Below are 230686 nucleotides of genomic sequence, written 5' to 3'. Positions count from 1 at the left end.
CCTGCCGCCCTACGCCCAGGCCGTCCTCGAGGGGCGGATCCACGCTGGCCAGCCGCTGTCGCAGCCGGCGCCGCCGATGCCGGCCGCCGCCGTGTCGCCGAGCGCGCGCCCGCAGCCCACGGTGACGGAGCCACCGCCGGCCGCGCTGGGCCGTCCGGAGCGCACGCTCCGCGATGAGAGCCTGACGGCGCTCCCGGGGGCCAGCGCGCCGCTCACGCAATGGTCGACGGGCAAGCTGGTGCTGCTCGTCGGGGGCGCGTCGCTCGCCACCGGCGTGATCGTGGCGGTCGTCGTGGTGCTGCTCCTCGTGAGCTGCTGACGGACCGCGCGGGCGCACGGCCGATGAGCCGGGTGGTGGCCGGATTTGAACATGAAGGCGGGAAGGCGGGAAGAAAAGATCAATGATCTTCCTGCCTTCCCGCCTTCATGTGAATCACTCCGGGGCAAATTGGGCCACCATCATGAGCCGCGGGCGGGGCCGCAGGGCCTCGTCGCGGTAGGGTCGCGCTCGCCGCGCGGCCTGGGCGCTCGCGCGCGGCCTGGGCGCTCGCGCGCGGCCTGGGTGGAGTTCGGGGGAGCTGCCGACGGGGCCGCGGGGGCCCCGTCGCGGTCAGGCGCGCTCGTCGAGCGGCGTGTAGTCGATCGCGTTCTCGCCGGTGTAGATCTGCCGCGGGCGGCCGATCTTGCCGCTCGGGTCGTCGTTCATCTCCTTCCAGTGGGCGATCCAGCCGGGGAGGCGCCCGAGCGCGAACATGACGGTGAACATGTTCGTGGGGAAGCCGAGCGCGCGGTAGATGATGCCGCTGTAGAAGTCGACGTTCGGGTAGAGCTTGCGCTCGACGAAGTACGGATCCTTGAGCGCCGCCTCCTCGAGCCGCTGCGCGATGTCGAGCAGCGGATCCTTGATGCCGAGCTTCGACAGGATCTTGTCGGCGGCCGCCTTGATGAGGACGGCGCGCGGGTCGTAGTTCTTGTAGACGCGGTGACCGAAGCCCATCAGGCGGAAGCCCGAGCTCTTGTCCTTCGCGAGCTTGATGAACTTCGAGACGTCGCCGCCGTCCGCGCGGATCGCCTCGAGCATCGTCACGACCTCCTGGTTCGCGCCGCCGTGCAGCGGGCCCCACAGCGCGCAGATGCCCGCGGCGACCGAGGCGAAGAGGTTCGCCTTCGAGCTGCCGACGAGGCGCACCGTCGAGGTCGAGCAGTTCTGCTCGTGATCGGCGTGCAGGATGAGGAGCAGGTTGAGGACCTTCACGATGTCCTCGTCGATCTCGTACGGCTCGGCCGGGACCGAGAACATCATGTTCAGGAAGTTCGCGCAGTACGAGAGCGAGTTGTGCGGGTAGACGAACGGCTGGCCGATCGACTTCTTGTACGAGAACGCGGCGATCGTGCGCACCTTCGAGAGCAGCCGCGCGATGGTGATGTCGAGGTGATCGGTGTTCTTCACGTCGATCGCCTCCGGGTAGTAGCTCGACAGCGAGAGCACCATCGCGGAGAGGATCGCCATCGGGTGCGCCGTCGACGGGTAGCCGTCGAAGAAGCGCTTCATGTCCTCGTGGATCAGCGAGTGCCGGGTGAGCAGCGTGGAGAACCGGGACAGCTCGCTCTTGCTCGGCAGCTTGCCGTAAATCAGGAGGTACGAGGTCTCCACGAAGGTCGACTTCTCGCCGAGCTGCTCGATCGGGATGCCGCGGTAGCGGAGGATGCCCTTCTCCCCATCGAGGAACGTGATGGAGCTCGTGGTCGAGGCCGTATTGACGAACGCCGGGTCGATACAGACGTACCCGGTCTTCGAGCGAAGCGATGCGACATCGATCGCCTTCTCACCCTCGGTGCCCGTGATCACGGGTAGCTCGATCGTCTGCTCCGCACCGTTCTTGTTCAGCGTTAACTTCGCGGTCTCCTGCACGCCTCCTCCTTCCGCCGCAGCGCGGCGTAAGCTATCACGAGCCGAGGGAAGAATGCTTCCCCAACACAATCGAGGTGATGCGTTTGAGCGAGCCGGTCGTGCAGGGGGAGCTGGCCCATCACCCGGAGGCGCCTCGGCTGGCTGCCGAGGTGCGTCGGGTCCATGGGCGTTACGCTGACGAGGTCGTCGCTCGATACCGGCTCTGCCCGTTCATGCGCGACGCTGCAACCGGTTTCGGACGCTTCTACGTCCTGCTCGACCGCGAGCCCGTCCTGGAGACGGCGCTCGCGGCCGTACGGCAGGCGGAGTCCGCCGTCGTGCACCTGGTTTTCCCGTGCATCCACGCTCCGTCGCCCCAGTTCGAGCGGTTCGCGTCCCGCCTGGGCGAGCAGCTGCGGCGGGTCTGCAGCCCCGCGCCGGTGCTGGCCGCGTTCCACCCCGAGATGGCGGGGGACGAGGCGAGCTCGCACCGGCTCGTCGGTCTCCTCCGACACGCGCCGGATCCGTTCGTGCAAACGATTCCAGAGGGGCTGAACCATTCGGGGACTGTCCTCGCCGGAGCGGGCGTCGAGCCCGTGGCCGACCCCGCCGAGGACAATTACCGGCGCCTTCAAGGGGCGGGGATCGCCGAGGTCAAGGCCAAGCTCGCCGAGATCATGGCGGATCGGGACGCGAGCTACGCGCCCTCGCTCGCCCGGCTCGGGCTGGCCCGCCCCGGCCCGCGCTTCTTCCCCCTCCCCGCGCGGTGAGCGCGAGCGACCGAGCTAGCGCGCGGGCGACCGGCGCGACGAAGGGCCCGAGCCGCCTGAATCCGCCCTGGCCTCTCGCTGCGCCATCAGCGGCATCAGGTACGGGAAGCCGACCGCCATGGTGTCGAGGTTCGGGTCGATCTGGGCGGCCAGCCAGAACAGGAGCACGCAGGCCCGCTCGACGTAGAACCAGTCCTCGGGGTACTCGAACGAGCGCATCAGCTCCTGGAGCTCGCCGCGCTCCAGCTCGGGGTCGGCCAGCTTCTCGAGCTGCTCGGGGCGAGCGCGCATCAGCGCGGCCGGCGTGCGATCCTGGATCTTGAGGAGCTTCGCGAAATAGCTCTTCACGGTGCGCTCGAGCAGCGCGTCGTTGCCCCCGGGCGCGACGAAGCCCATCCGGCGGAAGCCGCGCACGACCGCCGCGTCGTCCTGCGCGAAGATGCCCTTCAGGATGTCGAGCAGGCCGTCGATGAGCTCGTCCCGGGCCTCGCAGATCGCGCCGAAGTCGAGGACCACGAGGCGGAAGCCGCCGCCCTCCTCCGCGCTCCGCGGAGCGACGAGGAAGTTCCCCGGGTGCGGGTCGGCGTGGAAGAAGCGATCCGCGAAGAGCATCTTGTAGAAGACCTGCACGAGCCGGAGCGCGACGTCGGAGGGCTCGACGCCGGCGGTCCTCAGCGCGTCGAGGCGCGTGATCTTGATGCCTTCCATGAAGGTCATCGTGAGCACGTCGCGCGTCGTGAGCTCGTGGATGACGTCCGGGAACGCGACGCCCGCGTCGCCCTCGAAGTTCTGCGCCATCCGCTCCATGCACGCGGCCTCGTGCAGGTAGTCCGTCTCGCGGCGGAGCAGGTCGACCAGCGACTCGTGCACCCGCTCGATGTGCCCGACCGGGACGAAGCGCTTGTAGACGAGGATCGCGAGGCGCAGGACGCGCAGGTCGACGGCGATGATCCCGCGGATGCCCGGGTAGAGGAACTTCACCGCGACCTTGCGCCCGTCGCGGAGGCGCGCGACGTGGACCTGCCCCAGCGACGCGGCCGCGAGCGGCGCGCGCTCGATCGAGGCGAACAGCTCGCCCGCCGAGCGGCCGAAGCTCGCGCGAAGCGCGGCCTCGAGATCGCTGAAGGGGTGGGGCGGCACCTGGTCCTGGAGCTGCTCGAGCTCCTTGCCGTAGGCCCGCGGCAGGAAGCCGCCCATGATCGACAGCACCTGGCCGAGCTTGATGAAGACGCCCCGCAGCTTGAGCATGACGCGCAGCAGGCGGCGGGCGTTCTTCTGATCGACGCGGGCCCGGCGCTCGACGAGCCAGCCGGGCAGCTCACGCGCGGCGGCGCCGCGCCCGAGGCGCCTCGCGAACACCCGCGCGAGCCCCAGCTGGATGAGGTAGCTCGTCAGGATGACCGAGAACGCGAACAGCGCGCGGAGGAGTCGGACGGCGAGCGTCATGTGCGGCAAAGCAGCCGCACCATGCTACCGCAGGGGCCGCGCGGGGCCAGCCATGCTCGCTCCCCGGGGATGATTCCCTCCCGGAGAGGGGGCCGCCGCGGGCCTTCGCCGCGCCCAGGAGCCCTCCGGCGAGCCGGATGGGCTCAGGAGAGCGAGTCCTTGATCGCCTTGATGGGGCGAGCGCGGACCGACTTGCTGGCCGGCTTGGCCGCGAACGTCATCGGCTGCTTGGTGAAGGGGTTGATCCCCTCGCGCGCCTTGGTCGCCGGCTTCTTGATGACGCGGAACTTCGCGAAGCCGGGCATCGTGAAGATGCCGTTCTTCTTGAGCTCCTTGTACGCGATGTCCGTCAGCGCCTCGAGGATCGCCTTGACCTGCTTGCGCGAGACCTCGTTCTCGTTGGCCTCCACGACCGCGTTGATCAGCGCGCTCTTGCTGAGCGAGGAGCTCTTCTTCCCGTCCGTTTTCTTCGCCGCCATGTTCATTCCTCCTGAGGTTTGTGCCCTCTTGCGCGCCAAAGGAAACACAACGGCCGCCACAGATCCAGTGTCGAATCGTCGATCCGAGCGACAAAAGAAGGGGTTTCTCGCCCCGGGTGGCGCGTCGCTCCGCCGGTGGGGCGGCCCGGAGGCCCCTCCCCTGGTCGACAAAACCCCTGAAAAACGGCCGAGATCGGCCCTTTTCAGGCCGCGCGCGTCCGCCTCGAGGGCCGCCCCGACGCCGGGTGCTCGGGGTAGGAAATCACCCGATCCCCTTCCGTTGAAGGCGATCCAGGACGCGCGGGTGTCCCCTCCGGGCCGAGCCTCTCCGGCCGACACGCCCGCTCGCGGCCTACCCCTGCGCGCGGCCGCGCCGCGGAGCCCCGGCCGGTCGAGGCCCGCGGGCGCGCGGGGCTAGCGGCCGCGCCGCGGAGCCCCGGCCGGTCGAGGCCCGCGGGCGCGCGGGGCTAGCGGCCGCGCCGCGGAGCCCCGGCCGGTCGAGGCCCGCGGGCGCGCGGGGCTAGCGGCGGCTGACCGCCGAGCCCGCGCCCCACTTCCTCTTGGCGGAGAGGCCCAGGATCGTCAGCGACTGGGGCGCCTGCGTGAACTCCATCACGTCGCCGAAGCCGACGTTCACCGCGTGGATCGGCCCGTCGAAGAAGAGCTTCGCGTCGTGCGTCTTGCTCCGCACGACCAGCGAGGAGCCCGGCTGGATCAGCGCGTGGCGGAAGCGGTACTCCTCGCCGTGAGGCGTGTACGGCTCGCGGACGACGAGCTGGAGGCGCTTCGAGGTGAGGGGCAGGACGCGCCCGCCGGCCGAGCGCTGCGCGGCCGTCGAGCCGGCCGCGGGGCCGATCCAGAAGCCGCTCGACTTCTGCTCCTCCTCGACCCGGCCGAGGCGGATGACGTAGCGCGACGTGGCCGCGGGGGAGACGTGGCAGAAGAGCGCGTCGTTCAGGACGCGCGCCGTCGCCACCTTGTCGTTCACCGTGACCTGCATGCGGGTGAGCACGGTGCGGCGGAGCGAGCCGCGCAGCGCCTTCGCGATCGCGTCGGCCGCGTCGCCGCTGGTCGCGCCGCAGAAGAAGCCGACGGAGTGGCCCGGCGCGCTGTTGATGCCGAGGATGGGCACGTCGCCGACGTTGTGCGACGCGCTGAGGAGCGTCCCGTCGCCGCCGACCGTGATCACGAGGTCGAGCTCGCCGGCGTCGAAGGACTCCGACGTGCCGGCGATGACGTCGACCTGCACGCCGAGATCGTCGAGCGCCGCCGTGACCTCGCGCACGGTCTGCTCGTGCGCCTCGTGCGACGCCTTGAGGCGCGCGATGGCGGCGTCGCCGGCCTCGATGAGCCGCGTGATGCGCGGGTCCTTCCGCTCCTCGCGGTAGATCCTCCAGGCAGAGCGCTTGACGACGAGCGCGACGCGGGGCGGGCGGCGCTGCGCGGGGGGTTGCTCCGCCATCAGAGCTCCGCGAGGCGCCGGAGCGCCACCTCCGTCTTCGCGTCCTCGATCACGCCGCGCCGGGTGAGCTCGATCGCGTCGTCGAGCGGGACCGCCGCGATGACGGCGGACCGCTCGAGCGGAGACCCGTCCTCGGTCGGCGTCTCCTGGCGCGCGGGGTCGACCTCGACGTGGAAGAAGAAGTGCCGCTCGCCGACCATGCCCGGCGCCGGGAACGTCGACGGGCCGAGCGGCTGGAGCTCCGACGGATCCACGGCGAAGCCGGCCTCCTCGAGCAGCTCGCGCGCGGCCGAGCGCTTCAGGCCCTCGGGGCTGCGCTCGTCGAGCTCGACGAGCCCCGCGGGCAGCTCCCAGAGGGCGCCGAGCGTCGGCCCCTCCGGGAAGGGGCACACCTCGGGCGCGCGCGTCGCCGCCGGCGGCCGGAGCGCCGAGCGGAGGAAGACATGACGGCGGCCGTCCGCGCCGCGGTAGTGCGGCGCGATCACCACCGCGTCGAGGCGCTCGCGATCGACGCTGTCGTAGGTGAAAGGGTCGCTCAGCGAGCCGTCGGGGAACTCGACGCGGAACACCTGGCGCCGCACGTTGAGGAACCCAGGAGCGTCCAGCGACGGGACCGTCCGGACCAGCTTGAGCGCGAGCTTCGGGAAGGGAGGTAGCACCATGCGTCGAGGCGCGAAGCATAGCGCCAAACCGCCGCCGATCGCGATGCGCGAGGCCCCCGATCGCGACGCGCTCGCGGGACGCGCTCCGGGACACGCGGGACGCGCTCCGGGACACGCGGGACCCGCTCCGGGACACGCGGGACCCGCTCCGGGACACGCGGGACCCGCTCCGGGACACGCGGGACCCGCTCCGGGACACGCGGGACCCGCTCCGGGACACGCGGGACCCGCTCCGGGACACGCGGGACCCGCTCCGGGACGCGCCGCGCGCGCGCCGGCGCGCGCGCGGCGCCGCAGAGGTCGGGGGAGGTCCCCCGCGCGCCCGTGACACGGGCTCGTCACGAAGACGCCCGAAAGGCTTCAGCCGAGCATGCCGCGCGCCCGCGCGATCGCCTCGATCTCGGGGCGCCGCCGCTCGAGCTCCGGTACGTCCTTGACCGGGAGGAAGCGCGAGGCGACCCCCTCGCGCGGCACGCGCAGGAACCGGGGCTCGAGCGCCGCCGTGATCTCGCCGAGGAGCCGCTCGAACTGGATCGCCTTCCGGTCGCCGATCTTCTTCTCGACCTCGACGTAGGTCCACTCCATCGCGAGCGCGTCGAGCGCCGCGGCGTCGACGAGGAACGTGTTCGTGTTGAAGACCGGCACGGCGGCCGGATCGAAGCCGTGGGGGAGGCGGAACTCCTCGGTGATGATGCGCTTGCCGTTCCACCGGACGGGCCCGCCGCCCCGGTCCGCGCCGACCTTGTCGACGACCTCGACCGTGAGGGGGTCGCCGTGGGCGAGGTGCCAGCCGAGGATCGCCGGGTCGACGGTCGCGCCGAGGTTGTCGAGGTTGGCGATCCAGACCGTCTTGCCGCCGCGCTCGAGGAAGCGGGCGAGCAGGCCGCTCCGGCGGAGCGCGTCGGGCAGGTCGCCGTGACCGGTGGCGTAGACGCTCGGCTCGCCCTGCTCGTCGAGGAACAGCGCGCCCTCGGGCGTCAGGCGCAGCGAGACGTCCTGCTCGAAGGTGGCGCAGCGCGCGCCGTCGAGGCGCGGGCCGAGGGCGTCGCGGATGGGCCGCTCGGTGGCCTCGCTCGTCATGAGCCAGAGCGGCACGTGGACGCCGGCGCGGTTCGCCAGCCGCTCGAGGTGCGCGTTCTCGCCCAGCCGGAGGTCGAGGAAGGTCCGGCCCGGGAGCGCCTCCACCAGCGCCTTGACCACGCCGCCCATCCGGGTCGCCATGCCGCCGGCGAGGACGCAGAGGGCCACCTCGCCCCCCGCCAGCGCCGCGAGCCCGCGCTCGCGGTACCGACCGTGCTCGGCGGTGCCCTCGACCGGCGCCGCCGTGATGTCGTCCGGGGTGGGGGGCTCGACCCGGCCGGGCAGCCGGTTGCGCGCGTCCCGCTCCACGCCGATGGTCGCCGCCCAGCGCGAGAGGCGCGACCCGTCGAAGCCCCGGTCGTGCAGGCGCTTCAGGAGAGGGGCAGGGAGGGCGGAGATCTGCTGTGCGAGGGACACGAAACTCCCAAAGCATGGGCAGAAGGGCCCGGCAATACGGCAGGTGCCTTCCGGCGCGAGCGCGCCCCGCGGCTCAGCGGAGCACGAGGACCCAGACGTCGTAGAGCGCGTGCGTCCAGACGGCCGGCGCGAAGCCGCGGAAGACGTAGATCCCCGTGAGCACGAGCCCGCACACCATCCGGAACACGAAGGAGGGCAGGTTCCAGGGGTCGCCCATCGAGCCGACGTAGTGCCAGCCGGAGAAGATGGCGGCGGCGACGAACGCCCAGCCGACCAGCAGCACCACCCCCTGGACCCCCCGGCCGAAGAAGAGCTTGATCGCGAGCGCGCCCAGCCCGTAGAGGCCGGCGCGGAAGGCGATCTCCTCGTAGAAGCCGGCGCCGAGCGACATCACGACCCCGGTGAAGATGTCGTTGGTCGCCGCGGGCGGGCCGAGCCGGAGGGAGCCGACCACGTAAGCGCCGGCGAAGCGCATCAGGATGGCGTAGAGCGCGCCCTCGGTGGCGAGCAGCGCGAAGCGCCTCGTCTGGAGGGCGTGGCCCCGGCCGAGGACCGAGAGGACCAGGACGAACACGGCGCCGACGGCGAACGTGAGGCCCGCGTAGAGCGGGAGGCTGTGCTTGGCGAGGGCGCGGAGCTCGGCGGTGACCGGATCCGCGGCGTTGCGGATGGGGAGGAAGGCGACGCCGAGGTGGTAGAGGACGAAGATCGGCATCGTCAGCGCGAGGTCGGTCAGCGCGTCGCTCTTCGCGGTGGGCTTCTCGCCGGCCGGCGCTGCCCCCGGCCGGGCGAGCTCCGCGCCGGCGCCGGGCATCAGGAAGGCCTCAGGCGGTACACGATCACCAGCACCTCGGCGGACCACATGACGAGGTTCAGCACGAAGGGGGTGTCCCGGAGGATCTCCTGGGTGGGGCTCTCGGCCTTCGCGCTGCCGGCCACGAGCTGGAGGAACCGGATCACCCCGAAGAGCGGGTGGATCGTCGTCAGCCAGAGGTAGGGGTTCTGGAAGAAGCGCTGCGTGTCGTGGTCGAGCGTGTACGCCAGGTAGGTGGCGATGGTGGCGAAGCCCGTCACCGCGAGCGCCGCGGTCAGGGCGCCAGGCGTGTAGGCGTCCAGCGCCGCGCGCTGCTTCGAGGCGTTGACCGAGGCGAGCTCGTGGCGGCGCTTGCCGAAGCCGAGGAAGAGCGCGAGCAGGGCGGTGCAGGCGATCATGAAGCCGGAGAGCGGCGTCTTCGTCGCGAAGCCGCCGGCGAGCACGCGCAGCACGAAGAAGACCGCGATACAGCCGACGTCGAGGTACGCGAGCTTCTTGAGCCGGAAGGAGTAGGCGACGTTGAGGACGTAGTAGCTGGCGGCGACGGCGGCGAAGAGCGGCGGGCCGAGCAGGCTGGCGCCGAGCGCGATGACCGCGAGGCCGACCGCCATGGCCTTGGCGACCGGGATCGGCACCCGGCCCGAGGCGATCGGCCGGAAGCGCTTGACCGGGTGGACCCGGTCGGCCTCCACGTCGACGATGTCGTTCAGGATGTAAACGGCGCCGGCGAGCAGGCAGAAGATCGCGAAGGCCCCGATCGCGCTCGTGATGATCGAGGGGTGGGTCAGGTGCTTGGCGAACACCACCGGGGCGAGGACGAAGAGGTTCTTCACCCACTGGTGGGGGCGCATCGCGCGGATCATCCCGCGCAGGCGCCAGAGCAGCGTCCCCTTGGGGGAGTCGGGCAGGAGGGGGGGCTGTGCGATCAGCGCGCCCGAGGGGGGCCCGCTCTCCGGAGGACGGGAGCTCGGGACGCCAGCGCCACGCGGAGGTGACGATGGGGGACTGCCAGAGGGAGCGGCGCCCGACGAGGCGAGCGAGCCGCCCTGCTCAGCAGGCGCTGGCACCTCCGGCGCGGCTCCGTCCTGGCGAGCATCGGCGTCGGGCGCCTCCTTGGAAGGGAAGGCTGCGGCGCTGTGGCGAAATAGGGGACCCGAGGCGGTCACGGCGGGCGGAGCATACCCGGGAGCACCGCCCCCGGCCATTCCGCGGCAGGCAAAAGCGCCGGGGCGCGCAGCCCACGCGGGATCCGGACGTGGGGCAGCGGGAGGGGTCGGAGCAAGGGGCGGCAGGCCCGGAGCGCCCTGCCCGGCGGACCAGGGAACGAGGTGGCGCAGCGTACCCCGGCCGGCGGCCCCGCCACCGAGGTCGCGAATCCGCGTTCGCACTGGCCGGCCCGGCTTGTGGAACGCAAAATGCGCATCCCCGCAGGCTGGCCGTAACCTCGTGCTACCATCGCCCGTGATGACATCAGCGCTCTCGGTCGCGCGTGAAGCTTCGCCTCTGCTCTTGAAGCTTCGCTCTGCCGTGGAGCAGGCCCTCGAAGGCAAGCCAGAGGCGGTCGAGCTGGCGCTCATCGCGCTGCTCGCCCGGGGCCATGTCCTCATCGAGGACGTGCCAGGCGTCGGCAAGACGACGCTCGCCCGAGCGCTGGCGAAGGCCGTGGGGGGCGAGCTCCGTCGGGTTCAGTTCACCAGCGATCTCCTGCCGAGCGACGTCCTCGGGGTGAGCGTGTTCGACCAGCGCCTCGGTCAGTTCGTCTTCCGCCAGGGGCCGATCTTCGCGAACGTCCTGCTCGCCGACGAGATCAACCGGGCGAGCCCGCGGACGCAGTCGGCGCTGCTGGAGGCGATGAACGAGGGGCAGGTGTCCATCGAGGGGACGGCGACGCCGCTGCCGGAGCCGTTCTTCGTGCTCGCGACCCAGAACCCCCAGGACTTCGCCGGCACATTCCCGCTGCCGGAGTCGCAGCTCGACCGGTTCATGGTGCGGATCCGGATCGGGTACCCGCCGCCGCAGGTGGAAATGCGGCTGCTCCTCCAGGGGGGCGAGCCCGATCGCGCGCGGAACGTGCCGCAGATCATCGATCCCGCCCAGCTCGTCGCGCTGCAGCGCGAGGTCGACCGCGTCGAGCTCGACTCGTCGCTGGCGACCTACCTGCAGGCGGTGCTCGCCGCGACGCGCTCGAGCCCGACCCTCTCGCTGGGCGCGTCGCCGCGCGCCGGCATGAACCTGGCCCGCGCGGCCCGGGGGCGCGCCGTCCTCCATGGGCGCTCGTACTGTATCGCGGACGACATCCACGACCTCGCGGTCGCCGTGCTGGCGCACCGGGTCCGGCTCTCGGCCCACGCGGAGGGCTACATGCCGACCCGCGACGAGTGCGAGGCGGCCGTGCGCGACCTCGTGGCGCGGGTGCCGGTCCCGCTCTGAGGGGTGGGCGATGGGGACAGAGGACCGGGAGCGGGGATCTCTCAGCGGCAGCTCCCGCGGCGCCGAGCGCGCCGACGCCGCGACGCGCAGCGCCATCCGTCCGAGCAGGCCGAGGCGTGACAGGCCTCCGGTCGAGCAGCGCCCGCTGGTGCCCTCGCGCGGCGAGAAGGCGTCGCCGTGGACGAAGCTCCTCTTCGCCCTGAGGCCGCCCCGGAAGCTCAAGTTCACCCGGGAGGGGAAGTACTACCTCGGGATCACGCTGGGCGTCGGCTTCGCGGCGATCAACACGGGCAACAACCTGCTCTACCTGCTGCTCGGGATGCTGCTGTCGCTGATCGTCGTCTCCGGCGTGATGAGCGACCTGTCGCTCCGACACCTCACCGTGACCCGGCGGCTCCCGGCCCGCGCCCAGGTGGGCCGGGCGCACCTCGTCGAGATCGAGGTCTACAACCACAAGAAGCGCGTGCCGTCGTACGCGATCGAGGTCGAGGACCTGCGCGCGGGTCAGCCGGCCGACAAGCGCTGCTTCTTCCTGAAGATCAGCCCCTCCAGCGCGCAGGTGGCCGCCTACCGCCGGACGCCGGCGAAGCGCGGTCGCGACCGGCACACCGGCTTCCGCATCGCGACCCGCTTCCCCTTCGGGCTGTTCGAGAAGTCGCGCGAGGTCGAGGCCGAGGGTGATCTCATCATCTACCCCGCGGTCGACCCGGTCCGGCTCCCGGCCGAGGAAGCCGGGCGGCGCGAGGGCGGCGCGAGCCTGAGCGGGCGCGGGGGCGGCGACGAGACCTTCGGGCTCCGGCCGATGCGCGAGGGGGACGATCCGCGCGACATCTACTGGAGGAAGAGCACGATGCGCGACCAGATGGTGCTGCGCGAGCGGACCCGCGAGACGCGGCCCGACGTGCAGATCGTCGTCGACACGGTGCGCCCCCCCGGGGAAGGCGACGGGTTCGCGCAGCTGTTCGAGCGCCGGATCCGCGAGGCGGCCTCGCGCGCCGTCGCCCACATCAAGCGCGGCGACGCCGTGGTCGTGGCGACGACGCTGGGCGAGCGGGTGCGCGGCGATCGCAACATCGGCTCCGACGCGATCCTCAGGTTCCTCGCGCTGCTCGACGCGGTGGAGGAGAGCCGGATGTCGGAGCTCAAGGCCGAGCGCGCCGCCCGGGCGTCCCAGCGCCAGGGCTCCAGCCCGGGCCCCAGCAGCGGCGAGCGCCGCACGAGCACGCCGAGGACCGCGTCATGAGATTCGGGATGGTGCATCGGATCATGACCGACGCGCTCGCGGCGCTCGGCGTCATCGCCCTCGTCGCGAGCGGCCAGTTCAACCGCTATGTGAGCTGGGCCATCCTCATCGGCCTCGCGCTCGCGCTCGTCGTGCGCGAGTCCTGGCAGCGGCACCCGGCGCTCCGCCACCTCGACACGGGCGTCCTCCTGGTCGTCATCGCCGTCCAGGTGGTCCGCATCGTCTTCACCGACGCGAGCGTCCTCGACGTGCTCGTGGAGTTCGCCGCCGCGCTGCAGATCATCCGGCTCGCGACGCGCAAGGGGGCGGCGCACGACCAGCAGGTCATCGTGCTCGCGCTGCTGCACCTCATCGCCGGGACCGTCCTCGGCGGCGGCCTCGGCTACGGGCTGTGCTTCATCGGCGTGCTCGTGGTCGCGCCAGGCGCGCTCGTGCTCAGCCACCTGCGGCGCGAGGTCGAGGGCAACTACCGGCAGGGGGCGCGCGACCGGACGGGGCTGCCGGTCGACGTGCCGCGCATCCTGCGCTCGCGGCGGGTGGTCGGGCGCTCGTTCCTGGCCGTCACCTGCCTGCTGTCGATCCCGATCTTCGTCTTCACCGCGGCCCTCTTCGTCATCTTCCCGCGCGTCGGCCTCTCGCTGCTCCTGCTCAACCGCGGTCACACGGGGCGGATGATCGGCTTCTCGGGCAAGGTCGACCTGGGCGCGGTCGGCGTGCTGCGCAGCGATCCCAAGCTGGCGATGCGGGTCGAGATCCCCGACCTGCCGGAGCCGCCGCCCCCGCGCCTCACCATGCACCTGCGCGGCACCGCCCTCGACGCGTACGACGGCCGCACCTGGACCCAGAGCGAGAACTTCAAGCGCCCGGCCGAGAGCGACGCGGGGCTCGTGCCGATCGAGCGGTACCCGGACCCGTCGGTCGACCCGGTGATGCGGATCGATCTGGAGCCGATCGATCCGCCCGTGATCTTCCTCCCGCCGAACGCGACGGGGCTCCGGTTCAAGAACCGCGGGCAGCTCGGGGTCGAGGCGGGCACGATGGCCCACCGGGGGCCGGAGGGGGAGTTCAGGTACCAGCCCCTGGACGACCGCGGGCTGGTCTACGACGTCTTCCTGTCGCGGAAGCGGTCGCCGACGTTCCAGCGCCTCTCGGCGGCCGACCGGCGGCGCTACCTGGAGCTCCCGAGGGACCTGCCGACGCGCGTCGCCGAGCTCGCGCGGACGTGGACGCGCGGCGTGGATCGCCCGGCGGACCGGGCGCGGGCGATCCAGGAGCACCTGCGCACGGAGTACCGGTACGACCTCGCGTCTCCGTCAGGCGCGGATCCGCACCCGCTCGATCACTTCCTGTTCGAGTCGAAGCGCGGGCACTGCGAGTTCTACTCGACGGCGATGGCCATCCTGCTGCGCGCGGTCGACGTCCCGACGCGCAACGTGACCGGCTTCGTCGGCGGCACCTACAACCGCTTCGGCCGGTTCTATGCGGTGCGCCAGGGCGACGCCCACTCGTGGGTCGAGGTCTACCTCGACGGCGAGGGGTGGATGACGTTCGACCCGACGCCGCCGGCCGACGCGGCGCCGAAGAGCGAGCTGGTCGGGGTCTGGGCGTACCTCCGCGACTTCATCGAGGCGACGAGCCAGCGCTGGGACCGGCACATCGTCGGCTACGACCTGAACCAGCAGGTGAGCCTGCTCCAGACGCTCACGTCGCGCTACCGGCGGTCCGGATCGAGCGGCGACGTCGCGCTGTCGCGCCCGCGGCTCCTCGCGGTCGCCGCCGTCGCGCTCGCGCTCGGCGGCGGCCTGCTCTACTGGCGCTTCCGCCGCTCGCGCCGCGGGCGCGAGGAGAGCCGCGCCGGCGCCGGGCGCACCCCGAGCGCGATCCTGGCGACCGCGCTGTACGAGAGCCTGGAGTCCGCGATGCTCGCGCAGGGCGTGCCGCGCCCCCCGAGCATGCCGCCGCTGCGCCACGCCGAGGCGCTGGAGCTCGCGGCGCACCCGCTGGCGCGCGAGATCCTGACGCTCACGCAGGTCTACCTGCGCGCCCGCTTCGGCGGGGCGAAGCTCACCGAGGACGACAGCCGCGACTTCGAGCGGCGGGTCAAGGCGCTGCGCGCGGCCGACCTCCGGGCGCTCGCGGCGGGCGAGATCGAGCTCCACGCCTCGACGTGATCGACGTGATCGACGTGGTCGAGATCAGCGGCGGCGCACCGGCCGCCGCGCGATGAACGCCTGGCGAATGCCGGTGACGGCGCGGCGGCTCGGGCCGCCGGAGACGAACGGATCCTCGGCCGCGAGCTCGCCCAGGCGCTCCAGGAACGACTGCGCCACGACGCGCTCGCCGAGCAGGCTGACGACGTTCGACTGGCCCCGCATCGTGGACGCGAGGACCGCCGCGGTCGACGTGTCCGGCACCGCGGCGGCCGAGAGCGACTCCAGCACGCGCCGGATCGGCGCGATCGACTGCGCGGTCGCGAGCTTGCGGTCCGAGGCGCCGAGCGGCTGCGGGGCGTACTCGAGCCAGATCCCGGCGACGTTCAGGTGGCCGAGGAGCCGCTTGGACCAGCGCGGATCGAGCTCCACGTAGAGGGGCCGCACGTCGGCCAGCGTGGAGAGCGCGAACTCGCTGGGCTCACCCGCGAGCGCGAAGTCGCGCAAGAGCGGCATGAGCTTGCGCTCGTCGGCGAGCAGGCTCGCCGCGACCTGGCCGCGGTCGAGCAGCGGGATCGGTACCACGAGCACGTCCGGGCGCTCGCCCCGCGTGATCCGCGCCGCCCAGACCCGCCACGCGATCGCGGGAGACCGCACGAGGACCGCGGATCTCGGGTCGAGGCTCCCGTACGCCTCGTCCGTCCAGACCTCGGCGGCGGTCTGCTCGCTGCGGTCCGCGGCGAAGCCGGCCTCCTCGCTCGTCAGCGCGACGAGCGTCAGCTGGAAGACGACCAGCAGCGCGGCGCCGCTCCGCGAGAACGGGACGCGCGTCTCGAGCAGCGCCCGCACCGCGGCGTGCGCCCCGAGCGCCGAGCCGACGGCGATCGACGCCACCGCGAGCGAGCGCAGCGGGGTGAGCGGATCGGCGGAGAGGACGCCGGCGGCCCGCGCGGGCAGGAGCGTGTCCAGGGCGAGCAGCGCGAGGAAGGGCGCGGCGAGCCACCGCGCGCGCGGGCGCAGCAGCGCGAGCGCCATGCCGGCGGCGGCGATGAGCAGGGAGACGACGCCGATCTCGCGGCTCCACGCGGCGAGCGCCGTGGTGCGCGCGCTCGCGACGTCGACGGCGGCGAGGCTCCCGGCCGTGAGCGCGCGGCCGATGTCCGCCCACGCGCGCGGCGCGAGCGGCCGGAGCACGAGCGGCGCGAGCAGGAGCGCGGCCGTGAGCGCGCCGGCGCCGGCGGCCGCCCCCAGCATGCGCCGGGGCGGGCCGGCGGCGGCCGAGGCGTCCGCCGCGCGGTCGGCGAGGCCCCGGCGGGCGAGGAACATGGCGTACGCCGCCGCCAGCGCGGCGAGGCCGGCGGGGGGGCTCTCGGCGAACGTGGCCCCGAGGAGCGCGCCGAGCCCGATCCACGCGCGCCCCGCGTGCCGCGCCTGCTCGGCGCAGGCCGACGCGAGCGCGACCGTCACGAGCGCGCAGCAGGTGGCGAGCATGGCGCCGCCGCCGACGGTCGCCTCCCGCTGCCAGGTCGGCGACAGCGCCGCCGTGAGGACGGCGATCGCCGCGAGCACGGCGGCGAGGCGCGGGCTCACGGCGCCGGCCGGCGAGCCCGGCGCGAGGCTCGCCGCGGGGCGCGCCGGCTCCGCCGCGCCGCCGCGGAGCCGCCGGAAGAGCGAGAGCCCGGGCAGGGGCGCCGGCCGCGCGGCCTCCAGGAGGAGCCGGCGGACCATCTCGTAGAGCACGCGCGACGCGAGCGCGAGCGCGAGCGCCGACCCGAGGGCGGTGCGGAAGGTGCGGGGGCCGAGCGGGAGCAGGCTCAGCGCCTGCGAGAGCGCCGTCGAGAGGCCGCCGCCCACCCCGACCGCGACGAGGCCGAGGTCCCGGACGGCGGTGAGGTCCTCCCGCCACTGCCCGGAGGAGGCGGCGCGGGCCAGCGAGAGCCCGAACGGAAGCGCGGCCGAGAGGAAGGCGAGCGACCGATCGAGCCAGCAGCGTTTCTCTCCGGAGCTCACCGGGCGGCCATGCCAGATCGGCCACGGATGGGCCAAGTTCCGGCGCACGGGCCCGCGCTCGCCGATCGGCGCGCGCTCCGCGCTCGGCGACGGAGCGCGGCGCGAGCATCCGGAGAGGCGGTGAGCGGCGACCTGGGTTAGAGTCGCCCCTCCCACGGAAATTCGGAGGTCGGCTCGTGTCCCGTTTCATCGATGAGCTCAAGAGGACGCACCGCTGCGGCGATCTGCGCGAGGCGGACATCGGCAAGGAGGTCGTGCTGTTCGGCTGGGTCGCGCGGCGGCGCGATCACGGCGGCTGCATCTTCATCGACCTGCGCGACCGCACCGGAGTGACGCAGATCGTCTTCGATCGCAGCTACCTCGGCGCGATCACGAAGCTGGGCGTGAAGGCGGAGGAGAGCGGCCTCCTCGAGGCGCACGCCGCCGCCGAGAAGGCCCGGTCCGAGTGGGTCGTCGGCGTCCGGGGCGTCGTGGTGAGCCGCGAGGCCAACGTGAACGACAAGATCGACACGGGCGCCATCGAGGTCTGGGTCGCCGAGGCGACGATCTTCAACAGGGCGGAGACGCCCCCCTTCGAGATCGCGGACGACATCGAGACGCGGGAGGAGATCCGCCTCCAGAACCGGTACATCGACCTCCGCCGGGCCCCGCTCCAGCGGGCGCTGCGCATGCGCCACGAGATCAACCGGACGACCCGGAACTACCTCTCGGACCAGGGCTGCCTCGAGCTCGAGACGCCGTTCCTCGTGAAGTACACGCCGGGCGGCGCGCGCAACTTCCTCGTCCCGTCGCGCATCTCCTCCGGCAAGTTCTACGCGCTCGCCGAGAGCCCGCAGCTCTACAAGCAGCTCTTCATGGTCGCGGGCTTCGACCGCTACTTCCAGATCGTGAAGTGCTTCCGGGACGAGGACCTGCGCATCGATCGGCAGCCGGAGTTCACCCAGATCGACGTCGAGCTGTCGTTCGTGAACCAGGACGACGTGTTCGGGCTGATGGAGGGGCTCGTCTTCGCGGTGTTCAAGGCCGCCCTCGGCAAGGACCTCAAGGAGCTCTACCCGACGGGCCGCTTCCCGCGCATGCCGTACGCCGAGTCGATGGCCCGCTTCGGCAACGACAAGCCCGATCTCCGCTTCGGGATCGAGCACGCCGACCTCACGGACCTCATCATCGAGCACGGCGGCGGCGGGGTGCCGTTCTGGGTGGAGATCGCCGAGAAGTACCGATCGGGCAAGCTGCGGCGCGACGTGCCGGCCGAGATCGTGAAGGGGCTCGTGATCCCGGCGAGCGCCAACCTGTCCCGCCAGCAGACCGAGGAGCTCGAGCGCGGGCTCCGGGACGTGAAGGGCTTCCGCGGGCTCGCGCGCGCCAAGCTCGCGGAGGACGGCTCCTGGACGCAGTCGCCCCTGTCGAAGTCGATCACGCCGGAGCTCCGGCAGAAGCTGAACGAGGCGCTCGGCGCCAAGCCGGGCGACATCCTCTGCTTCCAGTTCGGCAAGGAAGCCGTGGTGCACACCGTGATGGCGAAGCTCCGCATCGACGTCGCGAAGAAGATGGGGCTGATCCCGGAGTACGGGCATGGGGACCAGTGGCGGTTCCTCTGGGTGACGAACCCACCTCTGTTCGAGTACGACGAGGACACGGGGCGCTGGGCCGCCGCGCACCACGCGTTCACGCGGCCGATCGACGAGCACGTGCCGCTCCTCGAGAGCGATCCGGCGCGCGTCGAGTGTTACCGTTACGACCTCGTGCTGAACGGGTTCGAGATCGGCGGCGGATCGATCCGGCTGCACGACCCTGACGTGCAGGCGCGCGTCTTCAAGACGCTGGGCATCGACGAGGGCGACGCGCGCGACAAGTTCGGGTTCCTCCTGGACGCGCTCCGGAGCGGCGCGCCGCCGCACGGCGGCATCGCGCTCGGCATGGACCGGCTCTCGATGCTGCTCACCGGCGCGCCGACGCTGAGGGACGTCATCCCGTTCCCGAAGACCAACCAGGGCACCGACCAGATGACCGGCGCGCCCGTCCCCGTCGACGCCGCGCAGCTCGCCGAGCTCCACGTGAAGACGGTCGCCGCAGACACCCGAGCGGGCACGACGGGCACCGGCGGCGCCGGCGCTTGATGCCGGACCGATGGGCGCGCGCGTGAGCGATCTCCGGCGGCGGCGCGGCGCACCGTCGCCGACGCGCGCGCGCGCCGTAGGCCAACAGGCGCGCCCGCGCGCCGTAGGCCAACAGGCGCGCCCGCGCGCCGTAGGCCAACAGGCGCGCCCGCGCGCCGTCTGCGCCACGATGCGCCGCCGTGGCCGCGCTCGCTGTGCTCTGCGTTGCCCTCGCCGCGCGCTGCCGTGCCCCCTGGCCTTTATGTTTGCAGGCCGCGCACTTCTGATAGGGTAGGGCCTGCAATCTTCGCCATGGCCTCCCCGGCGCGCGTCCTCGTTGTCGATGACAGCCCGACCATCCTGAAGGTCGTCAGCGCCATCCTGGCGCGCAACGGGTTCGAGCCGACCGTGGCGCGCGACGGGCTCGCGGGCATCGAGCTGATCAAGAAGGGCCCGAAGTACGACCTCGTCCTGCTCGATTTCGTGATGCCGAGGATGAACGGCTACGCGTTCTGCCGGGAGCTCCGGTCGAACCCGTCGCACCGCAACGTGCCCGTGGTCCTGATGAGCGCCAAGGGCGACAAGATCCGGGGCCAGTTCGTCCAGCAGACCGGCGCGGTCGACGCGATCACGAAGCCGTTCGACGCGCGCGCGCTGGTCGCCGTGATCGAGGGCGCGCTCTCGAAGGCGACGGAGGGGCGCGCGCGGCCCGTGCCCGAGGGCGCGAAGATGCCGGACGAGGACATGATCGCCGAGAGCGTGCGGCCGAGCCTCCTCTCCCGGAACATGCTCCAGCGCTCCAGGGTCGACTTCGCCCAGCAGCTGGCGACGGCGATGACGCCGGCGATCATGGGCCTCTCGCCCGAGGCCCGGACCAACGAGGCCGCCGTCATGCAGGCGGTCGCCCGCGCGATGACGAGCGACGTGGTCTCCAGGCTGAACCTGACGCTCCGCGACCTCGACACGCCCCCGGACGCGAAGGAGGTGATGAGCGGCGACGTCTCCGCGATCCCGCTCGCCGAGATCCTCCAGCTGCTCCAGATGCAGCGGCAGACGGGCGTGCTCCGGGTGACGACGAACCGCGCGTCGGTCACGATCTCGATCCGCCAGGGGCTCATCGATCTCGTGCAGGCGCGCAACTCGTCGGACGAGTTCAAGCTCGGCCGCTACTTCATCGAGCGCGGGGTGGTGACGCGCGAGCGGCTCGAGGCGCTGCTCCGCGAGAAGATGCCGAACACCCTGCTCGGCCAGGTGCTCGTGGAGGCGGACGTCGCGACGAACGACGACCTCATCGCCGTGCTGGAGCGCCAGTCGAGCGAGCTGATCTACGAGGTGCTGCGCTGGCCGTACGGGCGCTTCTCGTTCACGCGCGAGCCGTTCCGCCCCGAGGTCGAGCAGGCGCGCCTCGGGCTCGCCGTGTCGGCGCTGGTGCTCGAGGGGTTCCGGCGCGTCGACGAGTGGCGGCTCATGGAGGGGACGATCAACTTCGACCAGGTCGTGGTCGTCGATCAGGTCGCGCTCGACGGCGTGGGCTCGGGCAAGCTGACGCGCACCGAGGAGCTCGTGCTCGGCGCGGTCAACGGCTCGCGCACGGTGAACGAGGTGATCAAGGAGAGCGCTGTCGGCTCGTTCGACGCGATCAAGACGATCTACCAGTTCCTGCAGTCGCGCGTGCTGAGGACCAGGGCGGCCTGAGGCCGGCGCCCGGGAGCAGGACCCGGGCGGAGCGGCGTGCCCGCGCGGCGCACCGCGCGCGCGACGAGCCCGCGCTCGGGAACCAGCGGAGCGCGCGGCGGGCTGCGCGCTGCGATCACGCGCCGGCGACACGCGCAGCGCGCCTGTCGAGCTGCCGGCGACGCGCGCCGTCTGCGCTCGCAGGGCGCCTGCGACGGCCGCCCGTGGGCTGCTCACGGCAGCTCTCCAGGACGACGGCGCGTCGCCTGCCGGTTGGGTTGTGTGCGCGCGGCGCTCAGGCGGCCACGTGACGGGCACAGCGCTGGGCGGGATCGCGGCGGAGAGGGCGGGATTCGAACCCGCGGATCAGTTTCCCGATCGCACGCTTAGCAAGCGTGTGCCTTCAGCCACTCGGCCACCTCTCCTGGTTTTCAGGAAGATCCGCCCGACCATGCACCAGGCATGGCCGGCGCGGACCTCGAAGCTCGACGATACAAAGAGCGTTCGCTCGACAGACGCTCGCCGCGGCCGTCGAGGGAGCGGCAACATACCAAAGAGGCTGCGCTGTGCACAGAAGATCGTGCGGGGTACGCGACGGTGCCGACGGAAACCCGGGGGCAGGAGACGGCAGGCCGGGAGGGCAGGCCAGCGAGCTCTGCCACAGACGCCAGGGTCGGCCGGGCCGGCGGGTGGTGGCCCAATTTGCCCCGGAGTGATTCACATGAAGGCGGGAAGGCAGGAAGATCATTGATCTTTTCTTCCCGCCTTCCCGCCTTCATGTTCAAATCCGGCCACCACCGGGCGGCGCCCGGGCCGGCGGGGCGGAGCCGGCGGGGAGCCCGGGAGCTTCCGCGGCGGCGGCGCTTGTGAGGGAGGAGAGGCGGCCCTTCGGCGGCCGGAGCCGCGCGCCCGTCAGTGCGGCACCCCATAGGCCAGGGCGAACAGCACGGCGCTGAGCGCCGCGCACCCGCCCCACGCCCGGGCCCCGCTGCGGGCGAGGAACACGACGCACATCGCCGCGACCCAGAGCGGAACCGCGAGCGACCAGCCGAGGATGGACCGCGCCCCCTCCGCGAGCGGCGCGAACCGCGAGAGGCACACGCTCGCAAGAAAGGCGAGCGGGAGCGTGCCGAGCAGCGCCGCGAGCACGCGCAGCAGGGCGTCGAGCCGGGCGAGCCTGCCGCTAGCCATGACACGCCCCCGCGAACGACAGCGCCACGACAGCCGGAGGACACAGGGCCGCGAGGCCCCACACAGCGCGCGGCCAGAGCGGCGCGAGCAGGACGAAGAGGCTCGCGGCGCAGAGGAGCGCCGCGAAGGGGACCAGGAACGCCGCCGCGCCGGGCTCGGCGCGGCTCCACAGCCACACCGACAGCGAGAAGAGGGCGGCGGCCAGCACCCGGGCCGCGACGCGCCACGCGCGCCTCGCGCGCAGCCGCGACGCGACGCGGAACGGGATGCGCTCCGGCCGCGCCCCGTGGAGCAAGGCGAAGGCGAGGTACGCCGCGAGGACCGATGCCGTCTCAACCATGGGACGCCGTCTGCCCCCTCGCCATCAGCCCCGCCCCGCCGTGCGCCAACCGCGACGGCAGCTCGTCCTGCGTCGCCGGCGGCGGCGCATGCCGCAAGGCTGCCCGGCGAAGCGCCCAGGCCGAGGCGCACAGCGCCGCAGCCGTCAGCAGGAGCGCGATGTCGACGGCGACGACCGACCCGAGCTTCGGACCCGCGCCGAAGAGCCCCGCGCTCGACGATCGCGCCGCGAGCGCCGGGACAGGCAGCAAGAAGAGCCCCGCGAGCCCGGTCTGCTGCCACCAGAGGCGCCCGCCGTCACGCGCGGCGAGCGCCCACGCGACGCAGAGCCCGAGCGCCACGACGAACGTGAGCTCCTCCGCCGCCATGCGGCCGGTCCAGCCGAGCGGCAGCGCCCGGCTCGCGAGGAAGAGCGCCGCGATCGCGACGAGCGTCCCCGCGCCGAAGCCCACGGTGAGCCGCGCGAGGAGGCGGTTGCCGAGGCTCTCCCGCCGCGCCTCCCGCCGCGCGAGCCAGATCGAGTTGCCGGTGAGGATCGTCGCGCACGTCGCCACGGCGAGCACGAAGAACAGGAGGCGAAGCGTGATCCCGCCGAAATCGGCGAAGTGGAGGCCATAGATCCAGCGGAGCGCGCTGCTGCGAGCGCCCGCCGCGCCCGGCGCGTCGAGCGAGAGGACCGCGCCGTCGGTCGCCCGCAGGCGCACGGTGCCACGCCCGAACGGAACGCCCTCGATCGGTCCGCGGATATCGACGGTCCCGCTGTCGAGGCCGCGGTGCCGGATACGGACCACCTCGGGGACGAGCCGAGGCTCGGCCGCGCGCGCGCGCGCCGCGAGCTCGTCCAGCGTGAGGCCGCGCGCGGGCGCCCCGGGCGCCGGCTCTTGCGCGAACGACGCGCCCCAGGCCGCCCGATCCGCGCGCGCGGCGTCCCCCCCGAACACAGGGCCCGTGAACGCCGGCACCAGCACGCCGAGGAACACGATGAACGCGCCTGTGTAAGCGTACATGAGCTGAAACGGCAGGCCCATCACGCCGAGCACCTTGTGCATGTCCGACCAGACGACACGGCGCCTCTTGTCCGGCCGGAACTGATGAAACTGCCGGACGATGTCCTTCAGGTGGATGAGCACGCCTGTCGCCAGCGCGAGCAGGAGCGCGACGGACAGGAGACCGGCAACGTAGTAGAGCCACACGCCCGTCGCGTCGTGCCACAGGTAGTGAAGCTCGAAGAGAAAGCGGGAGAGCCCCTCGCGCTCGCGCACGCCCCCGTCATGGACCCACGACGAGACCTGCTCGCCTTGCGCGTAGTAGAGGACCCGCGCGGCGCCCTGCCCGCCCTCGGGCAGGTAGAACCAGAGCTCCTCGGGCGTCGCCGGAGCGGCGGCGAGCCCCTGCTCGAGCGTGGCCTCGAGCCCCACCTGCTCGACGGAGGAGCGCTGCTGGCGCAGGGGCTCCTCCCACACCGCGAGCTGCCCCCGGAACAGCGCGATGCCCCCCGTCAGGAACATCACGTAGACCAGGAGCCCCCCGATCACGCCGGTCCAGGCGTGCACGTCCCAGAAGGTCGTGAAGGCATGGCGGGAGAGCTTCAAGGCCATGTCGAGGTCTCCTGTCTCGCGTGGGCGCGCGCTTCCTTTACCGTACCTTCGAGATGCCGTGCAGGAACCCCGGCACCGTCAAGGCGCGCTTCGGGCCCCCCTCCGCCGTGAGCTCGATGAGCGTGCTCTCGGCGTAGTCATCCGTCGTCTCGGTCCCGAAGACCCGGCCGTCGACCTGGAACCAGAGGACGTCCGAGGTCATGGGGCTCAGCCCGTCGACCGGAGCCGCTTCGCCCGTGGCGGTGTCCCAGCGCCACCAGTGCCACACCTTCTGGCCCGTGAGATCCCAGGTGACGCTGTCGGCCTCGACCTTGGCGGCGCTCTCGTCGAACACCCGGAGGAAGATGCTGTCGCCGCCGCCCGGGATGGGCTCGCCCGCGATCGCGCCGTCGGTCAGCTCGGCCAGGGGCAGGAGGTAGTCCTCGTCGAAGGCGTTTGCGTCCTTCTGCACGCGCAGCGCGCACGGCGCGGTCGGCAGCCGCTCGAGCAGGTGAGCCGCCCCCGCGAGCGCCGAGCTCACGAAATAGGCGTCCCCAGAGGCCGTCTCGACGGGCTGCGTGATCCCGCCGCAGCGCTCGTCGACGTCGACCCGCACGAGGGTGTCCGTCGTCGTGTCGATCACGACGAGCCCCGTCTCCTCGAGGATCGTGTCGTTCTGCTCCCAGTCGAACCACCCGACCGAGAAGAGGAGGTTGTCCCCGCGCAGGATCGACCCGTAGCCGTAGAGCGCCAGGTAGCCTTCGCGTGCGGTCTCCGGCAGCTCGATGGTCCCCTCGACCTTCATCGTCGTGGGGTTCAAGACGATGAGCTGCTCGTTGTGGCGATCCGGATAGTACGCCTTCGTCGGAGAGACGAAGTACAGGGTGGGCCAGAGATCCTGCACGCCGAGGGGCTGCAGGGTGATGCTCGTCCCCTCCTCGAGCGCGCCCCGCGCGTCGAGCGTGTAGCGCGAGATCGTCGGCGCCTCGCCGCCGCCGATGGCGAGCCAGCCCTGGGCCTCGAACCCGTAGAGCTTGGCCGAGCCCGGGATCTCGAGCGCCTGGGAGACGTCGACCTCCGTGCCCTGGTCGAGCGACGGGAGCACGTGGAAATAAGCCGTCGTCGAGGTGTCGTCCCAGATCCGTGTCCCGACCACGAACGCTGGCCCGCTCACACCGTCTCCGCCGGCGCCGCCGCCGCTCGGATCCGGCGCTCCGCCACCGCTGCCGCTGCCGACGGGGCTCGTCTGATCGTCGCCGCAACCGACGTTGCCGAGCGCCACGGCGAGGAGCCCGAGCGCGCCGAGCGCGGCGCTCGCGCGCCTCGATGCCAGCGTGTTGTTCCGGATTGCTCTCATGGGTTCTCCCAACTCTCCATCACATCTCCAGCATGGCCTTGGAAAAGAAAGCCCGTCCAGGCCGCTGGACACCGTAGAAGTCGAAGGCGGGCTCGTCGGTGAGGTTGTGGGCCTCGACGGTGAAGCTGAGGGTGCGCGGCGCGAGGCGCGCGACGTAGGTGAGCGCGAGCGAGTGCAGGAGCTGCGCGGGCACGCGCGCCTTGTCCTCACGCCGCCCATTGAGCTCCCAGCCGAGGAAGTACCCGTGCACGTAACGCGTCTCCCAGGTGAGCGCGAGCTCGTCGCGCGGCGCGGCGAGCTCGCGGAGCTGCACGCGCGCCGACCCGTTGGCGAAGAGCCACGGCCGGTTCGGCATCCGCTGCCCCGCATAGTCGGCGAAGGTCCCTTCCTCGGACGTGTTGCGGAAGTCCTCGTACGTGACGTTGCCGTCGAGGACGAGGTGCTCGCCAGGCGACGTCCAGCGAGCGGAGGCTTCGACCCCGAGCGCCCGCGCCGAAAAGACGTTGTCGTACCGGGAGATCTTCCCGTCGCCGAGCAGCACGATGAGGTCCTCGGCCGCGCGGAGATAGCCGTTCGCCTCGAGCCGCCACGCGCCCGTCGCGGTGTCGCCAGCGTCGAGCGTGACGCCGAGGTTCCCGTTGTGGCTCGTCTCGGGCGAGAGCTCGAGGTTGTCGAGGATCAGCGCCCCGTCGCCGAACACCTCGTCGGGGCGCGGGAGCCGCCTCGCCCACTCATAAGATGCCTTGGCATAGAGCCACTCGCTGAAGCGGAAGCGCAGGCCGTCGCCGACGCCGAGGCGATGGGTGTCGCGATCCCGCCGGCGGAAGCGGTCGGCGAGCCCCTGGACGCTCTCCTCCGAGCGCAGGAGCTGCACGTACTGCTTCACGAAGAGGAGGTTCTCCAGGCGGTCGTCGAGCAGGTTGAGCTGGTGCTCGACGCCGTGAACCCAGGTGACGAGATCGCGCTCGGCCGTGAGCGGGTCGCGGCCCTCGGGGTTCGCCTGCCTGCGCTCGTCTCCCGTGCGCGTGACGAACATCGGAGAGACGGAGATCTGCAGCGCGTGCTCGGGGTGGGGCCGAAAGCGGAGGTTCAGCCGGCCATAGCCGCTGTGCTCCCAGAACACCTGGTCCCGCGCCTTGGTGCCAGCCTCGCCCGGCTTGCCGGGCGTGCAGTGACCATACCAGTCGTAGGTGCACTCGCTGACGTCGAGGAAGGTGGCGCGCCCGTGCGCGTAACCGGCGATCGCGTCGAGCGCGACGCCGCGGCCGAGCGGCTGATCATACCGGAGCGTCACGCCCGTCGTCGCCTCGCCGTTCGTTACCTCGCCATAAGGCACCTTCATGACGCCGAGCTTGTGCTGGATCTCCTTGCCGTACGCCGTGAGAAAGGCGCGCAGGAGCAGCCGCCGCGCCCAGGGCCGGTTCACGAAGCCGAGCTCGACGCCGCCGCCCGCCGCGCTGTAGGCGTCGTGGAACCTGTAGACGCGGGCGGGGTGCTCGACGAGATCGGCGTCCGGCACGTCGACCGTCACCCGATAGTCGTTGCGCGCGTAATCGAGGAAGCCATTGACGCGGGCGAGGAAGCCGCTCGGCTCGTGCAGGTGCCGCGCCGTGACGGCGAGCCGATGGGTGTCGAAGGACCCGATCTCGTAGGATGCGGCGCCGTGGGTGCCGCGCACGTCCTGGTCGGTGACCAGGTTGACGGCGCCGCCCAGCGCGTCGGCGCCGAGGCGCACCGGGACCACGCCGCGGTAGATCTCGACGCGCTCGATCAGGTTGACTGGCACGTTCGCGATGCCGAACGGGAACCCGGCGAGATCGAGCGGCACGCCGTCGAGGAAGAAGCGTATCTGGTCGTCCGAGAGGCCGTTCAGCGAGAAGCGCGTCGTGGACCCGAGCCCGCCGCGGCGCCGCACGCCGACGCCCTCGGTGCGGGCGAGCACCTCGCCCATGTCCGCGGTGCGCCGCTGCGCCGGCTCAATGTCGATCACCTTGATCGCCTGCGCGGACTGCTGGAGGCGCTCGGCCACCGTGGCGCCGCGGACCGTCACCTCGACGGGCGCCGCGCTGGCCGCCTGGCCAGGCCCCTGGACCGGCCGGGACGGGGGTTCCGAGCGCGCGGCGGCGACCGGGCGCTCGGCAAGAGCCCCGGTTCCGCCCGCCGCCGCCGCCGCGGCGGGAGGCGCGGCGGGAGGCGCGGCCGGGGGCTCCGCGGGGAACCGGAACTCGTAGGCGTAGAGGATCCGTGAAGCGACCGGCGTGCCGCCCCGGCGCGCCGGCGTGAAGCGGAACCGGAGCGCCGCCGTCCGGGCCGCCTCGTCCAGGCCATGACCGAGCGGGCTCACCACCTCGGCCTCGGTCACACGCCCTTCCGCGTCGATCAGGAGCTTCAGCACGACCTTGCCCTCCGGTCGTGCCGCCCGAGCCTCCGGGGGAACCTCGGCCTCGGCGCCCTCGACCAGCCGCGGCGGCTCGACCTGCGTGCCGCTGGTATCGGACCGCGTGGCGGAAGGCGCGCCCCCCGCGTCGGGCGGCGAGCGCTCCCCGTCCGTGGCGCTGGCAGCAGGCGCGCTCGCGTCGCGATCGCCGCCCGCGCGCTCGAGGCCGCCCGTCGCGCCGCCCTCCTGAGCGTGCGCCGGCGCGTGCGCGCCGGGATGCAGGAAGGTCAACACGCCTGCGAGCAGGCCTCGAACCGCGAAGGAGCGTTGCGTCACCGCATCAGCCTTCGGCCAGGAGCGCGCGCCCGGTGCAGGGAGGTCGGAACCGGACAGGCGTCCATGGCCGTGAAGACCTCGGTACCTGAATTGAAAACCGAAATCAATTTCATCTCTACGGCCCGGAACCAGCTCCAGGACGGCGCAGAGCCAGCTTCTGGTCGCCGCTTCTTTCCATTTTTTCCTTGACATGCACCCGATTCGTATTCCATACAACCGCCGTCTAGATATTGATCATCATTTTCATTTTCAAAAATGAAAATGACCCGGCGTGCGAAACGCAGCGGTCGCAGGGCGTGATCTCGCGCCCTCCGCTCATGACGCAAAGCGTTATCGGGTTCAGGGCCCGGGCCTGGCGAGCGAGCCGGACTCGTCGTCGGGCTTTCTTTTTCGAGCTGGAGCTGAGGTGGCGATGGAGTCGAACCGATCACAGGGGCGCGCGATCAGCGATCGCGACGCGGCCGAGCCCGCAACGCTCGTCGCGCTGCTCAGGCGGCGCGCGGAGCAACGCCCGTCCGCGCACGCCTATACCTTCCTGCTCGACGGGGAGACGGACGCTCGCTCGCTGACCTACGGCGAGCTGGATCGGTGGGCGCGAGCGCTCGCCGCGCAGCTCGACGCGCGCCCGGGCGAGCGCGCGCTCATCCTGGTGCCGCCAGGACTCGAGTTCATCGCCGCCTTCTTCGGCTGCCTTTATGCCGGGCTCGTCGCGGTGCCGGTCCCGATGCCGCAGCGAAAGCGGGGGCTGCTCCGCGTGCTCTCCATCGTGCGCGATTGCCGCCCGAGCGTCGTCCTGACGCTCGACGCGTTCGTGAGCAGCGTGGCCATGCTCGCCGAGGATCCGGCCCTCGCCGAGCTCCGCAGCCTGCGCTGCGTGGCCATCGACAAGGCCCCTCCCGGCGTCGAAGACGGCTTCCGGCCGCCGCGCGTGACGGCCGATTCCGTCGCTTTCCTCCAGTACACGTCGGGCTCGACCGGAGCGCCCAAGGGCGTGGTGCTCACGCACGGCAACCTGCTGAGCAACGAGCGCATGATCCAGCGCGCCTTCGGGCACACCGAGGAGAGCTTGATCGTCGGGTGGCTGCCCCCGCACCACGACATGGGGCTCATCGGGAACATCCTTCAGCCGCTCTACGTGGGCGTGCCCTGCGTCCAGCTGTCGCCCGAGCACTTCCTGATGCGGCCCTGGCGCTGGCTCGACGCGATCTCGCGCTACCGGGCCACGACGAGCGGCGGACCGAACTTCGCCTACGATCTCTGCGTCGCGAAGATCACCCCGGAGCAGCGGGAAGGGCTCGACCTCAGCTCCTGGAAGGTGGCGTTCAACGGGGCCGAGCCGATCCGCGCCGCGACGCTCGACCGCTTCGCGGACGCGTTCGCGCCGTCGGGGTTCCGGCGCGCCGCCCTCTATCCGTGCTTCGGTCTGGCCGAGGCGACGCTGCTCGTCAGCGGCGGCGCGCCGGAGGCGCCCCCGGTCACCCGCACGGTCGATCGCGCCGCGCTCGGGCAGGGGCTCGTCGTGTTCGATCCGCGCGATCCGCAGGCCGGGTCGACCCTGGTGGGCTGCGGGGGGCCGCCGGGCGGCGAACAGGTGCTGATCGTCGATCCAGAGAGCCGCCGGCCGTGCGACGAGGAGCGCGTCGGCGAGATCTGGGTCGCCGGAGCGAGCGTTGCCCAGGGCTACTGGGAACGGCCGGAGGACACGGCGCACACGTTCGGAGCGCGGCTGTCCACGGGAGAAGGGCCGTTCCTGCGGACTGGCGATCTCGGGTTCCTCTCGCGCGGCGAGCTCTATGTGACCGGGCGGCTCAAGGACCTGATCATCGTCCGCGGGCGCAACATCTATCCTCAAGATCTCGAGATCACCGCGGAGGAGAGCCACCCGAGCCTCCGCGCCGGCGGCGGCGCGGCGTTCTCCGTGGACGTCGACGGCGAGGAGCGCGTCGTCATCGTCCAGGAGCTCGGACGGCGCGCCTCCCCCTCGGCGGATCCGGCGGAGCTCGGCGCGGCGATCCAGAGCGCGGTGGCCGACCGGCACGAGGTCGCCGTCCACGCGGTCGTGCTCATCAAGCCGGGGAGCCTGCCGCGGACCACGAGCGGCAAGGTGCAACGGAGGGCGTGCCGCGCGCGGTTCCTGGACGGCTCGCTGGACGCCGTGTGGCGCTCGACGCTCGACGCGCGCGCACCGGCGGAGGCCGAGGTCGCGGAGCCGCCGCGCACGGCGCTGGAGTCGACGCTGGCAGGCATCTGGGCCGAGGTGCTGGGGCGCGCCCGGGTCGGCCGGGACGAGGAGTTCCTGAGCCTCGGCGGAGATTCGCTGCGCGCCATGCAGGTGAGCGGCCGGGTGAGCGAGGCCGTGGGCGCCGACGTGGGGCCAGCGCAGCTCTTCGAGTCGACGACGGTCGCGGCGCTCGCGGCCTGGATCGAGGCGAGGCAGGGCAGCGCGCCCGCGGGCGGCTCGACCGGCGGCCCCGCGGCGCTCGCGCAGGTTGCGCCGCTCACGCCGGGAGAACGGCCGGAGCGACTGCCGCTGTCCCTCGTGCAAGAGCGCCTGTGGTTCCTCGAGCACCTGGTCGCCGGGGCGCCCGTCTACCATATCGCGGTGGCCCTGCGGCTCTCCGGAGCCCTCGACCCGCGCGCCCTCGAGCAGGCGGTGACGGCGCTCGTGGCCCGCCACGAGGCCCTGCGCACCAGCTTTCCCTCGGTCGCGGGGCAGCCCGTCCAGAGGATCGCGCCGCCCGCCCCCGTCGCGCTGCCGCTCGAGGACCTGAGCGCGCTCGCCGAGGAGGAGCGGGAAGCGGCGCTGCAAGAGCGCCTCCGCAGCGGGGCGCGGCGCGCGTTCGACCTCGACGAGCCGCCGGTGCGCTGGGCGCTCCTCCGCGTGAGCGAGCGGGAGCACGCGCTGTCGCTCACCTGCCATCACCTCATCGCGGACGGCTGGTCGATGAACGTGCTCCTGCGGGAGCTCTCGCGGCTGTACGCCGCCCTCTCCGCGGGGCGCGCCCCGGAGCTCGCGAATCTCCCGCTCCAGCCGGCGGATCAGGCGCTGTGGCAGCGCCGGAGCGAGCCGGCGGCGGCACGCGAGCGGGAGCTGTCGTACTGGCGCGAACGGCTGAAGGGGCCTGTGCCGCCCCTCGAGCTCCCCACCGACAGGCCGCGTCCCTCGATCCAGACCTACGCGGGCGCGCGCGAGGAGCTCGCGCTGCCGCCGGAGCTCGTGGCGCGGCTGGCCACCCTCGGGCGCGGGGCGGGCGCCACCCTGTTCACGACCGTGGCAGCGGGGCTCTTCGCGCTCCTGCACCGGTACACGGGCCAGCGCGATGTCTGCATCGGCACGCCGGTCGCAGCGCGGCCGCGGGCAGCCCTCGAGGGCGTCGTCGGGTGCTTCCTCAACACGCTGGCGCTGCGCGTCGACCTCTCCGGGAACCCCCGCGTCACGGAGCTCCTCGCCCGCGTCCGCGCGGCGGTCACCGAGGGGCAAGCGCACCAGGAGGTGCCGTTCGAGCGGGTGCTGGAGGCGCTCTCCCTCGAGCGGAACCTCAGCCACACGCCCCTGTTCAACGTGATGCTCGCCATGGATCCGACGCCCGAGCCGGCGCCGGAGATCCCCGGCCTGTCGAGCAGCGCGCAGCGGATCGACACGGGTACGGCCCAGTTCGATCTGGCGCTCAACCTGGCCGCGGACGGCCAGGGAGCGCGCGGCGCGTGGGAGTACAACACCGACCTCTTCGATCGCGCCACCGTCGCGCGCCTGACACGGCACCTCCTGGCGATACTCGACGGCTTCGCCGCCAGTCCAGAGGCGCGGCTGGGCGATCTGCCGATGATGGATGCGGCCGAACGGGAGCAGCTCCTCACCGGCTGGAACACGACCGAGCGCGCCTATCCGGACGAGCGGCGCGTGCACGAGCTGTTCGAGGCGCAGGCCGAGCGGACGCCGGACGCCGTGGCCGTGATCTTCGACGAGAAGCGGCTGAGCTATCGAGAGCTCAACCAGCGCGCCAACCAGGTCGCCCACGCGCTCCGGCGCCGCGGCGTCGCGCCCGACGGGCTCGTCGCCATCGCCGCAGAGCGCTCCGTCGAGATGGTCGTCGGGCTGCTCGGCATCCTCAAGGCTGGCGGCGCCTACGTCCCCGTCGACCCGGAGTACCCCGCCGACCGCATCGCCTTCATGCTCGAGGACGCCGCCGCGCCCGTCTTGCTGAGCCAGTGGCCCGTCGCCTCGCGCCTGCCCACCCACCGCGCCGAGGTGCTCTGCCTCGACGCAGACCGCGCCCTGATCGACAGCGAGCCGACTGGCAACCTCGGCATCCCGGTCTCGCCGGACCACCTCGCTTACACCATCTACACCTCGGGCTCGACCGGACGGCCCAAGGGCGCCGGCAACAGCCACCGCGGCCTGCTCAACCGGCTGCGGTGGATGCAGGAGCGCTACGGGCTCACCGCCGAAGACAGGGTGCTGCAGAAGACCCCCTTCAGCTTCGATGTCTCGGTCTGGGAGTTCTTCTGGCCCCTGATCACCGGCGCTGGACTCGTCGTCGCACGCCCGGGCGACCACCGCGACGGCGAGCGGCTGGTGGAGCTCATCACGCGACACCGCGTCACCACCCTGCACTTCGTCCCGCCCATGCTCCAGGCCTTCCTGGAGACGCCCGGCGCCGATTCGTGCCGCTCACTGCGCCGGGTCATCTGCAGCGGCGAGGCCCTGCCCGCCGAGCTCGCGCGCCGCTGCTTCGAGCGCCTGCCCGACGCCGAGCTCCACAACCTCTACGGGCCCACCGAGGCGTCCATCGATGTCACCGCCTGGGCCTGCAGGCCAGAGGACGCCTCGACCTCGGTCCCCATCGGACACCCCATCGCCAACACGCAGATCTACCTGCTCGACCGACACGGACAGCCCGTGCCCGCCGGCGTACCCGGCGAGCTCCACATCGGCGGCGTCGGCCTCGCCCGCGGCTACCACCGCCGGCCCGCCCTCACCGCCGAGCGCTTCGTGCCCGATCCGTTCGGCGCCGCGCCCGGAGGGCGGCTGTATCGGACAGGGGATCTGGCACGACACAGGCCCGACGGTGCCATCGAGTTCCTCGGACGCCTCGACCACCAGGTCAAGATCCGCGGCCTGCGCGTCGAGCTCGGCGAGATCGAGGCACGCCTGCTCCAGCACCCGGACGTCCACGAGGCCGTCGTCGTCGCACGAGACGAGCCCCACGGCGGAAAGCGACTCGTCGCCTACGTCGCCGGCCGCGATGGATCCGCGCCGGAGCCAGCGGCGCTGCGGGCCTGGCTCGCCGAGACGCTCCCGGCCTACATGGTCCCGGCGCCGATCGTCGCCCTCGACCGACTCCCGCTCTCCCCCAACGGAAAGGTCGACCGCCGCGCCCTGCCCGCGCCCGAGCAGCTCGACGCGCCGGCCAGGGCCGTGACGCCGCCACGAACAGACCTCGAGCGCACCATCGCGGCGATCTGGCGAGACGTGCTCCCGGCCCCGCAGATCGGCGTCGACGACAACTTCTTCGATCTCGGCGGACACTCGCTCTTGCTGGCAAAGGTCCACAGCCGCCTGCGCGAGGAGGTCGACCGCGGGCTGCCGATGCTGGTGCTGTTTCAACACCCCACCATCGCCTCGCTCGCAGCGGCCTTGAGCCAGGAAGCCAGCGCCGAGCCGGCACCCCAGGCCAGAGAGAAGAACGACGAGCGGGCGAAGGCCGCGCAGCAGCGGCGCGGGGAGATCTTCGCGCGGCGGCGCGGCGAGCTGGAGACCAAGAAGTCATGACGACACCGAGCAGCGGCGAGCCGCGCCCGGGCCTGGAGATCGCGATCATCGGCATGGCCGGGCGCTTTCCAGGCGCGAGGGACGTGGCGACGTTCTGGCGAAACCTCTGCGCAGGCGTCGAGTCCGTCTCGATCCTCACCGACGAGGAGCTCGTCGCCGCAGGCGTGGACCCGGCGCTGATCGCGCGGCCCGACTACGTGCGAGCGCGGGCGGTGCTCGACGACATCGATCTCTTCGACGCCGAGCTCTTCGGCTTCACGCCGCGCGAGGCCGCCGCGCTGGACCCGCAGCACCGGCTGTTCCTGGAGTGCGCGTGGGAGGCGTTCGAGAACGCCGGGATCGATCCGGAACGCGCGGGCGGCCCGGTCGGCGTCTACGCCGGCTCGAGCCTGAGCGGGTACCTGGCCCACCACTTCCCCGGCGGGCCGCGCCTGCAATCAGCGGCCGACGTCGCGGCGCTCCTCGCGCTCGACAAGGACTTCCTGACGACCCGCGTGTCGTACAAGCTCAACCTGGAAGGCCCGAGCATCGCCGTGCAGACGGCCTGCTCGACGTCGCTCGTCGCCGTGCACCTGGCCTGCCAGGGGCTGCTCACCGGCGAGTGCGATCTCGCGCTGGCCGGCGGCGCGTCGGTCAGCGTCCCGCAACGGACCGGGTACCTCTACCAGCAAGGCGCGATCGCGTCGCCCGACGGCCACTGCCGCGCCTTCGACGCCGCAGCCCAGGGCACCGTCGGCGGCAGCGGCGTCGGCGTGGTCCTCCTGAAGCGGCTCGACGACGCCATCGCCGATCGGGACGCGATCGTCGCGGTCATCAAGGGATCCGCCGTCAACAACGACGGCCGGGCCAAGGTCGGCTACACAGCGCCGCGCGTCGAGGGCCAGGCGCGCGCGATCCGCGCCGCCCACGCGGCCGCGGGCGTCGAGGCGGACTCCATCACCTACGTGGAGGCGCACGGCACCGGCACGCCGCTCGGCGATCCGATCGAGATCGCGGCGCTCTCGCAGGCCTTCCGGGCGACGACCGACAGGGAGCGCTTCTGCGCGATCGGGTCGGTGAAGACCAACGTGGGGCACCTGGACGCGGCCGCGGGGGTCACCGGGCTGATCAAGGCGGCGCTCGCCGTCGCCCACGGGCGCATCCCGCCGAGCCTGCACTTCCGCGCGCCGAGCCCCGCGCTCGACCTCGAGAAGAGCCCCTTCTACGTGGCCGCCGAGCTCGCAGCGTGGTCGCCCACCGGCGCGCCGCGCCGCGCCGGCGTGAGCTCCTTCGGCCTCGGCGGCACCAACGCGCACGTCGTCCTCGAAGAAGCGCCGGCCCCGCGGGAGGCGGACCCGCCGCGGCCGTGCGAGCTGCTCGTGCTGTCGGCCCGGTCGAGCGCGTCGCTCGAGCGCCTGACCGACGCGCTCGCAGAGCACCTGGAGGACCACGCCGACCTCGAGCTCGGCGACGTCGCGCACACGCAGCAGCTCGGGCGCCGGGCGTTCGCTCACCGCCGCGCCGTGGTGTGCCGCTCGCGGGAGGAGGCAGCGCGGGCGCTGCGCGAGCGCGGGGACGCGCTGCGCTCCGGCGCGCCGGTGGCCGGGCCGCGGGCGGTCGCGTTCCTGTTCCCCGGACAGGGCGCCCACCGGACCGACATGGGCCGCGATCTGTACGAGACCGAGCCGGTGTTCAGGGACGAGGTCGACGCCTGCGCCTCGCGGCTCGAGCGCCACCTGGGCACGGACATCCGGAAGGCGCTGTTCCCCGCGCCAGCGGACCGCGAGGAAGCGGGGAGGCGGCTCGATCGCACGTCGATGACGCAGCCGGCCCTGTTCGTCGTGGAGTACGCGCTCGCGCGGCTGTGGATGGCGTGGGGGCTGACTCCGGACGCGATGCTCGGGCACAGCGTGGGCGAGTACGTGGCCGCCTGCCTGGCAGGGTGCCTGTCGCTCGACGACGCCCTGGCGCTCGTCGCGGCGCGGGGGCGGCTGATGGAGGCGACGCCGGACGGCGCGATGCTCGCGGTGTCGGCGCCGGAAGCCGAGGTCGGGGGCTGGCTCGGCGAGGGGGTCGCGCTCGCGGCCGTGAACGGGCCGCGGCAGTGCGTGCTGTCCGGGTCGGCGGCGGCGATCCAGCGGGTGGAGCGCGAGATCGCCGGCCGCGGGATCGAGGCCCGGCGCCTGCGCACGGGGCGCGCCTTCCACTCCCACCTGATGGACGGCGCGCTCGCCGCGTTCCGCGACGCGGTGGCGAGGACCACGCTGCGCGCGCCGCGCACGCCGTGGGTGTCGAACGTCACCGGGACCTGGATCACCGCGGCCGAGGCGCAGGACCCGGACTACTGGGTGCGGCACCTCCGGAGCACGGTCCGCTTCGCCGACGGCGTGAAGACCCTGCAGGAGCAGCCGGCGCGGATCCTCCTCGAGGTGGGGCCGGGGCAGACGCTCACCGCGCTGTGCCGGCAGGTGGCGGCGGGGTCGCTCGCGCTGGCGTCCATGCCCGCGGCCCGCGAGACAGCGGCGCCGGGGGCGGCGCTGCTCGACGCGGCCGGGCAGCTGTGGGTGGCCGGCGCGCCCCTGGACTGGGCAGGGCTGCAGGGGGGGCGGCACCGGCGGCGGGTCGCGCTGCCAGCGACGCCGTTCGAGCGAAAGCGGTACTGGCTGGAAAGACCGGAGACGACCCCAACCTCGGTCGGGTCCGCCTCAACCTCGGTCGGGTCCGCCTCAACCTCGGTCGGGCCGGCCTCAACCTCGGTCGGGTCCGCCTCAACCTCGGTCGGGTCCACCTCAACCTCGGTCGGGCCGGCCTCAACCTCGGTCGGGTCCGCCCCAACCTCGGTCGGGTCCGCCTCAACCTCGGTCGGGTCCGCCTCAACCTCGGTCGGGTCCGCCTCGGTTCACACATCTTTTAGGAACGGAATTTTCTACATTCCTTCCTGGAAGCGCTCCCCGCTGGAGCCGCTGCCGATCGCGCCCGAGACCGACGCGGCGCACTGGCTCGTCTTCGTGGATGAGGAGGCGCTCGGCCTCCGGATCGCAGAGCGGCTCGAGCGCGCCGGCCGGCGGGTCACCCGGATCAGGAGCGGCGAGCGCTTCGAGCGCCTCGCGGAGCGCTCCTTCACGCTCCGCCCGGACCAGCCCGAGGACTACGCCGCGCTGACCCGCGAGCTCGACCCAGGCGCGCTCCAGCCCGCACGCGTCGTGCACGCCTTCAGCCTCGGCGGCCCGCGCGACGGCCACGACGACACGCGCGAGGCGCAGCTCAGCCCGGGCGCGTTCCGGGAAGCGCAGCGCCGGGGCTCGATGAGCCTGCTCTGGCTGGCGCGGGCGCTGGGCAAGCAGCCGGGAAACGCCCACCTGATCACGCTCGCCGCCGGCCTGCACGACCTGACCGGCCGCGAAGCCCTGCGCCCCGAGCACGCCCCGCTGCTCGGCGTCTGCCGCAGCGTCCCGCTGGAGTTCCCGCACGTGCGCTGCCGCGTGGTCGACCTCGAGGCCCCCACCCCCGACGCCGCGGAGGCCGATCGGCTCGTCGAGCGGATCCTCGCGGAGGCGCACGCCGACGCCGGCGATCCCGTCGTCGTCTACCGCGGACACCACCGCTGGGTGCCCGCCGTCGAGCCGGTCCCGCTGGCGGCGGCGCCAGGAGCACCCCCCTCGCTGCGAGAGCGCGGCGTCTACCTCATCACCGGCGGGCTGGGAGGCGTCGGGCTGCTGCTCGCGGACTACCTCGCCCGCACGGCGCGCGCGCGGCTGATCCTCACGGGCCGCTCCTCTCCGACCGACGAGCAGCGCCTGCGCCTCCAGGCGCTCGAGCAGGCCGGCGCCGAGGTCGTGACGCTGCGCGCCGACGTCACCGACCCCGCGCAGATGCGCGCCGCCGCGCGCGAGGCGTTCGATCGCTTCGGCGCCCTGCACGGCGTGATCCACGCGGCCGGGATCGCAGCCGGCGGGCTCATCGAGCGGCTCACGGCGGACGCGCTCGAGGCGGAGCTCAACCCCAAGGCGCTCGGCGCGCTGTCGATCGAGGAGATCGCCCGCTCCTGCAAGCCCGACTTCGTCCTGCTCTGCTCCTCGGTCACCGCGCTGAGCGGCGGCCTCGCGCGCGCCGGGTACGCGGCCGCCAACGCGTTCCTCGACGCGTTCGCGCAGGCCTGCGCGCGCAGGGCAGGCCCGTACACGGTCTCCGTCAACCTCGACCGCCTCCGGAACGTCGGCATGGCCGCCCGCGCCGAGGCGCGCCTCCTGGCCCTGGGGATCGACGACGTGATCCTCGACGGGATGAGCCCGGAAGAAGGGCAGCAGGTCTTCCACCGCATCCTGAGCCAGGCCGCGCTGCCGCAGGTGATCGTCTCGATCCGCCCGCTCTCCGGCCTGCCCAGGGACGACGAGGGCGCCGCCCTGGCCCGGCGGCTCGGCGCCGGCGACACCGCCGCGGCCGCCGGCCCCGGAGCGCCGCGCCGGCACGCCGGGGAAGCAGCCGCCAGCCCAGGCGAGAGCCTGTCGCCCGAGGCGGTGAACGAGCAGGTGACGGCGATCTGGGCGCGCGCCTTCGGCGTCGATCCCGTCGACCCCAGGAAAGACTTCTTCGAGCTCGGCGGCGAGTCGCTCCTCGCCCTGCAGATCCTCAACCGCGTCCGGGAGACGTTCCAGGTGGAGCTGTCGCTCCGCGAGTTCTTCGAGCGGCCGACCGTGGCCGCGCTCGCGGAGCGCGTCCACGAGGCGCGAGGGCGACAAGCGCCCGCCGCGAGCCCCGAGCCGGCCCTCGTCGCGCTGCCCCGGACCGCGAGGCGGCTCCCCGGCGCCGGCAGCTCGCGCGCGCCGACAGGCCCGGACGGCGGCCCGGACGGCGGCGCGAGCGGCGAGCCGACAGCCACCAAGGGTCAGCCGCTCCCGCCGAAGGAGAAGGGCCGATGAGCGTGCTCGGCTTCCTCGTGCGCCGCGCGCGCCGGCCCCTGCTCCTCGCCATCGCCGCCGGCGTGATCAGCGGGCTCTCGAGCGCCGGCGTCATCGCGCTCGTCCAGGAGGCGCTCTCCGCGGACGGCCACCCCGCGGCGCAGCTCGCGTGGGCCTTCGCGGGGCTCGCCACCCTCGCGGTGCTGAGCAGGGCCGTCTCCCAGGTGCTCCTGACCCGGCTGGGACAGGCCATGATCGCGGAGCTGCGCATGCAGCTCAGCCAGCGCATCCTCGAGGCCCCGCTGCGCCACATCGAGCAGCTCGGCCCCCACCGGCTCCTGGCGGCGCTCAACGACGATCCGGCCGTCATCACGCAGGCATACGTCTACCTGCCCCTCCTCTGCGTCAACGTGGCCACCGTCCTCGGCTGCCTGGCCTATATCGGGCGGATCTCGTGGCTTGCCCTCGCGATCGTGCTGGGCGCGATGGCGGTCGGCGCCGCGCTCTTCCGCGCCCACGAGGGGCGCGCGATCCGCGCCTTCACCCGCGCCCGCGAGACGAGCGACGCCCTGTTCCAGCACTTCCGCGGGCTGACGAGCGGGATCAAGGAGCTCAAGATGCACGGCGGGCGCAGCCGGGCGTTCCTCTCCGACGTCCTCGGCGGCAGCGTGGCGACCTACGAGCGGGAGTTCGTGGCGGGCACCACCGAGTACGCCGTCGCGATGGGCTGGGGCACGCTGCTCTTCTACGCCGTCCTCGGGCTCACCCTGTTCGCACTCCCGGCCTGGGCAGGGCTGACGCCGCCGGCGGTGTCCGGCGTGGTGCTGGCGATGCTCTTCCTGATGACGCCTTTCGCGCAGACGGTCGAGTTCCTGCCGGCGGTCGGGCGAGCCAGCATCGCGCTCGCGAAGGTGAGCGAGCTCGGGCTCGCGCTGACGCCAGAGGCGAAGCGCGAAGCGAGAGAGACGCTGGCGCGCGGAGCCGCGGAGGCCCCGCGCGCGTGGGAGCGCATCGCGCTGTCCGGCGTCACGCACCGCTATTACCGGGAGAAGGAAGAAGGCAGCTTCCAGCTCGGGCCCATCGATCTGACCTTCAAGCCCGGCGAGCTCGTGTTCCTCGTGGGCGGCAACGGCAGCGGCAAGACGACGCTGTCCCTCCTGCTCCTCGGGCTCTACGCGCCGGAGTCCGGCGAGATACGGCTCGACGGCGCGCCCGTCGACGACGAGAGCCGCGACAGGTATCGACAGCTCTTCTCGGTCGTCTTCGGCGAATACCACCTCTTCGAGCACCTGCTCGGCCTGAACGGCCCCGACCTCGACGAGCGCGCCCGGCGCTATCTCGAGCGGCTGCAGCTCGATCACCGGGTGCGCGTCGAGGAGGGCGCCCTCCGCGTGAGCGGGCTGTCGCAGGGGCAGCGCAAGCGCCTCGCCCTGGTCACCGCCTACCTCGAAGACCGGCCCTTCTACGTCTTCGATGAGTGGGCCTCCGACCAGGACCCGCAGTTCCGGAAGATCTTCTACACGGAGCTCCTCCCGGAGCTCCGGGCGAGGGGCAAGACCGCCCTCGTGATCACGCACGACGACCAGTACTTCGCGCTCGCGGATCGCTGCTTGCGGCTCGACTTCGGCCGCCTGACCGAGCTGCCAGCGACCCCCGCGGCGGACGGCGCGGAGCGGCGATCGGCGCGGGAAGAGCGCGCCGCGAGCGCGCGCGTCGACGAGGTCGACGAGGGAGGTCGGGTGAGATCCGCGGAGGTCCACCCGCTCCACATCGAGCAGCAGGCCGCGCCGGAGACCGGTGTCCGCGGCCACGACAACCTCAAGGTAGCGGAGCAGGAGATATGAGCCGCAGCGTCCGATCACTCGTCCTCTCGGCGCTCGCCTCGCTGACGATCGCCGGCGCCGGCTGCGCCGACGGGACCCAGGGCGCCGCCCGCGCCCCGGCGCCGCGCGCCGGCGGCAGCACGCTCGCCGTGCCTGGCCTGGAGGGCGCCGTGACCGTCACGTCCGATCGCCTGGGGATCCCCACGATCCGCGCCGCCTCGCGGCTGGACGCGCTCCGGGCCCTCGGCGTCGTCACGGCGCGCGACCGGCTGTTCCAGCTCGACCTGCTCCGCCGGAGCAGCGGCGGGCGGCTCGCGGAGGTCCTCGGGCGCGATCTCTTGCCAGCCGATACCCGGCAGCGGCTCTACGGCGTCCCGCAGGCCGCGTCGGCGATCCTCGCGCGCCTCCCGGAGCGCCAGCGCGCCGCGCTCGACGCGTACGCCGAGGGCGTCAACGCCTATCTCCGGAGCGCGCAGACGCTCCCCGTCGAGTTCCGCCAGCTGGGCTATCGGCCCGAGCCGTGGCGCCCGGAGGACAGCGTCCTCGTGGTGCTGGGGATGTTCAACGCCCTCAGCGTCACCGAGGACCTGGAGCGGACACGCACGGTCCTGACACGCAGCCTCCCGAAGGGCGTGACGTCCTTCCTGCTCGAAGGCACCGACCCGTACACAAGAGCGCTGCTCGGCGCGCAGGCGCCCGCGGCTCCCCCGCTGCCGGCCGAGGAGCTGCGCGCGCTGGTGGCCCAGAGCCGAGGGGCGCAGGCGTGGCGCGGCGGGGTGCTCAGCCCGGCCTCCGGCGCGGCGCCGGTCGGCTCGAACGGCTGGGCGGTGGCCGGCCAGAGGACGAAGGACGGCCGCGCCCTCCTCGCGAACGACATGCACCTCGAGCTCGGTGTCCCCAACATCTGGTATCGCGCGGAGCTCCGCTACGGCGACAGCGAGGTGGCGGGCGTGGTGCTGCCCGGCGTGCCCATGCTCATCGTCGGGACGAACCGCCACGTCGCCTGGGGGATGACCAGCCTCGACGGCGACGTGATGGATCTCGTCCAGATCGAGGTCCACCCGGAGCGCCCCGACGAGTACCGGACGCCCTCCGGGTGGCGGCGGTTCGACGTGGCCGAGGAGACGATCGAGGTCCGCGGCGAGCCCGACGTCACCGTCACGGCCCAGCGGACGATCTGGGGACCCGTCGCGCCGCGGCCGCTCCTCGGAGCGAAGGTGGCGGTCCGCTGGACGGCGCTCGACCCCGAGGGGGTCGACCTCGGCCTCCTCGAGATGGATCGGGCCCGGAGCGTCGAGGAGGCGGCGTCCGTGATGAACGCCGCCGGCGGGCCGGGGTGCAACGTCCTGCTCGCCGACCGGCGCGGCCGCGTCGCGTGGACGGTGACCGGGCGCGTGCCCCGGCGCCGCGGGTTCGACGGGTCGGTGAGCGTCTCCTGGGCGGACGGGCGCGCGGGCTGGGACGGCTACCTGCCCCCCGCCGCGCTGCCGCGCATCGTGGATCCGCCGGCGGGGTTCGTCGTCAACGCCAACCACCGCATGCCGCTCGGCGAGGGCGCGCCGGCGCTCGGCCGCGACTACGCCAACGGCTACCGCGCCTACCGCATCACCGAGCGCCTGCGCGAGCCGCGAGAGGTCGCCGAGGCGGACCTCCTGGCGCTGCAGCTCGATACGCAGGCGGAGTTCTACGGCTTCTACCGCGACCTCGCGCTGCGCGCGCTCACCGACGAGGCCGTGTCGAGGCGGCCGGCGCTCGCCGAGGCGCGGCGCGCGGTGATGGCGTGGGACGGCCGGGCCGACGCGTCGAGCGTCGGGCTGCCGCTCCTCGATCGGCTCCGGCACGTCCTGGCCGACGAGGTGTTCGCCGCGTGGCTCGGCGCGAGCCGCGCCGCGGAGCCGACCCTGGAGCTCGAGCTGACCGACATCGACACGCCCCTGCAGCGCGCGCTCGAGGCGCGATCGGCCGAGCTCGTGCCGGCGCCGGAGGGCGGCTGGGACGCCTTCGTCCTCGCGGCGCTGGAGAAGGCCACGAAGGCGATCCAGCAGGAGCACGGCGGGCGGCCCGTCGACCAGATCGCGTGGGGCGCGGTGAGCCGGGTGCAGATCGCGCACCCGCTCGCCGTGACGCCGGAGCTCGCCGCGCGCCTCAACATGCCCGACGAGCCGCTCCCGGGGTGCGATGTCTGCGTGCGCCTGGCGAGCGACTCGCTCGCCGCCAGCGAGCGGCTCGTGGTCTCGCCGGGACACGAAGCGGAAGGGATCCTGCACATGCCGGCCGGGCAATCGGGAGACCCGCTGTCGCCCAACTACCGCGATCAGCAGCGCGCCTGGGTCGACGGCCGCCCGCTGCCGCTCCTGGCAGGCCCGGCCGCGCACACGCTCACGCTCGTCCCCGAGCGCCGATGACGTCGATCACCTCACCTCAAAAGACAACGCACCTCGAACGGAGGAGTCCCATGGCGAACGAAGAGCATGAAGACAACACCATTTACAAAGTCGTCGTGAACCACGAGGAGCAGTACTCGATCTGGCCCGAATACCGGGAGAACCCCGTCGGCTGGCGCGACGCGGGCAAGGCCGGCACCAAGGCGGAGTGCCTCGAGCACATCAAGGAGGTCTGGACCGACATGCGGCCGCTCAGCCTCCGCAAGCAGATGGAAGAGGGCCGGTCGTCGTGACCGACGCGAGCGCGTCGTCCACGTCGGAGGCGACGTCGGCGGCCACGTCAGAGGCCATGTCGGCGGCCACGCCAGAGGCCATGTCGGCGGCCACGCCAGAGGCCATGTCGGCGGCATCGCGGCAGGCGCCCGAGGACGCGGCGCGGCGCAAGGCGGCAGGCCTCTCGCGGTCCTGCTTCCCCGGCGGCGCGCTGCCGCTCGTCGCGAGCCCTGCCGGCCGCGGCGACGACGCCAGCGTCCACGCGCTCGCCGCGGAGATCCGGGCGTGCGCGGAAGAGGCGCTCCCCCGGCACGGAGCGGTGCTGTTCCGCGGCTTCCCGGTCCGGTCGACCGCCGACTTCCACGCCTTCGTCAGGCTCGTGACGCCGGAGCTGCTCGACTACACGTTCGGCTCGACGCCGCGCTCCCACGTGCAGGACCGCATCTACACGTCGACGGAGTACCCCGCTCACCAGCACATCCCGCTCCACAACGAGCAGTCGTACACGCTCGATTGGCCGCTCAAGATCTGGTTTCACTGCGCCGCGGCCGCGCCCGAGGGGGGCAGCACCCCGCTCGCCGACAGCCGCGAGGTCTTCCGGCGCATCCCCGCCCGGATCCGGGAGCGCTTCGCGGCAAAGCGGGTGATGTACGTGCGCAACTACGGAAACGGCCTGGACCTGCCGTGGCAGAAGGTCTTCGGCACGAACGACAAGGCCGAGGTCGAGCGCTTCTGCCGGGCGGCAGGCATCGCGTGCGAGTGGAAGGCCGACGGCGAGCTGCGCACTCGCCAGGTGTGCCAGGCCGTGGCCACCCACCCGCGCACCGGCGAGCACGTGTGGTTCAACCAGGCCCACCTGTTCCACGTCTCCAACCTGGACCCGGCCACACGAGAGGCGCTCCTCTCGATCTTCACCGAGCAGGACCTGCCCCGAAACGCCCTGTACGGCGACGGATCGCCCATCGAGGGCGCCGCGCTCGACGAGATCCGCGACGTGTACAGGCAGCTCGCCGTGGAGTTCGCCTGGCGAGAGGGCGACGTGCTCCTCGCGGACAACATGCTCGTCGCCCACGGGCGCGCGCCCTTCCGCGGGCCGCGCAAGGTCCTTGTAGCCATGGCCGAGCCGTACCGGGCCAAAGCCTCCTGAGGTTCTTTCATGCGTGAGGATGTCTTCGTTTTTCCGATGAGCTTCGCCCAGGAGCGGCTGTGGTTTCTCGCCCAGCTCGAGCCGGAGAGCGCTTCCTACAACCTGGCCACGGCCGTGCGGCTCACCGGGTCGCTCGACGTCGCCGTCGTGGAGCGGTGCCTCTCCGAGATCGTGCGCCGGCACGAGATCCTGCGCACGACGTTCGCCGTCGTCGACGGCCAGCCCTCCCAGGTCGTCCAGCCCGAAGGGGCGCTGCGCCTCGAGCGGCTCGACCTCGGCGCCCTGCCGCCGGCGCAGCGAGACGCCGAGGCCCGGCGCCTCATCGAGCGCGAGGCGCGGCGCCCGTTCGATCTGGTGAACGGCCCGCTCCTCCGGCTCACGCTCCTGCGGCTCGGCCCGGAAGAACACGTCCTCCTCTGGGTGGTCCACCACATCGTCTTCGACGGGTGGTCCACGAGCGTGGTCCTCGCGGAGTTCGCCGCGCTGTACACGGCGTTCGTCGCGGGCCAGCCCGCCCCCCTCGCCGACCCGACGCTCCAGTACGCGGACTTCGCGCACTGGCAGCGCCAGCGCGTCGAGGGCGGGCTGCTCGAGGCCCAGCTCGCCTTCTGGAAAGAGCAGCTCTCGGGGCAGCCGGGGGTGCTGGAGTTGCCCGCGGATCGCCCCCGGCCGGCGACCCAGCGGTACAGGGGAGCGCGGCGGTTCTTCCGCGTGCCCGGGCCGCTCGCCGAGGCGCTCGGCGCCCTCGCGCGCCGCGAGGAGACGACCCTCTTCGCGGTGCTGATGGCGGCGTTCCAGGCGCTCCTCGCCCGCCACGCGGGGACGTTCGATATCAGCGTGGGCACGCCGGTGACGAACCGGAGCCGGGCCGAGCTGGAAGGGCTCGTCGGCTGCTTCGCCAACACCGTCGTGCTCCGCACCGACCTCTCCGGGGATCCGCCGTTCGCGCGGCTGCTCGCCCGGGTCACCGAGACCGTGCGCGCGGCGCAGGCGCACCAAGAGGTGCCCTTCGATCAGGTCGTGGAAGCCGTGAGCCCGGTCCGGGACCTGAGCCACGCGCCGCTCTGCCAGGTGATGTTCGCGCTCCAGCCGGTGCTCGGGCGGCCGCTCCAGATCCCGGGCCTCGGGGTGCGCCTGCTCGATCTGGACGTGGGCGGCGCCCAGTTCGACCTCTCGCTCGACATGGCGCCCGACGCGGACGGGCTGGCAGGCGCCCTCGAGTACGACACCGACCTGTTCGACGAGGCCACGATCGCGCGGATGGCCGACCACCTCCTGCGCCTGCTCGCAGGCGCGGCGGCGAGCCCGGCGACGCGCCTGTCGGAGCTGCCGATGCTCGCGGCCGAGGAGCAGCGGCAGGTGCTCGGGTGGCGGACGACCGGGGCGCTCCGCCGCGCCCCGCGCGCCGTGCACCGCATGTTCGAGGAGCACGCCGCGCGCGCGCCCGAGGCGACGGCCGTCGTCCACGAGGAGCGGCGGATCTCGTACGGCGAGCTCGATCGCAGGGCCAACCAGCTGGCGCAGCTGCTCCGGCGGCGCGGGGTGGGGCCGGAGGTCCGCGTGGGCCTCTGCCTCCCGCGCTCGATCGAGATGATCGCCGCCGTGCTCGGCGTGCTGAAGGCGGGCGGCGCCTACGTCCCGCTCGATCCCAACCTCCCCCGGGACCGGATCGCCGCGCTGATCGGCGGCGCCGGGATCCGCGTGGTGATCGCCCAGGGCGACGCGGCGACAGGCCAGCTGCCCGGCGTGGAGGTGATCGACCTCGACGCCGGCTGGACGTGCGTGCGCCGCGAGCTCTCCTCCGCACCGCCCCCGCCGGCCGGCGAGCCGGCGCCCGAGCAGGCGGCCTACATCCTCTACACGTCCGGCTCGACGGGGACGCCGAAGGGCGTCGTGATCCCGCACCGGGCGATCGCGAGCTTCGTCGACGTGGCGGCGGGGGTCTACGAGATCTCGTCGAGGGACCGGGTGCTGCAGTTCGCGTCGCTGAGCTTCGACGCGAGCGCGGAGGAGATCTTCCCGTGCCTCGCGCGGGGCGCGACGCTCGTGCTGCGCACCGAGGCCATGCTCGAGTCGGTCGCCGGGTTCCTCTCGGCGTGCGGCGCGTGGGGCGTGACCGCGGCGGTGCTGCCGACCATGTACTGGCACCGCATCGTCGCGGGGCTCGCCGAGGGCGCGACCCTGCCGCCGTGCCTCCGGCAGGTGGTGATCACCGGCGAGGCGGCCCTGCCGGAGCGCGTGAGCGCCTGGCGGGCGGCGCCGGGAGCAGGGCGCGTCCGCCTGCTGAACGCCTACGGCCCGACCGAGACGACCGTGACCGCGACGGTCAGCAACCTGACCGCCGCGGACCCGCGCGACGCGTGGGCGGTCCCCATCGGCAGGCCGATCGCGAACACGCGGGCGTACGTGCTCGACCCGGCGGGCCAGCCGGTGCCGGCCGGCGTCGTCGGAGAGCTGTACCTCGGCGGCCAGGGGCTCGCGCGCGGGTACTGGGCGCGCCCGGACCTGACCGCGGAGCGCTTCGTCCCCGACCCCTTCGCGGAGCAGCCAGGAGGGCGGCTCTACCGGACGGGCGACAGGGCGCGGTGGCGGGCCGACGGGCAGCTCGAGTTCGCCGGCCGCGTCGATCACCAGGTGAAGCTGCGCGGTTTCCGGATCGAGCCCGGGGAGATCGAGGCGCGGCTCGGCGAGCAGCCCGGGGTGCGCGAGGCGGTCGTGATCGTGCGGCAGGACCGGGCGGAGGAGCGGCGGCTCGTGGCGTACGTCGCGGCCGGCGCGGGCGTCTCGCCGGAGCAGCTCCGGCGCGCGCTCAAGGAGCAGGTGCCGGACTACATGGTGCCGTCCGCGTTCGTCGTGCTCGAGGAGCTGCCGCACACGCCGTACGGCAAGATCGACCGGCGCGCGCTGCCGGCGCCCGTCGAGGCGGCCGGCGCGGCCCTCGGGCCGCGCACGCAGGCCGAGGCGGCGCTCGCGGGGATCTGGGCGGAGCTCCTGGGTCGGCCTGCGGTGGGGGTCCAGGAGAACTTCTTCGAGCTGGGCGGCGACTCGATCCTCGCGCTGCAGGTCGTCTCCCGCGCGCGCGCCGCGGGCCTCTCGCTCACGCCCCGGCAGATCTTCCAGCACCAGACGGTCGCGGACCTGGCCGCGGTGGCGGCGCCCGCGTCGGCGCCCGTCGCGGAGGCAGAGCTCACCGGCGACGCGCCGCTCACGCCGATCCAGCGCTGGTTCTTCGAGCTGGGCGGGCCCAATCCGCACCACTGGAACCAGACGGTGCTGCTCGAGCTGCGGCAGCGGGTCTCCTTCGAGGCGCTCACGGCCGCGGTCCAGGCGACGGCCGAGCACCACGGCGCGCTGCGGCTGCGGTTCACGCGGGAGGCGGACGGATGGCGCCAGCGCCACGGAGGCTCGGCCGCGGAGGCGGTCGCGCGGGTCGAGCTGGTCGACCTGGCGGACCTCCCCGCCGAGGCGCAACCCGCGGCGCTGGCGCGCGCCGCAGGCGAGCACCAGGCGCGGCTCGACCTGGCCGAGGGGCCACTCCTCCGCGCGGTCCTCTTCGAGCTGGGCCCGGACCGCCCCGGCCGCCTCCTGCTCATCGCCCACCACCTCGTCGTCGACGCGGTCTCCTGGCGGATCCTGATCGAGGATCTCCAGACCGCCTACCAGCAGCACCACGGCGGCGAGGCGATCCAGCTCCCGGACGAGACCCTCTCGTACGGCGCGTGGGCCCGGCGCCTCTGCGCGCACGCCCGGTCCGAGGAGGTCGCGCGCCAGGCGGAGGCGTGGCTCGCGGCGAGCCGCCCCACGGCGGCGCTGCCCGCGGACGATCCGGCCGGCGGGTCGCTCGAGGCGGAGACGGTCTACCTGACGCAGTTCCTCGGCGCCGACGACACGCGCGCGCTGCTGCAGGCGACGCCCGCGTACCGGATGCGCGTGGACGAGGTCCTGCTCGCGGCGTTCGCCGGGGCGCTCGCGCGGTGGACGGGCGATCCGGCCGTGCTCATCGACCTGGAGGGGCACGGGCGCGACGCGCTCGACGACCTGGATCTCTCCCGGACCGTCGGGTGGTTCACGAGCATCTACCCCGTCCGGCTGGAGGTCCCGGCCGGCGCGGCGCCCGACGGCGCGCTCAAGGCGACGAAGGAGCAGCTCCGCGCCGTCCCCCGGGGCGGCGCCTCGTACGGGGTGCTCCGGTACCTGGGCGAGGACGAGCGGGCGGCGCGGCTCCGGGAGCGCGCGGCGCCCCAGGTGAGCTTCAACTACCTCGGGCAGTGGGACGACCTCTTCGCGTCGAGCGCGCTGTTCGCGCACGCCGAGGGCGACGTCGGGCGCGACCACGACCCGCGCGCGCCGCGGGGCTACGAGCTGGAGGTCGACGCGGCCATCGTCGGCGGGCGGCTCCGGGTGATGTGGAACTACAGCGGAGCCCGGTACCGGCCCGAGACGATGGCGCGGCTCAGCGAGGACTTCGCGGCGCGCCTGCGCGCCCTCGTCGCGCACTGCCTCGCGCCGGACAGCGGCGGGTACACGCCCTCGGACTTCCCCCTCGCGCGGCTCGACCAGGCCAGGCTGGACCGCCTGCTCGGGGCCGGGCGCGGCGTCGAGGACGTCTATCCCTTGAGCCCGCTCCAGCAGGGGTTGCTCTTCCACAGCCTCTGGGAGCCCGGCTCTGGCGTCTACGTCGAGCAGGTGACGTGCAGGCTGGAGGGGGCGCTCGACCTCGACGCGTTCCGCCGGGCCTGGGAGGCCGTCGTCGAGCACCACGGCGTCCTGCGCACGACCTTCGCGTGGGAAGGCGCCGACGAGCCGCTCCAGATCGTGCGCCGCGGGGACGCTGCAGGGGCGGTGGAGATCGAGCTCGAGGACGTCCGCGGCGCCGGGGCCGAGGAGCAGCGGGCGCGGATGGCCGCGCGCATCGACGCCGATCGCGCGAGGGGCTTCGACCTGGCCCGGGGGCCGCTGACGCGCGTCTCGCTGCTGCGCCTCGGGGACGAGGCGTACCACGTGCTCTGGAGCCACCATCACCTCCTCCTCGACGGGTGGGCGGCGTCCCTCGTGCTGCAGGACGCCTTCGCCGCCTACGACGCCCTGCGCAGCGGCCGGCCTGTCGCGCTGTCGGCGCGCCGGCGCTACCGCGAGTACATCGGCTGGCTGCGCGCGCGGGACGCGGGCGCCGAGGAGCCGTTCTGGCGAGGCGCGCTCTCGGGCTTCAGCGCGGCGACGCCGTTGCCGCTCGACGGCGTGGGGCGCGCGACGCGCGAGGCGCGCGAGACGTGCGAGACGTTGACGGACGGGGCGAGCGGGTACGGGGCGAAGATCGTGGCGCTGTCGGAGGCGGCCACGGCGCGCCTGCAGCGCTTCGCGCAGCAGCACCGGGTGACGACGAGCACGCTCGTCCAGGCCGCGTGGGCGCTGCTGCTCAGCCGGGCCGCGCGGAACGACGACGTGCTGTTCGGGATCACGGTGGCCGGGCGGTCGGCGCCGCTGGCCGGGATCGAGGCCATGGTGGGGCTCTTCATCAACACGCTGCCCCTGCGCGTGGCCGTGCCCCAGGCCGCCACGGTCGCGGGCTGGCTGCGCGAGCTCCAGCAGACGACCACCGAGCTCGGCGCCCACGAGCACACGCCGCTCGCGCAGGCGCGCGCGTACAGCGCGATCCCGGCGGGACAGCCGCTGTTCGAGAGCCTGCTCGTCTTCGAGAACTACCCCACCGATCCTCGGACCCAGGAGGGGTTGCCCGGGCTCGGCGTCCGCGACGTCGCCTTCGCGGACCAGACCAACTACCCGCTCACCCTGGCCGTCCTGCCGGGAGGTCAGCTCCAGCTCCGCCTGTCCTACGACCGGCGGCGGTTCGACGAGGAGGCCGCTTCCCGCCTGCTCGGCCTCGTGGAGGAGGCGCTCCGGCAGCTCACCCGCCGGCCCGAGGCCAAGGTAGGCGAGCTGTCGCTCCCCGGCGAGCTGGAGTCCCGGCGCGTCGTGAAGGAGTGGAACGCGACCGAGCGCGCCTATCCGGACGAGCGGCGCGTCCACGAGCTGTTCGAGGCGCAGGTCGAGCGGACGCCGGACGCCGTGGCCGTGATCTTCGACGAGAAGCGGCTGAGCTATCGAGAGCTCAACCAGCGGGCCAATCAGGTCGCCCACGCGCTCAGGCGGCGCGGCGTCGCGCCCGACGGGCTCGTCGCCATCGCCGCAGAGCGCTCCGTCGAGATGGTCGTCGGGCTACTCGGCATCCTCAAGGCTGGCGGCGCCTACGTCCCCATCGACCCGGAGTACCCCGCCGACCGCATCGCCTTCATGCTCGAGGACGCCGCCGCGCCCGTCTTGCTCAGCCAGTGGCCCGTCGCCTCGCGCCTGCCCGCCCACCGCGCCAAGGTGCTCTGCCTCGACGTAGACCGCGCCCAGATTGACAGGGAACCGACTGGCAACCTCGGCATCCCGGTCTCGCCGGACCACCTCGCTTACACCATCTACACCTCGGGCTCGACCGGCCGGCCCAAGGGCGCCGGCAACAGCCACCGCGGCCTGCTCAACCGGCTGCAATGGATGCAGGAGCGCTACGGGCTCACCGCCGAAGACAGGGTGTTGCAGAAGACCCCCTTCAGCTTCGATGTCTCGGTCTGGGAGTTCTTCTGGCCCCTGATCACCGGCGCCGGCCTCGTCGTCGCGCGCCCCGGCGACCACCGCGACGGCGAGCGGCTGGTGGAGCTCATCACCCGCCACAGCGTCACCACCCTGCACTTCGTCCCGCCCATGCTCCAGGCCTTCCTGGAGACGCCCGGCGCCGACTCGTGCCGCTCGCTGCGCCGGGTCATCTGCAGCGGCGAGGCCCTGCCCGCCGAGCTCGCGCGCCGCTGCTTCGAGCGCCTGCCCGACGCCGAGCTCCACAACCTCTACGGGCCCACCGAGGCGTCCATCGATGTCACCGCCTGGGCCTGCAGGCCAGAGGACGCCGCGGTCCCCATCGGGCACCCCATCGCCAACACGCAGATCTACCTGCTCGACCGACACGGACAGCCCGTGCCCGCCGGCGTACCCGGCGAGCTCCACATCGGCGGTGTCGGCCTCGCCCGCGGCTACCACCGCCGGCCCGCCCTCACCGCCGAGCGCTTCGTGCCCGATCCGTTCGGCGCCGCGCCCGGAGGGCGGCTGTATCGGACAGGGGATCTGGCACGACACAGGCCCGACGGTGCCATCGAGTTCCTCGGACGCCTCGACCACCAGGTCAAGATCCGCGGCCTGCGCGTCGAGCTCGGCGAGATCGAGGCGCGCCTGCTCCAGCACCCGGACGTCCACGAGGCCGTCGTCGTCGCACGCGACGAGGCCCACGGCGGAAAGCGACTCGTCGCCTACGTCGCGGGCCGCGATGGATCCGCGCTCGAGCCCGAGGCGCTGCGCGCCTGGCTCGCCGAGACGCTCCCGGCCTACATGGTGCCGGCGCCGATCGTCGCCCTCGACCGACTCCCGCTCTCCCCCAACGGAAAGGTCGACCGCCGCGCCCTCCCCGCCCCCGAGGCGGCGGCGCTCGGCCATCGTCCCTATGTAGCGCCCCGGACCGAGGCGGAGCGGATCCTCGCGGAGGTCTGGGCGGAGGTGCTGCACCGCGCGCAGGTCGGCGTCGAGGACAACTTCTTCGAGCTGGGCGGCGACTCGATCGTCACCTTGCAGGTCATCGCGCGCGCCGCCCAGCGGGGGCTGCGCCTGACCCCCAAGCTGCTCTTCGAGCACCCGACCGTGGCCGAGGCCGCGGCGCAGCTGACCGTGGCGGACGCGCCAGAGGAGGCGCCGCCCGCGCCGCCGCCCGCCCCCGAGACCCCTGATGCCGGCCTCTCCGCGGAAGAGTGGAGCGCTCTCCTCGACGAGCTCCAAAGGTGAACCGTGTCTACCAAGCCTGATCCCTCTGCCAACATCGAAAGCGTCTATCCCCTCTCCCCCATGCAGGAGGGGATGCTCTTCCACACGCTGCTCCGCCCCTCCTCGGGCGTCTACCTCATGCAGAACCGCTATCGCATCGAGGGCGATCTGCAGATCGACGCGTTCGAGCGGGCCTGGCGAGAGGTGGTGGCGCGGCACGCGATCCTGCGCACCTCCTTCGTCTGGAAGAGCCAGAAACGCCCGCTCCAGGTCGTCCACAAGGCGGTGGAGCTGCCGTTCGAGGTGCTCGACCTCCGGGGCCTCACCGCAGAAGCCCAGGAAGCGCGCATCTCCAGGGAGCTCCGCGACGAGCTCGACCGAGGGCTCGACTTCGGCAAGCCGCCGGTGATGCGCCTGCGCCTCGTCCGGCTGGGCGACCGGACTCACGAGCTCGTCCACAGCTTCCATCACATCCTCCTCGACGAGTGGTGCACGTCGCTGCTGATGATGGACTTCCTCGCCCACTACGAGGCGCTGGTCCGGGGCGACGCGACGCGCCCCCCGCCCGCGCGCCCTTACCGCGATTACATCGACTGGCTCGGGCGGCGCGACGTGAAGGCGGCAGAGGCGTTCTGGCGGGGCGCCCTCGCGGGCTTCGGGGCCCCGACGCCGCTCGGGTTCGAGGAGCGCTCCACCGGCGCGGCGGCCGCGGACCACGGCGAGATCGACGACCTCACGGTCCGGCTCGGCGCGGAGCCCACGGCCGCGCTGCGCGCGCTCGCCCAGCGCCATCGCCTCACGCTCAACACGATCGTTCAGGGCGCCTGGGCCCTGCTCCTCAGCCATTACAGCGGCGAGCGAGAGGTGCTGTTCGGCGTCACCGTCGCCGGTCGCCCGCCGGAGCTGCCAGGCGTCGAGTCGATCCTCGGCCTCTTCATCAACACGCTGCCGCTGCGCGTCCCGGTCCCCGCGGACGCGCCGCTCCTGCCGTGGCTCGCCGCGCTGCTCCACAAGAACCTGGAGCTGCGGCAGCACGAGCACACGCCGCTCGTGGACATCCAGCGCTGGAGCGAGATCGAGCGCGGACAACCGATGTTCCAGAGCCTCCTCGTGTTCGAGAACGCGCCTGTCGACCCCGCCCTCCGCGAGGGGCGGATCGTCTTCCGGGTCGGGGACGTCCGCGACCGCGTCCACACGAACTACCCGCTCACGATCATGTCGTGGCCCGACACCGAGATGCCCCTCAAGCTGTCGTACGACAGGTCGCGCGTCCGGCCCGAGCTCGCCGCGCGGCTGCTCGGGCACCTCCGCGCCCTGCTCGAGGGCATGGCCGCGCGGCCCGACGCGCGCCTCGGCGACCTGCCGCTCCTCACGCCGGCCGAGCGGCAGCAGGCGCTCGTCGCGTGGAACACGACCCCGGCGGTCGAGGAGGACCTCTCGTCCTACGCCGCGCGCTTCCACGCCCAGGTCGCGCGGACGCCCGACGCCATCGCCGTGTCGTGCGCGGATCGGCGGCTGACGTACGCCGCGCTGAACCGCGACGCCAACCGCGCGGCGCACGCGCTCCGCGCGCGCGGGATCGGCCCCGAGCAGCGGGTGGCGCTGCTCGACGACCGGGGCATCCCGCTGCTCACCATGATCCTCGCCGTCTTCAAGGCCGGCGGGGCGTACGTGCCGATCGACCCCGCCTACCCGGCCGAGCGCGCGGCGCAGATCCTCGCCTCGAGCGAGCCCCGCGTGGTGCTGACGCGCGAGCGACACCGCGGCACTTTGGAAAGAGCATTTGCTTTGCTGCCCGAGGGGCGCCGGCCGGCGATCGCGACGCTCGAGGGCGCCCTCGACGAGGCCTCGTCCGACGAGAACCCGGAGGAGCGCGGCGGGCGCGGCGGGCGCGGCGGGCCGGAGAGCCTCGCCTACGTCATCTACACGAGCGGCTCCACCGGGGTGCCCAAGGGCGCGATGGTCGAGCGGCGCGGGATGCTCAACAACATGCTGAGCAAGATCCCGCGGCTCGGCCTCGCGGCGGGCGACGTCATCGCGCAGACGGCGTCGCCGTGCTTCGACATCTCGGTCTGGCAGTTCCTGACGGCCCTGCTCTTCGGCGGCGCGGTCGACATCGTGCCCGACGAGACAACGCGCGATCCGGGCCGCCTGCTCGAGCACGTCGAGCGCCGGGGGATCGCCGTCGTCGAGGTCGTCCCCGCCGTGCTCCAGGGCATGCTGGACGCGGCGCTCGCGCCCCACGGGGAGGAGATCGAGCGCCCCGCGCCGCCGGCGCTGGCGCGGCTGCGCTGGATCCTGCCGACAGGCGAGGCGCTCCCCGCCGCGCTCGCCAGGGCGTGGCTCGACCGCTTCCCGGCGGTGCCCCTCATGAACGCCTACGGGCCCGCGGAGTGCTCGGACGACGTGGCGCTGCACGCGATCGCCGCGCCGCCCGCCGCGCACGAGGCCCAGGTCCCGATCGGAAGGCCGGTGGACGGCCTGCGGCTCTACGTGCTGGATCACCTGCTCGCCCCGTCGCCCGTCGGCGTGACCGGCGAGCTGTACGTGGGCGGCATCGGCGTCGGGCGCGGCTACCTGGGCGAGCCGGGCCGCACCGCCGCCGCGTTCCTCCCCGACCCGTTCAGCCAGGCGCCGGGGCGCCGGCTCTACCGGACCGGGGATCTCGGTCGCTACCGCGAAGACGGCACGATCGAGTTCGCCGGCCGGAGGGATCACCAGGTCAAGCTGCGGGGCTTCCGCATCGAGCTCGGCGAGATCGAGGCGCGGCTCGCCGAGCACCCCGCCGTGCAGGAGGCCGCGGTGCTCGTCCGCGAGGACCGGCCTGGCGTGCGGAGGCTCGTCGCCTACGTGGCCGCGGGCGCTGACGTGGCCGCGGGCGCTGACCTGGCCGCGGGCGCTCCGGCGCCGGCCGCGGGCGCTCCGGCGCCGGCCGCGGAGGCGCTGCGCGCGTGGCTCGCGGAGCGCCTGCCCGAGTACATGGTGCCGCCGGTCTTCGTGCTCCTGCCGGCGCTCCCCCGCACGGCGAACGGCAAGGTGGACCGCCGCGCGCTGCCCGCCCCCGACGGCGGCGATGCGCGGAGCCACGTGGCGCCGCGCACCGCGACCGAGGAGCTGCTCGCCGGGATCTGGGCCGAGGTGCTGGGCGTGGAGCGGGTCTCCGTGGAGGACTCGTTCTTCGACCTCGGCGGCCACTCGCTGCTGCTGACGCAGGTCCTCTCGCGCGCGCGCCGCGTGCTCGACGTCGAGCTCCCGCTCCGCGCGCTCTTCGAGACGCCGACCGTGGCCGCCCAGGCGCGCGCCGTCGAGGCGGCCCGGCGCGGCCCCCTGGCCCCGCCGGCGCCGCCGCTGCTCCCGCAGTCGCAGAGCCCGCAGCCGCAGAGCGGCCCGCCGCCGCTCTCCTTCGCGCAGGAACGCCTGTGGTTCCTCGCGCAGCTCGAGGAGACCGCGGCGTCCTACAACGTCCCCGCGGCGGTGCGCCTGCTCGGGCCGCTCGACGTGGCCCGGCTCGAGCGCAGCTTCGCCGCGGTGGTCCGCCGCCACGAGTCGCTGCGCGCCACGTTCGAGGAGCGCGACGGCCGGGCGGTGGCGATCGTCCACGCCCAGCTGCCGGTGACGCTCTCCCTCGACGACCTCGGCGACGTGCCCGAGGCGGCGCGCGAGACGGCGGCGCTGCGGCGGCTCGAGGCCGAGGCCCGCCGGCCCTTCGACCTCCGCGGCGGGCCGCTGCTCCGGATCGCGCTGGCGCGCCTCGGCGAGCGCGAGCACCTCCTGCTCGTCGTCCTCCACCACATCGTGTCGGACGGCTGGTCCATGAACGTCCTCGTCCGCGAGGTGGCGGAGCTCTACGCCGCCGACGCGGAGGGGCGCGCCGCGGCGCTCCCGTCGCTCCCGATCCAGTACGCCGACTACGCCCGGTGGCAGCGCGCGTGGCTCACGGGGGCGGCGCTCGACCAGCAGCTCGCGTACTTCCGGCAGCGGCTCGGCGCGGAGCCGCCGGTGCTGCGGCTGCCCACCGACAAGCCGCGGCCCGCCGCGCGGTCCTACCGGGGCGCCCGCCTCAACTTCGCGCTCCCGCGCGAGCTCTCCGACGAGCTCGGCGCGCTCGCGCGCGGCCAGGGCGCCACCACGTTCATGCTGCTCCTGGCCGCGTTCCAGGCGCTCGTCGCGCGCCTCAGCGGCCAGACGGACCTGTGCATCGGGACGCCCGTCGCCGGCCGCACGCGCGTCGAGGTCGAGGGGCTCATCGGGCTCTTCGTCAACACGCTCGTGCTGCGGGCAGATCTCTCGGGGGACCCGCGCTTCACCGATGTCCTCGCGCGCGCACGAGAAGAGGTGCTCGCCGCGCAGGCGCACCAGGACCTGCCGTTCGAGCAGCTCGTGAAGGCGCTCCGGCCGGCGCGGGATCTCGGCAGCACCCCGCTCTTCCAGGTGATGTTCTCGCTCCAGGAGGCCTCGCGGCGCGCGCTCCCGCTCGCCGACCTCGAGCTCCGGCCCGTCGAGGTGGACCCGGGCAGCGCCCAGTTCGACCTCTCGCTCCACATGGCGACCGCGCCGGAGGGGCTGAGCGGCTCGTTCGAGTACAGCACCGAGCTCTTCGAGGAGCGCACGATCCGCCGCATCGCGGACGACCTCCGCGCCCTGCTGGAGGCGATCGCAGCGCGGCCGACGGCGCGGCTCGGCGAGCTCCCGCTGCCCATGGCGCCGGCGCCGCCCGAGCCCGCGCCGCCCGAGCCGCCCGCGCCGCCCGAGGCAGCGCCGGCGGCGGCGGCGATCGTCGAGGCAGCGCCGACCGCCGGCGCAGGAGGAGCGCCCCCGGCCGCGGCGCCGGACGCCGCGCCCGCCACGGACGTCGAGGCGGAGCTCGCGCAGATCTGGGCCGCGGTGCTGGGCCGCGAGCGCGTCGGCCGCCACGACAACTTCTTCGCGCTGGGCGGCGACTCGATCCTGAGCCTTCAGGTCGTGTCCCGCGCGAAGCAGGCGGGCCTCCGCCTGACGGCGCGGCAGATGTTCCAGCACCAGACCCTCGCGGAGCTCGCGGCCGCCGCGGGCGTCGCCTCGGCCGCAGACGCGGAGGCCGAGGAGGAGCCGGAGGCGGGCGACGTCCCCCTCACCCCGATCCAGCGGCGGTTCTTCGCGCGCGATCTGCCGAACCCCCACCACTGGAACCAGGCGCTCCTGCTCACGGTCGCCGAGCCGCTCGAGTGGCCGGCGCTGGAGGCCGCCGTGCAGGCGCTCCTGCGCCACCACGACGCGCTGCGGATGCGCTACGTGCCGCGCGACGTGCCGCGCGACGTGCCGCGCGACGTGCCGCGCGACGTGCCCGACGAGCGCGGCTTCCGCCAGACGCTCGCGCCAGCCAGCGAGCCCGCCCAGGTCGTGCACCGGGCGGACCTCGCCGCCGTGCCCGAGGCCGAGCAGCCGCGGGCGCTCGAGGCGCAGGCGACCCGGTGGCAGGCCAGCCTGGACCTGACGGCAGGGCCGCTCCTGCGCGTGGTCGCGTTCGATCTCGGCGCCGGCAGGCCGGGGCGGCTCTTGCTCGTCGCGCACCACCTCGTCGTCGACGGCGTGTCGTGGCGGGTCCTCCTCGAGGACCTCGAGGTCGCCTACGATCAGGCGCGCCGCGGCGCGCCGGCGCAGCTGCCCGACAGGACCACCTCGTTCGCGCGGTGGGCGGCGCGCCTCGAGGCCGCGGCGCAGGAAGCCGTCCTCCAGGAAGAGGCGACCTACTGGCTCGAGCTGCCCTGGGATCGCCTCGCGCCGCTGCCCGTCGACGCGCCGGCGGGGGATCGCGCGGAGACGGCCATGGCCACGCTCAAGGTGGGCCTGAGCGGGGCGGAGACGCGGTCGCTGCTGGAGGCGGTGTCGGAGGCGTACAGGACGCGCATCGACGAGTTCTTGCTGGCCGGGCTGGCCCTCGCCCTCGGGCGGTGGACCGGACAGCCGCTCTCGGCGATCGAGGTCGAAGGCCACGGGCGCGAGGCGCTCGACGGGGCCGACCTGGATCTATCGCGCACGGTCGGCTGGTTCACGAGCGCTTACCCGGTGCTGCTCGAGGTGGCGCCGGACGCGGCGCCGGGCGCCGTGCTCAGGACGGTGAAGGAGCAGCTCCGCCGCGTCCCGCGGCGCGGCCTCTCCTTCGGCGCGGTGCGGGAGCTCGGGACCGGGGCGATCGCGGAACGGCTGCGCCGCCTGCCGGCGCTCGGCGTCGGCTTCAACTACCTGGGGCAGTGGGACCAGGTGGTGGGCGCCGGCGCGCGGTTCTCCCTGGCCGAGGAGTCGCCCGGCGCCGAGCACGACCCGCGCAGCCCGCTCGCGTACGAGATCGAGATCGACGCGGCGGTGTACGACGGCCGGCTCGAGGCGACCTTCCGCTACAGCGCCGCGCGGTACCGGCAGGAGACGGTCGCGGCGGTCAGCGCGCTGTGGCGCGACGCGCTGAGAGAGCTGATCGCGCACTGCCTGTCACCCGACGCCGGCGGCTACACGCCGTCGGACTTCACCGACGTCGCGCTCGCGTCGGACGAGCTGGACTCCATCCTCGAAGCTTTGGACTGACGCCATGACGAACAAGAAGAAAGACGTTGAGTCGATTCACTACCTCTCCCCGCTCCAGCAGGGATTGCTCTTTCACGCGGTCTCGGACCGGTCCGCCGACCCGTACTTCGTCCAGACGGCGTTCCTCCTGGAGGGGCGGCTCGATCCGGACACCTTCGAGCGCGCCTGGCAGGCGCTCGCGGAGCGGCACCCGATCCTGCGCACCGGCTTCGTCTGGGAGGGCGTGACGAGGCCGGTGCAGGTCGTCCGGCCGCGGGCGGCGATCCCGGTGGCGCGCCACGACCTCCGCGGGGTCGCCGCGGGCGAGCGCGAGGAGGCCCTGGCCGCGCTCATGGCCGCGGACCGGCGCGCCGGCTTCGACCTGCTCAAGGCCCCCCTCATGCGGCTGACGCTGGTCCAGGTCGAGGAGGAGGCCTTTTATTTCATCAACAGCCATCATCACCTCTTGCTGGACGGGTGGAGCTTCGCCCTCCTGCTGCGCGAGGCGCTGACCGTCTATCAGGCGCTCGTGCGGGGCACGGTCCCCGAGCTGCCGCGGGCGCGCGCGTACAGGGAGTACCTGGCCTGGGTGCAGGCCCAGGACGAAGAGGCCGCCGAGCGGTTCTTCCGCGAGGCGCTGGCCGGGTTCCGGGCGCCGACGCCGCTGCCGCTGCCGCTACCGCTGGAGGCCGGGCCGGCGACGGCCGCGGCGGGCGAGGAAGCGTTCCCGTTCGCGGAGCAGGCGCTGCGCTTCTCGCGGGCGGAGACGGAGGCGCTCGCGGCCTGCGCGCGCCGCCTGCGCGTCACGCTGAACACGCTCGTGCAGGGCGCCTGGGCCCTGCTGCTCTCACGGCACAGCGGGGAGCCGGACGTGGTCTTCGGCGCCACGGTGTCGGGCCGCCCCCCGGAGCTCCCCGGCTCCGAGGCGATCGTCGGCGTGCTGATCAACACGCTGCCGGTGCGCGTCCGCGTCGACGAGCACGAGCCGCTCGCCGCCTGGCTCTCGCGGCTGCAGGACCGCAACAGCGAGCTGCGCCAGCACGAGTGGACCCCGCTGTCCCTCGTCCAGCGCTGGAGCGAGGTGCCGGGCGGGAGGTCGCTCTTCGACACGCTGGTGGTGTTCGACAGCTACCCCGAGGAGGAAGTGAGCGATGCGCAGTCCGACGTGCGCGACGTGCGGGTGCGCCCCTTGCCCCGGCCCGGCGGCGGGCACGTCGACGGCGCCCTGCTCACGGTGGGGCGCAACAACTACCCGCTGTCGCTCATCGTCGAGCCGTCGAGCGAGCTCGGGCTGATCCTTTGCTACGAGCGCCGCCGCCTCGCGCACGACGCCGCGGCCAGCCTGCTCGGCCAGTGCCGCGCGCTGCTCGAGGCGATGGCGGCGCGACCGCGCGCGCGCCTGGCCGAGCTGCCGCTCGTGAGCGGCGAGGAGCGCCGGCGCCTGCTCGTCGAGTGGAACGCGACGGCCGAGGCCTTCCCGCCCGCCTGCGTCCACGAGCTCTTCGAGGCGCAAGCCGCCGCGCGCCCCGGCGCGCTGGCCGTCGTCTGCGAGGGGACGGCCCTCACCTACGGGGAGCTCGGCCGGAGGACCAACCAGCTGGCGCGGAGGCTGCGGGCGCTCGGCGTGGGGCCCGACGACAGGGTCGCCCTGTGCATCGAGCGCTCGGCGGAGCTGATCGTCGCGCTGCTCGGCGTGCTCAAGGCCGGCGCCGCGTACGTGCCCGTCGACCCGAAGTTCCCGCGCGAGCGGCTCCGCGCCGTGGTGGAGGACAGCGGCGCGCGCGTCCTGATCACGGAGGAGCGATGGGCCGGCGCCTTCGACGAGCCGGGGCCGGCGCTGCTCTTCCTCGACCGCGACGCGGGCGCCCTCGCGACCGAGTCCGGCGCGCCGCTCGGCGCGCCGCTCGGGTCCGACGCGCCGCTCGACGCCAGAGCCGCCCGGCCCGGGAACCTCGCTTACCTCATCTACACCTCAGGCTCGACGGGGCGCCCGAAGGGCGTGGCCGTCGAGCACCGCCACCTCGCGAACTACGTGCGCGGCGTGCTCGCGCGGCTGCCCCTCGCCGAGGGCGGCGGCATGGCGCTCGTGTCGACCGTGGCCGCCGACCTCGGGCACACGTCGCTCTTCGGCGCGCTCTGCTCGGGCCGCACGCTGCACGTCCTCTCCGAGGCGCGGATCTTCGATCCCGACGCGACCGCCGAGTACATGAGCCGCCACGGGGTCGACGCGCTCAAGATCGTCCCGAGCCACCTCGCCGCGCTCCTCGAGGCAGCGCACCCCGAGCGCGTGCTGCCCGCGCGCTGCCTCGTGCTCGGCGGCGAGGCCTCGAGCTGGGAGCTCATCGAGCGGATCCGGACGCTCGCGCCCGGCTGCGCCGTCCTGAACCACTACGGCCCCACCGAGACGACCGTCGGCTCGCTCACGTGGACGATCGACCCCGCGCGCGGTCGCGCCGGCGCGACGGTGCCGATCGGCCGGCCGCTCCCCAACACCCAGGCTTACGTGCTGGGCTCGAACCTCGATCCGGTGCCCGTGGGCGTGCCCGGGGAGCTCTACCTGGGCGGGGCCGGCGTGACGCGCGGCTACCACGCGCGCCCCGAGCTGACGGCGGAGCGCTTCGTCCCCGATCCGTTCGGAGGCGCCCCGGGCGGTCGCCTCTACCGCACCGGGGATCGGGTGCGCCTCCTCGCGGACGGCGCGATCGAGTTCCTCGGGCGCACCGACCACCAGATCAAGCTGCGCGGCCACCGCGTCGAGCTGGGCGAGATCGAGGCGCGCCTGCGCGAGCAGCCCGAGGTGCGCGAGGCGGTCGTGGCGGCGCGGGACGGCGGCGGGGCCGTGCGCCTCGTGGCCTACGTGGTGGGCCGGGAGGCGGCGGCGCTCGACGCGGCGGCGCTCCGCGCGCGGCTCGCGCTGCAGCTGCCCGACTACATGGTGCCCGCCGCGATCGTGGCGCTGCCAGCGCTGCCGCTCACCGCGAACGGGAAGATCGACCGAGCGGCGCTGCCCGAGCCCGAGCGGGCCGGCGCGGGCGCGGCGGACCCCCGCGGCTTCGTCGCGCCGCGGAACGAGGTCGAGGCCACCCTCGCCCAGATCTGGGCCGACATCCTGCGCGTCGAGCGGGTCGGCATCCACGACAACTTCTTCGCCCTCGGCGGCGACTCCATCCGGAGCCTCCAGGTCATCGCGCGCGCCAACCAGCGCGGCGTCAAGCTGAGCCCGAAGGACCTGTTCGACCACCCCACCGTGGCCGCCGCCGCGGCGGTCGCGGTCTCGGGCTCCGCCGCCGCAGCAGGCCCGGACCAGGCCGCAGCGCCGCCGGGAGCGCCGCCCGGCGAGGCGCCGTCCCGGTTCCCGCTGAGCGGCCTCACGCAGGACGAGATCGCGCGCAGCCTGCCGGACGCGTCGGGGCTCGACGACGTCTACCCGCTCTCGCCGATGCAGGAGGGGATGCTCTTCCACACCCTGCTGAACCCGGGCTCGGGCATCTACCTGATGCAGCAGCACTACGTGTGGCACGGCGCGCTCGACGCCGACCTCGTCGTCGAGGCCTGGCGGCGGGTGGCGGCGCGGCACCCGATCCTGAGGACGTCCTTCGTCTGGAAGGACCTCGAGCGGCCGCTCCAGATCGTCCACCGAGAGGTCGACCTCTCCGAGGTGATCCAGTTCCTCGACTGGCGCGACCAGAGCGAGGCCGAGCAGGAGGAGCGCCTCGCCGAGACGCTCGAGGCCGAGCTCGCCGAGGGGCTCGACATGACCCGCGCGCCGCTGATGCGGATCCGGCTGATCCGCGTGCGGGAGGACGCCTACCGCATCGTGCGGAGCTTCCACCACATCCTCACGGACGACTGGTGCTTCTCGGTGCTGATGATGGAGTGCCTGTCGTACTACGCGGCGCTCCGCGAGGGCCGCTCGCTGGAGCTGCCCGAGCCGCGCCCTTACCGCGACTACATCGCCTGGCTCGCGCGGCAGGACCTCCCGGCGGCCGAGCGGTTCTGGCGCGAGGAGCTCCGCGGCTTCGCGGAGCCGACGCCCCTCGGCGTCGACCGCGTCCTCCCCGAGGGCGCGGCGCCGCCCGCGGGGGCCGGGGTGAGCGACGCGTTCGCCGAGCTGCCCGGCGACCTGACCGAGGCGCTCCTCGGCCTCGCGCACCAGCACGGGCTGACGCCCAACACCCTCGTGCAAGGGGCCTGGGCGCTACTCCTGAGCCGCTACAGCGGCCAGCGCGACGTCGTGTTCGGCGTGACCGTGGCGGGCCGCCCGACCGATCTGCCCGGCGTCGAGACGATCGTGGGCCTCTTCATCAACAGCCTGCCGCTGCGGGTGCGCGTGTCGCCCGAGCAGCCGCTCCTCGCGTGGCTCAAGGGCCTCCTGGCCCACAACTACCGCATCCGCGAGTTCGAGTACCCGCCGCTCGTGGAGATCCAGCGGTGGAGCGAGCTCCCGAAGGGGCAGTCGCTGTTCAACAGCCTCCTCGTCTTCGAGAACGCGCCGAAGGATCCCCGCCTCGGGGAGCAGGTGGGCGACGTCCGCCTCTCCTACGAGCAGGACCGGGTCCACACGAACTACCCGATGACGGTCGTGGCGTACCCGGGCGCGGGGCTCGGGATCCGGCTCTCGTACGACCGGCGCCTGTTCGATCACGAAGCCGTCGAGCGGATGCTGGGCCACCTGGTCCAGCTGCTCTCGGAGATGGCCCGCCGCCCGGAGGCCCTCCTCGGCGACCTCTCGCTCCTGAGCGAGCCCGAGCGCCGGCAGCTGCTGCTGGCGTGGAACGACACGAAGGGCGCGGAGCCCGCGGCGCCGGGCTACGTGGCGCTCTTCGAGGCCCAGGTGCGCCGGACGCCGGACGCGGAGGCCGTCACGTGCCGCGGGCGCCGGCTCACCTACGCGGCCCTGAACCGCGCCGCCAACCAGGTCGCCCACGCGCTGCGCGCCGAGGGCGTGGGTCCGGACACGATCGTCGCCGTGCTGGAGGCGCGCGACATCGAGCTGCTCGTCGCGCTACTCGGCGTGCTCAAGGCCGGCGGCGCGTACCTCCCGCTCGATCCCCACCAGCCGGAGCAGCGCCTCGCCGGCGTCGTCGCGTCGAGCCGCGCGCCGGTGGTCGTGACCTCGGAGGCGTGGGTCCCGCGGCTCGGCAAGGCGCTCGCGCACCTGCCGGAGCCGGCGCGGCCGCGGTTCGTGACGCGCGAGCGCCTCGCCGCGCAGCGCGGGCCCGCGACCGCGCCCATGCCTGTCGACAATCTCCCGCCGATCGCCGGCCCCGGGCACCTCGCGTACGTGATCACCACGAGCGGATCGACCGGCGTGCCCAAGGGGGCGATGGTCGAGCACGCGGGGATGCTCAACAACGTGTGGGGGAAGATCCCCGCGCTGGAGCTCGGCCCCTCGGACGTGATCGGCCAGACAGCGTCCCAGTGCTTCGACATCTCGGTGTGGCAGCTCCTGACGGCGCTGCTCTGCGGCGGCCGCGTGCACATCGTCCCCGAGGAGGTCGTGGGCGATCCGCGGCGCCTGCTGGAGGAGGTCGAGGCGCAGGGGATCACGGTGCTCGAGCTGGTCCCGTCGCTCCTGCGGGAGCTCGTCGCGGAGGGCGCGGAGGCGCGCGAGGCGCAGGCGTCCGCGCACTTCGCGCGCCTCCGGTGGATGCTGCCCACCGGCGAGGCCCTGACGCCCGAGCTCTGCCGCCGGTGGTTCGAGCGGTACCCCCGCGTCCCCCTCATGAACGCCTACGGGCCGGCCGAGTGCGCCGACGACGTGGCGCTTCACGCGATCACCGCGGCCCCCGCGCCCGAGCTCGCGCGCGTGCCCATCGGCCGGCCCGTGCCCAACGTGAGGCTCCACGTCGTGACCGGCGGCGACCTCGCGCCCGTCGGCGTGACCGGCGAGATCTGCGTCGCTGGCGTCGGCGTGGGGCGAGGCTACCTGAACGACCCCGCCCGCACCGCGGAGGCCTTCGTGCCCGACCCGTTCGGCGGCGCGCCCGGCGCGCGCATGTACCGGACCGGAGATCTCGGCCGGCGCCTCGCGGACGGCGCGATCGAGTTCGCGGGGCGGCGGGATCACCAGGTGAAGATCCGCGGCTTCCGCATCGAGCTCGGGGAGATCGAGGCGCGCCTCGCGCAGCACCCGGAGGTCGGCGAGGCCGTCGTCGCGGTCCGGGAGGAGGGCCCCGCCGGCAAGCGCCTCGTCGCCTACGTCGTCGGCGCCGCCGGCGAGCCCCCGCCGCCCGAGCGCCTGCGCGGCTTCCTGAAGGAGACGCTGCCCGACTACATGGTGCCGCCCGTCTTCGTCGCCCTGCCCGCGCTGCCGCTCACGCCGAACGGCAAGGTCGACCGGAAGGCGCTGCCGGCGCCGGAGGCGCCCGCGGCCGGGTCGAGCGACGCGGCCGGCGGCGCCCCGCGGACGGCCACGGAGCAAGCCCTCGCGAGCATCTGGGCCGAGGTGCTGGGGCTCGACAGGGTCCCCGTCCACGCGGGCTTCTTCGACCTGGGTGGGCACTCGCTCCTGGCCACGCAGGTGGTGTCGCGCGTGCGCAAGGCGCTCGGCGTCGAGCTGCCGCTGCGCAGCCTGTTCGACCACCCCACCGTGGCGGAGCTCGCGCGCGACGTCGATCAGCGTCTCGGCCACCCTGCCGGTGCCCTGGCGACCGGGGCGCCGCCGATCGTCCCCGCGCCGCGGCAGGGGCCGCTGCCGCTCTCGTTCGCGCAGCAGCGGCTGTGGTTCCTGTCCCAGCTCGAGCCCGACAGCGCCGGCTACAACATGACCGCGGCCGTGCGCGTCGAGGGGGAGCTCGACGTCGCGCTGCTGCGGGAGAGCCTCGCCGCGCTCGTCCGGCGCCACGAGTCGCTGCGGACCACGTTCGGCGTGGCCTCCGGCGAGCCGGTGCAGGTGATCGACCCCGAGGGCGCGCCGGCGTTCGAGGTGGTGGACCTGTCGGCGGCGCCCGCCGCGGAGCACGGCGCGGCGGTCCAGCGCCTCGCCGCCGAACGCGCGGAGCGGCCGTTCGACCTCGGCCGCGGGCCGCTCCTGCGGGTGACCGCGATCAAGCTCCGCGAGGACGAGCTCGTGCTGGTCGTCGTCGTGCACCACATCGTGGCGGACGGCTGGACCATGAACGTGCTCGTCGCGGAGCTGGCCGAGCTGTACGCCGCGGCGAGGGCCGCACGGCCGCCGGCGCTGCGGCCGCTGCCGGTCCAGTACGCGGACTTCGCCGTCTGGCAGCGGCGGTGGATGCAGGGACCGGTCCGCGAGGCGCTCCTCGGCGCCTGGCGCGAGCGGCTCTCCGGGCACCCGCCTGCGCTCGATCTGCGCCCGGATCACCCGCGGCCCGCCGCGGCGAGCCACCGCGGCGCGCGCCACACGATCGCGGTGGACCGCGCGCTCTCCGAGGCGCTGCGCGCGCTCGGCCGGCGCGAGGGCGCGACGCTCTTCATGACGCTGCTCGCCGCGTTCAAGGTCGTGCTCCTCGGGCGCACGGGCCAGAGCGACCTCCTCGTCGGCACCGACGTCGCCGGCCGCAACCGCGCCGAGATCGAGGGGCTGATCGGGTTCTTCGTGAACCTCCTCGTCCTGCGTACGGATCTCGGCGGCCTGCCGACGTTCCGGGAGCTCCTTCAGCGCGTCCGGGAGGTCACGCTCGACGCGTACGCGCACCAGGACCTGCCGTTCGAGCAGGTCGTCGACGCCCTGCGCCCGCCCCGCGAGCCCGGCCGCCACCCCCTCGTGCAGACGCTCTTCGTGCTGCAGAACGTCCCCGCCTCCGAGATCTCGCTGCCCGGGGTGCGCTTCAGCGCCGTGGAGCTCGACCGGGAGGTGTCGCGGTTCGACCTCGGCGTGTTCGTCGAGGAGACGGACGAGGGGCTCACGTGCGCGTGGAAGTACCGCGCCGATCTGTTCGAGCCGCCGACCATCGCGGGGATGGCGGCCCACTTCATGGCCGTGCTGCGGGCCATCGTGGACGACCCCGACCGCCGGGTGACGGCGCTCGCGGCGCTCGCGGCAGCCGAGAGGAAGGAACGCACCGTGGAAGGACGCGCGCGCGACGAGGGCCGGCTCCGGAGCCTCAAGCGCATCACCCCCCGCAAGGTGGACGTGGGCCCGAGCGCGCTGGTCGCGACCAGCACGCTCGGCGACGGGCCGCTGCCGCTGGTCGTGAAGCCGGCGGTGGACGACGTGGACCTCGCCGCGTGGGCCCGCGCGGAGCGGGCGTTCGTCGAGGCGCAGCTGCTCCGGCACGGGGCCGTCCTGTTCCGCGGCTTCCCGATCAGGTCGGCCCCGGAGTTCGAGCAGGTCGCGCAGGCCGTCTGCGGCGAGCTGTTCGGCGAGTACGGCGATCTCCCGCGGGAGAAGACCGGAAAGCACATCTACAGCTCGACGCCCTACCCGGCCGACAAGGCCATCCTGTTCCACAACGAGAGCTCGCACCTGCCGCGCTGGCCGCTCAAGCAGTGGTTCTTCTGCGTGCAGGCCGCGCCGGAGGGCGGCGCGACGCCGATCGTGGACTGCCGGCGGCTGTACGAAGCGCTCGCGCCCGACGTCCGCGAGCGCTTCCGGCGGTCGGGGCTGCTCTACGTGCGGAACTTCACGCCGGGCTTCGACGTCGGCTGGCAGGACTTCTTCCACACGACGGATCCCGCGGTCGTCGAGGAGCGCTGCCGCGCGGGCGGCATGCGGTGCGAGTGGCTCGCGGGCGGCCGGCTGCGGATCAGCCAGCGCGGCCCGGCCGTGCTCTCGCACCCGAAGACGGGAGAGCAGGTGTTCTTCAACCAGATCCAGCTGCACCACCCGGCGTACCTGGAGGCGCCGGTGCGCGAGTCGCTCCTGGCGATGGTCGGCGAGGCGTGGCTGCCTCGCAACGTCTGCTACGGCGACGGCGCGCCGATCGAGGCCGAGACGACGCGCGCGCTCGGCGAGGCGTACGAGCGCTGCGCCGTGCGGTTCCCGTGGCAGGAGGGCGACATCATCCTGCTCGACAACATGCTCGTGGCCCACGGCCGCGACCCGTTCTCGGGCCCGCGGAAGATCGTGGTGGCCATGGGCGAGATGATGACGGCCGAGCAGGCGTCGCAGGGCGCGGTGGCGTCATGACGACGCAGGTCACCGAGCTCGGGCCCAGCGTCCAGGGCGTGCGCCTGTCGCCGCAGCAGCGACGCCTGTGGGCGCTCCACCGGAGCGGCGCCACGGTGTTCGCGCGCGCGCTGATCCGCCTGGAGGGAGACCTCGACGCCGCGCGGCTGGCCGGCGCCCTCGGCGAGGTCGTCGCGCGCCACGAGATCCTGAGGACGACCTTCCGCCGGGATCCGCGCCTCAAGTTCCCGCTGCAGGCCGTCGGCGGTGCGGCGCCCGCGTGGCGCCGGGTGGACCTGAGCGGCCGCGCGGCCGGCGAGCAGGAAGCGCGCGTCGAGGCGCTCTGGCGCGAGGCGGCGCGGCTCGGGGTCGACCTCGAGCGCGGGCCGCTGCTCCACGTGTGGCTCGTGCGCCGCGCCGAGCGGCTGCACGACCTGCTCGTCGCCGCGCCCGCGCTCGCCGCCGACGCGTGGACGCTGGACCTCCTGTTCCGCGAGCTGGCCGACGCCTACGCCGGCGGTCGGCGCGAGGCCGGGGAGGAGCCCGTGCAGTACGCCCAGTTCGCCGAGTGGCAGAACGATCTCGTCGGCTCGGCGGAGAGCGCCCCGGCGCCCGCGGGGGTGCCCGCCGTCCTCCCGTTCGAGGGCGCCGCCGAGGAGGGCGGCGCTCCCGGCGAGGTCGTCGACGTCGTCGACATCGAGCTCGACGCGGCGCTGCTCGGCCGGCTGGAGTCGCTGGCCCGCGGCGAGGGCGCCTCGCTCGCGTCGGTCCTGCTCGCGGCCTTCCAGCTCCACCTCGCTCGCCTCACCGGGTCGCGGGAGCTCGTCGTCGCCGTGGCCTCGGCCGGGCGGAGGATCGAGGACGTCCAGGAGGTCATGGGCCCGGTGGCCAGGTGGCTCCCGGTGCCGTGCCGCGTGGACGACGCGCAGCGGTTCGCCGAGCTGGTGCTCCGGGCGCAGGCGGGCGTCGAGGCGGTGGCGGAGGACGAGGAGTGCTGGAACCCCGACCTGCCCGCGGACGGCGGGGCGGCCGGGAGCACCGTCGGCTTCGAGTTCTCGTCGCTCCCGGAGCCCAGGGTGGCGGGCGGCCTCGCGTGGCACGTCGAGCGCCAGTGCGCGGGCGCGGGCGGGCTCAAGCTCGCGCTCTCGGCCCAGCGCGGGCGGGGCCGCGTGCGCCTCTCGCTCTGGCACGACGCGCGCCGCTGCGGCGCGGAGGGCGTCCTGGCGATGGCCGAGCAGTACCGGGCGCTGCTCGGCAGCGCGGCCGAGGCCTGGTCGGCGCCTGTTGCGCGCCTCGGCCTGCTCGGCCCGGCGGAGCGGGCGCGGCGGCTCTCGGAGGGCCGGGGAGCGGCGCGCGACGCGGCGCCGCCGCGGTGCTTGCACGCGGCGTTCGAGGAGCACGCGGCGCGGCAGCCCGACGCGCTGGCCGTCGTCGCGGGCGATCGGCGGCTGACCTACGCGGAGCTGAACCGGCAAGCGAACCGGATCGCGCACCACCTCCGCCGGCGCGGCGTCGGCAGCGGCAGCCCGGTCGGCCTCTGCTGCGAGCGCTCGGTGGAGATGATCGCGGGCCTCCTGGGCATCCTCAAGGCCGGCGGGGCCTACGTGCCGCTCGACCCGCACGCCCCCGCGCACCGGCTCGCCCAGCAGATCCGCCGCGCCGGCTTCTCTGTCCTGCTCACGAACGCCCCTGCCCGCGACCGGCTGCCGGACGCCGGCTGCGCCATCCTCTCGCTCGACGACGCGGCGCCGCTCGACGCGGAGCCCGCCGAGGACCCGGCCGCGCCGGTGCTGCTCGACGATCTCGCGTCGGTCGTCTTCACGTCGGGCTCGACGGGCGAGCCCAAGGGCGTCGCCGTCACGCACCGCGGGGTCGCCAGCTACACGCGCTCGGTGTGCGAGGCGCTCGGGATCGAGGCCGGGCTGCACTTCGCGACCGTCTCGACGCTGAGCGCGGATCTCGGCAACACGAGCATCTTCGCCTCGCTCGCCACCGGCGGGTGCCTCCACGTGATCGGCTACGAGACGGCCACCGACGGCAGGCTCTTCTCGGAGTACTACCGGCGCTGGCCGATCGACGTGCTCAAGATCGTGCCGTCGCACCTGAGCGCGCTGCTCGACACGGGCGAGGGGTCGGCGGTGCTGCCGCGGCGGCTCCTGGTGCTGGGCGGCGAGGCGCTGCCGTTCGCGCTGGTCGAGCGGATCGCGGCGCTGTCGAGCGGCTGCGCGGTGGCCAACCACTACGGGCCGACCGAGACGACGGTGGGCGCGCTGGTGCAGCCGCTGCGCGCGCTGCGCGATCGGCGCGGGTGCGCCTCGGTGCCGATCGGCCGCCCCCTGGCCAACGCCGAGGCCTACGTCCTCGACGAGCGCCTCGAGCTGGCGCCGGCGGGCACGGTGGGCGAGCTGTACCTGGGCGGGGCCGGGCTGGCGCGCGGGTACCTCGATCAGCCGGATCTGACCGCGGAGCGGTTCGTGCCGCACCCCTTCGGCGCGGGCGCGCGGCTCTACAGGACGGGCGATCGGGCGCGGTACCGGCCCGACGGCGCGATCGAGTTCATGGGCCGGCGCGACCATCAGGTGAAGATCCGTGGCTATCGCGTGGAGCTCGGGGAGATCGAGGCGCGCGTCCGGGAGCACCCCGCGGTCGCGCAGGCGGTCGTCATCGCCGCGCGCGGGGACGGAGCCGGCGGGCGCGCGATCGTCGCCTACGTCGTCCCTCGCGACGGCTCGCTCGACGAGGCCGCGCTGCGCGGGTTCCTCCGGGAGCGGCTGCCCGAGTACATGCACCCGGGCGCCTTCGTGCTCCTGCACGCGCTGCCGCTCACCGCGAACGGCAAGGTGGATCGAAAGGCGCTGCCCGCCCCTGCCGCGCGCCGGCGGCGGGAGTACGTCGCGCCGCGCACGCAGGTCGAGGAGGCGCTCGCGGCGATCTGGGCCGACGTCTTGGGGCGCCCGCAGGTGGGCGTCGAGGACGACTTCTTCGACCTCGGCGGGCACTCGCTGCTGGCGATCCCGCTGATGCACCGGATCCAGCAGGCGCTCGGCGGCTCCCTGTCGCTGATGGCGATCTTCGAGGCGCCGACCGTGGCGGGGCTCGCCCGGCTCCTCGACGCGGGTCGCCCGGCGTCGAGCGTCGTGGCGCTCCGCGCGGCCGGGTCGCGCCCGCCGCTCTTCTGCGTGGACCCCACCGGCCGGCAGGTCACCGTCTACGAGGGCCTCGCCGGCGCTCTCGGCGAGGACCAGCCCGTGCTCGGGCTCGAGCTCGGCCCGGCGCTCGCGCGCGAGGCCGGGGCGCCGTCAATCCGGCGGATCGCCGAGCACCTGGCGCGCGAGATCCGCGAGCGGCAGCCCAGCGGGCCCTATCGCCTCCTCGGGTGGTCGCTCGGCGGCGTGCTGGCGCTCGTCGTCGCGCGGGTGCTGGAGGAGCAGGGCGAGCCGGTGGCCTTCCTCGGCATCCTGGACACGCAGCCGCGCACGCGCGTCTACGCCGCGGGCGAGCCCGACGTCGTGGAGGAGCTCGCGGAGTACGTCACGCCGGACCGCCGGGCGGCGCTGTTCGCGCTCTCGCCCGCGGAGCTGGACGCGCTGCGGGAGCGGCTGCGGGGGCTGGGCGAGGTCGACCGGGTGAGCGAGGCGGTGCGGTGGGCGCAGGCCCATGGCCTCGTGCCGGGCGACGTGCCGCCCGCGGCGTTCCACCACCGCTACGCGCTGCTGCGGGACGCGGCCCTGCTCCTGAACGGCCTGCCGCCGCGGTGCCTCGGCGCGCCGATCCACGTGTGGTGGAGCGCCGAGACGATCGAGCGCCACGGCGGGCCGCCCGTGGACTGGCAGCGCTACACGGCTGGAGCGGTCCAGACAGCAATGGTTTCCGGCGATCACCTCGCCGCGGTGCAAGGGGCTGACGTGCATGTGCGCGTCCGCGAGACCCTGGAGGTCCTGGCCCTCGCGGAGCGCGCCTCGGAGCGCGCGGAGTCAACCCATCCTTCTCGCTAGGGAGTACCCGATGAGCCTATCTGCAGCTTCGACGAATTACCCCGCACTGGACCAGCCTTCGACGTCCTCCAGGGCGCCCCATCACGCCGGCCTCGTCTCCGAGCTCGGCGAGAGGCACCGGCGGCGCGCGACGTACGATCTCGGCGACCACCCGTTGCTCGAGCGGCAGCGGCAGCGCGAGTCGAGCGCCCGCACGTATCCACGTCGTCTGCCGCTGGCGCTGGCGCGCGCGCAGGGCGTTTATGTGGAGGACGTCGAGGGTCGCGTCTTCATCGATTGCCTGGCCGGGGCTGGCACGCTGGCGCTGGGGCACAACCACCCGGCGGTGCTCGACGTCCTGGAGCGCACGTTGCGCTCTGGCCTGCCGCTGCACGCGCTCGATTTCACCACGCCGGTCAAGGACCGCTTCATGCAGGACGTGCTCGGCGCGCTGCCTGCGAGCGTCGCCCGCCACGCGCGGATCCAGTTCTGCGGGCCGACGGGGGCCGACGCGGTGGAAGCGGCGCTGAAGCTGGTCAGGACCGCCACCGGGCGCGGGACGGTGCTCGCCTTCCACGGCGCGTACCATGGCATGACGCAGGGGGCGCTCACCCTGATGGGCAATCTCGGGCCCAAGGTGGCGCTCGGCTCCAGCCTGCATGGAGTCCAGTTCATGCCGTATCCGTACGGGTATCGCTGCCCGTTCGGGCTCGGCGGCGACGCGGGTGTCGCGGCCTCGCTCGCGTACATCGACAACCTCCTGTCCGACCCGGAGAGCGGCGTGCCCAGGCCTGCTGCGATCATCCTGGAGGCGGTGCAGGGCGAGGGGGGCGTGATCCCGGCGCCCGCGGCCTGGCTGAAGGGGCTGCGGGGGCTGGCGACGCGCCATGACATCCCGCTGATCATCGACGAGGTGCAGACGGGCTTTGGCCGCACGGGGCGCATGTTCGCGTTCGAGCACGCGGGCATCGAGCCGGACGTGCTGGTCCTGTCGAAGGCGCTGGGCGGCGGGCTGCCGCTCTCGGTGGTCGTGTACCACGAGCGACTCGACACATGGCGTCCGGGCGCCCACGCGGGCACGTTCCGCGGCAACCAGCTCGCGATGGCGGCGGGCTCGGCCACGCTCGCGGTCCTGCGGGCCGAGCGCCTGGACGCGGCGGCCGCGGAGCTCGGCGCGCGGCTGGAGCTGCAGCTCGCCGCGCTCGGCAAGGACTTCGCGTGCGTCGGCGAGGTGCGCGGGCGGGGCCTGATGATCGGCGTGGAGCTCGTGGACGCGGCGGCGCTGCCCGACGCGCTCGGGTCGCGCCCTGCCCACCCGGAGCTCGCCGTGCGCGTGCAGCGCGAGTGCCTGCGGCGGGGGCTGATCGTGGAGCTCGGCGGGCGCCACGGGAGCGTGGTGCGGTTCCTGCCGCCGCTGATCATCACGGCGGCGCAGATCGACGAGGTGGCGAGGATCTTCGGGCAGGCGCTCGAGGCGGCCTGCGCGTAGGCGAGGGATATCGAGGAGCTCGGCGGAGCGGCGCGGGTGATGCGCGCGTGCGCCGTGCTTTCGTCCGATCTTCGTTCCCAGAAGCGGCCAGACAATCGGACGGCCTTCGAAGAACAACAACGACAAGCCGCGCTCCCTGAACGCCGAGCCGCGGACGTCGTCATCCTCATCCTCCCCGAGCTAGCCGCCGCTGCCGCAGCGTTGTGCCCCGCTGGCGCGGCATGCGCCGCCGACCTGCACGGACTCGCACACACAGGGTCGCTGCTTTCCGCCGTCGAGGCGGGAAAGCTGGAGGATAGACTCGCCCGCGCCATGCGCCGGCGTGCTCGCCGAAGCATACTCCGTTCGCCGCACGCCGCCGCTCTGGCTGGATTCGAAGGAGCGTGATGAAGACTGATTATGACTGCCTGAGGTGCCAGATACGCATGTCGATCGAGCTCACAGATGCCGAGCTGCAATCGAGCCTGGCCCCTGGTCGGGCGGATCTGTGCCCCCGGTGCGCTCAGCCCGTCGGCACCGGGCCGGTTCCCTGCAGGAGCTGCGGGAGAGCCTTTCCGCTCGCCTTTCCACACTGGCACGTGCGGTGCGATCTTGCCGTGGGCATCTGCCCCGCCTGCGGAGCTGCGTACATATCCCCGTGCATTTGCTGAGCTTCCGACGGTCCGAGCTCGCGCGCTCCCCGGCGGCGGGTGGAGAGGCAGCACCGGAGTTCCATCAGCATGACATCCGGTTTCAGCGGGCGGTTCTGGTCAGATGTGCTCGACCGAGCGGCGGCCTGATCATGATCGGACTCACGGAGGTGGAACGGCATGTGCCGCCGCTCGTCATCACGGCGGCGCAGATCGACGAGGTGGCGAGGATCTTCGGGCAGGCGCTGGAGGCGGCCACGGCGAACTGAGATCGCGGCGCACGCGCCCGCGCGGGCAGCCGATCACGGCCCGTTCGTCAGAAGTCGTCCCGAAGCGGACGCGACGCGGCGCTCGCCGCTGCCGGAGTGATCCCCGGCGTTCGTGCAGCACGAGCGGTGTGGGCCCCTCGAGCAGAGGCGATGGGAGGGCGCCCGCGCGGTCGAGACGGGACGCGGAATCCTTCACGCGCTGAAGCTTTCAGCTGTCCAACATCAACTTCCGCGAATGTCTCCGGCGCCGCACTCTCTGTGCATGAAAACAATCACCTACACGCGCTTCGGCGGCCCTGAGGTTCTCGCTCTCTCCGACACGGCGCCGCCGCCACCGCCCCGTCAGGGGCGCCTGCTCGTGCGCGTGCACGCCGTGTCGCTGAACCCGCTCGACGGCAAGATCCGGCGGGGCGAGGCCCGGCTGCTCAGCGGCGCGCGCTTCCCGAAGACCCCCGGCATCGATTTCGCCGGCGTCGTCGAGGGGGTCGGTCCTGGCGTCGTCGGTTTCTCGGTGGGCGACCGGGTGTTCGGGGGCCTCGGGTCGATGAAGGAGGGCTATCTCTCCGAGCTGATCTCGGTCCCGGCGCGCGTCGCCGCGAAGATGCCCGCGAACCTCGACTTCGTCGGCGCTGCATCCGTCGCCGTCGTCGGCCTCGCGGCGCTTCAGGCGCTCCGCGACGTCGGACGTGTGAAGGCGGGCGCCCGCGTCCTCGTCAACGGGTGCACCGGCGGCATCGGCTTCTACGCCCTGCAGCTGGCGAAGCGCATGGGCGCTCACGTCACCGGCGTGTGCGGGACCGAGGGGGTCGCCCTCGCGCGCGACTTTGGCGCAGACGCTGTCGTCGACTATCGCCGCGAGTCGATCACCTCCTCCGGCCAGCGGTTCGACGTCGTGCTCGACCTGAGCACCCGGCTCCCCTTCGAGGCAGCGCGCGTCCTCCTTGCCGAGCGGGGGACTTACGTCGGCTTCGAGCCTGCACCGGCGCAGATCATCGGCGCTGCGGTCCTCAATATCTTTCGTGCTCACAAGCACCGGTTCCTCTTCGCGAAGGCGACCACGAGCGACCTCGGTGAGCTCGGGAGGCTCATCGGCTCCGGCGAGCTGCGCCTCGCGCCGACGCAGGTGTTCGAGCTCTCCGACTTCCGCCGCGCCTTCGAGCTCGCCGAGAGGGGCGGCGTCGCCGGCAAGATCGTCATCCGCCTGCGCTGACGATCCCACCCTTCGAGGAGCAGGAGCATGACCACGGCCGCCGCGGCGCCGCTGGGCCGGCCTGGGACACCCGAGGAGGTCGCCAGAGCCGTGATCTTCCTGGCTTCGGACGACAGCAGCTATATCACCGGCGTCGAGCTCTTCGTCGCCGGCGGGTTAGCGCAGATCTGACGTCGGGTTACCCGCAGGTCCCGCTCGTCGCTGCGGGCCGGCGGTCTGCCCTCCACACCGTTCGTGGTCAGCCGGTCTCTGGCTCCTCGGCGACTCGCCACGCTTCCCTCAGCGCGTTCCTGGCGAGCAGATCACCGACGACGGCCTCGAGCAGCGCGCGATCCATCCTCTCGACGAGCAGGTCCGGCGGCTCCAGGTAGCGCCCGGACAGGTTCTCGCCGCCGAGGGCGGCGTCTTTGCGGGCGGCCTCGACCGCCTTGTAGGTCCATACATTGAGCGCGTAGCGCACGCCGCTCGGCAACGTGATCGCCATGTTGAAGAAGTCGTCCGTCGGATCATCGCCGGCGGGCGCAACCCAGTGCTCGAACTCGAGCCAGAGCTCGAAGGGACGTCCCGTGGCGGTCTCCGCCGTCAAGACCGTCGACGCGCCCGCGGGCTGACGCACATCGCCGTGCGCTCGCGTGATCTCGACCTGGTTCCGGTCGGGGTCTTCCAGGACAACCGCCCTCTCGGGCTGGTGACTCGCCTCCCCGGTCGCCTGCTGCAATGCGGAGTGAAGCGCCGCGGGGATGGTGACAGCAAGGCGAACTCTTCCCGGGCGTCGACCTGCCGGATAGAGCTCGAGCACGACGTCACCGAGCTGCGACGAGTAGTGAATGGGACCTGCCCCGTGCTGTTCCTTGACGAAGGACAGGCCGAGCCGCTCGTAGAAACGCAAGCTCACGTCGATGTCGGAGCAGTACAGGACGACGAGCGTGAGCGCTTCGGCCATGGGCTTCACCTGAGCCCATGGTACATGACCCCTCCGCTGGCGGGGGATCTGGCAGACCCTCAGGGCCTCCAAGCCGAGCAAACTGGCCGTCTTCGGGCAGCACCCAGGGGGCGGAAGGCGCGTACGTCTCGGTCCCGGCGATGGGCATGCTCGGGGCATCCGCGAGCTGATCGAAGCCGGTGTCTCGGAGCTGCATGCCACGTCCGGTGAGGCGGTAGACGCGCGACTTCATCGGGATTCAGGCCTCGGGCCCGGCGCGCGCTCCGCGAACGCGCTCGAAGCGACATGTGTCGCATTGAGAAGCATGGGCGATTCTGCACGTCGTCAGAACCCACACTGCAAACAGTCTTCATTGCGTGCCTGGCGCATAGCACGAGCGCGCTCGCCTTCAGCGTCAAGCCGGGCCGGCGGACTGGCAGAAGCCGCGCAGGCGGTGGTGCAACCCCGCGCCTCGCCGCCGGGACCCAGCGCTTCAGCTGGGGGCAGGGTAACGTTGCGTAGGCAATGGGAAAAATTGAAGCATCTTGACGCTCAGTTATCGGTGGTACAATTCGTACCGGAACAGATGCGGGACCATCAAGATGCAGGCTTGGGGGGCCTGACGACCATGGCAGGACGATCAATTTCTCTGTCACGGAGACGCTCGGCGCCGCGGATGGGGCGCTCGATCGTGATCGCGGGGCTCGGCCTCCTTCCAGGCCCGGCGTTACTTACCGCCTGTGGGGCTAGCTCACCCGAGCTTGCGATCCGCCCGCAAAATCAGCCAGTCGACGGCCGACCGTTCCTGGTACTGGCAGTCGGTGACACCGTAACAGTCGATATCGATGCAACGAATGGCTCCGATGGCAATATCCATCTCTACGGGGTGAGGAGCTCGGATAGCCCCCCCAAAAGCTCTATGGAGTGCGTTTACAGCAATGGCAAACGAGCTCCACCGCAAGTGACCACGAGCTCCTGGACATGTGCATCACAAAACGACGGCGCCGACCTGGAGCATGTTGATATCCACATCGCGCACGAGGAAGACGTCCGGGGCAATGCCATCCTGTGCACTGGCAAGTGCGATCAATATGCTGACGAAAAGAGATATCGACCGATCATCGTGGAGCGATCAACGCCCTCCGAAACGATCCCACCGACGCCCACGATGTACTGGATCGAGCCTGGTACCGGGAGTCGGAGCTTCACCAGGTTCGCTCGTGCCTGTGTCGGCCCCGGCGGAATGTACATCGCGTTCGAGGCGCCGCCCGAGAAGAAATTCGACATCTCTTGCGGGCCGCCGCTCATCTGCCGCCTGGCTCCGCCATATCCGAGCTCGGCCTCCGATGCAGGTGCGGAGGCGAGCCCCAAGGGAAGCTCCGGCGCTGGCTCCTCGCATCCATCCTGCTCCCAACCACCCCAGCCAGTCTCCAATGATGAGCGGGCAGTCTTCGTCGAGCTCAACGACGATTGCATTCGCGATCTCGGCACGAACGCCGCAAACTCCACCTGGATCTGCTTGGGGGGTCCGGCGGACTGCACCAAGGCCGGCCAGGGCATGATCGTCCACTGGCGGAAGGACGGCGCTTGCCCATGAGCCGCATCGGGCGCTACGCTTCCCGCGGCCTCACGGCGGCGGCAACCGGCCTGGTATTTGGCTGCGTCCCCGGTCTCGCCAGCTTGCACACCGACATTCGGGACGAGGTCGCGCGCGCGCGCCGCATGTTCGACCTCTGCCAGGATATCGGGCAGGTCGAGTCCGCTTCGTGGACACGCTCCCGCCCGTTCCTCGGCGCCGATCGCATGGCCGTCGAGCGCGTCATCACCACGTTGACCGGCAAGGCCGGACACTTCGATCCGCTCCAGGATGTCGAGCGCCAGCTGCGCGAGGTGCAGCACCTCGCGCGCGAACTCCCGTCGCGCGGCGTCGACCCAGTGGTGCTCAACAATACCACGCGCTCGCTCGAGGTCGTCGTGAGACTCAGGGAGCACTGGAGTGAAGCCGAGAGACAGTTTCACTCGCTGCGCGACCAGCTCTTCAGTAAATCGGCTCGTATCGATATCATCCGCGATCTCAACGCGTGCGCCGAGCGCGACCTTCGGCGCGCAAAGACCGGCACCCGCGAGAGCTGCGATGTGCGCGGCGTGGGCGATCTCGTGCGCTGGGCGGCGGCCCAGAGGACCGCGTTGGAGACCATCGCGGCATCTCTCCAGGCCGATCTCGACGCCCTGACCCGCGTGGCTCGTGCGCTGCTGCTCGATGTCAAACAACTCCGAGAGAGTGCCGATAGGGCCGACAGCTCCCCCATCCCGATCGGGGTGCAGGCGACCTCCGCGCTCCCCGGATCTCCGAGCGCCGTTGGGGCGCTCGTCGCCCCGGAGGTCGCGGACCTCCTCGAGCAAGCCAACTTCGCCGTCCGCGAGCTGACCGCGCTGGGCGGGCTCGTGCGCGACGGCCTCTCCGCGATCGCGCGAATCGGGACGATCACGGATGGCCAGAGCGTCATCGAAGCGATCGGCAGGACCCTCCTCGACACCGAGGCGGATCGGGTCGCCGACTGGCTGTTGCTGTCGCTCGAGCGCGCGGTGGCACGTGTCGACCGGGCCATAGAAAAGCTCGACGAGGAAACATACGGCGCCGCGTCGCAGCTGGTCTCGCTGGGGCTCACGTCGGGCGTCGTGGAAGAGGCGGTGTGCGCCGTCGGGAAGGAGGCCAAGCTGGGGCTCGCGCAGGCGGGTCTATCGCCGGGCTCGCTCGGCGCGCGGCTTTGCAAGGCCGCTGTCGGCAATGCGAAGGACTTCCCGCCCTCGCCCATCTTGGCCCGCGTCTACGAGGGGCTCATCGGCGCAGCGGCCGAGCTGCCCTGTGCCAAGGCTCTCGCGGTAGACGAACCGGCCAACGCGAGCGACGAGGGCTTTCGGCGAGAACCAGCCCCCCTCTTCTGGCCCGACGCAAAAGGGCCAGCCCACACGACCGAGAAGAACGCCAAGAACGGTGGGCCCAAGGATGCCGATCCGCGCGAGCCGGAGCGCCTCGCCCGAGCGATCGAGGGGCTCGCACGCGCGACGTGGAAGGCGCGTGTCCAGGTCGCCGAGAGCGCGCTCGCTCGCGTGATCCGGCCTTATCAATTCGGCGAGCACACCATGCCGCGGCTGCGCGACGTTCCTCCTCTGCTAGGCGCGACCCTGCTCCTCGTCGAGGAGCGAGAGCGTGATCTTCTGCGCCGGTATGAAGGGCAACCGTTTCAGCAGTTCTTCCTCGCCCAGGAGTTCGTCCTTGCGACGCGGTGGGCGAGCGAGCCGGGCATCTATGGTGTAGTCTGCCGCGACCAGATGGAAGCAGCGTCCGCAGCGGTCGGGCATCGGGTAACGCTTTTGCCGATGCCATGCGCCACTCTTGGAGAAGACTCTGGTCGGCCGGCCGCTGTCGGGACGAGCTCGGTCGAAGACGCCATCCGGCAGGTGGCGTGGGAGCTATGCGCGAGCAACGCGAAGATGGACCAGCGAGCAGAGGTGGAGGAGTTCTGCTCGGTCGTCTCTGATGCTCGTGACATGGATCAGGCTCGCGCCGCCGCACGCCAGCCCGTGTCGCCCGTCTATTGCCTCCCAGCGGGCTACGGCGCCACCGTCATCTCGCCGGCGTTCGACCTCTGCGCGCTCCAGTTCGTCGCGGGCGAGCCCGCGGTCTCTTCGGATCTCGTGAGCAACTGCAAAGACAAGAAAGCCAGCATGAACCGGGCACGGGCGGGGATCGCAACGGCGGCGCAGCGGTTGGGCCAGGTGCTGGCCAGCTCGTCGAAGGACACGTCTATACATTTCGTCGGGAGGGCATCGACCGAGACCGTGAAGAACGCTTCCGCTTTCATCAACTACACGCTCCAAGCGCAGTCCAAGGATGCGCGAAGCGTGTGCAAGGCCAAGACCAAGGCCAAGGGCACTGGCACCGGTACCGGCACTGGCACCGGTACCGGCACTGGCACTGGCACCGGCACGGGCACCGGCCCGCTTAGCCTTTCGAAGAAGCTTTATGAAACAAATAGCACGCTCATAAATGCACTCGTAAAAATCATAACGGAAAAGTCCATTGATACGCCCAGTTGCGGTCATGACGACATGGACGCGGTATTCGATAAGAGCAGTAACCCGGCGATAGCTAGCAAACTCAAAGTAAGATCGTATTCAACAGGGGATGCGACGCTCGGGCCCGAGGACTGGCTCATGGCTTTCCTGCTCCATCCCCGGACCGAGGGCCGTTATCTGACCCGCATCTTGACGCCCGATCAAAAAGAGCGGGAGAACGCGCTCTCGGAGCTCGCCAACGAGATCCTCTCGATCTTCCGTGCCGTGGGAGCAGCACAGGTGGCACTCGAGCAAGTCGAGACGCTTTGCGATCGCGCGACGTGCGTCGCCAGGGCGCTCGGCGAGCTCTCTTCGGTCTCGCTCGAGACCGGGAATGACCACTCGATCTGGCGGTCGACCAGCATCGTCGTCAACTGGAAGGAGGAGCCCCCCACCTGCGATCACCTTCGTCATCCGACAGGCATACGCGTGGGCGCGCCGCCCGAGGCGACCGCGCCATGACGCTCCGCCCAGTCGCCATCGCCGTGGCGATGGCCTTGGCCGCGCTCTCGGCCCCGTCCACGGCGCACGGCGAGTCGAGCCCCAGCATGTTTCGCTTCCTCGGGGAGCCATCGATCGGCTATGGCGCATGCCTCGACGAAGACTGTGGAAGTGGCTTGATTGCGGTTGGATTGACCCTTGTCAAATTCAGGCCTGAGCCCGCGTACATCCTGCCGCGCGCCGAAGCGTTCATGACCTACTTCCCAGGTCATGGTAGCTCGCGTTCCGTTGTGGGCGCCGGCGGACGGATCAGCGCCGAGCTACCCTGGCTTGAAACCCACCGTTGGTCCATGGGACTCCTCCTGAGCCTCTCCATGGAGAGCCGGGCGCTGCCATCCACGAGCACGCCTGGGCCGGACGAGCCGACTGCATACGAACCGGACGCGTACCTGAAGCTCGCGGCCGGGCCTCGCCTGGCATTCCCGCGAGGCGTCGTGTTCATCTTGCCTCAGGTCGGAATTGGGCGCAGCGTACGCCCGATCGACGACGTCCGCCAAATTGCCGCGATTGAGCTGACGATTGGCCTCGGGTTCGATCGGTTTCCCGTCGGGTTCAGTACGGGGCGTTGAGGAGCCACGGGCGACCCGGACACGTCTCGACGTCAGCCGCCGGGCCGGCGGGCATAGCGCCGGGCCGGCGGGCGGCGAGGAGCGGCCGGGCGCAGCGGGCGACCGCCGGCGAATCGCCGGCTCGACATTTCGCCCGTGCGCTCGCCCCGCCGGTCCTATCGGCCGCCCCTGCGCAGGAGCGCCCCCCGCGCGGCGCGCAGCCCCTCGGCCAGCGTCCCGAACCGCGGAATCGCGTACCGCTCGCACACGACGTCGACGTTGCCTTTGCGCCAGAACCCCTCCGGACAGACCACATGCATCTTCCCGGAGCGACCGAAGAGGCCGAGCTCCAGCAAGCTGATCGGCGACCGTGATCCCGCCGCGAAGTACATCAGGATGACGTCCGCTTCTTCGAGCCCGCGGAGCTCCCACTCCACCTGCTCCACGAAGCTCGGGTTGTCGAGGCTCTGCGCCCAGTCCGGCTCCCACCGCTCGCGACGCGGGTTCAGGATCAGCACGTCGAGGTCGGCGAGCTCCTGCACGACGCTCGCCTGCCACAGCTCGCCCTGGCCGTTGTCGATGGTGCCGGCCAGGAAGAGCTTCGGACTCGTCGAGCCCTCGAACGGCCGTGGCGCCAGCACCTCGATCATGGGGAACCCCTCGCTGTCGAGAACACGTACCCTCGCCCCGTCACCCGCCCGCGCCCGCCCCTCCGGCCACCCCGCCCGCCCCGCCGGTCACCCCGCCCGCCCCGCCGGTCACCCCGCCCGCCCCTCCGGTCACCCCGCCCGCTCCGCGGAGCCCCGCCTCGGTGACGGCCCGCTCCACCCGGTCGGGCGACCACGCGCCGGCGTGCCTCGTGAACAGCGTCCTCCCCTTGAATGCCCGCCCCGAGAGCTCCGCCGGCATGTCGGGCCAGCGCGCCACGAAGCTCCCCTTCGGCGCCCCCTTGCGCGCGGCGACCCACGACGGGGCCCCGCCCTCGTTCGTGAACCAGTCGATCACACGGTCGACGTCCTGGGCCGCCTCGAGCCGGCCGATGAGCTTCGTGCTCGTGTTGCCGAAGACGTTGTAGTCCACCGAGCGAGGGCTCTGGGTGCAGAGCAGGCAGCCCACGCCGTACTTCCTGCCCTGCGTGAAGAGCCGGATGAGCGGCTGCTTGGCGGGCGGCTTGCTGCCGCCGGCCGGGATCCAGTCGCGCGCCTCGTCGATGTAGAAGAGCAGGTTGACCCCGCCGCCGGTGCTCGCGTCGACCGTCGTGATCATCCAGCGGTAGAGCTCGGTCGCGAGCGCCGCGAGGAAGAAGTGCTTCTCGTCGTCGTTGCTGAGCGCGTTCAGGTAAACGATGTTGAGCGGGACGCGCCCGGGCTTCGAAGGCCGGAGCAGCTCGGTGAAGTCGAGGCGCGTCCCCCCCGTGAACAGCCGCGCGGAGGGGCCCTGCACGAACGTGTTGAGCCGGCGCGCGAGCCGCTCGCGCTCCGACTTGCGGATCAAGGTATCCGCCTCGTCGATGCCCAGGTCCTCCGGGGCGGTGACGGCGGCCACGATGTCTCTCAGCCGGACCGGCGCCGCGCGCGGCAGCTGCCGCAGCACCTGGTAGAGGAACGTCCGCTGCGACTCCTCCTCGCCGCCGCACGCGCACAGGCTGACGAGGTTGGCCGCCACGGCCACGAGCAGGCCCTCCTCCTCCTCGGCGCGGAGCGCGGGGTTCGCGATGTGCGAGAGCTCGCTCGCGCTCGGGAGCCGCAGCGGGTCCAGGCAGAGCCGGAGGCCGTGCGACGACCCCGGCGTGAGGATGCGCGGCTCCACCCGCTCCTTTAGCTCCTCCCACGCGCGGCGCAGCTCCGCCGGCATGTCCGCGCGCGGGCGCGCCTCCATCATCTGGACGAGATCGCCCTGCGGATCGATCGCCAGCACGGGGACGCCGGCGCGCAGCGCCTCCTCCGCGATGACCTTGGCCATCCAGGTCTTGCCGCTCCCCGCCGCGCCGACGACCGAGACGTGCGTCCGCAGCACCGCGGGATCCATGCAGACGGGCGCGCCTTCATCGTCGAACCCGAGCAGCATGCCGGTGACGTTCGCGGTCCGGCCCTCCGGCGGCCTTGCGCCCGCGTCGCCCGCCGTGGGCATCGAGCGCTCACCACCGGGCGGCGCCTCCTCCGCTGGCCTCGCGCGCGCAGCGCCCGGCGGCGCCTTCCGCCCACCGCTCGGCGACCCCTCCGCCGCTCTCGCGCGCGCACCGCTCGGCGCCGCCTCCGCCGGCTCCTTCTGCCCACCGCTCGGCGGCCCCTCCGCCGCCTTCGCGCGCTCACCGCCCGGCGGCCCCTTCTGTCCACGGCTCGACGGCCCCTCCGCCGCCTTCGCACGCCCGCCGCCCCGCGGCGCCTCCTGCCCCAGGCCCGCCCCCGCCGCCGGCCGCGGGCGCTCGGCGGGCGGCTTCACCACCGCCAGCGCCTCTTCGAGCTCGGGATCCTCATCCACCATCGGCTCGTCCGCCTCCGGCTCGCCACCCGCCGACTCCTCCGCCACCGGCGCGCCGGCCGCGGCCCGCTCGCGCCCCTCCGGCGCGCCGCCGCCGCCGCGGGGGGTCGCCTCGAGCGCCGTCCAGCGCCGGTCCCACGCGCCCCTGTCCTTGTGGCCGAGCTCCGCGACGCAGGCCCCGGAGCGCTCGTGCTTGCAGCCGTCGCAGTACGCGCGATCGCCCGGCGGCAGCAGCCCCCCGGCGCCCAGCGCGTGGTCGGACCAGGCCACCATGCTGGCGATGAGCTCGTGGACCTTGCCGCGCTTCGCCTCCACCTCCTCCCAGCGCGCCTCCCGGACGCTGCGCGTGGGGTGCAGGTAGAAGACCGCCACGTCCGGCCGGGTGCCGTGCTGGTGGTGGTGCATCAGCGCGTACGTGAAGACCTGGAACAGATCGCTGTTCGGGGAGGTCGCGGGCGTGAGCTTGTAGTCGACGATGCGGTGCTTCCCGAGCCGCGGATCGAAGTACACGTAATCGATCGCCCCGGTCACGTGGACGTGGACGTCCTCCCCCACGTGGAACGTCACGTCGACCCGCTTGCGCGAGTCCCCGAAGAGCTGACCCCGCAGCTCCGCCGCGGGCAGGCCGGCCGCCCTCGCGTGCACCGCGAGCCGCGCGAGCTCCTCCATGTACACCTGCACCGCGGAGATGAACCCGAGCCGCAGCGGCACCGGGCGCGCCGCGAGCGCGTCGAGGTCGAGGCAGGAGGCGTTGAACCAGCGCATCAGCGCCTGCTGGAGGCCGGCCACATCGCGGGCGGCCTCCAGCGCCGACAGCACCTCGTCCGAGCTCGCCGCGGCGGCGTTGAAGCGCTCCACCGCGGTGTGGAACAGCGCGCCGCAGCCGGGCGTCTCGCCGCCCTTGCGCCAGATGCGGCTCACGACCTTCCGCCCGTCGCGCCGCTCGGCCGTGGCGCGCGTGTCGAACCAGTGCAGCCTCGGGCACGTCGCCGCGACGCGGAGCTGGGTCACGTTGACGTGGACGAGCCTCACTTCTTGCCCCGCAGCTGCACGAAGAGGTCGTCGTCCGTCGCCGTCGCGTGGACGTGGCCCTCGTCATGGAGCGCCTGCGCCGTCTTCTTGATGTGCGCCCAGACCTCCGGGAAGCGCCTCTCCGAGAGCTTCTTCCTGCTCGCGAAGATCTGCGCGAGCTCCTTCGTCATCATGCCGAGGCGCCACGACAGCTCGGCCATGATGTGCTCCCGCGTCTGCTGCGGAGCCCACTCCGGGGGCGGCGCCGTGTCCGTGCCGCTCTTCACGATCTCCTCGGTGAGCAGCTCGCGCAGCAGCGGGTGCGCGAGCAGGAGGCTCTGGCGCTGGAAGGAAGCGATCACCTCGGTCTCCGTCACCTTGCGGTACTGCCCGCGCGGGTGCTCGATCTCGAGGTCCTGGCTCCTCGCGGCGCCGAGGAGCCCCACCAGCGAGTCGAGCTCCGCGTGCCCGGCGAAGTCGAGGTGCAGGTGGAGGAAGCGCTGGCGGCCGAGCTTGCAGAGCGCGTCGTACGCGGCCTTGCCGGCGCCCCCGAGGCGCAGCGGCCGGCGCTCCTCGTCGGTGACCAGGATGCGCTTGTCCGTGTGCTTCGTGTCGTCCGCCATGCGCTGGAGCGGCAGCCGCGCGCCGTGCCCGCTCGGCGCGCAGAGGAAGGTCACGCCCGTCGTCACGATCACGCCGTCCGCGCGCTTCTCCTTGGCGAGGAGGTGATACGCCGGGGTCTTGCCCCGCCTCCTGGCGGTGAGGTGCTCGACGCCGAGGAGCGTCGAGCCGCCCTGGCCGGCGCACCTGGAGAGCAGGTGGTGCGTCAGGCTCGCGAGGTTGTCCTCGTCGGGCGGCAGCGACGCCTGCTGCAGCCGGCGGCGGTTCTTGCCTTCCTCGAGCTTCTTTCGCACCTCGGCGTCGATGACGTCCTCGAGCTTCTCCACGTGCGGCTTCGGCTCGCTGCCGGGGCCGGGCCACTCCCGGAGCCAGCGCTTGCCGCCGACGGCCGCGAGCCGGTCCTGCTGCGCTTCCCAGCGGTCGCGCGCCCAGAGGATCGCGTCGCGCGGCCGGAGCTCCTGCACGTCCTGGAGGCGGTGCGCGAGCCACCCGCTGCCGAGCGGGAACAGCTTGTCGAGCTTGCGCGCGGCGATGACCTCCTCGATCTCCTTCTCCTCGAAGCCCGAGAGCGCGGCGTCGAGCCGCCCCTCGAGGATGGCGCGGGCTTCCTCGGGCGAGATCATGTGCAGCTCGAGGATGCGCTCCGCGATCCGGTCCCACGCGGCCGCCGGGATCACCTCGCCGGTGCGCAGGGAGAGCATGGACTGCTTCACGCCGGAGACGATCACGACGAGGTGCTTTGCCCGGTCGAGCAGCGCGTGCGCGTACGACATCAGGGCGCGCACGGCGTCCGGATCGAGGTTGTCGACCTGGTCGAGGCAGAGCACGAGCGGGAGCTCGGCGAGCGCGCACAGGTGCGCGAGGACGTGGAGGACGCGCTCCACGGCGGCGTCGTCCGCGAGGGCGAGGCCGTCGTCGCCGGCGGCCTGGTCGAGCAGGCGCGCCTCGTCGGGCCCGAGCGTCTCGCCGGAGAGCCAGAGCACCGCCGCGTCGGCGCGCTTCTCGGCGCTGGCGTCGCCGAGGCTCGCGTGCGACGTCCCGGTGAGGAACGCGTTGAGCACGGGGACGACGGCGTTCTGCGGGTCGATCTTGGCGCCGAGCCGGGTGAGGGCCTCCTTGCGCGCCTCGATCTCCTTGGGGCCGGTCATCATCTTGCGGCCCTTGAGCGAGCCCGTCTTGATGAGGGCGCGGTTGAGGATGGTGTAGAGGCGCGACTGCGTGTAGTCGCTCCCGCGGTGGCCTGCGAGGTCGCTGACGGTCGCGTTGAGCACGTACCGGAGCATCCGCTCGGGCGAGGCGAGGATGTTGTGCAGGTAGACGACCGTGGCCTTGTCCTCGCCGGCCCACTGGAACAGGCGCGCGAGCAGGTGGCTCTTGCCGACGCCGGGCGCGCCGATGAGCAGCGCGCCGATGCTGACTGGCTCCTTCGCGGCGTCCTGCACGACGCGCGTGAGCCTGTTGAAGGCGTTCTTGTGGATCGACTCGACCGTGGCCTCGCTGCTCCCGACGTCGGTGATGCGGTGGCTGCGGAACGGGTTGGTGCCCCGGACCGCCGCGAGGAAGCGCTCGAACGTCGGCTCCTCGCTGCTCATGCGTCGTGCCTCCGCGCCACGTAGACGAGCAGGTTGCCGGCCTCCATGATGCCGGCCTCGCGCTCGGCGTCGGCCATCTGGTGGTGGCGGCCGTCGGACGGATCGAGCGAGTAGCGCCGCTGGCGCCGGAGGGCGGCGAGCTCGGCGTCGAAGACGGCGCGCGGGACGTCGGGGAGCGCCGCGCGGAGGGCGCGGAGGGTGACGTAGTTGTGGCCGCCGGCGTCGCGGTCGAGGGCGGTGAAGGCGGCGTCGAAGCGATCGGCGAACGAGACGGCCGGGGCGGCAGCGGGGGCGGGAGGGGCGTCGCGGGAGGGGCCGGGGGGCGGCTGGGCGGCGCCATTCGAGGTGGAGGCGCGGGCGCCGTTCGAGCCAGAGGCGCGGGCGCCGTTGGACGCCACGTCCGGTGCGCCATGGGAGGCCGTGTCGCGGGCGCCGTTCGAGGCCGTGTCGCGGGCGCCACGGGAGGCCGTGTCGTGGGCACCGTTGGCGGCCGCGTCGCGGGCGCCGTTGGCGGTCGCGGCGGGGAGCGCCGTCGCGCCGGCGGCCGGGAGGACGGCGTCTGCGATGAAGAAGAACAGCGGTTTCTTGCCGATCAGGACGCCGACGGTCCGGGGGGCCCGGCGCTCGGCGATGCGCTGCTCGAGCGCCGCCCTGAAGGCGCGGCTCAGGGCAGGCAGGAGGCCCTTGGGGAGCTGCGCCAGCTCGACCGCGGGCGCGTCGGCCTTGCGCGCTGACTGGAGCTGCAGCTCCAGGAGCCGATCGGACCGCGCGACTGCCTCCAGGTCCTCCGCGAGCAGCACGAGCGTGGAGCCGGGCGCTGGCTTCTTCTTGCCACCCCCGACGGGGGAGAGCAGCACGCGCCCCTTGGCGTCCTTGTGACTCAGCGCCTTGCTCGTCTCCGCGGGCTTCTCACCGGTCAGCTCCGCGAGCCGCTCGAGCGTCGGCGGGTACGACGCGCCGCCGAGCTGCCGCTGCGACTCGAGGACCCCGATGAGCCTCGGCACCGGCGAGGGCGGCGGCTCCTTCTTGCGCGGCGCGGTCTTCGGCCTCGCGGTGGCCTTCGCCTTCGGCGCGGCGGCCTTCTTCGGCTCCTCGGCGCTGCTCTTGCTGGCCGCCGTGGACTTCGTTGTCGTCGCCCGCGCGCGCGGGCTCGATGCGCTCTTCTTGTTCGTGACCCACCTCCCGAGCGACCGAGATTACCCGGGCGTCCCGTCATGGGAAGGGGCTCCGCGGCGCCGCGCCGCCGCCGAGGGCGAGGGCGAGGGCGAGGGCGAGGGCGAGGTCCTCGCGTGTCGCCGGCTCAGGGCGATGGAGGTGTAAGGCCCCGGCACACTCCGCGACGAAAGCGGGCTCGTCCGTGGAAGCGCCACGGCGTGCAAGGAATGCAGGCCGCCCGACTCACGCATCGTTCACCTCCTCGCGGCGCCCGAGCGGGCTTGCCCGCGATCCGCGCAGCCGGTCCGGGCGCGAGCCGAAAGGGTGGTCCCTGACGCTCGCCCGGTGCCGGCTTCATGTGCTGCTTCTGAGCTTGTGCAAGATGACGGTGTTGCCTTCGGTGTCTTGCATGATCGCCATGCGGCACACCGGCGATTGCACATCGTCGGCCATGAACTTCACGCCTTCGCTCTTGAGTCGCGCGACGAGCATGTCCAGGTCTTCGACCTCGAACGCGATGCTCGCGCCGCCCGGAGCGGCGGCCGACTTCGGATCGGGATGATTGAACAACGCCAGACAGCCGCCGCCCGGCAGGTCATATTCCGTCCACACACCGTTGTCCGAGTGGGTGCCCACGCGCAGGCCGAGCGTGCCCTCGTAAAAAGCGCGCGCGTCGTGTCCTTCACCGGAAACATCGTGAACGCCACTTTCTTCAGCATGCACCCCTCCAGCGCGCCGCGGACCGGCAGGATACCCACAGCCAGGTTACCGGCGCCACGTCGTAGAATATACCAGATGGCGACGCCAACCAAGGTCAGCCACCGCCGCCGTGGCGAATACCATCCTTGCGGGCGGCAACGACATCGCATCACGATGGTTGATGCCCGCGCCGGCGGTGGGGCGCGCACACCCCACCGTCTTGGTGCCTGGCTCCGGCCTGGCATGGCGCTCATTACCACCAGACCGATGAAAACATCACGCCAACGACAAATATTCTCACACGAGTTTCTCCCCCTCCCAGTAAGCGCCTGTCGTTCATTGCGCCGATCGGCGCAGCTCGATGAACAAATCGTGACGAGGAGCGACGATTTCTCCATTCGTCTCTTCTCGTCGATCCAGGGTGGCGCATGATGCGGTGATGGATTAGAGGCGTTCGCCGATGCACAACCGCTCTGACCAGTTCGCGAAGAGCTTGCTGCGCGACGGGCTGAGCCTCGTCTCGGCGGCGGAGACCGAGGTCGAGGTCCTGGCGGCGACGCAGAAGATCGACGTCTACAGCGTGCCTGATCCAGCTCGGGAGGCCGAGCGCGCCGGCATGGGCCTGCTCGGCGAGCTCTCGGCGGAGCCAAGCCTGTTCGAGCCGTTCCACCGCACGCCGAGCCTTCGTCAGGTCCGGCAGTGCCTGCGCAAGCAGCTGACGTGGCACCACGAGCTCGAACGCCGCGCCCGCGCTGCAGCCGGCTTTGGCGCGCCGGACGCGGATGCCGACGCGCCGCCGCAGCCGCCGGTGCACTTTCCGGCGCTGGTCGTCATCAGCCCCGGGCGCCCTGAGACGGTGCTCGACGGCTACCGGTGCGAGCCGGCGCAACCAGGCGTCTACCACGCCGTGCCGAACCTGGTGATGCGCGTCGTGGTGCTCGCGGAGCTGCCCCGGACGCGTGCCACACTGCTTCTGCGGCTGCTCGGCTCGGGCCGCCGCTTTCGTGAGGCGCTGGCGGATCTGGCGGCGCTGCCGGGCGATGCCTGGGAGAAGAGCATCGCCACGCCGCTGCTGGTACACTTCCGGCTCCGAACCCAGGAGCCGACGACCAACGAGGAGGACGAGGTGAGCGCAGAGATCCGGGCGTGGTTCGAGGACTACGAGCAGAAGCTTCGGGCCGAGGCGCGCACCGAAGAGGCGGCGCGTGCCGTGCTCATCGCGCTCCGGGGTCGCGGCATCGCCGTACCGGACGCCGCGCGGGAGCGCATCCTGGCCGAGAAGGATCCGGAGACTCTCGAGCGATGGCTTGAGCGGGCGGTCGTCGCCGCGTCGCTCGCCGAGGTGCTCGACGGCCTGAGCTGACCCATGCCGGCGAGAACGGGCTGCCCAGCTCGCCAGGCTTCAGCAATGGCTTCCCTGGTGCTCGGTATCCCGGCGGGCGTACAGCCACGCCCCCTTCACATCGTCGAGGGTGTCTGCCGACGGCAGCGGGACACGCGCCAGCCAGCGAGGCTGCTTACACCAGAGCGCCGGCGAGACGGATTGGCAACGGGATCGCCGGGTCGGAGGCAGGCACCTCCAGCGCGGCATTCGACGGGAAGGAGGACGAGGTGAGCGCAGAGATCCGGGCGTGGTTCGAGGACTACGAGCAGAAGCTTCGGGCCGAGGCGCGGAAGGAAGGCCTCAACGAAGGGCGCGCCGAGGAGGCCGCGCGTGCCGTGCTCATCGCGCTCCGGGGTCGCGGCATCGCCGTGTCGGACGACGCGCGAGAGCGCATCCTGGCCGAGAAGGATCCGGAGACTCTCGAGCGATGGCTTGAGCGGGCCGTCGTCGCCGCGTCGCTCGCCGAGGTGCTCGACGGCCTGAGCTGAGCCATGCCGGCGAGAACGGGCTACCCAGCTCGCCAGGCTTCAGCGATGGCTTCCCTGGTGCTCGGCATCACGGCGGGCGAGAAGGTCGCGCAAGGCCGTCACACGTCGCACGCGCCGTCTTGACGGCCGTCTTGACGGACGAGCGCACCGGCGCATTCTGGCAGCCATGTCGCCACGCCGCGCGCCCATCGCTCCGCTCGCCTTGCTCACCTCCCTCCTCCTCGCCGCCCCCGCCGCGGCGGCCGTCGTGCCGGTCGGCACCACCGATGAGCTCGTCGCCGCGATCGGCGCGGCCAAGGCTGGCGACGAGATCGTCCTCGCCTCGGGCACCTACGCCTTCGACGGCGTCTCCTGCGCGGCCGCAGGCACCGAGGCCGCGCCGATCGTCGTGCGCGCCGCCGAGCCGCTCGGCGCGATCCTCGAGATGTCGGGCGTCGAAGGCTTCAAGGTCAGCGGCCCGAACTGGCGCTTCGAAGACCTCGACATCCGCGGCGTCTGCGCCGACGACTCGGACTGCGAGCATGCCTTCCACGTGTTCGGCGCCGCGAGCCGCTTCACCCTCCGCCGCTCGAAGGTGCGGGACTTCAACGCCCAGCTCAAGATCAACGCCGCGGAGGTGGATGGCGTCTGGACGGCCCCGGACGACGGGCTGATCGAGCGATCGGAGCTGTTCGACACCCACCCGCGCAGGACCAGCAGGCCCGTCACCAAGATCAACATCGACGGCGGCAAGCGCTGGACCGTGCGCGACAGCTACCTGCACGACTTCCAGAAAGACGGCGGCGACACCGTCAGCTACGCCGCGTTCATGAAGAGCGGCGGCTCGGACGGGCTCTTCGAGCGCAACCTCGTCGTCTGCACCACCGCCGGCTCGCCGGACGGCGTGCGCATCGGGCTGTCGTTCGGCGGCGGCGGCACGGGGGCGCAGTACTGCGCCCCGGCCTACGACCCCGACGTGCCCTGCGAGGTCGAGCACACCGGCGGGACGATGCGGAACAACATCATCGCGAGCTGCTCGGACGTCGGGATCTATCTGAACCGCGCGACGGACACGCGGCTTCATTTCAATACGCTGATCGCGACGAGCGGGATCGACTTCCGCTTCGCGACGACCAGCGGCGTCGCGCGCGGCAACGTGCTCACGGGCAAGATCCGCGACCGCGACGGGGGCACGCACCAGGAGAGTGACAACCTGGCCGAGGTAGGACTCGCGACGTTTCAAACGTGGTACGAGAATCCAGGTCTCGGCGACCTGCACCTCAAAGGGGATGTGGCGTCGCTCGTCGGCCAGGCGCCCGCCGAGGCCGCAGTGACCGACGACTACTGCGCGCGCGGGCGGCCGGGCAGCGGGAGCTTCACGCTCGGCGCGCTCGAGCATTCGCTCGGCGACTGCGCGACGGTGCCACCGCCGGGGCCCTCCGGCGAAGGGGGCGCGGGCGGCGGCGCCACCGGCTCGGGCGGGATGGGCAGCGGCACCGGATCCGCGGGTGGGATGGGCAGCGGCACCGGGTCCGCAGGCGGGGGTGAGGCGGGCGGCACAGGCGACGCGGGCGCGGGCGCAGGCAGCGGCACCGGCGCGGACGGCGCGGACGGCGACGCCTCCGGTGACGGCGAGGGCTGCGGCTGCCGCGTCGCGGGCGTCGGCGGGGATGACACCCTTGGCCTCCTGACGGCGGTCCTCGCCGCGTTCGCCCTCCGGCGACGACAGGCCTCCTCATCGCGGAGCGACGCCAGTTAGGTGGAGAGGGGCGGGTACGATCCACCCGGGCTCGCGGTGAACCGCGCCCGGCGTGTGAATACCCCTTGCGGCGCGGGTCGGCCATACTGCGCAGCATGACGAAGGGAAGCTGCCCATGAGGACCACGCGCTGTATCCGCGGCAGCGACCATGCGCTGGTGCAGCGGATCACGCACGTCGCCTACGGTGCCGACACGCACGACCAGTCCCTGCCCGACGGCTGCTGGGACCTGGTGTTCATGAAGCGCCGGGGCCGGCTGCAGGTGCTGCATACCGGTCTGATCACGCACCCGGTGACGCTGGGCTATGAGACCGGCGACGAGTACCTGAGCATCGCCTTCCGGCCAGGCGTGTTCATGCCGGGGGTGCCGGCGATGGGCATGCTGGACCAGGGCGTCCTGCGCCCGCTGGCGAACCCGCGCTCGTTCCTGCTCGGGCCGCAAACCTTCGAGGTGCCCGACTTCGAGAACGCGGACGATCTGGTGGCACGCCTCACCGGGGCCGGCCTGCTGGTGGCGGACCCGGTGGTGTCCCGCGTGCTGCAAGGCGATCGCGCCGGCACCAGCCTGCGCTCGGTGCAGCGCCGGTTCCTGAGCGCGACCGGTCTCACGGCGAAGCAGCTGTCACAGATCCACCGTGCGCAGGCGGCGCTGCAGCAGCTGATGCACGGCGATGCGCCGGCCGACGTGGCTGCCGCCTGCGGCTACGCCGACCAGGCGCACCTGGGCAATTCGCTGAAGCGGATCATGGGCAGGACGCCCGGCGAAGTGGCGCGGGCTGCGGCCCGGCCCAGGCCTGGGCGCTGAGGCCCCCAGACGGCCCGTCGAGGCCAGAGTCTGTCGTTTTCTTCCAAGACCAGGACCACCCCGGTGGATACGGTGACGCTGCCGGCTCGCACCGGCGATATCGACCAACCCGAGGTCCCCATGCACCGCGACTCCGAGATCCACCCTTTCCGCATCGACATTCCGCAAGCCGACATCGACGACCTGCGCGAACGCCTGGCGCGCACGCGCTGGCCGGCGCAACTCCCGGGCGGCGACTGGGTGAGGGGCGTGCCGGTGGCCTACCTGCAGCGGCTGGCCGCGCACTGGCAGCACCAGTACGACTGGCGACGCTGCGAGGCCCACCTGAACAGCCGCCCGCAGTTCACCACCCGGATCGATGGTCAGACGATCCACTTCGTGCACCTGCGCTCGCCCGAGCCGGACGCGCAGCCCCTGTTGTTGCTGCACGGCTGGCCCGGCAGCTTTGCCGAGTTCGACCGCGTGGTGGACGCGCTGTCCGACCCGCGCCGCCACGGCGGCGACCCCTCGCAGGCTTTCCACCTGGTGATCCCGTCGATCCCGGGTCACGGGTTCTCGATGCCGCTGGCCGACGCCGGCTGGAACCACGGCCGTTGCGCCCGTGCGTTGGCGGAGCTGATGCAGCGCCTGGGCTACACACGCTACGGCGTGCAAGGCGGCGACGTGGGCGCGTTCATCGCGGTGGAGCTGGGGCGTATCGACAGCGAGCATGTCAGAGGCCTGCACTGCAATGCGCTGGTGACGTTTCCATCCGGCGACCCCGCCGAGCTGGAAGGCCTGACTCCCTCGGAGCAGCAGCGCCTCGCCCGGCTGCAGAACTTCCGCGACCGGATGATGGGCTTCGCGCACATCCAGGGCACGCGGCCGCAGACGCTCAGCTACGGGCTTCACGATTCGCCGGTGGGCCAGCTGGCCTGGATCGTCGAGAAGTTCAAGGAGTGGACCGATCCCGCGGCGGCGCTGCCGGAGGATGCGGTGGGCCTGGACGCGCTGCTGGACAACGTGAGCCTGTACTGGTTCACCGGCACCAGCGGCCCCTCGGCCAACCTGTACTATGAAGCCTTCAACGACCCATCCGCCTGGGCGCCCAGGCCGCGCGGCACCGTGCCCATGGCCGTGGCCGTGTCGCTGACGCAGGACGTGGCGGTGCGCCGGCTGGCCGAACGCGACAACAACATCGTGCGCTGGACCGAGCTGGCGCGCGGCGGGCACTTCCTGGCGACGGAGACGCCCACGGCGCTGGCCGCCGATCTGCGGGAGTTCTTCGGTTCGCTGTCCTAGAGCCAGCCTGTTGATGCCGGCGCGCCCGTCGAACTTGACACAGTGTAAACTACGCCCCATGTTGACACCATGTCAAGCAAGGACGGGGAGACCCGTGCTGTGATCCTCGAGGCCGCGCGCCGGCTGATGACCGAGCCGGGGCGTCGCGGCGTCTCGATGGCGGAGATCGCGTCGGCGGCCGGGGTGTCGCGCCAGGCGGTCTATCTTCACTTCGAGACCAGGACCCAGCTCTTGGTCGCGCTGGTGCGTCACGTCGACGAGGTGCACGGGTTCGCCGACCTGCTCCGAAAGTGCGAGCGCGCCCCCGACGCGCGCGCGGTCCTCTCCGAGTTCATCGGTGCGTGGGCGGACTACGTCGCCCACATCACCGACGTGGCGCGGGCGATGCGGGCGGCACGGGCCACGGACGAGGACGCGGAGCTCGCGTGGCGCGACCGCATGCGCGGCTTCACGGGCGTCTGCGCGGGCTTCGTGGCGCGGCTTCACGCCGAAGGCGCGCTGGCCGACGGATGGTCGGCGTCGGATGCGGCGGACTTCTTGGCCACCCTCCTGTCGATCGGGAACTGGCAGGAGCTCATCGAGGAGCGGAGCTGGTCCCGGCCGCGCTACGTCCGCGCGCTGCGTCGGACCGTGGAGCAGAGCCTGCTCAGGCCGATGGAGATCAAGACGGCACCGAGGAGGCGCTCGTGAGCGGCGCGCAGCCGGAGCTCTTGGCGCAGGGCTCGGTGGAGATCCGCCGGCCCCTGCACGAGACGTTCGCGTATGTGTCCAACATGGAGAACTTCCCGGCCTGGTTCCCGGGCGTCGCAGCCATGCGCGAGCTCGACACGCTGGAGCACGGGCAGGTCGGCAAGCGCTACCGGGAGACCGTGCACATGCCCTTCGGGCGCACCGGCACGATCGACATCGAGGTGAAGGAGGCGCGCGTCGGGGAGCGTCTGCTGACCGAAGGAGAGGGCTTCCTCTTGCCGCGCATGAGCGTGGACTTCGCGGCGCTCTCCGACGACTCGACGCGCGTCGAGTGGCGCATGGTCAGCCGCAATCAGCGATGGTGGTTTCGCTGGCTCGTGGTCCCACTCCTGCGCCGCGTGATGCGCGGCCGAGCGCGCGACGGGCTGCGTGAGCTGCGCGAGAACCTGGAGCGCGAGCCGTCGTGAATGGTGCCGACGTTCGAGCGCACCTCGGCGTAGCGGCCTCGCAGTGAGCCTCTCCTCTCTGTCGTGATGCACGAGTGTCTTCGAGAGCTGTCTCTGCCACTCGCGCAGCGGCTCTATCGAGCGCGCCGCGATGGCGCTGAAACACCCGCTCGAGTGCTCTCTGAGCTCAGTCCTCGCTCGCGGGCAGAGGCGGCGGCGGCGGCAGCGCGCGGGGGGGCTCGATGCTCGTCGGCTCCGCCCTGCATTCGATGGTGCGGCCCTCACAACCACAGACGTTCCCGCCCAGATCCTCGTAGACCGCCACGGAGACCTCATCGACGTACCTCACGATGTCGAGCGGCTCGCACGTGAAGGTCGTCGACGCGATCTGCACCGTCGCGCCGAGGTTGTAGATGCCGGCCGCGGCGCTCCGCTCGATCGCGCTGTCCCGGACAACGACGTTCGCCTGACCCGTCTCGTTGTTGTAGGCGAGGATGCCGCAGCCGTTCATGCCGTCGGGCGTGGGCCCCACGGTGTCCGCGATCGTGGTCGACTCGACGGTCGCGTCCGAGTCGCTGAGGAAGACGCCGACGTTGCTGTTCCGCTCGATCAGGACGTTGTGCAGGCGCACGCTCCCGCGCTCACCGAGGTCGGGCACCGACTGGACGTTGACGCCCCGGCCGAACTCCTGGCTCGGCAGCGGCCTCGTGTCGCGCACCACGGTCGCGTCCAGGTCCGCGTCGGCCCCGAAGACGGCGATCCCGGTCCCGTAACTGCCCTCCACCGCGCTGCCGCGCACCCGGACGCTCGCGCGCCGCTGCTCGTGCGCGATCTCGATCCCGGCGCCGTAGTCCGGCGCGCCGAGCACGACCTCCCGCACGAGGAGGCCATCGATCTCGGCGTCAGAGCCGTTGACGACAACACCCCTCTCGCGGCTCCGCTCGACGAGGACGTGCCGGAGCGCCACGCGGGAGGGACGCCCGTCGACGTGGCTCGACTCGGCGTAAAGGCCCATGCCGTGGACCGGATCGCCCTCGCCGGCCCCCGCGCCCGTGTCGCGTACGACCGTCGCCTCGATGGTCGCCTCCCCGCCGATCACCGCGATGGCGGCGGTGTGGTTCCGCTCCAGGGCGCTGCCCCGGACCGTGAGGGTCCCCGGATCGAAGCCCGGGATGTGGGTCGCCGCGAGCCCGGTGCCCGGCAGGTCCTCCGCGAGCCAGGCGACGTCGCGGACGACGCTGTCCTCGACGACACCGTCCGCCCCGGAGAACCTGATCCCGATCCCCCCGACGCGCTCGATGACGACGGCTCGCGCCGTCACGCTCGCCCGGCGCTCGTACGACTCGACCTGCATCCCCATCGCATGGCCGTAGAACGGGTGCTCCCGGTCCCCGGTGGCGCGATCGACGTCGCGCAGAACCGTGCCCTCCAGCGTCACGGCGGCGTCCGCCACGACCATGCCCGCGCCCGTGGTGCGCTCCACGAGCGCCCCGCGCACGGTCAGGCTCGCTCCGGAGTCCACGCCTGCGGCGAGGAGGCCGACGTCGCTCGTGTCATGGATCCAGACCCGCTCGACGACGACATCGCGCGCGTTCGCCACCCCGAGGCCGATGCCCTGCCCGCGGACAGCGAGGTCGTGGATCTCCGTGGCGCTCGCGCCCCTGTCGACCTGGACGGCGATCGTCGCGGGCGGCCCGACGATCTCGACGAGCGCGGGGCACCGGCCCCAGAGCCGCACGGGCTGCCCCGAGATCAGCAGCTCTTCGGCGTAGCTGCCCTCCGCGATCGCGATCAAGGCGCCCTCGCCCGCGCTGTCGATCGCGTCCTGGATCGTCGTCCACGGCCTGGCCTCCGTGCCGTCGCTGTCCGTCCCGGCGTAGGCCGCATCGACGAACTCGGTCGTCTCATCGATCGGCGCGCCGCCCCACGGGCCCGCCCCGCACGGCGCGACGTCACGCCACGCCGCCTCGCCGGGGACGGCCATCTGACCTGGCGGGCCCGCCTCCGCCGGCAGGACGGGCACGCAGCCCTGCGCGCCGTCGGGCGCGAAGCCGCTCCCGCACCGCGCGGGCGGGACCCCCGCCGGCTCGCAGCCCGCGCCGGTCTCCACCGCGCCCGGCGGGCACGGGAACGTGGGCCCGGCGTCCGTCCCCACCTCTTCCTTCGGCTCAAGGGGCTGCGCGCACGCCGCGAGCAGGGTGAGCGGCAGGAGAGAGAGGGCGAGTCGGTCTTGGCGCATGGAGCTTCGGTGCCTCGCGGGAACGATACGGTATCCCCCGGCGGCCTGCGCGCGCATGTTGAGCGAACCCTCGCTCAGTTGCGCGACGATCTGCGCAACGCGGGCCGCTTCCTCTGGATGCCGCCCGCGCGCTGGCCAGCGCTCCGCCGGTCCCGGGCCGCGGTCGTGAGCTCGGGCAGCGCGGTACGCGCGTTGCTTTAACAACCACCGACCGCCGACCGCCGACCGCGAGCCTCGGGGCCGGAGCGGCGCCGCGAGGCACGCTCGCTGTCCAGCTCGACGCTCACGGGGCGTCCCAGGCGACCTGTCGCCTGGACCTCAAAGGCTCTTCGGATCGAATCCGAGAGGGCGCGCGCGGTCGTTCCCAAATCATCGGGAGCGACAGCGCGCGCCGATACGTAGTCACCGTCTGAAGGAGATTGCCATGTTGAAGATCCAGAATACCGAGTCGACGTTCGAGATGCAGACGACCGCCGGCGCGCCCGACGTCGTCGACACGAAGGCCGGCGTGCAGCGCCTCGAGCTCACCCTCAAGAAGATCAGCGAGAAGAGCAACGAGACGCTCCAGTGCCTGCCCCTGAGCTCCGCCTGCTCGAGCGGGTGCTTCTCCTCGCTCAGCTCGATCAACGCCGCGTCGAGCTCGTCTTTCGACAGCCTCGACGAGGGGCAGCTCGAGAGCGTCATTCGCATGCACGACAAGGCGCTCGACGTGATGGGCCAGGACGGCCTCGTCTCGGCCGCCATCGCCAAGGGCGTCGAGCTCGGCGTCGACAAGAAGTGAAGCCGTAGGCGCACCCCGGGCGGCCTGGACGCGCGTCGCGCGTCCGGGCTCCCGGGGCGCCGCCCGCCCCGTTGCCCGCCCCGTTGAAGGAGTCGCCACCATGTCGGAGATCTCGCTCATCGAGCGCCTCGCGCCGCTCATCGACGAGCGCTGCGGGATCGTGCGCCGCGTCCGCCGGTTCATCTTTCCCCCCGGCTTCGAGGGGCAGATGCACGGCTTCACCGCGTTCCTCGGCAGGGCCGCGGCGCTCCACCCGGGCCCGTGCCGCGTGGGCTCGAAGCTCGGGTCGCTCACCGGCTCCGGCACGGCCGTCGACGAGACCACGGCCCAGATCCGGGCCGTCTGCGAGGCCCTCGAGCGCTACTGCGGCGTCATGTACCCGACCGAGGGGGTGCTGCGCGCGACGCCGCGCTCGCTCGGCGACCGCGCGCTCGACCCCGCGCGGCTGCCGCGCTGCTCTGCGCGCGAGCGGGCCCGCGCGCCGTCGGCCTTCCGCCTGCGCGAGCCCGATCCGGATCGCGACGAGCTCTGGGTACGCGGCTTCTCGCTCACCCGCGAGCGCCCGATCTGGGTGCCGCTCACGGCGACGTACATGGGGTTGCCGCTGCCGATCCGCGAGCACGCGCTCTTCCCGCTCTCGACGGGGTTCGCGGCGGGCGCGAGCTTCCGGCAGGCGATCCTCTCCGGCCTCTGCGAGGTGATCGAGCGCGACAGCCTCGCGCTGCTCTGGCTGCACCAGCTCCGGATGCCGCGCATCGCGCCCGGGAGCGCGCGGAGCCCGCTCCTCGCGGAGCTCCTCCGCAGCGCCGAGGCCGCGGGCACCGAGACGACGCTCCTCGATCTCACGACCGACGTCGGCGTCCCCGTGATCGGCGCCGTGCAGACGTGCGCGCACAGCGCGCCGCACGCGATCGCGATGGCCGCCTGCCGCCCCGACGGCGAGGCCGCGGCGGCGCGCGTCCTCGAAGAGGTGGGGAGCCTGCGGGTGGCGCTGAGCGAGCCCGCCCCGCCCGTCACGCGGGCGGCGTTCTTCACCGACGCCGATCAGACGCCCGAGTCGTTCGGGCGCCTCTACGCGGGGCCCGACGGGCCGGCGCGGTTCGCGTTCGCCACGCGCGAGGCGCCGGTCGCGACCGCGTTCCCCCGGCCGATCGAGGGCGACGACCCGCTCGCGGCGATCGTCGCGCGGCTCGCCGCGCTCGGCATGGAGACGGTCGCGGTCGACGTGACGATGCCCGAGGTCCGCGACTTCGGGATCGTCGTCGTGAAGGTGATCGTGCCCGAGCTCCAGCCCATCAGCTTCACCCACCACGCGCGGTACCTCGCGCACCCCCGCCTGTACGACGCGCCGGAGCGGCTCGGGTACGGCGCTCGCACAGAGGAGTCGATCACCGATGATCCGATCCCGTTCGCCTGAGGAGACCCCGGCCCCGGAGCGTGCCGCCAGCGCGCCCGCGGTGCACGTCATCCGTGACGGAAAGCTCGGCGCCCGCTGCGCGGAGCTCCTGGCCGGCGCGGGGGCGCGGGTCACGACGTCGGCGCTGGGCACGGGCGCGCCGGAATTGCCGCCCGACGCGGTGATCGTCCTCGCCACCGATCGCCCCCGGCCCGCGGCGGCGCTCGCGCTCGACGCGGCGGCGTTCGCGGCGCGGATCCCCTGGACGTCGGGCACCCTGCTCGCGCACGAGCTCCGGATCGGGCCGTCGATCGTCCCCGGCCGCACGCCGTGCTTCGCCTGCTTCTCGCGGCGCGTGCGCTCGGTCGCGCTGGACCTCGAGGCGCACGACGCCCTCGAGGCGCTCGGGGCGTCGGGCGACCTTCGCCCCTGGTTCCAGGGCGAGCTCGCGGCCGTCACCGAGCAGGCCGCGGCGCTGCTCGCCGCCGAGGCGCTCGCGCTCGTCAAGGAGCGCGGCGCGCCGGAGCCGCCCCGCGCCGGAGCCGCGCGCCTGGGGCGCTTCTGGGAGTGCGACGTCACGTCGGGCGGGCTCCGCGCGCGGCGCTTCGCCCGGGTCGGGCTGTGCGCGCGGTGCGCCGCCGGCGAGCACGCGGCGGGGCGCGAGGCGTCGCTCGCGCGCTACTTCGCCGAGCAACCGCTCGCGCTCGCCGGCTCTTCCGGCGTGGGAGGTGACCGATGAGCCGCTCCGATGACGCCTACGAGGCCCGCGATCTCAGCCGCTTCGCCGAGCTTTACTGGGAGCTCCGCTGCCCGGAGCGCCCACGCTTCGTCGAGGACCTCCTCCGCGTGGCGCTCCCGGGCGGGGATCTCCACGTCCTCGGCGGCGAGGCGCAGGTCATCCAGGGAGCGTCGCTCCCGTGGGTGATGGAGAACCTCGTGCCGCTGCTCGACGGGACGCGCACCGTCGGCGACGTCGAGGCCGCGTTTCCGGGCATCGCCGCCTCCGACCTGCGGGACGCGATCCACCTGATGCACATGCACGGCATGCTCGAGGAGGGCGAGGGCGAGGGCGCCGCGGCTGACGAGGCCGGGGAGCCGCGCCGGGCGCAGCGCGCTTTCTTCAGCAGGTACCTCCGCCGGACCGGGCGCAACCGCAGCCGGGGGGAAGCGCAGCGGGCGCTCGAAGGCGCGCGCGTGCGCGCGCTCGGGGACGAGGGCGAGCCGCTCGCGGGGATGCTCGTGGCGATGCTCCGCGAGGCGGGCGTCGCCGACGTCCGGCTCGCCGCGAGCGCCGGGGAGCTCGCGCGGGGCGAGGTCGATCTGGCCGTGGCGATCGGCGACCAGGCGGCGCTCGAGGCGGCGGCGCGCGCGTGCATCGCGGCGCGCGTCCCGATGCTCGCGGCGAACCCCGGCACGTGGACGATCGGACCGCTCACGATCCCAGGGGCCTCCGCGTGCCCGGCGTGCGTCCGGCTCCAGATCGCCCCCGCCGCGGCGGATCCGGCGCTCGAGGACGCCGCGCAGCGCGCGCTCTGGGGGCGCGCGCTCGTGAGCCGGGTCGCGCAGCACGCGATCTTCCACGCGAGCGGGCTCCTCGCGGTGACCCCGCTGGAGCACGTCGAGGTGTGGCGGCCCGGCGCCGGCGAGACGGCGCTCCACGTCTTCATGACCAGGCTGCCCAGCTGCCCGCTCTGCGGCGGCGACGCGCCGCCGCGGACGGCGACGCTCCCGTCCGGCCACGCGGAGAGCCGCGCGCGGATGTTCCACAACACGACGGTCGTCCAGCCGTGGCACATCGGCCAGCACGCGGGCATGCAGGCGCACATCAGCCCGGAGGTGCGGAAGCTGCAGAGCGCGCCGGCCGCGCCGTCGCCGCGGCGGCTCCCGGAGGGCGCCGGCACGCAGGTCGCGACGCCGGTCGCCACGCCGGTCGCCACGTCGATCGGCGCCGCGTTCGGCGCGCCCGCGGGGATCGCGCTGTCGCGCCGGCGCGACGCGACGGGGACGCTCGACGCGGGGGCGCTCGGCGCGCTGCTCGAGCTGAGCTTCGGCGGGCGCGTCGAGCGCCGCGCCGAGGGCGAGGCGCACGTGCGTCGCACCACGGCCTCGGCCGGGAACCTCGGCTCGGCGGAGGCGTACGTCGCGGTGGCGCGGGTCGCCGGGATCGCGACGGGCGTCCACCGGTTCGAGCTCGCCGCGCGAGGGCTCACGCCGCTCCGCGGCGGCGTGGCCGCGGGCGCCCTCGCGCGCGCCGCGCTCGCGGGCGGGAGCGCCGAGCACGCCGCGGCCGTGGAGTCCGCGGGCGCCGTGATCGTCGTCGTCGGCTCGGTCGCGCGAGCCTGCTCCAAGTACTACGCGCGCGGGTACACCTACGCGCTGCTCGACGCCGGGCTGATGGCCCACCGCGTGGAGCTCCTCGCCCAGGAGCTCGGCCTCGCGGCGACGACGGTCTGGGCGTTCGACGACGAGGCCGTCGCCCGCGTCGTCGGCGTCGATGGCATCGATCTCGCACCGCACCTGCTCATCGCGCTCAGGGGCGCGGCCACGGAGGCTCGCGATGTCTCTCGCTGATCGGAGGATCTCGTCCACGCTCGCCGCGGCGACCCAGCCCCTGCGCGGGGTCGCCGAGCTCGCCCTCGCGAGCCGCTACCCCGGGTCGCGGCCGTCGCCCGAGCCGGCGCTGCCCGCGCCGTCGCCGCTGCCCGGGGACGCGGCGCGCGCCCTCTCGCTGCCCGCGCCGCGCGCGCTCGAGCCGGTCCAGCGCTCGCTCGCGTCGGTCATCGCCGCGCGGCGGAGCGGGAGGCTGGCGGCGGGAGCCCTCGACGCGACGACGCTCGGGACGCTGCTCGCGGCCGCCGCGGCGCGGCCGGCGGCCCTCGCGGACGCGACGCTCGATCCGCTGCTGTTCCCGGTGGTCTTCGACGTCGACGGCGTGCCGCCCGGCGCGCACCGGTACGACCGCGGCGAGCACCGCCTCGCGCCGATCGGCCCGGCGCCGCGCGAGCGAATGGCCGAGACGGCGATCCTCCAGCACGAGCACGCCACGGGCGCGGCGGTGCTCTTCCTGGTGGTCCCGATCGGGCGGTGGCTCGCGGCGTTCGGCGATCGCGGCTACCGGGGCGCGGCGTTCGCGGCGGGGTGGCTCACCGACCGCCTCTACCTCGTCGCGGAGACGCTCGGGCTCACCTACACGGCGACCGGCGGCTTCGCCCCCGCGGTCGTCGACGAGGTCCTCGGGCTCGACGGCCGCGATCACACGGCGTTCTTCGCGTTCACTGTCGGAGGGCACCGCCACCCGACGTCCCGGGAGGCGCCGCGCGGCGGGCAGCCGCGATGAGCCGCGGGCTCCAGATCGCGCCGTGGGGCGCGCTGCGCGTCGCGGGGATGCCGGCCGACGCGCTGGTCGGGCTCCGCCTCCGCGAGGGCCCCGCGGTCGAGCGCGAGCTCGCCGCGGCCGAGCTCGCGCTCGCTGCCGCGCGGGCGGAGGCGGCGGCGAGCCTCTTCGACGTCGTGCACGGGTGCGAGGACGAGGCGCTGCGCCGCGCGGCGCTCGAGGCCAAGCGGCGGCTGTTCAACGGAAGAGCCGTGGCGCCCGGCGCGCTCGACGGCGCGAGGACCGCGCCGCCGGAGACGGCGCGCGCCGCGCTCGCGCTCGTCGACGCGCGCGCGGCCCGGTGCGCCGCGCTGGAGGAGCGCTACGAGGCGACGTTCGCCGCGGAGTGGATCGCCGCGTCGGAGCGCTTCCGGCAGGCGCTCGGGAGCCCGCGCCTGCTCGGGGGGATCCTGCTCTCGAGCGCCGACCACTGGACCACGGCGCAGAAGCTCGCGGAGATCCCGGGCGGCGCGCCGCTCACCTCGGCGCAGCAGATCCGCGAGGCCACGATCGCGCGCTACGTCTTCCGCGCGGCGGCGCGGACGACGCCCTTCGCGGGCTTCGCGGGCGTCGCGCTGCTCGACCTCTCCGCCTCGCCCACAGGCGCGGACGACGCGCCGCGAGCGCCGGCGGCGGCGCGGTGGCGCAGCCTGCCGCAGCTCGCGCTCGCGCGCGCCGGGGAGCTCGTCGCGCGCGCCATGTCCTCTCATCCGGCGGCTCACGCCCACGCGCGCGCGCGCCTGCCGCTCCGGGTGAACCCGCTCCGGCGCTTCGCGGCGGGCGCCGCGCCGTCGGTCGTCTTCTCGCGCGCCGGGTCGGGCGAGCTGATGTCGCTCGGGTGGACCCCCGCCGTCGCCCGCCTCGTCGAGGGCGCCGAGGGGCGCACGCTCGAGGAAGCCGCCCGGGCGCTCGCGTCGGACGACGCCGACGAGCGAGCCTGCCGCGACGTCCTCGAGCAGCTCATCGAGGCGGGCATGCTCGAGCCGGCGAGCGTCCCGGTGGGGCCGACCCCCGCGGCGCTCCGCGCCGCAGCGGACGCCCTGGGCGAGATCGGGTGCGCGGGCGCGCCGGACGAGCTCCGATCGGCCGCGCGGCGCCTCGAGGACTACGCGACCGCCGACGTCGGCACGCGCGCGCGCCTCGCCGCCGAGCTCGGCCGCGGCCCTGGGCGCTCGTCCTTGCTCGAGGATGTCATGGTCGACGGCGCCCTCGGCGCGGAGCTCCCCCTCCCCCGCGGGGCGCTCGCCGCGGCGCTCGAGCCGGTCGCGCGCTTCGTGCGCGCGAGCGCCTGCGGGGCCGCGCACCGCCGCCTCTGCGCGGCCTTCGTCGAGCGGTTCGGTCGTGACGGCGTGTGCGACGACGTCGGCGGCTTCGTGACCGAGATCCTCGAGGACCCGCGGCGCGTCGCGCGCGTCCGCGGCGCTTCCGAGCCGATCCGCTGGCTCGACGCGGAGCTCGGCCGCGTCGCCGCCGCGGCGACGGGCGACGTCGTGCGCCTGGATCCAGGGCTCTTCGAGGGGCTCGCCGCGCCGGACGCGCCGTCGTCGATGGCGCTCTTCCTCCAGCTCGAGCCTCCCGGCGCGCGCGACGGCGGTGAGCCGCGCGTCGTGCTCAACGGCGCGCAGGCCGGGCGCGCGAAGTACCTGTCGCGCTACCTCGCGGACGCCGCGGGGCGCGCCCCCGAGGCCCTGGAGGCGACCCGCCGCCGCCTCGCGCACGGGGACGGTCCGCTCCCTGTCGAGCTCTCGCCCACGCTCGGCCTCAACTTCCAGGTGCACCCGCGCCTCACCGAGTGGGCGCTCGAGCTCCCGTGGGAGCCCGGCGCGCCCGGCGACAAGGTCCTGCCGCTCCGCGATCTCTCCCTGCGCTTCGACGCGGCGGCGGTCGAGCTCCGGCTCCGGTCGCGGCGCCTCGGCCGCGAGATCGAGCCCATCCACCTCGGCTTCCTGCGGGACGCGGCGCTCCCCGATCCGCACTTCCTGCTGCGCGCGCTCTCGCCGCGGCTCCGCGACGACACGGTGGCGGAGCGGGCGGACCTCTACAACGTGCTCGATCGCCTCGACCTCGCCCGGGGCGTCGCGCTCGCCCCGCGGCGCCCGCGCCTCACCGTCGGTCGCGTCGTGATCGAGCGCGCGCGGTGGGCGATCCCGGTGAGCGCGGTCCCGCGCAAGGAGCCGAAGCAGCCGTACGCGTCGTACTTCCGCGCGATCGCGCGCCTGCGGCGCGAGCGCGAGATCCCGGGCCGGGGGTTCGCCCGGTACGTCGGGCAGGACGCGGCCGGGTCCGGCTTCACGGAGACGAACATGTACGTCGACTGGGAGAGCCCGTTCACGCTGATCGGGCTGGCGCGCCTGCTCGACGGCCCCGGTGACGGCAGGAGGAGCGGGTACCTCGTCTTCACCGAGCTCCTGCCGGAGCCCGAGGCGTCGTGGCTGCGCCTCGACGGGAGGCCGCACGCGGCGGAGCTGCTGGTCGAGATCGACGGCGAGAGGAGCGCGCGATGAGCTGGATCTATCGGAAACTGTTCCACAATCCGGGCCCCGAGGGCGAGGGGACGGACGCGCTCCTCCTCGGCCTCGTCGATCCGCTCGTGTCGGAGCTCGAGGAGAGCGGCGCGATCGATCGCTTCTTCTTCCTCCGGTACGCCGAGGGAGGGGACCACCTGCGGCTGCGCGTGCGCGTCGCGCCCGGGCGCGACCCCGGCCGCGTGGCGGCGCGCGTGGACGCCGCGGCGGCGCGCTGCGCCGCCGTGTCGCGCGTGGAGGCCGCCGCGTACGAGCCGGAGCTCGAGAAGCACGGGGGCCCCGTGGGGATGGAGATCGCCGAGCGGCAGTTCTTCGCGTCGAGCAGGTTCGCGCTCGGCTGCATCCGGAAGACGGCGGGGCGACCGCGGGCGCGCGCGCTCGTCGCGGCGTGCGCGCTCGACGCGTTGCTCGCGCGCGCGGGCGTCGCGGGCGACGCGCGGCGGTCGTTCCTCGCGGGGTACGCGCGGCACTGGCGCGCGTTCGGCCGCGCGATCTCGGGCGTGGAGCTCGCCTGCGCGGCGCCGGACACCGAGTCGGTCGCGCTGGTGCGCGCGCTCGTGCGGGGCGAGGGGCTCGCCGCGCTGGGCGAGCTCGTCGACGGCGAGCGCGCGCTCCTGGCCGCGTTCGACGCAGACCTGCCCGAGCTCACCGCGGCGTCGCGGCGCGGGGCGCTCGGCGCGCCGCTCGCGACCGTCGTGACCAACCTCGCCCACACGTTCCACAACCGCCTCGGGCTCACGCTCGCCTTCGAGGTGTGGGTGGCCGACGCGCTCGCCGAGGCAGGCGACCCGCGCGAGCCGCCGCCGGCTCGCTGGCCGAGCGTCTCGCCGGGCGAGGCGTGGCAGCGCCTCGCCCGCGCGGCCGAGCAGCGCCGGCCCGTCACCGCGCTGCTCGACCCCGGCGAAGGCGCCGCGCTCGACGCGCTGCTCGACCCCGACCGAGGCGCCGCCCGCCGCCACGGCGTCCGGCTCATCGCGCCCGCCGCGCCCGTCGCGCCCGTCGGCGGGATGTCCGCGCCGTTCGCGCTGCTGCGCGCGCTCGCGGACGCCCACCCGGCGGGCAGCGCGCTCCTCGCTGCCCTCGACCGCATCGAGGCCGCGCACGACGCGCCGGAGTGCCCGCTGCCGCCCGACCCGGCCTCCGTGGCCGAGGCGCTCCGCGCCTTCCTCGCGGAGCACACGCGCGAGCCCACGGTGCTCGTCCTCCGCGGCGTCGACGGCGCGGACGCCGACACGCAGCACGCCGTCGCCTTCCTCGCGCGCGCTCTCGAGACCGAGCCGCTCTCCCTCGTCCTCGCCGCGAGCGGGCGCCCGAGCCCCGGGTGGGCCGCGATCGTGGCCGAGATCGAGGACGGGCCGGGGCTCCTCCGCGTCGCGCCCCCGCCCGGGACCGCGCCCGCGCTCGCCGACGAAGCGGCCGCCCCCCCGGCGGCGCCGGGGCCCGCGGCCGTCGCGCGGGGCGAGGCGTTCTGCCGCGCCGGCGCGCTGCACGAGGCCGCCGCGATCCTCGGCGGCGCCCTGGCGTCGCCCGGCCTCTCGCCCGCGGCGCGGGCCGACGCGCTCGTGGCGCTCGCGAGGACGATGCTCCGCATGTCGCGCCCCGCCCTCGCGCGGCAGGCGGCGGAGGCGGCGCTCCGCCTCGGCCTCCCGGAGCGCCGCCGCGCGCTGGCGCGGCGCGTCCTGCTGGCCGCGCTCCACAACCTGGGTGAGACCGCCGCGCTCGACGCGCTCCGGGACGAGGTCTCCCGGGCCGCCGCCTCCGGCGCGTCCGCCGCGGAGCGCTGCTGGGCGGAGCTCGACGCCGCGCTCGCCTGCGCCACCGGCGAGCGCCGCGCCGAGCACGAGGCGCGGCTCGACGCCCTGCTCGCCGCGCCTCCCGGCGACGCACCGCCGCAGTGCCTCGCCGCCGCGCACGCCTGGCGCGGCGCCGCGCACGCGGCCCGCGGCGAGCTCGAGCGCGGCCTCGCCCACCAGCGCCGGGCGCTCGCCTTCGCCGAGGAGCTCGCCGATTTCCGCCGCGCCCTCATGGTGCGCGTGCGCCTCGCGAGCAGCGTCGCGGCCGCGGGCGAGCTCGCCGAGGCGGCGGCGCTCTTCGAGACAGCGGCCTGCCACGCGGCGTGGGTCGGCCTCTTCGACCTCGCGGCGCTCGCCGCGCAGAGCGCGATCTCGCTCGGCCTCGCGCGCCGCGACGCCGCCCCGGTCCGCGCGTGGCTCGACGACGCGCGGCCCGCGCGCGCCCGCGTGTGGCGCTCGCCCTACGGCGAGCTCGCCGTGCTCTACGCGCGCGCCGAGTCGGCCCTCGCGCGGGGCGAGGCCGGGGCGGCGGGGGCGCACCTCGACCGCCTGCGCGCGCGCCTCGCCGCGGCGGTCGTCGACGCGCGCGCCGCCCCGCAGAGCGCGCCGCTGCTCGCGCTCGCCGCGGCGCACCTCGAGGCCGACGTCGCCGCCGCCGCGGGGGACGACGCCGGCTGGTCGACGCGGCCGGCCGCGGCGGTCTTCAACGCGCGCGCGGCCGAGCTCACCGCGGGCGTACCGCCGGAGGAGCGGCGGCTCGTCGCGGCGCTCGCCCGCGCCCGGCGCGACGCCGCCCGCGACGCCGCCCGCGTCGACCGGCCGGCGGCCCTCGGTTTGCAAAGCACCTGAACGATCTCGAGTCGCGCCCGCCTCGGGCGCAGAGCGAAGGAGAAGCACCGTGGAGACTCAGACCAAGCTTCCGCCCATGCCGGGGCTCTCGGGACCCGAGAGGAAGCGCTTCATGAACGGCACCCACCGCACGGCCTCCCCCGAGGAGACCTTCGATCGGATCAAGGGCTTCATGCCGGCGATGGGGATCACGCGGATAGCCAACGTCACCGGGCTCGACGCGATCGGGATACCTGTCGTCGTCGTCTGCCGCCCCAACTCGCGCTCTCTCTCGGTCAGCCAGGGAAAGGGGCTGACGCTGGCGGCCGCGAAGGTCTCGGGGCTGATGGAGTCGATCGAGTCCTATCACGGCGAGAACATCCTCCGGCCGCTGCTCCTCGGCTCCTCTCGCGAGCTCCGGCGCTCCCACGCGATCGCCGACGTCTTCGCGCTGCCGCGGACCTCGAGCGTGCCGCTCGACGAGGACACCCCGCTCCTGTGGGCCGAGGGCTACGACCTCGTGCGCGGCGCCCCTGTGTGGGTCCCCTACGAGCTCGTGCACGTCAACGCCACCGCGACGGGCCGCGTCAACCCGGGCATCTTCTGCTGCTCGACCAACGGGCTCTCGTCCGGGAACGGGCTCCTCGAGGCGGTGAGCTACGGTATCTGCGAGGTGGTCGAGCGCGACGCCACGGCCGTCTGGGGCGCCCTCACCGACGCGGAGCGCGACGCGCGGCGCCTCGATCTCGACAGCGTCGATGATCCCGGCTGCCGCGAGGTGCTCACGAGGTTCGCGGCCGCCGGGATCGCCGTCGGCGCGTGGGAGACCACCTCGGACGTCGGCATCCCCTCGTACGAGTGCCTGATCGCCGAGCGGACCGAGGACGCCATCCGGGGGCTCCACGGCTCCGGCGGGCAAGGCTGCCACCCGTCGCGCGCCGTCGCGCTCCTGCGCGCCCTCACCGAGGCCGCGCAGACCCGGCTCACGGTGATCTCGGGCGCGCGCGACGACCTCCTCCGGGCCGAGTACGACCGCCACCGGAGCCCCGATCAGGTCCGGCACCTCCGCCAGCTCCTGACGGCGCGCGGAGAGCGCCCGTTCTCCGCGGGGCCGACGTTCGCGGGCGACACGTTCGAGGACGACGTCGCCTGGCAGCTCGAGCGGCTGCGCGCGGTCGGGATCGACAGCGTCGTCGCCTTCGATCTCACGAAGCCGGAGTTCGGCATCCCCGTCGTCAAGATCGTCATTCCCGGACTCGAAGGGATCCACTCGTTCCCCAACTACATCCCTGGCACCCGGTTCCGCCGCGCGCTCGAGCGCCGGAGCGGGAGCGCGGAGAGCCTCAAGGAGATCGCATGAGCATCATCGTCTTCCTCGGTCCGACCCTCTCGCTCGAGGCCGCGCGGGCGGAGCTCGACGCCATCTATCTGCCGCCTGTCTCGCAGGGCGACGTCTACCGGGCGTGCGCGAAGCGCCCGAGCGCGATCGCGATCATCGACGGCTACTTCGAGCGCGTCCCGGCGGTCTGGCACAAGGAGATCCTCTTCGCGATGGCGCAGGGGATCCACGTCTTCGGGAGCTCCAGCATGGGGGCGCTGCGCGCCGCCGAGCTCTCCGCCTTCGGCATGGAAGGCGTCGGCGCCATCTTCGAGGGGTACCGCGACGGCCTCATCGAGGACGACGACGAGGTGGCCGTCGCCCACGGCCCCGCGGACAGCGGCTTTCGCGCCGGCTCCGAGGCGATGGTCAACATCCGCGGGACGCTCGACGCCGCGGCGGCCGCGGGCGCGATCACCGCCGCCACGCGCGACGCGCTCGCGGCGATCGCAAAGGCTCTTTACTATCCCGACCGCGCCTACCCCGTGATCCTCGACGCCGCGTCCCGCCAAGGCGTCCCGCAGCGCGAGCTCGCGTCGCTGCGCGACTTCCTCCCGAAGGGGCGCGTCAACCAGAAGCGCGACGACGCCATCGCGCTGCTCCGGCACCTCCGCGCGCGCGCCGAGGCGGGCTTCTCGCTGAAGACCGTCACGTACAGGTTCGAGGTCACCGAGTTCTGGTCCCGCGCCGAGCAGCTCGCCGGCGAGATGGTCGCCGCGGAGCGCCCGGGCGCCGGCGACGCGTCGCCGTACGACACGGTCGTCTTCGACGGCATCCTCGACGAGCTCCGCCTCGACGCGGCGGCCTACGGCCGGGCGAAGCGCGGGGCGATGCTCCGCTACCTCGCGCTGAAGGAGGCCGAGCGGCGCGGCGTCACCGTGGACAACGCCGCGCTGGAGCGGGCGTCCGACGCCTTCCGCCGCGAGCGGCGGCTCTACGAGCCGGACGACGTGAAGGCGTGGATGCGCCAGTTCAGCGTCGGCTGGGGCGAGCTGACGAGGCTGCTCCGCGACGAGGCGCTCATCGGCTGGGCCGAGAAGGCGATCGACGAGGCGGCGCAGGGCCACCTCCGCGACCACCTCTCGGTCTCTGGCGAGTACGCGAAGCTGCTCTCTCGGGCCCGCGAGAAGCAGCGGCGCCTCGCCGAGCTCGGCCTGTCGAACCCCGCCTTCTCCGACGCCGGGATGACCGAAGGCGACCTCACCCGGTGGTATTTCGAGCGGTGCCTTGGCGCGCCCGTGCCGCCCGATCCGGCGAGCGCGCTGCGCGCCGCCGGCTTCGCCGACGCGGACGAGTTCAAGCGCGTGGCGCTGCGCGAGGTGTGTTATCGCCGCGCCGCGCCCGGCGACAGGGCCGCGGGCGCCTCGGCCCCGGAGCGCCGGTGACGCCCGCGATCTCGCTCCGCGGGGCGACGAAGGTCTTCGCGTCGCGCCGGGCCGTCGACGCCGTGTCGTTCGAGGTCCGGCGCGGCGGCGCCACCGCCCTCCTCGGCCGGAACGGCGCTGGAAAGACGACGACGATGCGCCTCGTGACAGGCATCCTCCTCCCCGACGAGGGCGCGGTCGAGGTCCTCGGCGGCAGGAGCGACAGCGTCGCGATCCGCGATCGCGTCGGCTACCTCCCCGAGGAGCGTGGCCTGTACAAGCAGATGCCGGTCGCCGAGCACCTGGCCTTCCTCGGCGAGCTCAAGGGCGTCCGCCCGCGCCGCGCGCGCGAGAGCGCCGCGCGCCTCCTCCGGTCGCTCGAGCTGGAGCACGTCGCGCGCGCGCGGATCGAGACGCTGTCGAAGGGCAACCAGCAGAAGGTGCAGCTCTGCGGCGCGCTCGTCCACGACCCGGAGATCCTCGTCCTCGACGAGCCGATGTCCGGCCTCGATCCCGTCAACGCCGCGCTCGTGAAGAGGCTCTTCGGGGAGCTCCGCGCCACCGGGAAGACCCTCCTGCTCTCGACCCACGTCATGCCGCTCGCCGAGAGCCTGGCGGACAACGTCGTCGTCGTCGATCGCGGGCGCGTCGTCCTGGAGGGGCCCGTCGGCGAGGTGAAGGCGTCCTTCGCCGGCAACACGGCGCGGATCGAGTTCGACGGCGACGGGACCTTCCTCCTCGGCCTCGACGGCGTGGTGAGCGCGCGGATCGAGCCCGGCGTGGCGGAGCTCGTGCTGCGCGACGCCGGCGACGCGCAGCGGGCGCTCTCGGCGGCCCTCCCGCGCCTCCGGGTGCGGCGGTTCGAGGTCTCGTCCCCGTCGCTCGACGAGATCTTCTCCCGCGTCGTCGGCCAGGGCGCCCCGCCGCCGCGCGCCTGCGGGGCGCGCGCGGGCCGGGGCGCGGCGCTGGAGGCGTCGTGAGCCGCGTCCTCGTCGTGTTGAGGCGCGAGTACGTCGCCTCGGTGCGGACCGCTTCCTTCGTCCTCACGACGCTCCTCCTGCCGGTCCTCTTCGCGGCGGTGGGCCTGCTCCCCGCGCTCGTCGTCGCCGCCGGCGCCGGCGACCGCTCGGTCGTCGTCGTCGACGGGACAGGCCGGCTCCGCGGGGTCGTGGAGGCCGCCTTCGCCGGCCTCGCCGGGGAGGCGTCGGCGCGGTCCGCCGCGCGGTCGCTCGGCGCCGCGATGGGCAGCGCGGTGCTCCCGAGGGCCTCCCGGCTGCGGCTCACCTACGTGGCCCCCGGGGACGCCGCCGCCACGAGCGCGGCCGTCGCGGCGCTGCTCGACGGCGCGAGGGCGGGCGCCGCGGCGGGAGGGGACGGCGTGGACGGCGTGGTGGTCCTCCCGCCCGCGATGCTCGAGGACGCCGGCGCGCGGGGCGCGCTGTACGCGCGGGGGGCTGACCTCGATGCCGTCGAGCGCGCCGCGGCGGCGGTGGCGCGCGGCGTCGCCGTGGCGAGGTGGACGGCGCGCGGCCGCGACGCCGCCGAGATCCAGGGCCTCCTCTCGCCCCCCGCGTTCGCGTCGGCGCCTCTCTCCTCGAGCGGCCCTCGGGGCCCGGGCGGCGACCTCGACATGCTCGTCGCGTTCGGCTTCGGCGGCCTGCTCTTCGTCGCGATCCTCCTGAACGGTCGCGAGATCTTGCGCCGCATCGTGCAGGAGAAGTCGGATCGCATCATGGAGATCCTCCTCTCCTCGGTGACGCCGTTCGAGCTCCTGTCCGGGAGGATCCTCGGCCTCGCCGCCGCCGGCCTCACGCAGATCGCCGTGTGGCTCGGGATGGCGGCCGTCGCGGGCGTCGCGGTCGGCGCGCTGGGTGGGCCGCGCCTCGTCGACGCCGAGACCCTGTTTCGTCCCATGGTCGCCGTGTACTTCGTCGTGTTCTTCCTCCTCGGGTACCTCGTCAACGTGGCTGTCTATGCCGTCGGGGGCGCCGCCGCGAGCTCGGAGAAGGCCGCGCAGCAGCTGATGAGCCCGATCTCGATGGCGCTCGCCGCGCCGCCGTTCTTCCTCGTGATCATCGCCGGTCACCCCGGCTCGACGCTGGCCGTCGTCCTCTCGATGATCCCGATCTACGCCCCGATGGTGATGTTCGTCCGGGTCCTCGTCTCCGAGCCGCCGCTCTGGCAGATCCTCGTCGCCATCGTCGGCACCGGCGCGACCGTGGTGCTCTTCATCTGGGTCGCCGCGAAGACCTTCCGGACAGGCGTCCTCTCCCAGGGAGCGACGCCGACCCTCCGCGAGCTCTGGCGCTGGTTCCGCGCCGCGTGACGCGCGCGAGAGACCACGTCTCTCGATGACATCGAATACCCCTGCTGGAATGCAACCTCCCGCGCGCCGAGCGCCGCGCGAGCCGGTCGTGCCGGGTGCGCGCCGTCTGAGGAATCCCCTCATTTGGCAGCCCTTTTCAGCGGGAAAATTGGACTGGGAGACAGGGAGCATTTTGAAGATTTCCCTCCCCGTCTCCCCGCCTCCCCGTCTCCCTGTAAATTTTCTTAAAAACCCGAGGGGATGCCTCGGGCACGCCGTGACGCTCCTCCCCACACCACGTCCGCGCAAGTTGCGCAGAGCCTCGCCCAGCAGCTGAGCGAGGCTTTGCGCAACAACGCCCGCCCGCCCGGGCGACGCGCGTGCGCGCGCCCTGATCCGGGCCTTTCTGGCGCGATGCTGGGGCGAGGCCGCACCTCGTGGTGATGGTATGCGCTTTGCTGATACCCAGTGCGCGGGCGTTGGAAACCTCGATACCCGCGCCAGGACCAAGAACTCCAATTGCATGAGGCGCGACCGTACCCCCGACGCCACGCCGGCTCGTGCGCGGTTCCGCCATGAGGTTCATCATGAAGATCACATCGACGCTGTCGCTCGTTTCGCTCCTCGGCTCGACCCTGTTGATGGTCGCCGGCTGCATGGCTCCGCCGGTCGACGGCGAGAGCGACGTCGACGCCGACATCGACGCCGAGACGACGGCGGAGGAAGTCGGAACGGCGGCCGACGCCATCACGAATGGATGGATGCCCGAGACGTCCGACGGCTGGGCGCCCATCGCGTGCGACAGCGGCAACGCCATCAGCGCGTTCCGCTGCCGCGGCTCCGACTGCGACAACATCAAGGGCTATTGCTCTTCCCTTGGGACCTACAACACGTCCACGTACTGGACCACCTACTTCTCCGAGGAGAGCACCAACTGGCGGACCTGCAATGCCGGCGATTTCGTCACGGGCTTCGCGTGCACGGGCTCTTACTGCGACAACGTGTCGCTCCAGTGCTCCCATCTCAACGGGAAGACCTGGGGCGACTGCTACTGGAGCGGGTTCATCTCCGAGGAGAACGGCGGGATGATCTACTTCCCGCCGGACTACTACATCGCAGGCGCGAAGTGCGACGGCGATCACTGCGACAACATGGCGTTCTATTACTGCCACGCCTCCTGAGCGCCGGCGCTCATCTCGATCGGAGCAGCGCCGCGTCTCTCGAGGGTGCCCTTGGCACGATGCTCGAGGGACGCGCCGCGCTGGGCTGTCCCGCCCCGCAGGCCGCCCGCCTACCTGTCATTGCACAGGACACACCCGTACTCGTGCTGGTACACCCGATGGACTGGGCAGAGCACCAGCGGCTCCGGACGGTCGCCGTAGGACCACGCCGTCGCCCCCGCCCTGCACGCGTCCTCGACGACGAGCGCCTCGATCATCGCCCGGAGCTGATCGAGGCAGGGCTGGATCCAGTCCTCGCGCGGCTCGTACCCCAGCCGCTCCCAGCCCGTCCTCGCCTTTGCCGCCTCGATCACCCGGAGGACGAACTCGCGCTCGCGGACGAAGGTGCTCGGGGACCAGGGCAGCTCGCTGACGTCGAACCCCACGAGCCCGAGCCCGAACAGCCCCTGGTCGTGCGAGGCGAACCATGCGGCGAGCTCGCGCTCCCGCTCGGTCTCGGCCAGCGCCGACGCGGCCAGGGCGAGCACGGAGATGAACACCGAGGTCAGCCCGTTGCTCATCCGGATGTGCGCGAGGTCGGGGCGGGCCTCGTATGTCACCCGGTTCGCCATGGCTTCGCCTCCACGGTCTTACCACTCCGCGGCGGCGGCAAGCTCGGTATCCGCCTCGTCGAGAACGACGATCCTCATTCACGGTTCGTGCGGAGACGCCTGGCGAGCCGCTCCCGAACAGCGTCCCAGGGCTCGACCTTCGCCGTGCCGCGGTCGACGTCCTGCAAACGTCGCTCGACCTCGGTCAGCCAGGCAGCCTCGACGTCCTCGTCGGCGGGCCCGTCCAGGCTCGCGATCAATTGCTTCGCGACGTCTGCTCGCTCCTCCGGCGGAAGTTGCAGGGCCTCCGCAAGCACGGCATTCCTGTACGACATGTCGTGATTCTAGCGGGATCTTGACCCATGGGCAGCCCCGACGACCGGACAGGGAAATCCTGCGTGGCCCGTGGGCAGCAGCGACAGGTTGGACTGCATGGTTCATCCCTGTGCGGCTTGTCGTTTCAGGTGCCAGTTGATGTCGAACCTGGCCCGCGTGCTCTCGTCCCAGCGCGGTGGCAGCACGGGGCCGAGGACATGGAATGGAGGCCACCCCTCGCGCTCGTGGTAGAGGAGCTCTGCCTTCGCGGTGAAGCGGCCGCACACCCGCACCTCCAGGAGCGTTTGTTCGTCCCTGACCTCGTGAGCCGAGATATTGACCCACTCGGGAATCATGCCGTTGCGCCAGAAGCGCGCAACGAAGTCCGCGCTGGACATCGGCCCGAGGTGCTGCCCCTCCGGGATCGCGTCCTCCGGGAACACGACCTCTCCGTCCACGAGGTTCGCGTCGTAGGAGCTATTCGGGACGACGAGCAGCCCGTACGCCGATGGCACCTGCTGGGCAGCGAAGGTCCGACAGAACGCGACGGCGCGCTCGCACGCCGCGTCGAGACGAGCCAGGAAGGTCTTCCGGTCCACTGCCATCGCGATCGCCTCGGTATCCAGCGACGAGAGGGGCTCCGCCTCGGCGCCGGGTGGTGCGGTCAGTCTAGCGGCGACGCTCCCCGCGGTCACCCGCCACGCCCGAGGTGGGCCGCCGGCACCGGCGCGAGTCGGATGTCCATGAAGCTCGGGTCTGCCGCCGCAGAGCCCGTCGTCTCCCGGGACGACGCCGTGAGATGCACGGGCACCTGCATGGGCACGCAACGCCCCGCATCACGAGCAGCGGCGCACGTGACGCAGCACCGCAGCGGCGCACAGGGCGCCCGAGGCGCCGCTCGCCTTCGTCGTGGCTGCATGGTTCGACCGGGAGCGGAGCCACTCCGCACCTCATCCGGGGTGGCCAGCTCGTCCCGCCGGGTCACAATGTCTTCCTCACCGGGAGGCAGACGCGATGCTTCGTAAAATGATCTTCCTATCCAGCGTGGGACTCCTGTCGGCCTGCTCGGGGGCAGAGCCGGAGGCCCCTCCAGCGCTGGCCTGCAAGGCATCGCCGGACTGCGCCGCCGCGCCCGGGACGCCGCTGTGCGATCAGGCGATCGGCGCGTGCGTCGAGCTCCCGCCCGGCTACCCCATCGGCGTCAAGGACGGCAGCCCTTCCTCCGTCGCGCTCGTGCCCGTGTTCGAACCGGACCGGAAGCGTGAGCCGACCGATCTCGACTTCAACCCGGAGCGGCCGGACGAGCTCTGGGTCGTCAACCGCAAGGACGACAGCGTCACCATCATCTCGAAGCCGGGCGCGCCGGACGGCCAGGCGGTCCGCCTCCGCGACCCCGCCGCCGACCACTTCATGGCCCGGCCGCCGGCGATCGCCTTTGGCCACGCGGGCACGTTCGGCGTCTGCGGCGACAACGACAACGGGGGCAACTACTTCATGGGGCCGACGCTCTTCTCCTCGGATCTCGCGATCTTCGCGGAGGAGACGCCCGACGGCCTCGGGTCGCACCTCGACATGCTCCACTCGAGCCCCTTCTGCAAGGGCATCGCGCACGAGCAGGGCAACGTCTACTGGGTCTTCAACGGCTACGATCTGGCCATCGACCGGTACAACTTCGCCCACGATCACGGCCCCGGAAACGACGACCACGCCGACGGCGAGGTCTACCGCTATGTGGCAGGCGAGGTGCTCGGGACCGACGTGACGCCGAGCCATATCTTCTACAACGCCGAGGACCGCCACCTCTACATCGCCGACACGGGTCACAAGCGGCTGCTGAAGCTGGATACCGCGAGCGGCACGCCCGGGGCGAGCTTCGACGGACAGGAGACCCTCGTGGCGCGCAGGCACATCGACGGCGCCACGCTGACCGAGATCGTCCCCCCGGGGACGCTCGAGGCGCCGAGCGGGCTCGAGGTCCACGAGGGGCTCGTCTACGTCACCGATCACGCGACCAGCCGGATCCACGCCTTCGACCTGACAGGGCAGCTGGTCCGCGCCCTGGACACGGGGCTCCCCGCGGGCTCGCTCGCCGGGATCAACTTCGGGCCAGACGGCAAGCTCTACCTCGTCGACCTGATCTCGAGCCGGGTTTACCGGATCGATCCGATCCTGTGAGGCGACTCAGCCCGCCGGCCGGAACCGGCGGAGCCGGAGGGAGCTGAGGAGCACCGAGACGCTCGACAGGCTCATGGCCGCGCTCGCGAGGACCGGGGACAGGAGCCAGCCGGTCAGCGGGTAGAGCGCGCCCGCGGCGATCGGGATGCCGATCACGTTGTAGATGAACGCCCAGAAGAGGTTCTGGCGGATGGTCCGCAGCGTCGCGCGCGCGAGCCCGAGCGCGGCGGGCAAGGCGGCGATCCCCCCGCGGAGCAGCGCCACGTCGGCCGCGGCGACCGCGATGTCGGTGCCGCTCGCGACCGCGATCCCCACGTGGGCGCCGGCGAGGGCGGGCGCGTCGTTGATGCCGTCGCCGACCATCGCGACCACGCGCCCGCGCTCGCGCTCCTCGCGCACGATGCGCGCCTTGTCCTCGGGGCGGACCCCGGCGAACACCTCGTCGATCCCGAGCTGCCGCGCCACCGCGCGCGCCGTCGCCTCGCGGTCGCCCGTCACCATCGCGACGCGCACGCCGAGCCGGCGCAGCGCGGCGACCGCCTGCGTGGCCTCCGGGGTCGGCAGGTCGGCGACCGCCACGAGCCCGGCGAGGCGGCCGTCGACCGCGACGAACGACGGGGTGTTCCCGCGCCCGGCGAGGCCCTGGGCGAGCTCCTCGAGCGGCGCCGTGTCGATCCCGAGCTCGGCGAGGTACCGGGCCGTGCCGATGCGCACCTCCCGCCCTTCGACCCGAGCGCGGACGCCGCCGCCGGCGTCGGCGCGGAAGCCCTCGGGCGCGACCAGTGGAACGCTGCCGGCGCGCGCGCGCGCGCCCTCGACCAGCGCCCTCGCGACAGGGTGCTCGCTGCCGAGCTCCGCCGACCCGACGAGGCGCAGGAGCTCCTCCTCGGCGATCCCCGGCAGCGCCCTCACCGCCGCGAGCTGCGGGCGCCCCGCCGTGAGGGTGCCTGTCTTGTCGACGAGGACGGTGTCGACGCGGCTCGCCGCCTCGAGCGCCGTGCCGCCCTTCACGAGCACGCCGAGCTCGGCGCCGCGGCCGGTGCCCACCGCCACGGCCGCCGGCGTCGCCAGGCCCAGGGCGCAGGGGCAGGCGATCACGAGGACGGCGACGAACCGCTCGACCGCGGCGGCGAGCCCCGCCGCGCTCGGATCGGCCGCGGCCCAGGCGACGAACGCGACCGCGGCGATGGCGAGCACCACCGGGACGAAGACGCCGCTCACCGTGTCGGCGAGGCGCGCGATCGGCGCCCTCGAGCCCTGCGCCTGCTCGACGGCCTCGACGATGCGGGCGAGCGCGGTCCCGGCGCCGGTCTTCGTGATCCGCACGGTGAGCTGGCCGCTCTGGTTGAGCGTGCCGCCGAACACCGCCGCGCCGGCGCCCTTGTCGACGGGGAGGCCCTCGCCGGTGAGCATCGACTCGTCGACCGCCGAGGCGCCCGAGACGACCTCGCCGTCGCTCGGCATCCGCTCGCCCGGCCGGACGCGCACGAGATCGCCGGGCGAGAGCTCGGCGGCCGGGACCTCCTCCTCCAGGTCGCCGCGCAGGCGCCGCGCCGTCCTCGGCTGGAGCGCGACGAGGCCGCGCACGGCGTCGGTGAGGCGCTTGCGGGCGCGCGTCTCGAGGAGCTTGCCGAGCAGGACGAAGCTGATGATCGCGCCGGCGGCCTCGAAGTAGACGTGCGGCCGAACGCCGTGCTCGGCGTGGGGGAAGAGCTGCGGCGCGAGGACGGCGACGGCCGAGTACCCCCACGCGGCGCCCGTGCCGAGGGCCACGAGGGTGTTCATGTCGGCCGCCCGGTGCCGGAGCGCGGCCCAGGCGAGCCGGAAGAACCTGCGGCCCGGGCCGGCGACCACCGCGGTCGCGAGGGCGAGCTGGACGAGCCGGCCGATCGCGCCGTCCGCGCCCGGGATGCGGCCGTGCGACATCCCGAGGACGAGCAGCGGGACGGACAGGGCCAGCGAGATCGCGAGGTCGCGCCGGAGGGCGCGCCGCTCGCCGTCGAGGCCCTCGTCGGCGGCGGCCGTCCGGTCGGCCGGGGCGGCGGCGGCGCTGCCCGGCGCGGCGCGGCGCTCCGGGACGCTGTAGCCCGCGCGCTCGACGGCGGCGACGAGCGCGCTGGTGGACGCGGCGGCCGGGTCGAACGTGATCGTGGCCGAGCGGGTCACGAGGTTGACCTTCGCGTCGCGGACGCCGCCTGTCGCGAGCAGGGCGCGCTCGATGCGCCGGACGCAGGCGGCGCACGTCATGCCCTCGATGGGCAGGTCGACGCGGCGGGCGCCGGCGTCCTCGGTGTCCTGGGGGGCGGGAATGGGAACGGTCATCGTCGTCATGGTCACCTCGCTATCGACGGTGCAGACGCAGGGCCGCCCCGCGGATTACGGCGATACCGCCGGGCTCATCGCGCGGGGACCGCAGCGCGGCCGGCTGGTCCCGGGAGCGGGCTCGGCGCGCGTGGCCGGGCGGAGCGGGATGAGCGCGGCGGCGCCGGCGCGGTGTAATGAAGCCAGGCGGCTGCGTCTTCGGGGGTGAGCGGCCAGCGGGTCGCCGAAAGGAAGACGTCATGAAAGAGACCATCCTCCAGGTCGACGGGATGAGCTGCCCGTCCTGCATTCGCCACATCGACAGCGCGCTGCGCGAGCTCGACGGCGTCGACAAGGTCGACGTGCGCTTGCGCGAGGGCACCGTCGTGGTGCGGCACGACCCGGCGAGCGCGCCCGTCGACGCGCTCGCCGACGCCGTGCGCGGGGCCGGCTACGGCGTGCGCTCCCGCGCCGCCTGAGCGACCGCGGCGACGGGGCCCGCGGCCGCGGCCCAGGGAGGCGCGCAGGGTCGCGGGCTCCGGCGCGCCAGCCGCTCGGCGGAGGCGCGGCCGAACCTGAGGAAGACGGCCGGCGTGACGACGATATCGAGCAGCGTCGACGAGAGCAGGCCGCCGAGGATCACGACCGCCACGGGCTGCAGGATCTCCTTGCCCGGCTGGCCTCTGGACAGCGCGATGGGCACGAGCGCCAGGGCGGCGGTGAGCGCCGTCATCAGCACCGGGACGAGGCGCTCCAGCGAGCCGCGGACGATCATCGCCTCGCCGAACGACTCGCCCTCTTCCTTCATCAGGTGGATGTAGTGCGAGATCATCATGATGCCGTTGCGCGAGGCGATGCCGCACAGCGTGATGAACCCGACGAGGGTCGCGACCGAGAGCACCCCGCCGGTCAGGACCACGGCGAGCACCGAGCCGACGAGCGCGAGCGGGATGTTCAAGAGGATCTGGAGCGCGACCGTCCACGAGCGGAACTGCGAGTACAGGACCACCAGCATGCCGGCGAGGCTCGCTATCGAGAGCCACCCGATCAGCCGCGACGCCGACCGCTGGCTCTCGAACTGCCCGCCGTACGTCGCGTGGTAGCCCGGCGGCTTCGGGATCGCGTCCACGGCGCGCTGGAGTTGGCTCACGACCTGCTCCAGATCGCGCCCGGCCACGTTGGCGGAGACCACGATGCGCCGCTGCGTGTCGTCGCGGCTGATCTGGTTCGGGCCCATGCTCTCCGTGACGTCGGCGAGATCGGACAGCGGCACCTTCGCGCCGCTCGGGGTGTCGACCAGCGTGCGCCGCAGAGCGTCGATGTCCTCGCGGAGCTCCGGCGGGTACCGCAGGACCACGTCGATGGTCCGCTGGCCCTCCAGGATCTGCGTGACGGTGCCGCCCGCCAGCGCGAGCTCGAGCAGCTCGGAGAGCTGGCCCGCGTTGACGCCGAGCTGCGCCGCGCGCTCCCGGTTCACCCTGATGGCGATCTGCGGGATGAGCACCTGCTGCTCGATCTGGAGGTCCTTCACCCCCGCGACCCCCTGCATCGCGTCGCGCGCCGCCTTCCCGAGCCGCCGCAGCTCGCCGAGGTCCTCACCGAAGATCTTCACCGCGACCTGCGCGCGGACGCCCGAGAGCAGGTGATCGAGCCGGTGCGAGATCGGTTGCCCCACGTTGACCGCCACACCGGGGATCTTGTCGAGCTGGTCGCGGATATCGCCGAGGATCTCCTCGCGCTCCCGCCCGGAGGCCCGGAGGTCCACGTCGATCTCCGAGTAGTGGACCCCCTCCGCGTGCTCGTCGAGCTCGGCCCTGCCCGTCCGCCGCCCGGTCGACACGACCTCGGGGACCTCGTGGATCAGCTGCTCGGCCAGGGTGCCGAGCCGGCTCGACTCCGCGAGCGAGGTGCCCGGCCTGGCGATCACGTTGACCGTGAGCGTCCCCTCGTTGAACGGCGGGAGGAACTCGCCCCCGAGGAACGGCACCGCCGCCGCGGCGGCGAGGACCAGCGCGCCCGCGGCCGCCATGACGGCCCCGGGGTGCCGCAGCGACACGCCGAGCACGCGGCGGTCCGCGGCCTTGAGCTTGCGCACCAGCCAGCCGTCCTCGTGGCTCATCCGCTTCATCGACGGCAGGAGATACGAGCAGAGCGCCGGTGTGACCGTCAGGGATACAACCAGCGACGCAAGGATCGACACGATGTAGGCGATCCCGAGCGGGGCGAAGAGCCGCCCCTCGATGCCGCTCATGGCGAACAGGGGGACGAAGACCAGGACCACCAGGATCGTCGCGAACACGATGGAGCCGCGGACCTCGCTCGACGCGTCGCGGATGACGTCGATCGCCGGCCGCGGCGACGCGAGCGCCCTGTTCTCGCGCAGGCGCCGGAACACGTTCTCGACGTCGACGATGGCGTCGTCGACGAGCTCGCCGATCGCCACGGCGAGCCCGCCGAGCGTCATGGTGTTGACCGACAGGCCAAAGGCCCGGAACACGAGCGCGCTCACGATGAACGAGAGCGGGATCGCGGTCAGCGTGATCGCGGTCGTCCGGAAATTGAGCAGGAACAGGAACAGGACGATCGTCACCAGGATCGCGCCGTCGCGCAGCGCCTCGACCACGTTGTGGACCGCGCTCTCGATGAAGGTCGCCTGCCGGAACAGGCGCGGGTTGATGGTGACCCCCGCGGGCATCGATCTCTGTAGCTCGGCCACGGCCTTGTCGATGCCGCCGGTGAGCGCGACGGTGTCGGCGCCCGGCTGCTTCTGCACCGAGAGGATCACGGCGGGCTTCCCGTCGATCGACCCGTCGCCGCGCTTGGTGCGCGCGGCCTCTCGCACGGTCGCGACCTGCGCCAGGGTCACCGGCGTCGCGCTCCGCATGGCGATGACGGTGGCGGCGATGTCCGCTTCGGTCCGGGCGCGGCCGAGCGTGCGGACGAGGAACTCGAGGCCTCGCCGGTCGACGTACCCGCCCGTGGCGTTGGCGTTCGCCCCCGCGAGGGCGCGCGAGATCTCGTCGAGCGACACCGCCGCCGCGGCGAGCCTGGCCGGATCGACCGTGACCTGGATCTGGCGGACCTCGCCGCCGATGGGGATCACCTGCGCCACCCCCGGGATCGTGAGCAGCCTCGGCCTTATCACCCAGTCGGCCTGGGTCCGGAGGGTCATGGGCGAGACCCCCTCGCCCTGCACCCCGATCAGCAGGATCTCCCCCATGATGGAGGCGACAGGCCCCATCTGCGGCGTGATGCCTTTCGGGAGCTGCTCCGTCACGGTGGCGAGGCGCTCGGCGACGAGCTGTCGGTCGCGGTAGATGTCCGTGGACCAGTCGAACTCGACGTACACGACGCTCAGTCCGACGCCCGAGGTGGAGCGCACGCGCTCGACGCCTGGGGCGCCGTTCATAACCCGCTCGAGGGGCACCGTGACCAGCGTCTCCACCTCCTCGGGCGCCAGCCCTGGCGCCTCGGTCATGAGGGTCACCGTCGGCCGATTCAGGTCGGGAAAGACGTCGATCGGGAGCCTCAGGAGCGAGTACGTCCCGTAGACGAGCACCAGCGCCGCCGCGGCGATGACGAAGAGTCGGTTCCTGAGGGAGAAGCGGATCAGATGGTCGAACATGGCCTCTGCTAGCCCCCGGCGGCGAGGAGGACGGCCATGGCGCCATCGACGACCACGCGCTCTCCCGCCGCCACGCCCGCCGTGATGCCGATCGCGCCGGCGGACTTCGGCCCGATCGCGACCGCGCGCAGCTCGAACGTCTCGGGGCCGGTCTTCACGACGATCGTGGGCGTGCCGCTGCGATCGAGCAGCGCCGGCACCGGGACCACGACGCTCTCGACGGGCGCGCTCCCGGCCACGCCGATGTTGGCCAGCGCGCCGACCCGCGCGCGCCGGTCTACGTTGTCGAACTCGAAGAGCGCCTGGACGGTGCGGGTCGCCGGGTCGACGAGCGACGCGACGGCGAGGCGCCGGGCCTCGAAGCGCGCCGCGGGATCCGTGACGAGCGTCACCTCGGCGCGATCGCCCGCGAGGCGCGCCGCGTCCGCCTCCGGGACGCGCACGTCGACCCAGAGCGTCGCGAGATCGACGATGCGCCAGAGCTCGGTCCCCTCCGCGACCTGGGCGCCCGGGCTCACGCGGCCGGAGACCACCGTCCCGTCGATCGTCGCGCTGAGCTTCTGCGCGCCCGCCCCGCCCGCGAGCGCCCCGACGTCCGCCCGGGCGCGCGCGACCTCGGCCCGGGCGATCTCGACCTCGGCCTCGGCGGCCTGGATGTCCTTCTCGGCGACGATGCCCTCGAGCTCGCGCCGCCGCGAGGCCTCCCGCTCGGCCAGCCCGAGCCGCGCCTCGGCCGCGGCGACCCGGGACGCGGCGTCGCTGCGCGACAGCCCGAGCTGCGCGCTCTCCGCGCCGCCCAGGCTCGGCCGGAGCGTCCCGAGGAGCTGGCCCTTCTTCACCTCGTCGCCCAGCCGGAGGAACCCGCCCTCGGGCGGGAAGAGGCGGCCGGACGTCGGGGCCACGACGGCGAGCTCGCCCGCGGGGCGCGCGACCACGGTGCCGATCTGCCCGAGGCTCGTGGCCAGCGCGCCGCGCCTCGCGCGCTCGGTGCGCAGCCCGAGGAGGAACTGCGTCTCGATCGGCACCCGGGCCACGTTCGGGTCCGCCGCGGCGCTGGCCGCGGGCTTCGCGGGCGCGCTGTGATCCTCGCCGCCGTGCGCGTCCGCGCGCTCCCCGAGGCCCGTGACCGCGAGGGCCGAGGCGAGCGCGAGCGCGGCGGCGATGGCGCCGAGGGCCAGCGGGCGGGCGCGGCTCACGAGGCCCCCTGCGGGAGCGCGGAGCCATCCTCGGGGCGCCGGGTGGGGGCAGGCGGCTTCCGCCGCGAGCGCCGCCCGAGCGCATACCCGATCCCGCCGCTGAGCACGGCGAGCGCTCCCGCGGCCGCCGCCAGACCGCCGAGGGGCACGTCCCGGCCCGGCGTCGTCCCGGCGACGGCGGGCGCTGCGCTGCGCTCGATCGCGCCGAAGCGGAGATCTCCGACGAGCACGAGGTCGAAGTCTTCCCCGGCCTCGACCGAGACGACCCCGTTCGCCGTTGCTCCTTCCGGGGCCGCGGGGAGCGCAATTTCGTAAACACCGGCGGCCTCCGTCTTCCCCGCATCCGCGGCGAAGGTCAGCCCCCCCTTCAGCTCGAGCCGGACACGCGCGCCCTCGACCGGCGCGCTGGAGTCGGCCCGGGCGACGTAGACGCGGGCGGGCAGCGGTCCCTCCGCCTTCCTCGCCGGGTACTTGATGACGACCGAGAACACCGCCGTCTCCCCGGACACGACGTGCTCTGTCCCGGTGCTCGCGGCGCTCGGCGCGGCGGGCGCCGCGTGGTCCTCGCCGCCGTGCGCGGAGGCCCGCGGGACCGCCGCGCAGATCGCGAGCCCCACGGCCCAGGCGAGGTGCCTTCTGTGCATCATGGTTCCTCTCCGAGCGCGCGGGACAGCGCCGCGCGGGCTTTCAGGTAGGCGGCGCGCGCCTCGAGGATCTGGACGCGCGCGCGGGCGACGCGCTCGGCGCTGGCGAGGGTGTCGAAGAGGTCGACCTGCCCTGCGGCGTAGCCCTTCTCGACCATCGCCTGCGCCTCGTCGAGCCGGGGAGCGACGGCCTCCCACCGCGCGAGGGCCGTCCAGCTCGCGTCGACCGCGGCCTTGGCGCGCGTGACCGCCGCGCTGATCTGCCGGGCGGCGAGCGCGCCCTGCTCGCTGGCGGAGCTCGCGTCGGCGAGCGCGCGGGCTCGCTCGGCCTGGCTCCGGTCGAAGAGAGGCAGCGGCACCGACAGCGTGATCTGGAGCTTCGAGCGCTCGTGCCGGGCGCCGTCCGCCCCTTCCGGGCCGGCCAGGGCGGCCTCGCGCCCCTCCCGCCCCGTCTCGACCCCGAGCCCCAGGGTCGGCTCGGGGAGCGCGGCGCGCGCGGCGAACGTGCGCCGCGCCTCGGCCTCTCCCAGCCGGGCCCGGAAGAGCGCGACCTCGGGCCGGCCGCGGAGCGCGGCGGCCACGAGCGCGTCGCGGCCACGGGCGTCTGGCGGCCGGACCGGCCCCTCCGCGGCCCGGAGGGACGAGGGGTCCCGAGCGGCGATGAGCACCCCGAGCCGCGCCTGGGTGCGCGCGAGCTCGGTTTGCGCGCCGGCGAGCTCGGCCCTTGCCCCGGCGCTCTCGGCGCTGGTCAGGATCGCGTCGAGATCCGACCGCTCGCCGGCGCGGGAGGCCGCCGCGGTGCCAGCGGCGATGCGCTCGAACACCCGGTCGAGCTCGGTCCAGACGGCGAGCGCGCGCTGTGCGCGCTCGAGCTCGATGAACGCCTCGGCCGCCTCGGCGAGCCCGTCGAGCTGCAGCACCGCCCCCTCCAGCTCGGCGACGGCGACCTTCTGCTGGCCGGCGCGCGCCGCCGTGGCCGCGACCCCGAAGACGTCGAGCTCTTGCTCGACGCCGACCGAGAAGGCCCGGTCCTCCGGGTGTCCGAACGGGGCGCCGAGATCGACGCCGCCCTTGAGCACGGGGTTCGTGCGGGGCCAGCGCCCCGCGCCGGCCGCCTCCGCGCGCGCGGCGCGCGTGGTCTGCCTCGCCTCCATGGCCGCGGGCGACCGCGCGGCGGCGCGCGCCTTCACCTGGGCCCACGTCAGCGTCTCACCGCGGGCGCCCGACGCGGGCACGAGCGTCAGCGCGGCCGCCAGCGCCGCGAGCATCGCGCGCCGTCCTCGGTGCGGGCGCCCGGTCGCCATCTCAGTGCCCCTCGTGTCCCGTGTGGCCGTCGTGTCCCGTGTGGCCGTCGTGTCCCGCGCCCGCTCCCGCGTGACCCTCGAGGTGAAAGGCGAACCGGAGCGAGGTCGCGGTTCCCCCGGCCGGCGTGATGCTGAGCACCCCGTCCACGTGGTCCTGCTTGACCGGATCGATCTTGCCCCGCAGGACATCCGCCTTCTCGTCGTGGGCGAGCTGGACCTCTTTCGCGCCCGCGACGACGGGGCGAAGGCTCGCGGTCACGCCCTTCGCGGAGCGAGGCTCCTCGGCCGCGTCCAGCATCCACACCGTGATGTCGCCGGTCTTCTCGAGCTTCACCTCGACATGCCCGCCCGGCAGCGACTGGACGACGCCGCCATGGGGCGAGCCGTGGGCGTGGTCTCCAGCCGGGTGCTCGGCCGGCGCGTCGACGAGAGATGCCGTCCCTCCGGCCGGCACGGTGAGCGTCATCTTCATCGGCGCGCCGCGGACCTTCAGGTCCCAGGTGTAATCCGCCTTGTCCGGCGTCGGGCCCCTGGCCGAGAGCGAGCCCTTCGCGTCGTTGGGCGCGAGCGTCAGGGTCTGCTTCTCGCCCTTGCCCTTGGGCTCGATCGTGATGGTGCCGGTGACGTCCTTCGGCGGGATCGGCGTCCTCACCGCGTCGCTCGCGTAGAGGTCGATGGCGCCGTCGGCCCCGACGACGACCTCGACGTGGTTGTCGCCCTCCATGGTGACCAGGCCTCCATGGCGAGCGTCGTGATCCGCGTGAGGGCGCGTGCCCGCCATGCTCGCGGCATGGTCGTGGGGCGTCGGCGCGGGGGGCGGCGCCGCGGCGGGTTCCTGTGTCGAGGCGGCCTTGGCGTGGTCGTGGCCAGGTGTCTCCTTCGCGGAGCAGGCCACAAGCGGGATCGAAACGAGCAGAGAGAGAAGGATCTGGCGCATCGTGCTTTCCTGGAACCGAGGTTCTTGCCCTGGACAGCAGGGCCCTGAGCAACGAGCGCGCCAGGCCGCCGCACGCCGGAATCCCGGGCTTCCGCGCGGGGGCGGGTCCTCGCCGTGACCTCGACGGTCACGATCTTGTGACCGCCTCGGTCACAACCGCCCCTCTGCCGGGTCGGGAACCACGCCGGCCGGGCCTGATCGGCGGCTCCGCGCCCGGTCAGCGCTCCGATTGCGGCCCCGGTACGCGGCTTGCGAGGATGCCCCCCATCCATGGCTCCGCTTCCTGCTCCGCAGCGCCTCTATCGGCTCCGCCGCCGGCTGCTCCTGGTCATCAGCCTTCTCGTCGCCCTGGTCGTCGTGAGCGGCATTGCCACCGTGCTCACCGGGCTCGCGTCCCGTCGCGCGATCCTGGAGGCCCACGACCTCGAGGTGGCCTCGCGCCGGGCTGCGCTGCTCAGCGTCACCGCGCGCGAGCAGTACATCCACGAGGCGCACACGATCATCCTGCGCGACCGCTCGCACGTCGAGCACCACGACGCCTGGGTGAACGAGCTCGGCGCGAAGCTCGCCGAGCTGCGGCCCGGCCTCGACGCCGAGGCGGCCACGCAGCTCGACGACATCGGGAAGGCGAGCCGCGAGCTCAGCCGGCTCTTCTCCACGGCCATCCTCCCCGCCATCGATCGGCAGGACTGGCACGAGGTCCACCACGCGCACGAGCGCGCCAACGCGCTCGTCGACCGGATGACGGAGCATGCGGATAGCCTGGCGCTTCACTTCGACGAGCGCGCCATGGCCGCGGAGCGCCGGGCTGAGCAGTTCATCCGGTTCGCCCTGATCCTCGCGACGGCCGTCTGTGCGCTCGCCGCGGCGCTCGCCTTGATCGCCGGGCGCAAGCTCTGGAGCTCCTTCTCCACCCCGCTCTCCTCGCTCGAGCGCGTCGCCGGGCGCGTCACCGCGGGGGATCGCAGCGCCCGCGTCGAGCCGGTCGCAGCCGTGGAGCTCGCGGCGGTCGCTGACGCGTTCAACCGCATGCTGGACGCCCTGTCTCGCACCGAGGCCGACCTGGTCGCCTCGGAGCGGCTGGCGGCGATCGGGCGCGTCGCCGCGGGCGTGGCGCACGAGATCAACAACCCCATCGCCGTGATCCGCGGCTACGTGAAGACGATGGCGAAGGAGGCAGAGGCGCCCTCCCTCCGCGAGGAGCTCTCGATCCTCGACGAGGAGGCGGCGGCCTGCCAGAGGATCGCGGAGGAGCTGCTCATGTACGCGCGCTCGCCGGTGCTCTCGCCGCGCGCCGTGCAGGCCGAGGAGCTCCTCAGGGACGCGGCCTCGCACTGCGACGGCGGGCCGGAGCGGCGCGACCAGCCCCTGCGCGTGGACGCGGAGCCGGCGTTCATCAACGTGGATCCGCTCCGGATCCGGCAGGTCATCGTCAACCTCGTGACCAACGCGCGCGAGGCGGCCTCTGGAACCTCGGAAGGTGATGAGATCATCGTGCGCGGAAGGCGACAGGACGATGGTTACCGGGTCGAGGTCCTGGACCGGGGAGCCGGCATTCCCAAGGAGACACGCGAGCGCCTCTTCGAGCCGTTCTTCACGACCCGACGCGACGGAACCGGCCTCGGCCTGGCGGTCTGCTATGGTCTGGTGACCGCGCACGGCGGGACCATCCGGGCGGAGCCCAGGCCGGGGGGCGGGTCGCGGTTCGTGATCGACTTGCCGGGCGTACTCATCGAAGAAGCCATGGAGAGCCAGGAGCGCTCATGAAGCCGACAGTGCTCGTCGTCGACGACAAGGCGAACATGCTGACGCTGCTCTCCAAGGTGCTCGGCAAGAGCGCGAAGGTGCTGACGGCCCGGGGCGTCCGGACGGCGCTCCAGGTCCTTGAGACCGAGCCGGTCACAACCGTCGTCTGCGACCTGCGCATGAACGACGGGGACGGGCTCGAGGTCCTCCGCGCGGTACGCGCGCGCTGGCCCGGAGTGCCCTTCATCCTGATGACCGCGTACGCGTCGGTCCCGACCGCGGTCCAGGCCATGCGCGAGGGCGCCTACGACTACGTGACGAAGCCGTTCGACCCGGACGAGCTGCGCGTGCTGGTCGAGCGGGCCATGGCGCAGGCCACGGTGCTGGTGGGCGAGCACGACGCGCCGGAAGCGCGGGGCTTCGCGGGCATGACGGGGCGCTCGCCCGCGATGCGGGCGCTGTACCAGCTCATCGAGCGCGTGGCGCCGACGGATGCGACTGTGCTCATCCTCGGCGAGACGGGCACCGGCAAGGAGCTCGTGGCGCGCGCCATCCATGAGCACTCGTCCCGCGCGTCGCACCGCCCCATCGCCGTCAACTGCGCGGCCATCCCCCGCTCGCTCATCGAGAGCGAGCTCTTCGGCCACGCGCGCGGCTCGTTCACGGGCGCGGCCACGGATCGGGCGGGGCTCTTCGAGGAGGCGCACGGCAGCACGCTGTTCCTCGACGAGATCGGCGAGCTCCGGCCGACGGTCCAGGCGAAGCTCACGCGCGTGCTCGAGGAGCGGGCGGTGCGGCGCATCGGCGAGTCGCGCGAGCGCAAGGTCGACGTGCGGCTCATCAGCGCGACGCACCGCGACCTCCGGGCCATGGTGAAGACCGGCGACTTCCGCGAGGACCTGTGGTTCCGGCTCAACGTCTGCGTCGTCGAGCTTCCCCCGCTCCGCGAGCGCGCCGAGGACATCCCGCTTCTGGCGCAGCGGTTCCTGGCGGAGCGAGCGCCGCAGTCGCGCTCGTCCGCGACCGGGTTCTCGGCGGCGGCGATGAGCGCCCTCCAGGTGTACCGGTGGCCTGGCAACGTGCGCGAGCTCAAGAGCGCCGTCGAGCGGGCGCTGGTCATCGAGACGACGGGCGAGATCCGCCTCGAGTCGCTGCCGCCCGAGGTGCAGGGGGCGAGCCCGCTCCGGCTCACGAGCTCGAGCGACGTGGACCTCGCGCAGCTCTCGTACCGCGAGGCGGTCGACGCGTCGCGTGAGGAGATGAACCGGCGCTACCTGGAGGCCGTGATGCGCCGCTTTCGCGGCGACGTGCTGAAGGCCGCCGCCCACGCGGGCGTCGAGCGGGAGAGCTTCTACCGCCTCCTCCGCCGCTGCGGCCTGTCCGCCGACGACTTCCGCGAGGAGCGGCGGAGCACGGACGGCTCGAAGAACTGAGCGGGCAGTCACCGTGAAGTATTGATGAGCTGGCGTCTCGAATGCTGGAACCATTGACCAGCTCGCCGACCATCGCCGACGTCATGCGGCGCCGCCTCCTCTGACCAGCTCGCCGACCATCGCCGACGTCATGCGGCGCCGCCTCCTCCGGGGAGCGCCGCGCGGCTGCTCGGAGCTACAAGCGGCGCCCGCGTGGTGCTTGGGGTGTAAGAAGGCGCAGCCACGCTCGTCGGCGGAGGGGGAGATAAAATGAGCCACGAGCATCACCACGAGCACGGCCACCCTCATCAGCATGGCCACCCTGCGTCCACGGCCTCGGAGCGGACGAAGGATCCGGTCTGCGGGATGACCGTCTCGCCCGAGACGGCCGCGGGGCAGCACGAGCACGGCGGCCGAACGTACTTCTTCTGCAGCGAGCGCTGCCTCACCAGATTCCGGGCCGAGCCCGGGAAGTACGTGCCCGTCCAGACGACGACCGAGGGAGAGCCCACGCTGGACCCCGTCTGCGGGATGCAGGTCGACCCGAAGACCGCTGGCGAGAGCCACGAGCACCGCGGTCACCGGTACTTCTTCTGCTGCGACGGCTGCCTGGAGATGTTCAAGGCCGACCCGGACAAGTACCTGGCCAGGGCGGCCGCGGCTGCCAAACCGGCGCACCACGCAGCGCCATCGAAACCTGCCGGCAGCCAGGGAATCCACACGTGCCCGATGCACCCCGAGGTCCGGCAGGCCGGACCGGGAACGTGCCCTTCCTGCGGGATGGCGCTGGAGCCGCTCGAGCCGACCCAGGCGGCGGCGCGCGTCGAGTACGTCTGCCCGATGCACCCCGAGGTCGTCCGCGCGGAGCCGGGCTCCTGCCCGATCTGCGGGATGGCCCTCGAGCCGCGCACGGTGACGCTCGACGACGCGCCCAACCCGGAGCTCGTGGACATGTCACGGCGCTTCTGGATGAGCGTCCCGCTGAGCCTCGTCGTCCTCGTGCTGGGGATGTCCGAGATGATCCCGGGCCAGCCGGTGCAGTATCTCCTCGGCCACTGGCTCGTCTGGATCGAGCTCGCCCTGGCAACGCCCGTGGTGCTCTGGTGCGGCGCTCCGTTCTTCGAGCGCGGCTGGGCCTCGATCAAGAGCCGGCACCTCAACATGTTCACCCTGATCGCCATCGGCACGGGGGCCGCCTATGCGTACAGCGTCGTGGCCACGCTGGCGCCGGGGGTCTTCCCCCACGCGCTCCGCCATGGCGGCGCGGTCCCGGTCTACTTCGAGGCGGCGAGCGTCATCGTCTCGCTCGTGCTGCTCGGGCAGGTCCTCGAGCTCCGTGCCCGCAGCCGGACGAGCAGCGCGCTCAAGGCGCTCCTCGGCCTCGCCCCGAAGACCGCCAGGCGCCTCGGCGCGGATGGTCGCGAAGAGGACATCCCTCTCGAGCTCGTCCACCCAGGCGACCGGCTCCGCGTGCGACCGGGGGAGAAGGTGCCTGTCGACGGCGAGGTGCTCGAGGGCAGCAGCGCGGTCGACGAGTCGATGGTCACCGGAGAGCCTATCCCCGTCGAGAAGACGCCTGGCGCCCGCGTCGTCGGCGGCACCGTCAACGGCACAGGCGGCTTCGTGATGCGGGCCGATCGGGTCGGGCGGGATACCCTGCTCGCCCGGATCGTCCAGATGGTGGGAGAGGCCCAGCGCAGCCGCGCCCCCATTCAGCGCCTCGCCGACGCCGTCGCGGAGTACTTCGTGCCCGCCGTGATCGCGATCGCGGTGCTCACCGTCATGGTCTGGCTGCTCGTCGGACCGGAGCCGCGGTTCTCGCACGCGCTCGTCAACGCGGTGGCGGTGCTCATCATCGCGTGCCCGTGCGCGCTCGGCCTCGCCACGCCGATCTCGATCATGGTCGGGACGGGGCGCGGCGCGACGGCCGGCATCCTGATCAAGAACGCGGAGGCGCTCGAGACGTTCGAGAAGGTCGACACCCTCGTCGTCGACAAGACCGGTACCCTCACCGAGGGCAAGCCGAAGCTCGCCTCCGTCGCGACGCTGGGAGACCTCCCGCCGAACGAGATCCTCCGGCTCGCGGCAAGCCTGGAGCGCGGCAGCGAGCACCCGCTCGCGAGCGCCATCGTCGCCGGGGCCCTCGAGCAGAAGCTCGAGCTCCTGCCGGTGGAAGGGTTCCGGTCGATCACGGGCAAGGGCGTGGTGGGCACCGTGGCCGGGCGCTCGGTCGCGCTCGGCAACCTCAAGCTCCTCGAGGAGCTCGGTGTATCGCCGGATGATCTCCCGCGCCGCGCCGAGGAGCGCCGGCAAGAAGGCCAGACGGCGATGCTCGTGGCCGTGGACGGCAAGGCCGCCGGCATCGTCGCCGTGGCCGACCCCGTCCGCGCTTCGACTGCCGAGGCCGTCCGTCTCCTCCGCCAGGAGGGCATCCACCTGATCATGCTCACCGGCGATAGCCGCACCACGGCGGAGGCGGTCGCCAGGAAGCTCGGCATCGATCACGTCGAGGCCGAGGTGCTGCCCGACCAGAAGGCCGCGGTCGTGAAGCGCCTCCAGGCCGAGGGCCGCATCGTGGCGATGACGGGCGACGGCATCAACGACGCGCCCGCGCTCGCGCAGGCGCACGTCGGCGTCGCCATGGGCACCGGGACCGACGTCGCCATCGAGAGCGCCGGGATCACGCTTGTGCGCGGCGATCTCCGCGGCCTCCTGAGCGCCCGGCGGCTCAGCCGGGCGACGATGCGCAACATCCGGCAAAACCTCTTCTTCGCGTTCGTCTACAACGCGCTCGGCGTGCCGGTCGCTGCGGGCGTCCTCTATCCCGTCTTCGGGCTGCTCCTCAGCCCCATGATCGCCAGCGCAGCGATGAGCCTGAGCTCGGTGTCCGTCATCGGCAATGCTCTCCGGCTGCGCCGCGTCGAGCTCTGATCGGAGCGCCGAATTCACCGGGCCTCTCGGCGCCCTGTAATACCCGCCGACCGGCGACGTCTCCACGTACGAGATGCCCGCCGCGAGTGCCCCTCCAGGAGAGGCGGCGACTGCACGGTGGGAGGGTACGCCTGCAATAAAGAACCACGACATTGACTGTCCCCAGGGATGCTCGCCCTGAGCTCGCAATCCCCATGGGTACACCTACACGATCGAACTGACGAAGGAGTGATGACCATGTGCAGCGGTGCATGCAATTGCAATCACGGAACGGAAATGAACACCCAGCGCGGCGGCGGGCGAGTTCAGGCGATCATCGACGCCGTCGAGGGGCAAGCTGGGGCGCAGCCCGATGCCCCTCCGGTCGAGGCGGAGTCGCCCGCGGACTGGCACCTGAGGGGCGAGTGGTTTGACATCTGCAGCTGCTCGTTGCCCTGCCCATGCACGTTTGCGCAGACCCCCACTCATGGGGATTGCCTCTTCACGCTGGTCTGGCAGATCCACGAGGGCCACCACGCCGGCATCGACCTCTCGGGGCTCGGGGTCGTCAGCATCGGGGAGTTCAAGGGGAACATGTGGGTCGGCGACCCGAACGCCACGATGAAGCTGATGTTCTACATCGACGAGAAAGCCGACTCCGACCAGCGGCGTGCGCTGGAGCGCATCTTCATCGGCAAGGAAGGCGGCTGGCCCGGGAAGTTCGGCTCCCTGATCAGCGAGGTGCGCAGCATCGAGTACGCGCCCATCCTGTTCGAATCCGCCGCCGACCTGGCGCACTGGAGGGCCGAGATCCCGGGGCGGGTCAAGGTGGGGGCGCGAGCGCTCACCGGACCGACCGCGGACCCGAACCGCCGGGTGCAGCTGTTCAACGCCCCCGGCGCCGAAGTCGGCCCCGGTCAGGTGGCCACCTGGGGCGTGGTCGAGGACGACCTCGCCATCGGCTTCGACTTCTCCCACCCCTACAAGGGCGGCTCCAGCAAGCACTTTCCGTTCGACTGGCGTCCGGAGTGACGCCTGTGAACGTCGCGTGGAGCGGCGCTCCACTGGACGCGGCGCCGTCGTCGTGGGTGGCCTGCCACGCGGGGAGGCGGCTGCCGCATGACGCCGGGGGAACAGAGCGCGCTCCCCTGGCTGGCTCGGGGGGCTCGGTGGCGCGAACAGGTCAGCGTCGGAACGGCAGGGCCAGCACCTGCCAGAACTGCTGCGACGGCGGATAGCCCGCGGAGCTGTCGACGCCCAGGCGGCGCGGGGCCGCGTCCGGCCGGTACACGAACGTCCCGAAGACCAGATCCCACAGCGGAAGTACGGTCCCGAAGTTCCGGGCCTCGTCGACGTCGGCGCTGTGATGATAGCGGTGCAGCTCGGTGCCGATGAACACGTAATTCAGGAATCCGGCGCGGATGTCGACGTTGAAGTGCGAACTCATCGTCTGCAGATCGATGAGCAACATCGCCGCGAAGACGGCCTGCGGCGACAGCCCCAAGAACAGCAGGGTCGACTGGATCAGCACCGCCGAGATGAGCGCGTTGAGGGGGTGAAACACGCCGTGCATCACCACGTACACGCGATCCGGAAGGTGATGGGCCAGGTGGACCTTCCACAAGAAGCGCCCCAGGGCTCCGTTGCCTTCGTGGCTGAGGCGATGGAACCAGTACTGCAGCAGCTCGAAGACCACGAGGAAGATCCCCACGCTGGGGAGCACGGAGGCACTGGCGAGCGGGCCTTGATGCCGCTCGCTGAGCCACAGGGCCAGGGTGCCGAAGCCGGTCCGCACCATCGCGATGGTGACGCCCGAGGCCAGCAGGTACTTGAGGTCACGCCAGAAGCTCTGGCGGGTCATGCCCCAGTCCGGCGACAGCGGCGCCAGGCGCTCGACGGTGATGAGCAAGACGATCAGGCCGAAGAGGTAGCCCCACAGGGCGCGCCTCAGGTCCCAGCCCTGCGTCACGGCGGCGTAGATGATGTACAAGGTCACCGCCAGCAGCAGCGGGTACAGCAGGCGGCTCGTCATCCAGATCAGCGTTCCTCGCATGCGATGGATGCTGAGGTCGGGCGCCTCTTCCACCTAGCGACACGGACCGCGGATTGAGCGTTAATGAACAAGAGCTCGAAAAAGTCCGGAAACGAGACCAGGGACGGGGGCGGCGACAGGACGCGGGCCGCCGGCAAGCTCGCGGATCGGCGCGTGCAGAAGACCCGGAAGCTGCTCTCGGACGCCCTGGTCTCGCTGATCCTGGAGAAGGGCTATGACGAGGTGTCCATCCAGGACATCATCGATCGAGCCAACGTCGGGCGGTCCACGTTCTACTCGCACTACGAGAACAAGGAGCAGCTGCTGCTGTTCGGACACGAGCACCTGCGGGCGCTGTCCCTGCGGGATGCGGGACGTCCGCTCGACTTCCTGCCGTTTTACCGCCACCTCGCCGAGATGCACGAGCTGGTGCGCAAGCTCCTGTCCGCGGAGAAGAGCGAGCGGGTGCTGACGCGCTCCCTGGAGGACATCCTTCAGGGCAGCATCTGCCGCCTGTACGCACCGCGGCTGGCGCCGGAGGAGGGGGCCCTGTTCATGCTCCGCTGCGAGGCGGCGGCGGCGGCGCTGGTGCGGCTGATGACGAGCTGGGTCCGCAAGGGAATGCCGTGCTCACCGGAGCGGATGGCGGAGGAGAGCACGGCGCTGCTGCAGCGGGTCCTCGCGGACGAGCGGGCCGCGGCGAGCGGACGGACGCGGAACGAGTGAGGCGCAACCGCGCCGAGGAGCACGTCCAGGCACTACGGGAGGGGAGTGGATCGCGCAGATGGCTGTCGTGACGCGGTGCTCGCCTGGCACGTCGCCGTGCCGGTGAGCGGACGGATCGAAGAACGGAGCGGGCATCGCCGCCGGGGCCGCGGGCGACAGAAAAAAATGTGTACGCGTGTCACGCATGGCCCGCTGGTGCCTAGAACAAGCGGCGGCGTCCCGCTGCACCTCGCCGCTGTGACCAAACGGGTTACATTCAGGGGACACCAGAGACCAACAAGGAGACTCAGCCATGGCTTACGCTCGACTCATCGGCCTCGCCGCCGTCAGCCTCGCCCTCGCCGCCTGTGGAGGCTCGGAGACGGGAACCCCTCCCGCCGAAGGTACGGGAGGGGGCGGTGGCGCGGGGCCAGCGAGCGGCACGGGGGGGCACGGCGGCACTGGCGAGGGCGGCGGGAGCGGCGGCGGGCCTGCGGCGACGGCGCCCGACGCGCCGGTCCTGTCGTTCGTGATGCCGATGCTGGGCGTGCTTCACGTCGAGTGGGTGCCACAGCCGGAGTGCGATCAGATCGAGGCCGAGCGCAAGGACCCGACGCACGACTACGCCGTCGCCTTCACCGTCGCAGGGTCGAAGAAGGCCTACATGGACTCCGAGGCGACGGAGGACATGGAGTACACGTACCGTCTGCGCTGTAAGGTGGGCGAGGTCTACTCCGGGTACTCGAACGAGATGTCCGGCAACCCCACCGACGAGGAGAGCGAGCCTTGATACGGCTCTCGCGTGCTCTTCTGGGTGTCGCCTCGCTGTCGCTGCTCGCGGCCGGGTGCGCCGCCGAGCAGGCGGAGGAGCCGCCCGTGCCCGACGCCTGGGGCGAGCCCGCCGCCGTGCCTGACAGCAACCCCGATCCCAGGATCGTCGAGGTCGATCTCGAGGCCAAGGAGGCAGAGAAGACCTACCTGGAGGGCACGACCACCACGGTCTGGTCCTACAACGGCACGGTGCCCGGGCCCCTGATCGAGGCCAACGTGGGCGACACGCTGATCGTCCACTTCAAGAACAGCCTGCCGGAAGAGACGACGATCCACTGGCACGGTGTCCGGGTGCCCAACGAGATGGACGGCGTGATGGCCGTGCAGGAGCCGATCGCGCCCGGCGGGACGTTCACGTACCAGTTCACGCTGCGGGACGAGGGGTTCTACTGGTTCCATCCGCATGTGATGGAGCCGGAGCAGATCCAGAAGGGTCTCTTCGGCCTGATCCGCGTCCGCGGACCGAACGAGCCGGAGGCCGACGTCGAGAAGATCGCCGTGCTCGGGGACGTGTTCCTGAACAAGGACGGGACCTTCAACGAAGAGCTCGACGACGACACGATCATGATGGGCCGCGAGGGCAACGTCGTGCTCGTCAACGGCGAGGTGACGCCGGCGCTCGACGTGCAGCCGGGCGGGCTCACGCGTCTGCGGATCGTCAACGTGGCGAACGGGCGCTTCTTCAACCTGGCGCTCCCGGGCCACACGTTCCGCGTCATCGGCACCGACGGCGGGCTGATCCCGAAGCCGTACGACACCGAGAGGCTCCTGGTCTCTCCCGGCGAGCGCTACGACGTCCTGGTGATCGCCGAGGGCGAGCCGGGAACGGAGCTCACCCTGATGAACGAGCCCTACGAGCGCGGGCACCACACCGGACTGGCCCAGCCGATGCCGCTCGCCAGGGTGCGGATCGGCGAGGGGCCCCGGCTGCCCGGGCGCACGCTCCCCGAGGCGGGCCCTGCCATCGAGCGGCTACCGGGCGCGCCGGCGGAGGCGACGATCACGTTCGACGAGGGGTATGTCGACGGCAAGCTGACGTTCACGGTCGACGGGAAGGCGTTTCCGGACGTGCCGCCGCTCGACGTCGAGAACGGCTCGGTCCACGTCTACGACCTGAAGAACGACGCGGAGATGGACCACCCGTTCCACCTGCACGGCTTCTTCTTCCAGGTCCTGGCCAGGGACGACGTGCCGGTGGCCGACGAGGAGCTCGCCAACAAGGACACGGTGATCCTGCCGCAGCGGTCCACGGTGCGCATCGTGACGCGCTTCGATGAGCCGGGCATGTGGATGTATCACTGCCACATCCTCGAGCACACCGAGCGCGGCATGATGGGTGAGATCCACGTCGGGCACTGAGGAGCCGATCACCCTCGCCGAGCGGCGCCCTCCGGACAAGGTGCATGTGACCCGGGCGGCCACAGCGTTGACTTGACGAGCATCCACGCCACACCTGAGGCCACCTTGAACCCGTGACGACGCGCTCCACGAGCGGCTGAGCGCTCGCGGAGACCCTGGCGCCAAGGCAGGGCGAGCGGCACCGCTTTCGCATCAGCGGTGGGGTCCCCAACCACGGAGGATCCCATGGCTCAGAGTCCCCACGAACGACCTGCTCAGTCCGATGCGACGCGCGCCGCTGCCCGTGAGCGCCGCGCCGCTCCTCCCTTGCGCCGAGGCGCGCCGAAGCGACGGAGGCGGAGCGCGACGCCAGGCCGTCTGCTCGCCGTCTTCCTCCTCGCTGGAAGCTCTGTCCTCGTGAACGCGTGCAGCAAGTCCTCGTCGGGCGATCACGGCGAGCACCAGGCGGCAGGCGGCGGAGAGACGGCCGCGGCGCCGTTCGATCGGCAGTTCATCGACATGATGACGCCTCACCACGAGGGCGCCGTGATGATGGCCGAGACCGCCCAGGAGCGGGCCGAGCACCCCGAGCTGAAGGCGATGGCGGACGAGATCATCTCGGCCCAGAACCAGGAAATCAGCCAGCTCAAGAGCTGGCGCGAGCAGTGGTACGGGAGCGCAGAGACGCCACCCGCGGACGAGATGCCCATGCTGCCGGGTATGGAGCACGACGCGATGATGGACATGGTCGAGGCGAACGAGGAGCTGAAGACGGCGGAGCCGTTCGACAGGGCGTTCATCGACGCCATGATTCCGCACCACGAGATGGCGATCGACGCGGCCGAGGTGGCGCAGCAGAAGGCCGAGCATGCGGAGATCAGGACGCTCGCCGACGGCATCATCGAGGCGCAGCAGCGCGAGATCGATCAGATGAAGGCGTGGCGAGCGGCGTGGTATCCGGAGGAGTGACGGCCGCGCCCGCGTCCCGCGGGGCCGGCGGCGCCGGCAAGCGCGCTGGGTGGCGCCGGGCCGAGGCGAGCGTCGAGCAGGAGCAGCCGGTACGGCCACATCCTGCAGGGCGAAGTGACCGGGGCGGTCACACCCTCCCGCGGAGCCGACGGCGACCCCGGGCGAGGCGCGGGGGCGGCGCGCGTCTCCGCTCCACCCCCGCGGCGCCGTGGCCGTCTCAGGGCACGCTGTGGTGTGCCGCCCCGCCCGGCCGCATCTGCGCGACCTGCTGGCACGCGGCGGCGCAGCGGCGGCATTCGTCGGCGCAGGCCTTCATCTGCGCGTCGCCCGCGAACCTGTCACAGCTCCGGGCGCAGAGCTCGCAGATGCTCGCGCACGCGGCGGTGACCTGGTTGTGCTGCGCCGAGCTGCGCAGCAACATCGTCCCGGTCGTCTCGCAGATCTCGGCGCAATCCTGCAGAAGCTGCATGTGGGAAGGCTCCACGTGAGAGCCCCCCATCTGGAGGCAGTACTGGACCGACTGGACGCAGATCGACTGGCAGCTCTGGGCCTCGGTGGCCGTGTCCTGGAAAGCCTTGAGCGGCATCGTCCCCTTGTGCGCCATGTGTCCCTCCTTTATTTAAATGATGCTTCTCGATTGATGTTAAGCGCATGTCCTGCGCGACCGCCTGCCGTGCTGCCGGCTGGCGAGTCGACAGACTTGCCGAGTTCACCAGGTTCGTCATGTCGGAGCGCGCCGTAACCGCAGCTCGGACGAAGGACGAACGAGCTCCGATGGCGCGAATGCGTTCGCGCGATACCGCCCGCCCGTGCGTCTATGGTGCTCGCTGAGCGACCCGAGCGAAATAGAATGGCTGCTGGCCATGAATCAGGGACGAACGCTGAGACGGTTGTGACCTGCACGGTCATCCTCGGACCGCCTGACGGAACCCGCGGAGCCGGAGCGAGCCGAGGCGCAGCGTCCGTTGCCGGGCCGCCGGGCGAGAGCGCGAGCAGGAAGAAAGCCCAGGGTCGGGGTACCATGCCGCCATGAGCGACACGCCCCGCCGGAACCTGCTCGGCTGGATCACCGCGACGAAGGCTCCCGCCGCGGCGATCTTGATCCGCCTCATCGTGGGCACCGTCTTCCTGTCCGAGGGGATCCAGAAGTTCCTCTTCCCGGCGGAGATCGGCGCCGGCCGCTTCGCCAAGATCGGGCTCCCCTCGCCGGAGGTCCTCGCCCCCTTCGTCGGCGTGGTCGAGATCTCCTGCGGAGCCCTCGTCCTCCTCGGCCTCGCGACGCGCCTCGCGGCCGCGCCCCTCATCGGCGTCATGCTGGTCGCGATCGCGACGACGAAGGTCCCGATCCTCGTGAGCCGCGGGTTCTGGGCCATGGCGCACGAGGCGCGCACGGACTGGTCGATGCTGCTCGGGGCGCTGTTCCTGCTGCTCGTCGGGGCCGGCCCGCTGTCCCTCGACGCGCGGCTCGCCCGGCGGGGGGCCTCGCAGCGCCCCCGCTAGGGCCGGCCCCGCGCGGAGCGGCCCTGTCGCGGTCAGCTCACCTTCCTCGAGGGCGCGCGCCTCACTCCCCGCCCGCGGCCGCGCCGGCTTCCGGCCGGCCGAGCATCGCGTCGAGCTCGGCCTCGCCCCGGTCCTCCACCCCCCTGCCCTTGCGGCGCCGGAGCCACTCGGCCGCGTCGTCGAAGAGCGAGTAGGCCACCGGCACCGCGAGCAGCGTGAGGGCGAGGGACAGCGACTGCCCGCCGAGCACGATCGCCCCCGTCGTCCGGTTCTGGCCCGAGCCGACGCCGTGCGAGAGCACGAGCGGGATCATGCCGGCGACGAAGGCGATCGTCGTCATGAGGATCGGGCGGAGCCGGTCCTTGTTCGCCTGCAAGATCGCCTGGAGCCGCGGCATCCCCTCCGCCCGCAGGTGGTTCGTGTGATCGATCTGGAGGATCGCGTTCTTCTTCACCACGCCGAAGAGCACGAGCAGGCCGAGCCCCGAGAAGAGGTTCAGCGACTGGCCGAAGAGCTTGAGCGAGATCAGCGCGAACGGGACCGTGAGCGGCAGCGACAGCAGGATCGTGATCGGGTGCAGCCACGACTCGAACTGCGCCGCGAGGATCAGGTACATGAACACGAACGCGAGGCCGATGACGACGACGAAGCTCGTCGCCGTGCTCGCCGTGTTCTTGGAGCTCCCCACCGCCTGCGTGGAGTAGCCCGCCGGCATCCGCTGCTCGGCGATGATCCGGTCGAGCGCTGCCTGCACCGCCGTGTCGCCGACACCAGGAGCGGCGTTCGCGCTGATCGTGATCTGCCGGCGCCGGCCGAGGCGGCCGATCGAGGAGGGCCCGCTGTCGGGCTCCATCGTGACCACGCTGTGGAGCGGGACGGCGCCGTACTTGGACGAGGGCACCGTCAGGAACGAGAGGCTCTCCGCGTCGGCGCGGTACCTCGCCTCCGCGCGCATGCGCACGTCGTACTGCTCGCCGCCCTCCGAGTACGTCGAGACCTTGAGCCCGCCGACGAAGAGCTGGAGCGCGCCGGCCACGTCGGCCACCTGGACGCCGAGATCCGCGGCGCGGTCGCGATCGATGATCGCGCGCAGCTCGGGCTTGCCGACGACGAGGCTGTTGTCGACGTCGACGGCGCCGGGGACCTTCCGCAGCTCCTCGGTGATGCGCGTCGCGTACTCGGCCAGGCGGTCGAGATCCGGCCCCTGGAGCGCCACCTGGGTCCGCGCCGACGACTGGCCGCCGGACGAGATCGCCTGCACCTCGCCCGCCGTGACGCGCAGCTCGGGCGGCAGCTTCGCGAGGATCTCCGCGCGCGCCTTCTGCATGATCTGGAGCTGCCCGAGCTCGCGCTGCTCCGGGTCGACGAGCATCACGTAGATCTTGGCGACGTTCGCGGCCTGCTGCTCCCCCTCGCCGACGGTCATCAGCGTGCTGGTCACGCCCGGCAGCCGGCGCACATCATCGGCGATCCGCTCGGCGATGAGGCGGGTCGCGGTGAGGCTCGTCCCCTCCGGCGCGCGCATGTTGATCTCGAACTGCGCCTGGTCGTCCTCCGGGAGGAAGCCGGCCGGCAGCGTTCTGGCGACCGGGAGGCACGAGCCGAGCGCGGCCGCGGAGACGACCACGACCACCCAGCGGCGCTTCATCACCCACGCGAGCGCGGCCATGTAGGCGCGCTCGATCGGCCGGTAGAAGACGTCGACGGCGCGCTCGAGGACCGACGGCTTCGCGCCCTCGCCCTGGCGCTTGTGCCCCGAGAGCCACCGCGCGGCGAGCGAGGGCGTGAGGGAGAAGCTGACGATCAGCGAGACCCCGATCGCGAACGCCATCGTGAGGCCGAAGCTCTTCAGGAAGCGCCCCACGATGCCGGGCATGAACGCGACCGGGATGAACACCGCCATCAGCGAGAGCGTGGTCGCGAGCACCGCGAGGCCGATCTCCCTGGTCGCCAGGACGGCGGCGGGGAACGGCTTCATGCCCTTGTCGTCGATGTAGCGGACGATGTTCTCGAGCACGACGATGGCGTCGTCGATCACGATGCCGACGGCGAGCGCGAGCGCGAGGAGCGTGAGGAAGTTGAGCGTGAAGCCGGCGAGCCACATCACCGCGAACGTCCCGACCACCGAGATCGGGATCGCGAGCGCCGCGATGAGCGTGCTCCGGGCGTTGCCGAGGAAGAGGAGCACCACCACCGCGGCGAGGAGGGCGCCGAGGACGAGGTGCTCCTTCACGGCGGCGATGCCCGTGCGGATCACCCGCGAGCCGTCGCGCACGACCTCGATCTTCGTCCCCTCGGGGAGCGAGCGCTGCACCTCGGCGAGGCGCGACTTCACCGTGTCGACGACGGTGACGGTGTTCTGGCCCGATTGTTTGACCACCGACAGGAGGACGGTGCGCCTGCGGTCGAGCTGGGCCCACGTCTTCTCCTCCGCGCGGTCGTCCTCGACGCGGGCGACGTCCGAGAGGCGCACGGCGTGCCCGTCCTTCTCCCGGAGCACGACGCGGCCGAGGGCCTCGGGCGAGTCGACGCGCCCCATCACGCGCAGGGTGAGGTCCTCGGGGCCGGTCTCGACGCTGCCGCCCGGCGTCATCAGGTTCTGCGCCGCGATCGCGCGCTGCACCTCGGCCGCGGTGATCCCCTGCGCCCGCAGGGCGATCGGGTCGAGCCAGACGTTGAGCTGCCGGCTCTGCGCGCCGATCAGGGTGACCTGGCCGACGCCCGAGATGCCCTCGATCTGCCGGCGCACCTGCTTGTCGGCGATCTCGCTGAGCTCGCGGATCGACCGGTTCGACTCGACGGACACGAGCAGGACCGGGGCCGCGCCGAGGTCGATCCGGCTCACGATCGGCGGGTCGATGCCCTTCGGCAGGCTGGGCAGGACGGCGTTGATCTTGTCGCGCACCTCCTGGGCCGCGACGTCGGCGTCCTTCTCCAGCGTGAAGCCGACGACGACCTGGCTCACGCCCTGGGTCGACGTCGAGCGGAGCTCCTCGATGCCGCTGATGGTGTTCACCGCGCCCTCGATCCGGTCGGAGATCTCGGCCTCGACCTCCTCGGGCGCGGCGCCGTCGAGGCGCGTGGTGACGACGACGTAAGGGACGTCGATGTCGGGGAACTGGTCGAGGCCGAGCCGGGTGTACCCGGCGGCGCCGACGACGACGATGATCAGCATGAGGACGGACGCGAAGACCGGCCTCTTGACGCAGACGCGAGCGAGCCACTGCATGACGACCTCACTCCACGGCTTGGCCGTTCTGGAGCTGCTCGGACGGTTGGATCACGATGGTCTCGCCGGCGCGGACGCCGCGGAGGACGGCCACGGCGTCGCCCTTCTCCACGCCTGTCTGCACGACGCGCTCCTCGATCCGGCGATCGACGACGGCGAAGAGGTGCGCGCGCCCGGCCCGCGGGACGATGGCCGACCTCGGCACGACCGGGCTGGGTGCCTCCCCGGTCGCGAGCGCGATGGACGCGAACATGCCCGGCCGCAGCGCGCCGTCGGGGTCCTGCACCTCGGCCTCGGCGACGAGGTCGCGGGTCGTCTCGCGGACCGCCGCGCCGATCCAGCGCACGGCGCCCGCGAACGAGCGCTCCGGGTACGCCGGCACGGTGAAGGTCAGCGCGCCGCCCGGCTTGACGGCCGCGAGGCTCGCCTCCGGCACGGTGAACTCGAGGCGCAGCGCGCCCTTCGAGACGAGCGCGACGACCCTGGAGTCGTGGCGGACGTACTCGCCCACGTCGACGAAGCGCTCGGCGACCACCCCGTCGAAGGGCGCGCGGATCTGGCCGTCGCCGACGCTCTGCGAGGCGGCGCGCGCGCGGGCGGCGGCGGCCGCGACCGAGAGCGGGGCGCTCCGGCACTGGTCGGCGATGCGGTCGTGCTCGGCCCGGGAGATCGCGCCGCTCTCGAGCAGCGCCCGGTAGCGGTCGCACTCGCGCCGCGCCGTCTCCTCCTGCGCGCGGGTCAGCGCCGCGTTCGCCTGCGCCTCCGCGGCGGTGAGCGCCGCGGCGCGCACGTCGAGGCGCGCGAGCAGGTCGCCCTTCTTCACCTCCGCGCCGCGCTCGACGAAGGTCTCGACCACGCGGCCGATCGCGTTGGCGGCCAGGTCGGTCTCCCGGTCCCCGCGCAGCGTGCCGGTGAGCGCGAGGCTGCGCGGCATCGGCGCCTCGCGCACCTGCGCGGTCTCGACGCGCACCCGCGGCGCGGCCGCCTCGGTCGCGTCGGAGGCGCTGGCCTTGGTCGCGCACCCCGCCGTGGGGGCGGCGAGCGCGAGGAGGAGGAGGCTTCTGGCGCGGCTTACCGTCGTGAAGTAGCTCAAGGGTCCCTCGGGGCGGTGTGGGTCGCGGGGCGGCCTGGTCCGGGAGGAGCACGACGTTGCGCGCCGCGGCGCACGCGGCGGCGCGCCGCGCCGTCAGATCGTTCGATCGCTCGTTCAACTGCGCGTCTGCGCGTCTGCGCAGACGCTCAGACGCACGTTCCAGCGTCGCCCAGGGTTGGGCCTCGCCTTCACGGCGCGCCGGCACGTCGGCCATCGCAACCGATAGTTGCAATCGGATATAACACGGCGCGCGGCGACCGCAACAGGTAGTTGCGGTGATCGCAACAAAGAGGTGCGATGGTGAGCGCGTCGAGAAATTGCGCTGGCGTGCGGCGCGCGGCGGAACTTCAATGACGGCCGATGCAGGCGACGACGGCGAAGCGGACGGCGAGGCGAGGCTCCGCGAAGAAGCGCGCGCTCGTGCGCGGCGAGCCGGTCGTGCGCGGCATCCTCGCCGCGACGCTGGAGGAGCTCGCGAGCGCCGGCTACCGCGCGCTCCGGATCGAGGACGTGGCGACGCGCGCAGGGGTCAACAAGACCACCGTCTACCGGCGCTGGCCGACGAAGGAGGAGCTGGTGCGCGCCGCGCTCCTGTCGGTCACGGACGAGAAGATCATCCCCCCGAACACGGGCTCTCTCCGCGGGGATCTCATCGCGTTCGGGCGCGCGATCATCGAGATCCAGACGTCAGCGGTGGGGCAGAGCCTCCTTCACGTGTGCCTCGCGGAGGGCCCCGACTCGGAGCTGATGGCCATCGCCCGCTCGCTGCGCGCCGTCCAGGAGGCCGGGGTGCGGGCGATCGTCGAGGGCGCCGTCGCGCGCGGCGAGCTCCCGCCGAGCGCGGATCCGCTGCTCCCGTGCGAGCTCCTCGCCGCCTACCTCCAGCACAAGATGATCGCGGACCGCGCGAGCTTGGAGGAGGCCCAGCTCGCTCGCGTCGTCGATGTGATCCTGCTCGGGGTGCTGCACGCGGACCGGCAGAAGCAGGGCTGAGGCGCGGGGGCGCGGGGGGCGCGAGCTCGCTGCTCACACGGTGAGGCGCTTCCAGCGGCCGCGCGCGTAGGCGAGGCCGAGGAGCGCGCTGCGGCAGATCCAGTCGGCGGTGCTGCCCATCCAGACGCCGACGAGCCCGTGGCCGAGGGTCACCGCGAACAGCCAGGTCCCGCCGAGGCGCATGAGCAGCGAGGAGACGAGCGTCACGGCGAGCACGGTCCGGGTGTCGCCGGCGCCCCGGAGCCCCATCCCCATGACGGTCGCGAACGCCATGAACGGCTGCGCCACGGCGGCCACCGGGAGAGCGCGCGCCCCGAGGGCGAGGAGCTCGGGGTCGCTCGAGAAGGCGAGCAGGAGCGGGCGCGGCGCGAGCGCGAAGAGGACGCCGAAGGCGGAGAGGGCGACGATCGCCATGAGGGCCGCGAGGAGCGCGACGCGCGCGGCGTCGTCGGGCCTGCGCGCGCCGAGGCGCTGCGCCATGAGCGAGCCGGCGGCGATGCCGAACCCCTCGGCGGAGAGGAAGCAGACCGACTCGATGGCGATGAGCGCCTGGTTCGCGGCCATCGCCGTGGCCCCGAGCAGCCCGATGATGGCGACGAACCCCATGTAGCCGGCGTGGTAGGCGGAGCGCTCGGCGAACGCCGGCGCCGCGACCCGCAGGACGCGCGCGAGCGCGGCGGCGTCGGCCTGCCGGGGGGTGCGCTGGTCGGGGGCCGCGGAGGCGGCGGAGGGCGGCGGCGCGGCCGCGGAGCGCGACGGTGCGACCGCGGAGCGCGACGGTGCGGCCGCGGAGCGCGACGGCGCGGCGGCGGAGCGCGACGGCGCGGCCCGGAGGGGCAGCGGGCCCGAGCGTGACAGCAGCGCCGCCGTCAGCAGCAGCGCCTCGGTCGCCATGGTGCACGCCACGCCGACGGCCGCGCCGCGCACGCCGAGCGCGGGCAGCCCGAGGTGGCCGAAGATCAGCACGGCGCTCACCGCCACGTTGACGAGGTTGCCGAGGGTGGCCACGGCGAGCGGCGTCTTCGTGTCCCCTACCCCTTGCAGCGCCGCCGCCGCGACCGCCTCGACGAACGCGAGCGGCAGGGCCGGCAGCACGATCCCGAGGTACGCGGTCGCCTGGTCGAGGACCGCCGCGCCGGCCTGCGGGAAGAGCGCGCGGAGCAGCGGGCCGCAGGCGGCGAGCACCGGCAGCGCGATCGCCGCCCCGAGCAGGAGCGCGAAGGCGAGCGACACGCGCACGGCCGCGGCGGCGCCGGCGCGGTCGCCCGCGCCCACGCTGCGCGCGACGACGGCGAGCGTGCCGGCGGAGGTGGCGCTGAAGATCGAGACGATCGTCCAGGTGAGCGTCCCGCAGATCTGCATCGAGGCGAGCGCCGTCGTGGAGTAGCGCCCGACCATGCCGCGGCCGACGAGGAAGACGAGCGTCAGCAGCAGCATGTGCGCGATCGCGGGCCAGGCGAGCCGCCACACCTGCAGGGCGAGCGCCGCGGCCTCGCGCGGCGCGGGGGGTGCGGGGTGGGTCATCCGGAGGGGCGATGCTGCCATGCGGCCGGCGCCGGGCCAGGCGGGCGGGGTGGGGATGAAGGCCCGGCGCCCGACGCGCAGCGAGGCTCAGGCCGCGCGGCCGGTGCGTGAGGCGGGCGCGGCGCTGCCCCCGGGGCGGCGCCGCGGGATCAGCGCGCGCCCGTCACGGCCTCACGGCGGGATCGCACGCGGAGCGCGAGGACCGCCGCGCAGCGCGGCGACGGCGGCACAGCCGGCCCAGCGCGACGGCAGCGCCGAGCAGGACGGAGACAGGCGCCGTGTCGCGCTCGCCGGAGCCGCCAACGACGCTGCAGGAGCACGACGGGGCCTGCGGCGCGTCGATGGGCGGGACGCACTCGCCGGCGAGGTTGCACACGTTGCCGTCGACGCAGTCGCTCACCGACGCACACGGCCTCGCGCAGGCCTTCCCGCCCGGCGGGCAGGCGTACGGGGCGCAGCCCTCGTCACCGTCGCCGACGACCAGGAGCGTCCTGTCGCCGTCGCAGCTCGGCCCTGCCTCCTTGAGGTCGGCGCAAACGCCGTCGAGGCACACGAAGTCCTCGATGCAGTCGGCGCTGGAGTCGCAGGAGGTCTCGCAGGAGCTCTCGTCCTTGCACCGGAACCCGCCGTTCTCGCCGCCGCAGCGCTCGATCTCGGGCTCCTGCTCCTGGCCGTCTCCATCGCAGAAGAAGCGCGTGAGCGTCGCGGGGCCGACATCGCAGTTCCCGTCCGGGCAGGTGCACGTGGAGGTCCTCGCGATCGCTCCCTCCACAGGGAACATGCACAGGGCGTCGGTGGCGCCGCCGCAGTAGCCGGCGCACGCGCCCTCGCCGGGGCAAGCCTCGCGGCGGAAGGAACCACCGGTGTTGGGGTGCGGAGCCTCGCGCTGCTCGTCCGTGCCGACGGGCGTGCACCGGCCGACGTTGTTCACCACGTCGCAGGCCTGACACGGGCCATCGCACCGGTAATCGCAGCAGAAGCCGTCGACGCAGTTGCCCGAGACGCACTGGCGATCGCGGGTGCACTCGGCGCCGTTGGCGAGCCGATCGAGGCACAGGCCCGACCCGGGCGCCGGGCCGCCCGCGCCGCTGCCGCCAGCTCCGCCGGAACCGGCGCCGGCTCCAGTCGAGTCGCCGCCAGCTCCGGCCAGATCGCCGCCAGTCCCGGCCGCGCCGCCGCCACCGGCCGCGCCGCCGCCACCGGCCGCGCCGCCGCCACCGGCCGCGCCGCCGCCGCCGCCCACGTCGCCGGTTCCCGTGGACACGCCGCCGGCGCCAGCCGTGCCACCGCCGGCGCCACCACCCCCCGCGCCGGCCGTCGCGCCGCCGGCGCCGTCGGACCGGGAGCAGGCGTCCGGATCGCCCACGCCGACCTCGCACCAGCCGCTCTCGTCGCAATCGCAGTCGTCCAGGCACTCGAAGACGCACCTGTCGTCATCGCCGCAGCGCCCCGGCTTGCAGTCCCTCGTGGACTCGTGAGCCACCGCGCGTCCCAGGCCGTCGCAGCGGTTGTGCACCTCGATCTGCTGGACGCAGACGATCGGGAGCTCCGTGTCCAGCCTGGCGGGACCGCAGGTGCCGTCGCTTCCCGTCCCCTTGCCCGCCGCCGTACACGAGAAGCACTCCTGGTCGCACGCTTCATTGCAGCAGACGCGCTCCCGGTCGGAGCAGTGCCCCGAGGCGCATTCCTGGCCGCTCGCGCAGGGATCCCCGTCCGGCTTCACGAGGAGCTGGGCGCTCGGCAGCACCTGTGCGCTCGACGCGCCGATGCCTCCGGCGACGAGCACCGCCCGCCCCGCGTCGATGTCGTGGCCTGCGTTGACCAGGACCGCCGTGTGCTCCCGCCGGGCGTCCTGGGCAGGGGAGCCGCCCGCGAGGGCGAGGCGGCTGAAGAGCCTGGCCGCCGGATCGTAGGTCTCGGCGGTGGAGAGCGTGGTCGTGCCGTCGTAGCCGCCAGCGACGAGGATGTTGCCGCTGGGCAGGAGGCTCGCCGTGTGATGGGCGCGCACGTCCTGCATGGTGATCGGCGTGCGCTGGACCTCGAAGCCTCGCCTTGTCGGGTCCGTCACGCCGTCGTGGTAGATGTCGATGGTGCCGACGTAGGCGCCCGCCGTCACCCGCGTGGTGCCGCCGATGAGGACCACCTCGCCCGAGTCCTGCGATGTGGCCTCGTGGTCGATCAGCGTCACCGCGCGGTCGATGAGCGTCGCCGTGTGGAAGCCGCGGAGGGAGCTCATCTGCGCCGACATGGACCTCCCGGGGGGCGACACCGGGGATATCGCCTGGAAGGCGCGCGTGCCCTCGTCGAAGATCTCGGCCGAGGCGAGCGCGGCGCCCGAGAGGACGAAGCCGCCGGCGATCAGCACGTTCCCTGACTTCAGGCGGACGGCCGTCTGGGCGTGGCGCGACGTCGCCATGCTGCCGACGGCGACGAGCGCGCTCGTGACGGGCGCGCCGCCGCCCGGTCCGAAGGAGCTGAAGGTGTAGAGGGAGGCGGTGCTCGTGGGCTGGTTGAGCGGATCCGCGAGGCCGCCCGCCAGCAGGACCTCGCCCGCGTCGAGGAGGGTGGCCGTATGGTTGAACCGGGCCAGCGATGACTCCGAGTCCCTCACGAACTGGCCTGTGGCCGGGTTGTAGACCTCGATGGCCGCGATCGGCGTACCGCTGCTGGCGCGGTTGCTGCTGCCGCCCACGACGACGACGGCCGGCGGCGGGGACGCCGGAGCCGGGGACGGCGGCGGGAGCTTCGTGAGCGCCGTGGCGCTGTGGGCGCCGCGCGCCACGTCCATGGCGTCGGTGCTCGCGAAGGTGCGGTCGAGGGGGAAGTACAGCTCGGCCGTCGCCAGCGCCGCGCCGGAGGCGTTGAAGCCGCCGGCGATGAGCACGGGGCTCGCCGGGCTGGTCGGGTCGATCACGGTGGCGGTGTGCCGCGTGCGCGGCTCGACCATCTGGTTCTTCGTCGAGATCCATTGCGGGTCGACGAGCGCTGGATACGCGACGCCGGCGAGCGGCCACGCGACGACGACGGTGCACGCCGGCGCGCCGGGCGGCGTGACCGGACGGCCCCACGGGGCGCGGGGGCTCGCGTCGAACGCGCAGCCCTCGACCGAGAGCGAGGCCGGGGCGCGCGCGCCCGTCGCGTCGACGAGGTAGGGGGGCGCGACGCGCAGCCGGGGTGAGCCGGCGGCGTCGAGGAACTCGAGCGTTCGCTCCACAAGGCGGAGGCCTGAAACGGCCGTGACGTCGACGCGGTAACGGAGCTCCTTGTGCTCGGGCTCCTCGTCGAAAACGACGAAATCCTCGGTGCCATTCGGGAGGACGTGGTGCAGGACGTCGCGGGCGCGACCGCCCTCGGCCCGGAGCGCGCCCGTGTAGAGGACCAGGTCGCCATCGACGGCGGCGGGCACGTCGGCGGCGTCGGCGAGGGAGAAGGTGATCGAGACGCGAGAGGCGCTGTCAGCGAGGCGCACGGGGCCGGCGGCGCGCGGGGGGAGCTCGATGGACGCCGCGGCGTCCGGCGCGGCGGCGCGCAGCGCGCCGGACGCGGTCGGCGCGAGGGCCGCGGCGGCGCGGGGGCCGAAGGCGCCGGCGAAGCGCGCGCGGATCGCGGCGATGCGGGCGCGCGCGGCGGGCAGCGCCGCCTGAGGCGACGCGGCGCCGGGCGGGGGAGAGCGGCGCGGGGCGCTCTCGTCGGAACAGCCGAGCGCCTGGGGGAGGACGGCGCACGCCGAGAGCAGCACAGCCGTTCGCAGCCTGGAGCCGAGTCGCAGCACGCGGTGGTCTTGCAAGGGGGGCGTTCCGTGGTCGGCGCGGCGCGCGCGACGTGAGGGGGGTCGACTCGAGCCATCCTAACAGAAGGCGGCCGGCGGCCGAACAGGGGGCGGCGCAGAGGAAAAACGTCCCAGGACGAGGGGGAACCCGGATACGCTCACGGGGGGCGCTGTCGTGTACGGCGCGATCTGTCTGGAGGAGCCGCGATGAGTTTCCCCGCTTCGCCTTCAATGCCCCGCCACCACGCGCACGCCGGCGCCCTGAGACGCGGGATCTTGCCGCTGCTCGCCGGCCTGCTCGCGCTCGTGGCGCTCGCGCCGGTGCCGGCGCGGGCGGCGTCGTGGGACACCGACAACGACCAGGTCGCGAACGGCGTCGATAACTGCCCTGGCGTCAGCAACCCGAGCCAGTACGACGGCGACGGGGATGGACTCGGCGACGCCTGCGACGACAACGACGACAACGACGACACGCCGGACGAGGCGGATCTCGACGACGACAACGATGGGATCGAGGACGCCACCGACAGGTGTCCGACGATAGCCACGCCCATGGGGGCGATGCCGAACTTCGACGACGACGGCGACGGCGTCCCCGACGTCTGCGACAACTGCCCAGCTGACCGCAATGAGGATCAGCTCGACAGCAACAGCGACGGGGAAGGGAACATCTGCTCGCCGGACAACGACGGCGACGGGATCAATGACACTCCTGACAATTGCAACGAAGTCCCCAACCCCGGGCAGGCCAACGCCGATGGCGACCAGTTCGGCGACGCCTGCGACAATTGCCCCACCGCGTACAACAACGACCAGCGGGACAGCGACAACGACGGCATCGGCAACGCCTGCGACAACTGCGCGAATACCCATAACACCGATCAAAGCAACACCGACCGTGACGCCTTCGGCGATGCCTGCGACAACTGCCCTGGCAATGCGAACACCAGCCAGACGGACACCGACGGAGATGGCGTCGGCGACGCCTGCGACAACTGCCCGAGCCGCGCGAACCTGAGCCAGAGCAACGGGGACGGCGACACCTTCGGCGACGCCTGCGACAACTGCCCCGGCACCTCCAACAGCGACCAGGCGGACGCGGACGGCGACACCTTCGGCGACGCCTGCGACAACTGCCCGAGCCGCGTGAACGATCAGGAGAACGCGGACGGCGACGGCTTCGGAAACGTCTGCGACAACTGCCCTTACATCGCCACGCTGACCCAGGTCGACACCGACGGCGACGGCGTCGGCGACGCGTGCGACAACTGCCCGCTCCTCATCACCGGTACTCAGGCCGACGGCGACGGCGACCATGTCGGCAATGCTTGCGACAACTGCCCCGAGGTCCCCAATTCAACCCAGGTGGACGGCGACGGCGACGGCTTCGGAAACGCGTGCGACAACTGCCCTGGCAACGCCAACGCAGGCCAGGTCGACGACGACGGCGATGGGGTCGGCAACGTCTGCGACAACTGCCCGACGCTGCAGAACGCGCCCGGCGCCGGCGGCGTTCAGGTCGACGGCGATCGGGACGGGATCGGCGACGCCTGCGACAATTGCCCGGCGGTCGCCAACACGAGCCAGATCAACACCGACGCGGCGACAGGCGATCTGGACGGGGACGACTGCGACGAGGACGACGACGCCGACCGCGTGCCCGACGTCAACGACAACTGCCCGCTCGTGTCGAATACGAACCAGAGGAACACGGACCGGAGCTTCCCCGGCGGCGATGACAGGGGCGACGCGTGCGACAACGACGACGACGCAGACGGCGTGCCTGACGCGACCGACAATTGCCCGCTCACGCCGAACCCGGATCAGACGAACACGGACGAGCACCTGACCGACGGCGACGGCTTCGGCGACGCCTGCGACGATGACGACGACGCCGACCGCGTGCCCGACGTCAACGACAACTGCGTCACGACGCCGAACCCTGCCCAGGCCAACACCGATCTCAGCCTCCCCGGCGGCGACGTCCTCGGCGACGACTGCGATGAGGACGACGACGCCGACGGCGCGCTCGACGAAGGCGACAACTGCCCCTTCGCGCCGAACAGCAATCAGCTCAACACGGACGAGGGCCTCCCCGGCGGCGACGACGCGGGCGACGCGTGCGACAACGACGACGACGCGGACGGGGTGCCGGACGGCTCCGACAACTGCATCACAACCCCGAACCCGGACCAGGCGAACAACACAAAGAACGGGCCTGACGACCCGTACGGCGACCTCTGCGACGAGGATGACGATCAAGATCGCGTCCTCGACGCGGACGACAACTGCGCGTACGACGTCAACACCAACCAGCTCGACACGGACCGCGACGGCGACGGCGACGTCTGTGATGACGACGACGACGACGACGGGCTCACGGACGCCGAGGAAGCGGCGCTCGGGACCGACCCGACCAGCGTCGACTCCGACGGCGACACCATCGGGGACATCGAGGAGGTGGCGAACCGCGACAATCCTGCCGATCCTGCCAACAACACCGACAGGGATGCGGCCATCGACGCGGTGGACCCGGACAGCGACAACGACGGGCTGCTCGACGCCGAGGAGGCCGGAGATGCCCTGCTGAGCACGCCTGCATTCGACACCGACGACGCGGACGACATCCCGAACTACCGGGACACCGACTCGGACGACGACGGCGTGCCCGACGGCGACGACAACTGCCCGCTCCTCGCGAACGCGCCGCCGAACCCGGGGGAGCCGCAGACCGACACCGACAACGACGGCAAGGGCGACGTCTGCGACGGCGATTCGGACAACGACGGCGTGCTCGACGGCGACGACAACTGCCCGCTCCTGGCGAACGCCGGGCAGCAAGACGCCGACGGCGACGGCACCGGCGACGTGTGCGATCCGGACGCGGATCCGGACGGCGACGGGGTGATCAACGCGGACGACAACTGCGACTTCGACGCGAACCCGCCGTCCGCTCCGGGCGAGCCGCAGGCCGACCTCGACGACGACGGCGAGGGCGACGCCTGCGATGACGACGCCGACGGCGACGACATCCCGGACGCGGACGACAACTGCCGGATGACAGTGAATGCCGGGCAGGAAGACGCTGACAGCGACGGCCGCGGGGACGCCTGCGACAACTGCCCGCGCCTGGCGAACGCCGGGCAGGAAGACGAGAACGGCGACGACCTCGGCGATGCCTGCGATCCCGACGGCGACGGGGTGACGACCGAGTTCGACAACTGCCCGGGCGTGGCGAACGCCGGACAGGAAGACACCGACGAGGACGGCCTGGGTGACGCCTGCGATGGGGCAGCGCCGACCGGCGGCGGCGGGATGGGCGGCGAAGGCGGCGAAGGCGGCGCGGGCGGCGCCGGTGGCGAGGCCGGGACGTCCACGGCGACCAGCGGCGGCGGGACGGCGCCAGGGTTCCAGGGCGGCTGCGACTGCCGCGCTGGGCGCGCGCCGGCCTCCCAGCAGCCGTGGGGCCTGCTGCTGGTCCTCTCCGCCGTGCTCCGGCGGTTCGGGCGGCGGCACCCGCGGCGGGCGGCGTGAGCCCACCTGGCAGCGGTTGCGTCCTGGCGATCACCCGAGGCACATGTCCGGCGCGCGCGACGGCTTCTCCGCGGAGCGGCCGTCCGGTTCGTCGACCTGATCACGTGGTTTCAAGGAGGACCCTCATGCAGGCATCTCGGTGGATCGCGGTGTGGATGGCGGTGGGCGCACTCGGCATGACCGGCACGGGCGCGGGGTGTGGCGGTGACGAGTCAGGCGACGAGCCGCCCGCGAGCTCGGCGTCGACCACCAGCACAGGCGAGGGCAGCGCGAGCAGCACGGGGACCGGCGGCGACGGCGGCTCGGGGACCGGCGGCGACGGCGGCTCGGGGACCGGCGGCGACGGCGGCTCGGGGACCGGCGGCGACGGCGGCTCGGGGACCGGCGGCGACGGCGGCTCGGGAACGGGCGGTGACGGCGGCTCGGGGACCGGCGGCGACGGCGGATCCATGGGCCAGAGCTTCAATCTCACCCTGCGTGGCAGCGGGTACGTCCCCGCCTACGACGTCGGAACCGACGTCTACGTGGAGGTCATCGCCGTGGGCGAGAGCGCGGCGACGCTCAGCGCATCGGACACGATTGACGAGGGCGGCGCGTTCTCCGTGACGGGGCAGGTGCTCGGCGGCAAAGCCTACAAGATGCACTGGTACGCGGATCTCGTGGCCGACGGAGCGTGCAACGAGGGGCAGGATCATGTCTGGACGCAGGACATCCCCACCGTCACCGCGGATATCTCGCGCAGCGTCGCCCCCAACACGGACTTCGACACCTGCCCATGAGGCATCGCGCACAGTCATCGCATAGCCCCAGGGTGGAAACCCGGATATTGCCCCCCGCCGCACGCCCCCGCTATCGTGGCCCCCGATGAGGTCGTCCTCCATCGCAGCGGCAGCGGCAGCGTCCTTCCTGCTGACGCTCGCCAGCGCTTCGAGGGGTCAATCCACCGGCGGCTTCGCGCTCAACCGGTTCGAGCCGGCGCCCGCCGGCGACGTGTTCTTCGGCGTCCCCTCCCCGGCCGCGCCAGGCCAGCTCACGCCGCGCGCCCACGCGATGTTCGATTACTCCCATCGGCCGGTCCGCACCGCGCCCCCCGAGGGCGCCGTCGATCTGCGCGAGGTCGCCATCGTCTCCTCGCAGGCGTTCCTGCGTCTCGACGCCTCGCTGGCGCTCTGGGACCGCGTGCTGCTCTCCGTCGACGCGCCGCTCGCCGTCGTGCAGGGCGGCGACGATCCCGGGTTCTCTGACACGCAGTTCACCGAGCTGAACGCGCCCGTCGTCGGCGATCTCCGCCTCGGCGCCCGGGCCCGGCTGCTGGGGCAGGACGCGGGGCCCATCCAGCTCGGGATCGGCGGTTACCTTTTCCTGCCCACCGGGTCACCGGCGCAGTACACCGGCGATTCATCCGCCCGCGGCGACTTCCACGCGAGTCTCGGCGGCCGCGTCGGCGCGCCGCTCGCGTTCCTCTGGAGCGCGAGCGGGGGCGTCGAGGTCGGCCGCGGCTCGAACAGCCCGCCGCTGTTCACCTTCGGCGGCGCCGCGGGGCTCCTCCTCGCCGGTGATCTGCTCCAGCTCGGCGCCGAGCTGTACGGCGCGGCGCCGCTCGGAGAGGATCTCCAGCTCTCGAGCACGCCGCCCACCCGAGCGGACGCCGGCGTCAACGCCGAGCTGCTCTTCGGCGCCAAGCTGCGCGTCCTCGGCGGCCTCACCGTCGGCGCAGCCGCCGGGCCGGGCCTCTTCGACGCGGTCGGCACACCGAACGTCCGCGCCGTCGGAATGGTCGGCTGGGCGCCGCTCCCGCAGCCGGCGCCTCCCGAGCGCACACCGGCCGCCACCGCCGCGGGAGACAAGGACGACGACGGCATCAACGACGACATCGACGCGTGCCCCGACGTGAGGGGCGAGCCGTCGCCCGATCCCGCGAGGGACGGCTGCCCTCCGGCGGATCGCGACGGCGACACGGTGCTCGACGTCGACGACGCGTGCCCGACGACGCCGGGCCCCCGGCGCGCCGACGCGACGAAGAGCGGCTGCCCGGACGACGCGGACGACGACGGCTTCCACGACGGGATCGACGCCTGCCCGAGCGTGGCCGGCGCGGCGAGCGACGATCCGAAGAAGGTCGGTTGCCCCGGTGACGCGGACGGCGACGGCATCGCCGACGCCGCGGACGCCTGTCCAGCGGCCAGAGGGCCCGCCAGCCGCGATCCGAAGCAGAACGGCTGCCCCGACGATCCGGACGGCGACGGCGTCCGCGGCGCCGCGGACGCCTGCCCGAGGGAGCGCGGGCTGCCCGACCAGGATCCGAGGCAGAACGGGTGTCCGAGGTTCGTGCGGGTGCACGCCGACGAGATCACCACCTCGAAGCCGGTGCAGTTCATCCCTTATGGCAAGACACGCACGCAGACGGTCGACCCCATCTCCGACGAGATCCTCTACGAGGTGCGCGACGCCATCCTGCAGAACCCGGACATCGAGCTCGTCGAGGTGCAAGGGCACACGGACGACAACGGGACCGAGGAATTCAATCTGACCCTGTCCCAGGAGCGCGCCGACGCCGTCCTCTCGTGGCTCGTGGCCGCCGGCGTGCCGCGGGAGAAGCTCGTGGCCAAGGGGTACGGGTTCGAGCAGCCGCTCGCGGACAACCGCGTCAAGACAGGGCGCCAGAAGAACCGGCGCGTCGAGTTCATGATCATCAAGCGCAAAGGGCAGCAGCCCTAGCGATCAGAAGTCGTAACGGAGGCTCACGCCGGGCGCGACCATGAACACGAGGTCGTCCATCACGGGCTCGGGCCGGAAGGTGCCGATACCGTCGGTCGACGCCGGGATCTCGATTGTCGGATCCCACCTGGGCGGCTCGGGGGCGATGAGCACCAGCAGCTTGACCCCGGCCGAGACCTCGAAATGCTCGGCGAAGCGGGCGCCGAACCGCAGCTCGGGATCCAGGAAGAGGTACGTGGCCGACGAAAAAGATGCGGCCGGCGCCGCGAGGATCACGCTGCCGTCCCGCGCCGTGAAATTGCCGCTGCGCTCGTCGCGGACCTGGCCGAGCAACACCCCGGCGCCGAGGCGGAACTGCAGGGGGAGGCGCTGCTCCACGTGGTACCCGATCGTCGCGCCGACGAGCACGCCGCTCAGCCGCAGATCGTCGTCCGCGAGGCCTCGATCCGGCTCGGCCACGCCCACCGGATAGAGCTCGGCGTCGCGGCCCTCGACGCCCTGGAACGCCATCAGGCCTCCGACCTCGACGCCGAAGCCGAGCCCCGAGCCGAGCTCGTAGGCGCCATGGAGGAAGGCGGCGCCGCCGAGCCCGAGCGAGCGCGAGCAGCCCCCGGAGCAGCCGGCGACGTCACCCCCGAGCGTCGGCACGAGCAGGAACGACGCGCTCGCGTCGAGCGCGATCTTCGGCGGTTTGCGCCAGCGCGGCGCGTCCTCGTCGCGCTCGAGCTGCAGCGTGAGCACCTCGCGCTCCCCGCGGTCGAGCGTCACGGTACGCGACCCGGTGACGAAGCCGTCGGCCTTCACCTCGACGCGGTGCTGGCCTTCCTTCAGCCGGCCGAGCCACACGCCGTTGCCGACGTTGACCGAGTTGATCCACACGCTCGCGCCCGGCGGCGTGGGGTTGACGCGCAGCGAGGCGTCGAGCTCCTCGGCGAGCAGCGACAGCGTGGTGAGCTCCTGCGGCCGCACCGGCGCGGCGGTCGGCTGGGAGCCGAGCTTCCCCTCCCCGCGCAGCGTGACCATGTGGTTGCCGACGGACAGCGGGCCGAGCCAGGGCGTGCGCCCGACGACGACGTTGTCGACGAGCACATCGACCGTCTTGCCGGTGCGCTCGACGACGCGCAGCCTGCCGGAGCGCAGGAGCCTGCGCAGCCTGGCCTGCACCGGGACCGTCTGGCCGCCGGCGACGTCGACGCGCCGCTCGAACGGCTCGAACCCCTCCTTGAAGACGCGGAGCACGTGCGGTCCAGCGGGCACGCGGATCGGCTTGAAGGGCGGATACTGGCCGCGGTCCTCGCCGCTCACGACGATGGACGCGCCCGGCTCGGCGCCGGTGATGTCGATCGTCCCGACGCGCGCCCGGAGCTCGGCGATGTCGCGCTGGACGGCTGCGCGCTCGGCGGCCGACGCGTTGAAGTCGCGGAGGAACGCCTCGAACATGTCGAGCGCCTCGTCGTGACGCTGCAGCTCGCGCAGCGCGATCGCCGCGTTCCTCGTCGCGGCGCGCGTCGGGAACAGCTTGCGCGAGAGCATGAACTCCGCGAGCGCGGGCCCGATCGATCCCTGACCGAGGAGCGCCAGCCCCCTCTCGAAGTGCTGCAGCGCCTCCTGGCGGACGGCCTCGGACACCGGGACCTCGTCTCCCAGCGAGCGCGGCGAACCCGGGTCCTGCGCTGGCGCGGCCTCGCCGGAGGCCGCCGGAGCCGGCCCCGCCTCGCCCGGCGAGGCCGGCGGCGGCGCGCCGGGCTGCGCGCGCGCCGGCAGCGGCGCGAGCGCGGTCAGGAGCCCCGCCGCCATCGCCGTCAGGAACAGCGCACGCCGGCGAGGCGCGCTCGCGCAGCCCGGAAGATCGGCTGTCTCGGAACCCTGCGTCGACCCGCTGCGCCTGGCCGACGGCCGCTCAAGCTCGCCCATCACGTTCGTCTGTCCCGCCCTGCTCCAAGGAGGCTCACTGCTTGAATTCGCCGGTGTCGTGCGTGAACCCCGGAGGGACAGCGGGGCGCGTCGTGCCCGGCGGCGGCGCGGCGCTCGCCTTCGTCGTCGGCGCGGTGCGTCCATGCACGACAGGGAGCTCGACCTTCGCAGGGTATGCCCCGCCCTCGGTGATGGCGATCTCGGTGGTCACCTGGGCCGAGCCCTTGAACACGCGGACCTTGTACGTGCCGCCGAGGCGCCCGTTGATCTCGAGCACGCCGTCGGTGGTGGTCGCGCGCTCGCCCTCGAGCTCGACCAGCGCGTCTTCTGGCCAGATCACGACGCGCACGCGCCTCTTCGCGGGCTCGCTCGGCGGCGCGGCGGAGCTGGGCGGCGCCTCCACGATCGCGACCGGAGGCGGAGGCGTGAGCTGGCTGGCCGACGTGATGGGCTCCGGCGCCGCGATCTGCGGCGCGGGGGCGGCCTCGGGGGTCGCGGAGAAGCGCCGCACCACGATCACGCCCAGCCCCACCACGGCGCCGAGGGCGGCGATGCCGCCGACGAGCGCGACGCCCTTGGCGGACCGACCGAGGCGCGCGCCGCTGCCGGAGCGCGAGGCCGTGAGCCCGTTCTGCGTGCCTGACGGCACGGCCGGATACGCCCCGCTGCGCAGCGCCGAGCCATCGACGGCCGGGTACCCGCCGCTCGCGTTCGCGTTCGACGCGGCCGGATACGCGCCGCTCGGCAGCGCCGAGCCGCCGACGGCCGGGTACCCGCCGCTGGCGTTCGCGGGGGGTATCGACGGCGACGACGCGTGCGGGTTGCTCTGCCGCGCCTCGGGGGCGCTCGCGCCGAGGCGCGGGGCCACGTGGTGGCGGTGGGCCTCGGTCAGGGGGACGAGCATGTCCTCCTGGATGGCCCACCCGTAAGGCAACATCGGCCGGAGCGTGGCCAGCATCTCCTGCGCGCTCTGGAACCGGCGCGCCGGGTCTTGCTGGAGGCAGCGGTGGACGACGGCCGCGATCTCGGCCGGGACCCAGGGCGCGAAGTCCTGGAGCGGCGGCACGGGCGACGAGCAGATGGAGAGGATGAGCTGCCCGAGGGCCTTGATGTCGTGGAAGGGCGTGCGCCCGGAGAGCGCCTGATAGAGGACGGCGCCGAGCGACCAGATGTCGGTGCGGTGGTCGATCTCGCGCTGCCCGACCGCCTGCTCCGGCGACATGTAGAGCGGCGAGCCCACGAGGCTGCCGGTCTTCGTGAGATCGGCGCCCTCGGTGTCGTTCGCCTGGTCCATCTTGACCTTGGCGATCCCGAAATCGAGCAGCTTGATGATGATCTCGCCCGCGTCGCGCCGCGCGAGGAACAGGTTGTGCGGCTTGATGTCGCGATGGACCACGCCGGCGTCGTGCGCCTTCTGCAGGCCGAGGCAGCAGTGCACCGCGATGCGCAGGGCGACGTGCGGCGCGAGCGCGCCGTTGCGGAGCAGGAGGTGCTGGAGGTCCTCGCCGGAGAGGTACTCCATCGCGAGGAACGGCAGCTTGGTCTCGCGATCGACCCCGGCGTCGAGCACCTGGGTGATGTGCTGCGTGTCGATGGCTCCGGCGGCGCGCGCCTCGCGCTGGAACCGCTGAACGATCTTCGGATCGCGGGTCAGGTCGAGCGAGCTGATCACCTTGATGGCGCAGCGCCGGCCCGTCGCTGTGTGCTCGGCTTCGTACACCGAGCCCATCGCTCCCTCCCCGAGGAGCTTGGCTATCCGGTACTTGCCGTCGATGACCGTGCCGATCACAAGGCTACGATCGACTGTATGCGGTTCCGCTGGGGAGCGCAACGCTCACCCGCGGCGCGATGCGTCGTGGAGGCATTGGAGCGACCGGAGCGACCGGAGCGACCGGATTTCCAGTGCGGCCACCTTCATGGCTGGCCCGGGCGACGCGTCGCTCACTTCTGGCGAAGGGTCTTCATCGCGCCTGCCCAGGCGAGGAGCTGGTCGAGCAGGCCGCCGACAGACTTCTCGTGGCGCGGGTGGGGCTTGAACACGCTGTAGTTCTCGAAGTCATCGTGCAGCGAGAGCATGACCTGCGCGCGCACGTCCGCGATCTGGAGCTCGGCCATCACGAGCCGGAGCTGCTCGACGGCGCGGGAGCCCCCCGCGCTGCCATAGCTCACGAAGCCAGCCGCCTTGTTGTTCCATTCCTTGTACAGGAAATCGAGCGCGTTCTTGAGCGCGCCCGAGGTGCCATGGTTGTACTCCGGCGTGACGAACACGAAGGCATCGAAGGAGTCGATCTTCGCCGCCCACGCCTTGGTGTGAGGCTTGGAGTACTGTCCCATCGACGGCGGCACAGGCTCGTCGAGCAGGGGCAGGTTGAAGTCCTTGATGTCGACGAGCTCGTACTCGGCGCCACCATGCTTCGTCGCCACGCCGTGGACCCACTTCGCGACGGCCTCGCCGTTCCGTCCCGGCCGCGTGCTCCCCAGGATGATCGCCACCTTCAGCATGTCTGCGCTCCAGTCGATGGCCCCTCTCCGATCGGGCGAACGGGCGGCAGGATGCACATTCCGATGACATCCCGGTGGTCAGGAGGGGCTGTTCGAGGTTGCTACGAGCTGCGTATCGAGCGCGTGTACATCCCGCACCGCGCACGCGTCAAGTGGGCTGGCCAGCCGGCGCCTGGAGGTTGCTCCGCGACGCTAGCGAGCTCGACCACGTCATGGTGCGTGAGGCGATGATGGCGATGAAGATGAAGGCGATGATGGCGATGAAGATGGAGCCGTGGCCCTGGCCCTGGCCCTGCGGGCGAGGGCCACATACCTGATGAGCAGACTGACGGCTGACCACAGCGCGAGCACGGCGAGCGGCCAGGCGAGCAATCGCGGGAAATACAGGGCGAGCGCCGCGCTGCCGAGGAGCAGGAGCGCGCCGCCGAGCAGGATGCCGCCCTCGGCCGCGCCGAGGACACGGCGGTTCGTGATCGCCGCGCCCACCGTGTTCGCGAGGCGCAAGGCGCCCGCGGCGGAGCGCCCGGTCCCGGCTTCCTGCCGGGGGCGCGCTCTGAGCTGGCTGGCGCGGCGTCGCGCGTGGAGGACGATCTCGGTCGAGCCGCGGAGATCTTCCTCGAACTGGGCCTGCATTCGCCCGGCGAACTCCTCGTCCTCGATCGCCACGTCGATCTCGCAGTTCTCCAGCCAGCTCGCGACGTTGAGGTTGCTCGATCCCACGCGCGCCCAGCGGCCGTCGGCCACTGCGGTCTTTGCGTGGAGCATCGAGCCATTCCACTCGTAGACGCGAATGCCGGCTTCGAGCAGCGGGCGATAGCCGGCCCGCGACAGCGAGCCGACGGCCGGGACATCGCTCGTGCCCGGGACGAGCAGGCGCACGTCGACCCCATCGCGCGCCGCCGCAGCGAGCGCCTGGACGTACGGCGCGACGCCGACGAAGTACGCATCGGTCAGCCAGAGGGATCGCTGCGCCAGCGCGGCGATCAGCTGATCGAGCCGGTAGAGTCCGGTCGTGCTCGGCAGCTTCGCCACGACGCGCACGTCCACGGGGCCCACCGCCGCGGGGACCCCGGCGAGGACGGGCAGGTCGGCGGGCAGCTCTTCGCCGAGGCTCGCCCAGTTGTCGGCGAAGGCGACGGCGAGCGAGTGTACGGCAGGCCCTCGCACGGCGACGCCTGTGTCGCGCCACGGCGGCACGCGGTGCGCCGGATTGCCCAGCCATTTGCCGCTGACGCAGATGCCGGAGACGAAGCCCACCTCGGCATCGACGACGAGCAGCTTGCGATGATCGCGCGTCACCCAGCCGAACGGGCTGGTGAAGCTGAACGGATTGTACGTGCGGACCTCGCCGCCGGCCGCGCGGAGCTTGCTCCAGAAGTGGTCCGTCGATGAGCCAAGGCACCCGAACCAGTCGCGGACCACGCTGACGTGGACGCCCGCCGCCGCGCGCTCGCTGAGCGCCTCGCGGAACTCGCGCGCCAGCTCGTCGTCGGCGAAGATGTAGTTCTCGAGCAGGATCGAGCTGCGCGCTGCCCTGATCGCGTCGAGCCAGGCGTCGAAGTTCGCTCGCCCGTCGATCAGCAGATCGACCGTGTTCCCGCCGATGAGCGGCGCGCCGGCGACGCGGCTGAAGGTCTGCCGTGCGAGGGGGCGCAGCGGCGCGTTCGTCGGCAGGGAAATGCGGGCGGGAGCGCGAGCGGCGGCCATGGGACTCAATCACGTACATGTGCCACAGATCCGCCGTGGACTCATCTTGCCAGGAGCTCGCCCGCTCTCGGCGGGTGTTCGCGATGTTTACCCTTCGCAGTAGCCCTGGATCTGTGTAGATCCGGCCGTCGTGCCCCCGTTCTCGATGAGCGCCGACGCTCGCGTGCACCTCGTCCGGTCAGGAGGAAACGAGCGATGAGCTCCGCGGCGCCCTTCGAAGCCTCTGGGACGGCGCGCGCACGCCGACGACGACCACGACCACGCCGCCCGAGCCGCACGCGAGCACGGCGCCCTCGGCCCGCCCGGCACGGGCAAGACGCAGCTCGCGAAGGCCGCCGCGAACGACGGGTACTGCACGGGCGCCTTTCTCCCTGGGTCGAAAGAGGGGCGCGACAGAGCGCTCTTACTCCGCCTGCGCTGCGTCCACGCTCTGGACTAGAACGTCCGAACATATCGGCCGCGATGCGATTCCAATAGGTTACGCAGCCTCCTGAAACAACCGCTGAGCCGCCTCGAGGTTCTGGATCGCTGCGGCGCGCCGGAGGTCGAGCAGGTTTCTCCTGGCGCCGATGTAGCGCGCGCTGTGTCCTTTCCGCGCCGCGATGTGGGCGAGCGCATGCTCCACAGCTCTCCGCTACCGGAGCACGGCGCGTCCTGGCCCGGTCTGCTGCAGCTTCCGGAACTTGCCCTGCAGAGCTTCATCCTCGGGCTATCGACCTTCGAGGTCCAGCAGCAGGGACCCGGCCACGGCTTCTTCTGCGATGGCCAACCCGGCCATTCGCATCACCCCCGCCAGCGCTCCGTCCCATGAAGCTTCGATTTCCGGCCCTGTGAGAGCCTTCCCCGGGCGCGGTGCGGTTCCGACCACAGCCGTGTATTCGGCGGCGCCAAAGCGCCACGGCAGCGCACCGTACTCCCGCATCAAATGGTTGCCGATGTACAGCCCGGGCCAATCAAAATCGGCATGGTAGTGCAAGCGAGCGCCGGACCGCGTCAGCTGAAACAACAGATGGCGCTGCGCTGCAGCGGGCATTCCGTCGGTGCACACCAGGGGCGCGCAGCGCATGCCCCAATGATCTGCCGCGATCGCAACCAGATTGGGATTCTCGCAGACGTAGACGTCGCGGCCCGCCACGGCCCATGAGGGCGGTGAGCGCACCAGTTCGCGCAGCGATACGTAGCCGGGCTCTCCCGCACGCCTGCCGCTGTTCTCGCCTTCCCGGGCGGGGAGGTTCAGGAAGAGGGCGGGACGCGCGAGCTCGTTGACCAGCACGCCGACCTTGGCCCAGGTATCGCGTATCCGCTCTTCGAAGAGCCTCTGCGGCGGGTTACCATTGTCAGAAAAATTCTCAGGCGACCCTTCATCGTCCTCGCGGACGCGCGAGAGAGCCCGCCGAAAGACCGCCAGCACTATCGTGGCCGTCCCCTGACCGCTGTCGAGCGCGTGGGCGTCGCCTAGCACCTCCGCCGCCAGCTGCGAGCGCGTGATGCCGTCCGCGGGCAGGCGCTGCAGCACCGCCTCGGCGCGGCGGCATAGCTGCGCCGCTGCCGTTGGGTTCCCGCCGGCGAGGCGCTTGAGCAGGCCGAGATTCGCGGGAGCCTCGAGCCACCTGACCAGACCCGGGTGACCACAACCGCCGACGACGCCGGACCAGAGCGATTGCAGCCTGCTGCGCTCCGTGGCGAGATGGGTCATGGGACCGTCGAGACGCTCCAGAGCGTCGCGCAGCGAGGCGGCGATACCCGCGCCCTGCAAGGCGCCATCGACGAGCCGGACGTCGACGAGCAGCGAGCTGGAGGCGCGCTGCCGCCGACCCAGGAGCGAGGCTAGGGCCGCGTATTCGTCGGGGGTGAGCTTGTCGATACGAAACTGCTCGACGGCATCCTCCCGCGCAACTCGCTCGAAGCGCTGGCGCAGGCGCTTTCGCAGCGACGCGAGGTGCTCGCCACCGAGCAGGCGCGAAAGGCGCGGGTCGACGGAGCTCATGACGACGCGAACCTTCGGTCGGGATCGGCGCCCCGCCTTCTTGCCCGGCCGTCCCAGGTCCAGCGCGAGACGAACACCGCATCGATCCCCTCGCTCCGCTGCAGTTGACAGATGGCGACGCCGGGCAGCTCGGCGTAGCAGCCCCACTCGCGCTCGCTGGTGATGACGAAGTCGAGGTCGAACTCGCGGATCAGCCCCATGCAGTGGGCGCGCGCCGCGTCGTCGATGCCGGCGAACGCCTCGTCGAGCAGGATCAGCCGCGGCGCCAGGTTGTAGCTCCCCTGGCCGTAGAAGCTCGCTACCGCGGCAAAGAGCGGCACGGTCAGGCCGAGCGCGCGCTCGCCGCTGGAGGCTGGGCCAGAGAGCTTGCGCCAATGGCCGTCCTGCCAGCGCTCGACGCGGAAGCGGTGCCAGCGGCGGTAGTCCAGCGCTCGGGCGAGCTGATCGAGCATGCTGGCGCCGCCGTCCTTGCCGCCGAGCGCATCGGCGAGATCGCGCTCGGCTGCGATGCGCTGCTGCAGCATCGCGCCGACGATCTGCCGGTCTTCGGCCGACCACAGATCCGGGCTGGTGTTCAGCAGGCGCTTGCGCGCCGCCTCGAGCCCTGAAGGTGCCCCCTCCTCTTCGGACAAGGGCTGCCACTGCAGGCGATAGCGCACTCCGGTGGACGTGGGGCGCTTGTGGAGCTCCTTGTTGATCTCATTGACGTGGTTCTCGGCTGCCTGGAGCAAGCGCTGGACTTCGGCGGCGATCTCGGCCTGCAAATGATTCTCGAGCACGGCGCGCTCGTTCGCAGTAAGCAGCTCGCTGCGCTGCGCGATCTCCTCGGTCAGCCGGGCAAGGAGGCGGTCGGGGCGCTCGGGCCGGTTCTGGTAGACAATCTGCACGACGAGACCCCAGTCGTTAGGGTCGGCCATGGATTGGTGCCCGAGCGCGGTCAGGGCGCGCTGCAGCTCGGTGAGCTCCTCCGCGAGTTGTCGCTGCACACGCTCCCGCGCGTCATCGTCGTCCTTGATCTCGACAAGCGCTTGTTCCGCGCGCCGCGCGAGCGTGAGCGCGGGGTCGATTGTCCAGGGGCTACCGAGGTCCGGCACTTCGGCCTGGGGCAGTGCGACCGAGAGCAAGCCGGTGGCCGCGAACTGCTGCAACCTGGCGACAGCCTGCGCGCGTGCCTCAGTACGTTGCCGCAGCGACTCCTCTGCTACAGCGGCCTTCTCAGTCGCGACGGCGCGCGCCTGGCCGGCCAAGCTCCGCGCCTCGCCGGCCGCCTTCAGCGCCTTTTCGCCCGCTCGCGCTGCCTCCCGGGCCTCGGCCAGACGCTGCTGGAGCTCATGCACCTTGGCGCCGACCGCCTCGCGCAGCGCGACCAGCCGCGCGCTCGCCTCCTCGGCCTCGAAGCGGCTCTCGGTCAGCTCTTCCTCGCGCTGCCGGAAGTCGTCGCGCGTGTCGCCCTCGCGCGCCCGCTGCCGCTGCCATTCCGGCACGGCCGACCGCAATTCGCGCGTGGCCTCCACCAGCCGCGACCGGGCGTCGTTGAAGCCGTCGAGCGCCGTCTCGACGGACACCAGGGCGTCCGGAAACTCAGGCAAACGTAGATCGGAGGCATCGCGGGACAGCGCCTCCCGTGCGCGATTCAGCGCCTGCTCGGCTTCCTGGCTCGCGCGGTCGGCGTGAGCCAGCCGATCGCGGGCGGCGAGGAGCTCGCGGGCGCAGGCAGCGGCGCTCCTGTGCGCGTCGCGCAAGGCCTGTTCTTTGGGCGCGCGGAGCCACTCGTCGGCGGCTTGCCGCTCTGCCTGCGCGTGCTCTTCGAGCTGCGCTCGCAGCGTGGCTTCGTCCTCGGCCAATCCCACCAGACGTTCGGTGATCTCGGCGAGCCTGCGCGTCCGCGCCGCGGCGCGGGCGGCGAATCCGATGTATGTCGCGGCCGTCTTGCTCCAGGCGCCGGTGAGCGGGCCGAGGCGGAAGCGACCGTCGGGCGCGATCCAGGCTTCGGTATCTCCTGGATCTTCTTCACCACAGCCGACGCCGGCCAGCAGCTTGTTCACGAGGACGGCCCGCACAGTGCTCTTGTCAGGCACGACGGCTCGTAGCCAGTCGGCCAGCGACGGCTGATGGCGAGGGCGCAGCAACGCTTGTGTGTCGTGCAGCAGCGCGCCGTTATCCGCCCGTTGTAGTTGACCATCCGGCGTCACCCACGCGTCGAGCAGGCCTGCCGCCTCGAGCGCGGCCTCGATGCCGGCGCGCTGCGTCGCCCCGACCTTGTCGCGGAAGTCTACGAGCTGCCACAGCGGCGCACCGGCGCGGCCTACGCGCACGGCGTTGGCACGCGTATAGGGCAGGGGCGGTTGCGCGTCGATGCCCGCTTCGAGCTGCGCTCGCTCGACTTCGAGTGCCTGCTGCTCCGAAGCGAGCGCCCGCTCCTGGTTGACGAGCTCCAGGCGGCAGGAAGCCAGGCGCCGGCTGGCCTGCTGCTGAGCCGTCTCGAGCGCCTGCTGGGCCGGGTTGTGGCCGTCAAGATCGACCACCCACGCGGCGAGCTCCGCGAGCGGCGCCTCCGGCGCGAGCTGCAATTGCGAGAGCCTCGCGAAATGGTTCTCCCAGGCCTCGACCAGCGCCCGTCCTTCGCGCTCCACGCTGGCATCTGCTTGCGCGCATTGTTTGGCCGCCTCGTGGGCGGCGTCCCGCAGCTCGTCGCGCCTGCGCCCGCGCTCTGTGTGCTGGATCTCCGCCGTGCCGGTGTCGGCATGCCGGCGGCGCAGCAGCGCGAGGTCTCCTCGCCGAGCCGCGACGAGGGAGCGCAGCTCCGCTTCAGCGGAGTCGAAAGCGCTGGGCGCGAGCTCGACCAGCGCGTCGCGTTCCAGCCTCGAAAGTGGGTTGTCTGCGACGGCGCCCGCGACACCAGCCTCGGCAGCACAAGCAGAGCTCTCGTGCCGCGCCTTGTGGAGCGCCCGCTCTGCATACGCCACGCGCTGCTTGCGCTCTTCGCTCTCGGCCATCTCTCGCTGGAGCCGCTCTCCCATCTTGACCAGCGCTGCTTCGCCGGCCTCGAGGGCGTGCCGGCGCTTCCTCTCCTCCTGCGCTGCGCTCTCGAGGCGGCTGGCGTCCTGCATCGTCGGATCGTGGAGCAACGTCTCTAGCCGCGTGCGCTCGTGGACCAGCCCGAGCTCGGCGTTCTCGTGGTCGCCCTTCGCGCGCACCTCCTCCGCCTGCGCCTCTTCGAGCCGCGCCTGCGCCTCATGGCGCGCGCGGCTCGCATTATCGACGTCCGTCTGCGCCTGTCGCAGCGTCCGCGCCTGGCGGCGGGTCTGCGTGCCGGCGTAGGCGCGGTAGCGCTGCACGAAGCGCTCGACGGCCTTCGAGAGCACCTGGTATTCCTCGAGCTCCCGGCGATCCTCCTCGAGCTGCCCCAGCGCCTCAGCCACGTCGCCAAGCAGCTCGGGCGCGATGGGCGGCAACGCCTCGGTCAGCGCGTTTGACAGGGCGGTCTCATCGGGCTTCTTGGATAGCTGCGGCTGACGTAGCTGGATCAGCGTGTCCATCAGGGCGCCGTAGCGCTTGGAGCCCAGGCGGAAGAGCCGCTCGTCGACGGCGCGCCGGTAGCTCTCGGCGGTATCGAAGACCTGGCCGCGGCCTTCGAGCGCTTCGCGCAAGCGCTCCTTGGCGAGCACGACACGCTGGGGGCTGATCAGCCAGAGCTCCTGGTTGAGGCGTGGCCCGCCGTTCACGCCCTCCAGCAGGAAGAACCAGCTCTCCACGTGCGATCGGGCGGCGGCGGCCGACAGGCCGGCGCCGAGCGTGAGGTATCGCGGCGTGCCGTCCTCGGCGATGCGGCCGAGCTCGATCCATGCATAGCCGGTGCGCCGCTCGTAGTCGTTCATCAGCAGGTTCCAGCCCATCTTCTTGCCCGCGTCGCCGTCGGGCTCGACGCGTGAGGGCTTGAGCTGAGCGTCGAACAGGAGGGGCAACGTGAGGGACAGCACCTTGGACTTGCCAGTGCCATTGTTGCCCCGCAGGAGCAGGTGGCCGTCGCGGAACCAAAACTCCTCGCTGTCGTAGCGGAACAGCTCTACCAGGCCGAGCCGCAATGGCTGCCAGCGTTCTCGCGTCGGTATCGGCAGGGGCGGGCGCGCAGAAGATGAAACCGAGGACTCGAATAGGCCGTTCATATCAATCCGAAGAAATCGGCGGTTGCTTGGCGGGGCGCGACGCGGGTCTCACGCGCTTCGCGAATCTCGGCCTCGCCGAGCGCGAATCGAGCGAGCGCTGGCAGCGGACGCACGGTGTCCGCGTCCCGCGCGATGAGCTGCAGTTTCTCCAGCCGATCGATCGCAGTCGCTGCAAGCTCGCGCTCGGCGCCGGGTTCCCGCGCCGATTTTCGCCAGTAGCGGCCATACCGCTGCCGGGCTTCGCGAAGGAAGGCGGCGATGTCGTCCTCCCGCATGAGGCCGATGGACGCTGGCTCCATGTCGTTCTTCGACTTCGACTGTCGCAGGCGGACGGCCAGGACCTCCGCGACCAGCAGCGTGGCGTGGGCCTCGGTGCCCTCGGCAGGCATGGCCACATCGGTCAGGGCGCCGGTCCCATCGACCAGGGCCAATCCTTCCGCACGCTGCTCTGCTGTCAGGCCGGTGGCCTCGCACAAGCGGGCGGCCATCGTGCCGCGCTGGTTGACGAAATAGGCGCGGACTTCAGGCTCCAGCATCGCCGTGTACACGACCGGATCGTCCAGCAGCCGGCGCGCGAGCTGATGCCGCAGGGCCGCCCTGCGCCCCTCGTCGCTGTCAGCCACATACTCGTCCACCAGCGCATGCAGCCGTTCGTCGAGGGTGATCGGCGCCTCTTCCAGCGGCCAGGTCGACGGGCCCCGGCCGGCCGCCAGCATGCCGGCGAGGGCGCGGCGGTGCACGTCATAGAGCGCGTCGGCCTGCTCGCCGCCGGCGTGCACGAAGGCGTCCTCGTCACCCACCACGCGCTGCAGCACACCGAGGTCGAGGAGCGTGCGACAAACTGCCACGAGCTCACGCCGCTCGTGCTGCGCGTTCAGCGTGAATGTGAAGCCGCGTGATGCGAGCGCCGGCTCGGCCGCGAAGAGCAGCAACCTCTCGCCCAGCAGGTGCAGCGTGATCTGGGCCTCGGCGCGTTCGAGCACAGCGCACGCAAGGCACAACAGCACGTAGCGGCGCCGGTCGTAGTCGGGCAGTCCCCGGGTGGGATCGGCCAGGTCGGCCGGCCGCTTGTAAAGGCGCGCCCCCTCGCGGTCGATGTGCAATTGCCAGCCAGCCTCGCGAACAAACCATTCGCGCAGCGCGTCAGCCTGGCGACGTACCGCGGCGAAGTCCTCGTGACCGGGGCTCATCAGCGGCGTCATCAGCAGGGCACGCACGGCGGTGCGAAGCTCTTCGTGCTGCTGCCGCTGCTGCTGCTGGCCGATGACGCGGCTCTCGCTCGATCTGTCGCGACGGGGCTTCACCGGCCCTCCAGGGTGAGCGTAATCGTGATCAGATGGTCGCGTCCGGAGAAGACACCAGCTGGGGTGGTGATCCGGGCGTGGCTGTCGGCGCCCAGTGGCTCCAGGCGTATGTGGAAGAGGCCGTCGCCCGTTTGCCGTTCCACGGTGGCCTCCGGTCCTGCCTGCTCCGTCAGCGCTTCGCCGAGCAGGCCGAGGAACAGGCCGAAGGCATGTACATCGAGCTCGCCCAGCTCCGAGAGGCGCGTGGGCCGGCCGGTGGCGAGGCGCGCGCGCGCGTCCTCGACCTGCCTTGATTCCTCGGCCTGCTGGAGCGCGAGGAGGGCCCGAGCCTGGGTGCGGTCACGCACCTTGGGTGCGGGGCCTCGAGGGGCAGCCTCGCCGTACTCGCGTAGGCGAGGGTGAATCGCGAGCGGCGGTGCGTCGGCCCAGCGTGTGGTCGCCGGCAGATCGGCGTCGGCGTCGGCGTTGAGGGAGAAATGACGCGCGGGGTTGAGCGCGAAGGCCGCGCGCGCGAGCCGGTGTGCCTCGCGATCGTCGGCGCAGGAGGCGAACCAGCCCGCGAGCATGCGGAAATCGGCGGTGCGGTCGCTGCGGCCGCTGCGCCGCTCGTTGAGCGCGGCGATCGCGCCGAGCAGCCGCGGGATGGCCGAGCGTGCCCTCGCCCGCAGCAAATCGACTTGTCGTGTCTCGTGGCCCGTGCTGACGAACCAGCCTCGAAGACCTTTCCAGCGCTCTTGCCACGCATGCCAGTGCCGGGTCCTTACCCCGGACTCTTCCTGTGCGTCGCCGGGAGCGGCATCGCGCGCTTCCCGCTCGGCGACTTGCCACAACATCGCGTCGATGGAAGGGCTCACCGCGATGATAACGTCAGCAATCGTGTCGGAGCGGCGCACCAGATCGCCCAAGAAGCGCTCCAGGTAGTCGATGAGCCGGCGCTTGTAGCTCACCACTGCGCCCACCTCAGCCTGTTGCAGCTCGATGCTGCGCGCCACGCCCGCCATGAAGGCCTGCGCGTTCTCGGCCAAGCCCTCGAAAACACGAACCAGATCGCGCAGCGTTTCGTGGACCTTGGCCGCGTCAGGCTGTGCGTCGCGCGCCAGCATCTGCAGGGCCCGCAGCCGGCTCGCGATGTCTTCGAGTGCCACCGTTTGCAGCTCCGCGCGGCGCTGCAGCGTCTGCACGAAGACGGCGAGGGCCGATTCCACGGCTTCGCCGCCCTGGGACAGGCGGTAGAGAAAGCGCGCCCGGTAGAAGTCGCTGAGGCTGGACACCCGAGCGGTATCGGGCTGCGACTCGAGGTTGCCCCAAGCGGCGAGCTGAGCGAGTGCGGCATTGATCTCCTCAATGGCCGGCGGAGCCTCCGGCCACCTGGCTTCGGCGAGCACTTCATCTGGCCTGAGCTGGAGGCGGTACTGCCGCTTGGCGGTCGCAAAGACATCCATGATGGCGCGATAAAGCGCCGCCTTCTCGGCGCTGACGTGCCGGAACAGCTCACGTGAATCCTGGTGCACGAGCCTCCTCGCTGCTTCTCAACGAGTCTACTCTCGTCTGAGCGCGCCGCCGTCAACTGCGCTTTCGCCTTATTTTCCGTGCCCGGGCCGGTGACTGCCGAGTGCCCCATGCTGGTACTATTCCGATCAGCGACAGCGATTTCTCAAACATCCGCCATGATCTCCCCGACGCCCATAGATTTATGGTTTCATGTGGTCAAATGTCCTACTGGCTGAGTGCCGGCGGGCCCCTGTTGCGGCCCGCCTGCACACCGTCCCCTCCGGCAATGCCAGCAGACACCCCCCGCTCGCTGGGCCTCGCACGCCTCCGGCTATCCGACTTCGAACGCCCCACGCGAGATCGCCAATCGATCCTCCGCGTAGGCGGCCGCCCACAGCGCGTCCTGCAACGCCCAATCGAACTTGTCGGCGCCGCACTGTCGCGCAGCCAGCTCGCGGTCGGCGCGTGCCGCCAGGAGCCGAGGGTCCGGCGTCCGTTCCTGCGGACCGCGCAGTACTTCCCGCGTCTGGTCGACAGGCGCTTTCACCTCCAGGCCAACATGCTCGTCGTGAACCTCGAGACCGGCCTCGCGGAGCGCGAGGAACACAGTGCGCTGAACCCTCGTGCCCGCCCACAAGAAGACGCGTGATCGTTCCGCTGGCCACACGGGCTGCAGCGCAGGCTGGAAGCGCCCGACAAGATGAGCCGTGCCCCGCACGTGGGCGAGGATTTCCTTGGCGCCGCGGTCGAGATAGGTCGGGACGTCGCTCGCGCAGGCCAGCTCGCGCATTTTCGCATCTACGCGCGGGTGTATGTCCACAGCGAGGGACACGAACTTCGGTGTTCTGAGACTCTTGCCAGGCACCGCGTGGACTTCGCGGCGGTCGCCATCGATGGTCTCCACGCGCCACTGGCGGGGGTGTCTACGGAAGCGGGGGAGGACCAGAGGCTGGAGCGCCGAACACGTCCCTTACGATCGGGCACGGGTTATCGGTACGGCAAGCGAGGGGATCGATGAGCAGGAGCGCCGCGTACGTTCGCCGTCGAACTCGCAGGGGGTCCGGCTCGAGCGGCTCAGGCACGGGAACGGTCCCGGAGCGGGTGCCGGACAGGGGGTCGCCGTACCAAAAGTTTGCCAAATCTCGGGTCCCGTCCGGTCCGCCGCTGTCCTCTCCCGTCCCACCCCACGACCGCGGCAAATACCGGAACTCACAGCAGATTTCAGCGGAGGAGAAGGGATTCGAACCCCTGGTTGAGTTGCCCCAACGGCGGTTTTCAAAACCGCTGCCTTCGACCGCTCGGCCACTCCTCCAGATGCTTGTTTTATAGTGTTTTTCGCGCCTCTGTCTACCTGCGCGTTGCCTCCGCCGCCTTTTCCGCCGCCTTTTCCGTCTCCGTGACCGCCCAGCTCGGACACCGCCACGTCGAGCGGGAGCATATCACCAAGCCCAAGCTCTGCGGCGGTCCGTGCGGCTCGGCGGTACCTGTTGATCATCACGCTCGACTTGTGGCCCGTGCGGTCGGCCACCCACGCCTCCGATCGCCCGTTCGCCAGCGCGATCGTGACGAAGCTCGCGCGGAGGTCGTGCAAGCGCACCTGCATCCGCTCCGCGGTCTGTTCGAACAGCTCGGGCCGATCGACCCCGGCGGCGCGCAGGTGATCGCGGAAGCGGCGAGCGCGCGCCGTGGCTTCGCGCAGCCGCTCGCCCGCCTCGTCCACGAACAGGGCCGCGGAGCGCGGGAGCGGCGTCCCGGCTGCTTTCTCACGGAGCGCGATCCACGCGGCGAGCGCCCGGGTGGTCCCCGGGGACATCGCCCAGGCGCGGGGGTCGTCTGTTTTGTTCGTGTCGAGCGTGACGGCGCCGCGGGTCAAGTCGACGTCGCCCACGTCGAGCCGTACGGCCTCCGAGAGGCGCATCCCCTCGCGGTCGAGGAAGCCGTACAGGATGCGCCAGCAGAGCGGGACGTCGAGGCAGGCGAGGAGCCTTCGATCCTCGTCCGGGTAGATCCAGCCCTTGGCCTTGGGCGCGCTCATTTTCGGGAGGAAGCCCCGCGGGAGCGGGTTCGCCAGGATGAGCCGCAAGGGGAAGACGGCCATCGCGAGGAGCCGGTGCAAGAGCACGGCGACGCCTCGACGCGTCGCGGGAGCGAGCCGCGCAGGAAGCGCGCGCATGACCGCGTCCGCATGGTCGACGGTGAACGCGTCGAGGGGCACGCCTCCGGCGATCGGGTAGACGTAGCTCTCGAAGCGCTCCACGTCGTCCTGCACGCTCTTCTTCACACGCACGTGGTCCGGGTACGCGCGGGCAAGCTCGCCCGACGTCCAGCGCTCACCCAAGGCTTGGAAGGTGACCGGGCTCGACGGATCGACCATCGGCCGCGCCGCGCCGCTACAGATGTCCGTCGCGGCGTTCCTCACCTTGGCGAGCGCCTTCCCCTCGGCCGCTTCGCCCGCACGCTCGACTAGCTTCCGTCTGACGTCGAGGGGCGCACCCGCGCCGCGTAGCTGTGCGGCGAGGTCCGCGAGCACGGCGCCGCGCTTCTCGGCGGCCGTCACGTCCGCGCACGTGGGAAGGGGGATGCTCGGGCGCTCCCCTTTGTCGAGCGTGACGCGCGCGTACCAGCGGCCACGGCTCTCATAGACGTTTCCGGTTGGACGGCGGGGCATGGTAAGGGTTCCTCTTAGGATAGGCCGGGGCGAGCGTCGCCTGCCCCGGCCTTGGTCGGTCAGAGAACAGGGGAGGCGCTGTTGCTGTCGGAGTCGCCGTGCTCCGTCTTAGGCGCGGGCTCAGGGGAAGCCGCCGCGTCGAGGCGGGCTTCCAGGACGCGGATGCCTTTAAGCATCTCCTCGCGGAGGTATTCGCGAGAGTACATCGGGCGCGCTGCGGTCGCGTCCTCGGCGAGGCTCCGGAGCGTGGCCACCACGGGGCGGAGGTGCTTCGCGTAGGCCGCGAGGCCGGCGGGGTCGGTGGTCTGGACGGGAGCGCGGAGGGCCTCCCGGAGGCGGACGCGCGAGCGGCTCATGCTGCCACCCCGATCACGATGGGCGCGACGACGACCTTGCCGCCGAGCAGGACCTCGACGGGCACTCCAGCGACGGCGGCGAGGCGGATCGCCAGCCCGGGGGAGGGGCGGCTCCCGGGGCGCGCAGCGTGGTACAGGGTGCTCGGCGGGATGCCGATCTTGACGGCGAGGGCGATGTAGCCCCCTCGCGCCTTGGCGATCTTGTGGATCGCGACCTTCACGGCGTGCGCCTCCTCGGGGGAGAGGCGGAGGGCGGAGGAGCGCTCGCGGTGCTCCCGTGGCTCGGGCGGATCTGCGTCCGTCGAGGGGTCGCGGGTCGGGCCCGCATCGTTGGGTTTCGCGGGCCGTCGGGCCCTGATAGATCGGTCGGTAGCCATGTGGCCTCGTGTTTCGTACGGGGTTGCTTGGTGAGGTCCCGGGCGTCGTTACCCGCGTCGCTCGGGGCCGCTTCGTTCTACGTCGCCTACATCGCCTTGCGGGGCGCTCTCCCTCCCTTCTGCGCCGGTGCCTCAGCGGCAGCCTGGCGGGCGCGGGCGCTCGCCAGCACGCTCACGCGGAGCGCCCAGCGGACGACGGCGGAGTTGCCGCGCGTCGCGACGCTGGGCGGCGCAGCGGCGCGCGCGGCGTCGAGCAGCTCCTCGGCCTCGTCGCTCCAGGAGAAAACCCGGGTCTGACGCGCGCTCACGACACCTCCCCCGGCTCGGGTTCCGGCCCCTCCCACGGCTCCGGCCCCTCCATCCACGCCGCGAGCCACTCCTGCGCGGGCGGTGGTCAGCTCCGGGTGCTGCTCGACCGCGCGGTCCAGCCGCCCGAGCGCCGCGCGGATGCGCTCGAGGTCGACGACGCGAGCGGGCGCGGCGAGGCCCTGCGCCTGGCGCTTCGCGTAGAGGTCCCGGAGCGCGGCGGAGAGCTCCTCCGGGTCGTCCTGGAGCATCAGGAGCGTCTGCCAGTCGTCCGCGTCCGGGACCCTCTCATCGTCGAGGACGGTGACCACGTAGGCTACCGCGGCCTCCACGTCGTTCCTCTTGAGGTCCCCGATGCCGGTCACGCCGCCACCTCCGCGAGTTCCAGGTGCGCCACCGGGAGGAGGACGGCCTCGCCGCGGGCGGTCTCGACCTTCGCCTGGCCGCCCGCGACGCCGGTGACCCGGAGGACGCCGGTCACGTCCGCGAGAGGCGCGTACCCCGGCGCATGCTTCGCGCGGACGCGCACGGCCGCGCCTGGCTCGACCTTGCGCTTCGCGGGCTTGCCGGGGGCCGCGGCCTTCTCCAGTCTGGTCGCGGTCTCGTATGCGGTCTGGAGCAGGGCGCGCGCCTCCCGCACCCCGGGGATCTGGCTCTCCAGCTTCTCCCAGTCGTACCACCTGGGATCAAGCGGGGAGAGCGCCGAGCGCAGGATCCGGGCGGGAGAAGAGCGCCAGGCGGGGACCGGGACGGAGGCCGCGGGCTGGACCGGCACGGGCGCCTCCGCGCCGGAGGTGACCTCCGCGACCGGGAGGCCGACCTCCCCGTGCTCCGTCCCGCCGGAGGTCTCCGCGGCGTCCGTTCCGCCGGAGGTCTCCGCGGGCTCGGGCTGCGCCGGCAGCTCGGGCTGGACCGGCGGCGGGGGCACCCCGGGCTCCGGCTCGCCGGACGGGCCCTCAGCGACCGGCTGGAGGGCGTTCTCCACGCCGGCCTTGATCCGCGCCTGCGCGCCCGCGTCCAGCTCGACGCCCGCGCGGGCCTTCCGGGGAGCCTTCGCGCCCCTGCCCTTGTTCGCCGCACCTGTTGTCTCTGTGCTCTTCGTGGTCGTCTTCATGATCGCCTCCCTGGTCCTGGTCCTGCTCAGCTCGCGGCGGCGATGCGCGCCACCTGCGTGAGCCCGAAGTGCGTCCCGGCGCGGCTCACCATCTCGCGCGCCGCCAGCGCCGCGACGACGCCGCGGAGGGTCGTCCCGGCGGCGCGGAGGTCACGAACCGCCGCGATGACCGCCTGCTCCCCGGCGTCCGGCGTCAGCCGCCCGTCCGCGTCCGCCGCGTAGCCGTAGGGCACCGTGCCCGCGCGCTCCCCCTTGGCGCGCTTCGCCGCGAGCGCAGCCTTCGTCCGACCCCGGATGAGCGCCCGCTCGTACTGCGCCGCGCCGTCGATGACGGTGCGCATGAAGGCGTCCGCGGGGGAGTCGCCGTTCCCCTCGCCGGTGGCGCTCTGCACGCGCGCGCCGACGGAGGCGGCAGCACGCTCCACGAGGGCGGCGCCTACCACGTCGCGCGCGAGCCGGTCCCGCTTGGCGACGATGAGCACTCCGGCCCCCTCCGCGCGGAGCGCGGCGAGCGCGGCGAGGAGGGAGGGGCGGTCGGTCAGGTCGAGCCCACCTGACAGCTCGTCCGTGAACCACGCGACCACGGAGACGCCCTCACCCCCGGCCCACGAGGCGACCATGGCGCGCTGGGCGTCGAGTCCGAGCTTCTGGTCATCAGTGCTGACACGGAGGTACGCAACGGCGATGTTGGCACTAACGGTCGGACGGCGACTGCTCATGGGTGGATACCTAGCGCTTGATATCGTATCTTGCGCCAGCGAAAACGCACCAGCCCACGAAAAAAGCAGCCACTGCCCCCGGGGGAGGCCTCTGCGACGCGGCCCGCTGTACCCAGACCGGACGGTCTGCGTACAACGCAATCGTCATTGCCAGTCTTCGTGTCGGGTCATCATTGCCAGTCTCCGTGTCGGGTCATCATTGCCAGTCTCCGTGTCGGGTCATCATTGCCAGTATCCCCGGCGTCCGGCTCCCCGGTCGCCGGAGGGCTCCGCCTACCGCACGCCGCGGCCCCGCAGAGAGGCGGGGAGCGGGTGGGCATCGCCGTCCCACCGAGCGTCCCGCTCACGCGCGGGCGTCGTCGCGTTCCGCGTCCGCCAGGTCCCCCGCCGGTGGCCACATGGAACACCTCTCGGAGCCCCCGCGGGAGCCGCGGGGGTCCCCGGACGTCCTTCGCGAGGAGCACCAGCTGGTGAGGGCGTCGAGCTATGCCCTCAGCACAGTCGTCTTCAGCGTCGAAGAGTGCGACTCGAAGCCGCCCCGACACGGGAGCGGAGCTCGGGGCGACTTTGGGGTCCCAGGAGCACCACGGCCCCGACGACCATCTCCCCGGTTCCTGAACCAACGTCGCGCGCTTTGCGCATCCGGGATCTCGCGACCGATTCGCCGCTGTACGGAAACGATTTGCGCGTATCATCTTCGTTCATGCTGACGATCAGCATCATGGCGCGCTTCGGGCTCTGGACCCTGCTCCGTGTTGAGGACAAGTCCCCGGACAAGATAAAGTGGGAGCACTGTGAGCGTTGCGACAGGCATATCCGGTACGTTCACGTCTGTCAGGTAGACGGCGAGACCAAGGCGTGGCGCATCGGGAGCGAATGTGGGCCGACGCTCGTCCGGGTCAGCGAGGAAATCTGGGGCAAGGTGACGGCGACGGCTGACCGTGACCTTCTACTGCTACACCGAACCCTGCGGCTCAGGCCGCTCGAGGCTGGCCCCAACCCATGGGGCAAGCATCTCGGCCCCGATTGGGTGGATCGGTTCGCCACCTGCCTGGAGAGGCGCGAGACGGACAATTACGACCTGTGTGCTGGGAACCTGCGCGCGATCCAGAACCTCAAGTACATCCAGACGCGGCTTCAGCTTGCGGAGAAGCACCACGGCCTGAAGCCGTTCAGAAGAGGCATTGGGATTTGAGCGAGCGGGCTGCTCATCGCCGTCGCCCTCGATCGTGAGCCCCGTGGCGGAGCTGGTCGCCTTCGAGCGTGGTGGGCTCCTCGCCGTCGATCGGGCCTCGACGTGCTCTTGCTCGACGTCCTGGCCCGTGACGCTGGCGTCTCCGGCGCCGTCGCCGAGCTCCTCGGCCAGGGCTCGACGCTCGCCTGGTCTAGCCGCATCGCGGACGCGCTCGACGTCGACGCGGGGAACTCGTCGTCGCGACCCGCACGAAGTCAGGACGCGCCGCCTGCGACAGCACCGATCCGCCGAAGGGCCTCGGCGGCGTCTCGTTCCGACGCCCTCGTGCTGCTCCCCAGCGGTCCTCAGTGCGCCTCGGGGTCCTCGGACGACCGGCGGGGACATCGCCGGGCTCGACGCGCTGGCGCCGCTCCCACACGATGCCGCGATGAGGAAGCACCCGGAACCGCCGCGGAGGTACACCGAGCAAGAGATCCAGGACGCGAAGGTGACCGCGTTCAACGTGAACCGGACCCATCGGCGACCGCACGAACTCCGCGAGTGGGTCGAGTACCCTTGGGGTGGGCGGGCGTACTTCGGTCCGCCGCGTCAGCCGGGAGACCAGCCGACCCTCTGGGAGGCGAAGTGCAAGCGGTGCGGTCGCACGGTCTCGATTCGCGGGGGCGAGAACGGAGACCTCGGCGTCGGCGGGGAGGCGTTGTCCCAGAATTGCACGACCACGAAGTGAACGCGTGCTCGTCGCGCGACCGCTACGCCGGCACGCGGAAGACACCCCGCGACGCCGTTCGCGACCGGCTCGCCACGCCAGGGTGCGCTTGGGCGGCGGACGAGCAGACGTCCTCCGCCGCGTACGTCCCGTCCCCCACGGCACGGGCTTCCTCCTACCTTTCCGTTTCCACCGGTTTCTCGCTTACAGGCACCCGTGTCGGGCCACCGCCAACGCCTTGACGCCAATTGTCTCGACGGCAGCTCCGCCCTTCCGACCGAAGAGCCCGGGGCTCTTCGCGGAACGCCCGGAGCTGCGCCCCTCTCCACGGCTACCGCGTCGAGTTGGACGGGAGCGACGGCGAGCCCGGGGCGACGGCGAGGAAGGCGATCATGGGAGCACCACCCCGACGACGCCGATCGCCTCGACGGCCAGCACGGCGACGCCTCCCCCTCGCCGGCCACTACGTCGAGGAAGAGCCCGCAAGAAGGCGAGCCCGGGGAAGCGCGGCCGTCGAGATTCACCACAAGCCCCGCTCATCGACCACAAGCCCCGCTGACGGCCGCGAGCACCTTGTCGAAGAAGCTGTTCGGTAGGTAGCCTACGGCTACATCCGGCAATAATACCGACGATGAAGAAGATCCCGCCGCCCGTTCCGATCCCGAAGCCACCGGCGCCTCCGCCCGGCCTGGCAGCGGACGTCGTGGCGTCGGGGCAGCCGATCCATCCCGAGGACCGCATCAAACTGTTCAGCGACAAGCAGTGGGAGCTGTTCGTCCAAGAGTGGGTCGACTCTCTGGAAGACCAGTACGACCTCGTCGAGCGATGCGGCGGCGCGGGCGACATGGGCCGCGACGTCATCGCGCGTGTGAAGGGCGGCAGCGGGGCTTGGGACAACTACCAGTGCAAGCATTACAAGGAGTCGCTGAAGCCGACCGACATCTGGATCGAGCTCGGCAAGCTCGCGTATTACACGCTGAAGGGCGAGTACACGTACCCCAGCCGCTACTTCTTCATCGCGCCACAGGGCGCCGGCACGAAGCTGTCGAACCTTCTGAAGAAGCCCGAGAAGCTGCGCGCGGGGCTGCTCGCGAACTGGGACAAGGAGTGCCGCGAGGAGATCACGAAGACCGAGGTCGTCGAGTGCGACGACGCGATGAAGGCGCACATCGCGAGCCTCAACTTCTCCATCTTCGAGGCGACGCCCGTCCTCCGCATCATCGACGCGCATCGGAAGACGCGCTGGCACGTCGCCCGGTTTGGCGGCGGCCTGCCCGCACGTCCCGATCCTCTCGTGCCGCCAGCGACCCTAGAGGCGAACGAGACGGTCTTCGTTGGCGAGCTTCGACGCGCCTATGCCGACCACCTGAAGAAGGACGTGAACGACGTCGACAAGGACCTCGTCGGGCACGATCACCTAGCCGAGCACTTCGCCGACGCTCGCATCGAGTTCTACAGCGCGGAGTCTCTGCGCACCTTCTCGCGAGACACGCTCCCGCCCGGAGAGTTTGAGAAGCTGCAGGATGAGGTCCACGCGGGCATCAAAGACGACCTGCGCGACGATCACGCCGACGGCTACCGACGCGTGGTCGCTGTCGTGAAGACGGCGCGCCTCCTCCCGTTGACGGGCCACTCGCTCCACGGGCGCATTCACACGCGCGATCGCGGCGGCGTCTGCCACCAGCTCGCAAACGACCAGAAGGTCCGGTGGGTGAAATGACGACGGAGATCGCGCCGCAGCACATCCCGCCATTCAATGGCCCTGTCGAGATCGGGCTGCGGGCGCTGTGTGTTCTGACGGCGGCGTACCCGGCCTCGTACTCGCTGCAACATCTCGTCGTCTTCGACTACCTGGTCGTTCACTCCGACGACATGCCCGGTGGTCCTGAAGGACTCCACCCGCAGACGCCTCTCCGCGGCGGCGAGATTCTCGTGCGGCGTGGCGTGCTCCAGCATGGACTGGCGCTGTACGAGAGCCGTGGTCTCATCGAGAGCGCTTACCAAGACGGGGGCATCTTCTTCAGCGCCACCGATACGTCGGCGGGCTTCCTGGATTCGCTCAGCACCGAGTACGTCGCTGGTCTCCGGCAGCGCGCGGACTGGCTCATTGAGGGCTACGGCCTGCTCGATGAGACCGAGATCGACGCGATGGTTCGTGAACGCATCGGCACGTGGGGCGCCGAGTTCACGATGGAGTCGGTGCTCCGAGAAGAGGAGGAGGCGTCATGAAGTACGGCTTCGCGCTGCTCCGACTCGCTCTCACCGGACCTGGGCTACCTGCTGCGGAGCTGACGTTCACGCGTGGCCTCAACGTCATCGCGGGCCCTTCGGATACCGGGAAGAGCTTCGTCCTCCAGTGCATCGACTACGCCCTCGGTGGCGGCAACGCTCCAAAGGAGATCCCGGAGGCCGAGCGGTACACGACCGTCATTCTCGAGATCGAGTCGAACCACGACAAGCGCGTCTACACATTCGAGCGAAGCCTTCGAGGAGGCGATGTTCGCCTCTCGACCCAGGGAGCAGACGATCGCATCCTGGCAGCGAAGCATCAGGGTGGCAAAGAGGACACGGTCTCGAAGTTCCTCCTCGACCTCTCCGGCCTCGGAGCCAAGAAGGTCCGGACGAATCAGCAGGGCACGACGCGCCCACTAAGCTTCCGCGACATCGCGCGGCTCGTCCTCATCGATGAAGAGACGGTCATCAAGGAGACCTCGCCCGTGCTGAGCGGGCAGGTGATCCACAAGACCGTCGAGAGCGGCGTCTTCCGCCTCCTCCTGACTGGCACGGACGACTCTTCGGTCATCGCGAAGGAGGACGCGAAGGTCGCGAAGGCACGACAAGAGGGGAAGGCCGAGCTCCTGGCGGGGCTCCTGAAGAAGGCACGCGAGGAGCTGGCCGATGTCGGCGAGGTTGGAACTATCGTTGATGAGCGCGATCGACTCACGCGGCTGGAAGCTGCTCTACAGGCAGCGACCGCTGAACGCGACGCCGAGCAGGCGAACGCGTCACCGGTCGAAGCGAAACGCAAGGCTGCGTGGAAGCAGCTTCGCAAGGTCGATTCGCGGCTTAACGTCCTGGAGGAGCTGCAGAAGCGTTTCGGCCTCCTGCAGGAGCAGTACGCATCGGACCTACGTCGCCTTGAAGCGATCGCCGAGGCAGGCTCTCGTCTCGAACAGCTCAAGGAGGAGCGCTGCCCGATATGTGGGGCGGTGGCTGAGCATCACGACAACTCCCATCGCGCAGAGCCCCTCGCACAGGCAGACGTCTCCCAAGCGTGTCAGGCCGAGGCCGCCAAGACGAATGCGCTGCTCCACGACCTTCAGACCACACGCGAGTCAACGGCCGCCGAGGTCGAACAACTCACGGCTGAGCGCGATACTCGACAGGCCGAGTTTGATGCGGTCGACGGCGAGCTCAAGGCGCTCCTCTCGCAGCGCGTAGACGTTGCATCGAAGAAAGTCGACGAGATCCGCGCGCGGCGCGACGCCTGCAAGAAGGCCGTGGACGTGCTGCGGCGGCTCCAGGAACTGGAAGCCCTCCTGGCGGAGGCCAACACGCGGCAGAAGCGGGAACCAGCGGAGGGCCCAGCGACCGCCGTCAGCACCGGCCAGGCTGAGTCGTTCAGCAAGGAGGTAGAGTGGCTCCTGAGGGCTTGGCGCTATCCGCCTAACATCGATCGCGTCACCTTCAGCGAGACGGACCAGGATCTCGTCATCTCGGGGCGCACGCGCAAGACACACGGTAAGGGCGTTCGAGCCATCTACCGCGCTGCGTTCAACCTCGCGCTGCTACGCCACTGCGTTCGAGAGGAGAGGCCGTTCCCGAACCTCGTGCTCATCGACTCGCCCCTCATCGTCTACGAGAAGCCCGACGATGGTGAAGCTGAGTTCCCGCAGGATGTGAAGCGCTACTTCTGGGAGAGCGTGAGGACCTCGTTCCTCGACGCGCAGGTCATCATCCTCGAGAACCGCCGACAGCTCCCCGACGACGGCATCGATGGCGCGAACGTCGTGCTGTTTACGGGGAACGACCAAGGACGGCGCGGTTTCATCCCGCAGGCGGGAGGCGCAGCATGAGCCTGCGGGGCACCTGATCTTGACCCGTTTCGGTGGACAGTTTCGCTACGCCGCGAGCGCGGCCGGCCTAGTGGTGGTTCCCGGGGGCCTCGCGGTACGCCTCAACGGGGAGGTCGTGCAGGGCCCGCGTGTACCTGGCCCTCGCCTTCGGGGCCTTCTTGCCGGGGTCCGGCGGGCGGCAGGGGGGCGCCTGCTCGTCGCTCATGTCTCCTGGCTCCAGGGTGCCGGATACCACCAGCCCGGACGAGGGCCGGTGGGGGCTTAGTCGCTCCTCGGGGGGCCGGGAGGCACCGGCGAGCCCCCTCTCAGGCACCGGCGCCGGAGGGGGCTCGGGGGCTCGCCGGAGCGCCCGAGGAGCGACCGGAGGAACGCGGCCGACCCTCCCGGGAGCGGACGCGAGCCCGGTCGCGGGGGCGGCTCACGGCGAGCGGTGCCGGCGCATCCAGCGGCGTCGGGCCACCCGAGCTACCCCCGCCGCGTGTCCCGCGTCCGAGCGTCCGGGGGGCGTGCCTTCACAGCCCCGGCCGCACCAGCAGAGAAGGGCCGGCCGCGCACGGGCGCGCCACCCCCCAGTGCCGAGCGGGACGCCGGGGCATCCAAGCCATGCCGACAATCCAAGGAATTCTTGGTACCCTTGACATCCAAGAATCCGCGGCGTACCTTGAGGGGTATGAAGAAACCGAAGGTCACCCCGGACGGCACGTGCTGGTGCGGATGCAACGTCCCTACGAAGGAGGGCTCGTTCTTCCACGCCGGCCATGACAAGCGCGCAGAATCGATGCTCACGAGGCTCACGTTCGGCCCGGAAAACGCGATCGTCCATCGCCTCGCAGATGCCGGCTACGGGCCCGGAGGAAAGAACCTGCTCGCCGAGTACCAGCGGGCGGAGAGCGCCGACCACCTGGCGTTCTTCGCGATCCAAAGTCTGAACGACATGTCAAGCAAGCCCGGCATCGTCGAAGCCGTCGTGTTCACCGCCCCCGATGGTGTGCCGTCGAAGCCAAATCCGACGCCGGGTGGCGACCCGCAGCCGAAGAAGACCAGTGTCCTTGAGGTCCCGCAGCGCGGTAGCGTCGTTGCCCAGGGCTTTTCCCGCCCGCTCTCGCAGAGCGAGAAGGACGTCGTTCAGGCACGGTTCCCTGGCCGCCAGGTCATGTGGCTCGCGAACTCGTAGACGTCTCCGAGCCCTGGGGTCTGGCCTCGCCGGGCTCGCCGTCGAGGCGGCCCTCCAGGGGCTCGCCTTCCTCGCCGCCGTCGAGGCACGTGGCCCTCGTGCTCGGCGCTCCGGGCAGCGTACGCCGCGCACGGCCAGCCTAGTGGTGGTTGCCCGGGCCTCGCGTACGCCCCGCGGAGCGACCGGAGAAACGCGGCCGAGCCTCCGGGGAAGGGGCTTGCTCCCGGTCGCGGGACGCGGCTCACCGTTCGCGTTGCCGGCGCTCCGCCATCGCGCGCTCGACCTCCTCCGCCCACCGGCGGCGCGCCTCGCGGCGGCGCCACGCCCTCCGAGCGGCCTCGGGGTCCGGTGCCCCCAGCCGAAGAACCCCGCGCCGAAGAAGCCCGCGAGCGCGGAGGACCGCCATCGCGGCGCGGGCTCCGCCGAGGGCCACCGCGGCGCGGAGGGCATCGCCTAGCCCTAGCTCGGGGTCAACGGACACGAGGGGCGCCAGGTGCGCCCGCTCCGCCGGAAGCAGGTTCGTCAAGGCGGAGAGCGGGGAGCGCTCCCGGGTCTCCGCCGGAGCGGCGCTCCCGGGACGCCGTACACGCCCCCGGCTCACGGGTGGAACGCTCCGACGGCGAGGAGGGGAGGCGGCGGGCGGGGCGGCGCCCTCCCGGCCCGGAGCACCTCCGCCCAGACGGGCGCGAACACGCCGGAGGCGACGACGTCGCGGGCGAGGTCCCGCTCGCCGTACTCGGCGGGCCACGGCTTGAACGCGTAGTCCACGACGCGCGCCAAGTTCTCGCGGAACGTCCCGCGCTTGCCCTCCCGGGCGCCGGGGTCGCCCGACTTCGCGAACGCCTTCCAGCCCGTCACGTGCGTGACCTTCTGGCAGCCCGAGTGCGCGTGCGCGGTCTGGATCCACGCGCTGGAGATCGCCTCCTCGGCGCCGGCCTCCCGGAGCACCCACCCGTACCCGTGCGGCGCGCCGCCGGTGGCCACCCGGAGCACCTCCCGGACCGACTGCGGGAACCAGCGCGGGAGCCGCGCGGGCTCCCGGACGTCCTTCGCGAGGAGCACGCCCGCGCTCCCCTCCGCCATCATCCGGTCCGCGAACGCCCGCGCGTCCGCGTCGTAGGCCGCCCTCCGGTGCTCCGGCTGCGTGACGCTTACCCGGTACAGCACGAGCGGGACCGAGACGGCGACCGCATTGGCTCCCAGTTCCGCGCCCAGCTCCGCGTCGAGATCCAGCTCGTCCACGAGGCTCCGCATCGCGGTCGCCCTCTCCCGGTGGTCCCGGAAGACGGGGAGCAGCCGGTCCACGAGGTCTCCTGAGCATCCTGCCCAGGGACGCTTCGGCCTGCCCCTCTTGATGTCTCCTCCTTCGGCGGCGCCTACGGCGCCGCGCCCGCGCTGTGAGGGGGCCTCCCTCCCTTCGGGAAGGATATCAAGAGCACGACCCGTGCCCGCACCGATCGGAGCGGCTTCTGCCGAGGGATCCGCGTCGAGGTGCGGCACCGCGGCGTCGACGTCGAGGAGGAGGGGTGGCGACGGATTCCGGACCGGATTCGGGACTGGAGCGGGGACGTCGAATGCGTACCAGCCGGGCAGGTGGCGGAGGAGCGTGCCATCCTCCTCGGCGAGCTCCCATAGCCACTGGCGGAGACCGTGCAGCGAGAGCCCGTGGAGCGCGGCGAGGTCCGCCGCGTCCTTGCTGCGGAACGGCCGGCAACCGAAGCGGGCGAGCATGGGGCCCACGAGGTCCACGTGGCGGCGGTTCGCGTGGAGCGCTTGCGCGCGTCGCCGGGCGGCGTTCCAGGCGGCCCGGCGGGCGAGGCTCCGGCATCGCACGCAGCGATCCAGGGCCCTCGTCGCGTGGGCCCGCGGCTTCGTCGCCGGGCGCCCGCACGCGCACGTCGTGGTGGGAACAGACCGCTCGCGCCCAAGACTGCCCATCGTCGATCGCCTCCCGGTCGACCTCCGCGAGAGCCCCGGTTGCCGCCGGGGCTTCGCGCTTTTCGGGGTCAGCTCATCGGGCCCTTGCGGGCGGCGCCGTCCGCACGTTCGTATCCAAGCTCGCGCAAGAGGTCGTCCGCGCCCGCGTCCCTGTCCACGGCGGCCGGCGGAGCGGCGCGAAGGTAGGCGACGATCGCGTCCGGCGGCGCCGCCCGGTAGCTCTTGCCGTGGACGATGACCGCCGAGCGGAAGCGCGGATCCGCCTTCATAGCGCGGAGCACCCGGACAAGCTCCGGGCCGGTCATGCCGACGTGCGAGGCGTTCCGCTTCGTGACCAGCGCGGGCGGCGACGCCGCGACCGTGACGGCCGGGATCGCGTCGATGGGGATCGCGATGGTGACGGTGGGCGGGCCCCCGTCGCCGGTGGCAGGGAGGCGGGCCACGGTCACCCCTCCACCTCGCTCAGTCGCCGCGCCACGCACTCGGCGGTCGCCCGCTGGACGGGAAGCCCGGCGGCGCAGCGCGCGAGGGTCGCGCGCGCGATGCGAAGGCGCTCGCGAACCGCCCGCTCGCCGTCACGTTGGACGAGGGCGAGCACGCGCGCGCGGTCGGCGGGGGAGAGGGGGATGCCTTGGGTCCGGGAGCGGGTCACGTGTTCCACGTGGACACGTCTTGGGCGACTGGCGGCCCTTTTCTCTCCGGCGTCACGCGCGGAGCGCTCCGGTGGTGGCCCCTCGCTCCGTATGCCACGCGCGGAGCGCTCCGCTGGTTACTGCCGGCGCCGTTCGCGTTCGCGAGCGAGGGTCCACCACGGCGCGCCGTCCGTTGCCGGGGGCGCGGGATCGTTCCGCTCCACCGCGTCTACCAGGGCACGGTGCCCGAGGCGGACGCCAAGCGAGGAACGTCTCCCGGAAATGTAAACGTCGGGTGCCTCCCCGGCAGAGCCGGGGGATCTCTCGCTTACGCTAGGCTCCTCGTCCCTCGACCTTGCGTTTTTCGTCAGGCAACGCCGCCGTCTTGGGTGCCGCCTGGGTCGGCGTCTTGGTCGCCCGGCAACTCGGCGGGGGCCGCAACGGCATTTTGTGCTTCCCACTCCTCGACCCACCGGACGGTCTCGGCCGCATTACGCCGCGTCACCTCACCGTCGATCTTGAACGTGTCCGCGTCGCTCTCCGCGCTGATGCGGAGCTTGTGCTTGTCGCCCATGTCGATGCGCAGCTCGCGGTACTCGACCCACGAGTGGTTGACGCCGCCATCGACGTTCCCCTGGCACCACGTCCAGCCGTCGGCCTCACCGCTCTCGTGCAGGTCGCGAATGATCGCCACCGCGATGTTGTGGCATACGCCAACACGATCGGGATGATCCTTCACCTCCTGGTACAGGGTGAGCGCAGCGTCGAGCCAGAAGGGAGGCTTCATGAACGCTTGCAACTTGCCCGTGACAAAACCCTCGTCCTCTTTTCGCTGATTCATGCACCCTCCCAGACTCGCCGAGCAAAAGCTCGGCTCACGGTCGCCATTCATGGTGACGCAGTACGAGGAGGATCTCCTTGGCATCTCCGCCAGTCCGCTTGAACCCGAGCTTGCTCGCGAGCCGGGCTCCGCTCGTTTCGGGGCGCGCACGCGCCGTAATGTCGCGCGTTTCTTGCTCGAAGGCTGACGAGATCGCCTTGAGCGCTGCAAGCTCACCCAGCCCCCCGCGATGGAGGTCTGGATGAACGAGCACGTTGAGCGACCGATCCTCGGAAGCAACGATCGCCACGCCAACAGGCTGGTCATCGACAAGTACGCAAGAAGCCGCGCCACCCTTAGAAACGTCTTGCAGGATGAAGTCGACCGCGGCGGGCTTGCAGTCGAGGAGCCGCAGCATGCGGTCGGTCACAAGATGCGTGCGCGTCGCATCAACGACAGCGATGTTGCCCGGGACCGGCGCCGTTTCCGACTTGGAAAACTTCGTCTTCGCGCGCTTCGGCACCGCCCGCTGAACAACGGTCGATCCACTCTGTGGAGTGCGCAGATGCAGGACCAAGACCTCGTGCTCGTCCGGGTACTCGTTGCAGATGTCTGGATCCTCAAAGAAGACAATGTCAGTGAGAGCGACGGGCAGCTCGTACACGAGGCCGGGCTTGTTGCCCATCCCGGCGAAGGTCACGCCACCCGCGTTCGTGGCCGAGTAGGATAGCAGCCGCCCTACGGCGATCCGCCCGTTGAGGCGGAACGAGAGATCGTCCGCGCTGCCGCCCCGGAGTCCGCGCAGGAGGCGGACCGGGTCGGTTCCTTCCTGCCCTGCGACGACCTGAACCCGGCGAAGCATCTCCTCACGGACGCTCCTCAGGTGACGGAGACTGGCCTCGCAGCAGCCTTCTGCGGCACCGCCAAGAAGCACGGTTGCCGTCGCAAGCAGCTTCGCCTTGTCGGCACCCGTTTCCGGCTTGCCCTTGCCCGCCTTCCAGGTTTTCCACAGGATCCTGAATGCTTCACGGTCGTCGCCGTTCGCCATGCAGACCGACATGCTACACGAAGGGGTCGCCGATGGCTTGGCGTAGCAGGTCGCCGTCCCAAGGCCACGCCTGTCCGGCGGCGCGGGCATGGTGCCCGCTCCACGTCGAACGCCTCCCGTTCGATGTCCGCGGCCAGGACGCGCCATCGTCGCCGGCCGCTTCCTTTGGGAGGCTACCGCGGCCTGCACGAGGGTCGCTACCGCTCCCGACGCTGTCGCTCGGCTTCGAGGTCGACCACCGACGCGCCGCTTCCCTCAGCAGACGGCGCAGCGCCGAGCAACGACCCGATCGCGGCGTGTGCGATCTTGGTCGCACCAAGGTCCCCGGCAAGCGCCGCGGCGCGGGCGCCATCGAACAGCGCGGCAAGGAGCGCGGCCCGGGGGGAGAGCGCGGGCCCTCCGGCCGACGCCGTCGAAAGGGCGGAGAGGTGGGTCGGAAGCGGCGGCGCGTTCTCCAACGGAGCCGAATGGGAGCCGTCGCCCCCTACGTTGTCTGGGGTTTCCGCGTGCTCGGCGTGGCTCGGGCCTGCTAGCCCGGTTTTCAAAACCGCTGCCTTCGACCGCTCGGCCACTCCTCCAAACACCCAGAACGACTAGCTTTCCTGCCCCTTCTCCGGCCGCCTGTCAACGCCGCCCTGCCGCCCGCGCCCTTCCCCTCCGCACCGCGTACCGCTCCGATCGCACCTCCGCGGTTCCCCCGTTCGTCCCCTTCGCCTCGCCCCTCCCCTCGCCCCACCCGCTACTTCCTCCCCCCCGCCACCTGCTTCCCCGCCGCCGCCCCCGCCCTCCCCTTCATCACCTCCGCCAGCCACGTCTTCGCCCCCGCGCACGTCCCCGCCGCGCTGGCCTCCCCTCCCCCGCGCCGCGCGTACGGCCCCGCGACGAGCGCCACGTCGCTCCCCCGCGCCGTCCACGCGATCGGCCCGAGCGCCGGCCGCCTCTGGCACGCTTTCCCGAAGCGCCGCTCGATCACCTTCCCCGCCTCCGCCGCGTCGCCCGCGCTGTCGAACCGCAGCCGCCACGCCAGCGCGAACTCCCTCCGCGCCGGGTCCTGCGCGTCGTCCCGCCGCAGCACCGCGAACCGGTCCCCGCCCCACCCCGCCGCCGCGCCGGTGGCCGCGTCGCCGTTCGCGTACGCCGCGAACGCGATGCGCAGCGCCTGCTCGCCCATCACGTCCTCGAAGACGACGCGGAACCCTGGCCCGAGCGCGGCGGCCGTCGGGACCGCCACCTCGACGGCTGGCTCGCGCGCGGCGAGCTTGTCGGGGTGCAGCAGCTGCTCCGTGGTCTCCGGCAGCGCGCGCCACGCCGCGTCCACGGCGGCCCAGCCGCCCTGCCGGCGCAGCCCCTGCACGAACGAGAAGCCGTCCGTGTACGGCGCGCCCAGCGACTCCTGCAGCACCAGCGGCGTGTCACCCACCGACGACAGCGCCGTCGACATCGCCACGAGCTTCCGCAGCATCGACTCGTCCATCTTGAACGCCGAGCCGACCAGCACGTCGAACATTGCGCTCATCGCCTCGCCCTCGATGAGCGCGTGCGTGGCGGCCAGGCGGTCGCTGTCGCCGGCCTTGAACCGGAGCAGCTTCCCCAGCGAGAAGCTCTGGTCCTGGAGCGCGTGGACGAGCTCGTGCGCCAGCGTCTCCTCGGCCTCGGTCTCGCTGAGATCGTCGACGAGGTACATCGTCTGGTCCTCCGGCTCGTAGAAGCCCGCGATGCGGCCCTCGAGCAGGCGGTACATCCCGCCGGTGAAGTCGTAGTCGGCCGGGATGAGCTCGAGCGCCGCGAGCGCCTCGCGCTGGTGATCGAGCACGCCCTCCGGGATCTCTCGCTCCACGTGCGCGCGGACCCGCTGGAGGATCTCGCCGCGGCCGAGCACCTGGCTCCGCACGTCGCGGAGCACCGGCAGGCCGCGGGCCTTCGCGACGCGGGCGAGCACCCGCGCGACCTCCTCCTTGGTGAGGCGGGCCTCCTCCTCGTCGACCTCGCCGTCGCCCGCCGGACCAGCGCCCTCGACAGGAGGCGCCGCGGCCGACGCGGCGGGGCGCGCCGCGCTCGGAGCCTGCGCCCGCGGCGGCGCCGTGGGCGCGGCCGGCGGCGCGCAGCCGACCAGCGCAGCCGCCGCGAGCGCCGCGAGCTTCGCGAGCGCCGCGCTCTTCGCGAGCGCCGCGAGCTTCGCGAGCGCCGCCCCGCGCTCGTCCCCGACGCCGCGCTCGGTCACAGCTGCTCCCCGGCGGGCGCGCGGAGCGCGCGGATCGCCTCCGCATACCGCGCGACGCGCGCGTCGAACGGCAGCTCCTCGCCCGGCTTCACCGCGCCGAACACCGCGGAGCCGGCGACGAGCACCCGCGCGCCGGCGGCGATGACCTGTCCGGACGTGGACGGCGCGACCCCGCCGTCGACCTCGAGCGCGATGTCGAGGCCCGCCTGATCGATCGCCTGGCGCAGGCTCCGCAGCTTCGTGAGGGCCCCCGGGATGAACCGCTGCCCGCCGAACCCGGGGTTGACGCTCATCACCAGCACCAGCTCGAGGTCCGGCATCACGTGCCGGATCGACTCTTCCGACGTGTGGGGGTTCAGCACCACGCCGGGGCGCGCGCCCGCGTCCCTGATCTGCTGGAGCGTCCGGTGCAGGTGCGGCGACGCCTCCACGTGGACCGAGATCCGATCGGCGCCGGCGGCCGCGAACTCGGCGACGTAGCGCTCGGGCTCCACGACCATCATGTGGACGTCGAGCGGAAGACGCGTCGCGGCACGGACCGCGCGGACGACGAGGGGACCAATCGTGATGTTTGGCACAAACCGCCCATCCATCACGTCGACATGGATCCAGTCGGCGCCTGCGGCCTCGACGGCCCGCACTTCGTCGGCGAGGCGGCCGAAGTCAGCGGACAAAATCGACGGAGCGACGATGATTTCTTCGTGACGCACATGCTAGCGCTAGCAGGCGTGACGCGCGGCGGCTAGCCGGGCCTCCACGAGCGCGCTTACGGGGAGGCCGGCGCGGCTGCTACGCTGCGCATGTCTGTGCGAGGCGCGCGTGTCCTGCGCGCCGACGCTGCAGATCCAGGGCACGATTCCGAACCGCTCGAGTGAGGTGATGCATGGAGACACGGCCGCTGACGAAGCCCGACTACGACCGGATCGTGGGCGAGATCGATCGGTGGTGGGCAGGCCCGACCAGCGCCCTCGCGCACCCGATCTTCTTCTACGAGCTCGGCCGTCTCGCCCGCGTCGTCGAGGATCACGGCCTCCTGGTCGGCTTCCTGCTCGGGTTCAAGTGCCCGGACGCGTCGATCGGGTACGTGCACCTCGTCGGCATTCACCCCGACTACCGCCGCCGGGGCGTTGGCCGGATGCTCTATGCAGCGTTCGAGGAGGACTGCCGCCGCGAGGCGTGCCGGCAGCTCAAGGCGATCACGACGCTGGGCAACGAGGGCTCGGTGCGCTTCCACGCCGCAGTCGGCTGGTCGGCGGCCGAGGTCGAGGACTACGCCGGGCCCGGGCGTCCGCGGATCGTGTTCACGAAGGATCTCTAGTGCTGATCGCACGGAGCGCGATCGACGGCGGAGCGCCTGCGCAGCGGGCGCGGCGCTCGGGCTCGCGCCCCGAGCAGACCGGGCGCGCGCCGCGCGCAGCCCGTCGCGCGACGGCGGCCAGAGATCGGGCGGGACATCGCGCGCGCGTCGCGAGGGCGAGCGTTGACGTTCTCGTGTCGCGGCGTACGCTCTCGACGGGCTACATCGGCTCGAGGCCGCGAGGTGGAGCGATGCGACAAGACAGGCATGTTCGCGAGGTGTTCGTAGGCGTTGTCGGGTCGGCCGACAGGACGGTCGCCGCAGGCGCCCACGGTGCATCCCGGTGAGACAGAACCCTGAGCTGGTCGTGCAGCTGCGCGAGATCGGCCTGTTCGGCGGCCTGGGCGACCATGTCCTTCAGGGCCTCGCCGACACGCTGGAGCTGCTGGAGCTGCAGCCCGGCGCCGTCGCGTTCCGCGAGGGCGACAGCGGCCGCGAGATGTTCGTGCTGCTCGCGGGGGAGATGGAAGTGCTCAAGCGCTCGAAGCGCGACGTCGAGGCGAGGGTCGCGGTCCTGGGGCCGAGCGACTGGTTCGGCGAGATGTCGATCCTCGACGTGATGCCGCGCTCGGCGACCGTCCGCGCGATCTCCCCGTCGCGGCTGATGCGGGTCACCGCACACGATCTGGACGCGCTCTACCGGCGCGATCTCAAGTCGTACACGCTGCTGGTGCTGAACATCGCGCGCGAGATGTCGCGCCGGCTCCGCGTGGCGGACAGCCTGCTCGCCGAGCTCGTCGCGAACATGCTCGACGAGTACACGCGACCCCGGCGCCCCGGGATCTGAGCGAGCGCTCGCGCGGCGGCGCAGGGCGAAGCAGTGGGCCTGCGGCAGCGGTCGCTGGCAGCGCTCGCAGCGCCGTCTCCGGGCACGTCGTGGCGAACACGGCGCCGCCTCCCGGGCTCACCGGGAGGCACGACGCTGTCTCCAGCTCACCAGGCGTTCAGGGCGCCCCGCGCGCGACCTGAACGCCCGAGGCGAGGGCGCTTGGCTCGCCCGTCATCTCAGTCGCCGTCGTGTCCGAGCGCGCCACCGGCGCCGCCTCCACCGCCAGCGCCACCCGCGCCGCCAGCGCCACCGGTGTCGTTCCCGCCGCCGGCGCCACCCGCGCCGCCGGCCCCACCTTCGCCGCCAGCGCCACCGGCGCCACCCGCGCCGCCCGCCTCACCTTCGCCGCCGGCGCTTCCCGTGCCCCCGGTGCTGCTTGCGCTGGTCTCGCCTGCGCTGCCACCGTTCGCGCCTCCGCCGCCGGCGCCACTCGGACCGGCGCCGGTCGTGCCGACGTCGCCCGGGTCCGGCTCGCCATGGCTGATGCCGTCGCCGTCACCGCCCTCGGTGTCGCCTCCAGAACTTCCCCCGCCGGCGCCGGTCGCGCCGACGTCTCCGCAATCAGCGCACCCGATACCCGTGAGGGGAGGCTCGGGTTGTGGGTTGAAGCCACAGCCCGCGAGCACCACCCCGAACACAAGGACGACAAGCTTGCGCATAAGCTCTCTCCTCATAGCACCCTGCGCATGGCGTGCCCGCTTGCGCAGCGCTCTTGTCCGCGGAAGCGCGGCGTTCAGCGCGACGGATCGTCTGCCTTCGCTCGTTCTTGCCACCCGACCCGCGCCGACGTCCTCACGGTCTAGCGCCGCGCTTGCTCAGCCACAATCCACACCTCTCCAGCGCCTCCGTCGCGTCAGTGCCCGCCGCCGTGACCGCCAGCGCCGCCAGCGCCGCCGCCCCCCTGAGCGCCCTGACCGCCGGCGCCGCCAGCGCCGCCGCCCCCCTGGGCGCCCTCGCCGCCAGAACCGCCGGCGCCGCCGCCTCCCTGGGCGCCCTCGCCGCCAGAACCGCCGGCGCCGCCCATACCGCCGGCGCCGCCATCACCGCCAGCGCTGCCGCCCGCGCCGCCATGGCCAGGCGCGTTGCTCCCGGTGCTGCTGCCGCCCCCCGTGCCTGCGCCGGTGCTGGATGACCCCGCGGGGCCATTGCCGCCCGCAGCGCCTGCTCCACTACCCGTACCGGTGCCGCCCGACCCGGTGACCGTCTCGCCGGGCGGCGTGGGTTTGTCGTCGAACGGCGGCTCAGGTTGCGGATTGAACGTGCATCCGACCGCGACGAACAGGGTAAGGAACAGCAGGCTTCGCATGGCAGGTACGCGGAGCGTCGCAAGCCACATGCCACGCGAAAATCGCCGGAAGCGCCGCGATCACTCCGCTGTCGAGGTGGTCCTCAGGCACACTCTGGCACGCCGCCCGGGCGAGTGGATCCGAGATCCTGCGCCGGCCTCCGCGCCGGGGGCGCCGCCGGGTCCGGTGCCCGGGGGTCCCCGGTGTCCACGGCGGCCGCTCGCGGTATCGTGCGGCGTGATTTCAGAAGACCTGGGGAACGTCGCGTCGCGGCTCGAAGAGGTGCGTCACCGGATCGCGAGCGCCGCGGCGCGGGCCGGGCGCGGGCCAGAGGAGGTCCGGCTCATCGCCGTGTCCAAGGGGAAGCCCGCCGAGGCCATCCGCGCCGCCTACGCCGCCGGGCAGCGCGATTTCGGGGAGAGCTACGCGCAGGAGCTCGTCGAGAAGGCCGAGGAGCTCGCCAACCTCGACGGGATCGTGTGGCACGCCATCGGCCGTCTCCAGAGGAACAAGGCGAAGCTCGTCGCGCGCGTCGCGCACGTCGTGCACTCCGTCGACCGCGAGGAGCTCGCCGTGGAGCTCGACCGGCGCGCGGCCTCGCTCAACCGTACGCTCGACGTCCTGCTCGAGGTGAACGTCGGCGGCGAAGCCTCGAAGGGCGGCTGCGCCCCCGGCGAGCTGCCGCCGCTCGTCGGCGCGGTGGCCCGGTGCGCACACCTCCGCCCGGTCGGCCTGATGACCATCGCCCCCTTCCTCGAGGACCCGTCCGAGGTGCTCCCGTTCTTCGCGCAGCTGCGCGCCCTGCGCGACGCGCACGGCGGCCAGGCGGCGCTGCCGGAGCTGTCGATGGGGATGTCGCACGACTTCGAGGCGGCCATCGCGGAAGGCGCGACGCTCGTCCGCGTCGGCACCGCCATCTTCGGAGCCCGCGGATAGCGCTGCCCGCGCCGCGCGGCGCGCGGCGTCCCAGAGCGCGCTCGCCGCCCGGACCGGACCCCCCGGCCAGCCGTCGCGACCGCTCATTCCGCCGGCCGACCGCACTTTTTCCTCCTGCGCCCCTCGGACAAGGCGCGGTGGCGACGTTAGACTCCCCGCGTGGTGCAGGCGAAGGCGGCGAGCAAGCCCTCCTCGATCGGCGTCCGCAGCGGCGTCGGCGCGCTGCTCGCGGCGAGCGCGCTGCTCGGGTGCGGGCCGGGCGCGATGCCCGCGTCCGTGCGCCACCCGCTCGTCGGCAGCGCCGCGCCGGAGTTTCACGCCGAGTCCACCTCGGCGGTCACGGTCGGCGTGCCCGGCACCCGGAGGACGCGGGTCACCGTGATCGACTTCTGGGCGTCGTGGTGCGCCTCGTGCAGCCGGACCATGCCGGCGCTCGACAGGCTCTGGCGCGACCGCAAGGCGGACGGGGTGGCCGTGATCGGCGTGAACGTCGACGACTCGGAGGCCGCCGCGGAGGCCGCCGCGTACGAGCTCGGCGCGACGTTCCCCATCGTCGCGGACCTCGATCAGCGGCTCACCGGGACCTACGGCGTCGCGCAGGTCCCCCTCACCTTCGTCGTCGACGGCGCCGGCACCGTGCGCTGGGTCGGGCGCGATCCGGAGGGCGCGCGCCGCGCCGTGGACGTCCTGCTCTCGGAGCGGTCCTCCGGCGCACGCGCGCGGTCGGTCTTCGAATGAGCGCGCCCCGCGGCGGCAGCGGCGGCGCCCGGCGGCGGCCCGCGGGCGACGAGCCGACCCTCTTCGACGCCGCCCGGCAGCGCGACCCGGAGCTCAGGGCCGCGGTGCCCCTCGCCGAGCGCATGCGCCCCCGCTCGCTCGCGGACATGATCGGCCAGGGCCACCTCCTCGGCCAGGGCAAGCTCCTCGCGCGCGCGATCGCCGCCGACCGGATTCCTTCGATGATCCTGTGGGGCCCGCCGGGCGCCGGGAAGACGACGCTGGCGCGCGTCGTCGCGCACACGACGAACGCCCGCTTCGTCCCCTTCAACGCCGTGCTGGGCGGCGTGCCGGAGCTCCGCGAGATCCTCGCGGCGGCGCGCACCGCGCGCTCGTACGAGGGCAAGCGGACCATCCTGTTCGTCGACGAGATCCACCGCTTCAACAAGGCCCAGCAGGACGCGTTCCTCCCGCACGTCGAGGACGGGACCATCACGCTGATCGGGGCGACCACCGAGAACCCCTCGTTCGCGGTGAACGCGCCGCTGCTCTCCCGGTGCAAGGTCTTCCGGCTCCAGGGCCTCGACGCCCCGGAGCTCGTCGAGCTCCTGCGCCGCGCGCTCGAGTCGCCCGCGGGGCTCGCCGGCGCGATCGCCGCGGACGACGACGCCCTCGCGGCGATCGCGGCGCTCGCGCAGGGCGACGCGCGCAGGGCGCTCACCACGCTCGAGATCGCCGCGGACGAGGCCGGGCGCGCGGGCGCGTCCACGATCACGCGCGAGCTCATCGCCGGCGCGAGCGAGCACAAGACGCTGCTCTACGACAAGGCCGGCGAGGAGCACTACAACGTCATCAGCGCGTTCATCAAGTCGATGCGCGGCTCCGATCCCGACGCCGCCGTCTACTGGCTGATGCGCATGATCGAGGCCGGCGACGACCCGCTCTTCCTGCTGCGCCGGATGATGATCTTCGCCTCCGAGGACATCGGCAACGCCGACCCGCGGGCCCTGGAGGTCGCCGTCGCGTCGGACGCCGCGTTCCGGCGCATGGGGATGCCGGAGGGGCTCTACCCGCTCACCCAGGCGGCGCTGTACCTCGCCACGGCCCCGAAATCGAACGCCTGCAAGTCCGCCTGGCAGTCCGCGCAGGCCGCGGTGCGCGAGCACGGCGCGCTCCCGGTCCCGCTCACGCTGCGCAACGCCGTCACGCGGCTGATGCGCGACGAGGGCTACGGCGAGGGCTACCGGTACGCGCACGACGAGCCGGGCGGCGTCGCGGCGGGCGAGACCTACCTGCCCGAGCCGCTCGCCGGCAGCCGGTTCTACGAGCCGACCGACCGCGGCTACGAGCGGACGATCGGCGAGCGCCTCCGCCGGATCCGCGGCGAGGGCGGGGGCGAGGGCGGCTGAGGCGCGGCGCCCGGCGCCGTACCGCGCGGCCGCCCCTGCGCCTTCAGGCGTCGACGTCGCCCGCGCCGGCGAGCGCCTGCTGGAGCTCGCTCAGCGCGTGCTGATCTCCCTTGCCGCGCGCTACGCCGATGCCGTCGCTCAGCCAGGCGCGCCCCTCGTCGCGGCGGCCGGCCTTCACCAGCATCGTCCCGCACATCAGGTACATCGGCACGTAGCTCGGGTCGATCGCCCGGAGCGCGCTGAACGTCGCGAGCGCGTCGTCGTGCCGGTCTTGGCCCGCGTACTCCAGCGCGAGCGCGTACCAGTGGAAGGGATCCTTCGACCCGCCCTGGGTCATCTTCTCGAGCATCAACAGCCGCTTGCTCACGTCGCCTCCACAACGCCGATGTACGGCAGGTTCCGGTAACGCTCGGCCCAGTCGAGCCCGTAGCCGACGACGAACTTGTCCTCGATCGTGAAGCCCAGATAGTCGATGGGCACCTCGACCCGCGCGCGCGCCGGCTTGTGCAGGAGCGCGCAGACCTTCACGCTGCTCGGCATCCTCGTGCGGAAGAGCTGGAGCAGGTGCGAGATCGTGAGGCCCGTGTCGACGATGTCCTCGACGAGGAGGATGTCCTCGCCCTCGATCGGGCGGGTGAGGTCCTGCGTGATCTGGACGACGCCGGTCGAGTCCGTGCCCTCGCCGTAGCTGCGCACGCCGAGGAACTCGATCCGCACCGGGAGATCGATGTGCCGCGCGATGTCGGCGGTGAACACGAAGCTCCCCTTGAGCACGGAGACGAGCACGAGCCGCCGCTCCGCGTAGTCCCTGGTGATCTGCGCGCCGATCTCGCGCACGCGAGCGCCGATCTGCTCGGCGGACAGGAGCGTCCGGACATTCGCCATGGCGGCGGCGCTAACACCGCGGCGCCGCCGCGGCCAGCGCCGAGGCGGATCCCTCGTCTCTGTGCGCCGCACCCCCGCGTCGAGCGACCGCTCCGTCGGCGCCCGGGCTGGAATGGGCTAGTCTCGGCCCCCGTCAATGCCGCCCCTCCCGCCCGACGCGCCCCCGCACCTCACCTCGCGCATGCCGCTGGCCGTCCGCTTCTGCGAGACGGATCTGATGGGCATCGTCCACCATTCCAACTACGTCGTGTACCTGGAGGCGGGCCGCATCGACTGGCTGCAGCGCCGCGGGATCTCTTACGAAGAGATGGTGCGGCGCGACCTTCACCTCGCGGTCGCGGAGCTGCGGATCAAGTACCGGCTGCCGGCGCGGTTCGGCGATCACCTCGTGGTCGAGACGACCTGCCGCGAGATCCAGCGGGTCACCGCGCGCTTCAGCTACCGCATCCTCCGGGGCGAGGACGTGCTCTGCGACGGCGACATCCTCCTCGCGTGCCTCGGCTCGAGCCTCACGCTGACGAGGATCCCGGAGGACATCGCCCAGCTCCTGTCGAGCCCCGAGGTCGCGGCCGCCGGCTAGCGACAGCCGCGTCGGCCACCTCCGCCGGCCAGCGGCAGCCGCCTCGGCCGCGCCCGCTCAGCCGCCCTCCGCCGCGCCCCCGTCGGCCGCGCTGCGGACGAGGCGCGCCGGCATCTCGACCGTCAGCGGCGGGTCGATGCTCTCGCCGAGGAACGTGCGCCACTGGACGACGTAGAGCCCGCGCTGCGGGCCGCTCACGTAGCGCTCGCTCATCGGGGGCACCGCGACCGCGGGGATGCCGTCGACGAGCAGGTAGAACAGCGCGTCGCTCTGGTTGACCGCGACGAAGCCCTCGCCGGGCGCGCCCGGGTCGGCGCTCGCCGGCATCGGGAGCGCCTCGGTCCGGATGGCCGCGAGCTCGTCGCGCGTCAGGAAGACGCCGCCCTGCGCCGACGGGAGCCCCGCGGCGGCGTACGCCGCGCTCGGCGGCGGCATCAGCATGTCGGTCGAGACGAGGTCGGTGCGCCGGGCGGCCGACGTGACCTCGAAGCTGAAGCCACCGCCGCCCTGCCAGGCATAGCTCGCATAGAGCGGCACCTCGCCGGCCACGCACTCGGGCGACTTCGGGTCGACGCCGAGGATCTCGAGCAGCGCCCGGCAGAGCAGGGGACCGCCGTCGCCGGCCTCGGGCGCCCTGGCGAGCTCGAGGTACAGCGTGCCGAGGCTCGCGTGCAGCTCGACCTTCCGCACGTCGAGATCCAGTCGCTTGCCGTCGCCCACCGGGCGCGCCGACCCCGCCGACAGCGGCGTCACGTCGATGCGCCGCTCGCCGAGCAGCGTGCGGAGCGCGCCCGGCGGCAGGACCCGGTACTGGGTCAAGCCCGGCCAGAGCAGGACCTCGCCGTGGACGTCGTGGCGCGCGCGCAGCTCGGAGCCGGAGGGCAGCGGCAGCGCCCTCGACGTGAACTGCACCCGCATGCGGCCCGTCTCCGCGAGCTCGATCTTCCACGTCGGCGCGGTGGCCCCCAGCGCCGCCTGGATCCCCGCGGTCGCCACCTCGGGCGCCTTCGGCGGCTGCGGCACGTCGCGCCAGCGGAAGGCCGCCTCGAGCGCCATGCCGGGCAGCTCGCGGGGCGAGAGCGTGTCCTCCGGCAGCGGGGTCGCCGGCGGCAGCGGGAGCGGCGACTGCTGGCTCGCCTCGGACATCACGAGCCGGCCGTAGTCGTCGGACACGAGCCTCGCGCTGGCCTCGGGGACGGAGGCGTCGAGCAGGTCCGGCGTCTCGTTCGCGAGCGGCGCGGGGAGGATCCTCGCGTTCGGGCTCGCGCCGGCGTCCACGAGGTCGGCCGGCGGGTGCCGCGACGGCTCGCACCCGGCGGCCGCGAGCAGCACCCCGACGGCGGCGGCGCGCGCGCGGGTCACGGCGCCCGCTCGAACGTGTGGATCACCCGCACGCGCGGATCGAGCGGCGGCGGCTCGGGCGCGTACTGCGTGTCCAGGAAGACCGCGGCGGCGTGGGGGTGGAAGCCCACCAGCAGGTTGCAGTTCGCCGCCTCGTTGTCGAACGCCGCGATCACGTGCCCGAGCCGGGAGAGCTGCGGGGCGACGCTCCGCTTGAACTCGGTGTCGGGCATCTCGAACCTCGGCTTCACGACGAGCTCCGTGCCGATGACCCCGATGGGGAAGCCGAGGTCGCGCAGGCTCGCGAACGAGCCGAGCGCCATGTTCGGCAGGTCGCGCCCGGTGAGGTACACGAGGGTGGCGCCCGCGGCGTGGCACTCGCGCGCGTACTGGCTCGCGCCGGGCACCTCGATGTCGTGCCGGATGTGCGGATCGTTGAAGAAGCGCGCCTTCCAGAACTCGAAGGCGTGCAGGTGGAGCGACTCGTCGTCGACGCCGAGCCGGCGCAGGTTGTCCTGGAACCCGTACACGATGCCCTCGGGCGACGCGCGCTCGAGGAGCGCCGCGGCGTGCGGGTGCTTGCGGCGCCACTCCTCGGCGAGCTCGTGGAGGATCGCGACCACCCGCGGCCGGTTGTCCATGAGGGTGCCGTCGAGATCGAAGACGATCACGGGCGGCCCCTCCGACCGGTCGGCCGCGCGCTCGACGATGGAATTCAGGAGCCGCGTCCGCTCGAGGGGGACGAGGCGCTTCTCGTGGAACAGCGTGCTCAAGGTCCTCGCGCCGCGAGGGAGCGCGCCTCCCGCGCGGCTCCCGGCCCGAACCCTAGCGCGAACTCGCCCGCCCCAGAAGGCGCCGCGGCGTCCACCCCCTCGCCGCGCCCGCCGTATCCGTAAGTGTGCCGAAACATCCTACATTGTTGGCCCAGTCCTTCCGTTCTTCGTAGCATTTTCCACATCCGGGACCCTCGAGGTCCCGAAGGAAGGCCCATGCAGAACCGCATCAAGACCGCTCTGGCCCTGTCGATGGCCCTGACCGCTGTGACGGGCTGCTCGAAGACCCCTCGCGATCGCCTGCAGGGGCGCTGGTACGGCGACTCGATCGAGAACGCCCCGGTGGATCAGCTCACGAAGGCGACCGGGTGGGTGAAGGGGACGGCGATCGAGTTCAACGGCAGCAAGGTGACGGTGACCTTGCCCGCGGAGACGCCCCGCAGCGGAACGTTCAAGGTGACCAAGTCGGACGGCGACCAGGTGACCGTCGGGTTCCTCCGTCCCGAGGGCGGGCTCGACGAGGCGCAGTTCCGCTTCGCCACGGATCAGACGCTGCACTGGGACATCGGCGCCGGCCGCGCGATCGTGCTGGCCAAGGCGAAGAACTGAGGACTGGCGGTCCGCGGCGCTGCGCCGCGGCGCCGGTACAGCGCCGCGGCCGGGCGCTCCGCTGCGCCACGAGCGGCGCGCGCCACCTACCGCCTACCGCCGCACCCGCTCCCTCCGCACCCGCGTGAGCCACCGCGACTCGCCGCGCTCCCCGTCGCGCGCGAGCAGCACCACGACGTCCTCCGAGAGCGGCCCCGTGAGGCGCCGCCGCGCTTCCTCGAGGGAGCGCACCTCGACGCCGTTCACGGACAGCAGCCGATCGCCCGGCTCGATGCCCGCCTCCTCCGCCTCGCTCCCCGGCGGCACCGACACGACGGTCACGGTCTGCCGCTCCTCGCCGAGCGTCACGGCCAGGCTCCCCGCGCCCTTCGGGTCCTGCCGCGCGCCGTCTCCGGGCAGCGCGATCCTGACCCGATCGGTCGTCCTGCCGGCGCGGATCTGCACCGGCTGCGACTCGGCGCGCCCGAGCTCCGCGCTGTACGCCTCGATCACCGCCGCGCCCTCGGGCAAGCCGCCGAGCTGGAACCGCCCGTCCCTGTCCGTGGTCACGACGCCCGGCGGCAGCAGCCCGAGCGGCAGGTACGTCGGCACCCGGTCGCGCGCGACGCGGGCCCCCGCGACCGGATCGCCGCGCGGATCGACGACCTCGCCCGCGACCTCGCCCGCCTCGAGCAGGTCGATGCGCCCGAGGTCCGCCGGGCGGTCGGCGTCGCCGGCGATCGTGACCCGCAGCGTCGCCGGCGCGAACCCGTCGCGGCTCACGGTCACGCGGAACCGGCCCGGCGCGAGGTCGCCGAGCGTGAACGCGCCCTCCGCGTCGCTCGAGGCGCGGCGCGGCCCCGTCGGCGAGAACAGCGTGATCCGCGCGCCCTCGAGCCGCTCCCGCCCGCCGCGCCCGGTCACGGTCCCGGTCGCCCGGAGCGCGGCGCTCATCTCGAGCCGCAGCTCCTTCGGCGCGGCGTCGACCTGCTCGACGCGCGGCGCCCTGCCGGAGCGCACCAGGCTGATCCGGAGCGGCAGGCCGGCGGCGTCCGGCAGCAGCGCGTCGCCGTCGTCGTCCGTGAAGAGCGTCTTGCGGAGCGGGACGGCGACGTCGAGCGAGAGGACGCGCACCTCCACGCGGTCGAGCGGGTAGCCGCGATCGTCGGCCACGTGGATCGCCACCGCCTCGCGCACCTTCGGCAGGACGACCTCGATCTCCTTGCGTTCGCGCTCCGGGACCTCGACGACGAGGCGGGCCACGACGTCCCCGGGCGACTCGGGCCGGGAGACCGAGACGAGCACCTCGTCGGGGACCGCGGCGAAGGCGAACGTGCCGTCGTCCGCGGAGTACGTCACCCGCTCGAGCGAGCCGGCCGTGGCGGCCAGCTCGACGCGCGCGCCGGCGACCGGCTTGCGGTCCTCCTCGAGCACGCGGCCCTCGAGCAGGCCGCCCTGGCGCATCACCACGCGCACGTGGGCCTCGCCGCCCGGCTGCAGCGTCACGACCTCGCTGAGCGTCTCCACGTACTCCGGGTGCCGCACGATCGCGTGGACGCGCCCCGGGGTGACGGGCTCGGCCCGGAAGGTGCCGTCGGCGCGCGTGACCCACGGGTCGCCCGACCGCGCCGGCGCGGCCGTGAGGGCGACGTCGCCGCGCGGCAGATCCGGGATCGGGCCGGGCATGACCCCGAGCTCGCCCGCGGGGATCAGCGGCGCCGGGCCGGGCAGGGCGCGCTCGAACTGCTCGTCCCTGAACTCGGACATGGCGGTGGTCTCGTCGATCGGCATCCCCTCGGCGTCGGCGCCGACGACCTCGATCGTCGCGCCCGGGACCGGGTAGCCGCGGTCGTCGACGACCTCGCCCACGAGCGCTCCGCCGCGGAGCAGCGGGATGCGCGCCTCGGTGGCGGCCGCGTCGACCTGCACGGCGTTCCTCGGCACGAAGCCGGCCGCGAGGGCCGAGGCGATCGCGTACCCCGGCGCGATCGGCCCGAGCGTCACCGACCCGTCGTCGCCCGTGCGGCCGTGCAGCGGGAACGCCGACAGGCCCTGCTCGACGAGCACGACGCTCGCGCCCTTCACGGGCGGCGCGTCCTCGCCGTCGCCGTCGATCACGAGCAGCCGCACGTGGCGGCCGGGCCCGAGGACGAGCTTCACCTCCTTGCCCTCGCCGCGCCGCACGGGCACGGCGAGCGCTGTCGCGCTGACGGCGCCGCCGCGCCGCGCCTTCAGGTCGTACACCCCGTCGCGGAGCCCGGCGATCCGCGCGGCGCCGGTCGCGTCGGTGGTCGTGCTGCGCGCTGGCCAGAGGCCGGTGCCGGCGGCGAGCACCGTCGCGCCGTCGGCGGGCTGCCCCTCCGCGTCCACCACCCGGACCGTGAGCGCGCCGAGCCGGTCCATGCGGATCCTGAGCGGCGCCGGCCCGGGCACGACGCCGGTCCGCACGGTGTCCTCGAAGCCGACGGCCGACGCGCGCACCACGTAGGGCGCCGCGCCGAGCCGCTCGAACCGCGCGCGCCCGCCGCCCTCGGTGCTCGCCACGAAGGGGAGGGGATCGGCGGTCGCGACCGCGACCTCGGCGCCGTCGATCGGGCGCTCGGCGTCGTCGACGACCAGCACCTCCAGCACCTTCGCCGGCCGCAGCACGAGATCGACCGCGCGCGGGCCTGGCTCGAGCGCGACGCGCGTCGAGGCGCGGGCTCGCTCGGGGCCGTACGCCATGATCCAGGCCTCGCCGGACGGCAGCCCGGCGAAGCGCGCCTCGCCCGCCGGATCGGTCCTCTGCTCGCCGGCGAAATAGGCGCGGTCCTCGCGCATCGCGAAGACGCGCACGGTGGCGTCCGGGAGCGGGCGCCCCTGCTCGTCGCGCACGGTGGCGGTGAGCTCGGCCGCGCGCCCCTCCACCGATGCGGGCACCGGCGGCGCGGGGATCGGCGCCTGCGGCAGGTACCGCGGGCCCAGATCGCGCAGCGTCGTCGCCGCGAAGAAGCACACCAGCGCGGCGATCACGGCCAGAACGGTATCGAGCCGCGAGCGGCGCTCGGGTCGGTCGGCTTCCGCTGCGGGTTGCTTGTCCTGCTCGGCCACGGCCTCGATTCTCTACTCCGGATCCGCGAAAACGCCGAACCTCCAGCGGCCGTTCCCGCGGGCGGGGCCTGACCCGGGCCGGTGCCGCGCCGGCTCAGGCCTGGCGGCCGCGGTGCTGCTCGATCACGGCCTGGATCTCCTCCTCGCCGAGGATGTGATCCGTGGCCTTGGCCTTCGCGAGGATGGCGTCGACGAGCTCCTTCGAGGGCTCGATCTTCCGCTGCCTGAGCCAGTAGTTCACGTTGGAGGCGCCGGACATGTAGCCCACGCAGATCTCCTGCTGGCGCCCGAACATGCCCGCGGGGACGCCGGAGTAGATCCGGTCGGCCATCCAGGCGTCGCCCTTCGACTCGGCCTTGATGATCGCCGCCGCGTGCACGCCGGTCGCCGTCCGGAACGCGTCCCGTCCGACCAGGGGATAGTTGATCGGCACCTGCCAGCCGACCGCCTGCGCGGCCGTCGTGCAGTACTCCAGCAGGTGGGTGAGGTCCTGGTGCTCGAGGAGGCCGAGGAGCTTCATGTTGAGCAGGATGAGCTCCATCGCGGCGTTGCCGACCCGCTCGCCGATGCCGAGGGCGGTGCCGTGCACCCGGTCCGCGCCGAACTGGAGCGCCCAGATCGCGTTCTCGAGCGCGAGCCCGCGGTCGTTGTGGCCGTGCCAGTCGATGCCGACCGACGCCCCGGCGCCCGCGACGATGGCCCGCGTGAAGTTGATGAGGTTGCGGACCCCGTCGGGCGTCGCGTGCCCGACGGTATCGCAGAGGCACAGCCGGGACGCGCCGTGATCGATGGCGACCTTGAAGAGCGTCGCCAGCACCTCGGGGCGCGAGCGCGTCGTATCTTCCGTGACATAGGCGACAGGGAGCCCAGCCTTCACGCCCGCGTCGATGGCGGCGGCGCTGCGCTGCGCGATGAGATCGACGTCCCACGCCTCGGCGAGCTGGCGGATCGGGCTGGATCCGATGAAGGCGTAGATCTCGACCGGGATCCCCGCGCGCTGGGAGATCTCGATCATGGGGGTGATGTCCGAGACGACCGTGCGGCCTGCGCAGGCGACGCGGAGCGGCAGGTTGTTGTCGGCCACCTCCCTGCACATCCGGAGCACGTCGTCGAAGGCCCGCTGCGAGCTGCCGGGCAGGCCGATATCGGCGACCTGGATGCCGATCTTGGCCATCAGGTGGAGCAGCTTGAGCTTGCTCTCGATGTTCGGGTCGGCGACCGAGGGGTTCTGCAGGCCGTCGCGCAGGGTCTCGTCGAAGAAGCCGATCTCCTTCGGGATGACCCGCCCGACGCGGCCTAGCTCGTTCCAGTCGTAGATGAGATCGGTCGGTCGGATACCGGCGGGGGCGATCGCCATGCTCCAAGTATAGTGCTCCGCGCGCAACGCCGAGCCTGAAACGAAGCGCCGGCGAGGCGCGCGACATGACGCGCGGCGCAGGCCAGGCTGCGACAACGACGGTGACGATTCCGCAATGCGTGCTCCGTCACATCGACCCCATCGGCGCCGCGTCACGGACCCGAGACGGCGCGATCGGAACGGGCGTCGGGGAGGACGAGCACAGCGCTGCACCGCGAGGCCGGGCGCCACGTCGGCATTACGCCGCGCCCGTCGCGGCGCAGTGCCGCGGTGGCCATCTCACGATCGGACCCAGGCGTGGCGGTCCGGAGACGGCGAGCGCGCGGCCCGCGCCGTCGGCGCGGCAGGGTGCAGTCCGGCCAGAAAAAGCGCCGGTTCCAGGACTCGGCCGACGCTCGCGCGCGCGCCGCGGGAGCAGCGCGGCGCTGGCCCGCGCGGCGAACGCGGCGGGGGTTCGTCTGCGCGGCGCGGTGCGCTGGCCCTGCGCGCCTGGCAGGCCTAAGCTTGGCCCCACAACGATGTGGCAATCCCTTCCTGAGTTCGGGACCGGCGTGCTTTACGCCATCCTGGTCACTGCGGCGTATACCTTCGCCGTCGGGCTCGCGTCAGCGCGCGGGCGGCCGCGGCTGCTGCAGGCTGCGCGCCTCGGCGCCTACGGCACGATCGCGCTCGTCGGCCTCGCGGTGCTCGTGCTCGCGTACGCCTTCGTCAGCCACGATTTCCGCATCGCCTACGTCGCGCAGTACAGCGATCGATCCATGACCACGCCGTACCTCATCGCGGCGCTCTGGGGCGGGCAGGACGGCTCGCTGCTCTGGTGGATGTTCCTGACCTCGCTGTTCTCTGGCGCCTGCGTCGTCTGGCTGAAGCGCCGGTACCTGGAGCTCCAGCCGTACGTCATCGCGACGCTGATGAGCGTCCTCATCTTCTTCGCGGCGCTGATGATCTTCGCGGTGAACCCGTTTCGGACCAGCGTGGCGGGCGCCCCGCTCGACGGCAACGGGCTGAACTACCAGCTCCGCAACTTCTACATGATCATCCACCCGCCGAGCCTCTACATCGGCTTCACGAGCGCGGCGGTCCCCTTCGCGTTCGCTATCGCCGCGCTCGCCACGGGCCGCCTCGACAGCGAGTGGATCGTGGCGACGCGGAAGTGGATGCTCTTCTCCTGGCTGTTCCTCTCGATCGGCAACGTGCTCGGGATGCTGTGGGCCTACGAGGAGCTCGGCTGGGGCGGCCCGTGGGCGTGGGATCCGGTCGAGAACGCCGCGTTCCTCCCGTGGCTCACCGCGAGCGCCTACGTCCACTCGACGATGATCCAGGAGCGCCGCGGCATGCTGAAGGTGTGGAACGTCTCGCTCATCTGCGGGACGTTCTTCCTCACGATCTTCGGCACCTGGCTCACGCGGTCGGGCCTCATCGCGAGCGTTCACTCCTTCGCCCAGTCCGGCATCGGCATCTGGTTCGTCTTCTTCATGGCCGTGATCCTGGCGACGTGCACCGCGCTGATCGTCTACCGCCTCCCGCGGCTGCGCAGCGACGGACAGTTCGAGTCGCTGCTGTCGCGCGAGGCTGCGTTCCTCTTCAACAACTGGGGCTTCGTCAGCATCATGGTCTTCATCGCGGTCGCGACGGTGTGGCCGCGCATCAGCGAGTGGCTGCTCGACCAGAAGTCGACGCTCGGGCCGACGTTTTACAACATGTGGCTCCCGCCGATCGCGCTCGTGGTCTTCCTGCTGATGGGCGTCGCACCGCTGCTCGGGTGGCGGAAGACGTCGCCGGAGCTGTTCCGGAAGAGCTTCCGCTGGCCGGTGCTGGCCACGGTCGTGACCGCGGCGCTCCACCTCGCGCTCGGGAAGAAGGTGGGCTTCGCCCCGTTCGTCGCCGTGGACCCGATCTACCCCGGCCAGCTCGGCGCCGCGCTCGCGAAGCTCGCGTCGACCTACCCGTTCTTCACGGTGGCGTTCGCCGCGTTCAACGTCGCCGTGGTCATCCAGGAGTTCGCCCGCGGCATCGCCGCGCGGCAGAAGCGGGGCAACGAGTCGTTCTTCGCCTCGTTCTACAACCTGGTCGCCAGGTCGCGGCGCCGCTACGGCGGCTACATCGTGCACGTCGGCATCGCCGTGATGTTCCTCGGGTTCGCCGGCCGCGCGTGGGGCGTCGACAAGGAGATCAGCCTCCACCCCGGCGAGGCCGTGGAGATCGAGGAGTACCGCCTCGTCTACGCTGGCCCGCGCATGGAGGTCGACAGCGAGAAGCGGATGGTCTTCGCCGACCTCGACGTCGAGCGCCACGGCGCGCCGGTCGGCCGGATCAGCCCGGCGAAGTTCATCTACAAGGCGACCCCGGAGGCGCCGTCGACCGAGGTCGCCCGGCACATCACGCTCAAGAACGACCTCTACGTGATCATCGGGATGGCGAACCCGCAGACGAAGGTCGCCTCCTTCCAGCTGCACGTGAACAACCTGATCTCGTTCATGTGGTTCGGCGCGGGGATCCTCATCCTGGGGGCGCTCGTCGCGATGTGGCCCGACATCGCGCTCGAGGAGGCCGGGGCGTTCGGCTATGTACGAGCGGCAGGGTCGGTCACGGCCTCGGTCGTGTTCGCCTTCCTGCTCGCCGGCGGCCCGTCGCAGGCCTACGGGCACCCCATCCAGGAAGGGTTCGGCCGTCCGACCCTGGTCGCGCCCGGTGGAGCCGGTGTCGACGTCCGCGCCCCGGCGGCCGGCGAGACCGTTCCTACCGGGCAGGCGCCCGCGATCGATGCCATCCTCCCGACCGCTGCCCAGCCGATGCAGCCAGCCTTCGAATGAGCCGCACCCGAAAACTCATCCACGGCATCACCCTCCTCGTCGCGGGCGTCATCGCCCTCGTCGTCATGCTGCGCTCGCCGGAGTTCGCCCATGGGCAGCAGCTCGGGGAGGGGATGGAGCGCTCGGGCACCGTCGGCATCCAGAACGACACCGAGCGCCAGCTCTTCTGGAGCCTGATCTGCACGTGCGGCTGTCCGCGCGAGACCCTCGGGACGTGCACCTGCGGCACCGCGCACGAGCGCCGGGACGCGCTCCGCGACGAGCTCGCGGCGGGGCGCTCGCTGGAGGACATCCAGGCGGCCTACGCCGAGCGCTTCGGGGCGGAGGCGCTGGCGGTCCCGCCGAACAAGGGGAGCCAGCGGCTGCTCTACATGTTCCCGCTCGCCGCCATCGCGCTCGGCGCCGGTCTCGTCATCGTGACGCTGCGCCGGTGGAAGCGGCGCAGCGACGAGGTGGGCGCCGCCGGCGCGCAGCGCTCCCCGAAGGACGCCGCCCCTGGCGCCCGCGACGATTACGACGACAAGCTCGACGAAGAGCTCAAGAGCCTCGACCGCGAATGAGCGCAGAACATCCCGCCAGGAGCGCCGCCCCTGTCGCCGCTGACGAGGCCGTGAGCAGGGGCTCTGACTCGCCGCTGGAGCGGCAGATCGTGCACTACGCCCGCTTCGGGGTGCCGCTCGCGACGCTCGTCGGCGCCGGCGTCGCGGGGCTCGTCGCGGGGCCGCCCGCGGCGATCCTCGTGCTCGCGGGGGGCGCCCTGGTCGCGGTCATCGCCATCTTCTGGGCGAGCCTCCGCGTGTTGCTCGGGGAGACGCCGCTCAGCGGGGCCGACGCGTATGCGCTCGGCGCGCCGCGCACCGAGGAAGAGCAGAAGCAGTCCGTCCTGCGGGCGCTCAAGGACCTCGAGTTCGAGCGGAGCGTCGGGAAGATCAGCGACGAGGACTACGCCGAGCTGGTCGCGAAGTACCGCGCCGAGGCGAAGCGGCTGCTCCGCCTGCTCGACGCCGACGCGCAGCCGCGGCGCGAGCAGGTCGCCGCGCTCGTCGCGAGGCACCTCCGGCGCGCCGGGCTCCAGGACGACGGCGGCGCGCACGAGGCGCCGGAGCAGGGCGACGAGGACGCCGCGAGCGAGCCGGAAGACGCTGCCGCGGAGGCGAGGCCCGCGAAGCGGAAGCGCGCCAGGGCCAGGCGGCCCGAGAAGCAGGAGCGCGACGCGGTGGCGGCGGACGCCGAGCGCGACGGCGCCCCGGCGGCGGCGGACGCCGAGCGCGACGACGCCGCGGCGTCGGAGGAGGAACGCGAGGCGGCGCGCACCTCGACGTGCGCTGTCTGCGGGACGCTCAACGACGAAGACGCTGTGTTTTGCAAGAAGTGCGGGACGAAGTGCGCGCCGGACGCGCCTCTGGCTGACCAGGCTGCGGCGGACGAGGCCGCGGCCGGCGGTGACGAGAACGAGAGCAGGAGGGCGCTCTGATGCGCTGGACCAGGTGCACCGCGCTGGCGGCGATCGCCTCGCTGAGCGTGACCGCCGCGCAGGCCGCGCTGGCGCAGCCAGCTGCGCCGGCGCAACCGGCTGCGGCCAGCGCGACCCCGGCGCCGGCCGCGACGCCCAGGGCTGCGCCAGCGCAGCCTGCAACGCCGGCGCAGCCTCCCAAGGCGGCGAAGCCGAGCGCGACGGGCGCCGCGGCCGCCGGAAGCCCCGCGGCCGCCTCGTCGTCGGCCGCGACTGCCGACGCGGGCGTGCCTGCCGACGCGGGCGTGCCTGCCGACGCGGGCGCTCTGCCGCCCGGCCATCCCGAGCTCGGGCAGGAGCTGCCTTCCGGCCACCCGCCGGTGGGCAAGGCGCCCGCGGACGGGGCCGCGTCGCGGCGCCGTTCAGAAGAGCTGACGGGCATGTTCGACGCCCCCGAGGACACAGCGCAGGAGGATGCGGGGCTCCCGCCCGGCGTCCTCGTGCTCACCGTGCAGGACGCGGACGGTAACCCCGTCCCTCGCATCCCGGTCGACGTCGACATCCTCCAGAGCTCGGTGGCGAAGGGCGACTCGCGCCAGCGCGTGACGAGAGAGACGGACGACGCGGGCACCATCCGGTTCGAGAACCTCACGATCGGCGGCGGCACGAGCTACGGCATCTCGGTCACGCGCGACGGCGCGACGTTCTCGCTGCCGCACTTCGGGCTCAGCGCCGAGGCCGGCAAGCGCGCCGTGCTCCACGTCTACGAGGCCACGCAGGACGTGAACTCCCTGCTCGTCGGGACGCAGGGCATCATCTACCTCCAGCTCCGGCAGGACTCGATCTCGGTGGAGCAGCTGTTCCAGGTCTTCAATCTCGGCCGCGCCGCCTGGTTGCCCGACGAGACGTTCGCCCTGCCGCCCGACTACAAGGCGTTCAACAAGACCGACGCGATGGACGAGATGCGCTTCGAGGAGGTGAAGGGCACCGGCGTGGCGCTGCGCGGCACGGTGAGCCCTGGCCGGCACGAAGGGCAGTTCCGCTGGCAGGTCCCGCTCAACCAGGAGGAGCGCCAGACGATCCGCATCGAGCTGCCGCCGCGCATGGCCCAGATGCGGGTGATGGCCGAGGCGTCGAGGTCCATGACGCTGAACGTCGCCGGCTTCCCGGCGGCGCAGCGCACCCAGAACCGGGACGGCAAGAAGATCCTGATCACCGAGAAGCAGAGCTCCCGCGCCGAAGGCGGGCTGAGGACGATCGAGATCACGCTCACCGGGCTGCCGACGCCCGGCGTGGGCCGGTGGATCGCGCTGCTCCTGGCCGGAGCGACCGTGGTCGGCGGGGCCGCGTTGAACCTGGTCCGGCGGCGCGAAGGGGACCGCGGGGCCGACGACGAGGAGCGGCGAGAGCTGCTCGAGGCGCGCGACGCGCTGCTCGACGAGTTCGTCGAGCTCGAGCGCGCGCGGAAGCGGGGCGACGTCGGCCCGAAGACGTACGAGCGCGTCCGGGGGGCGCTCCTCGACGCGCTCGCGCGCATCGTCGCGATGATCGAGGCCAGGCCGGCGCGCGCGAAGACCTCCGGCTCGCGCAAGGCGGCCGGCGCGCTCAAGTCGGACCCTGCCGCGCCGCCGCCTCCCTGAGGGGGCGCTGCGCCCCCCGTCCTCGGAGCGATGCCTGGCTGGAAGGCTGGCCTTTCCGCGGGTGCGGCCCTCCTGATCGGCGGCGTCGTCGCGCTCGCCCGCCATCGCGCGGGGCCGCCGGCGCGCTGCGCCTCCGGGATGGTCGCGCTCGGCCCGCGGTGCTGCGGCGACGGCCAGCGCCTCGAGGCTGGCCGCTGCGCCGGCGCGCCGAGCCGCTGCGGCGACGGCCTCACGGTGACCCCCGCCGGGTGCGTCGCGCCGAGCGCGACCGTATCCATCGCCGCCGGGACGCTGCGCCTCGGTCCGAGCGACTGGGAGGCGCAGGGCGTCGTCGACGCGCGCGCGGTGTTCATCCCGGCGTTCGCGCTCGATGCGTTCGAGGTCACCGAGCAGCGTTACGCGGCCTGCGCGGACGCCGGCGCATGCTCTCCGCTACCGCTGCGCGGTGAGCCGGGCCTCCCCGTGACGGGCGTCACCATGGCGGAGGCCGCCCGGTACTGCGCCTTCGCTGGCGGGGCGCTCCCGTCGCGTGACCAGCTGGCCTTCGCCGCCGCGGGCCCGTCGGGCCGGCGGTACCCGTGGGGAGACACAGGTGCTGTGTGCCGGCGCGCCGCCTTCGGCTTGCGCGCGGGCCCATGCGGGTGGGACGCGATCGGCCCGGAGCTCGCCGGAGCGCGCCCCGACGGCGCCGCTGTCCACGCAGCCGGGCGCCTGTTCGACCTCGCCGGTAATGTCGCCGAGTGGGCGGCCCCTGATCTGCCTGGACAGGAGATCTCGGGAACTCACGGCGGATCGTGGGCCGACGGGGCGGCGGCGGCGCTCCGCACCTGGAACCGGCGGCTTCTCCCAGCTTCGACCCGCGCGCCGGATATCGGCTTCCGGTGCGCCTATTCTCCTTGAGCTCGCGGCGCGCGGCGGCGACGCCATAGCAGGGCGGGGGAGGGGCCCCGACCCTGCCGCAAACGGCCGGGGGAGGGGCCCCGACCCTGCCGCAAACGGCCGGGGCAGGGGCCCCGACCCTGCCGCAAACGGCCGGGGCAGGGGCCCCGACCCTGTGGAAAAACCGTCCGGAAACGCGCTCCGTCTGGTCCGGATTGGGTTACAGTCCTCAGTCCCAATGACTGTCGCGCTTCTCTCGATCGGGACTGAGCTCACCCGGGGCGAGATCATCAACACCAACGCGGCCTGGCTCGCTGCCGAGCTCACCGCAGCGGGCTTCACGGTCAGCGTGGCCAACACGGTCGACGATGACGTCGACCGCATCGCCGCCGCGGTTCGCCAGCTCGCGAGCGCGCACCGGCTGGTGATCGCCACCGGCGGCCTCGGGCCCACGACGGATGACCTCTCGGCGCTGGCCGCCGCGCGCGCGACCGGCACCGATCTCGTGCGCGACGAGAGCACGCTGCTCGCCATCCGCCGCCGCGTCGAGGGCCGTGGCAAGACGATGAACGCGGGCCACGAGAAGCAGGCCGAGGTCCCCGCCGGGTCGGAGATACTCCCGAACTCGTCCGGCACCGCCCCTGGCTTCGCGGTCCACCTCGGCGAGTCCACGGTCTTCTTCCTTCCCGGCGTGCCGCGGGAGATGAAGAGCATGTTCGCCGAGCAGGTGTTGCCGCGCGTGCGGCCGGCGGCTCCGAACAACACCTTCCAGGTCCGTCTTCGCACCTACGGTCTCCCCGAGTCCGCGCTGGGCGAGCTCCTGAGCGGCCTGGAGGAGGCCTATCCTGGCATCACGCTCGGCTACCGCGTGCATTACCCGGAGGTCGACGTGAAGGTCCACGCCCGCGCCGGCACGCACTCGATGGCCCACGAGCTGGCCCTGAAGGCGACCGCCGAGGCCCGCGAGCGGCTCGGCACGGCCGTGTACGGGGAGGGGGACGACGCCTTCCCGGAGATGGTCGGGCGCTCGGTGCGCGCCCGTGGCTGGCGGCTCGCCGTCTCCGAGTCGTGCACTGGCGGGCTGATCTCTCACCTGCTCACCAGCTACCCGGCGAGCGACTACCTGGTCGGCGCCGCGGTCACCTACGCGAACAGCGCCAAGACGCGGCTGCTCGGCGTCGCGGAGGACACCTTGCGCGGCCATGGCGCGGTGTCGGCCGAGGTCGCCGCCGAGATGGCCCAGGGGGTGCGCCGCCTCTGCGAGGTCGACGTGGGCATCTCCGTCACGGGCATCGCCGGCCCGACCGGCGGGACGGCGACCAAGCCGGTCGGCCTTTGCTACTGGGCCGTGTCCCACCCCGGTGGCCTCGTCGTCCGCGATCGCGTCTTCTCGGGCGATCGCGAGGAGGTCCAGCTCGGCGCCGCTTACGCCGTCCTGGACCTCCTCCGCCGCATCACCGGCAACCTGCCCGAACGCTGACGGAGCGCTGACGCGCGAGCGCGAAGCGCGTCAGTTGGGCGCTGCGCGCGTGAACGTCAGCGCGCCGCCCCCGCGGTCGATCCGCACCGTGTCTCCCTGCTTGAACTCGCCGCCGAGGATGCGCTTCGCGAGCTCGTCCTCGATGCTCCGCTGGATGGCGCGCTTCAGCGGCCTGGCGCCGTACTGCGGGTCCCACCCCTGCTCGATGAGGTAGCCCTTCGCCTCCGACGAGATGGTGAACAGCAGCCCCCGTCGATCCAGGCGCTTTCGCAGGAGATCGAGCTGGATATCGACGATCTTCTCCATCTGCTCGCGCGCCAGCCGCCGGAACACGATGAGATCGTCCAGGCGATTCAAGAACTCCGGACGGAAGTGCTTCCGCACCTCCTCGATGACGGCCCTCCTCACGAGCTCGGCCTTCTCGTCCGCCGGCAGGTTGGCGCGCTCCTCGATCGCCGCGGCCGCCGGCGTGCCGAGGTTCGATGTCAGGATGATGATCGTGTTCTTGAAATCGACCGTGTGCCCCTGCCCGTCGGTCAGGCGTCCATCGTCGAGCACCTGGAGGAGCGTATTCCAGATGTCCGGGTGGGCCTTCTCGATCTCGTCGAACAGCACCACGCTGTACGGCCGCCGGCGCACCGGCTCCGTGAGCTGACCGCCCTCCTCGTAGCCGACGTACCCGGGCGGCGCGCCGATCAGGCGGGCCACCGCGTGGCGCTCCCCGTACTCGCTCATGTCGAGCCGCACCATGGCCCGCTCGTCATCGAACAGGATCTCGGCGAGCGCGCGCGCGAGCTCGGTCTTGCCGACGCCCGTCGGCCCGAGGAACAGGAACGACCCGATCGGCCGCCGCTCGTCTCCGAGGCCTGCCCTCGAGCGCCGGATGGCGTTCGACACGGCGCGGAGCGCGTCCTCCTGGCCGACGACGCGCCGGCGCAGCTCCTCCTCGAGGCGCAGGAGCTTCTGCATCTCGCTCTCGAGCATCTTGGAGACGGGGATCCCGGTCCACTTCGACACGACAGCGGCGATGTCCTCGTCGGTGACCTCCTCCTTCAGGTAGCTCTGCCTCGACTGCACCTGCGCCAGGGTCGACCGGATCGACTCGAGCTTCTTCTCGATCTCCGGGATCCTGCCGTAGTGGATCTCCGCGGCGCGCCCGAGGTCGCCGGCGCGCTTCAGGCGCTCCTCCTCCAGCCTGAGCTCCTCGATCTGCGGCTTCAGCTGCCGCAGCTCCGAGATGAGCTCCTTCTCGCGCATCCACTGCGCCCGCATCGCGTCGCGCTGCCCCTGGAGCTCGGCGATCTCGCGCCGCACCTCGTCGAGCCGCGCCTTGCTCGCCTTGTCGCTCTCGCGCTTGAGCGCCTGCTCCTCCATCTGCAGCTTCAAGAGGTCGCGCTCGACCTGATCGATCGGCGTGGGCAGGCTGTCGATCTCCATGCGGATCTTCGACGCCGCCTCGTCGACGAGGTCGATCGCCTTGTCGGGCAGGAACCGCTCGGTGATGTACCGATTCGACAGGACGGCCGACGCCACGAGCGCCGCGTCCTGGATGCGGATCCCGTGGTGGACCTCGTACTTCTCCTTGAGTCCGCGGAGGATGGCGATGGTGTCCTCGACGCTCGGCTGCGAGACGAGCACCTGCTGGAACCGCCGCTCCAGCGCCGCGTCCTTCTCGATCCGCTTCCGGTACTCGTCGAGGGTGGTCGCGCCGATACACCGCAGCTCGCCGCGCGCCAGCGCGGGCTTCAGCATGTTGGCCGCGTCCATGGCGCCCTCGGCCGCCCCGGCGCCCACCAGGGTGTGGAGCTCGTCGATGAACAGGATGATACGCCCGTTCGAGCCCTCGATCTCCTTGAGCACGGCCTTGAGCCGGTCCTCGAACTCACCGCGGAACTTCGACCCTGCGACCATGGCGGCGAGGTCGAGCGCGGCGATCGTCTTGTCCTTGAGCGACTCGGGCACGTCGCCGGCCACGATCCGGTGCGCGATGCCCTCGACGATGGCTGTCTTGCCGACGCCGGGCTCGCCGATCAGGACCGGGTTGTTCTTGGTGCGGCGCGAGAGCACCTGGATCACGCGGCGGATCTCCTCGTCTCGGCCGATCACCGGGTCGATCTTGCCCTGTCGAGCGAGCTTCGTGAGGTCGCGCGTGTACTTCTCGAGCGCCTGGAACTTCCCCTCGGGGTCCCTGTCGGTCACGCGCTGGTTGCCGCGCACGGCCGCGAGCGACGCGAGCAGCTTGTCGTACGAGAGCCCCGCTCGCTCGAAGATCGCCTGGATCTCCTTGTCGGCCTTCACCCCGGCGAGCAGGACATGCTCTGTCGAGATGTACTCGTCCTTGAGCGACTTCGCCTCGTCCTCGGCCTTCTGCAGGACGGCGAGCGCGCGCCGCGACAGGCCCGGCTCGGCGCCCCCGCTCACGCGAGGATAGGTATCGATCTTCGCCTCGAGCAGGCGCAATAACCCCGCCGGGTCGGCGCCTGCCTTCTGCACCAGGGGAGCGCCGACGCCGCCGTCCTGGTCGACGATCGCCCGCACAAGGTGCTCGGGATAGAGTTCGGGGTTCCCCCGGCGACTGCCGAAATCGACAGCCTCTCGCACGGCCTCTTGGGCCTTCGTCGTCATTCGCTCGATTCTCATGGCACCTCGAAGCTAAGGCGCGTGCCTGGGCTAGCAAGGGGCCGGCCAAGCAAGCGGCTTGCCAGAGATACCGAGCGGACGTAGCGGAGGTTCGATGCAGCATCGGCGCCGCGTCAACCCCCGGGCGGCGCCGCGAGCGCGGGGCCGGGGTCGATCGACAGCGCCCTTCCGGCGCGGGGCTCGACGCGCCCCGCGCCGCGAGCGCCGGGGTCAGATGTCGAGGTTCTTCACGTTGAGCGCGTTCTGCTCGATGAAGTTGCGGCGCGGCTCGACCTGATCCCCCATGAGGATGGTGAAGAGCTCGTCCGTCTTCACCGCGTCGTCGATGCGGACTTGCAGGAGAGTCCGCGCATCCGGGTTCATCGTCGTTTCCCAGAGCTCGTCGGCGTTCATCTCGCCAAGGCCCTTGTAACGGCTGATCGCGATACCCTTCTTGCCCCGCTCTTCGATGTACTCGACGAGCGCCTCCCCGTTCTCGATCGTCTCCTCGCCGCTCGAGGTGCGGGCCCGGTACGGGGGCGCGCCGATGGAGCGGAGGTCCTGCTCGATGGACCAGGCCTCCTGGTACTCCGGCGAGTTCACCAGATCCCAGTCGATCACGCTCCTCCGAGCGCTCGCGCCGGGCCGCGGCACGACCTCGATGCGGCTCGTCCCGTGCTCGGTGTCGCGGGGCGTCGCCAGCGTGAGCGGGAACAGGTCCGGGTAGCGCTGCTTCAGGTAGGCGCGGAGCTCGTCGGCGGCCGCGGCGACCTTCTTGGTCTCGCGCAGGTCGTCCCGGCCGAGCCCGCTCGACCGCAGCACCGCCGCCACGATCCGCGCGTCACAGCGCTTGTCGATGTTGGAGAGCACGGCGCGGAAGCGCTTCAGCCGCTGCGCGAGCCGGTAGAGCGGCTGGCCCAGGATGCCCGTCTGAGCGCCGCTGGCGACGATCTCGAGCCCGTCCACGGCGTTGCCCACGAGGAACTCGTCGAGCGCGGCCTGGTCCTTGAGGTACAGGTCCCGCTTGCCCTTGCGCACGCGGTAGAGCGGCGGCTGCGCGATGAACAGGTACCCCTTCTCCATGATCTCCGGCATCTGCCGGAAGAAGAAGGTCAAGAGCAGCGTGCGGATGTGGGAGCCGTCGACGTCGGCGTCCGTCATCAGGATGATCTTGTGGTAGCGGAGCTTGTCGACCTCGAAGCCGCCCGCGTCATTGATCCCGCAGCCGAGCGCGGTGATCAGCGTGCCGACCTCCGCGGAGCTCAGCATCCGGTCGAGCCGCGCCCGCTCGACGTTCAGGATCTTGCCCTTGAGCGGGAGGATCGCCTGGAAGTGCCGGTCGCGCCCCATCTTCGCGCTGCCGCCGGCGCTCTCGCCCTCGACGATGTAGATCTCGCTCTTCTCCGGGTCCTTCGACTGGCAGTCGGCGAGCTTGCCCGAGAGCGACGTCACGTCGAGCGAGCCCTTGCGGATCACCTCGCGCGCCTTCCGCGCCGCCTCGCGCGCCTTGGCCGCGACGACCGCCTTCTCGATGATCTTCTTCGCGCTCTGCGGGTTCTCCTCGAAGTACTGCGCGAGCTTGTCGCTGACGGCGGCCTCGACGATGCCCTTGACCTCGCTGGAGACGAGCTTCGATTTCGTCTGCGAGTCGAACGACGGGTCCGGGTGCTTGATGCTGAGCACGCACGTCAGCCCCTCGCGCGCGTCCTCGCCCTGGAGGCCCTGCTTCAGCTCCTTGAAGAGGTTGTGCGCGCTCCCGTAGTTGTTGATCGTCTTGGTGAGCGCGGCGCGGAGCCCGGTGAGGTGGGTGCCGCCGTCCCGGTTGTGGACGTTGTTCGTGTAACAGAAGATCGCCTCCGTGTAGGAGCCGTTCCACTGCAGGGCGACCTCCACGCCGACCGGCGGCGGCGCCGAGCTCCCGCGGCCGTTCGCGCCCTCGCCCGAGGCCCCGATCTCGGCTTGCGTGACGAAGCTGATCACGTCGTCGTGAATCGGCTCCTTGGTCTTGTTGAGGAGCGAGACGAACTCCGCGATGCCGCCCTTGTACTCGTAGGCTTCCGCCCTCCCGTCGGGGCGCTGGTCGTCGAGGTGGATGACGAGCCCGGCGTTCAGGAAGGCGAGCTCGCGCAGGCGGCTCGCGAGGATGTCGAAGCTGAACTCGACGGTGCTGAAGATGACCGGATCGGGCTTGAAGGAGATCTTCGTCCCCGTCTTGTCCGTCACGCCGATCGCCTTGAGGGGCGCCTTCGGCGCGCCCCGGGCGTACTCCTGAAACCAGAGCTTCCCCTCGCGCTTGATCTCGACCTTCAGCCACTCCGAGACGGCGTTCACGGCGCTCACGCCGACGCCGTGCAGGCCCGCGGAGACCTTGTAGCTGGAGTTGTCGAACTTCCCGCCGGCGTGGAGGACGGTCATGACGACCTCGGCGGCGCTCACGCCCTTGGCGTGCATCCCGACCGGGATCCCGCGGCCGTTGTCCTCGATGGAGACCGACCCGTCGAAGTGAACGGTGACCCTGATCTCGGTGCAGGCGCCGGCGAGGTGCTCGTCGACGGCGTTGTCCACGGCCTCCCAGACGAGGTGATGCAGCCCGGATCCGTCGTGCACATCGCCGATGTACATGCCGGGGCGCTTTCGCACCGCTTCAAGGCCTTCGAGCGCCGTGATGCTGTGGGCGTCGTAAGACGGCTTGGTGAGGTCGGTCGGCTGGCTCAGGGTGGGTTCCGTCATCTCGGTCCTGGGGTCGCGCCCGCCGCCTCTCACCGGGGGGCGCAGAGCGGCGGAGGCCGCTCGGATTGCCGGATTTCTTGCAGTGGAGGGGCCGGCTCGATGGCAGCTCGTCGGGTGGGACCCGGAGGCCGCGGCCGCGGCGCCGGATCGAGACAGGGGCCACGAACGATCATGCGCGGACCGCTCGTCGATGCCCCCGTAAAGACCGCGGAAATGTAGCCGAAATCAGGGGCTCGGGCAAGCGTTTCGCCGGGTCCGGAAGGCTCGTAACACCGTATTTTCAGCGGCTCGCGCGGGCGCGTCCGGAGCATTCGAACTCGCGCGCTGGGGGGCGGGATCAACGCGTCTCTTGACCGTCGCGCGGTCGCGGTGCCGTGTCGGCGCGCCGTGTCAGGGCCCCTGCGGAGCCGCCGCCTGGCGCCGCGTGGGCGCGCCTGGACGCCGCGCGGCCGCGGCGCGCGTCAGCTGAGGGCGCCGCCCTCGACCTGGAAATCGCGCCGTTCCGAGGAAGCGATGCCCGGGGTGACGATGAGATCGCGCCGCGTGGTCGTCAGGAACACCTGCCCGCGCGCCAGCCCGAGGAACGTGAACAGCGCCGCGGTCCGATCCGGGTCGAGCTCGCTCGACACATCATCGAGCAGGAGGATCGGTTCTACGCCCCGGACGGAAGCGATGGCAGCCGTCTCGGCTGCCTTGAGCGAGAGGGTGAGGGCCCGGTGCTGCCCCTGGGACGCGACGACGCGGGCGGGGTGCCCGTCGAGCTCGAGCGCGAGGTCGTCGCGGTGGGGCCCGAAGCCGGCGCTCGGCCGGTGGGCGTCGCGCCGGCGGTGCTCGCGCAGCGCTGCGCGCGCCTCCTCGGCGTCGCCGGAGCCGCCCGGCGCGTAGCGCGCGGCCAGCGTCAGGTCCGGCGCCGCGATGCGGGCGAACGCGTGCGCGAGCTCCGGCGCCAGCGCCTGCACGGCGGCCTCGCGGGCGCGGGTCAGCGCCGCGCCGTGGAGGGCGCAGAGCTCCTCGAAGGCATCGAGCTCGGAGCTCGCCTGCGCCGACGCGCCCGCGCCGCGGTGGAGCAGCTCGTGGCGCGCGCGGAGCGCCTGCGCGTAGCGGGCGCGGTGGTCTGCGCTCTGCGGGTCCATGAACAGCGCCAGGCGATCGAGCAGCGTGCGCCGCGCGCTCGCGGGTCCTGTCGACAGCGCGAGCTCCTCCGTGTGGAAGGCGACGACCGGCGAGCGCGTCGCGAAGCTCGCGAGGCTCGGGGGCCGGTTGCCGTCGATCCGCACGACGCAGCGCTTCTGCTCCACCGCCGCCGTCTGCTCGCGCGCGAGCGGCGCGAGCGCGTCCCGGCGCTCGACGAAGCGGGCCCGCGCGCTCGCGACGGCGGCACCGTGGCGGACGAGTTCTGCAGCGCGCGCGGTGCGGAAGCTCCTCGACGTGGCGGCGAAGTAGATCGCCTCGAGCAGGCTCGTCTTGCCCTGCCCGTTGTTGCCGGCGATGACGTTGAGGCGCGGCGCGGGCTCGACGTCCACGCGCTCGAGGTTCCGGAACTCGCGGATAGTGAGCCGCTCGAGGAGCAGGCTCGGGGTTCGTCCCGTGAGCTCGTCGGGGGGCGCGTTCAAATCCGCATCGGCATGATGACGGCGACGTAGCTCTGCTGGTTCGACTCGCTGCCGGGCCGGAGCACGGCCGGGTCGAGCTCCCCGGAGATGCCGAGGACGACCTCCTCGTCGTCGATGGCGGCGAGCACGTCGAGGAAGTACTTGGCGTTGAAGCCGATGGTGACCTCGGGCCCGTTGTAGTCCACGGGCAGCTCGTCGAAGCCGGCGCCGGTGTCCGGGCTTTCGCTGGTGATGCGGAGCGTCCCCGGCGCGATCGACAGCTTCACGCCGCCGGTGCGGTCGTTCGCGGCGAGCGCGATGGCCTTGAGCGCCTCGGCGAACGCGACGCGGGGCGCGCGGACCGAGCGCTCCGTGACCGACGGGATGACCTGCTGGTACGGGGGGAACTGCGCGTCGACGAGCTTCACCGAGAACTGCATCCCGGCGATGTTGAAGAACGCGTTCGGCCCGCTCTGCGTGATGGCGACCATCGGGGTCTCCTTCTCGGCGCGCGCCTCCTCGGCGAGCCGGCGGAGCTCGCTGATCGCCTTGAGCGGGATGAGCATCGTGGCCGTCGCGGAGCTGCCGGAGACGGTCGCCTCCATCTTGGACAGGCGGTGGCCGTCGGTGGTCACCATCCTGACGCGATCGCCGGCCCACTCGAACAGGGCGCTGTTGACGTGGGCGCGCGTCTCGTCGGTCGAGATCGAGAAGTGCGTGCGCGTGATCAGCAGCGCGAGCTGCTCGACGGGCAGCTCCAGCGAGGGCGCGTCCTGCGCCGGGGCGGGCAGCTGCGGGAACTCCGAGCCGGGCAGCCCGGGGAGGGTGTAGCGGCGCGGCGAGCCGACCGCCTTGAGCGACGTGTGCGCGCCCTCGGTGGTGGTGATCTGGACCGGGCCATCGGGCATGGCCTTCACGCGCTCGAGCAGGTCCCTGGCCGGGACCGCGACCGAGCCGCCGGTCTTGATCTCCGCGTGCGTCTGGCCAGTCACCCCGAGGTACAGGTCGGTCGCAGCGACGCGGACGGCGTTGCCCTCTGCGGCGAGCAGGACGTTGGCGAGCGCTGGCATGGCGCTCTTCTTGTCCGCTACGCCTTGGCAGCGCGCGACGAGGCGAAGCAGATCTTTTTTGGGGATCACAAGGTCCATGGCCGACTCCGGAGCCGCTCCCTTTAGCAGGGTTATCGTCCGGGCGTGGACCGGAAATGATCGCTCCGGTGACCTTGCGCGACGCCTCTTCTTTCCATGAAATAGATAGGTAAAGACAACGTCTTCGTCGTAGGCGCTGTGGAGGGCGGGGATAACTCAGAATGCCGAGCAATTCTCATCACTTGGAAGCGAGCGCCCTGGGGTAAATGGACCGTCCTCAGGGGTAGGAGGACAGGGGATAGCTGACGGGCAGCGCTTCTCCACCGCTTTGTCCCCAGGGTTCTCGATGGGGTTATCCCCAAGATCCCCCGCGACGAATGCGGGAATAGGTAGCCGAGCACAGCCGCCGCGCGCTGTCCTGATGCGCTGTGCAGTTCCGAGCGGCGCCTGGATGGAGTATTTCAAAATGTACGGACTTGAGTTCGGTGCGCTGCGTCCATTGCGGTAACCACCACGACGTTGCGGCGGTCGTGTGTCCAGCGACCGGACTCGTCGTTGACGGGGGCGGGGCTCCGTCCTCGCGCGGGGCGAGGCGAGCGGCGGCTCCGCTCGAGCCTGTTCCACGATCCGCGGCCTCTCCGCCGAGGCCGGCGCCTGCTTCCCGCCGGAATGGATCCGCCGCGGAGCCTCGACCGGCGCCGGGAGCGCCCCCGCCGCCTCCGCAGCGTCGCGCCCTGGCGTCCCGCCCCCCGCTGCCGTCGAGCGCCGGTTCGCGGATCACGGCCTGGCCGACGGGCGACGCCGTGAGCGCGAGCTCGTTCAGCCGCTCGCTGCTCGGCCATGTGATCGGCGACAAGTACGGGGTCACGGCGATCATCGGGGAGGGCGGCATGGGCGCGGTCTACGAGGCCGAGCACCTCCAGATCGGGCGGCTGGTCGCCGTCAAGGTGATGCACCCGCGCGAGACGCAGAAGCGCGAGGCGGTCTCGAGGTTGGAGCACGAGGCGCGCATCGCGGGGCGGATCGGTCACCCGAACATCTGCGAGGTGTACGACATGGGCCGGCTCCCCGACGGCAGCCCGTACCTCGTGATGGAGCGGCTGCGCGGGGAGACGCTGGCGCAGCGGATCGAGCGCTGCGGTACCGTGCCGCCGAGCGAGCTCGTCGACATCATGCTCCAGGTCCTCTCGGCCCTCGTGACCGCGCACGAGCGCGGGATCGTTCACCGTGACCTGAAGCCGGAGAACATTTTCCTTTCGGAGCGAGCAGGCATGTTGCCCATTGCCAAGCTGCTCGATTTCGGCATCTCCCAGGCCGCGGGCGTGGACGGGACGATGGATCTGACCCGCACCGGCATGGTGATGGGCACGCCCTACTACATGGCGCCCGAGCAGGCTCGAGGGGACGTGGAGCTTGACCACCGGCTCGATCTGTGGGCTGTGGGCGTGATCCTGTACGAGGCGCTGACGGGTCAGCGCCCATTCGTGGCGCGCAACTACAACGCCCTGCTCGTACAGATCCTCACCATCTGGCACCGCCCGGTGACCGAGCTGGATCCGACGGTTCCCCCTGGCCTTTCACGTCTGGTAGATCGCGCCCTGGCCAAGGCGCGGGAGGAGCGGTTCCAGAGCGCGCGGGAGTTCCAGGAGGCGCTACGTCGCTTCAGGAACCAGGCGCCGGTCTCGCAGCGGCGCCGGCCGGAGCGCCTCGCTGTGCGGAGCATCGTCGAGGAGACGAACGACGACGCGACGATGATGTTCTCTCGACTCGGGGGCGACAGGGGCGCGGCCGATGCCGGCAATGTGGTCGTCGCGACCTCGCGCAAGGCGGCGGAGCCTGGGCGGCAGGGGTCGCGGCCGGCAGTCGGCAACGGCCTGCAGCTGCGCCATAGCGTGTGGCCGTCGCGGGTTCTCGACACGGGGGTCGGCAGCGTTCCTGCGCGCCGGCGGAGCGAGCCGGCCCCTGAGATGGTGGATGCGCAGTACCGGGAGGATGAGACGGAGGACAGGCCGACGATCCCGTCGCTGGGCCCGGTGGGGAAGGGCGCGGAGCTCTTGGAGGACACCGAGGCGACCGTCGTCGATCCGCCTCCATTTCCGGAAGACATGCCGACGGTCGTCCGGGGTGAGGGGCGCGCGCGAGGCGGCGACCAGGGCTGACAGAAGCGTGAGCACAGGAGCGAGGTGAGCGCTGTGGATACGGTCGAGCGCGTGGTGGCGCGTGGCGTCGTGAAGACGTACGGCACGACGGCGGCGCTGCGTGGGGTGAACGCGACCATCGAGGCAGGGCGTTTGACGCTCATCGAAGGCGCGAACGGGTCGGGCAAGTCGACGCTGCTCGGCATCCTCGGCACGGTGGTTCGTCCCACGTCGGGCACGGTCCTCTACGAGCCTTTCGGAGAGGATGCCGGTCTGGCCCGCGGCACCATCGGATGGTTGTCGCACGAGTCGCTGGCGTATCCGGATCTCTCCGGCCGGCAGAATGTCGAGCTGGCGGCGCGTTTCCACGGGCTCGACGCCCAGGAGGCGTGGCGTCACGCGGAGGAGCGCTTCGAGCTGGGGAGCTTCGCGCTAAGGCCTCTCCGCACGTGCTCGCGCGGCCAGCGGCAGCGCATCGCGCTGGCGCGAGCGCTCGTGCATCATCCGTCGCTGGTGCTGCTGGACGAGCCCACCACGGGCCTGGACCGCTCCGGGGTAGCGCGGCTGCTCACCGTGGTTGAGGCGGAGGTGGCGCGAGGCGCCGCCGTGGTCGTTGTGTCGCATGAGCCGGAGGTCTTCCGAGCTCGGGCTGCCGCCCGTCTGGTGCTGGAGCGGGGGCGCGTCGTCACCGACGCCTCGTGAGCCCTGGAGAAGTGTCCCCGCTGTTTCACGTGAAACAACGATCGGATGATCGTCTGCGCGACGGTCGACCGGACCTGCCCGAAGTCGACCGGCGCTGACATCCGCCACCGTGCTGGCACCCTCATGCGACTGTAGGACCGCCGGACAGCCGCGAGCATGGCGATGGAGGTGAGCCCGGAATGAGCCTGGAGGTAATGCCTCCTCGTTCTCGCGTCTCGAGCATGACCCGTGCATTTGCAGACGTGCTCGACACTGCAGCGAAGATCCGGGACACGACACCTCCCGCAAACAGACTGAGAAGTGACGTGTCTGCTCGTGGAGCGCTCTGATGGAGGTGACGATGGGACCGATGCGCCCTCGGGAGTCGGCTATGCGCGCCACGAGCACCAAACGCTTCCGCAGCCTCCGCGCTACCAGAACCCGCTGCCGCGGCATCTGGCGGTACAGGCCGTGCGTCTGACAGCGCGCGGCCCTTTACAGCGAACCCCATCACGACGCGCCGCCCGTCGAGCCACGGCAAGCCGATCTCGGCCGCATTGAACCGTTGGACCAGCGGGCGGGACCACGTTCGACGCGGCAGGAAGGCCAGCACGACGAGCAGGTTCGAGGGCGTGAGATCAGGTCGGCGTCGCACCTCAGGACCCAGCGGCACAACGTGCGCGGGTGGGCGAAGTGAAAGCGACGGAAAAGGGTATCGCCCAGGGCGCGGAGCGTGTTCCGGGCGAGCGCAGCGATCCAGGCGCAGAGCGCGAGCGGTCCTTGGCAAAATTCAGGACGGTCGGGCCGATGGCGCCTGGGGTAACTCCACGCTTCCCAGCGTCCTGGCCATCGTGCGCTCCGCGACGCGGCTCAGGGCGAGCGCGGTCGGCAGCAGGAAGAGGGCGCCCTCGACGTGGGTGCGCCCGATGAGGTGGGCGCGCGACGTGCGCGTCCGCGCGATCGTGAACCGGGCGAAAAGACGTAGAGGCCCTGAGCGTCAAGAAACCGCGGAGCGTCTGCTGCTCGATGTCGATGCCGAGCTCGCGCGCGATGAACGCGACCACCTCGGGCTGAGTGCCTCGCTGGCGGCCGACGAGGTACCTCGTGATCCGACCGGGCATGCCCCGGGTGCAGCCGCGGTTGCCGATGTCGCCCGAGCTCCGCTCAGATTGATTTGCGCACCTGGTGGGCCGAGAGCGTACGCACCGTGCGCATGGTCCGGTCGGTGCGACCAACCGCCGCGCCCACTTGTGCGGCTGTCGGGCCCACGTCCGCATGCGGAAGGAAGCAAGCTGCGCTTCAGCGAGCGACGCCACCGTTCGGGAGCGTTGCGCGGCACCATCATGTTCTCCGAGCTGAGCTGAGTGTCTCGAGAGGTCGGCCTTGGTGCGCATCGGCGCATCGGGAACGCCGACAGGTTCAGCATCACCGGAGCCGTCGACAGGGGCGGTGCGACGCGGCCGTCGGGCCCACGTCCGCATGCAGAAGGAAGCAAGCTGCGCTTCAGCGAGCGATGCCAGCGTGCGGGAGCGTCGCGCGGCACCACCATGTTCTCCGAGCTGAGCAGTGTGCCTCGAGAGGTCGGCCTTGGTGCGCATCGGCGATCGGGAGCGCCGACAGATTCAGCATCACCGGAGCCGTCGACAGGGGCGGTGCGACGCGGCCGTCGGGCCCACGTCCGCATGCGGGAGGAAGCAAGCTGCGCTTCAGCAAGCGACGCCAGCGTACGGGAGCGTCGCGCGGCACCACCATGTTCTCCGAGCTGAGCTGAGTGCCTCGAGAGGTCAGCCTTGGTGCGCGTCGACGCATCGGGAGCGCCGACGGGTTCAGCATCACCGGAGCCGTCGACAGGGGCGGTGCGAGTGTCCGCACCGCCCGCAGAACAGCACGACGACGTACCACGCCGTGCGCGCGCACCGGGCTTGGGTTGCTCAACCTGGGTCCACCAGGGGAGAGAAGCACGGCGACGCTCTCGGCGTGGGTCGCAAGACGTTCTCCCGCGCGCAGCACGAGCGACGCGGTCGCAGGTCGAACGCGAGGAGACAGCTCGCCTTACCGGACTGTAAGGAGAGGGGGAGGGGAGGGGAGCACAGATCCGCGGAGCCGTACGGCGTCTCCTCGGGTCCGAGGAGGGCACCTTTGCACGGGCCGCGTCGGCTTGCTCAGAGACCGAGGCGCGTCAGGACAAGCTGCGCGGCGGCGCGCGAAGGCGGCGCTGTGGGATCGGCGCGGGGCATCGCAACGACGCCCGAGCTGATGCCGAGCGCCTCGAGCTCACCGGCGTTGGTGCCGGTGGACGCATCGGGAGCAGCCGGCGGGTTCAGCACTACCAGCGCCGGCGGCAGGCGAGGCACGAGCGTCCTCAAGGCCAGCAAACAGCAAGCGACCTCGTGGAGGATGCCCAGCCGGTCCAGGCCAACCAGCACGAGGGCGTCGGGTGCCAGGGCGCGAACCAGGTCCGCGTTGGTCAACCCGGGGCCGAGCGGGGAGAGGAGCGCGCCGGCGCTCTCGACGATCGCCAGCGACGCCTGCTGCCGGTCCACCCAGGCGATCGCGTGCTCCAGCGAGATGGCGCGGCCGCTGCGCCGGGCGGCGAGGTGAGGGGAAAGCGGCTCCGGAAAACGATACGGCGCCAGGTCAGGGCGGACCGAGCTGACGAGGGCGAGCTGATCGGCATCCGTGATGGAGGTGCCGTCCACGCCCGACTCGATCGGCTTCAGACCGCAAACGCTGACGCCTCGAGCTGCGAGCGCGGCAACCAGGGCCACGGACGCATGCGTCTTGCCCACCCCGGTCCCGGTTCCGACGACCGCGACCCGCTGCTGCCCTGTTTCACGTGAAACAGCTCGGCCCCTCATCGCATCGCCTCGCGGAACCCCGCCAGGGCGCGCTCGACGTCGGTCTCGGAGAGCGATGCGCTCGCCGTGATGCGGAGCCGCGAGGTGCCGGTCGGAACGGTCGGCGGTCGGATCGCCTGGACCAGGACACCCTCCCTGGCCAGCCGCTGGGACATCTCCACCGCCGCCCCCGCCGACTCCAGGATCCAGGGGAGGATGGGCCCCGACGACCCTGGAAGCAGCGGGGCTCCGAGCGCGCGCAGTCCAGCTCGGAGCCGGTCGGTGGCCATCGCCAGCCGCGCTCGACCCGCATCGTCGGCCGCCGCTCGACCGACGCGATCCACCGCGGCGAGCGCCACCACGGGGCTGATCCCGGTCGAGAAAACGAAGCTCCTGGCGCGGTTCCAGAGGTAAGTCCGCAGCGTCGCGGAGCCCGCCACGAAGGCGCCGTGGAGCCCGAGCGACTTGCCGAGCGTGCCGACGAGGACGTCCGGGCGCACGCCAGACTCGGCGCACAGGCCGGTACCGCGCGGCCCGCAGATGCCGAGGGCATGCGCCTCGTCGACCATCAGCGCGGCGTCGTGTCGATCGCAGAGCTCACGAAGGCGCCGCAGGTCGGGCGTGTCCCCATCCATGCTGAAGAGTGATTCGGTGACGACCCAACGACGGCGCGCGCTCTGACCACGCACGAGGGCACGCTCGGTCGCCTCCAGGTCCAGGTGGCGTACGACCTCCACCGTCGCGCCCGAGAGGCGGCAACCGTCGATGATCGATGCGTGGTTGAGCGCGTCCGACACGATGACATCCCCGCGCCTGGCCAGCGCGGCAACGGTGCCGACGTTGGCTGCGTACCCCGACGAAAACAGCAGCGCCGCCTCCGTCCCGAGCCATCCGGCGATCGCTCCCTCGGCCATGAGGTGGGCCTCATGGTTCCCGCTCACGAGGCGGGACGCGCCGGCACCGCTCGAGATGCTGTCGCCCACGGAGCAGGGAAGGCCGGCGTAGCCCAGATAGTCGTTGGAG

At 72.4% G+C, this 230686-nt stretch carries 149 protein-coding genes, 2 tRNA genes and 3 pseudogenes (2 of these 154 only partly in view); 80 read left to right on the top strand and 74 right to left on the bottom strand.

Annotation, left to right across the window (positions count from 1 at the left end; translation table 11 throughout):
* A protein-coding gene (locus WME85_RS49320) for a serine/threonine-protein kinase (RefSeq protein ID WP_437832178.1) crosses the window boundary here: on the top strand, positions 1-319 show its 3' portion. The gene continues 878 nt to the left of window position 1, outside the view; the window shows 319 of its 1197 coding nt (coding positions 879-1197); its start codon lies beyond the left edge, outside the window; its stop codon occupies positions 317-319.
* A 291-nt stretch (positions 320-610) separates the two neighbouring features.
* On the opposite strand, the gene WME85_RS49315 is transcribed toward WME85_RS49320, so the two are convergent.
* Positions 611-1888: a citrate synthase gene (locus WME85_RS49315; RefSeq protein ID WP_437312326.1), complete on the bottom strand. Its 1278-nt coding sequence runs from the start codon at positions 1886-1888 to the stop codon at positions 611-613.
* 101 nt (positions 1889-1989) lie between these two features.
* Here WME85_RS49315 and WME85_RS49310 point away from each other — a divergent pair, with 101 nt between their 5' ends.
* The gene (locus WME85_RS49310) at positions 1990-2661 is read left to right on the top strand and encodes a hypothetical protein (RefSeq protein ID WP_437305975.1); all 672 of its coding nucleotides are present in this window, start codon (positions 1990-1992) and stop codon (positions 2659-2661) included.
* Between the two features lie 15 nt (positions 2662-2676).
* On the opposite strand, the gene WME85_RS49305 is transcribed toward WME85_RS49310, so the two are convergent.
* From WME85_RS49305 to WME85_RS49275, 7 genes are all read right to left on the bottom strand, one after another.
* Positions 2677-4107 carry an ABC1 kinase family protein gene (locus tag WME85_RS49305; RefSeq protein WP_437832176.1) on the bottom strand — a complete coding sequence of 477 codons (1431 nt, stop codon included), beginning with the start codon at positions 4105-4107 and terminating at the stop codon, positions 2677-2679.
* 143 nt (positions 4108-4250) lie between these two features.
* Entirely contained in the window at positions 4251-4586 is a 336-nt protein-coding gene (locus WME85_RS49300) for an HU family DNA-binding protein (RefSeq protein WP_436623438.1), read from the bottom strand.
* 520 nt (positions 4587-5106) lie between these two features.
* Positions 5107-6048 (bottom strand): NAD(+)/NADH kinase, encoded by a 942-nt coding sequence (locus WME85_RS49295; RefSeq protein ID WP_437832173.1) that lies wholly within the window; start codon positions 6046-6048, stop codon positions 5107-5109.
* On the bottom strand, positions 6048-6710 hold the full coding sequence (locus WME85_RS49290) for an NUDIX hydrolase (RefSeq protein WP_437832170.1): 663 nt from the start codon (positions 6708-6710) through the stop codon (positions 6048-6050). Before WME85_RS49290 ends, WME85_RS49295 begins: the two co-directional genes overlap by 1 nt.
* A gap of 360 nt (positions 6711-7070) precedes the next feature.
* Positions 7071-8207: a UTP--glucose-1-phosphate uridylyltransferase gene (locus WME85_RS49285; protein ID WP_437832168.1), complete on the bottom strand. Its 1137-nt coding sequence runs from the start codon at positions 8205-8207 to the stop codon at positions 7071-7073.
* Positions 8208-8280: 73 nt separating this feature from the next.
* Positions 8281-9021 carry a CPBP family glutamic-type intramembrane protease gene (locus WME85_RS49280; RefSeq protein WP_437621972.1) on the bottom strand — a complete coding sequence of 247 codons (741 nt, stop codon included), beginning with the start codon at positions 9019-9021 and terminating at the stop codon, positions 8281-8283.
* A complete protein-coding gene (locus WME85_RS49275) occupies positions 9021-10088 on the bottom strand; it encodes a decaprenyl-phosphate phosphoribosyltransferase (protein WP_437832166.1) in 1068 nt (355 codons plus the stop codon). Before WME85_RS49275 ends, WME85_RS49280 begins: the two co-directional genes overlap by 1 nt.
* A gap of 397 nt (positions 10089-10485) precedes the next feature.
* Between WME85_RS49275 and WME85_RS49270 the strand changes: the two genes are divergently transcribed.
* From WME85_RS49270 to WME85_RS49260, 3 genes are read left to right on the top strand one after another with little or no spacing between them, the layout of a single operon-like run.
* On the top strand, positions 10486-11451 hold the full coding sequence (locus tag WME85_RS49270) for an AAA family ATPase (RefSeq protein ID WP_433931256.1): 966 nt from the start codon (positions 10486-10488) through the stop codon (positions 11449-11451).
* 10 nt (positions 11452-11461) lie between these two features.
* Entirely contained in the window at positions 11462-12694 is a 1233-nt protein-coding gene (locus tag WME85_RS49265; protein WP_437832163.1) for a DUF58 domain-containing protein, read from the top strand.
* Positions 12691-14865: a transglutaminase TgpA family protein gene (locus WME85_RS49260; RefSeq protein WP_437832160.1), complete on the top strand. Its 2175-nt coding sequence runs from the start codon at positions 12691-12693 to the stop codon at positions 14863-14865. Before WME85_RS49265 ends, WME85_RS49260 begins: the two co-directional genes overlap by 4 nt.
* 24 nt (positions 14866-14889) lie before the next feature.
* On the opposite strand, the gene WME85_RS49255 is transcribed toward WME85_RS49260, so the two are convergent.
* The gene (locus WME85_RS49255; RefSeq protein ID WP_437832158.1) at positions 14890-16854 is read right to left on the bottom strand and encodes a hypothetical protein; all 1965 of its coding nucleotides are present in this window, start codon (positions 16852-16854) and stop codon (positions 14890-14892) included.
* A gap of 176 nt (positions 16855-17030) precedes the next feature.
* On the opposite strand from WME85_RS49255, the gene aspS reads away from it, so the two are divergent.
* On the top strand, positions 17031-18974 hold the full coding sequence (gene aspS / locus WME85_RS49250) for an aspartate--tRNA ligase (protein ID WP_437832155.1): 1944 nt from the start codon (positions 17031-17033) through the stop codon (positions 18972-18974).
* A 291-nt stretch (positions 18975-19265) separates the two neighbouring features.
* Complete coding sequence (locus WME85_RS49245; protein WP_437305964.1) at positions 19266-20648, top strand: DUF4388 domain-containing protein; 1383 nt, start codon at positions 19266-19268, stop codon at positions 20646-20648.
* 317 nt (positions 20649-20965) lie between these two features.
* Here WME85_RS49245 and WME85_RS49240 read toward each other — a convergent pair.
* The 6 genes from WME85_RS49240 to mxcH all read right to left on the bottom strand — a co-directional run bounded on the left by WME85_RS49240 (position 20966) and on the right by mxcH (position 27804).
* A tRNA-Ser gene (locus WME85_RS49240) sits at positions 20966-21052 on the bottom strand.
* Positions 21053-21539: 487 nt separating this feature from the next.
* Positions 21540-21818, bottom strand: coding sequence for a hypothetical protein (locus WME85_RS49235; protein WP_437832152.1), 279 nt, complete (start codon positions 21816-21818; stop codon positions 21540-21542).
* Complete coding sequence (locus WME85_RS49230) at positions 21811-22158, bottom strand: hypothetical protein (RefSeq protein WP_437832149.1); 348 nt, start codon at positions 22156-22158, stop codon at positions 21811-21813. Before WME85_RS49230 ends, WME85_RS49235 begins: the two co-directional genes overlap by 8 nt.
* Positions 22151-23755 carry a PepSY-associated TM helix domain-containing protein gene (locus WME85_RS49225; protein WP_437832147.1) on the bottom strand — a complete coding sequence of 535 codons (1605 nt, stop codon included), beginning with the start codon at positions 23753-23755 and terminating at the stop codon, positions 22151-22153. The genes WME85_RS49230 and WME85_RS49225 overlap by 8 nt, the downstream gene beginning before the upstream one ends.
* A 37-nt stretch (positions 23756-23792) precedes the next feature.
* On the bottom strand, positions 23793-25091 hold the full coding sequence (locus WME85_RS49220; protein ID WP_437832144.1) for a hypothetical protein: 1299 nt from the start codon (positions 25089-25091) through the stop codon (positions 23793-23795).
* 19 nt (positions 25092-25110) lie between these two features.
* Positions 25111-27804 carry a TonB-dependent siderophore myxochelin receptor MxcH gene (mxcH, locus tag WME85_RS49215; RefSeq protein ID WP_437832142.1) on the bottom strand — a complete coding sequence of 898 codons (2694 nt, stop codon included), beginning with the start codon at positions 27802-27804 and terminating at the stop codon, positions 25111-25113.
* A gap of 412 nt (positions 27805-28216) precedes the next feature.
* Here mxcH and WME85_RS49210 point away from each other — a divergent pair, with 412 nt between their 5' ends.
* The 14 genes and pseudogenes from WME85_RS49210 to WME85_RS49145 form a co-directional block, all read left to right on the top strand.
* Positions 28217-33577 (top strand): amino acid adenylation domain-containing protein, encoded by a 5361-nt coding sequence (locus tag WME85_RS49210; protein ID WP_437832139.1) that lies wholly within the window; start codon positions 28217-28219, stop codon positions 33575-33577.
* Positions 33574-38475, top strand: coding sequence for a type I polyketide synthase (locus WME85_RS49205; protein ID WP_437832137.1), 4902 nt, complete (start codon positions 33574-33576; stop codon positions 38473-38475). The genes WME85_RS49210 and WME85_RS49205 overlap by 4 nt, the downstream gene beginning before the upstream one ends.
* Positions 38472-40298, top strand: coding sequence for a cyclic peptide export ABC transporter (locus tag WME85_RS49200; protein ID WP_437832135.1), 1827 nt, complete (start codon positions 38472-38474; stop codon positions 40296-40298). Before WME85_RS49205 ends, WME85_RS49200 begins: the two co-directional genes overlap by 4 nt.
* Complete coding sequence (locus WME85_RS49195; RefSeq protein ID WP_437832133.1) at positions 40295-42682, top strand: penicillin acylase family protein; 2388 nt, start codon at positions 40295-40297, stop codon at positions 42680-42682. Before WME85_RS49200 ends, WME85_RS49195 begins: the two co-directional genes overlap by 4 nt.
* Positions 42683-42732: 50 nt before the next feature.
* Positions 42733-42954, top strand: coding sequence for an MbtH family protein (locus WME85_RS49190; protein ID WP_437305955.1), 222 nt, complete (start codon positions 42733-42735; stop codon positions 42952-42954).
* Positions 42951-44081: a TauD/TfdA family dioxygenase gene (locus WME85_RS49185; RefSeq protein WP_437832130.1), complete on the top strand. Its 1131-nt coding sequence runs from the start codon at positions 42951-42953 to the stop codon at positions 44079-44081. Before WME85_RS49190 ends, WME85_RS49185 begins: the two co-directional genes overlap by 4 nt.
* A gap of 9 nt (positions 44082-44090) precedes the next feature.
* A complete protein-coding gene (locus WME85_RS49180; RefSeq protein WP_437832128.1) occupies positions 44091-51950 on the top strand; it encodes an amino acid adenylation domain-containing protein in 7860 nt (2619 codons plus the stop codon).
* Between the two features lie 3 nt (positions 51951-51953).
* Complete coding sequence (locus WME85_RS49175; protein WP_437832125.1) at positions 51954-58487, top strand: amino acid adenylation domain-containing protein; 6534 nt, start codon at positions 51954-51956, stop codon at positions 58485-58487.
* A 4-nt stretch (positions 58488-58491) separates the two neighbouring features.
* Complete coding sequence (locus WME85_RS49170; RefSeq protein ID WP_437832122.1) at positions 58492-67560, top strand: amino acid adenylation domain-containing protein; 9069 nt, start codon at positions 58492-58494, stop codon at positions 67558-67560.
* Complete coding sequence (locus WME85_RS49165; RefSeq protein ID WP_437832120.1) at positions 67557-71534, top strand: non-ribosomal peptide synthetase; 3978 nt, start codon at positions 67557-67559, stop codon at positions 71532-71534. Before WME85_RS49170 ends, WME85_RS49165 begins: the two co-directional genes overlap by 4 nt.
* Positions 71535-71544: 10 nt before the next feature.
* Positions 71545-73002 carry a diaminobutyrate--2-oxoglutarate transaminase gene (locus WME85_RS49160; RefSeq protein WP_437832117.1) on the top strand — a complete coding sequence of 486 codons (1458 nt, stop codon included), beginning with the start codon at positions 71545-71547 and terminating at the stop codon, positions 73000-73002.
* A gap of 805 nt (positions 73003-73807) precedes the next feature.
* A pseudogene (locus WME85_RS49155) lies at positions 73808-73900 on the top strand (aminotransferase class III-fold pyridoxal phosphate-dependent enzyme); the annotation flags it as partial.
* Between the two features lie 262 nt (positions 73901-74162).
* Positions 74163-75110, top strand: coding sequence for an NAD(P)-dependent alcohol dehydrogenase (locus WME85_RS49150; RefSeq protein WP_437832114.1), 948 nt, complete (start codon positions 74163-74165; stop codon positions 75108-75110).
* Positions 75111-75146: 36 nt separating this feature from the next.
* Positions 75147-75281: pseudogene (locus WME85_RS49145) on the top strand (SDR family oxidoreductase); the annotation flags it as partial.
* A 67-nt stretch (positions 75282-75348) separates the two neighbouring features.
* Here the strand turns inward: WME85_RS49145 and WME85_RS49140 are convergent.
* Complete coding sequence (locus tag WME85_RS49140; RefSeq protein ID WP_437832113.1) at positions 75349-76053, bottom strand: VOC family protein; 705 nt, start codon at positions 76051-76053, stop codon at positions 75349-75351.
* A gap of 940 nt (positions 76054-76993) precedes the next feature.
* On the opposite strand from WME85_RS49140, the gene WME85_RS49135 reads away from it, so the two are divergent.
* Genes WME85_RS49135 through WME85_RS49125 form a run of 3 tightly spaced genes read left to right on the top strand, consistent with a single transcriptional unit; the run spans position 76994 to position 81221 of the window.
* Positions 76994-77629 (top strand): hypothetical protein, encoded by a 636-nt coding sequence (locus WME85_RS49135; protein WP_437832111.1) that lies wholly within the window; start codon positions 76994-76996, stop codon positions 77627-77629.
* Positions 77626-80613, top strand: coding sequence for a hypothetical protein (locus WME85_RS49130; protein WP_437832109.1), 2988 nt, complete (start codon positions 77626-77628; stop codon positions 80611-80613). The genes WME85_RS49135 and WME85_RS49130 overlap by 4 nt, the downstream gene beginning before the upstream one ends.
* On the top strand, positions 80610-81221 hold the full coding sequence (locus tag WME85_RS49125; RefSeq protein ID WP_437832107.1) for a hypothetical protein: 612 nt from the start codon (positions 80610-80612) through the stop codon (positions 81219-81221). Before WME85_RS49130 ends, WME85_RS49125 begins: the two co-directional genes overlap by 4 nt.
* 155 nt (positions 81222-81376) lie before the next feature.
* On the opposite strand, the gene WME85_RS49120 is transcribed toward WME85_RS49125, so the two are convergent.
* From WME85_RS49120 to WME85_RS49105, 4 genes are read right to left on the bottom strand one after another with little or no spacing between them, the layout of a single operon-like run.
* Positions 81377-81850 (bottom strand): nucleoside 2-deoxyribosyltransferase domain-containing protein, encoded by a 474-nt coding sequence (locus WME85_RS49120; protein WP_437832105.1) that lies wholly within the window; start codon positions 81848-81850, stop codon positions 81377-81379.
* 40 nt (positions 81851-81890) lie between these two features.
* Positions 81891-84713: a helicase HerA-like domain-containing protein gene (locus WME85_RS49115; protein ID WP_437832103.1), complete on the bottom strand. Its 2823-nt coding sequence runs from the start codon at positions 84711-84713 to the stop codon at positions 81891-81893.
* The gene (locus WME85_RS49110) at positions 84710-86905 is read right to left on the bottom strand and encodes a hypothetical protein (protein WP_437832101.1); all 2196 of its coding nucleotides are present in this window, start codon (positions 86903-86905) and stop codon (positions 84710-84712) included. Before WME85_RS49110 ends, WME85_RS49115 begins: the two co-directional genes overlap by 4 nt.
* A complete protein-coding gene (locus WME85_RS49105) occupies positions 86902-87909 on the bottom strand; it encodes a hypothetical protein (RefSeq protein WP_437832099.1) in 1008 nt (335 codons plus the stop codon). Before WME85_RS49105 ends, WME85_RS49110 begins: the two co-directional genes overlap by 4 nt.
* On the opposite strand from WME85_RS49105, the gene WME85_RS49100 reads away from it, so the two are divergent.
* The gene (locus tag WME85_RS49100) at positions 87896-88225 is read left to right on the top strand and encodes a hypothetical protein (protein WP_437832096.1); all 330 of its coding nucleotides are present in this window, start codon (positions 87896-87898) and stop codon (positions 88223-88225) included. The genes WME85_RS49105 and WME85_RS49100 overlap by 14 nt on opposite strands.
* A 189-nt stretch (positions 88226-88414) precedes the next feature.
* On the opposite strand, the gene WME85_RS49095 is transcribed toward WME85_RS49100, so the two are convergent.
* Entirely contained in the window at positions 88415-88783 is a 369-nt protein-coding gene (locus tag WME85_RS49095; RefSeq protein WP_437832094.1) for a VOC family protein, read from the bottom strand.
* Between the two features lie 436 nt (positions 88784-89219).
* Here WME85_RS49095 and WME85_RS49090 point away from each other — a divergent pair, with 436 nt between their 5' ends.
* The 7 genes from WME85_RS49090 (at position 89220) to WME85_RS49060 (ending at position 95612) form a co-directional block, all read left to right on the top strand.
* Positions 89220-90122 (top strand): hypothetical protein, encoded by a 903-nt coding sequence (locus WME85_RS49090; protein ID WP_437832093.1) that lies wholly within the window; start codon positions 89220-89222, stop codon positions 90120-90122.
* 248 nt (positions 90123-90370) lie between these two features.
* On the top strand, positions 90371-90631 hold the full coding sequence (locus WME85_RS49085) for a hypothetical protein (RefSeq protein WP_437832091.1): 261 nt from the start codon (positions 90371-90373) through the stop codon (positions 90629-90631).
* A gap of 166 nt (positions 90632-90797) precedes the next feature.
* Entirely contained in the window at positions 90798-92369 is a 1572-nt protein-coding gene (locus WME85_RS49080) for an MYXO-CTERM sorting domain-containing protein (protein ID WP_437832088.1), read from the top strand.
* 115 nt (positions 92370-92484) lie between these two features.
* Positions 92485-93174, top strand: coding sequence for a helix-turn-helix domain-containing protein (locus WME85_RS49075; protein WP_437832085.1), 690 nt, complete (start codon positions 92485-92487; stop codon positions 93172-93174).
* 120 nt (positions 93175-93294) lie between these two features.
* A complete protein-coding gene (locus WME85_RS49070; protein WP_437842579.1) occupies positions 93295-94455 on the top strand; it encodes an epoxide hydrolase family protein in 1161 nt (386 codons plus the stop codon).
* Between the two features lie 69 nt (positions 94456-94524).
* Complete coding sequence (locus WME85_RS49065) at positions 94525-95145, top strand: TetR/AcrR family transcriptional regulator (RefSeq protein ID WP_437832083.1); 621 nt, start codon at positions 94525-94527, stop codon at positions 95143-95145.
* A complete protein-coding gene (locus tag WME85_RS49060) occupies positions 95142-95612 on the top strand; it encodes an SRPBCC family protein (protein ID WP_437832081.1) in 471 nt (156 codons plus the stop codon). The genes WME85_RS49065 and WME85_RS49060 overlap by 4 nt, the downstream gene beginning before the upstream one ends.
* A 166-nt stretch (positions 95613-95778) precedes the next feature.
* On the opposite strand, the gene WME85_RS49055 is transcribed toward WME85_RS49060, so the two are convergent.
* Positions 95779-97830 carry a right-handed parallel beta-helix repeat-containing protein gene (locus WME85_RS49055; protein WP_437832078.1) on the bottom strand — a complete coding sequence of 684 codons (2052 nt, stop codon included), beginning with the start codon at positions 97828-97830 and terminating at the stop codon, positions 95779-95781.
* A 424-nt stretch (positions 97831-98254) separates the two neighbouring features.
* On the opposite strand from WME85_RS49055, the gene WME85_RS49050 reads away from it, so the two are divergent.
* The 12 genes from WME85_RS49050 (at position 98255) to WME85_RS48995 (ending at position 114754) form a co-directional block, all read left to right on the top strand.
* Positions 98255-98611, top strand: coding sequence for a hypothetical protein (locus WME85_RS49050; protein WP_437832075.1), 357 nt, complete (start codon positions 98255-98257; stop codon positions 98609-98611).
* Positions 98612-98711: 100 nt separating this feature from the next.
* The gene (locus WME85_RS49045) at positions 98712-100028 is read left to right on the top strand and encodes a YcaO-like family protein (protein ID WP_437832073.1); all 1317 of its coding nucleotides are present in this window, start codon (positions 98712-98714) and stop codon (positions 100026-100028) included.
* Complete coding sequence (locus tag WME85_RS49040) at positions 100006-100746, top strand: TOMM precursor leader peptide-binding protein (RefSeq protein WP_437832071.1); 741 nt, start codon at positions 100006-100008, stop codon at positions 100744-100746. Before WME85_RS49045 ends, WME85_RS49040 begins: the two co-directional genes overlap by 23 nt.
* Complete coding sequence (locus WME85_RS49035; RefSeq protein WP_437832068.1) at positions 100743-102578, top strand: SagB family peptide dehydrogenase; 1836 nt, start codon at positions 100743-100745, stop codon at positions 102576-102578. Before WME85_RS49040 ends, WME85_RS49035 begins: the two co-directional genes overlap by 4 nt.
* Positions 102565-103344 (top strand): nitroreductase family protein, encoded by a 780-nt coding sequence (locus tag WME85_RS49030; RefSeq protein WP_437832067.1) that lies wholly within the window; start codon positions 102565-102567, stop codon positions 103342-103344. The genes WME85_RS49035 and WME85_RS49030 overlap by 14 nt, the downstream gene beginning before the upstream one ends.
* Positions 103341-105884 (top strand): lantibiotic dehydratase, encoded by a 2544-nt coding sequence (locus WME85_RS49025; RefSeq protein ID WP_437832066.1) that lies wholly within the window; start codon positions 103341-103343, stop codon positions 105882-105884. The genes WME85_RS49030 and WME85_RS49025 overlap by 4 nt, the downstream gene beginning before the upstream one ends.
* Positions 105881-108547 carry a thiopeptide-type bacteriocin biosynthesis protein gene (locus tag WME85_RS49020; protein WP_437832063.1) on the top strand — a complete coding sequence of 889 codons (2667 nt, stop codon included), beginning with the start codon at positions 105881-105883 and terminating at the stop codon, positions 108545-108547. The genes WME85_RS49025 and WME85_RS49020 overlap by 4 nt, the downstream gene beginning before the upstream one ends.
* A 49-nt stretch (positions 108548-108596) precedes the next feature.
* Complete coding sequence (locus WME85_RS49015; protein WP_437832061.1) at positions 108597-109886, top strand: YcaO-like family protein; 1290 nt, start codon at positions 108597-108599, stop codon at positions 109884-109886.
* Positions 109883-111289, top strand: coding sequence for a TfuA-like protein (locus WME85_RS49010; protein ID WP_437832058.1), 1407 nt, complete (start codon positions 109883-109885; stop codon positions 111287-111289). The genes WME85_RS49015 and WME85_RS49010 overlap by 4 nt, the downstream gene beginning before the upstream one ends.
* Positions 111286-112248 carry an ABC transporter ATP-binding protein gene (locus WME85_RS49005; RefSeq protein ID WP_437832056.1) on the top strand — a complete coding sequence of 321 codons (963 nt, stop codon included), beginning with the start codon at positions 111286-111288 and terminating at the stop codon, positions 112246-112248. The genes WME85_RS49010 and WME85_RS49005 overlap by 4 nt, the downstream gene beginning before the upstream one ends.
* Complete coding sequence (locus tag WME85_RS49000; protein WP_437832054.1) at positions 112245-113594, top strand: ABC transporter permease; 1350 nt, start codon at positions 112245-112247, stop codon at positions 113592-113594. Before WME85_RS49005 ends, WME85_RS49000 begins: the two co-directional genes overlap by 4 nt.
* Before the next feature lie 566 nt (positions 113595-114160).
* On the top strand, positions 114161-114754 hold the full coding sequence (locus WME85_RS48995; protein WP_437832052.1) for a hypothetical protein: 594 nt from the start codon (positions 114161-114163) through the stop codon (positions 114752-114754).
* 110 nt (positions 114755-114864) lie between these two features.
* Here the strand turns inward: WME85_RS48995 and WME85_RS48990 are convergent, their stop codons facing one another.
* The 3 genes from WME85_RS48990 to WME85_RS48980 all read right to left on the bottom strand — a co-directional run bounded on the left by WME85_RS48990 (position 114865) and on the right by WME85_RS48980 (position 116264).
* A complete protein-coding gene (locus WME85_RS48990) occupies positions 114865-115365 on the bottom strand; it encodes a hypothetical protein (RefSeq protein ID WP_437832050.1) in 501 nt (166 codons plus the stop codon).
* Positions 115366-115439: 74 nt separating this feature from the next.
* Entirely contained in the window at positions 115440-115679 is a 240-nt protein-coding gene (locus WME85_RS48985; RefSeq protein ID WP_437832049.1) for an addiction module protein, read from the bottom strand.
* A gap of 102 nt (positions 115680-115781) precedes the next feature.
* Positions 115782-116264, bottom strand: a complete 483-nt coding sequence (locus WME85_RS48980) for a hypothetical protein (RefSeq protein WP_437832047.1) — start codon at positions 116262-116264, stop codon at positions 115782-115784.
* A gap of 421 nt (positions 116265-116685) precedes the next feature.
* On the opposite strand from WME85_RS48980, the gene WME85_RS48975 reads away from it, so the two are divergent.
* Entirely contained in the window at positions 116686-117834 is a 1149-nt protein-coding gene (locus tag WME85_RS48975; protein WP_437832045.1) for a hypothetical protein, read from the top strand.
* 6 nt (positions 117835-117840) lie between these two features.
* Here WME85_RS48975 and WME85_RS48970 read toward each other — a convergent pair whose 3' ends face one another.
* Positions 117841-120156 (bottom strand): heavy metal translocating P-type ATPase, encoded by a 2316-nt coding sequence (locus WME85_RS48970; RefSeq protein WP_437832042.1) that lies wholly within the window; start codon positions 120154-120156, stop codon positions 117841-117843.
* Positions 120157-120395: 239 nt separating this feature from the next.
* Here WME85_RS48970 and WME85_RS48965 point away from each other — a divergent pair, with 239 nt between their 5' ends.
* Positions 120396-120614 carry a heavy-metal-associated domain-containing protein gene (locus tag WME85_RS48965; RefSeq protein ID WP_437832040.1) on the top strand — a complete coding sequence of 73 codons (219 nt, stop codon included), beginning with the start codon at positions 120396-120398 and terminating at the stop codon, positions 120612-120614.
* Here the strand turns inward: WME85_RS48965 and WME85_RS48960 are convergent.
* Genes WME85_RS48960 through WME85_RS48940 form a run of 5 tightly spaced genes read right to left on the bottom strand, consistent with a single transcriptional unit; the run spans position 120587 to position 127841 of the window.
* Positions 120587-123760: an efflux RND transporter permease subunit gene (locus tag WME85_RS48960; protein WP_437832037.1), complete on the bottom strand. Its 3174-nt coding sequence runs from the start codon at positions 123758-123760 to the stop codon at positions 120587-120589. The two genes, WME85_RS48965 and WME85_RS48960, sit on opposite strands and share 28 nt — an antisense overlap.
* 8 nt (positions 123761-123768) lie before the next feature.
* Positions 123769-124956 (bottom strand): efflux RND transporter periplasmic adaptor subunit, encoded by a 1188-nt coding sequence (locus tag WME85_RS48955; RefSeq protein ID WP_437832035.1) that lies wholly within the window; start codon positions 124954-124956, stop codon positions 123769-123771.
* A complete protein-coding gene (locus tag WME85_RS48950) occupies positions 124953-125603 on the bottom strand; it encodes a hypothetical protein (RefSeq protein ID WP_437832033.1) in 651 nt (216 codons plus the stop codon). The genes WME85_RS48955 and WME85_RS48950 overlap by 4 nt, the downstream gene beginning before the upstream one ends.
* Positions 125600-126868, bottom strand: a complete 1269-nt coding sequence (locus tag WME85_RS48945; protein ID WP_437832031.1) for a TolC family protein — start codon at positions 126866-126868, stop codon at positions 125600-125602. Before WME85_RS48945 ends, WME85_RS48950 begins: the two co-directional genes overlap by 4 nt.
* Positions 126869-126905: 37 nt before the next feature.
* Positions 126906-127841, bottom strand: a complete 936-nt coding sequence (locus tag WME85_RS48940; protein ID WP_437832028.1) for a hypothetical protein — start codon at positions 127839-127841, stop codon at positions 126906-126908.
* Positions 127842-128111: 270 nt separating this feature from the next.
* Between WME85_RS48940 and WME85_RS48935 the strand changes: the two genes are divergently transcribed.
* The 4 genes from WME85_RS48935 (at position 128112) to WME85_RS48920 (ending at position 134941) form a co-directional block, all read left to right on the top strand.
* On the top strand, positions 128112-129608 hold the full coding sequence (locus tag WME85_RS48935) for a sensor histidine kinase (RefSeq protein WP_437832026.1): 1497 nt from the start codon (positions 128112-128114) through the stop codon (positions 129606-129608).
* Entirely contained in the window at positions 129605-131020 is a 1416-nt protein-coding gene (locus WME85_RS48930; RefSeq protein WP_437832023.1) for a sigma-54-dependent transcriptional regulator, read from the top strand. Before WME85_RS48935 ends, WME85_RS48930 begins: the two co-directional genes overlap by 4 nt.
* Before the next feature lie 249 nt (positions 131021-131269).
* The gene (locus WME85_RS48925) at positions 131270-133930 is read left to right on the top strand and encodes a heavy metal translocating P-type ATPase (protein ID WP_437832020.1); all 2661 of its coding nucleotides are present in this window, start codon (positions 131270-131272) and stop codon (positions 133928-133930) included.
* A gap of 276 nt (positions 133931-134206) precedes the next feature.
* On the top strand, positions 134207-134941 hold the full coding sequence (locus tag WME85_RS48920) for a DUF1326 domain-containing protein (protein WP_437832017.1): 735 nt from the start codon (positions 134207-134209) through the stop codon (positions 134939-134941).
* Between the two features lie 151 nt (positions 134942-135092).
* On the opposite strand, the gene WME85_RS48915 is transcribed toward WME85_RS48920, so the two are convergent.
* A complete protein-coding gene (locus tag WME85_RS48915) occupies positions 135093-135962 on the bottom strand; it encodes a sterol desaturase family protein (RefSeq protein WP_437832014.1) in 870 nt (289 codons plus the stop codon).
* 63 nt (positions 135963-136025) lie between these two features.
* Between WME85_RS48915 and WME85_RS48910 the strand changes: the two genes are divergently transcribed.
* From WME85_RS48910 to WME85_RS48895, 4 genes are all read left to right on the top strand, one after another.
* The gene (locus WME85_RS48910; RefSeq protein WP_437832012.1) at positions 136026-136667 is read left to right on the top strand and encodes a TetR/AcrR family transcriptional regulator; all 642 of its coding nucleotides are present in this window, start codon (positions 136026-136028) and stop codon (positions 136665-136667) included.
* Between the two features lie 292 nt (positions 136668-136959).
* Entirely contained in the window at positions 136960-137436 is a 477-nt protein-coding gene (locus tag WME85_RS48905; protein WP_437832010.1) for a hypothetical protein, read from the top strand.
* Complete coding sequence (locus WME85_RS48900; protein ID WP_437832007.1) at positions 137433-138836, top strand: multicopper oxidase family protein; 1404 nt, start codon at positions 137433-137435, stop codon at positions 138834-138836. Before WME85_RS48905 ends, WME85_RS48900 begins: the two co-directional genes overlap by 4 nt.
* Before the next feature lie 396 nt (positions 138837-139232).
* On the top strand, positions 139233-139784 hold the full coding sequence (locus tag WME85_RS48895; protein WP_437832004.1) for a DUF305 domain-containing protein: 552 nt from the start codon (positions 139233-139235) through the stop codon (positions 139782-139784).
* Positions 139785-140001: 217 nt separating this feature from the next.
* Here WME85_RS48895 and WME85_RS48890 read toward each other — a convergent pair whose 3' ends face one another.
* Positions 140002-140388, bottom strand: a complete 387-nt coding sequence (locus tag WME85_RS48890; protein ID WP_437832002.1) for a four-helix bundle copper-binding protein — start codon at positions 140386-140388, stop codon at positions 140002-140004.
* Between the two features lie 425 nt (positions 140389-140813).
* Here WME85_RS48890 and WME85_RS48885 point away from each other — a divergent pair, with 425 nt between their 5' ends.
* Complete coding sequence (locus WME85_RS48885) at positions 140814-141284, top strand: DoxX family protein (protein ID WP_437831999.1); 471 nt, start codon at positions 140814-140816, stop codon at positions 141282-141284.
* Positions 141285-141345: 61 nt separating this feature from the next.
* Here the strand turns inward: WME85_RS48885 and WME85_RS48880 are convergent, their stop codons facing one another.
* A complete protein-coding gene (locus WME85_RS48880; RefSeq protein ID WP_437831997.1) occupies positions 141346-144513 on the bottom strand; it encodes an efflux RND transporter permease subunit in 3168 nt (1055 codons plus the stop codon).
* Positions 144514-144520: 7 nt separating this feature from the next.
* Positions 144521-145606 carry an efflux RND transporter periplasmic adaptor subunit gene (locus tag WME85_RS48875; RefSeq protein ID WP_437831994.1) on the bottom strand — a complete coding sequence of 362 codons (1086 nt, stop codon included), beginning with the start codon at positions 145604-145606 and terminating at the stop codon, positions 144521-144523.
* A gap of 360 nt (positions 145607-145966) precedes the next feature.
* Here WME85_RS48875 and WME85_RS48870 point away from each other — a divergent pair, with 360 nt between their 5' ends.
* On the top strand, positions 145967-146599 hold the full coding sequence (locus WME85_RS48870) for a TetR/AcrR family transcriptional regulator (protein ID WP_437831991.1): 633 nt from the start codon (positions 145967-145969) through the stop codon (positions 146597-146599).
* Between the two features lie 33 nt (positions 146600-146632).
* Here the strand turns inward: WME85_RS48870 and WME85_RS48865 are convergent, their stop codons facing one another.
* Positions 146633-148123 (bottom strand): MATE family efflux transporter, encoded by a 1491-nt coding sequence (locus tag WME85_RS48865; RefSeq protein WP_437831988.1) that lies wholly within the window; start codon positions 148121-148123, stop codon positions 146633-146635.
* 163 nt (positions 148124-148286) lie between these two features.
* Positions 148287-151910, bottom strand: a complete 3624-nt coding sequence (locus WME85_RS48860; RefSeq protein WP_437831986.1) for a kelch repeat-containing protein — start codon at positions 151908-151910, stop codon at positions 148287-148289.
* A 189-nt stretch (positions 151911-152099) separates the two neighbouring features.
* Between WME85_RS48860 and WME85_RS48855 the strand changes: the two genes are divergently transcribed.
* From WME85_RS48855 to WME85_RS48845, 3 genes are all read left to right on the top strand, one after another.
* Entirely contained in the window at positions 152100-155426 is a 3327-nt protein-coding gene (locus tag WME85_RS48855) for a thrombospondin type 3 repeat-containing protein (protein WP_437831984.1), read from the top strand.
* A gap of 125 nt (positions 155427-155551) precedes the next feature.
* Positions 155552-156205, top strand: a complete 654-nt coding sequence (locus tag WME85_RS48850) for a hypothetical protein (protein ID WP_437831981.1) — start codon at positions 155552-155554, stop codon at positions 156203-156205.
* Between the two features lie 85 nt (positions 156206-156290).
* Positions 156291-158144, top strand: coding sequence for an OmpA family protein (locus tag WME85_RS48845; RefSeq protein WP_437831978.1), 1854 nt, complete (start codon positions 156291-156293; stop codon positions 158142-158144).
* Between the two features lie 3 nt (positions 158145-158147).
* On the opposite strand, the gene WME85_RS48840 is transcribed toward WME85_RS48845, so the two are convergent.
* From WME85_RS48840 to WME85_RS48765, 16 genes and pseudogenes are all read right to left on the bottom strand, one after another.
* Positions 158148-160058 carry a PEGA domain-containing protein gene (locus WME85_RS48840; protein ID WP_437831975.1) on the bottom strand — a complete coding sequence of 637 codons (1911 nt, stop codon included), beginning with the start codon at positions 160056-160058 and terminating at the stop codon, positions 158148-158150.
* A gap of 34 nt (positions 160059-160092) precedes the next feature.
* Complete coding sequence (locus WME85_RS48835; RefSeq protein ID WP_437831973.1) at positions 160093-161847, bottom strand: serine/threonine-protein kinase; 1755 nt, start codon at positions 161845-161847, stop codon at positions 160093-160095.
* Positions 161848-161999: 152 nt separating this feature from the next.
* Entirely contained in the window at positions 162000-162560 is a 561-nt protein-coding gene (locus tag WME85_RS48830) for an NADPH-dependent FMN reductase (protein WP_437305904.1), read from the bottom strand.
* 210 nt (positions 162561-162770) lie between these two features.
* Entirely contained in the window at positions 162771-164267 is a 1497-nt protein-coding gene (locus WME85_RS48825) for a phospholipase D-like domain-containing protein (protein WP_437831970.1), read from the bottom strand.
* Between the two features lie 709 nt (positions 164268-164976).
* Positions 164977-166254, bottom strand: a complete 1278-nt coding sequence (locus WME85_RS48820; protein ID WP_437831968.1) for a TIGR02679 family protein — start codon at positions 166252-166254, stop codon at positions 164977-164979.
* Positions 166251-170420, bottom strand: coding sequence for a TIGR02680 family protein (locus WME85_RS48815; RefSeq protein ID WP_437831967.1), 4170 nt, complete (start codon positions 170418-170420; stop codon positions 166251-166253). Before WME85_RS48815 ends, WME85_RS48820 begins: the two co-directional genes overlap by 4 nt.
* Positions 170417-171724 carry a TIGR02678 family protein gene (locus tag WME85_RS48810; RefSeq protein ID WP_437831965.1) on the bottom strand — a complete coding sequence of 436 codons (1308 nt, stop codon included), beginning with the start codon at positions 171722-171724 and terminating at the stop codon, positions 170417-170419. Before WME85_RS48810 ends, WME85_RS48815 begins: the two co-directional genes overlap by 4 nt.
* Positions 171721-173235, bottom strand: coding sequence for a TIGR02677 family protein (locus WME85_RS48805; protein ID WP_437831962.1), 1515 nt, complete (start codon positions 173233-173235; stop codon positions 171721-171723). The genes WME85_RS48810 and WME85_RS48805 overlap by 4 nt, the downstream gene beginning before the upstream one ends.
* Positions 173236-173546: 311 nt before the next feature.
* Entirely contained in the window at positions 173547-174005 is a 459-nt protein-coding gene (locus tag WME85_RS48800) for a hypothetical protein (RefSeq protein ID WP_437831959.1), read from the bottom strand.
* 435 nt (positions 174006-174440) lie between these two features.
* Positions 174441-174527: transfer RNA gene (locus WME85_RS48795), tRNA-Ser, on the bottom strand.
* Positions 174528-174743: 216 nt separating this feature from the next.
* A pseudogene (locus tag WME85_RS48790) lies at positions 174744-175250 on the bottom strand (tyrosine-type recombinase/integrase); the annotation flags it as partial.
* Between the two features lie 692 nt (positions 175251-175942).
* On the bottom strand, positions 175943-176239 hold the full coding sequence (locus WME85_RS48785) for a hypothetical protein (protein ID WP_437831957.1): 297 nt from the start codon (positions 176237-176239) through the stop codon (positions 175943-175945).
* A complete protein-coding gene (locus tag WME85_RS48780; protein ID WP_437831955.1) occupies positions 176236-176460 on the bottom strand; it encodes a hypothetical protein in 225 nt (74 codons plus the stop codon). Before WME85_RS48780 ends, WME85_RS48785 begins: the two co-directional genes overlap by 4 nt.
* Before the next feature lie 242 nt (positions 176461-176702).
* Positions 176703-177287 carry a hypothetical protein gene (locus WME85_RS48775; RefSeq protein ID WP_437831953.1) on the bottom strand — a complete coding sequence of 195 codons (585 nt, stop codon included), beginning with the start codon at positions 177285-177287 and terminating at the stop codon, positions 176703-176705.
* A complete protein-coding gene (locus WME85_RS48770) occupies positions 177284-178036 on the bottom strand; it encodes a hypothetical protein (protein WP_437831951.1) in 753 nt (250 codons plus the stop codon). Before WME85_RS48770 ends, WME85_RS48775 begins: the two co-directional genes overlap by 4 nt.
* A 26-nt stretch (positions 178037-178062) precedes the next feature.
* Complete coding sequence (locus WME85_RS48765; protein ID WP_437831948.1) at positions 178063-178755, bottom strand: recombinase family protein; 693 nt, start codon at positions 178753-178755, stop codon at positions 178063-178065.
* Positions 178756-179458: 703 nt separating this feature from the next.
* On the opposite strand from WME85_RS48765, the gene WME85_RS48760 reads away from it, so the two are divergent.
* The 5 genes from WME85_RS48760 to WME85_RS48740 all read left to right on the top strand — a co-directional run bounded on the left by WME85_RS48760 (position 179459) and on the right by WME85_RS48740 (position 184732).
* On the top strand, positions 179459-179950 hold the full coding sequence (locus tag WME85_RS48760; protein WP_437831945.1) for a hypothetical protein: 492 nt from the start codon (positions 179459-179461) through the stop codon (positions 179948-179950).
* Positions 179951-180377: 427 nt separating this feature from the next.
* Entirely contained in the window at positions 180378-180677 is a 300-nt protein-coding gene (locus WME85_RS48755; RefSeq protein ID WP_437831943.1) for a hypothetical protein, read from the top strand.
* A gap of 610 nt (positions 180678-181287) precedes the next feature.
* Entirely contained in the window at positions 181288-182376 is a 1089-nt protein-coding gene (locus tag WME85_RS48750; RefSeq protein WP_437831942.1) for an ABC-three component system protein, read from the top strand.
* Entirely contained in the window at positions 182373-182885 is a 513-nt protein-coding gene (locus WME85_RS48745; protein WP_437831939.1) for an ABC-three component system middle component 2, read from the top strand. Before WME85_RS48750 ends, WME85_RS48745 begins: the two co-directional genes overlap by 4 nt.
* On the top strand, positions 182882-184732 hold the full coding sequence (locus tag WME85_RS48740; protein ID WP_437831936.1) for an AAA family ATPase: 1851 nt from the start codon (positions 182882-182884) through the stop codon (positions 184730-184732). Before WME85_RS48745 ends, WME85_RS48740 begins: the two co-directional genes overlap by 4 nt.
* Before the next feature lie 67 nt (positions 184733-184799).
* Here WME85_RS48740 and WME85_RS48735 read toward each other — a convergent pair whose 3' ends face one another.
* On the bottom strand, positions 184800-184937 hold the full coding sequence (locus WME85_RS48735; protein WP_437831934.1) for a hypothetical protein: 138 nt from the start codon (positions 184935-184937) through the stop codon (positions 184800-184802).
* A 465-nt stretch (positions 184938-185402) separates the two neighbouring features.
* On the opposite strand from WME85_RS48735, the gene WME85_RS48730 reads away from it, so the two are divergent.
* Positions 185403-185906: a hypothetical protein gene (locus WME85_RS48730; RefSeq protein WP_437831931.1), complete on the top strand. Its 504-nt coding sequence runs from the start codon at positions 185403-185405 to the stop codon at positions 185904-185906.
* Between the two features lie 597 nt (positions 185907-186503).
* Here the strand turns inward: WME85_RS48730 and WME85_RS48725 are convergent.
* The 6 genes from WME85_RS48725 to rpe form a co-directional block, all read right to left on the bottom strand.
* Positions 186504-187739, bottom strand: a complete 1236-nt coding sequence (locus WME85_RS48725; protein ID WP_437831928.1) for a hypothetical protein — start codon at positions 187737-187739, stop codon at positions 186504-186506.
* A 173-nt stretch (positions 187740-187912) separates the two neighbouring features.
* Positions 187913-188287, bottom strand: coding sequence for a hypothetical protein (locus WME85_RS48720; RefSeq protein ID WP_437831925.1), 375 nt, complete (start codon positions 188285-188287; stop codon positions 187913-187915).
* A gap of 556 nt (positions 188288-188843) precedes the next feature.
* Positions 188844-189317 (bottom strand): hypothetical protein, encoded by a 474-nt coding sequence (locus tag WME85_RS48715; protein WP_437831923.1) that lies wholly within the window; start codon positions 189315-189317, stop codon positions 188844-188846.
* A gap of 34 nt (positions 189318-189351) precedes the next feature.
* Positions 189352-190344: a hypothetical protein gene (locus WME85_RS48710; protein WP_437831921.1), complete on the bottom strand. Its 993-nt coding sequence runs from the start codon at positions 190342-190344 to the stop codon at positions 189352-189354.
* Between the two features lie 739 nt (positions 190345-191083).
* On the bottom strand, positions 191084-192565 hold the full coding sequence (locus WME85_RS48705) for a hypothetical protein (RefSeq protein ID WP_437831918.1): 1482 nt from the start codon (positions 192563-192565) through the stop codon (positions 191084-191086).
* Positions 192562-193275 carry a ribulose-phosphate 3-epimerase gene (gene rpe / locus WME85_RS48700; protein ID WP_437831916.1) on the bottom strand — a complete coding sequence of 238 codons (714 nt, stop codon included), beginning with the start codon at positions 193273-193275 and terminating at the stop codon, positions 192562-192564. Before rpe ends, WME85_RS48705 begins: the two co-directional genes overlap by 4 nt.
* Before the next feature lie 173 nt (positions 193276-193448).
* Here rpe and WME85_RS48695 point away from each other — a divergent pair, with 173 nt between their 5' ends.
* Together WME85_RS48695 and WME85_RS48690 are read left to right on the top strand one after the other, a co-directional pair.
* Positions 193449-193883, top strand: coding sequence for a GNAT family N-acetyltransferase (locus WME85_RS48695; protein WP_437305890.1), 435 nt, complete (start codon positions 193449-193451; stop codon positions 193881-193883).
* A gap of 322 nt (positions 193884-194205) precedes the next feature.
* Positions 194206-194709: a cyclic nucleotide-binding domain-containing protein gene (locus WME85_RS48690; RefSeq protein WP_437831914.1), complete on the top strand. Its 504-nt coding sequence runs from the start codon at positions 194206-194208 to the stop codon at positions 194707-194709.
* A 218-nt stretch (positions 194710-194927) separates the two neighbouring features.
* On the opposite strand, the gene WME85_RS48685 is transcribed toward WME85_RS48690, so the two are convergent.
* Together WME85_RS48685 and WME85_RS48680 are read right to left on the bottom strand one after the other, a co-directional pair.
* Positions 194928-195410, bottom strand: a complete 483-nt coding sequence (locus tag WME85_RS48685) for a PE family protein (RefSeq protein WP_437831912.1) — start codon at positions 195408-195410, stop codon at positions 194928-194930.
* A gap of 194 nt (positions 195411-195604) precedes the next feature.
* Positions 195605-196057 (bottom strand): hypothetical protein, encoded by a 453-nt coding sequence (locus WME85_RS48680; RefSeq protein WP_437831910.1) that lies wholly within the window; start codon positions 196055-196057, stop codon positions 195605-195607.
* A 217-nt stretch (positions 196058-196274) separates the two neighbouring features.
* On the opposite strand from WME85_RS48680, the gene WME85_RS48675 reads away from it, so the two are divergent.
* The 3 genes from WME85_RS48675 (at position 196275) to WME85_RS48665 (ending at position 199099) form a co-directional block, all read left to right on the top strand.
* A complete protein-coding gene (locus WME85_RS48675) occupies positions 196275-196973 on the top strand; it encodes a YggS family pyridoxal phosphate-dependent enzyme (RefSeq protein ID WP_437831908.1) in 699 nt (232 codons plus the stop codon).
* Between the two features lie 159 nt (positions 196974-197132).
* Positions 197133-197711: a TlpA family protein disulfide reductase gene (locus WME85_RS48670; protein ID WP_437305885.1), complete on the top strand. Its 579-nt coding sequence runs from the start codon at positions 197133-197135 to the stop codon at positions 197709-197711.
* Entirely contained in the window at positions 197708-199099 is a 1392-nt protein-coding gene (locus WME85_RS48665) for a replication-associated recombination protein A (protein ID WP_437831904.1), read from the top strand. Before WME85_RS48670 ends, WME85_RS48665 begins: the two co-directional genes overlap by 4 nt.
* Before the next feature lie 43 nt (positions 199100-199142).
* On the opposite strand, the gene WME85_RS48660 is transcribed toward WME85_RS48665, so the two are convergent.
* Positions 199143-199466: a tetratricopeptide repeat protein gene (locus tag WME85_RS48660; protein ID WP_437831902.1), complete on the bottom strand. Its 324-nt coding sequence runs from the start codon at positions 199464-199466 to the stop codon at positions 199143-199145.
* Positions 199463-199984 carry a hypoxanthine phosphoribosyltransferase gene (hpt, locus tag WME85_RS48655; protein WP_437755017.1) on the bottom strand — a complete coding sequence of 174 codons (522 nt, stop codon included), beginning with the start codon at positions 199982-199984 and terminating at the stop codon, positions 199463-199465. The genes WME85_RS48660 and hpt overlap by 4 nt, the downstream gene beginning before the upstream one ends.
* Before the next feature lie 136 nt (positions 199985-200120).
* Between hpt and WME85_RS48650 the strand changes: the two genes are divergently transcribed.
* Positions 200121-200564, top strand: a complete 444-nt coding sequence (locus tag WME85_RS48650; protein WP_437831899.1) for an acyl-CoA thioesterase — start codon at positions 200121-200123, stop codon at positions 200562-200564.
* A 57-nt stretch (positions 200565-200621) separates the two neighbouring features.
* On the opposite strand, the gene WME85_RS48645 is transcribed toward WME85_RS48650, so the two are convergent.
* Together WME85_RS48645 and WME85_RS48640 are read right to left on the bottom strand one after the other, a co-directional pair.
* Positions 200622-201926 (bottom strand): hypothetical protein, encoded by a 1305-nt coding sequence (locus tag WME85_RS48645; protein WP_437831896.1) that lies wholly within the window; start codon positions 201924-201926, stop codon positions 200622-200624.
* Entirely contained in the window at positions 201923-202678 is a 756-nt protein-coding gene (locus tag WME85_RS48640) for an HAD family hydrolase (protein ID WP_437831894.1), read from the bottom strand. The genes WME85_RS48645 and WME85_RS48640 overlap by 4 nt, the downstream gene beginning before the upstream one ends.
* Before the next feature lie 216 nt (positions 202679-202894).
* Here WME85_RS48640 and WME85_RS48635 point away from each other — a divergent pair, with 216 nt between their 5' ends.
* Entirely contained in the window at positions 202895-203287 is a 393-nt protein-coding gene (locus WME85_RS48635; RefSeq protein ID WP_437831892.1) for a hypothetical protein, read from the top strand.
* Positions 203288-203380: 93 nt separating this feature from the next.
* Here WME85_RS48635 and WME85_RS48630 read toward each other — a convergent pair whose 3' ends face one another.
* Together WME85_RS48630 and WME85_RS48625 are read right to left on the bottom strand one after the other, a co-directional pair.
* A complete protein-coding gene (locus WME85_RS48630; RefSeq protein ID WP_437831890.1) occupies positions 203381-206356 on the bottom strand; it encodes a carboxypeptidase regulatory-like domain-containing protein in 2976 nt (991 codons plus the stop codon).
* 94 nt (positions 206357-206450) lie between these two features.
* Positions 206451-207713 (bottom strand): LeuA family protein, encoded by a 1263-nt coding sequence (locus tag WME85_RS48625; protein WP_437831888.1) that lies wholly within the window; start codon positions 207711-207713, stop codon positions 206451-206453.
* A gap of 518 nt (positions 207714-208231) precedes the next feature.
* On the opposite strand from WME85_RS48625, the gene WME85_RS48620 reads away from it, so the two are divergent.
* The 6 genes from WME85_RS48620 to WME85_RS48595 all read left to right on the top strand — a co-directional run bounded on the left by WME85_RS48620 (position 208232) and on the right by WME85_RS48595 (position 215978).
* Entirely contained in the window at positions 208232-210526 is a 2295-nt protein-coding gene (locus WME85_RS48620) for a heme lyase CcmF/NrfE family subunit (protein WP_437831886.1), read from the top strand.
* Positions 210523-211086, top strand: coding sequence for a cytochrome c-type biogenesis protein (locus WME85_RS48615; protein WP_437831884.1), 564 nt, complete (start codon positions 210523-210525; stop codon positions 211084-211086). Before WME85_RS48620 ends, WME85_RS48615 begins: the two co-directional genes overlap by 4 nt.
* Positions 211087-211136: 50 nt before the next feature.
* Positions 211137-212000, top strand: coding sequence for a hypothetical protein (locus WME85_RS48610; protein WP_437831882.1), 864 nt, complete (start codon positions 211137-211139; stop codon positions 211998-212000).
* Positions 212000-213619, top strand: a complete 1620-nt coding sequence (locus tag WME85_RS48605; RefSeq protein WP_437831880.1) for a carboxypeptidase-like regulatory domain-containing protein — start codon at positions 212000-212002, stop codon at positions 213617-213619. Before WME85_RS48610 ends, WME85_RS48605 begins: the two co-directional genes overlap by 1 nt.
* A 30-nt stretch (positions 213620-213649) precedes the next feature.
* Positions 213650-214519 (top strand): formylglycine-generating enzyme family protein, encoded by an 870-nt coding sequence (locus WME85_RS48600; RefSeq protein ID WP_437831879.1) that lies wholly within the window; start codon positions 213650-213652, stop codon positions 214517-214519.
* 217 nt (positions 214520-214736) lie between these two features.
* A complete protein-coding gene (locus tag WME85_RS48595; protein WP_437831876.1) occupies positions 214737-215978 on the top strand; it encodes a CinA family nicotinamide mononucleotide deamidase-related protein in 1242 nt (413 codons plus the stop codon).
* A gap of 30 nt (positions 215979-216008) precedes the next feature.
* Here the strand turns inward: WME85_RS48595 and clpB are convergent, their stop codons facing one another.
* The 4 genes from clpB to dnaN form a co-directional block, all read right to left on the bottom strand.
* Complete coding sequence (gene clpB / locus WME85_RS48590; RefSeq protein WP_437831874.1) at positions 216009-218618, bottom strand: ATP-dependent chaperone ClpB; 2610 nt, start codon at positions 218616-218618, stop codon at positions 216009-216011.
* A 210-nt stretch (positions 218619-218828) separates the two neighbouring features.
* Positions 218829-221327, bottom strand: coding sequence for a DNA topoisomerase (ATP-hydrolyzing) subunit B (gene gyrB / locus WME85_RS48585; protein WP_437831872.1), 2499 nt, complete (start codon positions 221325-221327; stop codon positions 218829-218831).
* Between the two features lie 461 nt (positions 221328-221788).
* Positions 221789-222940 carry a DNA replication/repair protein RecF gene (gene recF, locus WME85_RS48580; RefSeq protein ID WP_437831869.1) on the bottom strand — a complete coding sequence of 384 codons (1152 nt, stop codon included), beginning with the start codon at positions 222938-222940 and terminating at the stop codon, positions 221789-221791.
* A complete protein-coding gene (gene dnaN, locus WME85_RS48575) occupies positions 222937-224067 on the bottom strand; it encodes a DNA polymerase III subunit beta (RefSeq protein ID WP_437831866.1) in 1131 nt (376 codons plus the stop codon). Before dnaN ends, recF begins: the two co-directional genes overlap by 4 nt.
* Positions 224068-224810: 743 nt before the next feature.
* Here dnaN and WME85_RS48570 point away from each other — a divergent pair.
* Both WME85_RS48570 and WME85_RS48565 read left to right on the top strand, forming a co-directional pair.
* A complete protein-coding gene (locus WME85_RS48570) occupies positions 224811-226166 on the top strand; it encodes a serine/threonine-protein kinase (protein WP_437831864.1) in 1356 nt (451 codons plus the stop codon).
* Positions 226167-226199: 33 nt separating this feature from the next.
* Complete coding sequence (locus WME85_RS48565) at positions 226200-226847, top strand: ATP-binding cassette domain-containing protein (protein ID WP_437831862.1); 648 nt, start codon at positions 226200-226202, stop codon at positions 226845-226847.
* Between the two features lie 2141 nt (positions 226848-228988).
* Here the strand turns inward: WME85_RS48565 and bioD are convergent.
* Positions 228989-229684: an ATP-dependent dethiobiotin synthetase BioD gene (gene bioD / locus WME85_RS48560; RefSeq protein WP_437831860.1), complete on the bottom strand. Its 696-nt coding sequence runs from the start codon at positions 229682-229684 to the stop codon at positions 228989-228991.
* Positions 229681-230686: the 3' portion of an aminotransferase class I/II-fold pyridoxal phosphate-dependent enzyme gene (locus WME85_RS48555; protein ID WP_437831857.1), read on the bottom strand. Its footprint extends 14 nt past the window's final position; only the last 1006 of its 1020 coding nucleotides appear in the window; its start codon lies off the right edge, out of view; its stop codon occupies positions 229681-229683. The genes bioD and WME85_RS48555 overlap by 4 nt, the downstream gene beginning before the upstream one ends.

It is taken from the genome of Sorangium sp. So ce1153 (assembly GCF_051521595.1).
GTDB lineage: Bacteria > Myxococcota_A > Polyangia > Polyangiales > Polyangiaceae > Sorangium.
Note: the sequence above shows the minus strand (reverse complement) of the source record. Positions and strands in the feature narration are given on the sequence as shown.

Excerpts from the sequence above, each read along its gene's own strand:
- WME85_RS49260 (WP_437832160.1), top strand. The coding sequence starts at position 12,691 with ATGAGATTCGGGATGGTGCATCGGATCATGACCGACGCGCTCGCGGCG.
- WME85_RS48750 (WP_437831942.1), top strand. The coding sequence starts at position 181,288 with ATGAAGAAGATCCCGCCGCCCGTTCCGATCCCGAAGCCACCGGCGCCT.
- WME85_RS49125 (WP_437832107.1), top strand. The coding sequence starts at position 80,610 with ATGACGCTCCGCCCAGTCGCCATCGCCGTGGCGATGGCCTTGGCCGCG.
- clpB (WP_437831874.1), bottom strand. The coding sequence starts at position 218,618 with ATGAGAATCGAGCGAATGACGACGAAGGCCCAAGAGGCCGTGCGAGAG.
- WME85_RS49290 (WP_437832170.1), bottom strand. The coding sequence starts at position 6,710 with ATGGTGCTACCTCCCTTCCCGAAGCTCGCGCTCAAGCTGGTCCGGACG.
- WME85_RS48915 (WP_437832014.1), bottom strand. The coding sequence starts at position 135,962 with ATGCGAGGAACGCTGATCTGGATGACGAGCCGCCTGCTGTACCCGCTG.
- WME85_RS49140 (WP_437832113.1), bottom strand. The coding sequence starts at position 76,053 with ATGGCCGAAGCGCTCACGCTCGTCGTCCTGTACTGCTCCGACATCGAC.
- WME85_RS48740 (WP_437831936.1), top strand. The coding sequence starts at position 182,882 with ATGAAGTACGGCTTCGCGCTGCTCCGACTCGCTCTCACCGGACCTGGG.
- WME85_RS49195 (WP_437832133.1), top strand. The coding sequence starts at position 40,295 with ATGAGCCGCAGCGTCCGATCACTCGTCCTCTCGGCGCTCGCCTCGCTG.
- WME85_RS49010 (WP_437832058.1), top strand. The coding sequence starts at position 109,883 with ATGAGCATCATCGTCTTCCTCGGTCCGACCCTCTCGCTCGAGGCCGCG.
- WME85_RS48825 (WP_437831970.1), bottom strand. The coding sequence starts at position 164,267 with ATGGCCGCCGCTCGCGCTCCCGCCCGCATTTCCCTGCCGACGAACGCG.
- WME85_RS48945 (WP_437832031.1), bottom strand. The coding sequence starts at position 126,868 with ATGCTCGCGGCGCTGGCGGCCGCGCTGACGCTCGTGCCCGCGTCGGGC.
- WME85_RS48830 (WP_437305904.1), bottom strand. The coding sequence starts at position 162,560 with ATGCTGAAGGTGGCGATCATCCTGGGGAGCACGCGGCCGGGACGGAAC.
- WME85_RS49230 (WP_437832149.1), bottom strand. The coding sequence starts at position 22,158 with ATGGTTGAGACGGCATCGGTCCTCGCGGCGTACCTCGCCTTCGCCTTG.
- WME85_RS48940 (WP_437832028.1), bottom strand. The coding sequence starts at position 127,841 with ATGCGCCAGATCCTTCTCTCTCTGCTCGTTTCGATCCCGCTTGTGGCC.
- WME85_RS48770 (WP_437831951.1), bottom strand. The coding sequence starts at position 178,036 with ATGAAGACGACCACGAAGAGCACAGAGACAACAGGTGCGGCGAACAAG.
- hpt (WP_437755017.1), bottom strand. The coding sequence starts at position 199,984 with ATGGCGAATGTCCGGACGCTCCTGTCCGCCGAGCAGATCGGCGCTCGC.
- WME85_RS48695 (WP_437305890.1), top strand. The coding sequence starts at position 193,449 with ATGGAGACACGGCCGCTGACGAAGCCCGACTACGACCGGATCGTGGGC.
- WME85_RS48985 (WP_437832049.1), bottom strand. The coding sequence starts at position 115,679 with ATGTCGTACAGGAATGCCGTGCTTGCGGAGGCCCTGCAACTTCCGCCG.
- WME85_RS48760 (WP_437831945.1), top strand. The coding sequence starts at position 179,459 with ATGCTGACGATCAGCATCATGGCGCGCTTCGGGCTCTGGACCCTGCTC.
- WME85_RS48605 (WP_437831880.1), top strand. The coding sequence starts at position 212,000 with ATGCGCTGGACCAGGTGCACCGCGCTGGCGGCGATCGCCTCGCTGAGC.
- WME85_RS48975 (WP_437832045.1), top strand. The coding sequence starts at position 116,686 with ATGATCTTCCTATCCAGCGTGGGACTCCTGTCGGCCTGCTCGGGGGCA.
- WME85_RS49110 (WP_437832101.1), bottom strand. The coding sequence starts at position 86,905 with ATGAGCAGCGAGGAGCCGACGTTCGAGCGCTTCCTCGCGGCGGTCCGG.
- WME85_RS48965 (WP_437832040.1), top strand. The coding sequence starts at position 120,396 with ATGAAAGAGACCATCCTCCAGGTCGACGGGATGAGCTGCCCGTCCTGC.
- WME85_RS49030 (WP_437832067.1), top strand. The coding sequence starts at position 102,565 with ATGTCTCTCGCTGATCGGAGGATCTCGTCCACGCTCGCCGCGGCGACC.
- WME85_RS48820 (WP_437831968.1), bottom strand. The coding sequence starts at position 166,254 with ATGAGCTCCGTCGACCCGCGCCTTTCGCGCCTGCTCGGTGGCGAGCAC.
- WME85_RS49200 (WP_437832135.1), top strand. The coding sequence starts at position 38,472 with ATGAGCGTGCTCGGCTTCCTCGTGCGCCGCGCGCGCCGGCCCCTGCTC.
- WME85_RS48745 (WP_437831939.1), top strand. The coding sequence starts at position 182,373 with ATGACGACGGAGATCGCGCCGCAGCACATCCCGCCATTCAATGGCCCT.
- WME85_RS48635 (WP_437831892.1), top strand. The coding sequence starts at position 202,895 with ATGCAGAACCGCATCAAGACCGCTCTGGCCCTGTCGATGGCCCTGACC.
- WME85_RS49080 (WP_437832088.1), top strand. The coding sequence starts at position 90,798 with ATGTCGCCACGCCGCGCGCCCATCGCTCCGCTCGCCTTGCTCACCTCC.
- WME85_RS48680 (WP_437831910.1), bottom strand. The coding sequence starts at position 196,057 with ATGCGAAGCCTGCTGTTCCTTACCCTGTTCGTCGCGGTCGGATGCACG.
- WME85_RS49065 (WP_437832083.1), top strand. The coding sequence starts at position 94,525 with ATGTCAAGCAAGGACGGGGAGACCCGTGCTGTGATCCTCGAGGCCGCG.
- WME85_RS48880 (WP_437831997.1), bottom strand. The coding sequence starts at position 144,513 with ATGCAGTGGCTCGCTCGCGTCTGCGTCAAGAGGCCGGTCTTCGCGTCC.
- WME85_RS49160 (WP_437832117.1), top strand. The coding sequence starts at position 71,545 with ATGAGCCTATCTGCAGCTTCGACGAATTACCCCGCACTGGACCAGCCT.
- WME85_RS49310 (WP_437305975.1), top strand. The coding sequence starts at position 1,990 with ATGCGTTTGAGCGAGCCGGTCGTGCAGGGGGAGCTGGCCCATCACCCG.
- WME85_RS48800 (WP_437831959.1), bottom strand. The coding sequence starts at position 174,005 with ATGCGCGAGCTGGCCTGCGCGAGCGACGTCCCGACCTATCTCGACCGC.
- WME85_RS49245 (WP_437305964.1), top strand. The coding sequence starts at position 19,266 with ATGGCCTCCCCGGCGCGCGTCCTCGTTGTCGATGACAGCCCGACCATC.
- WME85_RS49165 (WP_437832120.1), top strand. The coding sequence starts at position 67,557 with ATGACGACGCAGGTCACCGAGCTCGGGCCCAGCGTCCAGGGCGTGCGC.
- WME85_RS48715 (WP_437831923.1), bottom strand. The coding sequence starts at position 189,317 with ATGAATCAGCGAAAAGAGGACGAGGGTTTTGTCACGGGCAAGTTGCAA.
- WME85_RS48905 (WP_437832010.1), top strand. The coding sequence starts at position 136,960 with ATGGCTTACGCTCGACTCATCGGCCTCGCCGCCGTCAGCCTCGCCCTC.
- WME85_RS49020 (WP_437832063.1), top strand. The coding sequence starts at position 105,881 with ATGAGCTGGATCTATCGGAAACTGTTCCACAATCCGGGCCCCGAGGGC.
- WME85_RS48665 (WP_437831904.1), top strand. The coding sequence starts at position 197,708 with ATGAGCGCGCCCCGCGGCGGCAGCGGCGGCGCCCGGCGGCGGCCCGCG.
- WME85_RS49130 (WP_437832109.1), top strand. The coding sequence starts at position 77,626 with ATGAGCCGCATCGGGCGCTACGCTTCCCGCGGCCTCACGGCGGCGGCA.
- WME85_RS48960 (WP_437832037.1), bottom strand. The coding sequence starts at position 123,760 with ATGTTCGACCATCTGATCCGCTTCTCCCTCAGGAACCGACTCTTCGTC.
- WME85_RS48765 (WP_437831948.1), bottom strand. The coding sequence starts at position 178,755 with ATGAGCAGTCGCCGTCCGACCGTTAGTGCCAACATCGCCGTTGCGTAC.
- WME85_RS48815 (WP_437831967.1), bottom strand. The coding sequence starts at position 170,420 with ATGAACGGCCTATTCGAGTCCTCGGTTTCATCTTCTGCGCGCCCGCCC.
- WME85_RS48845 (WP_437831978.1), top strand. The coding sequence starts at position 156,291 with ATGAGGTCGTCCTCCATCGCAGCGGCAGCGGCAGCGTCCTTCCTGCTG.
- WME85_RS48685 (WP_437831912.1), bottom strand. The coding sequence starts at position 195,410 with ATGCGCAAGCTTGTCGTCCTTGTGTTCGGGGTGGTGCTCGCGGGCTGT.
- WME85_RS49040 (WP_437832071.1), top strand. The coding sequence starts at position 100,006 with ATGATCCGATCCCGTTCGCCTGAGGAGACCCCGGCCCCGGAGCGTGCC.
- WME85_RS49180 (WP_437832128.1), top strand. The coding sequence starts at position 44,091 with ATGCGTGAGGATGTCTTCGTTTTTCCGATGAGCTTCGCCCAGGAGCGG.
- WME85_RS48930 (WP_437832023.1), top strand. The coding sequence starts at position 129,605 with ATGAAGCCGACAGTGCTCGTCGTCGACGACAAGGCGAACATGCTGACG.
- WME85_RS49210 (WP_437832139.1), top strand. The coding sequence starts at position 28,217 with ATGGAGTCGAACCGATCACAGGGGCGCGCGATCAGCGATCGCGACGCG.
- WME85_RS48710 (WP_437831921.1), bottom strand. The coding sequence starts at position 190,344 with ATGGCGAACGGCGACGACCGTGAAGCATTCAGGATCCTGTGGAAAACC.
- WME85_RS49305 (WP_437832176.1), bottom strand. The coding sequence starts at position 4,107 with ATGACGCTCGCCGTCCGACTCCTCCGCGCGCTGTTCGCGTTCTCGGTC.
- bioD (WP_437831860.1), bottom strand. The coding sequence starts at position 229,684 with ATGAGGGGCCGAGCTGTTTCACGTGAAACAGGGCAGCAGCGGGTCGCG.
- WME85_RS48735 (WP_437831934.1), bottom strand. The coding sequence starts at position 184,937 with ATGAGCGACGAGCAGGCGCCCCCCTGCCGCCCGCCGGACCCCGGCAAG.
- WME85_RS49300 (WP_436623438.1), bottom strand. The coding sequence starts at position 4,586 with ATGGCGGCGAAGAAAACGGACGGGAAGAAGAGCTCCTCGCTCAGCAAG.
- WME85_RS48755 (WP_437831943.1), top strand. The coding sequence starts at position 180,378 with ATGAGGAAGCACCCGGAACCGCCGCGGAGGTACACCGAGCAAGAGATC.
- WME85_RS48990 (WP_437832050.1), bottom strand. The coding sequence starts at position 115,365 with ATGGCGAACCGGGTGACATACGAGGCCCGCCCCGACCTCGCGCACATC.
- WME85_RS48620 (WP_437831886.1), top strand. The coding sequence starts at position 208,232 with ATGTGGCAATCCCTTCCTGAGTTCGGGACCGGCGTGCTTTACGCCATC.
- WME85_RS49075 (WP_437832085.1), top strand. The coding sequence starts at position 92,485 with ATGAGGACCACGCGCTGTATCCGCGGCAGCGACCATGCGCTGGTGCAG.
- WME85_RS49265 (WP_437832163.1), top strand. The coding sequence starts at position 11,462 with ATGGGGACAGAGGACCGGGAGCGGGGATCTCTCAGCGGCAGCTCCCGC.
- WME85_RS49120 (WP_437832105.1), bottom strand. The coding sequence starts at position 81,850 with ATGATCGAGGTGCTGGCGCCACGGCCGTTCGAGGGCTCGACGAGTCCG.
- dnaN (WP_437831866.1), bottom strand. The coding sequence starts at position 224,067 with ATGGACCTTGTGATCCCCAAAAAAGATCTGCTTCGCCTCGTCGCGCGC.
- WME85_RS48855 (WP_437831984.1), top strand. The coding sequence starts at position 152,100 with ATGAGTTTCCCCGCTTCGCCTTCAATGCCCCGCCACCACGCGCACGCC.
- WME85_RS49220 (WP_437832144.1), bottom strand. The coding sequence starts at position 25,091 with ATGAGAGCAATCCGGAACAACACGCTGGCATCGAGGCGCGCGAGCGCC.
- WME85_RS48595 (WP_437831876.1), top strand. The coding sequence starts at position 214,737 with ATGACTGTCGCGCTTCTCTCGATCGGGACTGAGCTCACCCGGGGCGAG.
- WME85_RS49150 (WP_437832114.1), top strand. The coding sequence starts at position 74,163 with ATGAAAACAATCACCTACACGCGCTTCGGCGGCCCTGAGGTTCTCGCT.
- WME85_RS49070 (WP_437842579.1), top strand. The coding sequence starts at position 93,295 with ATGCACCGCGACTCCGAGATCCACCCTTTCCGCATCGACATTCCGCAA.
- WME85_RS49270 (WP_433931256.1), top strand. The coding sequence starts at position 10,486 with ATGACATCAGCGCTCTCGGTCGCGCGTGAAGCTTCGCCTCTGCTCTTG.
- WME85_RS49025 (WP_437832066.1), top strand. The coding sequence starts at position 103,341 with ATGAGCCGCGGGCTCCAGATCGCGCCGTGGGGCGCGCTGCGCGTCGCG.
- WME85_RS49045 (WP_437832073.1), top strand. The coding sequence starts at position 98,712 with ATGTCGGAGATCTCGCTCATCGAGCGCCTCGCGCCGCTCATCGACGAG.
- WME85_RS49100 (WP_437832096.1), top strand. The coding sequence starts at position 87,896 with ATGAGCCTCGGCACCGGCGAGGGCGGCGGCTCCTTCTTGCGCGGCGCG.
- WME85_RS48950 (WP_437832033.1), bottom strand. The coding sequence starts at position 125,603 with ATGATGCACAGAAGGCACCTCGCCTGGGCCGTGGGGCTCGCGATCTGC.
- WME85_RS49090 (WP_437832093.1), top strand. The coding sequence starts at position 89,220 with ATGCACAACCGCTCTGACCAGTTCGCGAAGAGCTTGCTGCGCGACGGG.
- gyrB (WP_437831872.1), bottom strand. The coding sequence starts at position 221,327 with ATGACGGAACCCACCCTGAGCCAGCCGACCGACCTCACCAAGCCGTCT.
- WME85_RS49170 (WP_437832122.1), top strand. The coding sequence starts at position 58,492 with ATGACGAACAAGAAGAAAGACGTTGAGTCGATTCACTACCTCTCCCCG.
- WME85_RS49190 (WP_437305955.1), top strand. The coding sequence starts at position 42,733 with ATGGCGAACGAAGAGCATGAAGACAACACCATTTACAAAGTCGTCGTG.
- WME85_RS48890 (WP_437832002.1), bottom strand. The coding sequence starts at position 140,388 with ATGGCGCACAAGGGGACGATGCCGCTCAAGGCTTTCCAGGACACGGCC.
- WME85_RS49235 (WP_437832152.1), bottom strand. The coding sequence starts at position 21,818 with ATGGCTAGCGGCAGGCTCGCCCGGCTCGACGCCCTGCTGCGCGTGCTC.
- WME85_RS49295 (WP_437832173.1), bottom strand. The coding sequence starts at position 6,048 with ATGGCGGAGCAACCCCCCGCGCAGCGCCGCCCGCCCCGCGTCGCGCTC.
- WME85_RS48865 (WP_437831988.1), bottom strand. The coding sequence starts at position 148,123 with ATGACCCACCCCGCACCCCCCGCGCCGCGCGAGGCCGCGGCGCTCGCC.
- WME85_RS48650 (WP_437831899.1), top strand. The coding sequence starts at position 200,121 with ATGCCGCCCCTCCCGCCCGACGCGCCCCCGCACCTCACCTCGCGCATG.
- WME85_RS48625 (WP_437831888.1), bottom strand. The coding sequence starts at position 207,713 with ATGGCGATCGCCCCCGCCGGTATCCGACCGACCGATCTCATCTACGAC.
- WME85_RS48785 (WP_437831957.1), bottom strand. The coding sequence starts at position 176,239 with ATGAGCCGCTCGCGCGTCCGCCTCCGGGAGGCCCTCCGCGCTCCCGTC.
- WME85_RS48935 (WP_437832026.1), top strand. The coding sequence starts at position 128,112 with ATGGCTCCGCTTCCTGCTCCGCAGCGCCTCTATCGGCTCCGCCGCCGG.
- WME85_RS48970 (WP_437832042.1), bottom strand. The coding sequence starts at position 120,156 with ATGACCGTTCCCATTCCCGCCCCCCAGGACACCGAGGACGCCGGCGCC.
- WME85_RS49225 (WP_437832147.1), bottom strand. The coding sequence starts at position 23,755 with ATGGCCTTGAAGCTCTCCCGCCATGCCTTCACGACCTTCTGGGACGTG.
- WME85_RS48995 (WP_437832052.1), top strand. The coding sequence starts at position 114,161 with ATGAAGATCACATCGACGCTGTCGCTCGTTTCGCTCCTCGGCTCGACC.
- WME85_RS49050 (WP_437832075.1), top strand. The coding sequence starts at position 98,255 with ATGTTGAAGATCCAGAATACCGAGTCGACGTTCGAGATGCAGACGACC.
- WME85_RS48615 (WP_437831884.1), top strand. The coding sequence starts at position 210,523 with ATGAGCCGCACCCGAAAACTCATCCACGGCATCACCCTCCTCGTCGCG.
- WME85_RS48850 (WP_437831981.1), top strand. The coding sequence starts at position 155,552 with ATGCAGGCATCTCGGTGGATCGCGGTGTGGATGGCGGTGGGCGCACTC.
- WME85_RS48980 (WP_437832047.1), bottom strand. The coding sequence starts at position 116,264 with ATGGCAGTGGACCGGAAGACCTTCCTGGCTCGTCTCGACGCGGCGTGC.
- WME85_RS48920 (WP_437832017.1), top strand. The coding sequence starts at position 134,207 with ATGAACACCCAGCGCGGCGGCGGGCGAGTTCAGGCGATCATCGACGCC.
- WME85_RS49280 (WP_437621972.1), bottom strand. The coding sequence starts at position 9,021 with ATGCCCGGCGCCGGCGCGGAGCTCGCCCGGCCGGGGGCAGCGCCGGCC.
- WME85_RS48870 (WP_437831991.1), top strand. The coding sequence starts at position 145,967 with ATGCAGGCGACGACGGCGAAGCGGACGGCGAGGCGAGGCTCCGCGAAG.
- WME85_RS48925 (WP_437832020.1), top strand. The coding sequence starts at position 131,270 with ATGAGCCACGAGCATCACCACGAGCACGGCCACCCTCATCAGCATGGC.
- WME85_RS48910 (WP_437832012.1), top strand. The coding sequence starts at position 136,026 with ATGAACAAGAGCTCGAAAAAGTCCGGAAACGAGACCAGGGACGGGGGC.
- WME85_RS49035 (WP_437832068.1), top strand. The coding sequence starts at position 100,743 with ATGAGCCGCTCCGATGACGCCTACGAGGCCCGCGATCTCAGCCGCTTC.
- WME85_RS49055 (WP_437832078.1), bottom strand. The coding sequence starts at position 97,830 with ATGCGCCAAGACCGACTCGCCCTCTCTCTCCTGCCGCTCACCCTGCTC.
- WME85_RS48840 (WP_437831975.1), bottom strand. The coding sequence starts at position 160,058 with ATGGGCGAGCTTGAGCGGCCGTCGGCCAGGCGCAGCGGGTCGACGCAG.
- WME85_RS48600 (WP_437831879.1), top strand. The coding sequence starts at position 213,650 with ATGCCTGGCTGGAAGGCTGGCCTTTCCGCGGGTGCGGCCCTCCTGATC.
- WME85_RS48885 (WP_437831999.1), top strand. The coding sequence starts at position 140,814 with ATGAGCGACACGCCCCGCCGGAACCTGCTCGGCTGGATCACCGCGACG.
- WME85_RS49205 (WP_437832137.1), top strand. The coding sequence starts at position 33,574 with ATGACGACACCGAGCAGCGGCGAGCCGCGCCCGGGCCTGGAGATCGCG.
- WME85_RS48730 (WP_437831931.1), top strand. The coding sequence starts at position 185,403 with ATGAAGAAACCGAAGGTCACCCCGGACGGCACGTGCTGGTGCGGATGC.